This window comes from Methylomonas sp. MK1 (genome assembly GCF_000365425.1).
Taxonomy (GTDB): Bacteria; Pseudomonadota; Gammaproteobacteria; order Methylococcales; family Methylomonadaceae; genus Methylomonas.
In genome coordinates this window covers 403,700-634,385 of the sequence record NZ_AQOV01000001.1, presented here as the reverse complement: position 1 = coordinate 634,385, position 230,686 = coordinate 403,700, and the positions used below count along the sequence as shown (strand labels likewise).

The window sequence follows — 230,686 nt, the reverse complement described above, 5'->3', positions numbered from 1 at the left end:
TTCTATATTGAGGAAGTATCCCGGAGCGTCGACAACAGCGCAGGATCGAGCAAGTGCGTTAGAAATCGTTGCTCAGGGCCATTTTGGGCTCAGAACTGATTGGTTGCAGGATTTAGTTGTTGGTGAAAAAGGCGGCATGATAGCTAACTTTGCCTGGCGGATAACCTGAGCCGAAGGAAAGTGCCAAGAAGAACTCTTGGGGAATGCCGGGTAGCATAAAGCCCGGGACTGTTGGAAAAGCCAAAGCGCTTGTAGAACGACGGTTCGCCGAGTAATACGCAACCATCGGCGCCAAGTTCGCGCAACTGCGACAAACCATGTTCAATAAGAGCTCGGCCAATGCCTCGTTTTTGAACTGATGGAAGTACCGATACAGGCCCAAGGCCAAACCAACCAGACGTCCCATCTGAAATAGTGACAGGCGAAAAGGCGATATGGCCAACCACTTCATTAGACTGTTCAGCCACCAACGAGATGGTGAGAACATTGGCCTCACGCAAAGCGCGGATGATTAAGTGTTCGGCATGACTGCTGTGGGGATGCGACGCAAACGCTTGGTGAGTAATTCCCTCAATCGCGTTTTCATCGCTTTTACGCTCGGAACGGATAACGAGTGGCATGTTTTGAAAGGTGACATAATTCAGTCCGAGCCGATTATATGAGTGACTTGGAATCCCGATGCGACATCAAGAACTTAGCATGATACTCAGCCTGTTCAGCGGATGCAATCTACGCTAGTCTTTAATGGCGGTGTCGTGAGCAGATCCTTAAAACATACCAATTCCCCTCGTAGCAAGCTGTTTCGAAACATAAATCAGCCGATCCGAAGGGAAGAACGAAGAATTTGCGGAAAAACCAGGGGGTTAAACCATTTCATAGAATTTCGCTTATCCGGCAAATTCCAGCGACAATCTGCTCCGGCCTGAACGCCGAGAAACCCAAAACCAAACCGCTGGGCGGCTTACGTTCGATGCCGTAAAACGAAAGCGGTCGTGCTTCAATACCGCCTTGTTTTAAGCGCTGGGTTACCTCGACGTCATCGAACCCTTCCGGGAGGTATGCACAGGCATCGAGTCCGGTGGAAATCGGGCAAACGTCGAGCAGACCTTTCAACTGGTTATCGCAGGCGGTAATAAACGTTTCGGCGCGTTCCTGGTAGATTATCTTCATCCGTCGCAAATGTCTGGCGTAGTGGCCTTCGGCAATAAATTCGCTCAGCACCACTTGGGCTTCCAGTCCGACATGGCGGCAGGTCAGGCTCATTGCCGACGCAAGCGGTGTTAGCAGCCACTTCGGTACCACTGCATAAGCCAAACGGATACTCGGAAACAACAGTTTGCTGAACGTGCCCATATAGATTACCCGGTCAGTGGCATCTAGACTTTTGACTGGTGCCATCGGAGTACCGTGGAAGCGGAATTCGCCGTCGTAATCGTCTTCGAGTACCGTCGTTTGATGGTGCTCTGCCCATTCTAGTAGCGCGATTCGGCGCTCAAGACTCAGCGCCGGGCCGATCGGCGATTGGTGGGCGGACGTCACGTAGGCCAGTTTGGCGTATGCTGTCTTTTGAATTGCCGCTTCGATATCCATGCCGTTCGAATCAATCGGTACGGCATGCACCCGTGCACCGACGGCAGCAAACAAGGTTTTCGCGCCGGGATAGCCGGGGTCCTCCATCCACACCGTATCGCCAGGATCGAGCAGCAAGCGTGCGCACAAATCCAGGGTTTGCTGGGCGCTGTTGGTGATGATCACTTGCTCCGGTGTGCAGGTAATGCGCTGCGTATACCGTAAATGCTCTGCAATCGAAGCGCGTAACAGATGATAGCCGGTCGGATCAGCGTAACCCATTTTCCGCGGACGCAAGGCATTCGCACGTTTGGAGGCAATACGGTTCCAGATATTCAACGGAAAGTGCTCGAAATCCGGTTGATTGGGTTTGAACGGAACGGGTGCCGGCTCGGCCGCACCGTAAAAGAATGGGCTGTCCGCCAGTACTCGACCCAGTTGCGATAGCCTGCCTTTTGCCGAAACTGCGGCGCGGTTTTGTGGGGCGGGTGCACTATCCAGACTATCCGGCAGTTTGGCTGAGACAAACGTGCCTTTGCCAGTATGGGACGCAATATAGCCTTCCGCCAATAATTGTTCATAGCCCAAAACCACCATGCTGCGGGAAACACTGTAGTGTTTGGCAAAATCGCGGGTAGTGGGCAGTCTGGCCTTGGGTTTCAAACGGCCACTTAAAATAGCCAAGCGTATCTCGCTGTAAATCCAGTCTTTGATCGAGCATTGCGCTGGTTTCGCTGCAATGGAAAGTTCAATCTGTTCCGCTAGCCTCACGATTCTTTTTCGGTAAATTGGTTTGGTAATTTTTTCACTTATTGGTATTTTTATTAAACCATTCGATTGGCGAGAATAGCACCAATTTCACTTGACCGACAGTATTAGGAGTAGCTCATGACCAAACGCTTCAGCTATCAAACCAGCGGCTATCAGGCCATGTACGGTTTGCATCATTACATACAGGACTGCGGGCTTGATCACGGCTTGCTCGAACTGATACGGCTGCGCATCTCGCAAATCAACGGCTGCGCGTATTGCATCAATATGCATGCGCCATTGGCGCAACAGAACGGCATATCTATAACCAAGGTCCATTTGGTGGTAGCCTGGAAGGAAGCCAATGTGTTTACCGAACGAGAATTGGCGGCTTTGGCTTGGGCAGAGGCCGTCACGGCGTTAAGGGACGCCGAGGTACCGGAATCCGTCTATCAGCTAGCTAAAGCGCAATTCAGTGAACACGAATTATCAGACCTGACACTTGCGGTAGCCGAAATGAACGCCTGGAACCGGTTAATGATTGCATCGAGAACGCCGCCGGAAATCGGGTAAGCGGAATTCAATGATGCAATCTATAGACAAGATTATTGAAAACGATGACATCGTGGCGGTTTACCCACTGATGAGCATACTTCGTCCCCATTTGCCGGATGCGGCGGCATTTGTAGCCCAAGTGCAACGGCAAGCTCAAGCCGGTTATCATTTGACGGGATTTCGTCATAACCAGCAATGGCAAGGTCTGATTGGGTTTCGTCTGGGCGAAAACCTGCTGTATGGCAAGTTTTTGTATGTGGATGATCTTGTAGTTGAACCACCTAACCAAAACGGTGGTATCGGAAAAAGCTTAATCGAATATGTCAGAAAATACGCTCTGACGTTTGATTGTGCAAATTTGGTGCTCGATACTGGCTTGTACATGCCTTATGCCCAGCGGTTTTATTACCGGCAAGGCTTATTAGCCAAAGGCATGCACTTTGTCGAAAGCCTCAATGGCGTTAGCCATGCCTAGGGTTTTAGTTGTGAACGGTAGTCCGCATGCCTACGCAAGTTCCGGCGGGTCGGTAGTAGAGTTTCTATTGGCGCAAATTCATGCCGTATGGCCAACTGCCGAAGTCGTACACCGACTGCTGTCTGCGCCGGAAATGATTTTGCCGTCGGCGGCCTACGCCACAGCCGTGCTGGATCGAGCTGCTGACGATAGCTCGGCATTTGAGCTATCCGAGACCTTGATTGGGGAACTGGAGTCCTGCGAATTGCTGATCATTGCCACGCCGATGCACAATTTTACGGTGCCAGCCGCGCTGAAAGCCTGGATCGACTATGTATTGCGGATTGACCGTACCTTTGATGCTACGCCGACTGGGAAAATCGGAAGGCTAAATGATCGTCCTGTTTTTGTTGTGCTCACATCCGGCGGTTTTCATCAAGGTGAGCGGGCCAATCAAGCGGATTTCCTCAGCGATTATTTGCGTTACGCATTGCAGACGGTTGGCCTCAATTCAATACAATTTGTTTACTTGCAAGGCATGGCATATGGGAAAGATGCCGCAAGCTTGGCAATTGACGCAGGTATTGAGCGCATCCGATCGCTGATTCCTGAGCTATTGAACCGGCAGGAGAGAAGTAGTACTAGCGTTTAATGGCAATGAAGTTGCCATCCCGTTTGTGCCGAGTCGTTGATGGAAGATTGTCGGCACATATCTTCAAAAGCTTATAACGCTTTAGACGGTTAAGTAATGCTCCAGATGTTTTGATAGCAAGCTAATTTGAATTTGAAAGCAAGACTCGGAGTGTTCAAGAACTGTGATTTGGGTAAATTAACGGCGCGAATGAACGAAATCCGGAGCCGACATGCCGAACCCGACTGAAACTGACGCTTTGCCCACAGAGAACGATCCTCGTTGGCAAGCCGTGCTGGCCCGCGATCCAGCAGCCGACGGTAGCTTTTTCTACTCGGTCAAAACTACCGGCGTCTATTGCCGACCGTCTTGTCCGGCTCGTACCGCCAAACCGAAAAATGTGCAGTTCCATCTTAGTCGAGACGAAGCTGAAGCGGCTGGATTCCGCCCCTGTCGGCGTTGTAAACCTGATCAACCTGCCTTGCGCGAACTTTATGCCGATAAAGTTTCCGAAATCTGCCGCTTGCTGGAAACAGCGGAAACCGAACCTAGCCTTACCGAGTTGGCGGTTATTGCCGGACTCAGTGCCTTTCATTTTCATCGAATTTTTAAGGCAATCACTGGCTTGACACCTAAAGCCTATGCAGCAGCTCAGCGCAGTAACCGGGTTCGGAATCAACTGGCAAAAAGTCAGTCGGTAACCGCCGCCATCTATGATGCCGGTTATAACTCCAACAGCCGGTTTTATGAAAAATCGCCGCAGCTGTTAGGTATGACGCCATCCGACTATCGTGCCGGCGGCACCAATAGCCGAATTCGGTTTGCCCTGGGTGAATGCTCACTGGGTTCTATTCTGGTGGCGGCCAGCGACATCGGAATTTGTGCCATTGCGTTAGGCGACGAGCCGGACCGCTTAGCCAGGGAGTTACAAGACCGTTTCCCTCGGGCTGAACTGATCGGCGGTGACAACGAATTCGAACAATGGGTTGCCAAAGTGGTCGGTTTTGTTGAAGCCCCCGCCATCGGCTTGGATTTACCGCTGGATATGCGAGGTACTGCATTTCAACAGCGGGTTTGGCAAGCATTGCTGCAAATCCCGGTGGGCGAGAAAGTCAGTTACACCGATATTGCCCAACGCATTGGCGCACCGAAGGCAATGCGCGCGGTGGCCGGCGCCTGCGCGGCCAATACCTTGGCGGTCGCAATTCCCTGTCACCGGGTCGTCCGCTCGGACGGCGGTTTGTCCGGATATCGTTGGGGAGTGGAGCGTAAAGCGGAGTTGTTGCGGCGGGAGAGTCAAGCATGAGCACCGGTATTTTCTCATGTAGGCTGCCACTTCCTACGAATTACCGGTTGCAGGATATTCTATCTTTTCATGTCCGCGATACCTTGGCCGTTTCAGAATCAGTGGAGGCCAACCGGTTACGTAAAGGGATATTGTGGCACGGATCAACGGCCTGTTTGTCTTTGCGGTTTTTACCCCAGTGGGTTGAAATTGAATTGAACATCAATGATACGCCGGAATCATTCGAAGTCGACGAATTATCCGAGCTGGCAGTTCGAATGCTTGGATTAAATCAGCCCATTGACGTTTTTGAGGAAAGTGTTGGTCAACATCCGCAGCTAGGGTTGTTGATCAACAAGCAATCGGGATTGCGGGTACCGGTCGCGCCGACTGTATTTGAAGCCCTAAGTTGGGCAATCACCGGACAGCAAATCAGCGTTGCCGCCGCCATTTCGATAAGGCGTAAGTTTATTCAATTGATTGGGTTACAACATTCCAGCGGCTTGTATTGCTATCCGGATGCACGGCATGTAACGGCTTTAAGCTTAGTCGGCTTGCGCCAGGCCGGATTTTCACAAAGCAAAGCACAAACTTTGCTGATGGTTAGTCAGATGATGGTGTCCGGTGAATTAGAATTGCATGACGCTCAAAAAGAGCCGCCGATAGAACAAATTCGTCAACAATTAATGAAGATTCGCGGCATTGGCCCTTGGACCGTCAATTACGCACTATTACGCGGCTATGGATGGTTGGACGGTTCACTGCATGGCGATGCCGCAGTTCGTCGTGGATTACACCTGTTATTGAACTCTGTTGAGCCGATGGATGAAAACCAAACCCGGCAATGGTTGGAAAAATTCACGCCCTGGCGGGCTTTGGTCGCTGCACATTTATGGGAACTGATTTCCAGTGGCGGGTAAAGACATGGATGATTTCAAAAAACTGCAAACACTATCCTGGCCGTCCCTATGCCAAGACCTCGATAACCAAGGTTATGCCGTCATTGACCGATTACTGTCGCCGCAACTTTGTCGGTCTTTAGCGGGACTTTACGACAATGATTTACTGTTCCGAAGTCGCGTCATCATGGCAAGACATGGTTTCGGCAGCGGCGAATACCGGTATTTCCGTTATCCGCTACCGGATGTTATTGCTGAATTGCGTCGCGCGCTATACGCCCCGTTGGTAGACATCGCCAATCGCTGGCAGTGTGCAATGGGTTTGGAACCACATTTTCCGGCAAACCATGCTGACTTCGCCGTCTATTGCCATCAGCTAGGACAGTGTAAACCTACACCGCTGCTACTTTGCTACCGGCAAGACGATTACAACTGTCTTCATCAAGATTTGTACGGCGACTGCGCGTTTCCGTTGCAAGTCGTGATTTTGCTTTCAGAACCCAATGCCGATTTTACCGGCGGCGAATTCATTCTGACTGAACAACGGCCACGCAGGCAATCACGTGCGGAAGTGGTGCCGTTAGAGCAGGGCGATGCAGGCATATTCGCCGTGCAGCGCCGCCCTCTACAGGGTAGTCGTGGTTATTACCGCGTCAATATGCGTCACGGCGTCAGCCGTATCCGTTCCGATCAGCGCTACGCCTTGGGCATTATCTTTCACGATGCCAAATAACGGCATGAATCTACTTCAATCGCAAGAATCGGAGTTTCGAATATCGAATTTATCAGTATTGTCATACCGACTTTCATTCGACGTAGGAGCAGTCGTCATGCGATATTCAACTAAATCCGCTGTTGTAGCCGCTGCTCTGGCGACGATGTTACTGATCCATGTGTCTGAAAGTGTTGGCGGCGAAGAACCTAAGCCAGTCAAGCGATTTGCTTTGACTGCGAAAGAGCGGTTAGGCAGCAAAGCGGCCGACAATCAGCGCGTCAATAATTGCAAGGTGCCGCTGGAACGGCGAGGAGGTAAAATCCGTCCTGAAACTTGCCACTGGGTTAATGTTTTGACGCCGGATCGAAAGTTCCTAATTAACAAGTAATGGAATTAACGCAAATTCACCGCGCTCCGGCGGCGATTGAAACTGGCGAACGACACGTTGTTCGTTCACCGCCTGATCGGCGTATGTGCTTATCGTTCCGGCCCAACGCCAGGCATTGCGGGAGCGTAAGCAATTCAGTTGATTCGCATTGAGAACCCTTTTACCGATTTTCCAACCCGATAGGATGTCCCATGGCACTAAGCTTAATCATAGGTAACAAAAACTATTCGTCGCAAGCGAAAACCGAAATTATTCAGGCGTTCGAAGCATGAAGGCGAAAGTTTGGGCGGCGTTGTTGGCCGTTTATCTGGTGTGGGGATCGACTTATTTGATGATCCGCTTTGTGGTCGAGACGCTGCCGCCATTTTTGTCGGCCGGGTTGCGTTTTGTGGTTTCCGGCGTCATTTTGCTGGCCTGGCGGCGTCTGGCCGGCGATGCCGTGCCGACCTGGCGGCAGTGGCGTTCGGCCGCCATTGTCGGCACCTTGTTATTGCTCGGCGGCAACGGCTTGGTCTGTTGGGCCGAACAAACCGTCCCGTCCGGCGTCGCCGCGCTGATCATCGGCGCCGTGCCTATGTTTCTGGTGATCGCCGACGCGCTCAGGCCTAACGGCGTCAGGCCGACGCTACGCGTACTGGCCGGTCTGCTCATCGGCTTCATGGGAATTTACCTGCTGGTCGGACCGACGGCGTATTCGGACGGTATGCCGTTAAACATGGCCGGTGTGGCGGCGCTTTTGCTCGCCAGTTTGCTTTGGGCCGTTGGTTCAATCTACAGCAAGACCGCGGAATTGCCGAAGACGGCGCTGATGACGACGGGCGCGGAAATGCTGGCCGGCGGATTGGCCTTGCTGGTCGTCAGTGTTCTAAGCGAACAATGGAGTGTCTTCAGCCTTGCCCAGGTATCAGTCGACTCATGGCTGGCCTTGGCGTATCTGATAGGGTTCGGTTCGATGATCGGTTTCGCATCCTACGCCTGGCTGCTGCAGAATGCGCCGATCTCGCTGGTAGCGACTTATGCCTACGTTAATCCGCTGGTGGCGGTTTTTTTAGGCAACTGGTTCGCGCAAGAACCGCTGACGCCGCGCATCCTGAGCGCATCGGCGATCATCATCGGGTCGATCGTATTCATGAACAGCGCGCACGGTTCACGGACCAAGCCGGCGACGGTGCGAGGTGTGGGCGAATGATGCACCTCAACTGGCTGACGAAACCATCTCTAGGCTCATCTGTCCACGAACGCTCGCCAGCTCGTCGTCGAAAATAACGGGCATTTCATCGTGTATGATCAACCTGCGGTACTGGTTTGCGAGCTACAGGCGTTTTTGAACACTATTCGAGATGAAATTTATTTGAGCGATATTCGCCGCTCGACACTTTAGTGCCGAAATTGGATGTGCGGAGACTATAAGTTACTTTACTTCAATAGGTTGATCACTGTTCGCTTCCCAGCCGCCGCCAAGGGCTTTATAGAGCGTAACCAGATTCAAGGTGACCGCGCGTTCGCTACGTACCCAGTCATCCTGAGACATATATAACGCGCGTTGCGCATCGAGTAACTCCAGATAACCAGCCCATCCCTTGGCGTAGCGTTGGTTGGCGAGTTCGACGGCCTTTTGATTGGCACTCACTTCCTGTTCCAGCAGCCGGTAGTGTTCCTGCTCTTTCGCGTAGCTTACCAGCGCGGTCTCCACCTCTTCAAATGCAGTGAGAACGATCTTTTGGTAATTCAGCAAAGCCTGGTCTTGAGCCTCTGTCTGGGCGCTGATACTGGCAAGCACCCGGCCGGCATCGAAAATTCGCCATTGCACGGTTGGACCGATAGACCAGGTGCGGCTAGCGGGCAGAAAAAAATCACTGGCGCTGATGCTAGTGGCGCCTACCGATCCGGTGAGTGAAAACTTGGGAAACAGTTCGGCTTTCACCTGACCGATACGGGCCGTTTCGGCGGCTAGTAAGCGTTCGGCCCGCAATATATCGGGGCGGCGAAGCAGCAGGTCCGACGGCAATCCGACCGGGACTTGCGGCGGCGGTGCCGGAATAGCCGCCGTTGCGGACAGTTCTGTATTCAAGGCATCGGGATTTTGAGCAAGCAGCACGCCCAGGCGGTGAATCGACGATTGAACCGAGGTCTCGATGATCGGCGCTTGCGATCGTATGCCCGCAAGTAGCGCCAGCGCGCGTTGCAGTTCTAATTCCGCCGCCGATCCGTGATCGACGCGGCTCCGGGTGATTTTTACCGTTTCTTCCTGGGCCTTAATCTGGTTTTGGAGAATGGCCAGTTGCCGTTGCGCGCCTCGGGTTAACGCGTAATATCGTGCCACCTCGGATAGCAAACTCACCAGCACGTCGCGTCTGCCGTATTCCATCGCGGCCAACTCGGCAGTAGCAGCTTCGATTGCCCGGCGTTTGCCGCCAAAGATGTCGATTTCCCATGTGGCATCGAAGCCGGCCTTGTACACATCGTTTTCAAACGGGATGTTGGATGATTTTGGCAATGATCCCAGGATGGGCTGATTTTCACTTTGTTTTTGCCGGGCATAGGAGCCGGAGGCATTCAGCGTCGGCCAGAAGTCCGCTTCGGCAAAACCCTGTTGGGCTCGGGCTTGACGCACGCGGGACTCGGCGATGCGTAGGTCGAGATTGGCCATGACCGCTCGCTCGATCAGGGAGTCCAATTCGGCATCGTGAAACAGCTTCCACCATTCGCCGACCTGGTCATTTTGGCCGACAATGCTGTCCGAAAGCTTGCCGCTCCATTGCGCGGGTGCATTGGAAACCGGGGGTTGATAGTCCGGGCCGACGGTACAGCCAGCTGCCAGGAGGATGAATAATGCGGAGATCACGGCTTTTGTATTCATATGACTATCCGTTGACGGGTGGTAATTGGGCATGGGCTGGGTTGCCAACAGTTATGCTAAACGTTTGCGGAATAAGTAATTTGCCGCGCTCAATGTCACGACGGCGATGATCAGCAGTGGATACAAGCTATGCAGCAGCGTGACAAAGCCGATGTCCTTGAGGAAAAGCCCCTTCACGATGACAATGAAATGGCGTATCGGATTGATCCAGTCCAGATATTGCAGCCAGACAGGCATGTTATCGACCGGCGAGGCATAGCCGGACAGCAGGATGGCCGGCATCACAAAGCTGAAAACCCCGAGAAACGCTTGCTGCTGCGTGGCGCAAACGGATGAAATCAACAACCCGAATCCGGCCAACGCCAGACAGTAAAAAATCATGCTGCCGTAAAGGAGCAACAGCGATCCCGCAAACGGAACGCGGTAGACAAAAATGGCGCCCAGCAAAATGATCGTCCCCTGCACCACGGCCACCAGAATGGCCGGAATAATTTTGCCGATCATGATCATCCCGGGCGTCAGCGGCGAGATTAGCAGTTGATCAAGCGTGCCTTGTTCGCGTTCGCGCGCGACCGAGAGTGCCGTGACGATCAACGCGTTGATCGACGTGATAATGGCGATCAGGCTGGGCAATATATGCCAGACATAGTTCAGATTGGGATTGAACCAGTGACGAACAACCAGGGACGACGGCGCTTTCTTTTGCTGCAATTTAAACCGCTCGTTGCTGTAGTCGTTGACGATTTGTTGGACGTAGCCGAGGGCGATATGGCCGCTGTTGGAGCGGCGACCGTCGAGTATGGCTTGAATTTTCGGCGGACGGCCTGCCGCGATATCGCGCGAAAAATCCGGCGGAAAACGGATCACGATCAGCGCCTCCTGGTTGTCGATGGCGTAGCGCAGCTCGGCTTCGCTGTACAGTGCGAGCAGTTGGCTAAAGGCCTGGGCCTGCGAGAAACGTTGCATCAATTCCGTGGACTCGCGGCCGGAGTCTTCGTTGAAAATCGCCAGCGTATTGTTCCTGACTTCCAGCGTCGCCGCAAAGGGGAACAAGGCCAGTTGCAGGATGACCGGCACGATCAAAACCATGCGGCTTTGCCGGTCTTGCAGCAACATCTCGAGTTCCTTGATGATGAGCGTCAGTATGCGTGAGAACATCATTACTCCAGACGGCGGCGGGTTTTCAGCGCCGTCAAGCCAATGAAGAAGCTGCCGGCAAACACCAGAAACATGCCGCTGTGCAACAAAACCGGTGCAACATTGCCGGCTTGAAACAGTGTCTGGATGGCAGTCACAAAATAGCGGGCCGGTATCAAATAGGTGGCGTATTGAATGATGGCGGGCATGCTGCGGATTTCAAACAGAAAACCCGAGAGCATGAGTGCGGGCAGAAAGGCCGCATTGAGGGCTGCTTGGGCGGCGACGAACTGGTTGCGCAGCACGGTGGAGAGCAACAAGCCCAAGCCAAGACTGCTCGCCAGAAACAGCGAGCCTATCCCCCACAAAATCAGCAGCGAACCACGAAATGGTACGTGCATCATCAAGGCCGCGACCCCGACGCACAGGAACAGCGAAACAATCCCGAGCACGTAATAAGGCAGCAGCTTGCTTAACAGCAATTCGGTCCGGGTAACCGGCGAGGCCAGCAGCGCCTCCATCGTGCCGCGTTCCCATTCCCGGGCCACCACGAGTGAGGTCAGCAGCGCACCGATGACCGTCATGATGATGGTAATCGATCCCGGAATCAGGAAGTTGCGACTTTCGGCGGCGGGGTTAAACCAGAAGCGCGGTTCGATGCTAATGCCGGGTGGCGGCAGTTCGCCGCGTTCGCCGGCACGTTGTTGCATCCAGCCAATCCAGGCAGCGGTCACATAATTTTGCACGAAGTTGGCGGTGTTGGGTTCCGAGCCGTCCGTCACCACCAACAGCGGCGCGGTGCCGGCCGGTTGTTTAAGTTTTTCGGCAAAATCCACCGGTACCACCACAAAGCCCCGTACCCGGCCTTCGGTCAGCGCCTGCCCGACCTCGGCCTGCGTCTCGGCGCTATGAACGACAAAGTAGGGTGAACCGTAAAGACTGTCCGCAAAATGTCTGGCCTCCGGGCTGGTATCTTCAAGCACCAAACCGATATTCACGGCGGTAGAGTCGAGGTTGATGCCATACCCGAAAATGAACAGCATCACCACCGGCAGAACGAAGGCGATCAGATTGCTGCTGGGATCGCGCAAAATTTGCCAGGTCTCTTTTCGGCAGAGGGCGTGAAGACGACGCAAGGATACGGGGGATTTCATGCCGAGACCTCCGCAGCATGTTGTTGCACTAGGGAAATGAACGCGTCTTCCATCGATGGATCGGGATGCCGAGGGGACACGGTTTGTTCCTTGAGCTGGTCGGGAGAGCCGGCGGCGATGATTTTGCCGCGAAATACCAACGCGATGCGGTCGCAATATTCGGCTTCATCCATGAAATGCGTGGTGACCATGACGGTGACGCCTTTTTCGACGATGCCGTTGATATGGGTCCAAAACTCGCGGCGCGTCACCGGGTCAACGCCGGAGGTGGGTTCGTCCAGAAACAGAATCGCCGGCTGGTGCATGACGGCGCAAGCCAACGCTAAGCGCTGCTTGAAGCCCAGCGGCAGGGTGTCGGGCGTCGTGCCAAGGTATGGTTGTAGCCTGAAGACCTCGATCATGTCCGCCATGGCGGTTTTTTGCCTCGCGCCGCGTAAACCGTAAACGCCGGAGAAGAACTTCAGGTTCTGTTCAATCGTCAGATTGCTGTACAGCGAAAATTTCTGCGCCATGTAACCCAGGCATTGACGTGCTTCGCTGCCGCTGGTTTTTAGATCGATGCCCATGACGCGAGCCGTACCCGAGGTAGGTGTCAGCAGTCCGCACATCATGCGGAACGTCGTCGATTTGCCGGCGCCGTTAGGCCCGAGCAGGCCGAAGATTTCCCCGCGTTTGACCCTGAAGTTCACCTGGTCGGTCGCGGTGAAGTCGCCGAAGCGCTTGGTTAACGCCACCGCTTCGACCACGGTTTCATCATCTCCTGGCACCGGCTGCAAACGTTGCGCCAGAACCGAATCGCCGCCCGGGCCGCCCCCGAGAGCTTCAATAAACGCATCTTCGAAGCGGGGCGCGACAGGCACGAGTTCCGCCTCGTCGCCGGCATCGAGTTCCTTGAGGTTGGGACGGTCTGCACCTTCGCGGAGCACTAGTCGAACGGCGTGACCTTGAATGACCCCATCCGAGACTTCGGGCTGGCGCAACGCTCTAGCGAGCAATTGCCGGCGGTTGCCGGTTATCTGCCTGATTTGCAGGCTGCGATCATGAATACGCTGAGTGAGATCTGCCGGCTTGCCGGAGAAGATCAATTGTCCGTCATTCATCAATAGCACTTCCGCGCATAATTCGGCTTCGTCCAGATACGCCGTGCTCCACACAACCGTCATGCCCTGGGAAATCAGTTCATGGACCATCTTCCACAATTCGCGGCGCGAAATAGGATCGACGCCCACGCTCGGCTCGTCCAGCAGCAGCAACCTGGGGCGGCCCAACAACGCACAGGCCAGCCCGAGTTTCTGTTTCATGCCGCCGGACAGTTTTCCGGCCAATCGGCTGGTGAACCGGGCAAGATCGGTAAATGCCAGTAGGCGCTTGAAGGTGGCGACGCGCTCATCGCCCATCAAATCACGCAGATCGGCGTGGAGCTCGAGATTTTCGATCACCGACAAATCTTCATAGAGGCCGAATTTTTGCGGCATGTAGCCGATGAAGGCGCGCAGCTTATCCGCGTCGCGAATCGGGTCGCAACGGTCTACGGAAAGGCTGCCGGAAGTCGGTGCCAGCAATCCGGCCATCAGCCGGATGAGCGTGGTCTTGCCGGCCCCGTCCGGCCCTACCAAACCGGTAATCTGCCCCGGCTTTAACACAGCCGAGACGCCTGCTAATGCAGGCTTGACCGAGTGCGGAAATGTTTTCCGTACTGAGTCGAGTATGACCAGGCCATCGCTCATGACGGGGCGGAGGTGCTCAGCGTGCTTTCGTCTAAGTTGACGGTGACCGGCATACCCTGACGCAACCCGTCATCGGGATTATCAACGACAATCCGTAACCGGTAGACGAGCGTAGTGCGTAGTTCCGCGGTTTCTACGGTCTTTGGGGTAAATTCGGCACGCGGGGAAATATAGCCAATCTGACCCCTATAAGGTTTCCCGCCAACGGAATCGGTGCGGATTTCAACCTTCATGCCCGGATGGATGCGGCCCAGGTCGGGTTCATGGACATAGGCGCGCACCCAAACCGGAGTCACCAGGGAAAGCGTGAATACCGGCGTGCCTGATTGCAAGATGGCGCCTGCCTCTTGTGCCCGGGTGAGAATGACGCCATCGACCGGCGCGGTTAACACCGTATCTCGCAACTGCAAACTGGCAGTGGCCAGTGCGGCTTCGGTTTGCGCAAGATCGGCTTTGGCTTGGGAAATATCCTCGCTGCGAAACCCGGCTTCTAGGAGCGCCAGATTATCGCGCGCGGATTTGAGTCTTGCCTGGGCTTCTTGGTGGTTGGCCTCGGCATTGTCGCGCTCCTGAATCGAGACGCCTTTGTCGGCCAATAATTCTTCGGCCCGATTGAATAAGCGTTCGGCGTTGACGGCAGCGGCTTCGCGCTCGCGGACCAGCGACCGGGCTTGTGCTATTTCTTGCGGACGATTGCCGGTTTCCCGCAACTTCAGGCGCGCCCGCAACGAATCAACCTGAGCCTGGGCTCCGGTGAGCTGATTGCGATAAGGCTCGTCGTCCAGCCTGGCCATCACCTCGCCGGCTTTGACCTTGTCGCCTTCGTCATAAAGCAGTTTACTCAGCTTGCCGGGAACACGAAAACCGAGGGTGACTTCGCGTATATCCACGTTGCCGTAAAGGGTCAGCGTGGTCTTATTTTCGCCGCGGTACGTGCGATAAACCCAGCTTGCACTTCCCGCAATAATTAGCAAAACGATGATAAAGGAGATGGTCTTTTTCACAATGATGCCTCATCAATGATCTGTGTTAGCAACAGTCGAAGCCCCGCCAAATCCTGCTCCGAGGGATGCAGGATGCCGAAAATTTTCCAATATTTGAGTCCGTCCAGGGCGGCAAGCACCAGCCAACTTCGATCCGCCGGAAAGCCGTCGTCCAGCATGCCTTGATGCACACCCTGAAAAAAATTCTGTATCGGCTCCAACATTTTCGGATTGCTGGATGCCGCGCCCAATAACGGGCCGGCCACACCTTGCAGCCGGGGAGCCAGGGAACCCTCGGTATCCAACAGCATATGCAACAACGCCCTGGTGTGTCGCCCTTGTCCAGGAGGCTCGTTGGCTAAATCCGCCGCGAACCTTTCCTGGACGATGGATGCGATGCGCGTAACCATGCCCCGCACGACGGCATCTTTCGAAGGGAAATGATAAAGGAGCCCGCCTTTGCTGATACCGGCTCTCGCGGCAACGGCCTCCAGGGTCATCGAATTGACGCCTTGCTCTATCACGACGGCTTCGGCTGCATCAAGCAGGCGTTCGCGGGTATTGGTTTTTTGAGTTTGTTTCATGGAGTCATAAACTATACCGTCCAGACGGTATAATCAATAGCCGAAAACACATACTGAAAAATGGAGTGTTATCCGGGATATTTCTGTGGGGGATTCAAGGTAGCTATGAAACCATCCGTCGGCTTTAAAAACACTCTGGACTTGACTTGCCAAATCCATTGCCGTCTTAGCGCCGGTTGATTCGAATACTACGCAGGCATTTGAAGCGTTGCCCCCGGCAGCCCACGGTGTGTCAACAGAAGGCCGGTAAATCTGTACCCGCATTCAATCAACATAGTCATTTCGATTAACGAAAGCGCTGGCAGGGCGTTTTTGGCATTGTTAATCTGCGTCCATGGGCGTTTTCGAAGAACCTTCGCCTCGCTGTTTTCGAAACAACCGCTTGTCGGCTTGTCTGCGTCCGGATCATCCGCAATCAGTTCGTACCATGATATTGATGCATAACTCGCCGGAAATGAGCCGTCCCTGGTTCGAACAACTGGAACAAGGCGTTCGCACCGGTCAGGTGCCGTTCGAATCGGTTTACGGCCAGCCGTTCTATACCTACATGGACCGGCACGCCGACTTCAATGCGCTGTTCGCCCAGGCCATGGACAGCGTCGAAGCTTTGACGGGAGACCATTTCGCCACCGACTTCGACTGGCGGCGTTTTCGCCGCGTCATCGACGTTGGTGGTTCCAAAGGCAGTAAAGCGTTGACGATATTGAAACGCCACCCGCACCTGACCGCAACGGTGTTCGACCGTGCCACCGTAGTGGAAGTGGCGGGTGAATATTGGGCCGGCAATGTCGAGCCGGCGTTGCCGGCCCGCCTGCAATTTCAGTCCGGCGACCTGTTGACTGCTGCGCCTACTGCACGGGATGACGGCGACGTTTATCTGCTTAGTGCGGTGTTACATGGCATGGGCGACGCCGACTGTATTCAGTTGTTGCGCAATCTGTCCAGTGCTAGTACCGGTAGCGGCGCCAGGGTGGTGATTCTGGAACTAGTGTTGGCTGACAGCGGAACCGATTTGGCGGGTGCCAGTTTTGATATGCAAATGCTGATGGCAACGCGAGGCCGCGAACGGACCTTGCGGGAATGGCGGAGATTGTTCGATCATAGCGGTTGGCGCTTGGAGGAGCGAGTTGAATTGGGGGGAATAGGAGAGATATTGCTGTTGCAGCAAAGCGATTTTCTAAGTCCGCAATTTGACGGTTGCTATGAATAGAATGGACAACGGCTGGTTGGTGTCGGGATTGCTAGGTTCGCGGATTTCGGTTAGCTCGAAGCCGTTGCCGACGAATAAACCCACCCAGCTGGCTAGGGTTCGGAAATACCAAGGCGGCGGGTCGATAAAGTCCCGATTGAATCCCTGCCATGAACCGATACGCCAGCCGTCCCTATAAGGCTGGTCGCCGCAGGCTGCCAGTGGATGTAAGGTTTGTACGATCAGCTGTCCACTATTGGGTAACAAGGTTCCGAGCGCGGCAAACAGCGTTTCGACCGAGGATTTTCCGAATAAGGAAAAGTTGCACACCAACGTGTCGGCCTGAAACCGGAATTGGCCATGCGTAATGTCTTGGTAAGACGCCAGATAATAGGCCTCCGGGCCGGCTCGGCGAGCTTGTGCGATCAATGCCGGAATGGCATCGACACCAGACGCCAGGATTCCGCGCACGGTTAACGCTCGCACCAGCCAGCCTTCACCGCAGCCGACATCCAGCACCGAGCCCGGTGCAAAATCGGTAATAGCGTCGATGATTGCTTGATCGGTGGCCAGTCTGCGACTGGCGATTTGCTGTTCGCGGATGGCGGTCGTCCAAGGTGTGGCATTTTTAGCCCACGACTCGAGAATGCGCTGGTCGTTGGCTCGGTCGGTTGCGGCGGGAAACGGCTCGTCATTGGCCGCTTGGCGTTTCGATTGATCGGTCATGCCTGCCGCCACCCGCGCCGCCGAGCCACAATCTGTGCCATGACAAGCCCACAGGCCGATGCAATCACGGCTGGAAAAAGCAGCGTGGTTAAGGAATAATGTTCCAACGCCAGGATCGCCAATAGGTTGCGTAGCGCAAACAGGCCGAAAAATCCTGGCGATTCGCTTGTCCGGTTGTGCATAGACTTACACACCGTCGGCCCGAAACCCAGCGCGTAGACTACCGCTCAGAGAGCATCGGCGGTTAGATACCATGTCGGCAAAGCCGATAGGGCCGCCACGAAAAAAACCCAGTCGCTATGGGTAATGGTCAAATCGCCCTGCCGCCGATAGGCAGGGAATGCCACGAAGATGGTGCAGCCACAAATCACCCAGGAGAACAGATGCGGCTGAACGGCGCCTTTAACGATAGCAGGTATATAGGTCAGCAATGTGCCGATGGTCAACGCAATAGCCATGGCACAGAGCACGGGTTTTAACGGCATTTCGATTCAATGTGAAGAGGGCGGATACGCATTTTAATGGGAATTGCCGCGTGTGCCTACCGGTTCGTATTCCGGTGCAAAAATGCAATCAACTTGTACGCTTAAGACATTATGGTTGCACTGATACCAGCGTAAGCACTACTAGCAGGTGCGTTAGTCCGCATCATTTATCTGGCTAGCGACAATAGGAAAAATATTGGTTTTTAGGATAGCAATTATGATCAGGATACCCATTCTGGAGCATGACAGAATAATCACCGCCTAGAAGATATTAGAGATTACTGGAACAATGACTGACCTAGCTATGCAGAGATGTTCTTATAAAGACAGAATGGACCGAGTATGTGACTACATCCGGGACAATCTTGATGAAGATTTATCTGTAGAAAGATTAAGCCGGATTGCCTTATTTTCGAAATATCACTTCCATCGGCAATTTTCTGAGTATACGGGGATTAATGTCTTCAGATTTATCCAGTTGATACGTTTAAAACGAGCATCGTACCAGTTGGCATTTAGCCAAAATCTGCGGATTATCGATATCGCATTTGATGCCAAATTCGAAAATCCGGAATCGTTTGCCCGTGCATTTAAAAAACTCTTTGGCCAGACACCCTCACAATTCAGAAAAAAACCGCAATGGAAGTCCTGGCATGAAAAATATCGGCTACCCATACCCAGAGGAAAAACCAACATGCAAGTAAACATAGTGAAATTTAAAGAAACCAAAGTCGCCGTATTAGAGCACCGTGGGGCGGTTGAGACATTGAACGATTCGGTCGGGGTCTTTATCGAATGGCGCAAGGCCAGCCAATTGTCCCCGGTGAAAACCAGCAATACATACGGACTCGCCTACGACGACCCCAAAATCACGCCCCCTGAAAAATTCAGATTTGACCTCTGCGGCTCAGTCGAAACTGACGTGCCGGCGAATCCGCAAGGTATCCTGACTAAAATCATCCCAGGAGGGCGTTGCGCTGTAATTCGCCATCTAGGCCCGCATGAAGCAATGGACGACAAGATACGTTTTTTATATGGGACATGGTTGCCAGAAAGCAATGAAGAATTACGGGAGTTTCCTTGTTTTTTTCACTATCTGAACCTCTTCCCAGATGTGTCCGAACAGGAGTTGATCACTGATATATATTTGCCTTTAAAAGAAATTTGAATTTTTACATCGTGGCCAAGGGAGGACATAAGGGTTCGGCCCCGGTTCGATTCAAATACGACCAAAAACCTGTCATTTGTATGCCTGCACGGCCGATGGCGCACAAGTGACATACTTAGGTGTTCCACGGCTATGCCGCTGGGTATGCAAACAGGTAGAGGGTATCGGTTTTAATCGAACATTTCCGATACCGGATTGTTGACCTTGTTTTTTGTATATAGAGCCCGATAGTTTCGACAACACGACCTTTTTGAGTCGACTAGACTGATCCAATCCTATCCATTGTTGATTTGGCGACAGCCCTCGCCCGGACGGTTTGGAGGCTAATCACGTCCGCTTTGGCAGGATCTTGGGATTGGGCGAACTGGTGGCGACGCCCTGAGTGCGCATGATGTGTTTGAGCGGGGTTTTGGGCAGATTGTCAGAGATGTCACTGTCTATGATGCGCAGGGCGATCGGTTATTGACGTTACCCAGCACTGGCGGGCCTTATCCTGGGAACCCGTACGGGCCGCAAAATCCGTAAAGTTTTGTGTGGCGATGAACAATCGGAATTTTGTGCTGCGGCCTTTGTTCAAAACTTGAATGAAAGGATCGTTGATGACTTCAGTCGCCTCGTCGACGACACATTCACTGGTCGATCCGAAGCGCCTTATTATCGGCGACAGCAGCCAAATCGGCCAACAGAATCGAGCCAATCGTACTGCCCACTATGCCATCCGATAACGAGTCCAGGCCGATATAAGCGACTTGGTTTTTTTCGATTATGTGTCCGGTATTGGCGATCGGCCGCACATGATCCGCGTCGTGTGGGTTTGTTGGGGCAGCATGCAAACTTGTTAAGGTGTTCGATAAAAAAGAGTGTGTTGTGAAGATCTGGCACCTAAAAGCCAAGGAATTGAGACGATGAGGCGTTTCATTAGTGACAGTATAGGTTTTAGTATAGTAAATTAAGTAAAATATAAAAAAATCCTTATATTTCATGGGTAATACACTTCTGAATCATCGGCGTGTGTTGAATTTTCTCGTCTTGCTTCGTGCCTTGTGTTTTTTGGTTACTCATTTGTCAGTAGATTACGCCTAAGTAGTATTTGTTTGTTTTCTGTTGAGCATAACATTATCGACACTTATCAAAACTTACCTGTAGTTCACCTTTTAGACTGGGTTTTTTCCGGTTAGCCGCGCGCCATCATTCGCTTCAAAAAGCCTATGCCAAAATGCAATTCGACCCCCGTACCGCTAAAGCTTTGCTACCTGGACAGCATATGGCTTTTGATGATTACTCAGGACTGCGTTTGTTTGCCATGGCAAAGGTCAGAACCTGGTTTATAGAAGCACTGTTGATGGAAACCTTCGACAAGTATCGATTGGTCGTTGGTGGTCTATGTCATTCCCATTGGCTATTGTCGCTTGGGAAGCTTTGAAAAACCAGCGCGATTCTGGCAGGGATCCTGCTTTAGAAACAAAGCAAGTGAAATTAGAGGAAAAGCCTACGTTAAAACAATAGGCGGCAAATGCTGAGGACGCTTATGATGCCGGTCGCCTAAACTTGATTGGGTTTTACGACGTTAAGTTACCGATCTGGATGATTGGGAAAAATGGCCTCATTCGCTGAAAATCTTGGAAACGGAGCGTTAGCGAAGTGAAGATTTTTAGTCCCCGATAGCCGTAGCGCCGGGCGGGTTTTCGCAGCGAAGCGGAGAAAACCTGCAAGGCATCGCGACACGGCGTTAAGTCATGCGAGAGCCTAAGTTTCGACCCCTTGTTGGGTCGGAACGAGGTGACGCGGACGAATCGGGGCGCCGCAGGCATAAGCGGTCGCGTAGTTTTTGCCGATTTTTTCCTGCTGGGAAGCTCGAAAAAATCTTTCGGCAAAAATAGCGACTCCCCGAGTGATTGCTATCCGTTGTCGATTGATAGCGTTTGGGATAGCGCACTTTCAGCTTGAGTTGCAGCATCACCTGACGCGTTTTATATCGCCCAACAGCAAATCCTTGCTTTTTCAACTCATTCGACAAGCGGCGTGAACCATAACACTAATTACAAATTATATTCGGGACGTTTGTGTTGGTTGCTCTCGCTCATATTCACCTCAAAAGACGGTATAAAGAGTGTCCTGTGAAGTGTCCGGCATGATTAAACTATTTCATTAGCCGTTGGCCGCAGATAACTGGACGCTTTGTTCGAAATAGTCCCCCTGTACCAACTCGAAGCCGGTATTGCGAGCCAATGCCGCTGTGCGTTTATCGTCGATCTGCAGCATGAAGCTTTGGCTGGCTATGGATCTTGCCAAACTGCTTAACTGTTGGAGTTTTTCCAGAAGTTTATTGTCGCGGATACGGTCCAATTCTAGCGCCGAGATGCCGACGAAGTTGGGTGCCGCACGGGTGATGAGTTCGAAGGCCGATTTTTCCAGCGAGTGATAATCAAACTTCAACGCCAATTGGTAGCCGCGGCGTTGATAGTTGTTCAGGCCTTTTAGCAGCAATTGGTAAAAACCGGCATAAGCGTTGTTTGCAGTCAATGTGATGGCGACATTGGCGGTTTGCAGGCCGCAAGCCACGATCACCTCTTCAAAATAAGCGCCATGATCTTCTTTGACACCGAGAATATGCCGCGGGTCGACTTCCAGAAACAATAATTCGTCGAGATGTGCTTGCGGCAAATAGTTCAGCATATGCACTGCTCGCGACATCCGGTCGAAGTTTATGATGGACTCGACATCGGCCTGTTCGGTCTGGGGCAGGGCCAGGTATTGTTCCAGCTCACTGCTTCCAATGGTCTGTTTGTTGATAGTGGATACGTTCAGTTGCGCGATGTGACCGATAACATTTGCTGTGCGCAAAGTCTGGCGCAGAGGCGATAAGTTGCTGCCTATGCAGATCGGGCCGAATACTCCGTGCACCGCGCCGTTGTCTAGCACAAATGGCCGTAAGCCATTATTGTGTTCCTGCTCCAGTCTATCGTTAAAATATTCGACTAATTGTTGTAAAGGCATGAGTATCTGTCCAGTAAATCCCTAGTAACTGATGGTTTGCTAATAAACGCAAAGGGTAGCGAAACTAACTCATTAAATAAAACGATAATATTTGAAGTTAATATGCCAAGATTAGAAATGCAGGCACTAAGCCAGGCATGCCGTTTTTAGGGAAGTGGTCAAACCCAATCCGACCCGCTGTTCAACATGATCGAATTGGTGTTTCTGTCCATACTTTTAGATGCGGAACTCGTCCAAATAGGGTTCGGACAAGTCCCGGTAAGCCGAGTTGCTGGCTAGAAATGCCTTAAAGCCTCATGGATTTTTGGCGTTCGGGGCAGACGTATTTATTCGCGAACCCGAATTAAATCGTGGCAGCTTTTGCAAGATGCGCCAACTTTGCCGAATTGGGCTTTGATTTCCGCTACGTCGCCGTTAGCCGCCACTTTTTGCAATTCGTTGGCTTCCTTGATGAAAGTCGCTTCGATTTCTTTCACCTCGTCCTGTTTTTCGAAGAATTCCGGTTTCAGACGCGTCGCTTTCCAGCCGGTACCTTTATCGGTGCCAGGGCCGTAAAGGCTGAGTAGGCCGGAATTGGCGACCGCAGCAACCGCATTCGCGGCAGCGATCACCTGATCCTTGTTAAAGGTTTCCGGATGGTCGGCTGCTTGCGCTTTGATTTTCGCCGTATTCCAGCCCAGGAACGAGTACGCGGATTGACGGAAGCGGATCTGGTCTTCCACATCGCCGGCTACAGCCGCCGACGTGACAGCGCCCAGCGCCAGTGCGATTACCAGTTTCAATTTCATGGGGTTAACTCCTTGTGGTGTTGTAGAAAAAGTAACATTTAGGTTTTTGGATTGGCCGTAGCCGTTTGGAAGCTGGCCAAGGGCGCCAGATAATTCACAAAACCGCCGCTCCAAACGCCCCAGACTACCGTCACCGCGATCAACAAAGTGATCACGAAGCGGATCGGGCCGACTGGTTTGATCGGGGAGGGCGCCAAGGATTTAGGCAATTGCTTTTTGCCGGTCAGCATCGCGACAACCAGATTGGTTTTTTTCAGGCGTTGGTACAAGACAATCGCGCTGACATGCACCGCGACCAAGCCCAGCAGGATATTCACTGCAAAAATATGCCAACCGCTGAGTTTATCGCTGACCTCTTTGTCGATGGCATGAAACAGCGGACCTTCAAAAGCAATATCGTCGTTAGCGAACAAGCCGGTGATAGCCAGAAAACTCAACACCGCCAGCAAGGCGATAATCGCTATGGCACCGGCCGGATTGTGGCCGACGCCTTGCCATTCGCCTTTGACGTATTCCACTAGCCGCGAAAAGGTCGGAAAGAAACTGGCGAAACGGGCATGGGTAGTGCCGATGAAGCCCCAGATCAATCTAAATACCAGCAAGCCCAAAATCAAACTGCCGAAGCGAGCATGCCAGTCGGTCAGATTGCCGCCCAGTTTGCCGGTGGCGTAAGCGCCGACCACGGCCACGACCAGCAACCAGTGAAACAGTCGTAATGGCCAATCCCAAATATGTACTTCCACTTTCATTGAAATCCTCCCGATGGTTTAACTGTCGCGCAGATAAGCGTTGAAGAAACTGACGGTCCTATCCCAGGCCAGTTTGGCGGTGGCGGCGTCGTAGCGTGGGGTGGTGTCGTTGTTAAAGCCGTGTTGCACGCCTGGATAGGTGTGGGCTTCGTAATTGACGCCAGATTTTTGCAGGGCCGCTTCATAAGCCGGCCAGCCGGCATTGATGCGGTCGTCGACGCCGGCGTAATGGATCAATAAAGGGGTTTTGATTTTTGCGGCCTGATCGGCGGCAGGTTGGGCACCGTAGAACGGTACGCCAGCGCCCAGATCCGGCAGACGGGTGGCCAGGAAGTTGACTATGCCGCCGCCGTAGCAAAAGCCAACTGCGCCCAACTTCCCGTTACTTTGCGGCAGTTTTTTAATGGCTTGCGCCGCAGCCAAAAAGTCGGCCTGGGTTTTCTCTTTATCCAGTCTTTGGAACAATTCGCGGGCTTTGTCTTCATCGCCCGGATAGCCGCCCAGCGTAAACAGCGCATCCGGCGCGAAGGCAATGAAATTGTCCAAGGCCAGGCGGCGAGCGATGTCTTGGATATGCGGATTCAACCCCCGGTTTTCGTGGATAACCAGCACTACCGGAAGTTTGCCTACGGCTTTGGCCGGTTGCACCAAGTAACCGCGAATTTTGCCGTTACCGTGCGGGGAAGGGTATTCCACATAGGTGGCTTTGATACGTGGATCGTCGTCTGCCACTTGCTTTGCTTCGGCGAAGCGCGGGTTAAGCGCTTCCAGCAAGGCTTCGGCGGTCAGGCCGAGTAGGGCGTATTTAGGTACCGACGATAAAAAGTCCCGCCGGGAAATATCACCATGTACGTATTTATCAAAAGCTTGTAACGCTTCCGGATGAAAGTCTTGAGCGGTCTTGCGCGCCATCCTAAAGTTCTCCTAAAAGTTTGTGCCTAAACGCAAATAAACCCTGGACGCAGCAGCTGCATCCTTGGTATTGGCGTGATTCTGGTTGTACTGGTGCCGCAGCGTTTGGCGCCGCGATTAACCGGCCGGGTAAACTTGCTACCCGGCCAGTTCCTGATTTATTGCGGAACGGTCAGAACCGACAGCTTAGTGACGCCGGCCCGTTCGATGGATGACATCACCTTGGCGACGATGCCGTATTGCACCGCGTCGTCCGCGTTCAAATTCAGCGCGAACTCGGGATTGGCCGCCAGGCGGTTTTTCAACTCGCCTTCGATAATTTCCAACGGAAACTCTTGTTTATCTATGTAGATTTTGCCTTGGGCATCGACACTTAAGTAAGACGCCGCTTTGTCGTCCGGCGGCGCGGTTTCGGCGGTTTTCGGCAGATTGACGTGCACTGCCTGGGTTAACAAAGGGGCGGTGACGATAAACACCACCAATAGCACCAACATCACATCCACCAGGGGCGTGACGTTGATTTCGCCCATCACATCATCGCCGCCGTCGTCTTTGGTATTAAATGCCATTATGCGTGCGCCTCTTTCGCGATTAATTCTTCATGGGTGTCTTTGATGCTGGATTTTTTGCCGCCGCTGACATCGGTCAAACGTGCGGAAGCTGCCGCTGATGCCGGTTTGCTACCGGCACGTTCGATGATGAATGAGCTTTTTAGCGCCAAATGCACAAAGTCGATAGCAAAGTCGTCCAGGAAGGCCCAAACCACTTTATTGCGGCGGATAAAAAAGTTGTAACCCACAACCGCCGGTACCGCGACCGCGATACCCACTGCCGTAGCGATCAAGGCTTCACCGATAGGGCCGGCGACCACTTCCAGGCTGGCCGAACCGGTTTTGCTGATATTGGTCAAGGCGCCCATAATGCCCCACACGGTACCGAACAAGCCCACGAACGGCGAGATACTGCCGATGGTCGCCAGCACCGCCAGGCCGCTTTCCAGCGAGCCGCGTTCTTTTTGCATCTGCTGACGCAAGCGTCTGTCCAACAATTCCTGTCTGTCCCAGGTGTGTTCCAGGTCATGGGTAGACGCACCGCCGTCAGTCTCGATCAATGTGGAAAAACCGATACCGGCGACTCGGGCAGCCGGGCCATCCTGGTTTTCCAGATGCGCGGCGGCCTGAATATTGGGCGCGCTCCAGAATTCTTTGTTGTAACGGCGGTTGTGATACGAAATGCGGATGTGTTGCACGCCTTTGATCAGGATTAAGCCCCAAGTCACGACCGAGGCGGCGATTAAGGTGTTCAGGGTGCCATCGACGATGACATTGGTTGCGATATCAGACATTTTTGATCCTCAAAAAATAATTACAATTTAAAAGTGAATGGAACCGTGGTGTAGCGGGCAATCGCCGTATCGCCGCGTTTGGCCGGCACGAAAGACCACTTGAGAACGGCTTTGACGGCAGCATCGTCCAGGACTTTCTGGCCACTGGATTTACTGACGGTAACGCTATCGGTGGTGCCGTCGGGCAGCACGTGTACTTTCATCACCACTTTGCCTTCCCAGCCGCGTTCTTGAGCAACTTCGGGATATTCGGGCAGCGGGTTGTGCAGGTAAGCCGCGTCGGCAACCGGCTCGGTGATTTTTTCTTCAACCACTGGCGCTGGCGGGGCGGGCGGCGCCGTAGGCGCAACCGGCGCGGTATCTACTACCGGAGTCGGATCGGGCGCGGGTGCTTGCTCTACCACTTTTTCCACGGGTTTAGGCTTTTGCGGTTTCAGTGGTACTACTTTGGGTGTGGGTGGTTTAGGTTTGACCAAGGGTGGCGGTGGCGGCACCGGTTTGGGTTGCGGTCTGGTCAGCGTGATTTGGACTTTGGTTTCAGGTTTGATCGGCTCGACTATTTCTTGCTCAAACGCAGCGCCTCTGAAGTGGTCGACGACCGTGTTATGGATAAAAATCGTCAGCACGCCGATTAATAGAAAATCTACCCATTTATGATCGCGCGTTTCAGTGACGTACTTAAAATCCCCCAACGCAACTGCGACTCGCGAATGCGTTAAACCTTCGGCCAATTGAGCGACAGACGGTTTTAACGAAACAACGTCCGCCGCGTCCCAATCTGCGGGAGCGCCCGCCGGTGCAAATTTATTAAAAGTCGCTAAAGGACTGCTCATGCCACTGTTCCCCATTTCTTAAATATAAATGCCATATTCCCTGTTGTGCCGCGCTAAGTAGGCGGCTGTTTGATACGCTAAATAGGCTTTGATTAGTGCTGTTGATTTCCAATACAGCACGAGCTGTGCCAGATTGTCGAATAGCGTCGCTATGTTTGGTATGGATGGCAGGTAAGAACGCTAAGTGGTTTATTTATCGATTGTTTTTAGGGCGAAAGTTGGGTTAGGCGCGAGCGGATAGCGAGGGATTTTAGTTGGTATTAACTGCTGAATTGCTTGCTGAGCACCAATTTCCCGGGTCTTGTGTTTAGGAGGTGTTTGTAGGGCAACAGTTATTGAGTGCAAGTGTTACGTAGCTGTTGCCACTTGCAATCGAAAACGCGCAAACCAGCAATCAGCACAAATTTCGACCAGGATTAAATGCCGCTGACGGGCATTCAAACCGACATTATCTACAACTGAATCGGCTTTGTTGCATAAAGCGGCACTGCTCAAGCGGTTTGCCCAACTGGGCAGGCCGGTCAACGTTGCCATGCCCTAAATCCGTCTAACTGATTTGGGGAAAGGGGTAGTTTGGTTTTCACAGGATTTATGAGAAAAAGCCTGAGTACAGCAAACCCGGCTTGCAATGAATTTGCTGCCTAGTTTGGTGTGTATCCTAGTGGTTTGGCATCAATTATGCTCGAAAATTTATGAGATTTGTTTGTCAACTAATTGACTATCATAAGAAAAATTTTGCAACTAAGCGTTTTAAAATTCGCCAATCAACCGTGATCGTACTATTATTAGTGACGTTTCCGGGATTGCATTTGTGGCATGGTTCGCAGTAACGAATTAAAAATGTGTTAAGCGATCAGTGCTTAGATAGGAACCCGATTTGCTGTAGCCGATTGTTAATCTTGACGGTAATTTTGGCCGCTGTCGGCGGATAGCTTAGACCGAGTGGGTCGGACAGTCTTCTTTGGAAGAAGAATTTGGCCACCTAGCTCATAACGTCAACTTTGGAACAGGAGGAAATCATGAAAGCCCATGATTTTTCGTTTCTAAAGCAGTCCAAACCGATTTCCGCCGTCATCGGCGGCTTGCTAGTTATTTGTGCGCTAAACGTTTTCGCGGATGCACTGCCTCCCGAAAGCTTTGAGACGCCCTCCGCGTTAATTCTGACCCCATCGGATCAAGCGCTGGCAGCCGATGCCACTGATAGCTCGAATCTTTTGTTGAGTAATGCCGGGCGCAGCACGGCAAACATTAATCCGACTGAAAAACGCAAAAGCCGACCGGTAAACTTGGGTTGTGGTGTCGATGTGAATCAATTCCCCAGTGAAGACAATTCGCTGTCTAGTCGATTGGTTGGGGCATGCGATTTGAAGCTTCGCTATTGAATTAGGTATCTGTCGGCCGGGCCAGGTTCAGCCTGAAGTTTAAGTTTTTAGGCCTGGAAATGTGCTTAGCCGACCAGATGTTGGATTTGCTGACTGGTGATCGCGACGGTATTTAATTTGCGGATTTGCGGTTCGATGCCGTCGAAATTGCCGCGAAACTCCATCAGGCGCAGTTCGGCTTCAACATCGGCTACATCCAGCAGGTTTTTCAACAACCTATCCTGCATTTCTCGCAAGCCGCGCTGCCGGCCGAAATAACCTTCTAGGCATTCGCCCACCAGCATGAATGCCGCCGCGAATACCGTCAATACGGCAAACGCCAGTACCAGCTTGGGTATTCCCTGAGTCAAGGCTGCTATCAATGCGCCGGCCGACAAGGTGGCGATGGTGCTGCCGATCAGACGTAAGCGCACCGAGCCTCGCAAACGCGCGCTCAGCAAATTATAAATACTCAAACACTCCTGCTTGACTAGGCCCTTGGTGCTCATGGCTAAATCGACCAGCAACTGCGATTGCGAAGCGCTGTCTTGCCCAAGTAATTTTCCGGGCCTGAGGGTTTCGGTGTAACCGGGATGTTTCGCGCAAATTTGATCCAGCAATTCCGGTCTTAACCTGCTTAGCAGATTGACCAGAGCCTGGATATCAAGAGCGATTGAGTCAAGCATGCATATCTCCGCCGGGGCGTGTAAATGGACAACACCTCAATAATAACCGGGCTTGGCTATTGCGGGCACTGTTTTTTCGGCATTGCGCAAGTTTAGGAGAATTGGTGCAAAAGCCAAGGAGATAAACTTTGCTAAAGCAAGTGGCTTTAGTTTTAAACGATTAGACGGGGCTGAGACATGATAAGGATACGCGATTAAGTCCTTCGACTGGCTCAGTGCCCACAGGTTTATTGATTCCGTTCGTGGTGCGTTTGTCGAAATGGGCTAAGCAGAAGATCCACCACAATAGCGACCGTATTTGTCGCTTATACCCCTATTCTAGCTCCAATCAAAATATTGTCGGTGGAGTCAGTCATGATTAAAAATTCTTTCTCTACTTTTATGCGGCCTACACGCAGCGCTCACAGGCGCAGTTCTAAACGCCAACAATTCGACGCTTATCAACGTTTGGCGGCAATCCACCTATTGCGGCTTGTATTAAATATGCAGGGAAGCCTGAAACGAATCCAGTCATTGCGTTTTATTATGAACGACATACTCAGTATCCTGTTATTGGACGAAGCAGACAGTTTGCTAGGCGACCGCAACTGTGCCCACAGAAGCTGGGAAATTACCCAGGTTAACGAAATGCTCACCCAGATGGAAACCTTCTCCGGTATTTTCATTTGTAACACCAACCGGATGGATAAGTTGGATGCGGCATCCTTACGGCGCTTTGATTTCAAGGTGAAATTCGATTACCTCAGCCCCAATCAACGCTGGCTATTGTTCCAACGGGAATGCCAACGACTTCGCGGACAATTACCGTCCAACCCGGAAAACTTGGCTATATTCAATCAGCAAGTCCAGCGGCTGACCAACCTCACTCCGGGTGACTTTGCCGTGGTCAGTCGGCAAGTCGCGGTGTTAGGGGGAATTTCACAGCCGGAAAGAATGATTCAAGTGCTGGAGCAGGAGTGTGAGGCGAAGGGGGAGGCGTTCGCGCAAATTGGGTTTGTACGTTAGTTTCGGTAAAAAATTGGTAGTATCAATTTGGCTTTGGAGAAGAATATTATGCTATTAGAGAAAACAGCAGCGGAAATTAACGATATCGTTGAGCGATTAGGAAATAGCCCAATGAAAGAAAAGTCTCATGGGATTCATAAATTTAAAGGAATGAAAATAATTGATGCCGCTAAAAACCAAGCAGCAGATTTTTTAAATGTTGAAAGACACATAATTCCTGCTATTACGTTGATGGATGTCGTTCTTGCAGCAAACAGAGATTACAACAGACAAGTGCAACCACACATAGCAAGAATAAAAGAAGATTACACCCATCTAACTTTCAAAGACCTTCAAAAAATGTTATCGACAAAAGATTATAAAGAATTTAAAAATGTATGGGGTCATAAAGATGAAAAAAAATACAATACATTAAAGACCCTAGTTGAAAAAATATTGACTCTTGGCGATTCTGTTTCAATTAACGAAGATTATGAAATAATGAAAAATTGGGCTGAAAATGCAAAACTTGATAAGCGGAAGAATGATATTCTCGGATCTATTAAAAATGTCGGTGTGGCAACCTTTCAACATCTTCGAATCAACTTCGGAATTGATACTGTAAAGCCTGACCAAAGAGTCAAAGAAATATTGGAAAAAGAATTTAACCTGAAACTTTCAAGTGAAAAAGCAATTCTTGCCGTAGAAGAAATAGCACACATTACTGGATTTAAAGTTATTGAAATTGATCAAATTTTCGTGAAATATGCTTCAGGTTATTATTGATGTTTTAAAATGGACACCATCCTCCGCTACTTCCAAATGCTCCGCTTCATCCCCAAAGAACCGGAGTCTATTACCACCCCGGATTTGCTGAAAAAACTACAAGACTTAGGTTACGAGGTGGACATCAGGACGGTGCAGCGGGATTTAAATAAGCTGTCTTCATCAGGCTTGTTTCCCTTCACCAGTTCGGATGAAACCAAGCCCTTATGCTGGTTCTGGCCGAAGCAATCCGCACGTATGCAATTTCCATTGATGTCGGCGGATGAGGCGCTGACATTCAAACTAGTTGAGCAGTTTTTAATTCCGTTATTGCCGTTATCCGTCAGAGCGCATTTGGCCGATTATTTCGCGTTGGCCGACGGTACGCTGAAACATTCGCCATTGGCCCATTGGCCGGATAAAGTCAGAGCGATTCCCGCTAATCAATCTTTGTTGTCACCGCAAATCGATGCCGAGGTATTGAAGGTGGTGTACGAAGCGCTGTTGAAAAATCGGCGTTTTTCAGCCGGCTATCTGCGGCGGGACGAAGCCACCAAACAGTACGAAGTCAACCCGTTGGGCTTGATATTCCGGGGCAATGTGGCTTATCTGCTGGCGACGTTGTGGGATTATCAGGATGTAAAACAATTGGCGTTGCATCGTTTCGGACAGGCTATATTGCTGGATAAGGCAGTTACCGTGCCTGCGGATTACGATCCGGATATTTATATAACATCCGGCGAGTTCGACTACCCAACTGCGCCTGACGCCGACATTCAGCTGGTAGTGAAAATTTCTCCCTGGGTGCGTAAGCACTTGTCGGAAACGCCGCTGAGCACCGATCAGCGGATTACGGCGCTCGAGGACGGTTATTTCCGGTTGCAGGCTTCGGTAAAAGATACGTTGCAACTGCGTTGGTGGTTGCGAGGATTCGGTGCGGATATAGAGGTGCTGGAGCCGGATTCGCTAAGGCAAACGTTTGCCGAAACCGTTCGATTGCTGGGCAAAATATACGGTATGTAGGCTTGCGGTATGAACAAGCTGTCGATTTGTCCAATAAGCAATTATTCGGATTTTCTTTCCGGCGACTATGACTTCGGCAACTTTGTCAAAGCTGGAGCCAATCGGCTCGCCAAAGCAGCGTGTATTGAGTTTTCGAGAAATGGTGTGCGGAGTTGCAACCCATTCCTCATCTACGGCGGCATTGGGTTGGGTAAGACACATTTGCTTAAAGGGATTGCCAAGGCCGCTTCGCTACAGCGACAGGATGTTTCGATTATTTATCAATCCGCGGAGCAATTTGTGCACGATTGGGTGCAGGCGATTCGTTCTGACTCAGAAGAAAAATTAATCGAATATTTTGAAAGTGTTGACTTATGGCTGGTTGATGATATTCAACTATTGATCCATAAAAAGCCGGTTTGGGAAGGCTTTCTTAACCTTCTTGAAAATGTTTCCCAGAGCAAACGACAAATAGCGCTGGCTGGAACGATATCCATTGATGAACTCGAACAATTAAATGAGTGGCTGAAATTACGTTTTATCAATAGCCTATCCGTGGAAATTGTCATGCCAGACTATGATGCTCGAATTGAAATGCTTCGCGGTAAGGCTATGAGTGCCGGTTTCGAGTTGGACATGGACATCGCTCGCCTTATCGCTAGGCGGATTTGCTCGGACGTCAGAGAGTTGGAGAGTACATTGCATAAGTTGCAAGCCTATACCAACTTGTTCGGCGAAAAAGTGACGCTTGCTCAAGCGAAAACTTTGTTGTTTTTAAACTAAGGCGCAATGTGAAAATGTCGAGATTAAACGACCGGTTTTGTCGCATGCTTCCGGTAGATTGTCTGTTTGCAATCACTGGAGCCAATAAGATGTCAGATAATCGTTACCTGCGCCGCAAGAGGCCACAGCAAGCGGGAAATGCAGCGTGAACCAACAAAACGCGATTTTGCGTGCCGCCCAAGCCATCGCCGATGCGGACACGCTGTTGATTACCGCCGGTGCCGGCATGGGTGTCGATTCCGGCTTGCCGGATTTCCGCGGCAAGCAAGGCTTCTGGCGCACACATCCAAGCTATGCCGCCGAAGGCTTGACGTTCCAGGATCTAGCGAATCCGCAATGGTTTTTTAACGAACCGAGACGCGCCTGGGGCTTTTACGGCGCTCGTTACCATTCGTATGGAAATACGCAGCCGCATGCCGGTTTTAAACTGTTGAAAAGCTGGTTCGACAGCAAGCCCAATCCGGGTTTTGTTTACACCAGCAATGTGGACGGACATTTTCAAAAGGCGGGGTTTGCCGAAGAAAGCATTTACGAATGTCACGGTTCGATCCATTACTTGCAATGTTGCATGCCTTGTAACCAAAGAATTTGGCCTATTAAAACACTCCAGCTAACGGTGGACAGCCACAGTATGATAGCCCAGGGCTCCTTGCCTTTTTGCCCCGATTGCGGCGGATTTGCCCGTCCCAATATTTTGATGTTTGACGATGCCTTTTGGTTAGAGCATCGTGCCCGGCAACAACAAAAGCGATATCTGGATTGGCGTTTACAGGCCGTGCATCAACAAGTCGTGGTCATTGAATTGGGTGTCGGCTCGGCAATAGGCCCAATTCGCTGGGTCGGAGAAAGTTTTCCCGGTACGTTGCTTCGTATCAACCTGGACGAATCGAACGCCCCCAAAGGCAGTATTTCGCTTGCCATGTCGGCATTGGCGGCGCTGACTGCTATAGAGCGGATTCTCTCCGCTGGGCACTGACCGCAAGACCGAGAATTGTATGACAGGTAAGCCAAGAGTTTGACTTGTCCTCTCCAAAGAAACGATTATTGGCAATCGAACTGCTTAGGCCAGTCCCGATAATTGAACACCTGGCCTTCCTGACGCACGGTATCCACAGCCGCTAAATCCAGGTCGGCATACACCCATTGCGCCTGATTGTATTCACCAATCGCCAAAATGCCATTGTTGGGAAATCCACGATCTACCGGCGTGTAAATCGCCGCCGCACCGCAGTTCACATCCACCGCTTCCGACCAATCTGCGTTACCGACCAATGAGGCTTGCACCACATAGCATTGATTTTCCAAAGCGCGGGCCTGGCAGCCGATGCGGACTCGATAATAGCCTGCTTCGGTGTCGGTGCAACTTGGGACCAGAATCAAGCTGGCATCGCGTTCGGCTTGCTGGCGGGCGTAGTGTGGGAACTCGCTGTCGTAGCAAATGTTGATCGCGACTTTACCGAATACGGTATCGAACAATTTTATGTCCAGGCCGCGCGAAATATGCCACTGCTCGTTCTCAAAGCGAGTCATGGTCAGTTTTTCTTGATAATCCACGTCGCCTTGCGGGGTGAAGAAATAAGCATGATTGCGAAATTCGCCGCTGTCGTGTTTGACCGGATAGGTGCCGGCCTGAATATAAACCCGGTACTCGGCAGCCAGGGTTTTGAACAATTCCAGATAGCCGGGCAGCAAGGTTTGCAAGGCATCTAGCTGGCCGTTTAGTGAGGAATAAACTTCCTTCGGAAACAAGGATGCCAATTCCATGCAGGCATATTCTGGAAACAGCAGGATTTCGGCTTTGTTGTCCGCAGCTTCTTTTACCCAGCGGCGAGCCTTGGCTGCGAAGTTTTCCCAGGTTTCCAGGAAGCTGATGTCGTATTGGGCGCTGGCGATTTTAGGCACGGTCTTCTCTCAACCAAAAAGTCATGGGTTTGGCGGTTTCTGCAGTGTCGTCGAGATCTTTCCAGGTGTAAGTGGTTTTCAGCTCGGGATGTTTGACGTAGCCGCGCTTGTTCCAGAAAGCGTCTAGCGGCACGTAATCGGCTGGCCGGCGCGGGTGGTCAAGTGGACGCTCAACACAGCAGAAGGTGATATGTTTGAAGCCGCCTAAATCTTCGGCATGGGCTTCGCGTTGTTCGAAGAAGCGTACGCCGATGCCCAAGCCGCGATAGGCTTTGTTAAGCACTGATTCGCCGCAATAAAACACTTCATCCGGGTTGTAGCCGTTCTCAACGAATGGTTTTTTGACCTCGTCGGTTTCGTATTTCAATGGAATCGCAGTCGATGCGCCGATGATGGCGTCGCCATCGAACGCCAGCACGATGACGCTTTCCGGGCAGTTTATGTAAGTTTGCAGGTATTTCTTCTCGTACTCGTAATCGCCGTCGTACAAATACGGAAAATCCCGGAACACCTCGATGCGCAGTCGCGCCAGTTCCGGAATGTATTGAATCAGGGCGTCGCCGCTGAGGCGTTGGATGCGGATGTCTTTGCTCATGCTGGTTTGCGGTTTTATAAAAAACAAAATGTCGGTTGCCGCTGTCAAGGCGGTAACTGCATATTGTATTTCAGGCGGTGGCGGATTGCCTATGGCAAAGGATTATGAATCTATTCCACGACTTCGAGGTTCGGCAGTATTTGGCTAACCGGCTGTTGAAAAAAACACTGGATTCTGGGGAAGAGGAAATATTCATGAGTTTTCCACCTGCCTGTTAATCCAATTCCAAAGCTGCCCCCGATTCGTCAAAACGCAATAGGTTGATCTCGCCATCCGCATCGGTAATTTCCGCTTCGGCCAGCGTGCCGTTAGCATGGTAGGCGTAGACATGGCGCAATTCCACTTCCCCGTAGACGAGTTTTTCCAGCAGCATCAGACGCTGATCAGCATCGTAGCAGCCGCGAAAGTAAGTGTTGCGGTTTTCCAGATGGCTTTCGTCTTCGAGTTCGTTGACCAGTTTCAACGGTAGTTTTACGCCGCTATAGCTAATGAAATAGCGGGTATCGCAGTTTTCTAATTCCACTTCAATTTTCCCAGGCAAAAAAACTAATTACCGCAATATTTGTGCCGAAATAGGTGACCCGAATTACCTGGGGTCGCCGGTAATTTGGCCCGGTAACGCTGTGACAAAACGTGCGCGGCTCCCGCGGATTGTCGGGTTTGCTACAGCGTGCTGAGCAACAATCCGGTGGGGAATTGTCACAATCGCAGCAAAGGCCGGGCGGATAAGCGCAGCGCATCCGCCAAGCACTGACGGGAAAGCGGGATGCGTTGCGTTTATCCGCCCTATGCCGGTCCGACTGGCTTTGTTTTTGCTTGATCTAGGTTTTTATTCAGCCTGGTGCCTATGAAACTGTTTCTGGATTGGTCGTCTTATGAAAACGCCGGGATGGGCGACGCCTATGCCGATATTCCTAAACACGGTGCCGATTTCGCCAAGGCCGTGGCAGTGTGCATCGGCAGCAAGCAATGCGAACGGGATGCTAAAGGGGTGATGTGCCCCAGTTTTAGGGTGACGCAAAATCCCGGTTTATCGCCGGGGGGGCGAGTAAGGGCGTTGAAGGCGGCTTTGAACGCCGATAATGACGCCGCCTTTTTCAATCCGGAACTCGCCGAAACCATGGCCTTGTGCATCAGTTGCAAAGGCTGCAAGCGCGAGTGCGAGAACGAAGTGGACATGGCCTTGATCAAGGCCGAGTTTCTGGCGCAGCAAGTGCAGCGCAATGGCTTGACGCTACGGCGGCGCTTGTGGGCGGAGTTACCGAAAATACTGCGTTGGCGCGCGCTCCGGCCCTTAATTCAATGGCGCAATCGCATGCCGCTGCTGGCGCGTTTAGGCGAAGCCTGGCTGGGCATCAGCGCCAAAGTCCGCTTGCCGGAACCTGCCGCGCAAGCGTTTCAGGTGCCAGCCCAATCCGAATTAAGTTTGCATCCGGAGTTAGTCGAGAAACAGGTTGTGCTGCTGGTCGATACCTTCAATTATTACTTCAATCCGGCCGCCGCCGAAGCCGCTAAAAAGCTGCTGAATACCGCCGGTTATCATGTTCATATCGCTACGCCCTTGGCTGGCGATGAAGCTGATCGGCCCATATGCTGCGGCCGCACTTATTTTTCCAACGGTCTGATCGATAAGGCCCGCATCGAAGCGCAGCGCATGGTGGCGGCGCTAGCCGAGCATGTCGCTGCGGGGCGCACGATCATTGGCCTGGAGCCATCCTGCATTCTGAGTTTACGCGACGAATATTTAAAGCTGGGTTTAGGCGAACCGGCGCAAAAGCTGGCGGAAAAGGTCTTGTTACTGGAAGAGTTTATCGTCCGCGAACAAGCCGCAAAGCGTTGGCCTATCGAGTTTCAAGCCATCCCCGGCGTCAATAGTTTGCTGCTGCACGGCCACTGCCACCAAAAAGCAGTCGGCGCCATCAAGTCGGTTCGCAAACTGCTCAAGCAACTGCCGGATTTGAAATTCGAGCTGATCGAATCGTCCTGCTGCGGCATGGCCGGCAATTTTGGTGTCGAAGCCGAGCATTACGACCAAGCCCAAGCCATGGCCGAGTTGGCCTTATTTCCAGCGCTGCGCGCCGAACCTGACGCACTGCTGGTCAGCAATGGTTTCTCTTGTCAGCAGCAGATCGGCAATGGCGGCTTTGCCAAGCCCCTGCATTTAGCCGAAGTACTTTGTTTAGCCTTACCGTCACAGGATTGATGCTATGAAATTAACCATCGACAAACGTCATCTCGAACAACTGCTTAACGATCACCCGCGCTTGCAAAGCATCAATGAGCAATTGCGTTTTGGCACCAAGGCGCAAGTGCCTTACGATTTACTCAGTGAGGCCGAATTAGCCAGTCTGGCCGACATCTACTTGCAACACGGTGAAGCCTTACAACAGCAAGCGGCGCTATTGATAGCCTTGCAAGCGGCGCTGGCCGATGACAGCCATCGTTATAACGTCGATCAACTGGAAATGCTGCTGCCGGCCATTGCCAACTATTTTTTGGATGGCGGGCTGCGTGGTTGGCTGTTTCATGTGCAGCCGTCCGGCAGAACCTTGGCCTATCTGGTCACCCGCCTGGATTACACCCCACCGGGAGAAGAGGAAGCCGGACGGATCCTGATCGAATTGAAAGCCAACACCAAGGGTAAAATCATGGTTGAGAGCCTGATCATCCGGAGCAAAGATTTGGCTAACAAAACCATCCCGGAAATTTTTGCCACCAAAGGTTATTTAAAAGAAACCCCGGAATTAATCGCCAGTTACGATGAGGCTACCGCGCGGTATTTCGATTGGCGGGCCCGCTATGGCGAGCAGTTTTCCGGCTGGGGGACCGGCGAATACGCCGAGGATCCAACCGCCAGCCATCGCAGCAGCGACTGGACGCGCAAGAATACGGTAGTCATGTCCTCCGGTGGCGGGATCTGCCGCTTGGTCAACGACGAAAATATCCTCAGCGAACGGGCGTTGAGTCTGGACGCGTCCGGCGACATTCTCGGCACTTATCTACGCAAAGCCGGCAAAAGCATGCGTTACGACAGTAAAACCGAAAGCGCGATGGAAGCCGCCAAAGCCGAGGTACCCAAGGGTATGTTCACGGAGATGCCGGTGCATGGCTATATCCTGATGTTTCATTTGGAATTGCATCACCACGTCTGGGTGTATGTCGATGACACCCAGCCTTATGTTTATCAACCGGAATTGAAACAAAAGCTGATACTGCCGCCGGAACAAACCGATTTGATCGACATCCTGACGGCGGAAATGGACATGCTGATGGACGATATCGTCGCCGGCAAATCCGGCGGTACCACGGTGCTTTGCGCCGGACCGGCCGGCGTGGGCAAGACGCTGACCGCCGAGGTGTATTCGGAAATCATCAAGCGGCCTTTGTACCGGGTGCATTCCGGGCAGTTGGGTTTAAACGTCGCCGAGATGGAAAAAACCTTGAAGGACACTTTGATCCGTGCCCAGCGCTGGGGCGCGGTGATGTTGATAGACGAAGCCGACGTGTACATCAAAAGCCGCGCCGACAACCTGGCTTCTAATGCCGTGGTAGGTGTGTTCTTGCGGGTGCTGGAGTATTTCAACGGGCTGCTGTTTTTGACCACCAACCGAGTGGACGACATAGACGAAGCCATCATTTCCCGTTGTATCGCCATGTTGCGCTATCACGCCCCGGATCACGCTGATCGATGCAAAATCTGGCGAGTGATGACCGAGCAATTTAGCCTGCCGGTCAAGGAAGAGTTGATCGACGAACTGGCGGCCATTTTTCCCGGTGCCACCGGCCGCGACATCAAGGGCCTGACCAAATTGGTCGCTAAGTTCTGTCAGCAAAAGAAATTGGCGCCGGAACTGGATGTGTTCAAGCGTTGTTCGGTGTTTAGAGGCCTGGAGTTGTTGGACAAAGCCGCCTAATTTAAAAATCGGGTGGCTGTTTGCATCGAATAGGGGTGAATCACAAATACACTTAATATTGTTACTGTTTTATTAAGTAAAACAATAAATTACCGCTTGCGTGTATTGTTGAATTTCAATAAGCCGATATAGTGAATGCGAGATTTCGTTTCGACCGATAAACGGTCCGGGAGGCCAAATGAAGATCGCTAAGATAGGAAATACCGGCATAGCTATGCTGACCATTGTTATCGCCGGTTTGCTGGGTATATTACCGATGGGATTGGTCTTTTCCATATTGCTCTTTGCCGCCTTGATAAGGGGTAGCGTGATGTTGATTGATAAAGCCATTGATAGCGGGGCACAAGCGAAGGAAATTGATCGGCATTAATGCCGGTTAGCATATTTACCAATACCCTGAAGTTTGTGAAAACTAATGGGTAGCGACACCCAGCTTGACGGCTTTTATACTGGGATTCACGTTGTTCATCCCAGCCTACGGTGCTGTTGGCCTGGCGTCGGCGCTTCGGTTGAACGATCAGTCAGGCGGGATTTGTGCGGCCCCTTACGAGTGCCCAGCGTTCATGGTCTCGCCAGCGGCCTTCGATCTTGAGGTATGCCGGCGAGTAGCCCTCTTTGCTGAAGCCGCACGCGCGAACCAGCGCAATTGACGGCAAGTTGTCTGGTTGAATGTTGGCTTCCAAACGGTGCAGCCGAAGCCTACGGAAGGCATGCTGGACGACCAGAGACAGTCCGCGCTTCATGTGGCCACGACCCTCATATCCGCTGAACGCGAAGTAGCCCAGATAGCCGCTGCGAAACGCCTCGTAGACGACGTTGGTGAGGTTGATGGCGCCTACTAGTTCACCTGTGCCTTTGTGGACGACAACAAACCCAAAGTGGTTGAGATTGTCAAAGCGAGCCAGGTAGCGAGTGAAGGCTGCCTCGTCGCAGGGAGCAGTAGCCCAGGGATGATGAAGTCGACGGCTGCGGTTAGCGGCAGAGACAAAGTCGTCCGCGTCCTGGGCAGAAACGGGCCGGATAGTGATTGGCATGCCGCCTAACGTAGAGCTAACCGGGCGCGGCCCGGAAAGCAGAAAAAACAAAGCCGCATTATAACCGCGCTCCGGTTGAGCGCCATGTTAGGTTTTGTTTGAGTGAAAATGATTTACCAAGCACTGCGATAACACAAGGGCATAGCTGAGCATGATATTCAGAAGGTCATCATGTCTATTTATGTGCATTGATATTCCGCCATAATTAAAGACTGGTTTTTCAACCAAGACTATCACCCCCTCATAGTCCTCAGCGCCAAAGTAGTCGTTAATTACCGCTCTTGCATCAGGCTCTCTTGCCTTATCACTAAGCAGGCAAGATGTTTTTAGTATTTGATCCGTTACCAACGCTACATTAGATGTCTTTCCGTTTTTGTGAACAATAATGTGCCTGAATTTTTCAATGATATTAAGATAGAGCCTCAGATTCTTCTGGATTTTATTATCCTGCTCAATTGTTTTCAGTCCTGCAATTTTCTCTCTAAATCGACTGAGAATCAGATGTACTTTCCGCTTGAGGTCTTTGGACAATAATTCTTTGTTACTATCTTTGCTCAGCCTAAATTCAGGGTTGTCCTCCCGAATTAGCTCATATGTTGAAACAATGAAATCCTCGAATAACTCATATGCTTCCACCAGAAGCCATTGATACTGCCTGTTCTTGTGAAGATGAACTAGTTTTGCTGTGTCCTTGATAGTTGACTTCTTTACAGAATACGGTCGATTTTCTCCAGTATATGGACTGTAGATGCTAAATACATCAAGGCTAGAGTCAAAAACTTCTCTATGTTCCGGGGTGAGTGTCGCAAGCTGTTTGTCTTTTTCGTAGAGGTCTTGAATTGTCTGTTTGGTAATCCTCTCCGAGAGTCTTTGATAATGCTGAATCGTCGCGATTTGATCAAAGAAATGTTGGAGCCTTGTTTCGATTTGCTGAGTTTCCATCGAAAAACCTAACCACAATTAGACAACCTAAATGACGCAAAACATTGCGTCATTTAGGTTGTCAACACGTATTAAAAAATAAAAATATCTTTTCATTTCAACTGTGTGTCTTCATTTAGCACTGCCTAAATCAAATTCGTTAACCATCACCGGGGAGTCGCTATTTTTGCCGAAAGATTTTTTCGGGCATCCTGCTGGAAAAAATCGGCAAAAATTACGCGACCGCTTATGCCTTCGGCGCCCCGATTCGTCCGCGTCACCTCGTTCCGACCCAACCAGGGGTCGAAACATCGGCTCTCGCATGACTTAACGCCGTGTCGCGATGCCTTGCAGGTTTTCTCCGCTTCGCTGCGAAAACCCGCCCGGCGCTACGGCTATCGGGGACTAAAAATCTTCACTTCGCTGGCGCTCCGTTTCCAAGATTTTCAGCGAATGATTACCCAGACTACTTCTGCATCCGCCCCCGCCGCGCATCCATCGGATTCTGCTTTAAAGGCCGGTAAATCTCGACGCGATCTTCTGCGCTGAGGGACTTGTCCAAACCGCAAACCTGCCCAAAAATCCCCACCTTCTGTTGACTTAAATCAATCTCCGGAAACTCCCGCAAGATGCCGGAAGCTTCTATGGCTTGTTCGACGGTGGAGTTTGCCGCCAGGCTGACAGGGATAAGCAATTGCTGATCCGGCGTGGCGTAAGCCACTTCCACCGCGATCATTTCATCCGCCATACAAGGCTTTGGCGCGCTGCGTGAAGGAGGTGACCATGGTGTTGCAGATTTGATTAAACACCGGGCCGAAGGCCAAGTTAGCCAGCATGCCGGAGATTTCGAATTCCAGGTCCAGTGAGATTTTGCTGGCGTCTTCGCGTAGCGGCATGAAGCTCCAAAAGCCCTCTAGCGAGGAAAACGGCCCGTCCAGCAAGCTGATCTGGATTCTGCCGCCTTGATCGACTTTATTGCGGGTGGTAAAGGATTTATGAAAGCCGGCCTTGGCGATGTCGATTTGCCCTTCGACGATGTTGCCTTCGCGTTTCAATATTTTGCTGCCGGAACACCAAGGTAAGAACTTGGGATACGACTCGATATCATCTACCAGATCAAACATTTGTTTAGCGGAGAATTTGACCAAGGCGCTTTTTTGTACAACCGTGATCATTTACAGCACCCCGAGTACATGTAAGAAGACGATGAACACTGCTGCCGGCGCTACGTATTTGATTAGAAATTGCCAAGCCTGAAAGCCTTGCGTCGGCAGTTCCAGTTCCTGCTCCGCATGGGCTTGTTTCATCATCCAGCCGGCAAACACCGCGATGCACAAACCGCCCAAAGGCAGCATCAGGTTGGCGGTCAGGTAATCCAGTAGTTCGAACAGATTTTTATCGAAGATTTTGAAACCGGACCAGATGTTGAAGGAAAACACCACCGCCACGCCCAAGCCCCAGCAAGCGGTGCCTGCCCAGACGCAGGCTTTTTGCCTAGCAATATTTTTGTTTTCCACCAGCCAGGCCACGGCCGGTTCAATCAAAGAAATTGACGAGGTGAGGGCGGCGAAAAACAGCAGTACAAAAAACAGGACGCCGAATAACCAACCGCCACTCATGTGACCAAAGGCTAACGGCAGTGTTTGAAAGATCAGGCCCGGTCCGGTGGCAACTTCCAGTTGGTTGGCAAACACCAAGGGAAAAATGGCGATGCCGGCCAGCAAGGCTACCGCGGTATCCGCGCCGGCAATAAAAAAGGTAGTTTTGGCAATCGAGACATGGCTGGGCAGGTAAGAGCCGTAAACCATGATCGCGCCCATGCCCAAGCTTAACGTAAAAAAGGCGTGGCCCATCGCGGTCAGCACCGCGTCGGCGTTGATTTTGCTGAAATCGGGGCTGAACAAAAAGTGGATGCCTTGCGCATAGGAGCCGGAAGCCATCGCATAAGCCACCAAAATAATCAGGATCACAAATAAGGCCGGCATTAAAAAGCGCACGGCTTTTTCCAGGCCGCCTTTCACCCCGCGCATCACCACTTGCATGGTGATGAACATGAACACGGTGTGCCAGAAAATCTGCTGGATCGGGCTGGCCATCAAATTGGCGAACATTTCCTTCACTTCGCCGGCGTCGGTACCGAAGAAGCCGCCGAAGAATGCTTTAAAGATATAAGCCATCGACCAGCCGGCAATCACGCTATAGTAGGCCAGGATTAAAAAACCGGCGATCATGCCCATCCAGCCCAAATAGCCCCAACGTGGATCAACTTTGGCTTCTTCGGCCAAGGTTTGCATGGTGTTGATCGGGCTTTGCCGGCCGCGTCGGCCCATCATGATTTCCGCAATCATGATCGGTATGCCGATGGCTGCCACGCAGATTAAATACACGATCACAAAAGCGCCGCCACCGTTTTGGCCGGTGATGTAAGGAAATTTCCAGATATTACCCAAACCGACCGCCGAACCGGTGGCGGCCAGAATAAAGGCGAAGCGGGAGGACCATTCGCCGTGGATGGATGGGGTTTTATCGGTCATGTTGGGGAGCCCTTGTGTTTTTATATCGTTATTTAACGGGTGTGTGAGTAAAATATCAAAATTCACGTTTTCAGTCAGTTTAAAAAAACTTCGCTACAGAATGGCAGCCAAAAAATCCAAGAAGGACAACAAAGCCACCGATAACACCATCGCGGTCAATCGTCAGGCTTCCCACGAGTACACCATAGACGAGACTTTCGAAGCCGGTTTGGTGTTGGAGGGCTGGGAAGTGAAAAGCTTGCGTGACGGCCGGATCCAGCTGAAAGAGAGCTATGTCGAGATCAGACGCGGCGAGGCTTGGCTGAGTGGGGCGCATGTGTCGGCTTTATTGTCGGCGTCCACCCACGTCAATCCGGACGCGGTACGCAAGAAAAAATTATTGTTACACCGACGTGAATTGAACAAGCTGATCGGCTCGGTGGAACGCAAAGGCTACACCCTGATTCCGCTATCGATGTATTGGATCAAGGGCCGCGCCAAGCTGAAAATCGGTCTGGCGAAAGGTAAAAAATTGCACGACAAGCGCGCAGCTTCCAAAGACAAGGATTGGCAGCGAGACCGAGCGCGCATCATGAAGCACGGCTAATTTCGATGACGATGCATCCCAATTTATTGGACGCGGATAATAGCGTTTTGCTGGTGGTGGATATTCAGGAACGTTTGTCGACGGCTATGCCTGCGTTAGACCTACAGCAGATGCTTAAGCACGGCCAACGCTTGCTGCAAGCCGCCGGTTTGTTGAATGTGCCGGTGCTGTTGACCGAACAGTACCCGCAAGGGCTTGGACCCACCCAAACGGAGATCAGCGAGTGCTTGCCGGACAATTCGCGGGTTTTCAGTAAAACCGGTTTTTCCTGCTGCGCTGCCGAGGGTTTCATGCAAGCCCTGGCCGATACTGGCCGGAAGCAAGTGGTGCTGATAGGTCAGGAAGCGCATGTGTGCGTGTTGCAAACCGCGCTTGAGTTGTTAAGTGCAAACTATCAAGTTCATCTGGTGGCTGATGCGGTTTGTTCGCGCCAAGTCAAGCATAAAGATTACGCCTTGCAGCGCATGCTGCAGCAAGGTGTCACGTTGAGCTGTCACGAATCGGTGTTGTTCGAATGGTTGCGGGATGCTCGGCATAGCCATTTCAAAACTATTTCAGCGCTTTTGCGTTAATTGCACGGGGGTTTAATGCTACGGAAAGGATGGATCGCGGTAATACTGGGATTGTTGCTGGCACTGGGATGTGCGGAGCCGCTGCCGCCAGTAAAGACTTTTAGCGGTTTCGCGCAAGGTACTACGTATCACATCAGTTATTGGACGCCGCAAGCGCGGGATGATGCGCAAGTCAGCGCTGAAGTTGAAAAAGTTTTCCTGGATTTGGATAAAACCTTATCCAATTACCGACCGGACTCGACAATCGAACAATTTAACGCCAACCCGTCGACAAATAGTCAGCTGGTCGGCGACGAAATCGTGGCTTTGTTTAAAGTGGCCGAGAACGTCAGCAAGCTCAGTCTGGGTTGTTACGATTTGACCATCAAGCCTTTGTTCGAGATGTGGGGTTTCATGGGAGAAGAGTTGACTATCCCAGACGATGCAGCCTTGCAATTAGCGTTGGCGAATATCGGCATGGACAAATTGCAGCTGGTGGACGATAGCCATATGTCGAAAAAACTGCCCAATGTACGAGTTGATCTGTCGTCAATTGCGCAGGGGTATAGTGTCGAGAAAATCAGCAACACACTTGAGGCTTTGGGTATCCAAAACTATCTGGTGGAAATCGGTGGCGAATTAAAAGCGCTGGGTAGCAAACCGGACGGCAAGGCCTGGCGTATTGCGGTGGAAAAACCGCTGCCGGGCGAACAAAAGATGCACAAAGTGGTGACCTTGCCGAAGGAGTCGCCGATGTCAGTGATGACCTCGGGTACTTACCGGCATTATTTCGACGTCAAAGGCAAGCGTTACAGCCACATTCTGGATGCCCGCAACGGCAAGCCGGTAACGCACGATTTAGTTGCTGTCAGTGTGTTTAACGAAAGCCCGACCATAGCCGACGCCTGGTCTACCGCTTTATTGTGCCTGGGGCAGGAAGAAGGGATGAAACTTGCCGATGCGGAGAAATTGCAAGTGATGTTTATCCAGCAACAAGGCACCGAGTTTTTGGAAAGTAAAACCAGGGCCTTGACTATGTCCACCCAAGTGACGATTAACTAGGCTAAGGCCTATCGTGGTAGTATCCGCGCAAAACTGAAGCGGGGGAGATTTTATGTGGGGTCTAAACGATCACTTGACGTTCGCCGTGCATGGTGGCGGCGACAACGGTGGAGGAGTGGCCGGTGGGGTGGAGAGCTTATTGTCCTTCCTGGAAGTGTTGGTGCGGCAATCTCCTTCGGAAAGTCTGGATAGTTTATTGCCGGGCGTTGCTGCGTTACAAAATATTCATCCCTTGCTGGTGCATTTCCCGATTGCGTTGTTGACTATGTTCTTCACTCTGGATTTGATCGGCAGCTTGGCGAAGCGCTCGGAGTGGCGGCAGATAGCCGGCGCATTTCTGTATCTGGGTACCGTGTTTGCCGCGCTTACCGTGGCGGCCGGTTTAGTGGCGGCAGGGAGTGTGGCGCATGGTGGTGATGTTCACGAGATCATGGAGCATCATGAGCACCTGGGTATCTCGGTATTAAGTCTGGCTACTGCACTGTCGGCGTGGCGTTTGTTTAGCAAAGGGCTGATAACCGGGCCAGCTAACACGCTGTACTTGTTGCTGGCGGCGATTTTATCCGGGTTGCTGGCGTTTACCGCCGATCTGGGCGGCCTGATGGTCTATAAACATGGCGTGTCGGTGCACGCTGCGGATCAAGTCAATCAAGCGGCGGCGCGCGCTCATGAACACGAAGGTGCTGTTGAGGATAGTTTGGCGGCAACGCATGAAGAAACCGAAGTCGAAGATTTGAAACCGGAAGATAGTCATCAGGACGAAACGACGCATGGTGTTGCCGGTCATCATCACGACCATCATCATGCCCATTGACGCCCGCCTGAAGAGCCGCCGGACAAAGGCTGACAAGGGTCAGCCTTTTTTTATTGGTCCGGACATGACATATCGGATAGCTGTGTTATCCTACGCCGCCATTTTTTGTGAGGCTTTAGATGCGTACCCGCGTTAAAATTTGCGGTTTTACCCAAGTGGAAGATGCGCTTTGTGCGGCTAATTTGGGTGTCGATGCGATTGGTTTGGTGTTTTATCCGCCCAGTCCAAGAAACGTAAGCATCGAACAAGCCGCAAGCATCAGTAGAGCATTGCCAGCCTTTGTTAACGTGGTAGCCTTGTTCGTCGATGCCGCGCCGGCGTTGATCCGTGAAGTATTAAGTAAAGCAAGGGTGGATTGCCTGCAATTTCATGGCAATGAGCCTGCCGATGATTGCCGGATTTACGATAAACCGTATATCAAAGCCATTCGCATGCAAGCGGATACGGACGTCGCCGGCTTGCAACAGCAATATCACGATGCGGCCGGATTACTGTTGGATGCTTATCATCCGGGCGTGCAGGGCGGCAGCGGTAGCGGTTTTGACTGGGATTTGATTCCGACGACCCGCAGTTTGCCGATCATCCTCGCGGGCGGATTGACGCCGGAAAATGCCGGGGAAGCGATTAAAGCTGTAAAACCGTATGCACTGGATGTCAGCAGCGGTGTTGAGGCCGGGAAAGGCATCAAGGATGCAGCGAAAATGGCTGCGTTTATAAGAAAAACTAATCAAGCGACTTGAGAACTATGACAGAAAGATACGATATGCCGGATGCCCGGGGCCATTTCGGGCCTTACGGCGGTATTTTTGTGGCGGAAACGCTGATGCCGGCCATTACCGAATTGAACGAAGCCTATCAGCGCTATATGCAGGATCCGGAGTTCCTCGCTGAGTTGGATGCCGATCTCAAGGATTATGTCGGTCGACCGTCGCCGCTGTATCATGCAGAACGCTGGAGTAAGCATTTGGGCGGTGCGCAGATTTATCTGAAGCGCGAAGATCTCAATCATACCGGCGCGCACAAAGTTAACAACACGGTCGGTCAAGCCCTGTTGGCTAAACGTATGGGCAAGACCCGCATCATCGCCGAAACCGGCGCCGGTCAGCATGGCGTCGCCACCGCGACTGTCGCGGCCCGTCTGGGTTTGGAGTGTGTGGTGTACATGGGCGCAGTGGACGTGGCCCGCCAATCCCTGAATGTCTATCGAATGAAGTTGTTGGGCGCCACCGTGGTGCCTGTGCAATCAGGCTCTAAAACCCTCAAAGACGCATTGAACGAAGCTTTGCGCGATTGGGTGACCAATATCGATAATACTTTTTATATTATTGGCACCGTAGCCGGTCCGCATCCCTATCCCGCCATGGTTCGGGATTTTCAGGCTGTGATTGGCCGCGAAGCCCGTCAACAATGTCTAGACCAAACCGGCCGCTTGCCCGACGTACTGCTTGCTTGCGTGGGCGGCGGTTCCAATGCCATCGGCTTGTTTTATCCGTTTATCGACGACAAGTCCGTGAAAATGATCGGCGTCGAAGCGGCCGGTGACGGCGTAGAAACCGGCCGCCATTCCGCACCTTTATGTGCCGGCCGTCCTGGCGTTTTGCACGGCAACCGCACGTATCTGATGGCTGACGACGATGGCGAAATCATCGAAACCCATTCTATCTCCGCCGGCCTGGATTATCCCGGCGTTGGCCCTGAGCACGCCTGGCTGAAAGATACCGGCCGCGCTCAGTATGTGAATATTACCGACGACGAAGCGATGGCGGGTTTTCATGCCTTAACCCGCATGGAAGGTATTATCCCGGCGCTGGAATCCAGCCATGCGATGGCTTACGCGATGAAACTGGCCCCCACCATGCGCCAGGATCAAATCATTGTTATTAATCTATCCGGACGCGGCGATAAAGACATGCAGACCATTATGCAACGCGAGGGCATCAGTCTATGAGCCGCTTAGCCAACAAATTTGCCGAATTAAAAGCCTCCGGCCGTAAAGCCTTGATTCCGTTTATTACCGCCGGCGATCCGTATCCGGAATTTACCGTACCCTTGCTGCACGAAATGGTGGCGGCTGGTGCCGACGTCATCGAGCTGGGAGTGCCTTTTTCTGATCCGATGGCCGATGGCCCGGTGATCCAACGCGCCAGCGAGCGGGCTTTATCTCACCATGTCGGCTTGCGAAAAGTATTGAGCATGGCGATGGAGTTTCGGAAAACCGATCAGGACACCCCGTTGGTGTTGATGGGATATTTAAATCCCATAGAAATCATGGGTTACGAAGACTTTGCCAATGCCGCGCAACGCGCCGATGTTGACGGTGTGTTGACCGTGGATTTGCCGCCGGAAGAATCCGAGGCTTGCGTTCATATGCTGCGCGAGCGCGGCATCGATCAAATTTTTCTATTGGCGCCCAACACAACTGCTGAACGGATTCAGAAAATGGATGCGGTGGGCAGCGGTTACTTGTATTACGTGTCCCTGAAAGGCGTCACTGGTGCCGGTCATCTGGATACCGCCGATGTCGAAGAAAAGTTGCAATTGATTCGTCAGAATACAGCGCTGCCGGTTGGGGTTGGTTTTGGGGTGAAGGATGCCGATACCGCGAAAACCATTGCCGCGATTGCCGACGGCGTCGTGGTAGGTAGCGCGTTAATCAGTAAAATAGAAGCAAATCTTGATGATCCTCAGCAAGCCAAGCATGAGATCATCACCCTGTTGAAATCCATGCGCGCAGCCATGGATGTTTAAGCTTTCAAGCGGAGACTACACCGAATGAGTTGGTTTGAAAAACTGGTCCCCTCTGCCATCAGAACCGAATCCTCGCAGAAGAAAACCACCGTGCCGGAAGGCTTGTGGAATAAATGTCCGCGTTGCGATGCGATTTTGTTCAACGCCGAGCTAGAGAAAAACTTAAGCGTTTGCCCAAAATGCGATCACCATTTACGCATTTCGGCGCGCAAACGGCTGAATATGTTTTTGGATGAAGATGGCCGTCAAGAGATCGGTGCTGGATTAAAGCCCAGCGATCCTTTGAAGTTCAAGGACAGTAAACGCTATAAAGACCGTATTAGCCAAGCGCAAAAACAAAGCAACGAGAACGATGCGTTGGTGGTGATGAAAGGTACGCTGAATGGCGCCGGTATCGTCGCTGCGGCGTTTGATTTTGGTTTCATGGGCGGCTCGATGGGTTCGGTGGTTGGTGAGCGATTCGTGCGCGGCGTGAACGAAAGTTTGCGTTTGGGTGTGCCGTTCATCGTCTTTACTGCCAGCGGCGGTGCCAGAATGCAGGAGTCTTTGTTCTCGCTGTTTCAAATGACCAAAACAAGCGCGGCCTTAACCAAATTAGCCGAAGCCGGAATTCCGTATATTTCCTTCATGACCGATCCAACTATGGGCGGTGTTTCCGCCAGTCTGGCGATGTTGGGCGACATAAACGTAGCCGAACCGGACGCCTTAATCGGTTTTGCTGGTCCGCGAGTCATCGAGCAAACGGTTCGTGAAAAGTTGCCGGAAGGCTTCCAGCGCAGCGAATTTCTGCAGGAACACGGAGCGATAGACATGATCGTTGATCGCCGCGAGATGCGCGAAAAAATAGCCAGTATTCTGGCTATTATGTGTGCCGGGCGCAGCAGTAACACCGACGTGGTGGAAGTTATTCCTAACAGTGAGCCATTAAGCAATCAGGGTGAGAGCGATAATCCGCAGCCTCAGGAATAAATACGGTCGAAATGACACGTTTTGATTCGCTGCAAGCCTGGTTGGACTGGCAGGAAAAATTACATCCTCGGCCTATCGATTTGGGATTGGGACGGGTTGCCGGCGTATATCGGCAGCTTAACCCCGAGCAGAAAAAGCCGCTGACCATCACAGTTGCCGGCACCAACGGCAAGGGTTCCTGCGTGGCATTTCTGGAAGCGATATATCGCGCCGGGGGCTATAGAGTGGGTGCTTACACATCGCCGCATATTTTGCGTTATAACGAACGTATTCGTATTGATGGTGAGCCTGTCGACGATGCGATGATTTGCGATGCTTTTACCTGCATTGATGCGGCGCGCGGCGAGACCAGTTTGAGTTATTTCGAGTTTGGCACGCTCGCGGCATTGAGTATTTTTGCCGACGCCGATCTGGATATACAAATTCTGGAAGTCGGTCTTGGCGGCAGGCTCGATGCGGTGAATATTGTTGATCCCGATGCGGCGATTGTGACGACGATAGCACTCGATCATGTCGATTGGCTGGGTCATACCGAAGAAGCCATCGGTCGGGAAAAAGCCGGTATTTTCCGGCCGGGCGTGGCGGCGATAATCGGCGATCAACAAGGGCCTCGCTCGGTAGTCGAAGTGGCGGAGCAAGTGGGGGCCACCGTACTGCAAATGGGCAACGCATTCACGTATCAGAAACAGGTTGACGGCTGGGAATGGCGGTCTGCTGATACGCAAATCAGTCGCTTGCCAGCGCCGGCCTTTAAGGGTGAGCACCAATATCGAAACGCTTCGTCGGCGATAATGGCGATAAAAACCCTACAGCCTCTAATAGCGATCAGTGACGATGCAATTCGGCAAGGCTTGCAAAGTGCCCAGTTATCCGGACGTTTTCAATTGATTGCCGGCTCGCCGCGAATTTTGCTTGACGTGGGGCATAACCCGCAAGCTGTGCAAACACTAATCGACTATTTGCACGAATACTTCCCGGAAGTCAGAATACACGCAGTTTTTGCGATGATGCGGGATAAAGATATTGCCGGCGTATTGAACATGATGCGCGACAAAGTGACAACTTGGTACTTAGCGCCGCTGGTTAATCCTCGCGCTGCTAGTGCGGATATGTTAGAAACCATCTTTCAGCAACAAGGCCTGGACAATGTCCGTAGCGGTTTTGCCGATTTTACCGAGGCATTTCAAGCTGCTCGGCAAAACACCGGGCAAGACGAGTTGCTTTTGATTTTTGGTTCTTTTTTTCTAGTATCCGAATATTTATCGAAATTTTCATAGAGGTGATCAGAATGGATCAAGAGTTAAAGCAGCGATTGATTGGTGCGGCGGTCATTACCGCATTGGCGGCGATTTTCGTGCCGATGTTATTTGACGACCCGATCGACGAAACCGGCAAAAGCATCAATGAATTGAAAATCCCCGAGCTACCCGCCAAGGCTCAGGATGTGGAAATCATGCCTCTGCCGGAAAAAGTTGAAGAGGTAGCGGAAACTCTGCCTGCTGAAAATGCACCCAAACAAGCGGTGAAAGTGCTGGAAGAAGGCGAATCTGAAGCGGAGTTGGAAGCGCCTAAGCCGCAAGTTAAATTGACCGCCAAAGACACCGCGCCGGCGCCACGGAGTCTGCCGGCTGCCAAACCCTCTGCGCCAGCGGCGGCGGTCGCGCAAGTCGATGAGGAACCTGCTGAAGCGGAAGACGTGCCGCCGGCAGTCCTCAGCAAACCCAGCAAATCGCCGGCGCCTGCTGTCCAGCCTTTACAAGCGGTCAGTCCGACGCCGAAAGTGCTTAAACCGGTTAACAAATCACCTGAACCCAAAGCAGAGGTAGCGGCAGTTGCGGCCCCTGCACAGGTGGCTACACCGGCCAGCAAAGCGCCGGCGGCGGCCGAGGACAGCAATCGCTGGTATTTGCAAGTGGGTACCTTCAGTCAAAAACCTAACGCAGTCAGTTTGCAGGATAATCTGAAGCAACAAGGTTTCGCCGCATCGGTCAGAGAGGTTGCCAGCGATAAAGGTACCGTTTTTAAAGTGCGCATAGGGCCTATCGTCGATAAAGCCAAGGCTCAGGCCGTGAAGGCTAAGTTGGCGCAAATTAACGTCAACAGTTTTGTTTCGGCGGACGAATAGCCATTTGCCAACCTCGTATTGTTTGATTTAGCCGGCTAGACCATGTTGGATTTTGTACCCTGGGCCAAGTTGCTGTGGGTGGATTACGTCGTCATTTCCATTATCGCGATTTCGGCGATAATGGGTCTACTGCGCGGTTTTATTAAAGAAGCGTTTGCGTTGGTGCTTTGGATGGTGGCGGTTTGGGTTGCAACGCAGTACTGCCGGGATGTTTCGGTGTTACTGCAATCCACCATCAGCTATCCTTCTGCCAGAATCGCCGCCGCATTCGCGTTGCTATTTTTCGCCACCTTGATTTTGGGTAGTTTAATCAGCTTTTTGCTGAGTCAGCTTATCGAAAAAACCGGCTTGACCGGTAGTGATCGTTTGCTGGGTATGTTATTCGGTATTGCCCGCGGGGCGGTACTGGTTTCCCTTTTGGTGATGCTGGCCGGCCTAACGCCGTTGCCGGAAGATCCGTGGTGGAAACAATCCCTTCTCATTCCTCCGTTCCAAGCCTTGGCAGTGTGGTTGAAAACCCACATGCCGACCGGTTTGGCGGATTACATCCATTATCGATAACTCGGGTCTGCTATGTGTGGTATTGCCGCTATTGTTTCCAATCAAAGTGTTAATCAGGATTTGTACGACGCCCTGACGGTACTTCAGCATCGCGGCCAGGACGCCGCCGGCATCGTTACGTGCGACGGTAGCCGTTTGCATTTGCGTAAGGATAACGGTTTGGCGCGGGATGTATTTTCCAGCAAGCAAATGATGAAGCTGAAAGGCAATATGGGCATTGCCCATGTGCGCTATCCGACCGCCGGTTGCACCAGTTCGGCTGAAGCCCAACCTTTTTACGTGAACTCGCCGTTCGGCCTGACGCTGGCGCACAACGGCAATTTGACCAACACCGAAGAATTGAAATATCAGGTGTTTATGGATGACCAACGCCATATCAATACCGATTCTGATTCGGAAGTGTTGTTGAATGTATTCGCGCATGAACTGGCGCAATTCGGCAAACTTAAACTGACTGTGGACGATGTGTTTCAAGCGGTTAGAGCCGTGCACAAACGTATCCGTGGCGCGTATGCAGTCGTGGTCATGATCGCCGGCTTTGGCGTGTTGGGCTTCCGGGATCCGCATGGTATTCGCCCGATTGTGTTTGGCAAGCGAGAAAATGATGACGGCACTGATTACATGATCGCATCGGAAAGCGTGGCGCTGGATGTGTTGGATTTTCAATTGATTCGCGACATCGAGCCGGGTGAGGCCGTATTTATCGAAGCAGACGGCCAGTTACACACCCAGCAGTGTACGGAAGTCGTCGATCACTGTCCGTGTATTTTTGAATATGTCTACTTTGCCCGGCCGGATTCGATCATCGACAATATTTCGGTCTACAAAGCCAGAATGCGGATGGGTAGAAAACTGGCCGAAAAAATTCAGCGGGAATGGCCTGACCACGACATAGATGTGGTCATTCCGATCCCGGATACCAGCCGCACCGCCGCCTCGCAAATTGCTCATGACCTGGGTGTGAAGTTTCGCGAAGGCTTTATGAAAAACCGCTATATCGGCCGGACTTTCATCATGCCTGGGCAAAAAATGCGTAAAAAGTCGGTGAAGCAAAAGCTGAATGCCATCTCGTTGGAATTCGACGGTAAGAATGTATTGCTGGTGGACGATTCCATCGTGCGGGGCACTACTTCCGAGCAGATTATCCAGATGGCCCGCGATGCCGGTGCCAATAAAGTATATTTTGCCTCTGCGGCGCCACCGGTACGTTATCCCAACGTTTACGGTATCGACATGCCGGCCGCGCATGAACTAATTGCGCATGATCGCACGGAGGATGAGATTTGCGAGGCTCTGGGCGCCGACAAGCTGATCTATCAAGACTTGGATGATTTGATTGAAGCCGTCGGTCGAGGTAACCCGGACATCAAGCATTTCGATACGTCATGTTTCAGTCATGATTACATTACCGGCGATATCGACGATGCTTATCTGGCGCGCATCGAAGCCTTGCGCAATGACAATGCGCAGGAATTGCGTAACAGCAGCAGCTTTATCATAGAGATGCAAGTTGCAAAGTAACAGGACCCGAAATGAGTGAATTTGATTGGCAAGACTACGCCCCGGAAACCTTGGCCATCCGCACCGGGCATAAGCGCACTCACGAAGACGAACATAGCATCCCGATTTTCGCTACCTCCAGCTATGTGTTCAAATCGGCTGAGGAAGCGGCCCTGCGCTTTACCGGAAAACAACCCGGCAATATCTACTCGCGCTTCACCAATCCGACCGTCAGCGCGTTTCAGGAGCGTTTAGCTTATTTGGAAAAGGGCGAGCGTTGTCTGGCGTTTGCCTCGGGCATGGCGGCGATCATGGCCGTGGGCATGGCTTTGCTGAAAGCCGGCGACCATGTGGTCTGTTCGCGCAGTGTGTTCGGTAACACAGTGTTGACCTTCCAGAATTATTTCGGCAAGTTTGGCGTCGAGACCGATTTTGTCAGCCTGACCGAGCCGGCGGCCTGGGAAGCGGCGATTAAACCCAATACGCGGTTTCTGTTTCTGGAAACGCCTTCCAATCCGTTAATTGAAATCGCTGATATTAAGGTATTAGCGGACATTGCCCATCGGCATGGGGTGTTGTTGGTGGTTGATAACGTGTTTTGCACACCGATCTTGCAGCAGCCATTGACCTTGGGCGCGGACTTGGTGGTGCACTCCACGACTAAATACATCGATGGCCAAGGGCGTTGCGTGGGTGGCGCCGTGGTGGCCAACGAAGAATTGATCGAGAAATACGTGTATCCCTATCTGCGTACCGGCGGTGCGACGATGAGTCCGTTCAATGCCTGGGTGTTTTTAGGGGGACTGGAAACGCTTGCTTTACGCATGAAAGCGCATTGCGATAATGCGTTCGAGCTGGCCAAATGGCTGGAGCAACAACCGACGGTTGCCAAGGTGCATTACCCTGGATTGGAATCGCATGCCCAGCACGAGTTGGCTAAGCGCCAGCAGACGCATTTCGGCGCAGTGGTCAGTTTTGAATTGCAAGGCGGCAAAGATCATGCGTGGCAGTTGATCGATTCCACCCGCATGCTGTCGATTACCGCGAATCTAGGCGATGTTAAAACCACCATCACGCATCCGGCGACCACTACGCATGGCCGCCTGACGCCGGAAGCGCGCGCCGAGGCCGGCATCAAAGACAGCTTGGTGAGAATTTCGGTGGGTTTGGAAAATATCGATGACATCAAGGCCGATTTGCTTAACGGACTGACGAATTGCTGATGGTGCGGGTAGGTAAAGCCTACCGACGCGCAACGCAAATCCAAAATTAAGCTATCTTTGACCGACGTTATAGAGAGATTGCGATCATGTTTCAGGATAGAAAAGAGTACCGAAAAAACTTTAACGCGGAAGGCCAATTATTTGTTGGCGGCGAAACCTTGCAACTGAATTGCTACGACGTGTCGCTGAAAGGCGCGATGGTCGAAGTCAGTCCTGGTGACCTGCTCACCACTATCCAGGATTTTGAAGTGTTGCTGAATGAAGATCGGCGAGCGGAAATATTTGTTGCGGAATTGATGTTGGCTGGCGAAGTCGATATCGTTTGGGTAAAACGCGAACGCAATCGCATCATGATGGGCATGGAGTTTCGCGATGTCGTGCACAATGCCCACAAGCTCTGGCGCAAGCGGCGCGGTTACCGCAAACTGGAAGCGTTTAAAGCCGAATTGTTTATCGACAAAGAGCGTTTCAGTGTGGAAGGCGTGAATCGCTCGGTAGAGGGCATGTGCTTGAAACTAACGGGTAATCATCCCTGCATCAAGATCAACGCTCCGGTTAAGCTGTTGGCTGCCGAACTTGGATTGAGCGCTTTGGGCAAAGTGGTTTGGGTAGAGAGCAACGAATTGGTCACCCGCCTTGGTCTGCAATTGGTGATCGTCAAATAAGACCCCAATGGGCTGCTTGCGCCGTTGACTCATGTATTTTGGGCATTTTTAGGCCGGTCATTTATCCAAGACAAATAATACACGGCGCTTTATCGCAATTGGCGTCATTCAATAAAGATGATGTCCAGGAAGGTATGTCAAAACCAGTGTTGACCCGCTTAAGCGCTTAGTAACGGATCTAACTCGTGGTTCATATCCAGCTCATGCAAGTCATCAAACCCGCCTATATGTCGCTCGCCGATATAGATTTGCGGTACGGTGCGACGCTTGGTTTTTTCCATCATTTGCTGACGTAGTCCAGGTTCGGCATCCACATTGATTTCCGTATAGCCGACGCCTTTGCGATCAAAAAGTTTTTTTGCCATGGTGCAATATGGGCAGAGTTTAGCGGTGTAAATGATAATGTCCGGCATGAGAAAAATTAATAAATGCTAATGAATGCAGGTATTCTAAAGCCACGGCCGGTTTTGCTCAATAGCCATGGCCTTGGCGAGTTGCTCGATTAATAAGCAGGACACTTCGGGTAAGGTCGCGCCAAACCCCACAATCCCGTCTGCGTGGCCGAGCATGCTGAATAATCCAGTTTGTTGCAGTCTACCTGAGGTAAATAACGCGGCAACGGCATTGGCCATTTCCGGGGTACCGTAGGGCACGTTTGCCGCAGTAAAAGCCAGATTCAGCCGGTCGGTCTGCAACCACAACTCCGGACAGTGCACATGTATCACGGCGTTAATCGCTGGGTGTTGCTGGTAAACGCTGGCATGGGTGAGCGCTTCCGAGGACGGTTGCGATAAGCCGCGCGACTTGATGGCATTACGTTCCGGCGATGCGCTTTCGATCAGCGCATAGTGTTGTTTGTCAAGAACCGGCAAATGTCCGGTTTGAGTGCCGGAGATCAAAAATTCTTGGCCGCCGGGAACCAGGCGCCGACTGATGTTGCCAAACCCCAGCCCAGCGTATTTTTCGGCTATTTGCCCAATCAGCCGCAAGCGATAAAACAGGCTACGCCAGGCATTGAGTTCGCTGATGTCGATGTCCGCAGCGAACTCGTTATGCTGATGATCAAGGCGATATTTAATAACACCTTCCAGTTCGCTCAATCCGTTTTCCATTCTTATAATGTGTTTTTTAGATTTATTTTGTTATCCAGCCAACGCATGAAACCTAATTTTTTAAGATCCGGCTTTGCCTTTTGTTTGCTGTTTTTGCTGATCAGTTTAAACCTAGCCCACGCCGCAAATCAAAAGCCGGCGATTAAATCGCTATCGCTTGCCGACATACAACAACGTATTCAGACCGTCAAAGACAAGCAAAATCTGCCTGAAGAGCAGAAAAACCGGATTCTGGCCGCTTATCATGAGAGCGAAGACAACCTCAATGAATTGGAGGCCCAGGATAAACAGGCTGAATCGTTCAAGCAGGCATTAAACAGCTTGCCGCTAGAAGTTAAGCAATTGGCAAAACAAATAGCCGAGGCTGAAAGCAATTTGAAAACTCGTAAGCCGGAGAAACTAGCGATTTTTCCGACGGATGAGTTAGAGCAACGGCTGCTTATCGAAAAAACCCGGCTTAGCGATTTGGATGCGGAGATTAGCCGTATCGAAGCCACTTTGGGCGAACTGAGCGGCCGCCCGCAATTGATCAGGGAAAAAGTCTCCGAAATCAAGAGTAAGCAGGCCTCCAGTCAGCGTGAACAGCAAGTGTTGGCGTCTGAAGCCGGCGATAATCTTTATCAAAAAGAAGCCAGGCAAGTGCAGCTGGATAGCCGGATTCGCCTCTTAAACAGTACGTTGAAAACGCTGGAGCTGGAAAATCTTAGCAATCCTTTGCAATTGCAAACCAATAAAGATCGTGTCCATCTGTTGACCTTGCAACGCGAGCAGCAGAGCTTGGTGATTGCCGACCTCGATAATTTCCTACTTGAGCGGCGTCAGCAGGAAACCGACAAAGAACAAGCAGCGTTATTGCAGGCGGAAAAAGAAGCGGAGGGCAAGCATCCGTTAATTCGCGCTGCCACGAAAGAGAACATGCAGTTCAACCGCAGTTTGCAGGAAATCAATAAAAATATGGAGCTGTACTCGCTCCAGAAAAACGAAATCGACGTCCGCTACAAACAACTGGAAAAGGACTTTCAAAGCGCCGAGCAAAAAATCAGCCTGGCGGGTTTAAGTCCGGCCTTGGGTAATTTACTGCGCGAACAGCGCCGTAATTTGCCGCAACGCAAACAATACAGCACCTTGAGCGATGAGATTCAAAATCAGATTGCGCTGGCGAGTTTGGAAATGTTCAAGCTGGATGAAGCCAAAAAAGGCCTGGTCGATATTAATCAACTGTTGTTGACGCGTATTGCCCAGTTGCCGGAGAACACACCCGACTCGGAAAAGCTGAGGGTGCGTACCGAGCTGCGGATGTTGCTGAACGATCAGAAAGATCTGGTGGCAAGACTGGCTAATGGTTACAACGAATACGGCCGCGTGCTGGGCGATGTCGATTTTAGTTTGCAGCAAATGCTGGGTATAGCCGACAAATTTAGCGCGTATTTGGATCAACGCTTGCTCTGGGTGCCAAGTGCCCCGGTTATCGACAAATATTTCCTGCAAGATATTTTCTCCTCCTTGCTGTGGTTTATGAGTCCCGGGAACTGGTTGGGGGTGGTGAGCGGTTTTTGGGACGGTATTAGTCATTTCCCGCTGTTGGTACTCGGTGGTTTGAGTGTCGTAATATTCCACTGGCGCTTTCGTGCCGGCGTCAAACAGCGCTTGACGGAGCTGTTAGGAAAAAAAGCCGTCAATCAAGAATTTGCGGAAATTTTATCCAGCTTGCTATATCTGTTATTGCTCTCCTTATCGGGTCCATTGCTTATGGCCTGGATGGCTGGTGTGTTGATATTGAACGTTCGGGCCGATCTGTTTAGCCATGCTTTTGCCGAAGGCCTGACCGCCACCGCTGTGTCCTTGTGCATAGTGCAATTCGTGTTTCGTTTGTTTAAACCCGGCGGTGTCGCCGACAACTTGTTGCAGTGGCCGCAACATGCGGTCCAGTTACTTTACGCGCAAATGAAATGGGCGCGATTCGTGCTGGTACCTTGCGTGTTTATCACCGCGATGACCGGTAGCGATTTGTTTTCGGAACACAGTCATGCGCTGGGTAGAACGGCAATGATCGTGATGATGTTGATGATGAGCTACGTGTTGCATCGCCTCACGCAACCCATAACCGGCTTAGGCAAAAACTTCTATCAACAATCCGATGGCTGGCTCAGCAGTTTGCGTTACCTCTGGTACGGTATCGCCGTCTTGACGCCGCTGGTCATCATCGGCTTTGCGGTGGCGGGCTACTACCAAAGCGCATTGGAGTTGCAGGAAAAGCTGCTACTAACGCTACGCTTGATCTTTATCACCGTATTATTCCAGGGCTTGGTATTGCGTTGGTTGCGCAACACGGAACGGCAATTGGCTTTAAAAAACGCCCGGCAAAAACGTAAACAGGTCGAACAAGCTGCGGTGAGTAGCGCCAACTTGGAAGGGGGCTATCCGGTCGAAGAGCAATTACTGGATATTTCCAAAATCAATCAGCAAAGCCATAAGTTATTGACCACGGTAGTGATGGTGATCATGTTGATGGGTTTCTGGATGATCTGGAGCGATATTTTGCCGGCCTTGACAGTGTTCGATCAGGTCGTGCTGTGGCAGCATAGTGAAATGGTGGAAGGTAAGGAAACATTACAACCCATCACGCTGATCAATTTGCTGATTTGCTTGGTTTACAGCGGCCTGGCCTTTGTGTTTGCCAGCAATTTTCCAGCCTTGGTGGATTTGGTAACCGCCGGCAAGTTCGCGATGACCGCCGGCAGTCGTTATGCGTTGATCCAGTTAGTGCGTTATTCCTTAATAACCATCGCCTTTCTGGCGGTTGCCAAAGAGCTGGGCGGCAGTTGGTCGCAAGTGCAATGGCTGGTGGCCGCGCTGTCGGTGGGTTTGGGCTTTGGTTTGCAGGAGATCTTCGCGAATATGGTGTCGGGCATTATCTTGTTGTTCGAGCGGCCGATTCGCGTTGGCGATACGGTGACGGTCGGCGATGTGACCGGCCGGGTCAGCCGCATTCAAATGCGAGCGACGCATATTGTCGATTGGGATAGAAAAGAGTTGGTGGTGCCGAATAAAACCTTCATTACCGACCGCTTGATCAATTGGACTCTGTCGGATACGGTGACCCGGGTGGTGGTGCCGGTCAGCGTGGCCTACGGCACCAGCGTGGCAATGGTGGAGGAAATTCTGGCCGATGCGGTAAAAAGCGTAGAGCAAGTGCTGAGCGACCCGGAACCGTTGGTGATCTTTGTCGGCTTTGGCGATAGTGCCCTACAGTTCAAAATTAACGTATTCGTCCGCGAACTCAGCGATAGAACGGTCGTTACCCATCGCCTGCACACAAAAATATACGAAGCTTTGCTGGCCCACCATATCGAGATACCTTTTCCGCAACGCGACGTGCATATCCGCTCGGTCGCGAAAGGGATATTGAACGAATGACGCGCCGTTTATTAGCCGATTTCAATATAAAGCCATTCTGTAATAAAATGGCCGCCCTTTGAATCTCGATTTGGCTCTTTACTATGCGTTGTCCGTTTTGCTCTGCACAAGATACTCGGGTGATCGATACCCGCTTGGCCGACGACGGCGATCAAGTCAAACGTCGCCGCGAATGCGTGGCCTGTAAAGAGCGGTTTACTACCTTTGAAGTGGTTGAATTGACCTTGCCGCGCATCATTAAACGCAATGGCGCCCGGCAAAGTTTCGACGAAGCCAAGCTGCGGTCCGGCATGCAGCGGGCCCTGGAAAAGCGCCCGGTACAAGTGGACGCCGTCGAAGCGGCGCTTAGCCGCATCAAAAAAGCCCTGACGGCGAAGGGCGAACGCGAAATTCCGGCTCGCGAATTGGGCGAACTGGTGATGCAAGAATTGCAAACACTTGACCATGTCGCTTTCGTACGCTTCGCCTCGGTGTATCGCAGCTTCCAGGATGTCTCCGAATTCACCGCGATGATCGAAAATCTGCAAAAGCATGACGCCTAGTCAAGACGCGGCCTATATGGCGCGCGCCGTCAAATTGGCGGAAAAGGGCAAATACACAACCGATCCCAACCCGCATGTCGGTTGTGTGCTGGTCAAAGACGACAACGTGATTGCCGAGGGTTGGACGCAGCGCGCCGGATTTGGCCATGCCGAAGTCGATGCGCTGGCTAAAACAGATAACGCGCGGGGCGCCACTGCCTATGTCACATTGGAGCCTTGCAGCCATCATGGTAAAACCGGCCCTTGCAGCGACGCGCTGATCGCTGCCGGGATCAGCCGGGTCGTGGTGGCGATGCAGGATCCCAATCCCCTGGTGGCTGGGCGCGGTTTGCAAAAACTTCGGGAGGCAGGCATTGAGGTGCTGGTTGGCGTCTTGCAGCAAGAAGCAGAAAAGCTAAACCAAGGCTTTTTTAAACGTATGCAGCTGGGTTTACCGTGGATACGCAGCAAGCTGGCCATGAGCCTGGACGGCCGTACCGCGTTGGCCTCCGGCGAGAGTCAATGGATTACATCCGCCCAAGCCAGGCAAGACGTACAGATCTTGCGGGCGGCCAGCAGCGCAATTGTCACCGGCATCGATACAGTGTTGTACGATGATCCGCAATTGAATGCGCGCGTCGATTTCGATGCGGTGCAGCCGGTCAAAGTGGTGCTGGATTCGCAATTACGCATGCTCTTAACCGCAAGACTGTTGGACAATGCGGTAGACGTCTGGATTATTACCTGTAGCGACGACGCGCTAAAACAGCAGAAATTACGCGACGTGGGCTGCAAAGTCTTTCAGGTCGATGCGCGGAACGGGCGCGCAGACTTGGTACAGGTTTTTAAGTTGCTGGCCGAGTTACAAATCAACACGGCTTGGGTGGAGGCCGGCGCCACGCTGAATGGTGCGCTGCTCAATAGCGGACTGATCGATGAATGGTTGATTTACATGGCGCCGTGTGTGTTGGGCGATCAAGGGCGCGGCCTATTTAGTCTGCCGGGCATGCTGACCATGCAGGATAAAAAAACACTGCGCCTGATCGAAGCCCGGCAAATTGGACCGGATTTAAGATTACGCTATCAAGCAAAAACCGATTGAAACGATGAAAAGTATTATTGTCATGACATTGGTATTTAGCCTGCTGCCTGCTTCGGCGACGGCGGATGAGGACGATACCCCGGAAACCAGTACCTTGCAGATTCAAGGCGGCAAATTGATTGGCGAAAAGCACGAAATCGAAATCTACGATTATCATAGCGGCACCTATCAAACCGTTGATGTTTATCGTAAGCCGGCTAAGTCGCTAAAGAAAGACCCGCCCCCCCAAGCGCCAAAGCAATCCTCCGAGCCAGCGCAGCGCTGATCGTTACGGACATTTTTACTTTTATAGAGTGATAACCATGTTTACCGGGATTATTTTAGCCATCGGCAAAATCAAGACCATCCAGCCTAAAGGTGGCGATTGCCGGTTAATTATCGATACCGGCAAGCTGTCGTTGAGCGAATGCGCCTTGGGCGACAGCATTGCGGTGAACGGCGTTTGCCTGACCGCCGTGGAATTGGGCGAACATTATTTTTGCGCCGACGTCTCCAACGAGACTTTATCGCGCACCACCTTAAAGACAGCAAGTACCGGTACGCCGGTTAATCTGGAGCTGGCGATGACGCCGTCCAGCCGCCTGGGCGGACATATCGTCAGCGGTCATGTCGATGGTATCGGCAAAGTGGTCGAGAAGCAGGCCGATGGCCGCTCGATCCGCTTCAAATTCAAGGCGCCGGATTCGCTAGCCAAATACATCGCCGAAAAAGGCTCGATTTGCATCAACGGCATCAGTCTCACCGTCAACACGGTCGACGGCGCGTATTTTTCCGTGAACATCGTGCCGCATACCTTACAAGAAACCACCCTGGGTAGCACCGAAGCCGGCAACGAGGTGAATCTGGAAGTCGATTTGCTGGCCCGTTATTTGGAGCGCTTGATGAAAGGCGAAACCGCAGCTTATAGTCAAGGCGGTGTCACCGAGGCCTTATTACAAAACGCAGGCTTTATTAAATGAATAGCATAGAAGAAATCATCGACGATCTGCGCCAAGGCAAAATGGTCATCATCATGGACGATGAAGACCGGGAAAACGAAGGCGATTTGTTGATGGCGGCGGCCTTTGCCCGGCCGGAAGACATCAATTTCATGGCCAAATACGGCCGTGGCCTGATCTGTCTGACCTTAACCCGTGAACGTTGTCAGCAGTTGCGTTTGCCGCTGATGGTCAGCGACAACAATACGCCTTATACCACCAATTTCACCGTATCGATTGAAGCGGCTACCGGCGTGACAACCGGTATATCCGCCGCCGACCGCGCCTTAACCGTGCAGGCGGCGGTAGCGAAAAATGCCCAGCCGAGCGATCTGGTGCAGCCCGGACATATTTTTCCATTGATGGCGCAAGCCGGTGGCGTGTTAAATCGGGCTGGTCACACTGAAGCCGGTTGCGATCTGGCTAGGCTGGCGGGTGTTGAGCCGGCGGCGGTGATTGTCGAAATCCTGAACGACGACGGTTCGATGGCGCGCCGGCCCGATCTGGAAGTGTTTGCCGAACAGCACAATCTGAAAATCGGTACCATCGCCGATTTGATCCACTACCGCATCAAACACGAAAATACCCTGGAGCGGATCAGCGAATGCGTCTATCCGACCGAATTCGGCGATTTTAGATTGTATGCCTACCAGGATTGCAACGACGATAATGTGCATCTGGCCTTGGTGATGGGCAATGTCGCTGGCGACGAACCGGTGTTGGTACGTGTCCACGCCCGTAATTTGATCGACGATTTATTGTTTTCCAAGCGCAGCGATTGCAGTCTGCCGGTGCGGGAAGCCTTGAAATATATCGCCGAAGAAGGGCGCGGTGTGTTGGTGATTATCCGCCAGAAAGAAAACAACAAAGATTTAGTAGAACTTATTCACACCTATCAAATGCAGGATCATGGCGTCAAAAACAGTCAGGATTTAAGTGCCGATTCGGATTGGCGTACCACTGGGGCCGGCTCCCGTATTCTGTCGGATCTCGGCGTGCGGCGTTTGAAAGTGATGGGTGCGCAGAAAAAATACATAGGCTTGTCCGGCTTCGATTTGGAAGTGGTCGAGCATATCGATGCGACGCATTGATTTTGATTTTAAAAGATTTCAATCATTCAACAACAGGTAAACACATGGCAGCAGTCACTACTCTGGAAGGCAATTTTTCCGCGCAAGGCGGCAAATTTTGCATCGTTTCTTCCCGCTTCAACAGCTTTATCGTCGAACAACTGGAAGGCGGTGCGGTCGATGCATTGGTTCGCCATGGCGCGAATAAAGATGACATCACTCTGGTAAAAGCGCCTGGCGCGTTTGAGTTGCCGATGGTGGTGCAACGAATTGCTGCCAGCAAAAAATACGATGCGATTATCGCTTTGGGCGCAGTCATTCGCGGCGGCACACCGCATTTTGAATATGTGGCTGGCGAATGCGTGAAAGGTATTGCGCAAGTTGCATTGCAATATGACGTGCCGGTGGCTTTTGGCGTGTTGACGGTGGACAGCATCGAACAAGCGATCGAACGCGCCGGTACCAAAGCCGGTAACAAAGGCGCGGAAGCTGCCTTGTCGGCGATAGAAATGGTCAGTCTCTTTAATAACCTGGGTCTTTAATGAGTCAAGCAAAAACCAACGCCAGAAAGTGCGCGGTACAGGCGCTGTATCAATGGCAAATGTCCGGCGAGAGCCTGATCCGTATCGAAACTTATTTTCTGGAAGAAGAGCATCTGAAAGGCGCGCAAAAAACCTATTTCAGCGAGCTGTTTCATGGCGTACCGAAACAATTGGATGTGATAGACGCCGCGCTGGCCGAGTTCGTCGATAGGCCGGTCGAAAAAATCGATCCGGTGGAACGCGCTATCCTGCGCATTGGCGCATACGAGCTGATCAACCGCTTGGAAACCCCGTACAAAGTCATCATTAACGAAGGCGTCAATCTGGCCAAGGATTTCGGCGCCGACGGCAGTCATAAATACGTGAATGGTATTCTCGATAAAGTCGCGCAAAAACAGCGCGCCGTCGAGATAGCCGCCAAGCAGGCGAAAATCCAAAACTGATGGCGATCGCCGAATTCGATCTTATCCGCCGCTATTTTGCGGTGCATGCCCCTCGGCATCCGTTTAATCAATTGGGCATAGGCGACGACTGCGCGCTAATGAACATTCCGTCCGGCTACCAATTGGCGGTCACCGCCGATACCATGGTCGAGAATGTGCATTTTTTTGCTGACGCGGATCCTGAGCTGCTGGGTCATAAATTATTGGCGGTTAATCTAAGTGACTTGGCGGCAATGGGCGCCGAGCCGTTCGCGGTGACATTGGCTTTGACCTTGCCCAAAGTCGATGAAACCTGGCTACAAGCGTTCTCACGAGGTTTTATCAACCTGGCCCGCCAACATAATGTCGATTTGATTGGTGGCGACACCACGTCCGGACCGTTGACTTTGACGGTGCAAGCGATGGGGGTGCTGCCGCAGGGTAGGGCGCTATTGCGTTCCGGGGCCCAGGCAGGTGATCTGATTTATGTCACCGGTCAACTGGGTAATGCCGGTTTGGGGCTGAAAATTAAACAAGGTTATGCCTGCTCCGATCAGGAGTTGGCTTTGCGTTGCTTTAACCAACCACAGCCGCGGGTGTCGGAAGGCTTGGCGCTGCGCGGCGTCGCCAATGCCTGTATCGATATTTCCGACGGACTAGCTGCCGATTTGGGGCATATTTTGGAACAAAGCGGCGTTGGTGCGTGTTTGCAATGGGACAACTTACCGCTATCCGCGTCAGTGAGAGAGTTTATCGAGCACAGCGGCGATTGGCGCATGCCCTTGATTGCCGGCGACGATTACGAATTGTGTTTTACTGTGCCGGCGGATCGTGGTCAATCATTGCCGGCGGCTACTTGTGTGGGGCGTATCGAGGCCGAGCCGGGTTTGCGGATGAATAGGGCAGGGTTTGTGGAGGCATTCGAGGTGAAGGGTTTTGAGCATTTTTCTTAAGGAGCATTACGGCAACGCACGTTTGAGTGCGTTGCAAATCGTCAAAGACCCTACCTTGTTTCTGGCGTTTGGTTTCGGTTCCGGTTTATCCAAAACCATGCCCGGCACGATGGGTACGCTCGCCGCTATTCCGCTATACCTCGCTTTGCTGCAAACGGATGAGTGGATTTATCTAACGGTAACGCTGGTCAGCGTTTGCATCGGTATCTGGATTTGCGATCAAGCCGCTAAAAAATTGCAAGTCCATGACTTCGGCGGTATCGTTTGGGATGAAGTAGCCGGATTTTTGATTACGATGACCGGCATAACCTTTTCCTGGCAGAGCTTATTGGCGGGTTTTGTGTTGTTCCGCTTGTTCGACATCGTCAAGCCTTGGCCGATCAAATGGCTCGATAAGCACGTGCACGGTGGATTTGGCATTATGTTGGACGACGTGGTGGCAGGCGTCTTTGCCGCCTTGATTATGCGCCTCTGGTTTGATTTTTCAGTTTGAACTGAATTAACGATTTTTTAACAGTCAGTGTTTTTTGGCATTGTTCTCATTTGACCCATGATAATTCATGCGACTAAAATCCATGTCGGTTTGGGGGACTGATTGAAGGCTGCGTTGCGGAAAATATTAAGCCTCAAGCCTAATAAATATACAAACAATTAGGAGGGCTTTTTATGAATACACGATGGTTATTCGCTGCTTCACTTTTGATGCTGGCCAACACCGGTGCGGCAATCGCCGATAAAGATGACAATAAAGGGGCGGGGCATGCCTGTCGGGGTTTGCCCAATCATGCCACATTAAAAGCTGCACTTGACGACGCAGTGAGTGCGGAGGAAAGCGGGCTTAATTTGCATATGTGGGCCACTTTAGTTAATCGTGACGGCGTGGTTTGTGCCGTAGCGTTTTCCGGCACCAATCGGGGCGCACAGTGGCCGGCCAGTCGCGTTATCTCAGCGCAAAAAGCCAACACAGCCAATTCGCTCAGTCTTGATTCTTCCTCAGATTCTGCTGGTTCCGGCAAGCCCAATGGTTTGGCGTTATCGACAGCGAATTTATATTCAGCGGTACAGCCTGGTGGTAGTTTATTCGGACTTCAAGAGAGCAATCCAGTTGAAACCGGCGTTGCTTACGGTGGGAATCCAGGCTTAAACGGTACTCATCAAGATCCTATGGTTGGGTCAAAAATTGGTGGCATTAATGTATTCGGTGGTGGCCTAGGCTTGTATTCAGTGGGTAAAACGCTGGTCGGTGGCGTCGGTTTAAGCGGCGACACATCTTGTGCCGATCATAATATCGCCTGGAGAGTCAGGCATAATCTGGGGCTTGACCACATCGTCGGCGTCGGGGGAGTGAGTGGCGACCCACAGCGTCCTGATAATATCGTTTACGACATTACCACCAATCCGAACGGAGGTACCGGTGTTAGTGCAAATGGTTTCGGTCATCCGACCTGTTTAAATACCGATCTGAGTACAGCGGATTTGCCAGCCGGCCAACCCTAATAATCAGATTTTAAAAGCAACAGCAAGCACATAAGGAACTTATCTGTTGGCATTATTTAACAAATAGCATGTTTATTGCTTGCTAAATAATTTAAGATCTGTATAATAAGTCAAATCAATCGCGGGGTGGAGCAGCTTGGTAGCTCGTCGGGCTCATAACCCGAAGGTCGTAGGTTCAAATCCTGCCCCCGCTACCAGATAACTGATTGATTTTTAAGGATAAGAATCATAAAGCCATCGGTTTAACACGTTGAAAAAAACCCCACAGGGCACCGTTTAGGGCTCATGTGGATTTTTTCAAAAAGGTTCCAGAGAACCTGTGTTACATCGAGGGCTTTTTTTATGTCCGCAATAAATTCAAAACAAACCCCATCAACATCACGACCAGAACCTGGTGCTGATGTCCAAACGTTCAAACAAACAATCACTCAAATCGATCAAACTTCGCAAGAAGCGTTTGATTTAATCGAATTAATTTCAGACTTGCTTATTTGCGCGTCTGAAAGTACAAAATTTCATACCAACCCACGCCTTTTACGTAACGCGCTCCAGGCAATACACTCAATTGCCGGTGATGCACAGAACACCATCAATTGTTTGGCTGAGGATGTTGGCTGCAATTATTCGGAAAGCAGCCCCTTGGTCTTCGATAGGTTTCCACAGGTCGTGGAGCCGTTAACTAGCCGCGGGGTGGAATGACATGACCAATATTCCTAAAAGTCAACACAACGCGGGTCCGGTCGTTCCTAGTGCAATTTCAGACTATTTCCTATTTGACCGGTTTGCGTATTGTCCTTCATGCGGTGATCCTGAAGGGTTTTTCTTGCCTGCTGAGGTTTATCCGTATTTTCCCGACGGCGGCAGCGTGCAGTGCACGACATGCGGCGCCTACGACCACCCAGTCATTCGACTTTGGACTGTTCATCATCCTGACAATCATTTGTTGGCCTCTCCCGGCTTTCCCACAGAGGGTGAGGCGCGGCGCTTTGGCAACGTTTTTGGCTTGACAGGGTATTGCCTTAAAGATCTGCGCTGCTTTTATGTTGGCGAGGGTGATGACGATCCACGAAAAGGCATACTTTATTCCCTGTCACGGGGCCGAGACGTATATGAGCGATTGCTTGAATCGTTACCGGTAGACTCTGATCCGGAAACATTGCGGCAGCTTGCGCTATCACTCGACCTGAGAGACTACGCTTTGCCGCAATTTTCGGCAGCTTTCAGCGAAGAGAGGCCTGCCTAATGGCCACCATCCGAAAAATTCAACGTCAGACGGGTGTCGTTTACAAAGCGATCATCACCCAGCGCGGCATTGCAATAAAATCCAAAACCTTCACCCGCAAAGGCGATGCGCAATCGTGGGCCAAGCGTATCGAGTCTGATCAAGAAATGATGGAGGCTTTAGGTTCGCGTGGCGCCGGTTTGCGGTTTGCTGATCTTGTCGACGAATACATGCTGCAGTGGCAAGGCAAGGACGCAGTGAACCAAGCCAGGCGCGCGCAGTATTGGCAAACCTGCCTGGGTGATTATAAGTTGGTTGATATTAGCGCGGATATGATCCGCCAACAGCTTAAAGCGTTCGAGGCCGGCAAGGTGCTGCGCGGCGATGGCGCCGGCAAGGCCAAGGCGATTAATCGCGACCGTTCGCCGTCTACCGTCAATCGTTATCGCACTGTGCTGTCGGCTATTTTCAGATATGCGATCTTCGAGGGCTACATTGTGGCCAATCCGGTCGCTCGGGTAGCCGCCCGCAAGGTCAACAATCAGATCAATCGATTCCTGGATGAAGGTGAGCGGATTCGGTTACTGAGTGCCTGCCAAAAGTCAGATTGGAACAAGCTGCATTTACTGGTGTTGATGGCGTTGACATCCGGTATGCGTAAAGCCGAGCTGCTGAACCTACGCTGGAGCGACATCGACTTCGAGAACAATCTGGCCAGGTTGGCAACCAGTAAGAACGGCGATCCGCGGTGGTGTCCTTTGCCGGATTTTGTAGTGGATCTTCTACGCCCGCAGCGCCGGGTCGGTGCCGGTTTGCTGTTTGCCAGCGAGAACATACCGGAGCGACCGTTCGAGTTCAAAAAACATTGGGATAAGGCATTACGAGAAGCGGGCGTCGAAAACTTCCGGTTTCACGATTTACGCCACAGTGCCGCCAGTTTACTGGCGATGGCCGGCGCGTCGCTGTATGAAGTCGGCGAAGTCTTGGGCCATAAATCCACCCAAACCACCAAACGCTACGCGCACCTATCCACCGAGCACAAATCGAAGCTGGTCGAGCGGGTGATGACTGCCGCCATTCGGCAAAAATAATTTGGAGAATACCATGAACACAGAAAACCAAGAACATGACACCAATGGTCTTAATACGAGCGAAAAACTCACCAACATTATCGAAGAATTAACCGCAATGCTGTCTGAACGCCTATGGAAAGACGCCGCTATAAAGGATCGGCTTGTCATGACCGCGCAGGCCGATGCCGCCCGCGCGGCATCGGCGGAACTAAGTTCAATTCTTCAGACCGACGCGCAACAAGACGCTTTCAAATTTATCAATGCTATCGAAGAATTGACCAAAGCGTTGTCGGCGCGACTATGGGCTGACGACACCATAGAAGATCGATTTGTTTTGGCAGCCTTGGTCGATGGCGCCAGGATGGCGGCGTCGAATCTGCATCAAATAGTCGAAGCTGCCGAGCCGCGTTATGCCTCGGAAAGCGAAGCCAGCGCGGAACGGTAAATTCCTTGCGGTTGTCTATTTGTAACTTATAATTCACAATGTATCAAGTTGAAGACTACCAGGCCGCCGATGGGCGGCTACCCTTCAAGGATTGGCTATCAGCCTTGACGGATCGGCAAGCGACGCCCGGATATTAACCAGGGTGCAACGCATGGCCGCCGGTAATCTTGGCGACTGCAAGCCCATACAAGACGGCGTATGGGAACTGCGCATCGATTACGGTCCCGGCTATCGCGTGTATTACGCGCAGGCCGGGGCCAAGCTGCTGCTGTTACTAATCGGTGGCGACAAGCGCAAACAACAGGGCGACATCGACAAAGCCCTTGCCTATTGGAAAGACTGGAAGCAGAGAACAGACCATGAGTGAAGCATCAAAACCACACGACCAAATGGTTATCGAGCTATTACGCGAAGATCCTGAGTTTGCCAATAAATACCTGGCAGCAGCGCTAGAAGAGGTTGACCAGCCCGGCGGCCGCGAAGCGTTATTGGCGGCACTAAGGCAGATTGCGGAAGCGCAAGGTATGACAGAGGTAGCCGAGCGCGCCGGTATTAAACGCGAAAGCTTATACCGGGCCTTGTCGCCCAAAGGTAACCCCACCATCAAAACCCTGCTGGCCGTTACTAAGGCGGTCGGGCTGAAACTGTCGGTACATCGGCAGGCGGCAGCATGACCGCCCAATTCAACCCGCTCCATCCGGGCAGTATTTTGAAAGAGGATGTCTTGCCCGAACTGGGCATAGGCGTTACCGAGGCGGCCGCGGAATTGGGTGTGTCCCGTGTGGCATTGTCGCGGGTCATCAACGGCAAGGCCGCGATCAGTGCAGACATGGCGATTCGATTGGAAGCCTGGACCAGTGGTCCAATCGCAGAAACGTGGGTGCGTATGCAGGCCGAGTATGACCTATGGCAGGCCCGCCAGAAACCACGCCCCAACATCACGCCGGCGCCTCGACCAGCGGCGGCTTAACCCGTTTTACCAAGCCTAGATCGGCCAATCGAAAAGCGGATTTCTCACCCGCCTGGCTTGGTAACTATTTGTGAGAACTAAACTTGAGAGGTGTTTTATGTATCCGCTCCCTGTTCAGGATGATATTACAAGAATATTGATGATGAATCTGCTTCAAAAATATGATGCTGATCTTGATCAAATCATTGCCTGGAGCAGTAAACAAAAACTACCTCGCGATGTGTGGCAAGTCTTTGCATTAGATAAAAGACTTCCAGATAACGATCCGTTTAACGAAATGGTGTTAGCTCTACGGAATAAAATGTCCGTACTTACTCGAGCACTTAGAGAGGTTGGTAGCTTGCTTCAGCACTCAGAACATTGGGTGCACTTTGCCTTTGCTTTAAAGGTTTCTGGTTACTGGGGTAAACAAGTTGCGGCAACGATCCAGACAAATACTAAAAAATCTGACGCTATCAAGCGAAAGATACTCGATAAAACGATTGAGGTCGTAAATTTGGCTAAAGATCTCGAGAACCTAGGAGGCTATGATCGGGCCGGCTTGCCAAGCGAAAGAGTCTACCCTGCATTACTGAAAAAAGCTGAATCCATTCATCATGCGGCCTATACGGCAGAAGAGACAGACGGAAAACTACCTGGTGTCAGCAACTGGAATAACTGTATCTACACTGAATTTGTTGAACCAAAATTGCCGGATATATGGGACTGGGATGATCATCCATTACCATCAATTGAAAGCATTATTCTCGCGTATGGCCAATACATTTCTGAAAATGAGGAAGATGCTGTTTATTTTAATCCTGTGAGATTTTCTAAAAGACGATCTCCGGGTGATGTCATTCGGTTTTTTACGCAGCACATTGCGTATATGGTTGAAATTGGCCGGTTACCCGAAAGCATAAAAAGGCTGTCCTTTCTCTCGATTGAAATTTTTGTCGGTGTACTTTTCCCAAATACCATTATCAAAGCCGGAAACTATATTGACGAAAACTGGAGCCCTATTAAAGACAGTGACGGTTGACGCAGGTCGGGACGTTGATAGCACCGTTTTAGCCCAGGTAAATCAAGGTCGCTTAGTTTTTTATCTCGTAGAAACTTCCAGCATTAATGCTGTATCTTACTGATAAATAAAGGAAAGATAACTAATAAAAATAAACTGTTATCTTTCTGACTTTTGCTAGTTTCAATTCTCCCATCTTTGTATATTGCTTGCCAACGCCCCCAAACGCGGCGGATTCTCACAAATCAACGGTGACCTCATGCAAGCGAATCAAAACCCAATCGAACCAGCCGCACCTGCGCTGGATAACATCCTGATACTCGAAAAATTCCAGGAAAAACACTCGGACAAATTCACACCCGGACAATTAACTTGGTTCATGCGTAATCGCGCACGCAACGGATTGGCAAAGTCTGGCGCGGTGATCTTGGCTGCTCGGAAGTTTTATATCAACGAGCCACTGTTTGCACAGTGGTTTGCTAGTCAAAAAGCCTAATTCTCTTTCAGACGACTTATCAACGTGGCCGCGCGGATTGCGGTCGAGTCGGACCGATGGCAAATGAGAATGGGTGATTTTGATGATGAAATTTAAGAACTGTTACAAAAAGCAGGAACCTATGTGGCAATGCCGGCGATGCGGCGGCACCTGCAAAAAGCGCTTAATGCGTGATGGCTATTGCGCGACTTGTTTGCGGGGTAACCGGGTGGCATTCGTTACCGCGCATTACAAGAGGTTGTCCAGTGCCAACAATTGAATCCCGATTTGAGTACGCATCGAAATATGCGGCGCTGGGCTGGCCAGTGTTGCCGTTGCACTGGATTACTGAGCGGGGTATCTGCAGCTGCGGCAAAAGTGATTGCCGGTCTGCTGGCAAACATCCGCTATTGCAGAAAGGGCTGCTTGATGCCGCTACGGATACAAAGACATTAAATGCCTGGTTTAACAAATGGCCGCAAGCAAATATCGGCATTCGAACCGGCGCGGCATCCGGTATTTTTGTGCTCGATGTCGATCCTCGCCATGGGGGTGATGATGCGCTGGAGCAGTTGAAGAGCGAACTAGGCTCTATTCCGGATGATGTTGTACAAGTCACGGGTTCGGGCGGTAGTCACATCTGTTTCAGATACGCCGGCCCGGAATGTCGATCGACAACCAATTTTTACCCAGGTATCGATCTTCGTGGCGATGGCGGTTTTATAGTCGTAGAGCCATCAAATCATGTCGCTGGTGGCGATTATTTTTGGGATGGCGCATCGCCTTTGGAGGGTGCAAAATTGCCAGAGTTGCCCAGCAATTTGCTGGCAAAGTTGCGCGATAAAAAACACGCGGTAAAGCATCAGCCGGAAAACACCAAGCTTTTGCCGGTGAGTGAGGTTAAGAAAATTCGGGCGGCATTGGGGTTTATTCCGGACTTTGACAGCCGTGACCAATGGCGCACCATAGGCATGGCGTTACACTCAACCGGGGCAAGTGATCAGGCCTTTGGTTTGTGGGGTGAATGGTCGCAGCAGTCGGATAAGTTCAACCTGGCTGATCAAAGGCGAGTTTGGAATTCATTCAAGCCGGGTGGCGGGGTAAACCTGGCTACCTTGTTTGGCATTGCCAAAGGCAACGGTTATTCGCCGCCGGAAGTATCTCGACCACCTGAGCCGCCTTTGTCGGTTTATGAGGTTGAAGCCGCTCAGACAGAAACATCAAAACAAGTACAAGCAAATAAACCGAAGCGTAAACCCAATGCGACGCCGCCCGGCAACGCTGAGCAATTTAAGCGCTTTGTATTTCTGAAAAATCACAATCGGATTTTCGATACCGTGACGCGCAACGAGTTGAGTCGAGACGGCTTTGACGGTGCGTTTCTGCATGTCTTTCCTGACCACAAACCCTCGGCGGTTTTTCTAAAAAATCCGGCCACTATCAAAGTTGATGGTCTGATTTATCTGCCTGGCGAAACCGATAACCCGGTTCATCGTGACGGTGCGGTGCTTTGGAATATTTGGCGCGATCCCGGCGTCCGTTTGCCTGATGAAGCGACACGTGAGGATGTGGAACAGTGGCTGGAGCATCTGAATTACCTGTATCCCAATCCAATTGAGCAAGCCCATATCTTGAACTGGATGGCCAGCACCTTGCAGCGGCCACAGTGCAAAATCAATCATGCTTTGTTGATTGCGGGAACCTCGCGAGTCGGCAAGGACATGCTGCTTAATCCGCTGCGCTACGGTCTGGGTTCTGCCAATGTCTGTGAGCCGCCGGCGGGCGAGTTGAAGGAATCCTTCACCGATTATCTGCATCATTCCAAATTGGTTATTTTCCAGGAGATTCAAACATTCGAGGGTTTGAACCTGGAAAACAAACTGAAACCAATGCTAGCCGCGCCACCGGATATGCTGCGGGTGCGCTTGTTCGGGCGGGGGTTTTACGAAACACCGAATATTGTTCAGGCCATCTTTATGTCCAACTATAAAGATGCCTTGCACATATCCGAGGGCGACGGCCGCTATTTTGCGGTATGGACCGATGCGGTACCCAGACCTAAGGAATATTACAACGACCTGGCGCGGTGGCTCGATGGCGGCGGCAATGGCTTGGTGGTCCGCTGGCTGCTGGATCGTGACCTAAGCGACTTTAATCCCAAACAACCAGCGCCTTTGACTCGGTTCAAATCGGAGCTGATTGGCACCAGTAAGTCACCGCTCAAACATCAGATCGAGGACATGATAGCGGCCGGCGATTACCCGTTCAACGTTGATTGTGTGCGGTCTATCGATGTGGCAAAGGCCATGCGTGATAAGTACAGCGCCAAGTCTATTGGGGTGGTGATGGCTGAGCTGGGGTGTTTGCCGATGATGTGTAAGCGCTCGACCGGCAAACGCGAGAAGGTTGCCTTATTTGCGGTGCGGGATATTGAGGGGTGGCGGCAGCAGTCGGCTATCAAGTGGCTGGGTGAGTATGACGCACGGCGCGATTAGTCACCATGTGGCCCTGTTTATTACCGTCAATGGGACGGATAACGGGGCGTGCTCAGGCCTTGCTATCCGTGGGATGCGGGGCTATGTGTCCCCTTGTCCCCTTATTTTTCACACATGTAAGAGATATAGAGAGTAACAGCGACAACAGGACACTTATGCAAATACACGAAAGAAAGCACTATCGAAAAAATCAGGTGACAAGGGGACGGATTGCCAGCAAAGCCACACGCGCCGCGGCTTGCAGCCGTCCACTTGTTGAAAAATTACGGGTGATCCGTCCCGTTATCTTGGGCAGCTGTCCAGGGGGGGCGGGTGAAAAGTCAAAAGCAACCCCAGCCTAGACCGATAGCAATTAGTTTTTTGCAGGGCCGCGAGTTTTGGGAGGGGGTATAGCAATGGGGAGGGTGGGTCAAAACTCTAGGCCGTTCAGCTTCCTTTGCGTCGCCCTAGCTAAATTTTTGCTGGAGTAAGTTTTGCAAATCCAAAAAGCCCATTTGAGAGGGGTTATGAATACAGGAAATCGAGAAATATGAAATTACTAAATCGTTTGAGAACAGTATTAGGGCTCGAGTCTGAGCCTATCCGAATCGACGGTGTGACGATTCGGCAGATAGAACAAAACCTACGCCGGCTGGGCTATAGCCGGTCTCAATCAGTTGTTTTTGTGCGCGATTTGAAGCGGGCCATTGGCCTAATAAAATAACTTGAAAATTTTTAACCGTGTGCTATAAACGTGATAACTCTGTCGGCGCGATGCTGGCAGGGCTTAGCGAATCGGCGAGACGCCGACCGCGTCAGACTTGCCCCACCTGCGGCGCGACGCTGCATTCCAGACCAGTCACTCGTACTACATCACACGGATTTTTAACCCGACGGCTTTTTGTCGTCTTCCGTTCGGATAACTATATGAAAAATTGGTATCAAATCAAAAACCAAATGGCCACAAGCGCCAAAATCAGCATCTTTAACGAGATTGGGCGTGGTGGCATTACGGCGGCAGAACTCATTGCCGAATTACGGGCGCTGGGTAACGTTACCACGCTAGAACTTAACATTCATTCCCCTGGCGGCAGCCTGTTGGATGGCTTGGCGATTTATAACGCGCTGAAAAATCATCCGGCCAAAATATTGGGCCATGTCGATGGTCTGGCGGCCAGCGCGGCCTCAATTATCTTGATGGCCGCTGACCGGATCACCATGCCGGAAGATGCTTTCCTGATGATCCACAACGCCCAAGGCGGGGCTTATGGCGATGCGGCAGAGCTGCGCGACATGGCGGACCTGATGGATAAGCTCCAAAGCAGCGCCGCCGACATCTATGTGCGGCGCACCGGCCTGGACCGCCAGACCGTTCTTGACATGATGGCCAAAGAGAGCTGGTTATCAGCAACAGAAGCTAAGACGTTAGGCTTCTGCGATGAGGTTATAGGTCGTGTTGGCTTGGCAGCCAAAGCCCGGTCCTTTGACCACCGCTTCAAGATGTCGCCCATGAGTGAGCCGGACTTCGATGAATTGGAGAACGAGCGAGACTTTGAGCGATTGCTTCGAGACTTGCATTTCACTAAGCGTGAAGCAACCGCCTTTGTGAGCAGATTGAAAAACGTGGTCAATCGGCCCGCAGTCGACAACGCCGACGACGAAATTATGGAACGATTGGAAAATTTAAAAATACCCAAATCGATCCTCAACTAAACACATTTTTTACAGGAATTATATTTATGAAGACTTTTAAATTTATCGGCCTTTGCATGGCTTCCTTTGGACTGCTGGTCCTGGCTTTCAATGTTGGCGCCGCACCTCATGAGGTCGCCGCTGGACTGTCCGGACTGGCCGCGCTCGATCACAGTCAGTTATTCACTGGCCTGCTGATGGCGGGCACGGTCGGCAACTCCGACGCGGTTATGAAAATGCTGGACGGCGTGGAAAAATCACTCGCCGACTTCCAAATGAAAGCCCAGAGAGAGCTTCAGGAATCTGGTCGGGTCTCTACCGAAACTAAAAATGCACTACATGATGTCCAGTTGAGCCAGCGCGAGTTTGCTGACAGGCTGTTAATGTTAGAGCAAAAACGCGTAGCCGGTGCCGATGGCGGCAGTTTTAGCGGGCTTTCTAAAGGTTGGGGTGGTCAAATCGTTAACAACGCTACCTTTAACGAGATGATGCGCGGGGGCCGAGCGCGTGCGAAATTCGATATTCAGAATAACACGTTAACCGGGAGCGGTAATATTGGCGGCGTCGACCGTCGCCCCGGCATGGTGCCGGGGGCCTTTGCGCCGCTGCGCGTTGAGGATTTATTCCAGCATTTTCCGACAGATTCGCCGTTGATTGAATACAGCCGTGAGAACGTGTTCACCAATGCCGCCGCAGAGACCGCTGAAGGGGGATCGGCGAGTGAATCTAGCTTAACTGTCACCCTGGTTCAACAACCCGTATCGACCGTAACGCATTTTATGAAGGTCAGCAAACAACTGGCGGCGGATAACGCCCTCATGGCCGCGTACATCAACGCCCGCCTGATGTACGGCGTTCAACGCCGTGTTGATGCACAAATTGTGAACGGTAACGGTACGGCGCCGAATATGAGTGGGTTGCTGCAAACCGGGAATTTCAGCGCGCACGGCTACACCGCCGCACAGGTCGGCACACCGTTGCCAAAGCATCGCTTAATCCGCAAGGTGATTGCAGATTTGCGCTCAGCGGGCTATACGCCGAGCGCCATATTGCTTAATCCGGCGGACTGGTTAGCGTTTGATTTAGATCTGTTGTCCTCCACGCCGGCGGCTGTCAGCTCAAGTGATATTGCCAATGGCTTCCAGCAGATGTTGTTCGGTGTGCCGGTCGTCGAGACAAGCTCCGTGACAATCGATACCTTCGCGGTTCTTGATGCCTTAGCCGCTGCGTCGATCTTTGATCGGCAGGATGTAGGGATTGAAGTGTCAGATAGCGATGGCGACAACTTCACCAAGGGCTTGCTTACAGTGAAAGCCGAGCGCCGGCTGGCGCTTGCTATCGAGCAAACAGGGGCAATTCGCGGCGGTGATTTAACACCAGCGTAATCAACTCGCAACCGGGTTATGGCTTAGGTCATAGCCCGGCCATTAATGGATGGAGAGCTAGTATGAAATTCTTAGAAAGTATCCTGAAAAAATCGCGAATTATCGATGAGCTGTTTCAGAACGATTTGCAAGAACGCTCGGACGAAAGACAGGCTTGTGCTGAAAAAATCCAGAGTTTATCCAAAGCGTTGCGTGATTTGCCAACCGATCAGCTTGCACAAGCCGAGAAAGAGGTTGCCGACTCGACGCTTAAGCTAGCGCAAGCCCAGCGCAAATATAGCGAGCTGGCCACGGAGATCGAAGGCAGACGGCGCAAAGTGTTGTCCGCTATTCAGGCCGAGGAACAAAAGCTACAGCAGTTGAAGCCCCTGATCATCCAACAGGCCGTCAATAATCTGCATGAACGCGTACAGTCTGCCGGTCCGTTAACGCCCAATAAAACGGGCCTGCTCAACGGCATATATGAAGAATTGCGCGCCTTGCCCCTGGTTGTCGATGACAAACGATTGCTTTCATGTATTGCCGATATTGACGGCCGCATCCAAGCGATTTTTAGCTAAATGCGCCAGTCCAACAAACTCGCTGGCGATCATATCAAAAGCGAGCTAATTCACTTTGGCGTTATTGACAGGCCACCCTGGCAGCGAGCCGGATTCTTTACCTATGGCGACTATTGGCTGAGCAGACAAATGCTAAAGACATTAAATCACGCGCAAGGGCGGGCATGTCAGCCACGCTTAGCCAATGGTTAAGCGTTAACCGAGGATTATGTTATGAAAAAAATGGGATTTTCCATTACCACTGCCGAAGGGCATTTTTTGACGCGCTGCGAGCTTAGGCAGGAAGGCCAAGGCATCTATCTGGACACAACATTTGAAAAGGATGTTGTGAAAAGCGTAACGGTGCGAAAGCTAAAAGAATTAGCCGAAATTAAGCAGAAACTTGAAGCCGCTCATCCCGAGATAAAACTTTGGGCGGTCGAGTTATTTAAAGATCAAGGCAAAGCGTTCTGCCGGTCGGCAACGAGCGACGCGCCACCTTGGTTTAAAACCCAACACGAACGGAACGGCCGCTTGTATTCAGTCCAGTAGCTGACAGGAGAATTATCATGTCAAAAGATTTCGATTTAAAAGCAGTTATCAGAATGGTAGATCAGATGTCACCAGCGCTGAAAAACATCACCAAAAACCTTAATGTATTCAAAAGACAGTTAAGAGTTGTCGGCGATGGTGCGCCGATGTTTGGCGCGGGTTTTGCCGCGTCGATGGCGGTACCGGCCAAAGCGTTTATGGATTTAGAGAATTCCGCAGCCTACCTGCAAAACACCTTGATGGATAAGAACGGGAGTATCCCGGCGGTATTCCAGAAAATCAGCGAGGAAGCGATAAAGCTGGGAACTCAGTTACCCGGAACAACAGCCGACTTTTACGCGATGTCGTCAACACTAAAAGCCTTTGGCGTGAATGCTGACTCTATCGCCAATGGCGTATTGAGGGCCACTTCATACCTTGGCGTCGTTGGCAAAGACATCAATGTGACTTATGACAGTGCGGCGGAATCAATGGGTAAGCTCAGCCGGGCGTTTAACATTGCCGACAGTGATATGGTGCCGTTTGCCGATTCTATTCAAAGGGTGTTGTTCAACGGCACCAAGCTGGATGAATTGCAATATGCCATGTCCCGTGTCTCTGGCCCGTTGAAAGTCGCTGGTGAAGAAGGCCTAAAGGCGGCAAACCAAATGCTGCCGTTGGTCTCGGTCTTTACCAGCACGGGTATTTCAGGTGAAGAGGCCGGTACCGGCATTCGTGAGATTATCAACCAGGCCACCAAGCTGAATAAATTCTCCGGCATTCCAAAGCTGATTGCCGACCTGGATAAAATAAACCACCTACCGAGCAAGCTACGCTTTGCGAAATTGGAAAACCTGTTCGGCAAGGAGCACGCCAGCAAAGCCGCGCTGATCACCCTGGAAAGCTATAACCGGCAAGTGCAGGCGATGGCCAACCAAGGCAGTCTGATGGACAAAATAGCCAACTCCGCCGGCACGCTCACTAACAAGGTGGAGACAGCCGGCGGTACCTGGTCAAATTTCATGGCGAAATTCGGCAGCCAGTATGCGCCGGAACTCAAGGCGGCCGCCGATTCCGTCAACCGTATATCGGAAAATCTCACCGGCTTTATTGATCAAAACGGGCCGGCGGTGATGACAGCAGCGAAGATGGCCGGCGCCTTTGTCGGCTTGAAAGTTGCGGCCTGGGGTTTGGCGGGCGGTATCGGCGCAATAACGGCGGCCATGAAGTTAAACCCGTTGATGTTGCTGGCACAAGCGGCCATCGTCGCGGCGCCGTTGATAATCGATAATTGGGATAGTATCGTCAACCGGCTTAAGGAGGGATTCGGCAAGATCAAGGATTTTTTCCAGCCGCTAATCGATATGTTCAAATATATCGGTAACTGGGTTTCGAACGATCCGCTGTTAAAACTGGTTGGCAGCGTGCCCATGTTCTTGGGTAAATCGGTTGCCTCGTTGTTGCCTGATTTCTCGGGGGTTCAATTACCCAGCGGCGAAGGCATGCGGGCACCGGGCTACCAAAAAAATATTGTTGGGTCGGTGAAAGGCGGGGTTGATGTCAATGTCCGGTTCGACAATTCACCCGCAACGATGCGAGTGGCTCCGAGTAAAACTCATGGGCCGGTTCGGTCGAATGTGGATGTGGGCTATGGGTTTACCCATGCTATGTATCTAGGCATGCCGTAACTTGATCGGTTAGCCGGATCAAAAGCCGCCTGGCAGTAATGCAGGCGGCTTTTTTTGGCACTATAGACCATCGGTTTTTTTGCCCGAGGGCGCAAGGCAGGGCACATATTAGGGCACATTCAGACACAAACCAAACGCATCGAAACACGCTTGACCTTCGGGCAATTTCTGTTATCCTTTTGATCCATAGGACGTTTCAGCGTGTCCCGATGTGTTCGCCTGTTATTGGTTGGCGCTTACAAGGCGAGGGTCGGGGGTTCGAACCCCTCAGCACCCACCAGGCTATTGGTGTTTAAAGCGTAATCATTTACCTGACATCATATGGCTCGGACCAATCTGGCTCGGCCATGTTATGAGGCCTGCGGATGGATCGATGACAATCTCTAGTTTCCGGTCAATAATCCGTAGGCAAGCGCGCAGCCAGTTCGTCCCAACGGATGACAATTTCCGGCAAAATGCCAACCTGGGTTTCGCCTTCCAATTGGTAAAGTTGCGGTTTGCCGAACTCCCCCTCTGCCAAGCTGTATATCGTTAACACCCGATCCACCGGATGAACCAGCCAATATTCGCGTACCCCGTGGCGCTCGTAGAGCTGGCGTTTTTTGATTTGGTCATGACCTGCGGTGGAGGGAGATAATACTTCGACTACCCAATCCGGAGCCCCGCGTACGCCACGTTTATCGAGTTTATTGCCATCGCATACCACCAACACATCGGGTTGTACGACCGTATCGATAGATTCGTCGGCTTCCTGATCTTTGGGTAAACGTACGTCGACCGGTGCGATAAATGCCCGACAGGTTTTGTTTTGCAGCGCGTTAGCTGCTTGACGATAAATCTCCCCCGCCACATCCTGATGCGGCAAATCCGGCGCGGGTGACATCAAATAAGCATCGCCGTCTACTAATTCGTAACGCACGTCGTCCGGCCAGTTTAGATAGTCGCCGTAAGTGTGGGATTCCCGATCTTTCAATGCCAAAGCCATTGTCTTAACTCCTGGTTTGCCTTGCTGCTAGAACGCATTCGATATTTTATCCAGATGTGTCAGTGATGCGAGACATTTCAGATAAAAAACGATTGAGCCAAAAAGATGGCACCGGCTTGAAGGCCAACTCCGATGCAACCACAGCGCCCCGCACAATCTATTCGTAGCTACTTTAAAGTTAACCGTTCTGCGAGCGGGTGCAACTGCTGATAATCAAGTTCGATACCAAACTGTTCGCTCAGCAAATCGCTTAGATGCGCCCGGTTTTCGATTGTATGACTGATTTGATCACCCGCTTGGTATCGCGAAAAATTGGTATTAAATAATTGCACCCAGCCCTCGGCGGTATTGCGGCAGATCAACAGATTTTGTGCCAGTAGTGATTGATCCCAGGTTGTGCACACCAAGTTAGCCGCGTCCAGGTCGCAGCGTTGTACCTTAGCGCGGTCGAAACTATATAACGCGAACCACTCACCGTTTTGCAGTCGCTCTAGCACGGTTTCTCCCGATGCCGTTTCATGGCGCAACCGAAACTGATTACCGTCCTGGCTTTGCGCCTGCTCGGTATTCAGGCGTAGTGGCCGATAATGGCTGGGCCCGCCGAAGCCGGCATCGACCAGCCAAGAGTCGCCTTCAGCTTCCACGATAAACGCTAAATGCAGGCGCGGTCCACCTTCATTACGCCCCATCCGCACTCTGGCCATAATCGGCTGATAAGTGAATCCCAACTCATCCAGCGCCTGTCCAAATAATCCGTTCAATTCGAAACAGTAACCGCCGCGTCGGTTGGCGACGATCTTTTTCATCAACGCCGCTGTTTCCAAATCAGGTATCAAGCCCAGCAGCGGATTGATGTTTTCAAACGGAATAGCGCTCAGTTGCGCTTGCTGTAATTGGCTTAGGCCGGCGAGGGTGGCCTCCGGTTTGGCTATGCCGATGCGGCTTAGGTAAGCGTTAAAGTCGAAACTCATGGATCAATTTTGGATGTTAAAACTATCGGTAAAGAGCGCCAGTTTTGCGGCGATAGGATATCGGGGCGAGAAAGATAGCAGATTCTGGTAAACGGTTTCAAACCCCCAGCTCGACTGCCGTATCCTTGATGCCACGCTTGGCAACGGCTATCGGTAATTTAGACCGGCACTGCCGAGGTTGAGATCTAGCACGTTTCCGCCCTCTTGAATCGATGGTTTATGCGAGTCACCGGAATTGATGTCGTGAATCCTGGTTGTGAATGGATCAATGGGTAGCTCTGTCAAATCGTGGGGCGGGTAGATTGAAACTTGTCCGACGGTGTTGCTTGTCCGCCATTCCCCAAGCCAAAACCTCCAATTTGTCGATGTCACCGGCTTGTATGATCGGGTAGTAAGCTATTTTCCCGGCGCATAGTTGTCTATGGACTTCTGTGGTCATCACAAGCCCACTCGACAATGTCGAAACCCTTAAAAATGGGTTCGCCCAGATGTTTGCCTGGGTAATGGGCGCTTCTGGATATTTAGGCGAAATTGTCTAGCTCTCTAAAAAATACCGGCTGAGTCAAGGCTCACGCATTCATGCTGGCTCATCTCGGGCATGTGCCAGCATGCCAAAAATACTATGCAATAGCTGGCTATCGTAAAAAATCGATTTGCTGTTTTCAGAACAGTAATCTTATGGCTGGGCTATCTAAAGCGAAATTAAAATTAAATGCCGCCGCTAACTCCTTGAGTTAAAAAAACAAAGCCGCAAGCGGGGTTATTTAGTAAAAATTTCCCGCTGACAACACAATATGTTGTGCTAGAATTTTCACATAGACACTATATGCAGTATGTCGCCAGGCTGTAGTGTTTTTCGGTTTTAACCCAATAAACATCAATATCTTAGCCGTGCCGGAGTGCTGAGATAGGCCAATAACCATTCAACTAGAAAAGGGAATCCACGAATGACCGCAAAACTTCATGTTGTGACGCAAGACACCACCGAAATCCCGCTACAAAGTGCTTCCCTGGATATTTGGGACAGTAAATACCGCTTAAAAACCAAGGACGGCAAAGCGATTGACGAAACCATTGACGATACCTACAAGCGCGTCGCCAAAGCCCTGTCTAGCGTGGAGAAAACCAAGGCGCTGCAAGAAAAACACTACAAAGAATTTCTGTGGGCCTTGCGTAAAGGCGTTATTCCGGCAGGCCGCATCGTCTCCAACGCCGGCGCGCTGGAACACAAACCGGCTACCTCCACCATCAATTGCACCGTGTCCGGCATCATCGAAGATTCGATGGACGACATTCTGCACAAGGTCCACGAAGCCGGTCTGACCTTGAAAGCCGGCTGCGGTATAGGCTATGAATTTTCTACGTTAAGACCCCGCGATGCATATGTGTCCGGTGCCGGTGCGTACACCTCCGGTCCGCTGTCGTTTATGGATATTTACGACAAGATGTGTTTTACCGTATCGTCCGCTGGTGGCCGCCGTGGTGCGCAAATGGCCACCTTCGACGTAGCACATCCTGACGTGGTGGACTTTATTCGCGCCAAACGCGAAGACGGCCGCTTGCGCCAGTTCAACTTGTCGCTGCTGATTACCAGCGAATTCGTCGAAGCCGTTAAAAACAACGGTCAATGGCCGCTGTCCTTTCCGGTTACCGAGCGCGAAGCCAATGTCGATAAACTGAATCTGACCGATACCGACAAAATCGTCTGGCGTGATCTGCCCAATAAAAAAGGTTATGTGGTCAACGAGGCCGGCCTGGTGGCGTGCCGCATTACCAAAGTCATGCCGGCCCGCCGTTTGTGGGACATCATTATGTCCTCCACTTACGACTATGCCGAACCAGGATTTATCTTGATCGACAAGGTCAACGAAATGAACAATAACTGGTTTTGCGAGCACATCCGCGCTACCAACCCCTGCGGCGAACAACCGCTGCCTCCTTACGGCAGTTGCCTGTTGGGCTCGATCAACCTGACCCGTTTCATCGACAAACCCTTCACCAAAGAGGCCCGCTTCGATTGGGAAGGCTACCGCAAAACCATCCGCATCTTTACCCGCATGCTGGATAACGTGGTCGAGATCAACGGCTTGCCGCTGGAAAAACAACGTGAAGAAATCGTCGGCAAACGCCGCCACGGCATGGGCTATTTGGGCTTGGGTTCTACTATTACCATCCTGGGTATGAAATACGGCGATGAAGAATCGCTGGAATTTACCGAACAAGTCACCAAAGAGTTGGCTCTCGAAGGCTGGAAAGCCGGCCTGGAACTGGCGAAAGAAAAAGGCCCGGCACCTATCATGGACCAGCTATTCACCGTCACCGGCGAAATGCTGCACAAACGCCCGGAAATGCAAGCCGACGGCTACAAACTGGGTGACCAAGTCCCAGGGCGTGTATTGCACGCTAAATACAGTCGCTACATGCAAAAAGTCGCGCAGGAACTGCCGGAATTGGTCGCGGAACTGGCGGAAGTGGGCTGCCGTTTTACCCACCATAGCTCGATTGCGCCCACCGGCACTATCTCGCTGTCCTTGGCGAATAACGCCAGCAATGGCATCGAGCCCAGCTTTGCGCATCATTATTCACGTAACGTGATCCGCGAAGGCAAAAAATCCAAAGAAAAAATCGACGTATTTTCCTTTGAATTGCTGGCCTACCGCCATCTGGTCAACCCGGAGGCGATGCCGTATAGCGAAGACCCAAACCAACAATTACCGGCTTATTTTATTGCCGCCGACGACGTCACGCCGAAACAGCATGTGGATATTCAGGCCGCCGCGCAGCGTTGGATCGATTCCTCGATCTCTAAAACCGCCAACGTGCCGACCGATTATCCGTACGAAGACTTCAAGTCCATCTACGAATACGCCTACGATCAAGGTTTGAAAGGCTGCACCACTTTCCGTTTCAACCCGGAAGTGTTCCAAGGCGTGTTGGTGAAAGAATCCGATTTGGAAAACACCACCTACCAATTCACCCTGGAAGACGGCCATGTGGTGGAATTTAAAGGTAACGAAGATGTGGAATATGACGGCGAGATTCACACCGCAGCGAACTTGTTCGATGCCTTGAAAGAAGGCTATTACGGCAAGTTTTGATAATCAAAATACGTAGGTTGAGTTTACCCGCAGGGCATAAAAGCCTAGCGTAACCCAACATTTGGCCTTGATGAGTGTTGGGTTACGGCTGGCGCCTTTTACACCCTTTGGGTGAACCCAACCTACACAGAATATGAGATACCCCCATGACCCTACACAAAATCAACAAAAAAATCGTCGGCTACAAAGTGCTGACCAAAGAAAATCTGGAAGCAGCTGCGCAGGCGGAAGCCGAAGTGGCAAAACCTTCGCTGGAAGAAATGCACGAAAATCTGGCGCGCCCGGAGATGCTGCTGGGTTCCACCTATAAGATCAAAACCCCGCAGTCCGAGCACGCCCTGTACATCACCATCAACGACATCATCCTGAATGAGGGCACGGTGCATCAGGAGCGCCGGCCTTACGAAATCTTCATCAACTCCAAAAACATGGAGCATTTTCAATGGGTACTGGCGTTGACCCGTTTGATTTCGGCGGTGTTTCGTAAAGGCGGCGATGCCACCTTTTTGGTGGAAGAAATGAAGGCGGTATTCGATCCACAAGGCGGATATTTCAAAAAAGGCGGGGTCTTCATGCCGTCCCTGGTAGCGGAAATCGGCCACGCCATCGAATCGCATATGAAACACATCGGCATGATCAAGCCAGACAAGCTCAGCGATCATCATCAGCAATTACTGGACGAAAAGCGCCGGGAGTTTGAAGCCCAGCATGGTGCATCGGAAGGGCAGGCGTTTCCGGAGAAAGCTGTGTTGTGTAACAAGTGCAGCACCAAGGCGATGGTGTTGATGGATGGGTGTATGACTTGTTTGAATTGTGGGGAGAGTAAGTGCGGTTGATGTTTGGCACCTTCAGATAATAACCCTCTGATAATGTTCATTATGTGGTGGAATCAAAATGGACGACGAACAGAAAATTCGAAATGAATTATTTGGAAAATATCGAGAGGATGTCTTGCGGCGTCAGCTTTCGAATACTGAGAACTATGATAAAGCTGTGCTTTCTCTCGGGACAACTTTTTTAGGTTTTTCCCTGGGGTTTCTAAAAGATTTTGTCATATATAAAAACGCAATAGTTGCTTGGCTTTTGCCTATGTCATGGGTGCTATTTTGCATATCAATCGTAGCAACAATTGCGTCGTTTTTTGTCAGTCAAAAAGGCCTTTCGACACAATTGGAATACGCTGAAAAGTACTACTTAGAAAATGATTCGTCTTACCTGACAAAGAAGAATCATGCAGCAGCCTTAACGGATATTGCAAACTTGGGTTCTGCCGTGTCATTTGTGTTTGCTGTTATCACAACAATTGTTTTTGTAATCTTCAATCTTGAAAATGGAGTCAATATGTCTCAAAAAAGAATTCATGGCATTGCCTTAGATGGGGCATCAGTTCCAAGTTTGCAATTATTCACCAAGGGAGCTTCTATCCCAACTATGCAGCAATTTCCGAGTGGTTTGAGTGTTGCAGCAGCGGGTGCCCAAATACCTACTATGCAACTTGCTCCTGCTCCAGTAACAACTCAGCCGGCACCAAGTTCGCAATCAGGTTCTGTCGCACAAAACTCAGGCAATAATAATAAAGGTGGGGCGGAATAGCTGGGTAGGGTGGGCACGGTTTTTGTGCCCACGCGGAAAACTGCCTGTTTGTACAGATAATGATTCGCTACCGCGAACCCTAATTTAACGCCGGTTCGCGGACCGGCAACCGCGATACTTTCTTTTGCGTCGCCAAAAGAAAGTATCCAAAGAAAAGGCGACCCGGATGCCGCTTATTTCCTGCGCTCCTCACTTTTGCCGAGGGTTTTCGGAAGGGGCTTCCTGCCCCTCCGAAAACGAGCGGCATCCCTGCCGCTCCCCTGCGGGCTGATCTCGGCAAAAGCTGCGGTGCTCGGCGCGGCATACGGGGCAAAACCAACCCCTCCAAACCTAACCGCAATTCCTCGTTCCCATGCGCTGCGTGGGAACGACGGACTTGCCCGCGCTGCAGGCCTGATCGTCGCAGCCGGGTAGGGTGGACACGGTTTTTGTACCCACGCGGGATTGCTGGTTTGCATCAACAATGATTTTCTGCGGGAAGCCTGATTTAATGCCGGTTCGCGAGCCAGTAGCCTTTCGCGTGGTCAAAAGAAAATATTGGGATTCAGCATATTCCAGCTGAGCGCTTACAATCAATCAATGAATCAGACGACAAGATATTTCAATATATCAACGGCCTTGGCATTGGTGTGGCTGGCGTGGGCGGTGTTGGGTGTTGTCGATGTGGCCGCGAAGGAAAAGTCTGCCTCGTCCGGAAAAAGGGCGACGCGTAATTTACCCGACATCGATACCACCGAGCCGGCAGCCATTGATGTGGAACAAGAGACTAATATCTTTTCTAACGCGGCGGTGGCTAACTTATCGGCGAACTTTGGTTTGGCGGCTGGTTGGGATGTGGGCTTGAGTGTTCTGAACGCGCAGTTTGCGTCCACCACATCGCCGGCGGCGCCGTTCCAGCCGGATATTTTGTTTAACGTGGAAAAACACTGGACCACGGAAAACCTGCAAGTCATTGTCGGTACGCAAAGCGGTATTGGCATCGTCGAACCCAATAACGTTTTTATGAGCCTGTCTTATCTGGAATATCAACGCCATCTGCCGGATTGGGATGTGGATATCGATACCGGCGTTTACTATGCCAACGCCGGTATAGCCAACCACGACAGTGTTGGTATGCACTTCAGCGCTGAAATTCCGTTGTGGGATGGGCTAAGGCTGAACGGCGATTATTGGTCTGGGAACAACGCCGTCGGTAGTAAAACCGTCAAGCTGATTTACCCGTTGGTCGGCAACTGGCGTTTGGGACTCGGTGCGCAATTTCCAAACCTCAATAACGGTGATCAGATAATCGGTATCGTCGGGCTTTATTGGCAGACTATATAATTCAGGCGGGCAGGGTTTTTGTGCCCGCAGAATTGCCTGTTTGTACAAACGGTGACTCACTAATGCTAGGCTTGTTTTAAGGTTGGATTTACTGCCCGCGCCGCGGGCCTAATCGCCGCAGTGCGGCTAAAGAAGAGTTAACATGCCTTGAAGGGTAACCAGAAAAAGAGGTAACGGTGAAAATATTTTCTTTGATTCTATCGGCATGGCTTTTAACCGGGTGTTCAACGCATCATCTCAATACGGGTTCTTCTGAAAATGTGTCCAGTTATGGGAAAGATATTACGGTAAAAGTCACGGGCGCAAATGCGGATATTGTCGATAAACTTACCCGGTATATTCAGGCCGCTCTTTTAACCGAAGGGTTTAATCTAGTCACCGAAGACAATGCAACGCACTTGGATGTAGCAATTTCAGACTTTGATCCGGGTAATGCGGCATTACGTTTGACGGTGGGCTTTGGCGCCGGCCGAGGCTCGTTGGTTTACAACGCTAAATATACAAAAAGCGGTAAAGTGTTGGTTGATTACGATGGCGCCGAACGTTTTACCGGATTGGAAATCGCGCCCGGAACAAAGTACGAAACTTTCCGCAATTTTGGCGGCGAAGTAACGTCAACCCAGATTTTATTGGAAGAAGCTTCAAAGCATATTGTTGAACAGGCAATAAACCAGAAATAAACATCATGGAGTTAAAAAATATTTGAGTGTTCTTAATGGGAAAGCGTAGATAACTGTGTATTTATAATCAGGGTAGGGTGCAATATATGAACAAATATTTAAAGATATTAGGCCTGATATTGGTGTTGTTTTCAGTGAAAATTAATGCATCGACGTTAACTTGGAATTCAATTACCGGATATGGCCCTACGCTTGGAACTTTACAATACGGTCAACTTACGCCGCACGATCTTTTTGGCACTATAACCGGCCTATATATTGAGACCAATGTTCTTGATGACTGGACCTTTACTTTACACACCACAAGTCAGGTTAGGGTTGCTGTTAATTCACTGGAAACTAATGCCGGAAGTCTTTTATATGCAGTAAATCTTGATGGCAGCCCTTTGGACAAACATCCAGAAAGCGCCAATGAAGCTTGGTTATTTGAAAATACCCTTAATGCAGGCTCTCATACGATAAATATATTGGGTATAGCCACGTCTATTCAGCGTACGAGCGGTTACCAAGTCAATGTTAGTGCCAATACTGCGGTTGTTGCTGTGCCTGCCGTTGGCTGGATGTTGAGTTTTTTTCTGTTTTATATTTTTCAATGCAAGCCGGGCAGGCTTGGTATATCAAACGCATGATGGCCCGAGCTATCTCATCAAAAGTGCAATTTTTGGCTAACAGCGAGGATAGGCAGGATAAAGCCTTAGTTTAAACTGGAGTGGCTGGCTGATGCCAGAATCTCTAACAAGCCGGGTGGGCACGGTTTTTGTGCCCACGCGGAACTGCCTTTTTTTACAAATAATGATGCGTTGCCGCGAGGGTTGATTTAACGCCGGTTCGTGGACGGGCAAACGCGATACTTTCGCTACGAAAACCATCCCTGGTTTTCGCGCTTCGTGTCAGTTTATGGGCTGTTCAAATTCGCTCCAGGCTGATTTGTGCGTCGCCAAAAGTAATCTAGTCGCCCCTGAAAAAGTCGAAATTTTTCAGGGGCGACTAGATAAATGTCTTGGAGGTGCGGTCAAGGTTGTTGAATGCACCTTCGAGATTTGCGAGGGTATGTTCGAAAGCATGGTGGGTGCCTCCCTGATATTTTTATATCCCTTCGGCTTAATGGGGATTGCCTTCGCGTCAGCTGGAAGTGTATTCAGGGTTCGGATCGCAATCCAGATACTATTCTTCGTAGCATCGTTTTGCAGCAAATATTGCTTGTTTGAGTCTACTAAACAAAAAATGCCTTGTTAAACAAGGCATTTTTAGAAATATGGCGGAGAGCTAGTGCTTCTAACAAAAGTCCTATAGTGTTTTTTGTCGTCCTAAATTCTTGTTAAAAAACTATAAGTTACAAATTTATTGTCCAGCTTGGTTCGATAAAATATACTCCAATCCGATGCCGAAAGTAGGGTAGGAAGTAGGGTAGGATTTATGAGTCGAATTTTGAATAAGCTGAACGCACGCAAGGTTGTTACGATCAAAACTCCCGGTGTAATCACCAGCGCTGAAAATCTTGGAAACGGAGCGCCAGCGAAGTGAAGATTTTTAGTCCCCGATAGCCGTAGCGCCGGGCGGGTTTTCGCAGCGAAGCGGAGAAAACCTGCAAGGCATCGCGACACGGCGTTAAGTCATGCGAGAGCCGATGTTTCGACCCCTTGTTGGGTCGGAACGAGGTGACGCGGATGAATCGGGGCGCCGTAGGCATAAGCGGTCGCGTAATTTTTGCCGATTTTTTCCAGCAGGATGCCCGAAAAAATCTTTCGGCAAAAATAGCGACTCCCCGGACGTTCCGCAAGGCGAATGGCGAAGAGGTTGGCCATCAATGAGCCAGTACCCCAATTGATACCCGCATAACGGCAATATAAGCCATATTTACGCACCGGAAAGCAAAAAACTCACCTGCCAGCTTCTGCAAAACCACGGCAATCAATCAAAACGCAGTTCCCACTGACTTTCAAAAATCCGCCTTTTTCAACACAATCGGCCGAAACTGTGAGTACGCAAATTTCTACAAACCAATAAATTTGTGCCAATTTTAACCAAAAATGAGAAATCCCCCGGCTCTGCCGGGGAGACAGCTGAAGTTTGACATTTAGAGGAGTCCATCAGGACACTCGGACGCGTGAGCCGCCAAGCAAACGCGAAGAGGAGAGCCTGATGGACGAGAACGAGAGCTTAAGTCACTCGAAATGGGAGTGCAAATATCATGTGGTGTTTATTCCGAAATGCCGTCGCCGAACGCTGTACAAGGAGTTGCGTAAACATTTGGGTGAGGTGTTTCGAAGGCTAGCGAGCCAAAAAAGAGAGTCGAATATTGGAAGGTCACTTGATGCCGGATCATGTGCATATGCTGATTTCGATTCTGCCGAAATATGCGGTTTCACAGGTAATAGGTTACATCAAAGGGAAGAGCACGATTCATTTGGCACGGGTTTATGGTGAAAAGAAGCGAAATTTTGTAGGCCAGCATTTTTGGGCAAGAGGTTACTTTGTATAGACCGTGGGTCGGGATGAGACGATGATTCGGGAATATATCCGGCATCAAGAACAGGAAGACCAGCGAATTGAACAACTGAACCTTTGGCAATGAGTCGCTGCTTATTGGCGGCTATTATGAAAGGGCCGCGTTAGCGACCCTATTTACGGCTTTGAGCGGTTCACAACATAAAGCCCCCGGCTTTGCCGGGGGATACTTTACTTTTATCCAGGCGGGTTCTTGAGTCGTTCATGGTTTTAGTATCCGCAGCATTTGGCGTTTCGGTAGAAGGGGATACTCAGCGAGGCTACGCTAGTCGTCACAGAATAAGCGTTTTGGCTGAAGTTTTCTAACCGTTAATGATTATGCCGATCATGCTGCGATAGTACTCATCCCAAATGGTTGGGCTCCCGCTTGCTCGGAAGTGTCGGTAGTCTTGGGTTGGCTTAAGGAGTAGACAGCTTTCGCTTCACGCGCTGCCAGCCGATGATGATGCCGCTTGCGCTAATCAACAAACCGCCGGTGCTAAACACTATCAACAAAATATCCCAGATTGGCCGATTGTTTAGTAATGGCAGCCAGTCCCAACTATGCAAAAAAGCAAACAGCCAGCGGCTGACGCGTCTACCGGCATCGAGTTTGCTGAAGTTACCGGTGTAGGGATCGAGATGCAGCCAAGTGCTGTCGGAGTCGGCGAATTCCAGACGCAGGATAGGCAAACGTTTTTCGATGTGCCCGGTCATGGTATGCGCAGCGCGGCTGTAGTAGTAAAAGTCGTATTCGTTTAACACGCTTTGCTGGGTGATTTTGCTCTGATCCATTAGCCGTTCCGCCGCATTTTGCAGTTCCGGCCAGCCGAATTTTTCGAAAACCAGGCCATTAGCCTGTGCCGTCTGGATACGGCTGCGGCCTAGGGCGTCAAAGCCGATGTAATATCCATGACCGTTCAGTAAGCGCCATTCGATTTCTCGTACTTGAAATCCTGTCTCTTGGAAGCGAGCCAAAGCCTCCGGCACGGATAATGGGAAATATTGTGGCGAAATTTCTCCGCCCATGTAGGCTTGCATGCTAGGTTTTGCAGCGGTGGAATCGAATATTTTCCACGGGTTCATCGAAAATAAGCCGCTGAGTATCCAGGTGAAAGCGATTACGCCAAAGCCCAATCCCAGCAAGTGATGCCAACGCATCCAGCCGTTGCGGTATGGGGTTTTCGTGCCGTGCTTGTACCGGCCTTTAAACCGCCAGCGCAGTAGGCCAACCGCGATGCCGAACAGGCTCAATATCGAACCGGCCAGCGCGGTGTAAATGATGATGTCGGCAGCGTAATTATCCAGTGCGCCGCCGCGAAACGGGTACAACCAATGAATCCAGGCGCCCAGCCAGTTCCAGATGCGTTCGTTTTGATTGGCGTCGCGTACGACTTCGCCGGTAGTGTTGGAAATATAAAGCAGCGTGGCTTGCTCGTCGTCCATTTGCACTCGGTGTAGCGGGCGATGTTCGTCCAGTGCTTTGGAATGCGTCCAGGCGTCTTCATTGATGCTGTCCAGATAATGGCCGCTGGCTGTTGCCAGAAAATTCCCGGCTGATGCCAACGCCTGAGCCGGCGTGACTTGATCGATACGGTTCCCGGTTTCGGCATCGACGGCAATTTGCTTTTTGCCGTAAGCAAACACATAACGCGGTACGCCGGCCACGCTGGTCAAGCGCACGCTATCGGGGCTTTTAGGTTGATCAGTAGCGGCCAGTGCTTGCGCCAGGCTGATGCGGCAGCGCTCCTCGGCCAAGCCAGGTAAGCCGCTCAGCCTTTCTTGCGGCGTTAGTTTGGGGTAGCCGATATACATCATCACTACCCCGGACACGAACCACATCGCCATAAACAGGCATAGCACTATACCCAGCCAGCGATGGCTCAGGTATAGATAGCGCTTGAACCTGGTGAGCATTAAAAGTCTACTTTCAATTCCATCATGAAGGTACGCGGTGCAGCGACAAAGAATAACGGGGCGCTACCGCCGCTACCCCATTCGACGTGTTGCTCGTCGGACAGGTTTTTAACCCGCGCGGTGACGGTGGCTTTTGGGTTAAATTTCCACGACAGTTGGGTATCGAATACCGCATAGGCCGGGGTTTTGATCAGGTTGGCGGTATCGACGAAGCGGTCGCCGACGTAGCGCGATCCAAAATTCCATTGCCAATCGGCATCGAAATCCCAGGTTAGCCACGCGTTGGCCACCCATTTGGCGACATTGGCCGGCCGATTGCCTTTTCTTGACACCGTGCTGGTACCGACGGTTTCCAGGAACTTGTCGTACTGGGCATCGACATAGGCCATGTTGCCTTGTACGCTCCATTGATCGTTGAGTTGTACGCCGACATTGGCCTCCACACCGCCAGAGGACTGTGCACCTATTGGTAACTGCCGATTTCGGTCCGTCGGATCGGTTATTGATAGGTTTTTGCGTTCGATGTAGTAGCCCGCCAGCGTCGCCGAGCCTTTGCCGTCCCAAAAGTCGAATTTAGTACCCACCTCCGCTTGCCGGCCCGTTGTGAGGTCGAAGTCTTGCAGCGCGGCGAAGGTGCCGGTGGTCAAAATGCCGGATGGCGGATCGGCGGCGGTGCTGTATTGCGCGTAGACGTTAAAGGTGGAGGTGATGTCGTACATCAGTGCTGCGCGCCAGGTCACAGCGGTCCAGCGGCGGCCGAAAGCGGCGGGGTTGGTGGCGGTTGGTGCAACAAAGGACGTGCGCAGATTCTTTGAATCCAAGCGTATGTCGTCCACCCGCACGCCGGTGATCAAATTCAGATCGGGCACCAGGGTCAGGCGGTTTTCGGCATAGCCGGCGACGGTATACAACTCGTTGCGGGCGTTGGTGATTGGCCCGGTGGCTAAAGGGTTGTCGTAGTAGGTGCCGGTGCTGAAATTATATGGATTGACGATGCTGACGGTGCCTGACGAGCTTTCCATGCTGGGTGCGCGGGTTTGCTTGTTGTAGGCAATGTCGACCCCGGCCGAGACTTTCGAAGGCAGGCTGAACCAATTGCTGCTATGCACGATTTCGAATCGGTTGCCGACCAGAGCCTGATCGTGATTTACCGCAAACGATTTATTACGGGTAATCAGGGTATTCGTGCTGTTCCAGTCGTAACCTTCTACGTTTAAGTACTGGCGATCCGCTTTGTAATAGTAAAAGGTGTTTTTGAATTGCGTGTTATCGGACAGTTGATAATCGACAATGTCGCGTAACCAAAACACCTGCTGATCAAATACCGAACCACTTGCGTTATAGTTTTTAAAGCGGGTGCCGGGGTCTATTTGCCCTTCGTTGGGGCCCAATCCCTCAGTGCCCCAGGGTACGATTCGGCCGTTGACCACCGGATTAAGTACCGGCGTACCCCAGTAAGAGTCACGATCCTCCATCTGGTGCTCAAAGGCGATGGTGTGCGACAGTTTGGACGTAATGTCGCTTAACAAGGAAAACGACATCACCCCGGAATCGGCTTCCGTGTTGTCGATATAGCCCTCGGAACCTAAGTAACTGATGTCCGCTTGTAGCCAGTTATCCGTATTGCCGAGCTGGCCGTTAAAACCATAGGAAGCTCTGCGGTTTAAATATTCGCCCAGCGAGACCAAGCCGTGGTGTTCATCCAGGCCGCGATGCGCGATTTTGCTGACGTAGTTGACCGAGCCGCCTACCGCGCCTTGACCGTATAAGAATGTAGACGGTCCGCCCAACACCTCAACCCGGTCAGTGATCCAGCTGTCGATGGGCCGAGCGGCAACGACATCATATTGCACGGTGATACCGTTGAATAACTGGGTGATTTGCGCGCCGGTAAAGCCGCGCATCGATACAGAACCGGCCGAGCCGGGTTGCGACGATACGAGTATGCCTGGAGCTTTTTCCAAGGCTTCCTGCGTAGTCTGAGCGCCGCGTTTTTCGAAAGTCGCCCGGTCAATGATGGTGATCGAAGCCGGCGTCTCGCGAGGCGTCAGGCCCAAGCGGCTGCCGGTGGCGGCTTCGGTATCCAGTTGCGGTTTTTGGTTGGGTGGATTAAATGGGGCCGTTCCAGCGACGGTGACCGTATCCAGGGTAGTGGCATTGTCGCTGGTTTGGCTTTGGTTGGCGGTTCTGGCGATTTTGGTTTTGCTGGTTGTCTCGCTGTTTTTTAGATCCTCGGTCGGCGATGGCTCGGCGGCGTTAGCGATGCCGTGCAGCGAAAAAAGCAAGGCGGCGACGCCTGCTAGTTGGCCGGTTTGGGCAACTGGAAAATCCTGTAACTTGGTTTTTTTCATTGTTTTTTAGTCAGGTATTTAGAAGTTATAAGGCTTTTCGGAGACAGCAAGTAGTGTGCCGAGATCTGAAGACCCAGAGTGGCGGGGAATACGGTAGATCAAGTGTTAATTTTTTAATTAATCTGTGTTAATTAAATGGGTCGGTTTGCGGTATATGGCTTTGTTTGCAGGCTTGGCGTTGATGCAGACAGCAAGTATCAGGACGCGGCTTGGCCGATATTGGATTTAAAGCCTGCCGGCCGGCAATGCTAAAATGTCGCATAGGCCGGCGCTGCGGGAAAACGCCAATATCGATAATTTAGCTAAACAATGGATTCAAGTATGTCGGGATTTTTTTCCAAACAACATAGCGTCGCGCAGCCCGGCTATAGCCGTTGGTTGGTACCTCCGGCGGCTTTGTCGGTGCATTTGTGCATCGGCCAAGCCTACGCATTCAGTGTGTTTAATGATCCGTTGACGCGAGTGATAGGTGTCGCTAGTTCCGCGCCGGACGATTGGAAGCTGACTACGCTGGGCTGGATCTTCAGTCTGGCGATTGTGTTTTTAGGTTTGTCGGCGGCGTTCGGCGGCAAATGGCTGGAAAAAGTCGGGCCACGCTTAACGATGTTCGTCGCGGCCTGTTGTTTTGGCGGCGGTTTTTTGATCTCTGCGCTGGGCGTGCACCTGCACGAAATCTGGTTGATTTATCTCGGTTACGGGGTAATCGGCGGGATTGGCCTAGGCCTGGGTTATGTGTCGCCGGTATCGACTTTGATCAAATGGTTTCCGGATCGGCGCGGTATGGCAACCGGCATGGCCATCATGGGTTTCGGCGGCGGCGCGATGATAGGCGCGCCCTTGTCGGTGCTGCTGATGGACCAGTTCAAATCGGCCGAATCGGTCGGGGTAGTGCAAACATTTTTGGTGATGGGCGGCCTGTATTTTTGTTCGATGCTGATAGGCGCATTGACCATCCGCATACCGCCGCCCAACTGGCAACCGGAAGGCTGGACACCGCCGTTGGTGCAAAACAAAATGATCACCGACAAGCATGTGCATATCGACCAAGCCCTGAAAACCCCGCAGTTTTATTTGTTGTGGCTGGTGTTGTGTCTGAACGTGACAGCCGGCATCGGTGTGTTGGGTCAAGCCTCGGTGATGATACAAGAGATGTTTAAAGGCTCGGTAACGCCGGCTTCGGCGGCCGGTTTCGTCGGTTTGCTGAGCTTGTTTAATATGGGTGGGCGGTTTTTCTGGTCGTCGGCTTCGGATTTTCTCGGCCGTAAAAATACTTACTTTATTTTCTTCGCAGTGGGCGCTGGCTTGTATTCCACGATACCTACCATGGGTATGACCGGCAATATGGCGCTGTTCGTGCTGTTGTACGCCTTGATTATGAGTATGTACGGCGGCGGTTTTTCCACAATTCCGGCTTATCTGGCGGATATTTTCGGCACCCGTTTCGTTGGCGGCATACACGGCCGCTTGCTGACGGCCTGGTCCACTGCCGGGGTGTTGGGACCGGTGTTGGTCAATTACATCCGCGAATATCAAATAAACCAGGGCGTAGCAAAGGCCGATGCCTACAACGTCACCATGTACATCATGGCCGGATTATTGGTGGTGGGTTTTATTGCCAATCTGTCGATACGGCCGGTACACGAGAAACATCACATGAAACACGGCGATTTCGACGAGCTGGACGGTATTTATCCGGCCGATGACGCCGATCATTAAGCAAGGCAGGGGGCAATCCATGAATAACTCAGAAACCAGTAAATCTTCCAGCCCCTGGCTGTTGGCGGTATTTTGGCTTTATGTGCTGATTCCGCTTAGTTGGGGGGTGTGGTCTACGTTGAAAAAGGCCTTGGCTTTGTTCGGCTGAGGTTTAATCCGGCTGTTTGGCGATAAATTCGTAGGCACCCACATCAAGCGGTCCTTGTTGGCGGCGTTTTTCGCTGCCGCGCGGATGGCGATAGACAAATTGCGGATTAAGCAGCATCCCGTTGGCGGCGAATCCGGGAGAGATGCCTTGATCGATTGCCGGGGCATCTGACTTCAGGCGGTAATCGTAACTTGCCGGATCGCTTAACACGGTGGCCGTAGCCTTGAGGTCGTGGTTTTCCAGGTTGGGACCAACCAGTTCGGTGGCTTCGCCTACCAACAGATTGTTGATTAACATCGCTGTGGCGATACTGTGATTATTCAGGAATGCACCGCCGGGATGATCGTTGACGAAGGTATTGTTGACCAGATAAAGCTGTTGATTCGGCTGGGTTTGGTTGTTTTCGGCGGCAAACGCCAGCATTGCGGCATTTTCGGTGTTTGCACCCTGATGAAACAGATTCCCAATCAGATAGCCGGCGCCGCCATCGGGTAAGTCCACCAGATAACTGGAGCCGTTACGTTCGTCGGTGATGCGATTGTAAAGAATATAGTTTTCCCTGGCCCGCGATTTGACGTTATGGCCGGTGCTGGCATCGTGGACATAAGAATTTTGCAGGGTAAAACGGCGGATATTGCCGATGTAGATGTTATGGCCCAGTTTGCCGTAGCGCGGATAATCGACGGTATTGTCGTTAAACTCCGAGTTTTCGATCACGATGTCGCTGTCAGGGTTAACTCCGGTCAAGATGCCCATCTGGTTGTGATGGAAATGGCAGTTCCTCAGGGTCAGATTAGTACCTTCGAAGCGGATGCCGGCGCCGTTCAGAGCCGGCGCGGTTGCACCCGAAAGTTCGATATTCTCAACGACAACGTCGTTGCCTTTTAGCACCCAAATCGCTTTGTCTTCCGCAGAATTGCCGAGCGCTTCCAGATGGGCGCCGCCTGCCAGTCCGCGTATGGTCAGCCGCTGCTGCGGCCAGCTGGCGATATCGCCCCGATAAAGCCCGGCATCGATACTGACTACATCGCCGTCTTTGGCCAGTCTCGCAGCGGCACTAGGCAGTTTAAGCGCGCGCTGCGGGCCGACTTGCCATTCGGTGCTGTGCGCCGGGAAAGCCAGCAGCAAACAAACAACACTTGCCAAACACTCCGAAAATATCAAGCGATGCATCCCGGCTCCTGGTGTGGACACCTGTAAAATTCGTTAATCCTAAGCGGTATATTCTGTCCGGTCGAGCAGCCCCTTACAAATGCGTCGGACTGAACTTGCAATATTTAAAGTAATACTTGACCCAGATGAGAGTATTATCCTGCTATCAGGCATATTTGCCAGACCTACGACTTGATTATAAGAATAGCTAGACGCTACAGGAGGACACATGGCTTCACTTGATATGCAAGGGGCTTACGATTTGAGCAATGCCAAAATCAACGAACTAATCACCGAAAGCGCCGAGGGCAATTATGCCTTGGGCATTATCAATCAAAAAACCAATAAGTTTGTCGTCAAATACGTGGGCCGTTCGGAAACCGACCTAAACGCCCGCTTGAAACAACACGTGGGCAGATATCCCAAATTTAAGTTTAGCTATGCCGCATCGCCCAAGGCCGCGTTCGAAAAAGTCTGCCAAAATTATCATGATTTCGGCGGCTCGAAAAAACTGCTGAATCATGTGCACCCGACGCGGCCAGCGGACGTCGATTGGAAATGCCCTTGCTGCAACGCGTTCGATTGAGTTTTTGAGCCGAGTATTTTCAAACCGCGGCTAATAGGTTGCGGAGTGATTGAAAAAGGCAAAACAGGCTTTTAAACTCTGTGCGGACTCCGGTGACATGAATTCGTTGAATTTGACGCCGTAGTGGTGTTCGCCATCCACGGGTTTGTGCCAGACTAGGGTGCAGGTAAGCTCCAGTGGCAGTTGGGATTCGTATTGCTGAATATTGTCGTACGGAATGCGCAGCTGAATAGTAATGGAGCTGTTTAGCGGGCAGGGCAGTGCCACGGGCAGACGCAAACAGGCGCCGGACATGCTGAAATCGGCGGTGACCCCGTCGAGAACCAAGTCGGCGATTTCCACATGTGCCAGCAAATAGTGGCTGCTGCGTGGAAATTTGCGGTGCTCGTTGGCGGCTGGTGTTGCCGTCCACTGCGCATCGAAGCTGAAGTGCTCTAACATGTTGCGCATTTTTTCGGTCACCACGTAAAGATCATCACTGATGGTTCGAGTGATATGCACTTTCGATTCGTTCTGGCCCAGTGCTTCGAACAAGGCTTGTACTCTGGCTTGTAACTGGTTGACATTATCCAGTTGGTGTCGAGTGACCGTGGAAATTTGTTGCGCAGTGCCGGCGTTTTCCGCTATCTGGCCGACAATTTCGTTAATCACTACGCTGGTGGTTTCGGCTTTTTCCATACCTTGTTTGGTGGTCTGGATGATGGAGCCCATCGCGTGCGTGTTTTCTTCGATGATTTTGGTTAATTCGCCAATAATGCTGGCGATTTCGGCGGTAGCGCTGGAGGCGTTTTGTGCCAGTTTCCGCACTTCATCGGCCACTACGGCAAAGCCTCTGCCGTATTCGCCGGCTCTGGCGGCTTCGATGGCGGCGTTCAAGGCCAATAAATTGGTTTGCTCGGTGATGTTACGGATCGTGGTGGTAATATCCTGAATTTGCCGATTGGCCTGACGCAGTGCCAGGGTTTTCGCTTCCGCGCTTTCCACTTCTTTCACAACCCGGCGCATTTCATCAAGATTTTCGTTAACGGCGACGATGCCTTTTTGCGCGGTGTTTTGCGTTTCCTGGGTGCGGTGGCGGATTTCTACGGAAAAGCGTTCGACTTCTTCGGTCGTAGTACGTAGTTGTTCGGTAGCGGTTTTTACCTCGGAAGATCGAGCCTGTTCCGAGCGGTTGGCATTGGAAATGCCGCCGGAGATATTGGATATTTGGTAGGAAGACTGACCGATTTGCTTACTAACCGCGTTGATCTCGCGCATATGGCTGGTCAGTTCCTGGCCCATCAGCTTCATAATAGCCAGTAGACTGCTGGTATCATTTTTCTCAGTGGCGACGTTGATGTCCAACTGACCCTTGGCGATACTGCCGGCAATTTTTGATGCGTAGCTGGGTTCGCCGCCTAATACGGTAAATAATTTTCGCGTTAGCCAGACGTTGGCGGACACGATCAATAATAAAGCCAGGCCGGCAACCGTGGCGCTGACCGTAAACATTTGGTTTTGCATCTGATTTTGTTGCTGCGATGCGGCGTTGGCTTGTTGTTCCAAGGTGCCGGCAAGCTGATTGAGTTTGTCGGCCAGAATTTCCGAGGCCGCGTCGAAGCCATTCTCCGGGGCTTTCATGATCAGGTTGCCGGCTTCACGGCCTTGCTGAAAATAGGCGTTTGCCATGCGTTCACCGGTGGCATAAAGCTCGCTCACGGCGTTATCGGCGTCTTTAATCGCCGGTTTCTTGTCCGGCATCATCGCCAGTAAACTCGTCAGTTCCGCATGAGCGGCGTTTTTTTCCGCTAAGGCTTCGCTGTAATCGTCTTCACCGACCGCTGACGCATCGGTCAGAAATTGCTGGATTTGCACCACGTGATAGCGAACATTTTTAAACGCCAGAGTAGCGTTTACCAAGCGCTGCTTTTCGGTTTCCGCTGTTTGTAGTTTGCCGTGACTAATCCAGACAAATATATTGCCGACTACCAGCAGTAAAGCCACTGTGGCAGTTAATACCGTCAATAGTTTGCGTAATGAAAAATCCTGGGGTCCGGAGTGATTACTAAGGGAATCAAGCATAAGCGGTGTCCATATTTAGCAGAAACGTCAATGTGCGGTTTGACAAGTTTAGACTGATACGCGAGTTGTATAGTCATTTTGTAGCTGATTAATCCGAAGCATGCATGTTGTCGTTCCCGGTAGAGAGCGGCGGCTTTTTGGAAAGGGCGGTTACAGCGAATTAGTGGGTGAGATAAATACGGAATTAACCCGTTAACCCGGACATGGTTTTCAACACCGAGATCACAACGCATTTCCGTAGCCGTTGCTGCCATGTTGCTGGGAATAATAAAGCTAGCTAGTGCGGGGAATTTTTATAATAATCGCATAGGGCAGAAGTTAGCTGATCGCTGAACCGGTCGCTTACATGGCTGTCCAAGCTTAGAATAAAAAATAATAACAGGAGGTACACCATGCTAGCCAAAATAGCTGTAGTCGATTATATGTCGACCAAAATCGTTACCGTTACCCCCGATACCGAAATTTCTCAGGCGGTTAAAATCTTATTGGACCACAAAGTGACTAGCGTGCCGGTTGTGGACCAGCAAGGTAAGTTGGTGGGGATATTTTCCGAAAAAGACGGCATGAAGGTGTTTGTCGAATCCGCTTACAACCAAAGTATGGCCGGAAAGGTGGGAGAGTTCATGAGCAAAGACCCGCAATTTGTTGATGCCGATGCCAGTCTCGTGGATGTGGCCAGTAAATTTCAGGAATCGCCGACCAGGAGTTTTCCGGTTTTTCAAAACGATCAGTTTGTCGGCATGATTAGCCGGGTCGATGTGCTAAGAGCGTTGTTAGCCATTCGCTAGATGTTTTAGTTCAAGGGCAGACAGCCTCCTATGGATCGTTGTCTGCGCCTTATCCAGCTTTATTGCCGCACGCCGGCGGACACATAGGTACCCATGATGGTATCAGTGCACGTCGCGGTAATCTTAGCGCCGTTTGGCGTTACCGTGCCGGTACAATTGCCCTTCGATACCCAGCCGTTTTGGTACTGTGCGGTGTAATCGTAAGTCAGGGTTTGGGCGATCAGATTGCCGCTGCCCTTTGATGTGTAGCCTATGCCTTGCGCCAGCATCCCCCATCCCTGGAATTCAAAACTATCGCTTTGTTGGTCTATGTGGGTGCCGCCCGCAGTCGGCGCGGCGGGGTTATACCAGTCGCCGCTGATGTCGATGACCGGAGAAGACTCGACAACCGCAGGTGTTGTCTTGGCAATCGGCGGATAAGTTGCCGTCACAATTTGCTGAGCCGGGGGCGATGCGGCGTCCTTCTGCTGTCCAGTCAATTTATCCCAGTTAGTGATGATAGCGACACTGATCGAGCCGATTACACCAATGATCGCGGCGGCGATAGCGGGATTTTGATTGGATTCGGCCATAAGCTCCTCTATTGCTGAATAAAAATGTCCGGCCGACTGACGTGGCACAGGTTGAGAATTTAGCGCAGATTTAAGCGATTCGGCAATCTAAAAGATGCGCCTGTTGGCTGTTGAATAAAGTGGTGGGAGTGAAGAGGCTGGATCCAGCCGCGTGAAGGAAGGCGGTATTGGAATATTTGACAGGTCTGGACTGGTTTTATCGGGCCTAACTGCGGATGGTGTAGTCGCCGCAGTTAAACCCGAATCGGATCTGAGATTACAGATTACTTATCGCATTTATGCGCGGAGCCGCAGCAATCGGCCATATCGCCGCCGTGCTTTTTGCAATGATCCGCACTGCAATCATGGGCTGCGCCGCCTTGATGATGGGCACAATGCTGGCTGCTGCAATTGGCGGCAGCGGCGGCTTCGTGATGGGCGCAATGCTCGGTGCCGCATTGGTGGGCGCTGGCATTGGCATCTTGCGCGCAATGTTGGGCGCAGACTTTGTCTTTAGCGCCTGGGTGATCGGCGCAATGTTTTGCGCAATCGTGTTCGGCCGCGGCTTTATCGGCGCAATGTTTTAGGCAGGCTTTGCCTTTTTTACCTTTGTGTTTGGCGCAATGCTCAACGCAATTGTGCGCTGCGGCATCGGCTTTATGTTTAGCGCAATGTTCCGGGGACATGGCGGGTGCCGCTGGCGCGGGGGCGGCGGTTTCAGCCGGTGCCGCGGTTACTGGCGCCACTAGCGCAGGCTCAGCAGTTGCTTCGACCGGTTTTGCGGATTCGCAGCCCGTCAGGGTCAGCAAAGCCGGCAAGGTTAAGGCGATGAGCAAATGTTGAATTTTCATATGTATTTCTCGGTTGGTGATAAAGGAGGCGCAATTGTAGGGGTAAGGTGCGCGTTAGGCAAATAAAATGTGTTATTTAACACAGTTTATTTTTGGTTCCTGAAAGCTCGGTATGGGGTGTTTGCTGGCGATGGGTCAATGAGAAGGTAGGAAAATCGATGCCAAAAATTGGTTGCTGAGCTATATTCCCTGGCAACGTAATGTAAAAGTTACCGGGCCGTCGTTGATCAATGCTACTTTCATATCTGCGCCGAATTTGCCGAATTGGCTAGCTGGGTAGGTCTCCTGCGCACGCTGTTGCAAATACGCGAATAATTCCCGGCCCAATTCCGGCGGGGCCGCCGAAGCAAAGCTGGGCCGGTTGCCGGTATCGGTATTGGCTGCCAGGGTAAATTGCGGTACCAGCAGCAGGCCGCCCTGAATATCGCGCAAACTCAGATTCATTTTGTCATCTGCATCCGCAAATATCCGGTAATTCAAAATCCGCTCCAGCAAACGGTCGGCTTGCTTGGGTGTATCGGCTTTCTCGACAGCCACCAAGGCCATGACGCCGGTGCCGATCACGCCGATGTCGATACCGTTTACCGTGACTTTGGCTTGGGTCACGCGCTGGATAATGCTGATCATGTGTGTTCCTGCAAATAGTTTAGGTAGTCGCCGCTGTGGATGCGCATTAGTTCGTTCACGGGGCGATTGTAAAGATAGGTCCAAGCCAAAACGGTTTGTCCATCCGGCAAACTTACCTGTAGTTCACGGCGGAGGTATTCGTGCGGCTGCGGAAAATACGCGGCGCATTCTTCGTAAATATCCAGAGCCGGCAGCGTTTGTTCGGGGTTTTGCATTAGATACAGTTCGCCTTTGACCAGCTTTGTTCCGCCAGCAATAGTGCCCGGATAAGCATCAATTTCGTATAGTTCGCCGTGGATAAATGCATCGCCGATGTAATCGCAATCTGCGAGAAACGGGTGTTGGATTTGATTTTGACGGCTTCGGCGCAGTGTGCCGTAGACAAACAGGTATTGCGGTTCTGTCATGAATAAATGCGGTCGACCAAGTCCTTGAACCAGCGTGGGCGAAAGGCCACGATATAAAGCAGGGTCAAACCCATCAGCGGAACCGGACCAATTTCGACAATAGTCAATAACAGAATGAAGACAAACCACTTTAAACGGGCAAACGAGGCTTGTTTACTCATGGTCGTTCAGTAACGAATGGCGGTGATGTAATACCGCGTTTCTTGCTCGGCGTGTCGGACGGCTATTTCGTCGTCCAGCATCTTCTTCAATAAGGCTTTAGCTAAAGGCGAATCCAGGCTGATCAAACCGCCCGTGGTATCGATTTCGTCGGCGCCGACGATGCGATAAGTGATTTCTTCGCCATCCATGGTTTCCAGCGTCACCCAGGCGCCGAAAAACACCTGATTACGATTGCCCGGCTTTTCGGACACCACTGTCAGTGACGGCAAACGTTTTTGCAGATAATGAATGCGCCGGTCAATTTCCCGCAGTTCCTTTTTCCGGTAGATATACTCGGCGTTCTCCGAGCGGTCGCCTTCTGCGGCGGCGGCTGACAGCGCAATGGTGACATCTTTACGCCGTTCCCAGAGCTGTTTTAGCTCGGTTTCCAGAGTGCGATAGCCTTCGGCGGTGATGTACGGCGAAGATTTAGGGCGGGGCGGTCGCCAGCGTGACATGTTTTTTCGGGGAAAAGGTTATATGATGTCGGCTTTTTTTCATCCAGCGAAGACGCTTATGCAAATCACAGACAAAACGGCTGTTTCCATCCATTATACCTTAACCAACCAAGACGGTGAGCAGCTGGATAGTTCCAGAGGCGAAGAGCCGTTGTTGTATTTGCATGGCGCGGGCAACATTATTGCGGGTTTGGAAGCTGCTTTACACGGCAAGCAAGCAGGCGATAAATTCAACGTCACTATAGCGGCCGATCAGGCTTACGGTGAAGTGTCCGAAGAAATGATCCAAGTGGTATCCAAAAAAATGTTCGACGGTATGGATATCGATATTGGCATGCAGTTTCATGCCGACGTTAGCCACGGCCCCGGCGTTATCACCATCGTCGAGATCGACGGCGACGATGTTACCATCGACGGCAACCATCCTTTAGCCGGCGAAGATTTGACGTTTGACGTGGAAGTTATCGATGTCAGACCGGCGACAGCCGATGAAGTGGCCCACGGCCATATCCATGGCTCAGGTTGTCATCACTAGCAGCTGCCCCTTAGCTACAAATCAGTAAGCGATAAACGCGCTGCTTTTATCGCTTACCTAGCCCCTAATGAGGGGTGGTGTTCAGGCCCAAATCCACCCGACTATGTCCCAGCAAGGTGCCGGTGGCAAACGCCAGATCTATCATCGACACTTGATAGTCGCCGATCGCACGCACTTCGCGCAGCTGCGCCTCGCCGAGGCGAGTCAGGGTTTCCAGTACTTCGGTCATCGTCCGCAGGCCTTCCTTAAACTGTTTGAGTTCGGCGTCGTAATTCAAGCCGGCCAGCACCACGTTTTGGCGGGTGGCTAGAATGCGTTGCCAGTTCTGGCTCATTTGATCCAGTGAGTCGTAGATTTCCCGGCGTACGCTCAATTCGCGTAGTTGTTGGGTGGTCAAACGTTGCATGCGTTCCTGCACGGCCCGGTCCAGACGCGCGCGGCGCAGCTCGTTGCTGAGGGGGATTTCCACGCGTAAGCCCACCGACCAATCCGAATAATTGCCGCTCAAGGTCTGATCGAAAGCGCCGCCGTAGGACGACGTGTCGCGGCCCAGCGCGGCGTAGTTGTAATCCAGCATAAACATCGGCAAGGTTTGATTGCTGAGATAATCGATCTTGGTCAAATCGGCGGCCAGCTTTAATTCCAGTTCCAGCAATTCCAAACGGCCGTCCAAGGCGCGTTGTGCCAGCTGCTCGCGGTCGAGATTAAATTCCAGCAGGGTCGGCGAGGTATCGGGGATCAACAGAGTTTGCGAATCCAAATCCAGACCGGGTGCGTTCAATAACAATTTCAGCTGGCGTTGGCGGGTCTTTAAGCTGGTTTCGGCGATAATCAGCGACTCCAGGCGTTCGGCCACACCGATTTCGGCACGGTTGATTTCCACGCTGGCAGTTAAACCTTCCGCCACCCGTTTTCTCACCATGTTCAGGTTGTTCGAGGCGTTTTCGTACTGTTGGCGGCGCACGTCCAACTCGCCCCAGGCGACATACAGGCTCCAATATGCGCGTTCGACCATCGCCAACACTCGAATCGCCTGCAAGCGGGTTTTTACGTCTACCGCTTGTTGTTCGTAACGGGCGATGCGGATCCCTGCTACGTTATTGGAAATACCGGCGTCACGCAGCAAGGGCTGGCTGATGGAGAAGCGCAGCGCATTCTGATATTGGTCGGAAGCGACGCCGCGAAACTGGCGTTTACCGTCGAACGGCGAGCTGACGGTGACTTTTGCGCCGGTGCGTAAAGGAATCACGATGCCCGCTTCCATATCCAATACTTCGGTCTCTTGCGGGACGGCGGTGAGTTTATCGATTTCGTTCTTCAGCGGAGAAGTGGGGTCGACCGGGGTGAAACTGACCACATCCAGATTTTGCGCGGGTGTATTTTTCTTACCGTATTTGGCCTTGGCAAAGATCAAATCGTCGAATTTGGCTTCTTCTTCGCTAACCGCGGTGGCAGCGATTTTCGGGTCGGCCTGGGCGATCTTCAGGTCCAGATTGTTTTCTAAAGCCATGCTGCGCACGTCCGAGATGGATAGCTGCTTGCTAGCTTCCGGCGCTACTTTGGGTAACTCGGGTTTAGCCGCGCTGGGCGGGGGCAGGATGGTCGCCGATTTTGGCCGGCCTTCCTTAAACTTGGGTAAGGCCTGCTCCACGGTTTGCGGCGGCAACTGCGAGATGGCCGGCAGCGGCAAGCCTTCATCGGGATTCAGACGTTCTTCCACCCGCTTCACGAGTTTACGGTCGGGGCTGGTATCGAGATACTGTCCGCAACTGACCAGTAAAGGTATCAGCAATATTGTGCCGATAAGCCGCCCGCAGGCTCGCAACTGCTTGGCCGTAGCCCCTGTGTGGTGGTGACGGGATGCAAAACGATTCATAAGCGCTTATTTCAATTTTTGTCTGACCAGATCGGTTGCTGGCGCTTCCGTAGTCATTTGCGGCGGAAAGGCATTCAGTTGACGCCACAGTTCGTAGGCCATCGTTACCCGGTTCAACAAGACCCAGCCTTTCACTCTCACGCCTTGGCGGGCGAAGCGTTCAGCCGGCCAGGGCCGGTCTTTGGGGTCGGGCACGATCAGCACCCGGAATTTACCCTTGCCGTCGTCGGTAGAATCCACAAAGGCTACCAGCCCGCCAAAGGTGCCCACGGCCACTTCCGGCCAGCCGGCAAATTGCAGGGCAGGCCAGCCCTCGAATTGCAAACGCGCATGCCGACCCGGGGTGATCAGTACCGCATCGTTACCGTCCACCCACAGTTCCACGGCTTTCACATCCATGTCCGGCACCAATACCAGCAGCGGATCGCCTTGTCTGACGATGTCGCTCTGCGGATTGGCCAGCAGTCTGAGGATGCTGCCGTCGCGGGGGGCCCTGATTTGTTGCGACTGCTGGCGGGAGACATCCACTTCGCTTTTCAATAAGCTGCTGCGGCTGTCTTCCAGTTCGCTTTGCGTTTTGTTGGCCGAGGCAGTCGCCGAATCAATCCGGGCCTGAGCATCGGCGCGAATCCGACCTATTTCCGCTTCGGCGGCGCGTTGTTCGGCCAAAGCGCCTTCCAGACTGGCTTGGGAGCTGTTTAAGCTGCGCTGCGCCACGATGCCATCGCGTTGTGCGACTTCGTAATCACGTTGAGACACCAAGCCGTCGCCGATCAACCGTTGCAGACGCTGCGTTTGCACGCTGGCCGCTTCCAAGGTAGCGCGTGCCGAAGCGATGGCTTCGCTGGCCGAGCGCGCGCGTTGCCTTGCCACATCCAGCCGGTATTGCGCGGTAGCCACTTGTAAATCGCGGGTGGCAATCAAGTTGTCGATTTGCAGGCGGTATGCCTTTAGCTCTGCTTCCTTGGCCGCCAATTTAGCAGCAGCTGCCGCGCGTTGTTGTTGCAGGCGTTCCAGCAATTCCGGATCGACATCGGTTATTTCCATCAGCAAATCGCCGGCCTTAACTTTGGTGCCTTCTTTAGCATGCCAACTGACGATGCGCCCGGAAACCGGCGCATCTAAATTCTGTTGACGTTCGAGCGGCGCAAAGGCCGAGACCCGGCCGTTGCCGTTGATGTTTTGTTGCCAGGGTGTCAGCAGCAGGGCTGGCGGGGTTAACAAAAATAACCAGACGCAAGAGCGCGCTAAACTGCTAACCAGGCGCGGGGTGTGGGCCGCCGATAGCGCGGACAGCCTAATCTGTAAATCAGTCATGGGCGGCTCCGGGCAAATGAATAACGCGTTGGCAAAGCGCGGCTGTTTCGGTTGCTCCGGTCAGTAGCAATAGCGTCCAGGGTGCATCGGCGGCAAATAGCGCCGGTGCCAACTGCTGCTGCAATCCGGTGTCCAACCCATCGAGTATGCCATCCACGATCAACAAGGCGGGGCTGGCGATGATGGCTCTAGCCAACATGACTTGTATGGCTTGGCTATGGGCAAGCGGTGAGCCGCCGGGACTCATCACGGTATCCAACTCCATGCCGGTCAGGCCGACCTTGGCTAGGGCCCGCTCGACATCGGTGACGCTCAAGTTCGTATCGCCGAGCCGGACATTTTCCAGCATGCTGTCGTGAAAAATCTCCAGTCGGCTGACCACCGCGATGTTCTGCCGCAAGCTGCTCAGGCGCAGATCGTCCAGAGCCTGGCCGTTGATTTGTATCTGCCCGGCTTGTGCTTGCCGCATCCCGCTCAATAGCGAGGCCAGAGCGGTTTTGCCGCTGCCGGGGCCGCCTAAAATCGCGACTTTTTCGCCCGGCTGTACGTGCATGGAAAAATCGGCGAACAATGGTCGCTGCGAATTGAAGCCAAATTTCAAATTGCTGATCGTTAAAGACGCCGGACCATTGAATTCTGCATCCAGCTCAGCGGAAGTTTCTAAAGGCAAATCCAGTAAATGACCGATCTTGTCCGTGCCGGCCATCAAGTCGTAAAAACCTTCCAGATGTTTACCGAATTTGATCAATGCCAGTAAGGCCGACGAGACGATCAGTTCCGCTGCGACCAATTGACCCAAGGTTAAGTGGCCGTCTATTACCAGATAGCCGCCGATAGCCAACAAGGCCGTACTGGCGATGGCATATAAGGCCACAGAGGCGATCACTTGGCCCAACAGCACCCGGTAATGCCGGCGTTTGGCTGTTAAATAATCCAGTGCCAGTTGGTCGGTACGGTTGGCGGCCATCGTGGCACCGTTACCGAATTTAAAGGTCTGGATGTTGCCGGCCACGTTTTCCAGCCAGGCTACCAAGGCATATTTGCTGATGGATTCCTGAATCGCCGTCGTGACCGCGCCGCAGCCCAACAAAAATACTATCGCTGTGATAGCCAACAGCAAAACCACATCGAAAGCCAAGAGGAAGGGGTGATAGAAGGCCAGCATGATCAGGCCGACGCAGGTTTGCACCACTGTGCTCAAACCGTCCAATAGCAGCGACGAACCGGCTTTTTGCAAGGTCAATACATCAAAAAAGCGATTGACCAGTTCCGCGCCGTGTTGACTGTCATAGGTATCGCTACGCACCCTGGGCAAGCGATGGGCCAAGTCGGCGGCCAGGCGCACGAAAATCCGCCGCTGCACGATTTCCACCAGATAGGATTCCAGCACATAGACCGCGCCGGCGAAGCTTAGAAAGAAAAACAGGATGGTCGCCAACACGATTAAAGGCTGACCCATGCCGCCCATCGCCACGGTATTGACCAGCGCTTGCACCGCCACCGGCGAAGCCAGGGCCAGTAAGCCGGAGCCCAAAGCCAAGCCCAACAATAGCCAGAGATCGTGGCGGTCGGCGCGTAACAATTCCAGCAAGCGGCGGAATGGCGGCATGTGCGCGTGATGGTCTTGGCTGACGGCATTCTCAAACGGCGCCTGAGCTTGCGCTAACAGCCATTCGCTAATGCCGGCATCGGATCGGCCCAGTAATTTACCGATGTCAGCCGGCTTGACGAGGCGCTCTTCGATAACCTCACCTTGGGCCAAAGCCACTCTGACTTTGCCGCCGCGAAATCCGTACAGGACTATCCAGCCGTAACCGTCGGACAGGCTGGTTAGTAATGGGGTTTGCGGGGCGGAGGCATTTGCGGCGGCGGTTGGTGTGAGCAGCACACTCTCCATGTTCAAGCCCAAATGGTCGCCGATAGCGACCAGCGCTGCCTGAGTATCGTCGCCGGCTGATTCTATCAAACGCTCCGTAAGTCCTTGGGCTTGGCTGTGCATCTCCAGCAAGCCGAATAAAAACTCCAGTAGGGTCAGCGTCGATTGTTTTCGGTGCGGGTGTTCCTTAAATCCTGAGGCGGTGCTCATACGTAACGAAATCCTATCGGTTTAAACGAATAACAGCATGGTCTTGCCGAGTATGCTCAACAAAAGTGTCAGCTTAAGAGTCGCGAGTAATTTGGCCGGGCCGGCTTTTTCACACCAGTTCTGCCAAGCGGCTTCGCATGCTTGCACGGCCACGAGATAAGCTTTATACGACAAGTGCCAAACCACGGTACCGAGCAAAGTCAGACCGGTCCAAAACACAATGAACTCGGCTTGACGCGGCGTTACCCCAAACACATGTTCCAAAAAATGCTCGGCCAGCATTTCGACTACTTCGATCGCCAGATGCAGAATGTGCCATAGAAAGGGTAGCAAGGTGTCGCCAAAGTTATATAAGAATATCAGGGTCAAGATTGCCATGGCAGGCTTGTTTTCGAACAGCCAGTGCCCGGTATTAATGATGATTACTCTCAACCAGTGTGCCAATGCGTAGGCTTTTTGCATGGTTCTCCTCCCTTTTAGAGTCTGCCGAAAAAGCCCCTTCTCACTATTCAGGGGAGAAGGGCGCATTCGTTATACGATGTCCTGATGACAAATATTGTACAAATAACCTAAATTCGCTCCACTCCGGACCGGCTTCCCTTTGTTATTAACCCGGCCCTATTTAATCCGGGTACCACCGTTTGCGCTAAGCCTGTCTAAGCCTGATTTGGCGAGTCCTTCGACCAGCTTAGGACGAACGGTATTTCAGGGCCGGGCTAATCACATCAGCCGGTATTGCGCATACCCGCGGCAATCGCATTGATACTGCGCAACAAGGGTTTCATCCAAGGGCTGTCGGCGGCATTCTCGGTATTCATTTCCCGCAGTCGCCGGATCAAAAATACCTGGAGATAGTTTAGCGGGCCCAAATAGGCATCGCGGCGTTGCAATGATGCCGCCAAGGCCGGGTTTTCCGCGAGCAAGCGGTCGGCGTTGGCTATCTCCAATATCCACTCCACGCAGCGCTGATGTTCGCCGGCTATTAGGTTGTAAACACGTTTGCCGGTTTCCGGATCGTTGCACAATTGCGCGTATTCGCGGGCGATGTTCATGTCGGATTTACTTAATGCCATTTGCGCGTTGCTGAGCAGGTTGCGGAAAAACGGCCAGTCCCGATACATCCGGCGCAGCGTTTCCAAGCGCTCGGGTTTGCCGGCGCACCAGCTGGCCAAGCTGAAACCGATGCCGTACCAAGCCGGAAACGTCTGCCGCGATTGCGCCCAGGCGAATACCCAGGCTATCGCCCGCACCGAGTTTTTCGAGCGATCCAGTTTTTTGCGGTGCGAAGGCCGCGAACCGATGTTCAAGCCGCCGATTTCGCCCACCGGTGTCGCTTCGTAGAAATAATCCAAAAAGCCGGGTGTGCGTTCGGTTAAGTCGCGATAGCTTTGCTCGCCGATCCGCGCCAATTCGTCCATCACCGCCAAATCCTCCGCATGATCCTCCGGTACGGCTTGCACCAGGCTGACGCTGGCCTTCAGCAAGCCGGTAACGCCCATGGTCAATTCGTAGACCGCCGTCTCCATATTGTTATACCGATAAAACAGCACTTCGCCTTGCTCGGTAAATTTGATCTGGCCGCGCACGGTATCGGGCGGCTGGGCCAGAATCGCTTCGTGAGTTGGGCCGCCGCCGCGACCGACGGTGCCGCCGCGGCCATGAAATAAGCGGCATTTCAAACCGTAACGCTCGCTGATCGCAATAATTTGCCGCTGCGCGCGCGACAAGCCCCAAGCCGATGCCAGGATACCGCCGTCCTTACAGGAATCCGAATAGCCGAGCATGATTTCCTGGCGGTCATCGCTGACGCGCAACAGCTCCCGGTAGCAGGCGGTATCGAACAATTGTGTCAGCACGTCGGAAATGCGGTTTAAATCGTCTATGGTTTCGAACAAGGGGCTGACGCCGATATGGCAATGCCAATGCCCGCCAATTTTGCCGACCAAGCCGTCTTGTGCAGCCAGCAGCAAGACTTCCAAGACATGGCTGGCCGAATGAGTCATGGAAATCACATATTTACCAAAGCAATTCGGGCCTATTTCCCGGCGCATTTTTGCCATCACCGTAAACAACTCCAGCGTTTCGCGGTTGGCCGGTGTTAGCGCTGCGGCATCGAACATCAGACCGCCCGGTGCGGCGATAGCCTCGGCTAACAATGCGATGCGTTGTGCTTCGTCCAGCGCCAGATAGTCAATATTCAATGCTGCCGCCAGGATTTCCGCGACCGCTTCACTGTGGCGAATCGATTCTTGTCGGACATCGAGTTGCATCAAGTGAAAGTCGAACACGTCGGCCAAGCGAATCAGATCGGCTAATTCAAGATCGGCGATGTTGGCGTCGCCGTGGCTGCGCAAGGACGCATCGATCAAGCGCAGATCTTGTAAAAACTCAGCGACGCTGGCATAGGCATGGCGATTGGCTTGTTCCGGTTGGCCCTGTAACTGTTGTTGCACGCGTTGCAAGGTGGATTGCATCCGATATTTCATTAATATCAGTTTGTGCCGGTAAGGTTCCTGCAAATACGGTTTTTCCAAGTCCGCGACCGCCGCGCCCAACATGGCGCGGTCGGCGTGCAGGCTGTCGATAAATTCCGGCGCCAAGTCACAAAGGCCGTAAGAATGCGACAACTGGCCGCGCAATTGATCGAGGCGGGCAAGATATTCCTGCATGATGGTTTGCGCCTGCATGCGTAAGGCCAGCTCGGTGGTTTCCGGCTTGACATTCGGATTGCCGTCGCGGTCGCCGCCTATCCAGGAACCAAACCGTAGGAAGCTGGGGATGCGGATTTGGCCGGCAACGTCGGCACCAAACACATCGCTAAGCGCACGTTGCAAGTTCCGGTAAACCAAGGTGGTGGCCTGAAATAGCGACAGCGAAAAATAAAACAAACCGGCGTCGATTTCGTCGGCCACGCCCAGCTTACGGGCGCGCACTTCGTCGGTTTTTAACAGCAATTGAATCTGTGCTTGCAGCTTGTCCAGGGCCTCGCTGCGCTGTTGGCTACGTAAGCGTGGATCGTCCAAGGCCTCCTGGCTGAGAAAGACATTGCGCAAAGCGCTTTTGACCGTGCGGCGTTTGGCTTCGGTGGGGTGAGCGGTCATCACCGGCAAATACAGCATCTCGTCCAATAAAACCTGTAATTTATCGGCACTGACACCGCTATCGCGCAATTTGATCAGTGTGTCGTGAAACGAGCCGGGCCAGTAGCGGCCGGTCTGGTTTTGCCGGCGCAAATTCAGATTGTGCGATTCTTCGGCGATATTGATCAGGCTGAAATAGCCGTTAAACACCCGCACCACTTCGCCTATTTCTTCCGCATCCAGGTCTTCCAGAATCTCCATGAACTGGCGGCGGCGGTTGGCGCTGCCCTCTCGGATCAAGCTGGCAAACTTGCGTTGCAACTGCGCGACGGCGGTAGCGACTTCCGGCTTGGCTTGTGCGGTGAGCACTTTAGTCAATATCGAACCGAGCAGGCGTATCGAACTGCGTAATTCTTTGTCGTCGCAGTGGGCATCGGCCAGGCGATCACTGAGGATTTGGCTGGCGCTGAGGTTATCCAGTTCGAACGCTGACTTGTCGTACTCCGCTGCCGCGGATCCGGTACTTGGAGCGTTGTCTTCGCCGTGCAGTGCTTTTAGCTTTTGCATGTTCAGTTCTCAGGTTAGGTTACGGTTGCGTCATAGCCTAGCGCAGCATTTTGATATTGTTAAATAGAATGTTTAGAATGAATTCATCGTAAATTTCTATATATTGAGTGCTGTGGAACGTATCAACTACCAACATTTGTTTTATTTCTGGAATGTCGCACGTGAAGAAAGCATCACTCGCGCTTGCGAAAAACTGCATTTGGCGCAACCGACCATCAGCGGCCAATTAGCGGTTCTGGAACAGCAAATCGGCGAAAAATTATTTTATAAACAAGGCCGTAAACTAGCACTCACCGACACCGGTCGGTTGGTATTTAATTATGCGGAAGAAATCTTTTCGCTGGGTAGAGAGTTAAGTAATACCTTAAAAGGCCGACCCACCGGACGGGCCTTGCGTTTGGTGGTGGGCGTCGCGGACGCATTGCCGAAAATGGTGGTTTACCGTTTGATAGAGCCGGCATTCCGATTGCCGGAGCCGGTGCAGATTCTTTGTTACGAGGACAAAACCGAGCGTCTTTTGAGCGAGATGGCTATGCAAGGGATGGATATCGTTTTGTCCGATGCGCCGCTGACACCTACCAGTGGTGCCAAGGCGTTTAATCATCTGCTGGGCGAATGCGGAGTGACCGTATTCGGCGCGCCGGCATTGGCTGCGACCTATAGTCAAAACTTCCCGCGCTGCTTGAGCGGCGCGCCGTTCTTGCTGCCGACCGGCAATACGTCGTTGCGGCGTTCGCTGGATCAATGGTTTGACACCGAAAGCATTAGCCCGGCTATCCAGGCCGAAATTGAAGACAGCGCGTTAATTAAAACCTTTGGTAGCGGCGGGGTGGGATTGTTTGTCGCGCCGAGTAATGTCGAAGTGGAAATCCAAAGCCAGTACGGTGTGCAGGCCATCGGCCGCATCGACTCGGTACATGAGCGCTTTTATGCGATTACCATGCGCCGTAAACTCAAGCATCCGGCCGTGACAGCGATTCTGGAAAATGCGCGGGATAAATTGTTTCCCGCATAACATGTCGAGCGATTTTGGTTTGAGAGGAGAGCGGTATAGCTGCTATCGGTCAGCGTCACGCTATCAAAGCTTTGAATCCATGCCCTCCAATTCGTAATCACTGAGTTAGCTACTGCCGTGTTAGCGCTAACAATGTGTTACCCTGCATAAACAGTCTCCCGTTTCCGGGTAACTCCGCGAGTGCCTTTTCGGCCTGCATGCCTCTTTTCAGGAAGCGTTGTGCCCTTCGATCAGAACCTTTTCCTGATGCACAACCTTGTCGCTGTAACCCTCAATGTCAGATTATCGTGTCAAATTCGAGACCGTCACCGTTGCCGGTTTCGATTACGTGATTCGCTCTTTAGCCGATTTGCAGCAATATGCCGATCCGTTCGGCGAAGCTGAGCTGGCCGGGATTTCGTCCGCCAGTTGGTCGCTGTTCGGCAAGGTTTGGCCGTCCGCGCGGGTGTTGGCTTTGGCTATGCATAGTGTCGATTTGGTGGGGAAGCGCGTCCTGGAAATCGGCGCGGGTTTGGGGTTGGCCAGTCTGGTGATTCACCGGCGGGCTGGCGATATTACGGTCAGCGACTGGCATCCTTTGAGCGAGACGTTTCTTAACGAAAATCTGCTGCTAAATAAACTGGGGCCGTTGCAATATAAAACCGGCAATTGGGAAATCGGCAATCCGGGCTTGGGTCAGTTTGATCTGATTATCGGCAGCGATGTGCTTTACGAACGTCAGCAGCCCGAGCAGTTGGCTAATTTCATCGACCGGCACGCCGCGCCGAATGCACAAATCATTATTGTCGATCCTGATCGCGGCAATCGTGTGGGATTTTGCCGGGAAATGACGGCTTTGGGCTATGGCTGTACCAGCCGGATTGCCGAACGTCTGACTGAAAACGGCGAGCATTACAAAGGCCGATTTCTGACCTTCAGCCAAGTGGTCGTTGGGGAAGCGGCATGACCGGGCGCGATAACGCCTTGTGGTTGCAGTTTTGGCGCGACCGGCGTACCGATTTTCATCAGATTGCCGTCAATAGTTTGCTGGCGCAATTCTGGCCGAGCCTGCACGCGGCCCCAGGCAGCCGGGTCTTCGTACCGCTGTGCGGCAAGAGTCTGGATATGCTTTGGCTGGTCGAGCAAGGGCATCAGGTCATCGGTGTCGAATTAAGCGAAGTAGCCGTAAAGGCCTTTTTTAAAGAAAACCGCCTGCGGCCGGTGCGGCGGCGTTTGGGTAAATTTACGCTGTGGCGTAGCGGCAGATTAAGTATTTTGTGCGGTGATTATTTTGCGTTAAGCGCCGCCGAATTAGGGAAAATCGACACCGTTTACGATCGGGCGGCCTTAACCGCCTTGCCCGAAGATATTCGCGGGCAATATGTGTCGCAGCTGCGGCACATCGTGCCGGAGACCGCGACTATCTTGCTGTTGACTGCGGAGGACCTTGAACTGGAATGTGTTAGCGATGAGACTGACGATGTTTCCGACGAAATCATCGCGTTATACGGCAAGGACTTTGTGATCGAACTCAGTCATGTGCAACGCATAGACGAGGCTGATTCGCAAGCATTTGCGGCTGGTGAAGCCGGGCTGTACAAGGTTTATCACCTGTCCTGTAAAAAGCCAAGCCAGGCCTGATTTCGTTACATTGTCTGCGGCGCGATTGCTTATAAAATAGGGGACATCGCAGTCAGGTCTGGATACACTATCCCGGCTACTTCGTTAACGTGCGTCTGTAGCGTTGCGAGATTCATAACCATAATTTCTTTTTACCCATAATTGCGAGCGCCTTGCTATCTTTGAGCAGACTGTTGCCGTGCGGACGGCAGGCATACAAAGCGATTGAGCAGGCATCATTCAAACCAAGCAAATCTCTTGAAAACAAAATTAGTTTTTTTAATTCTTTCCCTATTCGTGGCCTTGGAGTCCGGCGTGAGTGCAGAAGAAACAAACGACAATGTTGAAGCGCAGGTCCAGGCCTTGTTGGCGCAAATGAGCCTGGAAGAAAAAGTCGGGCAAATGACCCAGATCGACTTTAGCGTGGTTTCGGTGGTCAACGGCGAGATTGCCGATAATCCGATCGATCAGGCCAAACTGGAAGACGCCATATTGAATCGGCATATTGGCTCGATCCTGAACACGCCCACCACGCCGAATAATCAAACCCAGCCCATCGAAAAATGGCGACGGATGACCCAGACGATACGCGAGGTGGCCGCGAAAAGCCGGTTGAAAATTCCGGTGCTCTACGGTATCGATGCAATTCATGGCGCTACCTATACCGAAAACGCGGTGCTGTTTCCGCAAGCCATCAGTATGGCGGCCACGTTTAATCCTGATCTGGCTTTCAAGGAAGGCGAAGTGACCGCCCGCGAAGTCAAGGCGTCTGGTTTAGATTGGAATTTCATGCCGGTAATGGACATCGGCCGGCAACCGCTGTGGCCGCGCTTATGGGAAACCTATGGCGAGGACGTGCATCTTGCGGTGACGATGGGTAGTGCCTATATCCATGGTCACCACGGCGACGATTTTGCGGCAGCCGACAAAGCGCCGACTTGCTTGAAGCATTATGTCGGCTATAGCTATCCCTTAAACGGCAAGGACCGCACCCCTGCCTGGATAGGCGAAAGGGCGTTGCGCGAATATTTTCTGCCGGGCTTCGAGGCTGGCGTGAAAGCCGGTACGCCGACGGTGATGATCAACTCAGCTGAAGTGGACGGCATCCCCGGTCACGTCAATCATCATTACCTGAACACCATTTTGCGCGGCGAGATGGGTTTTAAAGGCTTTACTGTATCCGATTGGGCCGACATCAGCCGTTTATACACCCGCGACAAACTCGCGGCCTCGCCGCGCGAAGCGGTCAAGATGGCGGTCATGGCCGGCATTGATATGAGCATGGTGCCGTTTGATTACTCGTTTTACGATTTACTCTTGGATTTAGCCAAAACCGGCGAAGTGCCGATGACCCGCATCGACGAAGCGGTATCGCGGATCTTGCGGGTGAAGTATCAAAGCGGCTTGTTCGACAGACACGAGCCCGCGCTGGCTGTAAATGGCAACTTTGTCACTGAAGACGCAGTTGCTGCCAATCGGCAAGCGGCGCGGGAAGCCATCATTTTGGCGAAAAACGATCAGCATATTCTGCCCTTGAGCAAGCAGGCCAGCATTCTGGTTACCGGGCCGACCGCGAACTTATTAAGCGTGATGAACGGCGGTTGGACCATCACCTGGCAGGGTGCCGCGGAACATTTGTATCCCAAAGACAAGCCAACCTTGTTGCAAGCCCTGCAGCAAAAAACCAGCGGTAAAGTAACTTACGTGGGCGGGAAAAATTTCAGCGACGAAATTAATATCGAGCAGGCGGTGACTCAGGCGCGGCAGCACGATGTGGTGATTTTGGCGCTAGGCGAAAAAACCTATACCGAAACCGAAGGCAATATCGAATCCTTGTATCTGGACCCGGTGCAGTTGCAATTGGCTAGAGCGATATTCGAAATCGGCAAGCCGGTCATTCTAGTCACGTTCGGCGGTAGGCCGCGTATCATCACCGAAATAGCTAACAAGGCTCAGGCGGTGGTATTGGGCTTTTTGCCGGGCATGGAAGGCGGGGCGGCGATGGCCGATATTTTGTTCGGCGATACCAATCCCAGCGGCAAATTGCCGATTTCCTATCCGCGCGATACCAACGATATCGTGATGTACGATCACAAGCCTATAGAGGCCTTCGAGAGCAATCAGTATCGGCCGCTGTATCCCTTCGGACATGGTTTGAGTTACACCACGTTCCAAACCAGTGGGCTGCGTCTGAGCAAAGAAAGCATTGCGATGGGCGAGAATATCGATCTGACGGTTAAGGTGAAAAATACCGGCGCGCTGACCGGCAAGGAAACCGTCATGGTCTATTTACACGATGTCGCGGCGTCGGTGTCGCGGCCGGTCAAACAGTTGAAGGCCTTTAAAAAGGTCGAGTTAAAACCCGGCGCGGAGCAGACCTTACAATTTAGCTTAACCCCGCAGGATATGTCGTTTATCGGTGTGGATATGCGGCGCATCGTCGAGCCGGGCGAGTTTGAGGTGATGGTCGGTGATGAATTCGCACGTTTCCACGTTGCCAAACCCTAAATCAATTTGCGGGATTAACTCATGCCGGATCAACAAAACCGAGGTAGACAGTCATATACGGGCTCGTTAGCTATTCTGACGTCGCTGTTTTTTATTTGGGGCTTTATTACGTGTCTTAACGACATCCTGATTCCGCATTTGAAGGCGGTGTTTACGCTGAGCTATACCCAGGCGATGTTGATCCAGTTCTGTTTTTTCACCGCCTATTTTTTGATGTCGGTGCCCAGCGGTTATCTGGTGGAAAAAATCGATTACAAGGGCGGTATCATCGTCGGTTTGGCGATTGCCGGTTGCGGTTGTTTACTGTTTTATCCGGCGGCGGGGCTGCATTCGTACCCTTTGTTTTTGGGGGCATTTTTTGTGCTGGCTTCCGGGATTACTTTGTTACAGGTTTCCGCTAATCCTTACGTGACAGTGTTGGGCGATCCGCACACCGCGTCCAGCCGCTTGACCTTGACCCAGGCCTTCAATTCCTTGGGCACCACGCTGGCGCCGTATTTTGGGGCGTTGTTTATCTTGTCGAATGCGGTTAAAAGTGCCGAGGAGATAAAACTGCTGGACGCTGAGCAATTGTCGGCTTATCAAGCGGCGGAAGCGGCGGCGGTGCAGAATCCGTATTTATTTCTGACGGCAGTCTTGTTCTTAATGGCCGCAGTGTTTGCGATGCTCAAGTTGCCGAGGATTAACCTGCAATCCAAAGCGAGTGCGACGGACGCAGCTGACGGCAGCGCCTGGCGCTATTCGCATTTGGTATTGGGCGCTGTGGCGATTTTTGTTTACGTGGGTGGTGAAGTGTCGATTGGCAGTTTTCTGGTTAACTTTCTCGGCGAGCCGGATATTGCCGGTTTGGCTGAGCAGGATGCCGGCAAATATGTGTCGTTTTACTGGGGCGGGGCGATGGTCGGCCGGTTTATCGGTTCGGTGGTGATGCAGAAAATCCATCCCGGCAAGGTGCTGGCGTTTAACGCCTTGGCGGCAGCTGCTTTGGTATTGGCGACGATGCTGGGCAGCGGCACACTGGCGATGTTTACGATACTAGCGGTGGGTTTGTGTAATTCCATCATGTTTCCCACCATCTTTTCGCTGGCTTTAACCGGCTTGGGAGGGCATACCGGTCAAGGCTCCGGCATTCTCTGCGCCGCCATCGTTGGGGGGGCTATTTTACCCCTGCTGCAAGGCGCGTTTGCCGATCATATTGGCATTCAGCACGCTTTTTTTATCCCTTTAACGTGCTATCTGTACATCGCCTTTTACGGTTATCGTTGCCGCCAGTTGTAATTAAACCTGCTCTTTAACCTTTCAAGAATTTTGCCCGGTTCGGCGACTGTATAATCAAGTTGGGGATAGCTGATAACGGAAGCTCACCATCCGTGCCACCCAGCTTCACTGCTTCCTTGGGCATGCCGTAGACCACGCAACTAGCCTCATCTTGGGCTATGCACAGCGCCCCTGTATCGTGCAATTCCTTCATGCCGTGTGCGCCGTCGTCGCCCATGCCGGTCATAATTACGCCCAGCACATTTTTGCCTGCCGCTTGCGCAGCGGAACGGAATAGCACGTCCACCGAGGGACGGTGGCGGCTCACTAGCGGGCCATCCTTGATTTCTACCCGGTATTGCGCACCGCTCCGGCGCAACAACATGTGTTTGCCTCCTGGCGCGATCAAGGCCAGTCCGGGAATCACCCGGTCGTTTTGCTCGGCTTCCTTGACAGTGATCTGGCACAGGCTGTCCAGCCGTTTGGCGAATGCGGCGGTAAACGCCTCGGGCATGTGCTGGACGATGACGATACCCGGCGTGGTGCGGGGTAGCCGTGTCAATACGTATTCCAAGGCCTGGGTGCCGCCGGTTGACGTACCAATCGCGACGACACGGTCGGTGGTTTCCGTCATCGAGATCAAGCTGGTTGGGGAAATCACTGCGTCGGCAGTTAATTTCGGGCTGCCATCCAGGGGCTTGCCGGTTGGGGCCGCCGATTTTTTTAGTCTCGCATGCGAAGCACCTTTAATCGCATCGGCCAGCAGCGTTTTCGAGTCTTGCAGAAAGCCTTTCAGGTTAACGGTGGGTTTGGTGATGATGTCAACGGCGCCGGCACTCATGGCCTGCATCGTGACTTCCGCGCCTTTTGCAGTGAGCGTCGAGCATATCACCACCGGCGTCGGATGTTCGTGCATCAGCTTCTTTAGGAAGGTAATCCCGTCCATGCGCGGCATTTCGATGTCCAGGATGATGACATCCGGCCAGTCTTTTTCCATGCGGGTCAAGGCAAAGATCGGGTCCGGCGCGGCGCCAATCACTTTGATGCCCGGCAGGCTGTCGAGCAAGCCGGTCAAAACCTGCCGTACCACCGCAGAGTCGTCGACAATAAATACTTTTGTGTCTGTCATAGTGTCCTTGGGTTTGCCTGTTAGAGTGGTCTTGAACCGGTTACCAGAATTCGGCGTTGCTTCTGGATTTTTCGTGTTCGTCGATGTTTTTCTTCCAATAGCGACGTTCTTCGTTTTCGAGAGACAGTTGCTGATTGTGGTCGATTTTTTTGATAAAGACCGAATAATCGCTACCGACGAAATGGACGTTTCTGCCGATATTGCCGCCGAGACAGGCACTAAGCATAGGAATGTTTTCTTTTTTTAAAAACTCTTTGATGAATAAAACATTCACATCGCCCACGGTTTCCTTGCGGTTTTTGTCTTCTCGCAGCTTTAAAACGTTGCCGCCACCAAAGCATTTGGCTTGCAGATTCAGCCGGTTGGCGCCGAGTTTCATCATGTCGTTGATCAGTAATTCCATCGCATAAATGCCGTAGCGGCCTTCTTCGGACTCAATGATAGGTACATTGTGGGAGTGAGAGCGATAAGCCAGCAAAAAATGATTCATGCCAAATACCCGATTGATCGGATCGTATAGGCAGGCTGCCACACAAGAGCCCAACAGCGTCGAAATGACTTCCGGCTGGCGGGAGGCATAGAACTCGCCCGGGTCGATGACGATACGTTGGGTATCTCTGAAGGGCAGGACTTTCATGGTTTCCTGTATATCGAGGGTTTGATCATTTGTAACTGTTCGGTGACCCGATGCAGGCTTTCCGAATGACTGATGATGAAATGCCCGCCAGGCTTTAGGGCGGTAATCAGCCGTTCGACTACCTGTTTTTTGGTGTCTTGGTCGAAATATATTAGAACGTTACGCAGAAAAATCACTTCGAACCTACCCAATGCTAGCGGCAGTGAACTCATCAGATTGACCTGATCAAATTTGACTCGGCTGCGCAGTTTGTTATCCACGCGAAAAAAACCCTCCTGGCTGCGCACGCCCTTCAGACAATATTTTTCTAGCAGACGTTTGTCCATATGATCCAGTCTGTCCAGCGGGTATACGCCTTGACGGGCAATTTCCAGCACCCGGGTACTCAAATCGGAGCCGAAAATCTCCCAATTGCGCATGCCTAGGTTCTCCGCCAGTACCATCGCTAAAGTATAGGCTTCTTCTCCTGTCGAGCTGGCCGCACTCCAAACCCGAAATTGCTCGCCGCGCCAAGGTTTAAGAATCTGCTGCTGGAAGAATTCGAAATGTTTGGGTTCTCGAAAAAAATAGGTTTCATTGGTGGTCAGAATGTTGACCAGCGTTTGAAATTCATCAGGATAATCGGGGCTGATAGCCAGCTGATAGTATTCGCCGTAACTATGCAGCTGGTAATAGTCGAGTCTCTTGGCTAGCCGGCTGGCTACCATGACTTTCTTTTCCGGTGTCAGAGCGATGCCGGCATGGTCGTAAATCAGACGTCTGAAGCGTTCGAATTCTTCGGTCGTGATAGGGGCGATGCTAATAAAATCTTCTCCGTTAGTAAGGATTTACGAAGCAATTATGTCAGTAATTAATTACATGAATTGCTGAGAACTTAACATTAACGAAAAACCTAAGATGGTAGTGGGTTGAATGCAAGTTTAAAACTCTCTACTATCCTTAACATACCCAAAACCCAAACGGAATTCCCATGCTTCGAAAACCTTATCCTATAGCCAAAAGCCCCGGTCCACTTGGTTTTTATCTGTTGACGGTCGGGCTGGGAGTGATAGGCGGATTGTTAGCGTGCGTGCAAACCGGTTTCAGTTTGATCAGCATGGGAGCCACCGCTGCGCTTGGCTTTGCCGGCGTTCTGGTCGGGTCTACTTTGTACAACAAGCAGCAAGCCGTGCTGAATGAAGCTAATAAGGCTTGGCGTGGCGACGAAGACTTAAAGCTGCAAGATCTTGAAGCATACGCGATCGAGCTGGAGCGTTTGTTTCTGCAAGTAGTGCCCATTCTGCTCAGACAAGTACAAACCTCCAGAACGCATACCGAACAGGAAATCACCGTGCTGACCAGCCGCTTTGCAGCCATGGTCAATCAATTGGAGAGACTGATTTCCGGTGGGGCGCAGAGCCGTCAAGGCCGCAGTGTCGACGTGTTATTCAGCGAAACCCGGGATGCCTTGACTGCGGTTCTAAAAGTTTTAAGTCAAATTCAAGACGTTGAGCACGCGGTAGTCGACGAGGTTCGTAAACTGTCCGCGCATACCGGTCAACTGGACACCATGGCGCAGGAAGTGCGCAAGGTCGCCGAACAAATCAATTTATTAGCGCTTAATGCCGCTATCGAAGCTGCCCGGGCAGGCGAAAATGGCCGGGGCTTTGCGGTTGTGGCCGACGAAGTCCGTAAACTGGCCGGTTTTTCGTCATCTACCGGGGAAAAGATCAGTCACGCAATTTCCGATATCAACAAAGCCATGGCCTCTACCTTGAAAATGTCCGAGGCATCCGGCTCTTCCGACGACAAATCGATACGCGATGCTGAGCACGCCATCCGCACCGCGCTGGACGATTTGCGGGTCGCTTTGGATATGTTCAGAAACGATGCAGACCAATTGCGCGGCAACAGTGCGCAAATTCGCGATGAAATTTTCTCCGTATTGACAGCCTTCCAGTTTCAGGATCGGGTCAGCCAAATGCTGTCGCATGTCGAACACAATCTAAACAGCCTGCAAAGTGCGGTAGACGCCACGCGTAATAGCGGCGAGCGCCAAGCGAATAGTCTCGATGTCGGGGCAACTTTGGCTCGAATGGAGCTCAGTTACACGATGCCGGAAGAATTATTGAATCACTCTTCCGGGACGGCAGTGAGTCACCAAAGTACTTCCGCCAACGACGAGATTACATTTTTCTAAATTCAATGAAGGATTGAGTAATGGCTAAAACCATCATGATTGTTGATGATTCGGCATCCATCCGGCAGGTTGTCGGTATTGCCCTTAAAGGCGCGGGTTACGATGTGATCGAGGCCTGCGACGGCCGGGATGCGCTGAATAAATTAACCGGGCAAAAAATCAATCTGATCATCACCGATGTGAATATGCCGAATATGGACGGCATAACCTTTGTTACGGAAGCCAAAAAATTGCCGGCTTACAAATTCACTCCGATGATGATGCTGACTACCGAAGCCGCCGACGATAAAAAGCAGGCTGGCAAGGCGGCAGGGGCGAAAGCCTGGCTGACCAAACCGTTTCAGGCCCCCACTTTACTCGACGCGGTGTCCAAATTGGTGTTGCCTTAAAAACAACTCCGCCGCACAAGGGGAGAAAACCTTGGCTATCCAACTAAAACAACAAAAAAAGGGCGTCACCCAGCTAGCTATACAGGGTGAATTAACCATTTATTCGGTGCTGGAACACAAACAAGCACTATCCCAGTATCTGAGCTCGGCTAAGGACATCCAAATCGATCTTGCCGATGTCACTGAAATAGATAGTGCCGGTTTGCAATTACTGATGTTTCTAAAGCAGGAAGCCGTCAGCCGCGATATCAGCTTTAGCCTCAGTCAACATAGCGAGGCGGTCGTTGAAGTGTTGGAACTGCTTAACCTGAGTAAGCATTTCGGGGACCCTATCGTAATCTCCGCAGATTGGAAATCATCATGAGCGAATTTGATGCTGCCTTAACGGTTTTCGCCCAAGAGGCTGAAGAGTTGTTGACGGATATGGAAGACGCTTTGTTGTCTCTGGAGAGCAAACCGGACGATAGCGAAACCATCAATAGTTTGTTCAGGGCCATGCACACCATCAAAGGCTCTTCCGGATTGTTTGGCTTCAATGCCATTGTGGGCTTTACCCACGAAGCCGAGTCGGTTCTAGATAAGGTGCGTAATGGTGAACACAGCATCGACGCGGAATTGATTTCTGTCTTACTGGACAGTAAGGATCACACGGCTAAATTGATCGAACATTGTTTGACGCAGAAAGACGCTGCATTACCGGCGAGTTTGGCGGCGGACGGAGAACGTTTGATTCGGCAGTTGACCGGACGGCAAACGACCGACATGCAGCAGAGCGACGATATTGTCCAGCTGGAAATTGAAGGCGGCGGCGAAATATCGGTGGACGACAACTGGCTCATTTCTTTAGAGTTTCAGAAAGATGCTTTCAGAAACGGCATGGATCCCTTGTCGTTTATTCGCTATCTGTGCACCTTGGGAGAGATTAAACAAATTCTTACCGTAGCCTCGGAGATGCCGGTCGGTGACGACATGGATCCGGAAAGCTGCTATTTGCATTTCAAAATTGCTTTTCAGAGCGATGCGAATAAACAGACGATAGAGGCGGTGTTTGACTTTGCCGCGGACGATTGCGATATCAAAATTTTGCCGCCCAATTCCAAACTAGAGGAATATCTAAATCTGTTGAATGCTCAGGATGACAATCATGTTAAGCGTTTGGGCGATATGCTGGTGCAGGTCGGCGCCCTGACTCAGAATGATGTCAATCATGCCTTGCAACGCCAGCAGGCGAGTGTTGATGCGGAACAGGAAGCTCCCGGCAAACCGTTGGGCGAAATACTGGTTGAGCAACACGTCGTACAGCAGCCATTGGTCGATCAAGCGCTGAAAAAACAGGAGCAGACCAAACAAAAACTGGCAAGCGAAGCCAATTACATTAGGGTCGATGCCACCAAACTAGGCCATTTGATCAATTTGGTCGGTGAACTGGTGATTTCCAGTGCCGCGATGAATTTGATCGTTGAGCGGCATGGCCTCAGCGATGCCGGCGATGTGGCCGCCAGCATGAATGCCTTAGTCGGCAGTATTCGCGATACCGCATTGGAATTGCGCATGGTGCAAATTGGCGAAACCTTTTCCCGGTTTAAACGGGTGGTGCGCGACGTTAGTAAAGAATTGAATAAAGACATCGAACTTTTTATCAGCGGCGGCGAAACCGAGTTGGATAAAACGGTCGTCGAAAAAATCAACGATCCATTAACGCATTTGATCCGCAACGCCCTCGATCACGGCATTGAAAGTCCCGAGCAGCGGCTCGCCGTTGGTAAGCCGGCACAAGGTACCGTGCAACTCAATGCCTACCACGAATCCGGGCATATCGTGATTCAAATCGCCGATGACGGCGCTGGTTTGAACAGCGAGCGAATACTCGCCAAAGCACTAGCCAACGGTTTGATTAAACCCGATCACGATTTGTCCCAACAAGACATTCACAATCTGATATTCGCCGCCGGACTTAGCACCAAGGATCAAGCCACCAATTTATCCGGGCGCGGTGTCGGCATGGATGTGGTGAAAAAAAATATCGAAGCCTTACGCGGCTCCGTCGAGATAGACAGCGTAGAAGGCGAGGGCACCACCATTTCCATACGCTTACCGCTGACCTTGGCGATTATCGACGGTTTTATGGTCGGTACCGGTCAGGACCGCTACATCATCCCGTTGAGTATGGTGGACGAATGCATCGAGATGAATGCCAACGAATGCGAGATTGATGAATTACAGCATTACATTAATTTACGCGGCCAGGTCTTGCCATATTTACGTTTGGGCGACTATTTCCATAACCAAATCGCCGACATTAATAGAAAGCGCGAAAGCGTGGTGGTGGTCAAATTCGGGCAAACCAAGGCCGGGTTTGTTGTCGATGAATTGCATGGCGAGCATCAAACCGTGATCAAGCCGCTTGGCAAAGTGTTCGAAAGATTAAACGGTATCACCGGCGCAACCGTGCTGGGCGATGGCAATGTCGCGCTGATTTTGGATGTGCAAGGTTTGATTCAAGCCGCCATCAAAAATAAAAGCCGACCGGCACCATTCTTAACGTCGCAGCGAATCCAGTAAGTTAAAGATTTCTTACAGTTATATTCCTAATAGAGGGAAAAGAGCATGAACATTAACGACCTAAAAATAAAAACAAAAATCTTGACGGGGGCGATGCTACTGGTGGCAATTACTATTGCTTTCGGTGGCTTGTCCAAACTATACATTGGTTATCTTGCCGAAGCAATTGAATCGATTACCGCTAACAACGGTAAGTCGGTGGAATATGCGACGGGTGTAGAGCGAGCTGCATTACAAACTGTCATGGCGCAGCGCACTTATCGAATATCTGAAAGCGACGCCGATGCCGATAAAGTTCAAGAAAGTATCAAAAATGTTCTCGGTTCTTTGGATAAAGTTGATCAACAGGCGAAGCAATTTAACAACGCTGAATTGCTTAACCAGTCTAAACTGGCGCGTGAGGGTACTTTGGATTTCTCCGAGAAGTTTCGAGCGATGGTGGCTTCCATTAAATTGAACAAAGCCGCTGTGGAAACTATGACCACCAAAGGCAACGCGGTTGCCAAAGCTGCCGACGACTTTCAGGATCGTCAAGTACGTCTATACAATGAAGCCCAGAAAAAGGGTGTGACGGGTCCGGAACTGGACGCCTACGTCCAACGCTATATAGGCGCGACTGAGATATACATGAAAGCCATGGAAATCATGCGGGCCGAAAAGGAGGAGGTCAATTATAAAGACCGAGTTGCTTGGAAAAAAATGCAGGTAGCCTTGCCTGCTTTATTGAAAGCATATGATGATTTACAAAAAATCGTTAATTCTGAAGAAGCCTTGCGTCTGATAGACACCGCCCGGACTAGCACCCGCGAATATCAACAAGCGGCCGAAGAGTGGATTGATAACGACGATAAACGCAACGGCATTCGCAAGGATATGCTGGAAGCAGCTGATAATGTGGTTAAACAAGCTCAAACTGCCGAAGAGGCGGGTTATGCGCAATTAGCTGCTGCTGCTATAAGCGCCGACCAATTAGTCGATGAGGCCAATAAAATTATTATCGGCACCATCATTGCCGCATTGATTTTGGGCGTCATCATCGCGATGTTCCTGGCGAACTTGATTACCGTGCCGATTACCATTGGGGTTAAGTTTGCTCAATCGCTGTCCGAAGGCGATTTGACCGCGAAATTGGACGTTAACGGCAAAGATGAAATCGGTCAACTTGCACAGGCATTGCGCGATATGCGCGATAAGCTCAGTCAAGTGGTGGCGCAAGTACGTTCCAATTCGGATACCTTGGCCAGCGCCTCTCAAGAAGTCAGCGCCACTGCTCAGTCCATGAGTCAGATGGCCACCGAGCAGGCGGCTAGCGTCGAGGAGACCACTTCTTCGATTGAACAGCTCAATTCTTCGGTACAGCAAAATACCGAAAATGCCCATGTCACCGAACAAATGGCAACCAAGTCGGCAGGGGAAGCCCGTGACGGCGGGGAAGCAGTGAACGAGACTGTTCTGGCCATGAAGAACATCGCCAAAAAAATTGGTTTGATCGAGGATATTGCCTATAAAACCAATTTGCTGTCATTAAATGCGGCGATTGAAGCGGCCTCTGCCGGCGAACACGGCAAGGGCTTTGCGGTAGTGGCCGCGGAAGTTAGAAAACTGGCGGAAAGCAGCCGCGTCACTGCGGAAGAAATCAACGAGCTTGCCACCAACAGCGTAGCGATAGCTGAAAAAGCCGGTACCTTGATCGCTGCGGTAGTACCGAATATTGTGAAAACAGCCGATTTGGTGCAGGAAATTAATGCGGCGTCCATGGAGCAATCCAGTGGAATTAATCAAATTAACGATGCGATGCGCCAGCTTGATAAAGCGACTCAGCAAAATGCCGCCAGCGCCGAAGAATTAGCCGCTACGTCCGAGGAATTAAATGGACAGGCCACCCAGTTGCAGCATGCGGTAGCGTTTTTCAAACTGGATGGCAACAGTACTAAGTCGCAATCTTTTGGTAAAACACCGCCAGCCGCTAAGCGCCAGTCTCGCGGAGGGCCTGCGCAAAACTATGTTAAAAAACCGGTAGCAGTGAATAACCTTGCCGACAACTCGTTGGATTTTAACGACCAAGATTTTGAGCGCTTTTAGTCTCTGGAGAGCAGACCATGAGTAATCTGATTCGGAGAGAAACCGGCCACGCAGTAGCGGTTCAGGAGCAGGTAGGCCAATACCTGACTTTTTTAGTGGGGACAGAAAGTTTTGCGGTCAGCATTCTGGATGTTAAGGAAATTATCGAAATTGCCAACGTTACTCGGGTGCCTTTGACGCCGGACTATATTCACGGGGTGATCAATTTGCGCGGCAGTGTGGTGCCGGTTATAGATTTATCGGCGCGTTTAAGCCGGCATTGCTCGGAAGTCAGCAAACGCAGTTGTATCGTGTTGGTGGCGGTTGAAACCAGCGAGGGTTCGCAACTGATAGGGATGTTGGTGGACGAGGTCCGGGAAATTTTGGAAATTCCTCCCGCCAACATCCAGCCGGCGCCGGATTTCGGCACCGACATTCGTACCGATTTTATTCAAGCCATGGCGCGTGTCGATGACGTTTTTATTATACTTTTGGCGATTAGCCGGGTGCTGTCGCTGGACGAATTATCGCTACTAACCGATTTGGCGCAATCTCAAGAGCATCTGATCGTCAATTCGGACTAGCTTTTGATCTGGGAGCTATGCTGGAAGATTTTTTAGGTATTCTCCCAGCAGCTTATCTTCTTCAAGTATATGTACCAACACCCACCGGGTGACAAATGCTTTTATATCAGCCGGTTGCCAATGTCTATCGAAAATTGTTTCGGAAATTTCGTTCAGCTTTTCCAGCATCTGATTATGTGCGGATATATGTTGAATATAACCCGGATATCGGCATTGTTTCATTAGCTGTTCTTCCGCTTCGAAATGCTCACGGACGTGCTGATAAAACAGCATGAACAAATGCGTCAATGCCTCGCTGCTACCGGCTTCAACAATTTTATTTGCCAGATCGAACAATTGCCTATGCTGGGCATCCACCTTAGCGTGACCTATTGTGTAGTCTTCTTGCCAGATAAACTCGCTCATATTAAGGCCTAGTTATTGTGAAATTAAACGGTTTGTGAATGGTCTGAATTCTGTTCTTTGTGGATTTTGAAATAAGCATTAATAGCGGCATCTTCCTCCAGGATATGGTTAAGCCAGTCGCGCATGAAGCCAGACACATCTAATTCCTGGCATTTTTGCCGATTGATTTTTTGACTAAACGCGATCAGTTTCTCGAGCATCAAATTGTGCGTTTGCACATGATGTTGATATTCTGGATAGCCGTGTTGTTTCATAAAGGCTTCTTCAGCTTGAAAATGTTCTCTAACGTGTTGATAAAGCAACATAATGTTTTCGGCTAGCGCTTGCGTATCTTTCGAGTTCACCAGTTGGTTTGCTAGATCGAACAGTTCTCTGTGCTGTTGGTCAACCACTTCGTTTCCGAGCAAATATTGATTTTCCCAAACGAATTTGTTCATGTTGTTTCCGTCATCTTTTTTGTTAGTGCATCTTAAAAAAACCAACTTCTCGCATTAGCGTTTGGCTTTGATCGTTTAACTCTTCCGCGGTGGCGGCCAATTGCTCTGAAGCTGCCGCGTTATGCTGAATCGCCGTGTCCAACTGTCCTACCGCTTGACTGATTTGCCGGACGCCGGCAGCCTGTTCGTCGGATGCGGTAGCTATTTCCTGTACAAGCGTAGCGGTTTTTTGAATGCTGGGCAGCATTTGGCTGAAGATACGGCCGGCGTTTTGAGCGATGTCCAGGCCGGTATTGGCTAGTTCGCCGATTTCGTTGGCAGTATCCTGGCTGCGGGTCGCCAACTTCCGAACCTCCGTCGCCACCACCGAGAAGCCGGCGCCGTGTTCGCCCGCTTTGGCGGCGACAATCGAAGCGTTTAATGACAGCAAATTGGTTTGGTAGGCAATTGCTTCGATTAAGCCGATTTTTTCGGCGATTTTGTTCATCGCCACCACGGTGTCTCTGATTGCTTGTTCACCGCTTTGCGCCGATTCGGCGGCGGTAAGTGCAATTTTTTCCGTAGTCTGCGCATTCTCGTGGTTGTGCTCCACCGACCCGGTCAATTGTTCCAGTGCGGCGCTGGTTTGTTCGATGCTGGCCGCTTGTTCGCAGCTGCTTTGACTGAGTGTTTGCGCGGCATTATTGACTTCAGTAGAGGCTTGAGCGATTTGCGCAGAACAGCTGCCGATAGTGCCGATTACATCGGCCAGACGTTTTTGCATGGTCAGCATTGCGGCAAAAATGCCGACATGTTGCTCCGCTTGCGGCATGCCCCGCCGTTCCAGTTTGCCGGCAGCGATATTGACCGCCAGATTATTGACCTGCAACGGTTCGCCGCCCAACTGATTGGCTATATCCTTGCGCAGTATCCAAAATAACGAAAAAGATAAGCCCGCCACCACAAATATAAACACGCCGTTGAACAACAAACGGCGAATGGCGCTGCTTTCAATCGCCTTAGACGAGTCTATGGTGTCCTTGGCGATATAGTTTTCCACTTCTTTCAATAGATTGATCTTGCCGGTTTGCATCGCAAACCAGTGGGCCGGGTCCACCCCAAAACCGCCCTTGTCGGCATGGCTGAGCGCCTTGCTGCGCATGGCCGCAGTGTCGTCAATGAACTGTCCGCGCAGCGTTTGTTGTAAAAAATCCAGGTACGGTTGGGGGGCTACCGAGGCAAAAATATCCAGATAAGTATTCTGAAAAGCGATCAGAGTCACCAGTTTTTCATACATGCCAGGCCCAAAAGCATCCTTGGCAAAAGTGTTGGCCAATACTGCCCGCTCCACGCCTGCTTGTTCCTTGCCTTTCAGGAAATTGGCGTAGGCATCCAGTTTGTGATTGATTTGCACATTGGTGCTCAACTGCGGCAATTGGGCGATGATGGCCAGATAAGCGGCATTCAGATTGGAATAGTAATTGATGGTGGCTTCGCCGCTGGCGCGTAGAGCAGTGACTGACTGGCGAGTCTCGTCGAGTTGGTCGATTTGCCTGTCTGCCGCCGCCAAACCGGCCTTCAGATTGGTTGCGGCGGCTTTGGTGTCGAATGTTTTGAGAAACGCATTCAGTTGTTTCAGCTTTTCGTCGGTGGCTAAGCGTTGTTGCTCGAGTTCTGCTTTGAATTTCTGGCCGCCGCTACCCAAATGCCCCACCGACAAACCGCGTTCTTTTTGTAATTCATGTACCAGATCGCTGGCGTACACGGAAAAGTCGGCTAAAGAGATAATCTTTCCCGCTGACTGCATCTCCACAATATGGGTGTAGACCACGAAGGAGGACATTAGCAGTAAGCCCGCCAACGGTATCAGCGATAGGGCCGCTATTTTGTGGCTGAATTTAACGGTTTTCAAGTCAAGCATGTCCACTCCCGGCGACTATTTATATGCTCAAGCATAGTCCAGGGTGCTTATACCTGCTACGTGCAACGTCGAGGGAAACGGGCCGATTGCGTTCAAAAAAACTCGCCGAATCGACTCCGTTCGCCTTTCTATATTTAGATTTAGAACAAACCGCTGATGACGCCGTCGTCGCTAATATCGATACGCTCTGCCGCCGGTACTTTCGGTAAGCCCGGCATGGTCATCATGTCGCCGGCAATTGCTACGATGAAGCCGGCGCCGTTGGCCAGGCGTACTTCATTGATTTCCACAACGTGGTCGGTCGGTGCGCCCTTGGCGTTGGGGTTGGTGGAAAATGACATTTGGGTTTTGGCCATGCAGACCGGGAAATGGCCGTAGTTGGCTTGCAGCGCCTTTAACTCGGCGACGATCTTCGGGCTGGCGCTGATTTTTGCCGCGCCGTAAAGTTTGGTGGCGATGGCTTCGATTTTATTCCATAGCGGCAGTTCGCTGTCGTAAACGAAATTAAAGCCGGGCTCGCGGTGATCGACGATGTTCAGTATCTCTTGAGCCAGCTGTTCCGCGCCGGCCCCACCGTGCGCCCAGTGTTTGGCGACTACGCATTTAACCCCCAGCGCTTCGCATTTCTGTTGCAGCAGGCTAATTTCGGCATCGGTGTCGAAGGTAAAATGATTGATGCTGACGACACAGGGCAGCCCGTAATGCGTCGTGATGTTATGCAGATGGCGTTCCAGATTGGCAAAACCTTTTTCCAGCGCTGCCAGGTTTTCCTGGTTCAAGTCGTCTTTAGCTACACCGCCGTGGAATTTCAAAGCGCGTACTGTCGCGACCAATACCATTGCCGAGGGCTTTAAGCCAGACATGCGGCATTTGATGTCCAGAAATTTTTCCGCGCCCAAATCGGCGCCAAAACCGGCTTCGGTCACCGCATAGTCGGCTAGTTTCAAGGCAGTTTTGGTGGCAGTGACGGTATTGCAGCCGTGGGCGATATTCGCAAATGGGCCGCCGTGGATAATCGCCAGATTGTTTTCCAGCGTTTGCACTAGATTCGGTTTGATCGCATCTTTTAAGATGGCCGCCATTGCGCCGTGAGCTTTCAGATCGCTGGCGTAAACCGGCGTGACTTTATCGGATTTATAGCCTATGACGATACGGCCCAAACGTTCTTTTAAGTCAGCGCGGCTGGTGGCCAGGCATAGAATCGCCATTACTTCCGAGGCGACGACGATGTCGAAACCGTCTTCGCGCAAATAGCCATTAGCGGGCCCACCCTGGCCGATAGTGATTCTGCGCAACGCCCGGTCGTTCATATCGATCACCCGCTTCCATTGGATGCGGCGCGGGTCGATGTCCAGTTTGTTGCCGTGATTGATATGGTTGTCGATCAACGCGGACAATAAATTGTGCGCCACGCCGATGGCATGAAAGTCGCCAGTAAAATGCAGATTGATGTCTTCCATAGGCACCACTTGCGCGTAACCGCCGCCGGCCGCGCCGCCTTTTACACCGAAGCAGGGGCCTAATGAAGGCTCGCGCAGGCAGATAATGGTTTTTTTGCCTAGGCGGTTCAAAGCATCGCCCAAGCCCACGGTGGTGGTAGTTTTACCTTCGCCGGCAGGGGTGGGGCTGATCGCGGTGACTAAAATCAGTTTGCCGTCGGATTTATCGCTCAAGCTGTTGACATATTCCAGGGAAATTTTGGCTTTGTAGTGACCGTAAGGGTCCAGATGTTCGGCGGGAATGCCGAATTTTTCGTCGGCCAAATCAATAATCGGGCGCATGCTTGCCTGTTGGGCAATTTCAATGTCAGACATGGTAGTTCCTAAATACTCTGAGAAGTGTTGCAAAAGCAGAGCAGCCGGCGGCTGCGATGGGCGGATATTGTAGAGTTCAACGGCCTGGGCAGCCAGAAATTTAATGGAGAAAAGCCGGCAAGGCTAGACGGGTAGGGCGCTGCCGGCTTTTCGGCGATTAAGGTCGTCGCGCTGGACAACCTGTCGCAATAAGCGGTTTAGTAAGTAATCACTTCGCTACCTTTACCTACCAACACCACATCTGCGGCACGGATCGCAAACAGACCGTTGGTGATCACGCCGGGGATATTGTTAATGGTTTTTTCTAATTCGACTGGATCCAGAATGCTCAAGTTATGCACATCCAGAATCTCGCAAGCGTTGTCGGTGATATAGCTAACGCCGGTGTCCTTGTTCATGCGCAATTCGGGTTGGCCGCCCAGTTTAGCCAATTGCCGGGCCACGAAGCTGCGCGATAACGGTAATACTTCAACCGGTAACGGAAACTTGCCCATCACATCCACGCATTTGCTTTCGTCGACGATGCAGACAAATTTTTTGCTGGCGCCGGCGATGATTTTCTCGCGGGTCAATGCGCCGCCGCCGCCTTTCAACATTTTTTTATGTGGGGTAACTTCATCCGCGCCGTCCACATAAATATCCAGATCGCCGGATTGATTCAGGTCGATGACGCGAATGCCGATGGATTGTAAGTGTTCGGTGGTTTTAGCCGAGCTGGATACCGCGCCTTCGATGTCTCTTTTGAAATCGCAGTCGGCCAACAGATTGATTAAATGGGTGACGGTGGAGCCGGTTCCCATGCCGATGATGGGCACGTTTTTCAAATATTGCAGGGCAGCCTGAGCGACTTGTTTTTTTAATTCGTCTTGAGTCATGGTGATGGTCCTGATGGATTGCTCTTATAAATCTGACACGGCGTTTAACCCGTCATTGTATGGGATAATAACCGATTGACGCTGATCTCTCAGCAGTTTTTACGCCGACACGGCTCCAGGCAGCTTCGCCTAAACAGCCCCAGGACTTAAGCATGGACGGCAATTGCGCCAGCAGTTGCCGAGGACAATAATGCAGACATACATAGAAAAAATATTGCGGGCAAAAGTCTACGACGTTGCCGAGGAAACCCCGCTGGATTTTGCCGCTACGCTGTCGGAGAAAACCAACAACAAGGTCTATCTAAAACGCGAAGATTTACAGCCGGTGTTCTCGTTCAAATTGCGCGGCGCCTATAACAAGATTGCCTCGCTGACACCGCAACAAACCGCTCACGGCGTTATCGCCGCGTCTGCCGGCAATCATGCCCAAGGTGTGGCCTTGGCGGCCAAAAAATTGGGGATCAAAGCCTTGATTGTGATGCCTAAAACCACGCCGGAAATCAAGATCAAATCGGTCAAGGCGCGCGGTGCGAAAATTGTGCTGCATGGCGATTCTTACGACGATGCTTACGCCCACGCGATGGAGTTGGTCGCCGAAAAAGGTATGATCTTCATCCATCCTTACGACGACCCGGACGTGATAGCCGGGCAGGGCACCGTTGGCATGGAAATCCTGCGGCAGCATACCGGCGATATTCACGCGATTTTCGTGCCGGTCGGCGGCGGCGGACTAGTGGCTGGCATTGCCGCTTACGTCAAATTCGTGCGCCCGGATATTAAAGTCATCGCGGTGGAGCCGGACGACGCCGATTGTTTGAATCAAGCCTTACGCGCCGGTCAGCGCGTGATATTGGAACAAGTCGGTTTGTTCGCTGATGGCGTGGCGGTGAAGCAGATTGGCGAGGAACCTTTTCGCATCGCCCGGCAGTACGTCGATCAGGTGATTACCGTCAGTACCGACGAGATTTGCGCGGCCATCAAGGACATCTTCGACGACACCCGCTCGGTCGCCGAGCCGGCTGGCGCGTTGGCGGTGGCGGGTTTGAAAAAATACGCCGAACAACAGCATCTGCAGCAACACACGCTGATCGCCATCGACAGCGGCGCTAATATCAATTTCGACCGCTTGCGTTACGTTGCCGAGCGCACCTTGGTAGGCGAGCATAGAGAAATTCTGCTGGCGGTAGAAATACCGGAAGTGCCGGGCAGCTTTTTAAGATTTTGCAAAGTCATCGGCAAGCGCAGCATCACCGAATTCAATTACCGCTATTTCGATGCGCGCATGGCGCAAGTGTTTGTCGGTATCAGCAGCAGCGGCGCGGAAAACGACCGCCAGCATCTGATCGAGCAACTGGTTGAAGACGGTTTTCCGGTGACCGATATGACCGGCAACGAACTGGCCAAGGATCACATCCGCTATATGGTCGGCGGTCATGCGCCGTTCGAATTAAAAGAAAGCGTCTACAGCATCCAGTTTCCTGAGCGTCCTGGCGCGCTGCTGAAGTTTTTGCTGTCGCTGGGTAGTCAGTGGAATATTAGTCTGTTTCATTACCGCAATCATGGCGCAGCCTTTGGCAAGGTCTTGATGGGCTTGCAGATCGACGGCGAGCAGCGTGGGCGTTTCGAACAATGTTTGTCGAGTGTGGGGCTGGCGTATCATGACGAGACGGGTAATCCAGCCTATCGTCTGTTCGTGGGTGGTAGTGAGGCTGGCGAAGAATGGTGATACCGATATTGGAGTAACGGATTACTGACTATTTTTGCTGTGTGGCAAGGCGGCAGGATTGATTAGTTCAATTCTGCCAATAGCTGGCCGATCATGCTGTTGGCCTGGTTTAAGTAGCCGCTGCCAAACAGGTTTAGATGGTTGAGAATGTGGTAAAGGTTGTAAAGGGTTTTGCGGGTTTTGTAGCCACTGTCCAGCGGATATTCGGCTTGATGCGCCGCATAAAAATCGCGGCTGAAACCGCCGAATAATTCCGTCATGGCCAGATCCGCTTCGCGGTCGCCGTAATAGCAGGCCGGGTCGAAGATTATCGGTTGCCCTTGCTTATCTGCGGCAGCGTTGCCGCCCCATAAATCGCCGTGTAGTAAGGATGGGTACGGGCGGTAGTCGCTGAAAAAATCGCCTATTCTTTCCAGCAGTTTTTCCCCTTGAGTTTGCAGTGAGCCGCGATAACCATTGGCGGCGGCAAACTGCAATTGTTTGCCCAGGCGTTGCTGCTGCCAAAAACTTACCCAATCTTCGTGTCCGGCGTTGTGTTGTGGGGTGGAGCCAATGGTGTTATCGATGGGCCAGCCGAAATAGGCTTGCGGGCTTTGGTGCAGTGCGGCGAGTTGTTGGCCGAATAGGCTGGCGCTGCGGTTCTGTAATGAGCCCAATTCGATAAATTCCAATACCAGATAAGCGTGTTGTTGAAACTCACCAAAGCAAATTACTTTTGGTACGCGCACCGCGCCTATGCCTGCCAACTCGCGTAAACCGGCCGCTTCGGCAACAAACATAGCCGCCAAGTCCCCGCGGTTTAATTTGATAAACCAGTCGATGTTGGCGGCTTGCAGTCGGTAGGCGCTATTAATGTCGCCACCACCGACGCTGCTCAGGCGGTGGTTATGTAAAGATTGGCCGGTTTGGGTTTGAAGATGGCTAGCTAATGGTTGCAGCGCGGCCATGGTCGATTTTGCGGCTACTTTGCCCAACTATCGCGCAAGGTCACGGTGCGGTTAAACACCAGTTTTTCCGGCGTGCTGTCGGCGTAGTCCAGGCAAAAATAGCCGGTGCGCTCGAACTGATAACGAGTATCCGGTGTGGCGTTGACTAAACTAGCTTCCACTCGGCAATCGCTCAATACTTCCAACGAATTGGGATTGATGCCGTCCAGGAAGTTGTCCAAGGTGTCGGGGTTGGGGTGGCTGAACAAGCGGTCATATAAACGCAATTCAGCGGGGATGGCGTGTTGCTCGGATACCCAATGGATCACTCCTTTGACTTTACGGCCTTCCGGATTTTTGCCCAAGGTGGCGGGGTCGTAAGTACAATGCAGTTCAATGACATTGCCGGCACCGTCTTTAATGACTTCGTCGCATTTAATGACATAGGAACCGCGCAGTCTGACTTCGCCGCCTTCGACCAAGCGTTTGAAGTCTTTGGGTGGGTTTTCCATGAAATCGTCTTGTTCGATCAGGATGGTTTTGGAAAAGCTGACTTCACGGCTGCCCATTTCCGGCTTTTGCGGATGGTTGGCGATTTGATAGGTTTCGGTTTTGCCGTCTTCCCAATTGGTGATCACCACTTGTAAGGGTCTTAAAACAGCCATCGCTCTGGGCGCGCGTTCATTTAAATCTTCCCGGATGCAGTTTTCCAACACACCCATTTCGATCCAGGAATCGTTTTTGGTAACGCCTATGCGCTCGCAGAAATCCCGGATAGCTTCCGGGGTAAAGCCGGCCCGGCGTAGGCCGGAAATGGTCGGCATGCGTGGGTCGTCCCAGCCATTGACGTGTTTTTCGGTAACCAATTGCAACAGTTTGCGCTTGCTGACGATGGTGTATTCCAATTGTAGGCGCGCGAATTCAATTTGTTGCGGATGGCAAGGGGTTTGCAATTTGTCCAGCACCCAGTCGTAGAGTGGGCGGTGATCTTCGAACTCCAAGGTACAGATCGAGTGCGTGATGCCTTCCAATGCGTCGGAAATGCAATGGGTGTAGTCGTACATCGGGTACAGACACCAGGCGTCGCCGGTGCGTTGATGATGCACGCGGCGGATGCGGTAAATGGTCGGGTCGCGCATATTAATGTTAGGCGAGGCCATATCGATTTTGGCGCGCAATACATATTGGCCGTCAGCGAATTCGCCGGCACGCATGCGAGTAAACAAATCCAGGTTTTCGTCGATGGAACGGCTGCGGTCCGGGCTTTCCTTGCCGGGTTCGGTCAAGGTGCCGCGGTCGGCGCGCATTTGTTCTGGGGTAGAGCTGTCGACATAGGCGTCGCCCTGCTGAATCAATTGCACCGCATAGGCGTAAAGCTGCTCAAAATAATCGGAGGCGTGGTATTTGCCGGCCCACTTAAACCCTAACCATTGCACATCGCGTTCGATGGCTTCCATGTATTCGACGCTTTCTTTTTCCGGGTTAGTGTCGTCGAAGCGCAAATTGCAAGTGCCGTTGTTTTCGGCGGCCAGCGTGAAATTGAGGCAAATCGATTTGGCATGACCGATGTGCAGGTAACCATTGGGCTCGGGAGGAAAGCGGGTGGCGACTTTGCCGTTGTTTTTGTTGGCGGCCAGATCGGCGGCAATGATGTGTCTGATAAAGTTGGATGAAACTGGGCTATCGGAAGCTGACATGTTCGAGTAAATGGCTGTGGTTATTTATGAGGTGGGCGGCGAATATCGGGTCAGTCGCCATTTTAACGAGTTTGGCCGGAATTCGTAAAGGCGGCATCTTTTGTGGGTTTTGCCTTTCAATTGACCAAAAATTCAGTGTAACTAACTGTATTAAATGATTTTTACTAAATTATTAGCACTCTTGTTGATCGAGTGCTAGAATTTGGTCATCGTTAATTTATTCCACCGGAAACGAGGGTGATATGAACAATAGCTTGGCTTTACCGATCAATTTATCGGTTGGGACGTTTGATTCTTATTTAAGCCTGATATCTCAAATGCCCAAACTCAGCGTTGAGCAGGAGCAAGACCTGGCGTTGCGTTACCGGGATGAAGGCGATCTGAACGCCGCGCGCGAGCTGGTGATGTCTAATCTGCGTTTTGTGGCGCATGTGGCCAGAGGCTATGCGGGTTATGGCTTGCCATTGGCGGACATTGTGCAGGAAGGCAACATCGGCTTGATGAAAGCGGTAAAACGTTTCGACCCGGACATGGGCGTGCGTCTGGTGTCTTTTGCCGTACATTGGATCAAAGCTGAAATCCACGAATATGTGATCAAAAACTGGCGCATTGTTAAAGTCGCTACCACTAAAGCGCAGCGCAAACTGTTTTTTAATCTGCGTAAATTCAAAAAGGACTTGAGCTACCTATCGCAAGACGACGCGGAAGCGATTGCGGAAAATCTGGATGTCGATGTTAAAACCGTTTACGAAATGGAACGGCGTTTGGATGGTCGCGATGTAGGGCTTGAGCCGAGTGGCGACGACAGCGAAGATCATGCGCAAGCGCCTATCGCTTATCTGGAACAGCACGGTGCCGATCCGGCTTTATTGTTGGAAAACAGCGACTGGGAAGACCGTAAGGAAGAATTACTGATGGATGCCATGGCCGGTTTGGACGACAGAAGCCGCGATATTCTGGCTAGCCGCTGGCTGGTGGAAGACAAAGCCACTTTGCACGAATTGGCGGATCGTTATCAAGTCTCGGCCGAGCGCATCAGGCAATTGGAACAAAATGCCATGAAAAAGCTGAAAGCAGCGGTGAGCTTGGTGGCGTAAAATAATGTTTGGCATTTCTGAAAAACTCAGTATAATGCTGCTTTCTTTGCCGGGGTGGTGAAACTGGTAGACGCGCCGGATTCAAAATCCGGTTCCGAAAGGAGTGTCGGTTCGATTCCGACCCTCGGTACCATCTACCTTTTATGGTAGTCAAAGAAATTTTAAAAACCCGCTAAGCCGCAAGGCTTAGCGGGTTTTTTATTTTTGACGTCTTATATTTCGTCAAAACCCCCTCCATCCAAGAGGTACTGGCATGCCAGCTCCCAAGTCTAAACACATCGATCCCACCCGCAAAATATCGACCTTGAAGGCGCTTTGGCCGTTTATTCGTCCCTATCGAGGCCGTATGTTTCTGGCTTTTTGCCTTTTGTGCCTGGGCTCGGCGACGATTTTGTTAGTGCCTTTGGCGTTCCGCGACATTATCGATTTTGGTTTTGGTCAGCGACAGGCTGAGCAAGGCGGTTTGTTGGGTTCGCTGAGCATGGATGGCCACTTTCTTGCTCTATTTGGCTTAGCCTGCCTGTGGGCTGTGACTATAGCCGCACGCTATTACACGGTCAGTTGGGTTGGCGAACGGGTGACGGCGGATTTGCGCAGCGCGGTTTACGAGCGGGTGTTGGCCCAGTCGCCGCAGTTCTTCGAAACCTTGCAAACCGGGGAAGTGTTGTCCCGACTGACCGGCGATACCACGCTGATCCAGACCGTGGTAGGTAGTTCGATATCCATGGGGTTGCGCAGTTTATTCCAGTTTGTCGGCGGCATGATTATGCTGGCGGTGACCAGTCTGCATCTGTTCTCGCTGATATTGGGTCTGATGATCTTGCTGACCTTACCGATTTTGGCTATGGGCCGGAAAGTAAAAAAGCTGTCGCGGGAATCGCAGGATAAGATTGCCGATGCCTCAGCGTTGGCCGGCGAGATCCTCAATGCTGTACCTACCGTCCAAGCTTATACTCAGGAACGTCGCGAAGCGAACCGCTTCAAAGAGCGCGCCGAAATCAGCTTCCTCACCGCCGTCCGACGCAGCCGGTTTCGTTCCGCATTGACTGTTATCGTCATCACGGCCGTGATGGGTTCTATCATTTTTGTGCTTTGGATCGGCGCCAACCAGGTCAACGCCGGTATTATGACCGGTGGGCAACTGGCTTCTTTTGTACTTTACGCCACGCTGGTGTCCAGTGGGGTCAGTACCATAGCCGAAGTCTGGGGCGATGTGATGCGGGCGACCGGCGCAACGGGGCGCTTGCTGGAACTGCTGCATGCCGAACCGGCGATAGTCGATACTGCCAAACCCCAGCCTTTGGCAAATGGCGACAAAGCGGCGATTGAATTTCAGCAAGTCAGCTTCAGCTATCCTTCGCGCTTACAAACCGCCGCCCTGGATAGGGTTGATCTGAGCATAGCCGCAGGGGAAAGTGTTGCCTTTATCGGTCCGTCCGGTGCCGGCAAGACCACACTGTTCCAATTATTATTGCGTTTTTACGATGTCACCCACGGCACCATCCGCCTAAACGGTCAGGATATTCGCCACCTGTCCTTGCAGGAACTACGGAGCAAAATTGCCATCGTGCCGCAAGACGCGGTGATATTCTCAACTTCCGCATTGGAGAATATCCGCTACGGCCGACCCGATGCCAGCGATGCGGAAGTCATTGCGGCGGGGCAATTGGCGCAGGTGGCGGAATTCATCGACCGCTTGCCTGATGGTTACCAAACCTTCCTCGGCGAGCGCGGTACGCGCCTGTCCGGTGGCCAACGCCAGCGTATCGCCATCGCCCGGGCTATTCTGAAAAACGCCCCCCTGTTGTTACTGGACGAGGCTACCAGCGCCCTGGATGCGGAGTCAGAAGTATTGGTGCAACAGGGTTTGAATGCGGCGATGCGAGGACGCACCACCTTGATTATCGCGCACCGCTTAGCAACCGTGAATAAAGTCAGCCGCATCGTGGTGTTGGATCAGGGACGCATCGTCGAAACCGGTTCGCCAGATGATTTACGAAAACAAAGCGGACTGTATGCCAGATTGGCAAACTTACAGTTTGACGTGCAATAAGCTCGGATAGCGCCGCAACCTGACGCGACCGAGTAGCTGGCTCGTCCGTGGGGCGCAAGACGTATTGAGATAAACTCCGCTTTTTCAATTTATACTGTCGGCGGAGAATGGATTCTATCTTCCCAGTTACCGCCGCCCGCCAAGTCCAGCCATGCACGACAAAATATTCAAATTCATTCAAGACGATATTTGGCTGCTGCACGAGCAAGATCTGCCTTATCTCCAAGAAAAACTGATCAAGTATTTAAAAATCGTTATTTTGTCCTTGCAAAGTTTCGGTCTCGATCTTTGCCAACTACGTGCCTCCGCGTTAACTTTGTACAGCATCTTGTCGATAGTGCCGGTCATTGCCATGTTGTTTGGCATTGCCAAGGGCTTTGGCTTTGAAACCATGCTGGAGCAAGAACTGTTGCAGCGTATGCCGGAGCGAGATGCGTTGGTGGTGCAACTAATCGGTTTTGCGAAAAACCTGCTGGACAGCACCAAGGGCGAAGTGGTGGCAGGGATAGGTATTGTTGTGCTGTTTTGGACCATCATCAGCTTGATAGGCAATATCGAAGAGTCTTTCAACTACATCTGGAAAATCGGCAAGAGCCGGTCCTTGGGCCGTAAATTTAGCGATTATTTATCTCTGATGCTGTTGGCGCCGGTGTTGCTGATCGCCGCCAGCAGCATCACCGTCTTTGTCAGTACGCAAATTACCTGGTTTATTACCGTCATTCAATTGCCGGCGTTCGCCAGCTGGTTGGTAGTTAATGCGCTGAGTTTGTCGCCTGTCCTGCTGATGACCGCCTTGTTTTCCTTCACGTTTATTTTTATGCCCAATCATAAAATAAGCTTTCACGCCGGCATTCTCGCCGGCGTCGTGACGGGCGTTAGTTACCATCTGTTGCAATGGGCGTATTTGAGCTTACAGATCGGCGTGTCGAGTTATAACGCCATTTACGGCAGTTTTGCGGCGTTACCCTTATTTGTGGTTTGGCTGCAAAGTTGTTGGATGATTGTGTTATTCGGCTGCGAGATGGCGTTTTATACCCAAAACTATCAAACCTATCGCAACAACAACCGCTTTGCGCATTTGAGTTTTGCCATGAAAAAGCTGGTGGCCCTGCAAGTTATGCATCTGATAGTCAAAAATTTTAGTCAATTGCATGCGCCTTTAAGTGCTGCCGAGATTGCCGGTGAGCTGGCTATACCTATTGCGATTGTTCAGGATGTGCTGGCGAAATTATTGCTGAGCCGCCTAATTGCCGTGCTGAAAGAACCTGAAGACAGCGACGAGGTCTATCTGCCGGCCGTAGATATTCATATCCTGACCATCAGCTTTGTGATCAACGCGCTGGAGCAATGCGGGCAAAACCAGTTGCCGGAGGCCAATCAGCAGTCGCTGCTGATCGACGCTGTCGAAAGCTTCAAAAGCATGATAGAAGCATCCGAGCGTAATCAGCTGCTAAAAGACATTTGAAACAGTCGGTGACATCAGTTCTAAAGCGCTAACATCGCAGATTGCTCCTGATTTCAGTTCATTGAAAGCCAGTGCAACATTTGCAGCAAGTTGCAAAGCAAGTGAATCGCTTCTTGGTGCTCAGCGAGCTCGAATTCTGACATAACCCCGAAAGTTAGTTTTTGTGTTTGTAACAGTGCAAAAAAGCTTTTGCATCATTTTTTGATGCTGCATTTTTTGTGGTTCTCGCACCGCCGATATATACCAATAAATAATATTAAATGGTATAAATATCCGATCAGATCAACAAAGGTTTGCCATGCAAAAAAACACAAGCGTTACACTCGGCACGCACTTCGAGCAGTTCATTGCTCAACAAATTAGCAACGGTCGCTATGGTTCAGCCAGTGAAGCAATCCGGGCAGGCTTGCGCCTATTGGAAGAGAGAGAAGCAAAGCTATCAGCCCTAAGACTTGCGCTTAAACAGGGTGAAGAAAGCGGAGCGGCTGATTATTCATTGAAAGGTTTGCTCGAAGAACTCGACAGTGAAAGTCATCACTGATGCTGGAATTTTCACTTACCAACGCCGCTAAAGCAGACTTAAAGAACATTGGTCGTTATACCCAAGAAACATGGGGCATTGAACAGCGAAACCGTTATTTAACTTTGCTCGACCAAAGCTTTTATGATTTGGTGACAAATCCGCTCATTGGGCGAGACTGTAGCGAAATTCTCCCCGGTTACCGCAAGCTTCCAGTCGGCAAACACCTTGTGTTTTATCGTCAAAAAGAATCCAATCAGATTGAAATTGTCCGTGTTCTTCATTCGCGCATGGATAGCGAAACCCATCTAATCGATTAATATAAAAGAAGCGAACTTTGATGCTCGGTTGGGATGACTAAACGGAAATAAAAGACGTTTTTCCGTCTGAACAGGTAAGGAATTTTGCCCATAAAAAAGCCCCTTTTGTGACAGTGTTTTTTAACACACACCGTTATTTCGGGCTCTAAAATTGAAAAACGTCATGTTTCTCAATAAGTTAAATCGTGGCGGAGAAAGAGGGATTCGAACCCTCGATACGTTGCCGTATACACACTTTCCAGGCGTGCGCCTTCGACCGCTCGGCCATCTCTCCTAATAGATTTTTGGGCCAATCCGCGGATGTAGTGCTTCAGAAATTGATCGCTTCAGAGCTTAATCTGCTTTTTGTCGCCGTGATAGCGACTGCCCAATTCCGACTAGGATAATGGATACGCGGTCATTTTGCAATTCAGGCGAGTATTTTCTCGGCTATTAACTTGGCCCCTGAGTTCTACGCAGTTGTTACTTCCCTAAAAGGCAATCCAATTTTAGTCATTGGCTTAGCGTCTGAGCCGCGGCTACTTGGGCTCGGTTGATGATGTTCTGTCGGCGATGAATAAATGGTTGAATTTTGATCTTCAGTGGATCATGAACTAAGTTTGCGCACGGGTTTGCTTTGGATTTTATTGGTGGGTGAACTTATTTTTTGTCTATAGCCTATCGGGGTGAGCGGGGGAGCCACATGAACGATATTTGTATTTCAAACGAAAAACCAAAAATTCTGATCGTCGATGATGTTCACGAAAACCTGCATACCTTGCTGAATATTTTGCGGCTAGATTATGCGGTGATGGCGGCTACTTCCGGTGAAAAAGCCCTGGAGATAGCCCGGCGCGCGCCAGCGCCGAATTTGATTTTGCTGGATATAAAAATGCCGGAAATGGACGGATACCAGGTGTTGCAAACTCTGCGTGGTGATTCGGCAACGGCTGAAATCCCGGTCATTTTTGTCACTGCCGCGGCCGAAGCCGGCGATGATATTAAGGGTATGGCATTGGGCGCCGACGACTATTTACTCAAGCCAGTGGTGCCCGAGTTGCTTATAGCCCGGGTTAGACTGCATTTGGAGCTGGCCACCTATCGGAAACGCTATGGCAGACTATAATCGTTGGGGTGAATTGGCAACGCTAGTCTAACTATTTCCCTGGACGATGAACAAAGACAAATCCCTATCGCTCAATCCCAGGCCGACTATTTTGGTGGTAGATGATCTTCCCGAAAATATCCACGGTTTACTCGAAGCACTTAAGGATGATTACGGCATTATGGTGGCAACAGAAGGCATGCGCGCGGTGGAGTTGGCGCAAGGCCCGACGCCTCCTGATTTGGTATTGCTGGACGTCAGAATGCCGGGTATGGATGGCTATGAGGTTTGTAGGCGGCTTAAGAGCGATCCTAGAACCGCGGGGATACCCATCCTCTTTGTGACGATAGTCGAAGCGTCCATCGAAAAAATTCGCGGTTTTTCGATGGGCGCCGCCGATTTTATTACCAAGCCGTTCGACATCGATGAAGTAAGGGCCAGGGTCAAAACGCATCTGGAACTGAGCCGCTTACGCCGCGCTCTGGAAGGCCGGGTCAAACGTCTGAACGAATACCGGCATGCCACGGATGTGTCCAATATCGTATTCCGGACCGATCCGCATGGCGTGATCACCTTTGTAAACGATGCCTTTGTGCAAACCTACGGCTACACCCGCGAGGAGGTGATTGGCAAAACCAGTCGGATTCTCAAAGATCCCGACGCGGCTCCCTGTCTGCATAGAGAATTATGGAACACGATTCTAGGCGGAGCAATCTGGCGCGGCACCTACAGCAACCTGACTAAAAGCGGCGAGGTGATTTACATCAACAACACCATCGTGCCCATCCTCGACGCCGACGGCGCGATTCGCGAGTTTATCTCTACCAGCGTGAATGTCACTCATTTAATCAAACAGGAAGAGTTGATTCGGGAACAGACCACGGACGCGTTAACCGGTTTGCCCAATCGAGTGAAATTGATGCAGGATTTGGCAAATGCCGAGCAATCGATGCTGGGTATGATCAATATCGATCAATTCAAAGCCATCAATGATTTTTACGGTTTGCGCAACGGCGATAAAGTCTTGTTGGAAATTGGCGAGCGTTTGCAAAAAATGAGCGGCGCCGATGCGCAGGCTTATCGCATCGGCGGCGATTTGTTTGCGTTGCTCTCAAAAAACGGTGGCGATCCGGGTGGTTTCGAGCAATTGATAGACAGAATTATCAAGCATTTGGAATCGGAAGCGATCGATTGCGGCGAAGACAAGATTAATATCCGCGTGACGGCCGGCATCTGTTCAGGTGCCGACAATCCTTATACGCATGCGGCCCTGGCCTTGGAGCGCGCCAGAATCGAACGTCGGGATTATTTGATATATACCGATCAGATGCAGATCAAATCGCACTACAAGGACAACATCCATTGGAGCCAGAAGATTCGCAGTGCCTTGGCCGACGGCCGTATCGTGCCTTTTTATCAACCCATCGTCGACAATCGCAGCGGCAAAGTCGTCAAATACGAAGCTCTGATGCGGATGATAGACGAAGACGGCAACGTGATTCCGCCCAGCTTTCTCGGGGTCGCAAAACGTACCCGGCAATATACCGCCTTGACTCGCACCATGATCGAACAAGTCGTGCAAGCCTTGCCCGACTCGGAGGAGGAGATGAGTATCAACCTAACGGTAGAGGATATTATCGATGCCAATACTGTGAGCTTTATTGCCGAGAAACTCTCTCAGCCTGGCGTCGGTTCGCGCATTGTGTTGGAGATCACCGAATCTGAAGGTATCGAAAGTTACGAGGACGTGCGCGAGTTTGTTAATCGTATGAAAGGCTATGGTTGTCAATTTGCCATAGATGATTTCGGCAGTGGCTATTCCAACTTCGTGCATTTATTGCGGTTAAAGATCGATTATTTAAAGATCGACGGCTCCATCATTATGAATATTATCGACAATCCCGATTCTGAAGTGATTGCTCGTGTCATCGTCGATGCTGCGCGACGCTTGGGCATGCGCACCGTTGCCGAGTTTGTGGGGAGTGCGGAGATCCAAGCCAAGGTAGTTGAGTTGGGCATCGATTTTTCGCAAGGTTTTTATCTAGGTAAGCCGATACCGCAACCACTGGGGACGCCCCGCCATGATTGAATCTAAACGGCATCCGGGTGACGACATGAATAAGTCTGATCCAGGCAAGTCTGATGCTAAAGCAAGTATGGAGTTTTAGGGTGCGGCCGGTTTTTAATGAAAATCCTCTGCGCAAGACGATAGCTTGGCAGATTATCGTCAGTTTCATGGTCTGCCGGCTATCAAGCGCCGCCAGCGTACTGCTGACGATAATCTGCTGGAGTAATCCGGTGCAGGCCGACATCAGTGCGGCGACAATTCGTGGTCAAGTCACGCTGCGGGGGGCTGACACTCAGGCAGGCGCGCAAATCATCGTCACCAGCCTGGAGCGGGGTTTTTCCACGCGGACCTTTTCCCGAGCCGACGGTTCATATGTGCTGATGGCGTTAAAACCCGGCCGTTACCAGCTCAAGGTGTTAGGGTTGGACGGCCAGCAAAACAGTCAAGAGCTGACGCTGCAAGTGGGGCAGGTGGCCTTGGTAGACGTTGCGTTAGGCGATGATAATAGCGTTGCCGAACACACGAGTGAGGGCAATTCCGCGGAGTTGGCTACCTATCTAACGCCCGAGCAAATGCAGCGCTTGCCGCAGGTAAACCGCAATTTTCTAAATTATGCCGACCTGGCGCCCGGCGTGAATGTGGTAAACGATGAGAATGGCAGTACCCGCTTGCAAAGCGGCGGGCAACGTCCGGATAGCGTCAATTTGTTTATCGATGGCGTTAGCCAGAAAAACTATGTGGTCAGGGGCGGCGTAGCCGGGCAGGATTCCAGTCGCGGCAATGTGTTTCCGGAATCGGCCGTTGCCGAATACAAGGTTATCAGCCAGAACTATAAAGCCGAGTACGATCAAGTCGGCGGCGCGGCAATTTCGGTGCAGACCAAATCCGGCGGCAATACCTTTCACGGCGAAACATTTTACGATCATACCAATCAAGATCTGCGCAGCGTCACCCCCAGCGAACAACTGGCGGGCGGCAAGCGCGATACCGAGCAAGCGCAATTTGGTGTGACCTTGAGCGGTCCCATCGCCAAGGATGTCGCGCATTTTTTCATGGCATACGAACGTAAACTCAACGACGATTACGCCAATGTCAGCGCTGGCGACGGCTCCCTCTTAACCGAACCGTATCAGGCGCAACTGGGCAGCGTGAACCGGCCGTTCAGGGCGGATTTGTTTTTCGGCAAGTTGGATTGGGCGCTTAACGACAGCAACCTGATCGAAGTGTCGTTTAAGTTGCGCGACGAAACCGAAACCCTGGGCATTGGCGGTCAAAACGCCGAGTCTTATGCGTTAACAAAGGGTAACAGTGAAAAACGCCTGGACTTTAAATATCAATATAGCGCCGAACATTGGGTCAACGAAGCCCGGTTTACTTATGAAGATGCTAATTGGCAGCAATTGCCGGCCACGCAAAGCGCGGGTTTGCTGCTGCGTCGCCTGGACGGCAGTTTGAGTGGGGGTAATCTGAGTAGCCGGAGTGTGCTGAATAGCGGCGGCGCGACCAATTATCAGGACAAGGGGCAGAGCGGGCCGGGTTTTCAAGACGATCTAACCTTCAGCGGTTTGGATTGGCATGGCACTCATGTCGTAAAGCTGGGCGCTAAAGTCAAACAGATAGAACTTGGCGCGGTGGAGCGCGACCCTTACCACCCGCAGTTCGGCTTAAATTTAAACAATCCTGCCGGCAACCCGTATCAAGTGCGCTGGGCAACGCCATTAGCCGGAGGCGGCGACGGTTCCGCCCAATCTGACGTGACGCAATTTGGCGCGTATCTGCAAGACGATTGGAACCCTAATAGACATCTGAGCGTAAACCTGGGCGTACGCTGGGACTACGAATACAACCCCGGTTATCTGAATCATGTCACACCCGGCGATGTCAGCAGCGCGCTCCGCAATTGGCACAACATTCACAACGCCAATACCGGTTACGACATCGAAAACTACCTCAGCAACGGTGCTAATCGGGCGGCCGACAGCAATAATATTGCACCCAGATTAGGGTTGGCATACGACTTATTCGAAGACCAACGGCATGTGTTGTTCGGCGGCTACGCCAAGGCCTACGACCGCCATATTTACGACGTGCTGCAACTGGAACGAACCAAGGGCAGTTATCCCAGTTTTAGCGTCAATTTTCAGGGCGACCCCAATTACGATTGTGTTGGGGGCGTTGATTGCATTGCCTGGAATCCCGAGTATTTAAACTATACGCCGGCGCAATTGTCCGCGCTGACCGGTGCAGGTACGGGTAGCAGCCGGGAAATCAATTTGATGCGTAACAATCTGCGCACGCCCTATGCCGACCAGTTCAATATCGGCATGCGCAATCGTTTCGGCGACTGGTATACCGAGGTCAGCGTGTCGCACGTACACAGTTACAACGGTTTGGTCGGTTTGCTGGGCGGTCGCAATGCCGACGGTAGCTTTTACGCAGCCGGGTCCGGGTTCGGCGGTACCTTTCAGGCTGTACCGGGTTTTGGGCAATTGATCTTGTTCGATAACGGCGTACAGACCAAAACCAACTCGGTATTTGTCAAAGCGGAAAAACCGTACAGCAAAGACAGCGGCTGGGGAATGACTGTTGCCTACACCTTTACCGATTCCGAGGAAAACAAACCGCAGTCTTTCTTCGATAACAGCAGCTATTTGTTTGAGCATCCCAATACCCACACCAATGGCTGGCTGGATACCGCCGGAGTCAGAAAGCATAAATTGGTGACAACCGCCAGTGTCGATTTGCCGTGGGATTTGATTTTTTCCACCAAACTGACGCTGGCGACGCCCGACACCCGCTCCGGCGTCAACTGTACCAGTGGTGCTTGCCGCTTCGATACCTTTACGCCGCCCGGTAGCGATTTTATTTTTCCGGGGCAGTGGTGGGGGTACAAACAAGTCGACATTGCGCTGATAAAAAGTTTCGATACGCCGCACGACACCCGGATGAAGCTGCGTTTGGATGTGTTGAATTTATTCGATTTTAAAAATTATGCGGCATTTAACAGCGACTTTGCCTCGCCGAATTTAGGTACGCCGTCTACTGTGCTGGCCGGACCGAGTTTGACGGTGAAATTGACCGCCCGCCTGGAGTTTTGATGCCGGGGAAGTTAGTGAGCGCGGGTTTATTTTTGTGGGTGATGCTCAGCAGTCTTGGCGCCGCTGCCGACGACGACGCGCTCAACGCCAAAACCAAGGCCAATTATGTGTTCAATTTCACCAAGTTCGTGGAATGGCCGGCGCTGATGAACGATACGCTGCATGTCTGCATCGTTGGTGCCGAACCTATCGTTAACTTGCTGAGCGACTTGGCCAGCCGCGATACCAAGGGGCATTTATTGCAAATCTGGTCGGGTATAGACGACCCGCAGGTTTGCCAGATTTTGTATATCGACCATGATGCACCCGAGTTGCAAGCCTTGATGCAGCAGGTGCGCAGCAATCAGATATTGACTGTCAGCGATGCCGAGGGGTTTGCCGGCCGGGGCGGCTGTATCGGGTTCTATAGCGAAAACGGCCAAATCAAGCTGGAAATCAATCCCGACGCCGTGCGCCGCGCGCAATTAAAAGTCAATGCCTTGTTGATGGAAATCGCCCGTATCGTCCGTTAATTCACTTCAGAAACCCATGACAAACCAGGCTGAATTTAAACGCGATCTGACCATTAAAACCAAGTTGGTGCTGATCATGTTGGCAACCAGCATCTTGTCCCTGCTGCTGGCGGGGGCCGGTTTTATCGCCCAGGAACACATGCGGGTCAAACAGGATATGGGTCGGGATTTGAGTTCTCTGGCCCGTATCATCGCCAGTCGCAGTACCGTGGCCTTGTCCTTCAATGACAGCGGTGTCGCCAACGCGACGTTGGCAGCTTTAAGCGTCAAGCAGAGCGTGGTATCGGCCTGTATTTATGATAGCGCCAATCAGCTATTTGCACTTTACGAACCCGGCTTGGCCTGTCCGCCTCAACATCCGGAGCCTTCGGCTATCGAGCGGCCGCGATTCGACGATGCATATTGCACCGTTAGCGAAACGATAGCGTTGGACGGTCGCACCTTGGGAAGGGTTTGGATAGCCTCCAGTCTGGCGGAGCTGGATTCCTTGTGGCGGGATTTTTTGGCTGCGGCGATGGGTATTGTGATGTTATCCGGTCTGTTCGCCTTGCTATTGGCTTCCAGTTTGCAGCAAGTGGTGTCCGGTCCGCTGGTCAGGTTGAAGAAAACCGTCGAGACTATCAACAGTGAAAAAAACTACACCTTGCGCGCCACACAAGAGAGTAACGATGAATTAGGGGCGTTGATTCAAGCCTTTAATACGATGATAGCCACCATCGAAGCCCGCGATAGCGAACTGTTGGCGTTGAATTGGCAGCTTGCCGAGAATGAAAAACTATTGGCCAGCATCAACGAAGGTCTGGAAGAACGCGTGGCTGCCCGCACGATGGAGTTGGCGGATATCAACGCCAAATTGGCGCATAACAGCGTGATGCTGGCAACAGTGCTGGATAGCATGTCGCAGGGCCTGATAGCCTTTGACAGCAATTTAAAGTTATTGGTTTGGAATAAAAAGCTCAGCGAGGTGCGCGGTTATCCGGAAAGTATGCTGGCAGTGGGCAGGGACCATGCCGATTTCATGCAGTTCGATTTGACCGATCCGCAGTTGCGCTTCCGCAATCCCGATGCCGAACTCAAGCAGTTACTGGAAGAAATAAGACGTTTTCAGCCGCACAATTTTACTCGGCAAAGGTTGGACAATAGGGTCATCGAGATCAGCGGCGGGCCGATAGCCGATGGCGGTTTCGTCAGTACTTACGAGGATGTGACCTTGCGCAAACAGGCCGAGCTGGCGTTGAAAGAGGCTCGAGACGCCGCTCAGTCGGCCACCCAGACTAAAAGCCAGTTCCTGGCGAATATGTCGCACGAGATTCGCACGCCAATGAACGGCGTGCTGGGCATGTTGCATTTGGCCTTGCAGACCGAATTGACCGCGTCGCAACGCAATTATTTGGCAAAAGCGCACAGTTCCGCGCGTACCTTGTTGGGGATTCTTAACGATATTCTGGATTTTTCGAAAATCGAGGCCGGTAAATTAGCGCTGGAAGAAACCGAATTTCGCTTCGATAGCGTGGTGGAGCAATTGGCCGATATGATCGGTTACCAAGCCGGCTTGAAAGGCATTGAGTTTCTGATCCGTCACGACCCGCAAATTCCGCCGGTATTGTTGGGCGATCCCTTGCGTTTCGGTCAGGTGTTGACCAATTTGTGCGGCAACGCGCTTAAATTCACCGAAGCCGGCGAATTGGAACTGGCTTTCTATTGCCTGGCCAAGACCGACAGCACTATCGATTTGCGGATTTCGGTCAGAGATACCGGTATCGGTATGTCGGAAGACGATCAGAAAAAACTGTTTCAAGAGTTTACCCAAGCCGATCAGGGCACCAGCCGGCGCTTTGGCGGCACAGGTTTAGGCTTGGCCATCTGTAAAACCCTCGTGGAAATGATGCACGGACGGATCTGGATCGAGCAGTCGCAACTGGGGCAGGGCACAACTTTTTGTTTTACCGTGCGCTTGGGCGTTGCTACGGACACCTTGCTGCATCAAGACGCGCTGGAGCGAAGCATAGGCGTATTGCTAGCCGAGGTGCGGGTATTGGTAGTGGATGACAACGAGGCTTCCCGGGAAATCATCAGCGATATGTTGCGGCCGTTTCAGTTGCGGGTGAGCTGTTCGGCCAGTGCCGCCGCCGCGCTGATTGCTTTGCGGGATATGCCGGCCGATCAGCCTTTCGATGTGGTGTTGATGGACTGGAAAATGCCGGGTATGAACGGTGACGAGGCGATCAGGCAAATTCGTGCCGACACCAGCCTGGTGCAGCAGCCCAAGATCATCATGGTGACGGCCTACGGTAGCGAAGATGTGATGCGTTTGGCGGGCCGGGCCGGTATTGATGGCTTTTTGATCAAGCCGGTATCGCCGTCCTCGTTACTGGATGCGATTCTATCCGCACTGGGCCGCGGCCGGGTGCTAGGGGTGGTGGATAAATTCAAGCAATTAGGCGGGGCGGACATTGCCGGTATCAAACAACTGCAAGGTATTCGGCTGTTACTGGTGGAAGATAACGAAATCAACCGCGAATTTGCCTGCGAATTGCTGCGCAGTCACGAGATCCAGGTTGACGAAGCGATGAACGGCGAGGAAGCGGTCGCCATGGTTAGGCAACATCATTACGACGCGGTGTTGATGGACATCCAGATGCCGGTGCTGGACGGCTTGCAAGCCACCGTCAAGATTCGGGCCTTGGCGCAATCCGAGGGCAATCAACGCTATGCGACTATGCCCATTATCGCGATGACCGCCCATGCCATGGCCCGCGATGTCGAGAAAAGCCTGGAGGCGGGTATGAACGATCATGTCACCAAACCGATCGATCCCGACCGGTTGTTCAAAGCCTTGGCAACCTGGATTCCGCTCACGGCCGACGGTGGACAGAGCCAGGAAGCGGCGCGGATTTATCAAATTGCCGATTATCCCGAAGATTTACAAACCTTGACCAGTCTGGATATTGTGCAAGGCATACGGCGGATTGGCGGCAATCCGGATGCCTATCGCAAACAGCTATACCGTTTTAAAGAACACTACCCGGATGCGGTTGCCGAGATTCGCGGCTTGATCAATGCCGGCGAACTGAGGCAGGCTGAAGAGCGTTGCCATGCCTTGAAAGGTGTCAGCGGCAATCTGGGGGCGACCGATTTATTCGAAGCCGCCGCCGGCGTCGATATTGTACTTAAGCAGAATCAAATTCCGCCCGCCGAACACTTGCAGCACATGGAAGGATTTTTGCGTAAAGTAATCGGCGACATTCAAGCCTTGCAAACAGCGGCGGACAGTCAAACGTCCGGCCTGGATCAGCCTACAGCACCGGTTGCCGACGCCGAGATAGCGGCGGATTTGCAGAAATTGTCGCAGTTACTGGAAAGCGATCTAGGCGCGGCCGAAACGATGTTGGAGCAATTACAGCGTAGTATGGCCGGTCATCAGTATTTGCCCTTGTTGGAGGAGATCGCCAAAAAAATCGACCGATTTGCCATCGACGAGGCGCTGACGCAACTGAGTGAGTTGCTGCAAAAGTTTTAACGCCAGTCTAGTCCGCGGCTTTTCAGTTTACATTCGGTGACGATGCAATTTAATTTACCTGCCCAGCGTCAATATCTTACAATTCGGTAGCCCAAGGCTAACTATAATTACTTAGGAGGATCTCATGTTTAAATTTCGTATGCTGGTTTCTGCGATAGCGCTGGCTAGTTCGATGTCTGTTATGGCGGCAGATGCGCTGCCCACCACGGCGCCAGCGCCTGCCAACAACCCAACAACCCCCGAAAAGGTTGAACTGGGCAAAATGCTTTATCACGATCCGCGTCTGTCTTCCACGGGCACCGTTTCTTGCGCGTCTTGTCACAACACCATGCTGGGTGGCGAAGATAATCGGCCAAATTCCATGGGCGTGAATGGCCAAACCGGCGGCCGCAGTGCACCAACGGTCTGGAATGCTGCATTCAACAAAGTGCAATTCTGGGACGGCCGCGCCGACAGCCTGGAAGCGCAAGCGGCAGGTCCAGTCACCAACCCTATCGAAATGGGCATGAAAAGCTGGGATGACGTGGTCGCTCGCTTGAAAACCATTAAAGGCTATCGCCATGCTTTCGAAGTGGCCTTCGGTAGCGATGCCGAAGCCATTACCAAAGACAACGCCACCAAAGCGATTGCCGCCTACGAAAGAACTTTGATCACACCGAATAGCGCTTACGACAAATATGTCAAAGGCGATAAAAGCGCCTTGACCGAACAGCAAGAACGCGGTCTGAAAAAAGCCGTGGAATTGGGCTGCACCGGTTGCCACAGTGGTCCGGCATTTAACGGCCCTGGGGTATTCCAAAAATTCCCTGTTAACCCTAGCGGCTATTTTGAAGCGCAATACCACTTCCAAAAAGACAAAGGCTTGGCGGAAGTCACCAAAAAAGAAAGCGACGAGCACATGTTTAAAGTTCCGACTCTGCGTAACGTGGCTTTGACTGCACCTTACATGCACAACGGTTCGGTAAAAACCTTGGATAAAGCTGTTTGGTTAATGGGTAAATTGCAATTAAATCAAGAGTTGTCGGATGCCGACGTGGCTGACATCGTCGCGTTTTTGAATGCGCTGACCGGCGAATTCCCAGAGCAAACCATGCCGCAATTGCCTGGAACACCGGGTTCCAGCTTTAACTGAGCTTTAGCAGGCAGCTAAAGAAAAGGGGCCGAAAGGCCCCTTTTTTTTGGCATGACAACGGCCTTGTGGCGGGCTTACGCGGCTCGAGGCTAAGTGCACATAATTCCCGGCCTTTAAATGCCGTTTACCCTGAGCCTGTTCAGAAGGGCACACGGGCCTTGGCTTCGACGCGCTCAACCCGAACGGAATGCCAGTGATCAATAGGGCCGGGTTAACAATGCGTTGAACCTCGGTGTCAATCCCAAGTTGTTGAGCAAAATAACGCGTGAAGATTAGATTCGGCGCAGATTTTTGCCCAGTTGGGCGAAGAAGTCGTTTGCGTCATATCTATGCCAGATACTGATCTGGACAGGCCGGCGCAATCTTTGGCGATTAGGGCGCTCCCGCAGTTGCGGGAGCGCATTGGTCAAAGTAGGTTAACTTTGAGGTCTATAACGTCACTTTCTACGGGAATGCTCCTGTCTATTTGGCAATAGAACACGGGTCCCTAAGGCTGGCAGCAAATGTTAGCTGGCTTGGCCGGCAGCAGTCGCTTCAGGTACTTCGATCAAGCGGCCGGTTTTTACGTCGTAAACGTAGCCGTAAACCGGAATGTCGCTAGGTACCAACGAATGGGCTTTAATCCGTTTAACGTCTTCCAGCACGCTGTCGGCTTGATTTTTGATGGTCAGCCAGTTGATGTACTTGCCATCTGTCGAACCGGGGCCTTCGCCGCCGTCGTGCCAGCCTGTCGCATCGACGCTGGCGGTTTTCAAGCTGCTGGCCAACAAGTCGCTCATGATCTCGTTGGTAAAGGTTTCCATGCCGCAGTCGGTGTGATGGATCACAAACCATTCCTTGGTGCCGAGTAATTTGTAGGAAATAACCAGGGAGCGGATCGCGTCGTCGCTGGCGCGGCCGCCGGCGTTGCGGATCACGTGGGCGTCGCCTTCGGATAAACCGGCATATTTCGCCGGGTCCAGCCGGGCGTCCATGCAGGTCAGTATGGCAAACTGACGAGCGGGCGGCATAGCCAAATCGCCTTTGTTGAAACTGGATACATAATCGCGGTTGGCTAATAGTACTTCGTTGTGAATTTTGCTCATAAAAACCTCGGTGGATGAAAAAACGTCTGGCCTAAACTGCAAACCAGACGGGGTAACGACTATCTCCGGGCTGCATTGTAGCCAAGCGACATTCTGGTTTAAAGAGGCTAATTGGTTTATAAAATATAAACTTTAAGTTTATATTGGATGCTGCGATGGATAAGTTTAACAACATGCGCGTTTTTTGCCGGATTGTCGAGCTCGGGACGTTTTCCGCTGTTGCCAAAGAGTCGAAGCTTTCGACAATGATGATCAGCAAATACATCGCCCAACTGGAAGCTTCGCTGGGCGTGGTGCTACTACATCGCACCACCCGTAGTCTAAGCCTGACCAGTGCCGGCGAAGCCTACTACAACCGCAGCAAGCAATTGCTGGAAGACTTGGCCGACTTGGAAGCCTCCACCGCGCAATTGGGCGAACGGGTGAAAGGCACCATTAAAATCAGCGCGCCTATCGATTTCGGCGGTATGTACATGGTGCCGGCCATCGAACGTTATCTAAAGCAATATCCGGAAGTGAAAATTTTAATGTCGCTGGACAACAAGCCGCCTAATTTGCGGGTAGGGAGCATCGACATTTCCTTGCTAGTGACCGATACCTTAGATCCGGGCGTGGTGGCGCGCAAGATTGCCGAGACCGAATTGTGTACCTATGCCTCGCCGGCCTACTTAGCAGAAAAAGGCTGTCCGCAAACCATAGACGAACTGAGTAATCACCAATGCCTACACTACATTGATACCCCGCACGGCGAGTTTTGGTTGTTTAACGTCGATGGCGAGCTGAAAAAAATCAAATCCGATTGGGTGTTAGCGTCTAATAACGGTCGCGCGCTGTGTCAGGCAGCGGCGCTGAGTATGGGCATAGTGCAAGCGCCGAGATTGTCGGTGGCGCCGTATTTACAAAGCGGCGAATTGGTGGAAATCCTCAGGCAATATCGCCGACCGGCGCTGGCCATTTACGCCACTTATCTACAACGGCGCTTTTATCCGGCCAAATTGACGACGTTTATCGATTTTTTGTTGGCGTATTTCGAGCGTTAGCCGGCTTTTGGAGTCTGCTGACTTAATGGGTGAAAGAAGGCGATTGATTTGGAAAATATATCTTAATGTTTGTGCCGCAAACCCTACTGACTTTTCAAAAGAAGACGAAATATTCCGGTTACCGTGATAGAGCAAGTTCGGCCAAAAGTCGATGGCTGCATATCGACTGTCAGTGACTGCAACGATGAGGGGCTATTGTAGCCTCGTTGCAGCGTTAGCGGAATCGAGGGCGTCGGCTGCCGGCAACCAAACCCACTTCGGCAATTGAAAGGACTTGGCCTTCGAAACCTCGCCTCCATCAAGGCCACTTGCTTTCATCAAGCCATTTCAAAGACATCAAACTGTTCATGTGCCGCCGTAAAATTGTCCGCAATCACCGCATGCATAAACAATTACGTCACGCCCCGAGCGGCTTAGCCAACATCGCGGATGACGCTCCGCTCAAAGCATTTAAGCTCGCGCACGCGGTCTTTTGCTATCGTCGCGAAGCTTTTTACCTTGCACGCAAACTGCCAAGCCTTGTGAATAAACCTAAAAGCCTTGCGGGCGAGGCAAATTGATTTGCCCGTCCGGCAAAGTGCCTTGCGCACGACCCGTTTCAGCTTGTGCGCGAGGTATTTTGCCATCGTCGCAATCTTTTTTACCTTGCGCGCAAGCTGCCAAGCCTTGCGATTAAACCTAAAAGCCTTGCGGGCGAGGCAAATTCGTTCGCCCGCAAGGCAAAACGGCTTGCACGCAACGGGATTAAGCTCGCGCACGAGGCCATTTACTATCGTCGCAACACTTTCTGTGTTGCCGGCCAGCTTTCAAAGCCAGGTGGCAACGCGTTTTAGTATGAGTCCGAGCGAACGGGGTTTTCGCGAATAGCTCAATGCGATTAGCGCGAGGCGTCAAGGCTCGAATGAGGGGGAAATCCCAACCCCGAAAAAAATCATACCGGGCACTAACCAATTGCCCTAGACTTGAATGCAATGGATCTATGTATTGTTGGCGGGCTTGCGCGGCTATCGGTCAAGAACTGCCTCATGCTGAAGCAATTTCAATGACCTCTAACTGTTCGTTTGCCACCATATAACCGTCCGCAGTCGTAGGATGCATAAGCGATAGCGTCATGCATCGAGAGGCTCCTAAGGCGGTGGATGACGCTCTGTTTATCCGCCCTGGAGAAGCTCCGTGCTCTGATGGCAAAGTGCCGAGCTTTACGAGGTTCGCGATTTCAGGACGCATAACGTTCGATTTAACGCGCGCCGTCAGGCGTCCCGTTGAATGAGGGGTTGGAGCCTGCCGATTCATTAGAGAAGTCGCTCCTCGGATCAACGACTACGCTAGCAAGCGCGCCAATCGCGTGGATGAGTTTTGTTCGAAATGTGTGCCGCTGAAATTTGACGCCTGGAAAGTCAGATAGAACGGCTTGAGACCATTGAGCCAAGGAATCCTTTCCGCCCGTAAATTGGAATTCATGCGCGAGACGATTTCGAATGCGATTGAGCGCATGCAAATGTTCGATGGCTTTGGGCATGTTTGAAGGGCTTTGTGTTTGAAGGGAACTGAGCGCTTGCAGTTTTTTGTGGAATGAGAGCTCGCTGAAGTTCTCATGTTTTTCTTTTTCGAGAAATTGTTTTGCGGCGTTGTCAATCGCTACCTCAAGAAGAAGGTGCCCCTTCAAAAGTACAAGTTCGGCACTTTTGTGGTCGTCCAGATGGGCGCTTACAACCCACTGGAATATTTGCGGTAGCGACATGTGTTGGGCTCTAACGATAACTATGACGTGACCTAAAAAGCTTAGCGACGATAGTTGCGGAGCTTTTTGGGGCCAGGTTGATACGCTGGTTGGACATCATTGCTTATCGCTCCACGGGAAAAGCTGCATCTCGATGATGTCTCCCTTAGGAACAATCTGCATGAACTCCGGTGTCCTGACAAATATGTAATCACTCGAAATATCCAACAGAACTCCATCGATTGTTTGTGTCGAACCATCTTTTCGGCTGATAACAACAGTAGTATGCGACCTTGTCGTTACGCACTCCGCGTCCTTAGAACACGCAACCACCTCTTTTAGGCTCTTACTCGCATCTTTATCACATGCCAGCGCAATTGCGCTACAAAGAGCAATAAGAGCTAGGGGCAGCGCAATAGCAAATCTAAGCATAGAGTGCGCGCGCATGGAATCAGCTAACCCGGCGTACCCTAGGATTGCGACAACAGCAGCAGTCCATTGTCCTACTTTCAGCGACCGAGGAATCAGGTCGAGAAACGCGCGGGCCCCCTCCGCGATGATGTCCCAAGGCTCAGCATGGATTAGAGATGATGGAATTACGTACCCGTGTGCGGTAGCTGATAGTGCCACCGTGCCGAATAAATATAGAACTGCCGGAACAGCCCCGACAACGACTGCCACATCCAAAATCTTGTGATCTGCTCCTTCCTTCTCAGTCATTCACCTCTCCTGTCGCATCTTCCCAGCAAGAGCGCCCCCTGTCATGAGGGCCAAACTTGGAAACAACCTTCCAGCGCAGCTTTTCGCGCAGGTCCGGTTTATTGCATGGTTATGTTTCATATGCCCGATATTCTCAGGGCCGTAGGCTGGGTATAGCAACGCGAAACCCAGCAGAAGTCTTGAAATAACCGAGTTTCTTTGTATTCAAACCAATCTTTTTATAACGAAACTTATCGGCTTCGAAGCTGGGTTTCATTATCATTCTACCCAGCCTACTTTTGCAATCCCAGCATCGGCTTAATATCAATTCGCGTTTTCCAAGTAACCTCATTCTACGCTTGCACAATCCCATGGGAATTGATGACCGACAAGTCACCTGAATGGACAGCAGTTTTCAATTTGGATACAACTCAATCAGAGTACAATTTGCTAGAGCGCGGTTGAAAACAGGCCCCCATTCGGGCGCTAAGCATCAATTCCACTCGCTTATTCATTATTTGCATCACTTGATCATTGGGTTGGCAACCGGAATAGACGGAAAGCTTCGTGTCTTTTCTATTTTGATTCACCGTTTGCCGGCCAGCTAGCCAGCAAGTTCTGATGCTCACTCAAGTTAGGTAAGCCCGGCCTCGCCCCCATCCGTGAGCAGCAAAACGCGCCGGCGACACTGGCGTAGCGCAATAATTCTATCCAGCTCAAGCCTTTGGCAAGGCCGGCGGCGAAGGCTCCGTGAAAGGCGTCGCCGGCGCCGGTGGTGTCTATCGCGACGATAGGCGGCGCGTTGAGGCTGCCTTGTTCCTGGCCGCGTTGCCAGATCAAACCGTGTTCGCCCAGGGTAATGACTACCACCGGGGCAACTTGCGCCAGTTTGGATAAGGCCAGGTTTTCATCGCCGGCATATTGCAGCGCAAACTTTTCCGAACAGACCAGATATTCGACTTTGTCCATCAGAGCCAAAGTGCCATCGTGCAGCGAGCCGGCGTCTAACACCGTCGGTACTGGGTGAGTTAACTGATTCAGTAAGCGCAGGGAAATATGCGGCTCATGGCCATCGAACAACAGCACTTTGGCGTCTAAGTCGTCAAAGTCGATAGCCTTGGCCGGCAACGCGCTGGTTTGCCCTTTGTAACTGATTAACGCGCGCTGCCCGTTCGGTTTGACCAGTACCGTTGATAACGGGGTTGGCGAAGCGCCGCGTACAACAAGCTGGGTATCGACGCCATGGTCTTGCAACTCCCGCAAATGACTGTCGCCATACACGTCGTCACCCAAATAGCCGCAAAAACCGGCCTTGCCGCCTAGTTTGGCGACCGTGACGGCGGCGTTGGCAGCTGGTCCACCGCCGCAGCCCAGCAAGTCGTCGGCGACGATTTTTTCATCGGCGCCGGGATGGTGCGGCACGGAAAACACCAAATCGTAACTGGCATGGCCGACGCAAAGTACGTCGAGCGGTTTATCGATCATTGAGCAACGCCCTTGCTGCGGTTATCCATCCGTCGCAGGAATTCCGCCATGATGGCTTTGTACAATTCATCGCCCAGATATTTGTCTTCCACGCCACTGTCGATGCTGGGGTTGTCGTTGACTTCTATGACATAGCCTTTGCCGTTGATTTCTTTGACATCGACGCCGTACAAGCCATTGCCTATCGGTTGTGTGGCCCTTAACGCGGCGTCGAGTACGCCTTTGGGTACTTCGAAAGTCGGCAAGGTATCGAAGTTACCGCTGTCGGTGCGTTTAGCGCCGTGGCGGTAAATCTGCCAATGGTTTTTCACCATAAAATAGCGGCAGGCGTACAGGGCTTTTTGGTTGAAAATGCCGATGCGCCAATCGAAATCGGTATACAAAAATTCCTGGGCCAGCAATAGTGCGGATTGCTCAAACAGTTCGGCAACTTTGCTTTCCAGTTCCTGGCGGTTATGCACTTTGACGATGCCGCGCGAAAACGAGCCGTCCGGAATTTTGATTACCACCGGATAACCGGCGATGGCTTCCAGATTATCCAGGTGTTGGGTATTGCCCTTGTGTAAGATCCAGGTTTTTGGCGAGGGTACTTTATGGGTGCGAAACAGGTCGGCCAGATAGACTTTGTTGGCGCAGCGCAAGATAGACGTCGGGTCGTCGATTACCACCAAGCCTTCCGCTTCCGCTTTTTTGGCGAACCGGTAAGTGTGATGGTCGATCGCGGTGGTCTCGCGGATGAACAAGCCGTCGAACTCCGGCAGGCGGCCGTAATGGTTCAGCGTAATCAATTCCACATCAATGCCCAGTTGCCGGCCGGCATCGATAAATTTTTTCAGCGCGCCGCGATTGCTGGGCGGTAATTGTTCGGAGGGGTTGATCAGAATCGCCAAATCGTAACGCGCGGTCTTTCTGGCTCGGCTTTTCCGCCAGACCTTTTTACTAAAGCGATCCAGCGCGTCGGCAAACAAGGTCTGCATCGAATCGTCCAGTTGCCTGGGCGAGACGGCTTTTAGGTCGGTGATTTGCCATTGCTGGTCAAAGCGCAAAGCAATTTCCAGTATCGGGCAGGCGAAACGCTCGAACAGTAGCCGCGCCAATTCCTGAAAAGCGGGTTCCGGTGTCGTGCCGAAATAGCTGTGCAGGGTAAATTCGCCGTTTTTGTTTTGATGTTTGAAGGCGCGCGCCAGCGGCTGGTTCAAGTCTTCCAGTTGCAGCCGATACAAGGCATTTTTGCCCAAATCGTTGATGACTTTGACCGACGGAATCACATGGTGATTGCGGGCCTCGGCCAGCAGCGAACAATAATAGCCGTCGGACAAATAGGTGTAACTGCTGCACAGGTTTATCACCCGTACCCGTTGATCGGGGTCGGTTTGTTCGCTGGCCAGATAGTCTTCAAAGCTGACGACTTGGTCGCTAGGATAATAAGGATTCCAATCCGAAAGGTCGTCAACGACCAGCAGCGTGCTTGCCATGGTAAAAAGTGCCCGGTAGGTTTATGTTAGGCGGGGATTTTGAAACCAGTCGAGTTTTAAGACAAGCCGAATTCTGAAATTCCCTCTAAGACTGCCTATTGCTTGCGGCTTAGGGGTTTGCCACACTGTACAATTACTGTCTCCGAACATTTGAGTATGCAGATGAGTTTGTCCCCATTCGGCACCGAAATCGATACCAGCGTATTCCAGGCTAGTTATGCTAGTGCCCGCCAGGCTTGGTTGTCGCTAATCACAGAGATGGAACAGCCGGTGCGGCATGAGATTTATCAATGCGCCGGACTCGGGCCGGACGGCGAATCTTTGCTGACCGATATTGCCTGGATAGGCGATGAAAATGCCGACAACCTAGTCGTGGTCATCGCCGCGACGCACGGCGTGGAAGGCTTTGCGGGCAGCGCGATACAGCTTGATTTGCTGCAAGGGGTAAGCAAGCGCCAGCTGGACATTCCGAGCGACACGGCGATATTGCTGATTCACGCCCTGACGCCTTGGGGTTATGCCTGGTCGCGGCGGTGTGATGCCGACGGTGTGGATTTAAATCGCAATGCGGTGGATTTTTCGCAGTCCTTACCTGAGAACCCGGATTACGACTTGTTGCGGGAATGGTTATTCGTGGCGGACGCTGGGCAAAGACAACAGGCGTTTGCCGATTTTACCCAGGAATACGGCAGAGTCGCGTTGGAAAAAGCCATCAGCGGCGGACAATACCGCGACCCGTCCGGGCCGTTTTTTGGTGGCATAGCGCCGGCCCATGGTCGCCTAGTCTGCGAGGATTTGATTCAACGTCACAATCTGGGCCAACGCTGCTTGGCTGTAGTGGATTTGCATACCGGTCTGGGGCCTTATGGCTACGGGGAAATTATCTGTGACCATCAACCCGACAGCGCTGGCGCGGCGGTCGCACAGCGTTGGTACGGGGATTCGGTGACGCTGCCGCTGGCAGGTACTTCCAGCTCGGTGCCGAAACTGGGCTTGTTGGATTATCTGTGGCACGCGAACATGAATCCGCAAAGTTGTTACGTGACGCTGGAGTTCGGCACTTACAGCACCGACCACTTGTTTGAAATCCTGCTGCGCGATCACCAGCTTTGGGCTGTGGAGGATAATCACGATCAACGTTTCGCGCATAGCATGGTGATGCGCCATCATTTTTGTCCCAACGACAACGCCTGGCAGGAAATGGTGTTGTTTCGCGCTCGGCAAGTGCTGGGCCAAGCGCTGCGCGGAGTTTCGTCGTGACCGCTTTACCGGCCTTAGCGAACAAGTTGGCGGTGCGTCCGGCGCAAAGTGCCGATCTGGAGGGCTTGGTAGCGTTGGAAAATGCCAGCTTCGCTAGCGATAAATTAAGCCGGCGCAGTTTCCGGCATTGGTTGAGTTCCGATCATCGCGCCCTGTTGTTAGCCGAATGGGCGGGGCTGGTGGCCGGCTATATTTTGATCATTTATCATCCCGGCACCCGCCTAGCGCGGATTTATTCGCTGGCGGTGGCGCCACAACTACGCGGCAACGGCATAGCCAAGACTTTAATGCTGGCCGGTGAGCAAGCCGCGCGCGACGACGGCCGATTGTATTTGCGCTTGGAAGTCAGCGTAGACAATGCCCCAGCCATCCGCTTATATGAGGCCTTGGGTTTTCAAAAGTTTGGTTTGTATCGCGACTATTACCAAGATCATAAAGATGCGCTGCGCTACCAAAAGCGCATCCGCCGTTATCGCGACACCCCACAACACCGCTCGGTACATTGGCTGCGGCAAACCACGCCGTTTACCTGCGGCCCGGCGGCCTTAATGATGGCGATGCACGCTTTAAATAAAAGTTATTTGCCGTCGCGCGAACAGGAAATCGAACTTTGGCGCGAAGCGACGACGATTTTTATGACCTCCGGGCACGGCGGTTGCCATCCGATAGGTTTGGCGCTGGCGGCGAAGCGTCGAAGGTTCTCAGTGGAAGTCTGGATCAATCAAACCGGTTCCTTGTTTATCGATAGCGTGCGTAGCGAGGATAAAAAGCAGATTGTCGAGTTGGTCGATACCTGCTTCAAGCGCGAAGCGGCGGAGCAGGGCGTGGCGATACACTATGCCAACGTCACGCAAAACGATTTGATAGCCGCCTTCGAAGCCGGGGCTATACCTTTAATCTTGATCAGTACCTTTTCGATGGACCGGAAAAAGGCCCCGCATTGGGTAGTGATGAGTGGCTTTGATAAGGATTGTTTGTATATGCATGATTCCGACCCGGATGACGGCCGGCAGAGCGAACTGGATTGCCAGTTTATTCCGATTGCCCGGGAGGATTTTGATCGCATGTCCTGTTTTGGTAAATCGCGGTTGCGGACGGCGGTCATTGTTTGGCCGAGCGCTTAGTTCGAGCTTTTCATTCTAAGTTGATTGCGCAAGCGTTACAATTGCGGTAACAGCCTATATATTCACGAGACTTTAATTCATGAACAACCAGCGTCACGACGACAGCAAGAAAGTTAAAAATATTGCCGCAGTTTTGTACCTATTGGTGCTGACTTTTCTAGTCGGCGGTTCTTATCTGCATCAGCAGAGAGCAGATGCAGATCAAGTTTTGACTACCACTGCCGTACAACCCTAAATTCCGCCCGATCACGATTTTCGGACGCGCCCCGCTGCACCGAAATTGACATCGCTCTGCAACAACAGTACCTTAGCCGGCTTTTCTTTAGAAGCCGTCTCCAAAATCAGAATCTTAAGAGTCATTAATGGAAGAATTTCATCGCATTAGCCGCCTGCCGCCTTACGTTTTTAATATCGTCAACGAGCTGAAAGCCAAAGCCCGAGCGGAAGGCGAGGACGTCATAGATTTCGGTATGGGCAATCCGGACCAACCGACGCCCAAGCACATACTCGACAAGATGGTGGAAGTGGCGCAGCGCGACGACACGCATCGTTACTCGGTATCCAAAGGTATTCCTCGGTTGCGCAAAGCCATTTGCGGTTGGTACAAACGGCGTTTTGATGTTGATTTGGATTTCAATACCGAAGCCATTGTCACCATAGGCTCGAAGGAAGGCTTGTCGCATCTGGCTTTAGCCACGCTGGGCCCCGGTGATGTAGTGTTGGTGCCTAACCCGGCTTACCCAATTCATCCCTATGGCGTGGTGATCGCCGGCGCAGATATTCGCCATGTGCCGTTGACGCCCGGCGTCGATTTTTTTGAAGAATTACAAAAAGGCATCGCCGAATGCTGGCCTAAGCCGAAGATGTTGATTTTAAACTTTCCGGGTAATCCAACCTGCCAATGTGTGGAGCTGGATTTCTTCGAGAAAGTGGTGGCGATTTGTAAAGAACATAATATCTGGATCGTCCACGACATCGCTTATGCGGACATCGTGTTCGATGGCTATGTGGCCCCGTCTATATTGCAAGTGGAAGGTGCGAAAGACATCGCCGTCGAGTTTTTCTCCTTATCCAAAAGTTATAATATGCCGGGCTGGCGGGTAGGATTCATGTGCGGCAATCCAACCTTGGTGGCCGCTTTGACTCGCATCAAATCCTATATGGATTACGGCACGTTTACGCCGATCCAGGTGGCGGCGATCACTGCCCTGGAAGGTCCGCAAGATTGCGTGAAGGAAATTTGCGACATGTACGAAGCTCGCCGCGATGTACTGTGCGACGGCTTGAATGCGATGGGTTGGCATGTGGACAAACCGAGGGCGACCATGTTTGTCTGGGCGAAGATCCCGGAAGCCTATCGGGAAATGGGCTCCATCGAATTTGCCAAGAAGTTGATCATCGACGCCAAGGTAGCAGTATCGCCGGGTATCGGTTTTGGTCAACACGGCGACGATCATATCCGTTTTAGTTTGATCGAAAACGAGCACAGAACCCGCCAGGCCTTGCGCAGCATCCGCAATATGCTGAAAAAAGACAACGTAGTATAATCGCCGCCATTTTTGGGTATAACGCTAGGAGTCAGGTTTGAAGCCGGTAACAGTTGGGGTTTTGGGATTGGGGACCGTCGGTGGCGGCACCGTCAACGTACTGAAAAGGAATGCCGGGGAAATCGCCCGCCGGGCCGGCCGTGAAATCGTGGTCACCCGTGCTTCTGCGCGCGACCTGAATCGGACGCGGATTTGCGCTACCGATGGCATCACCTTGACGGTCGATCCGTTCGAGATCGTCAACGATCCTGATATCGATGTGGTCGTCGAGTTGATCGGCGGCTACGATCTGGCTAAACAACTGGTGTTAACTGCGATTGCCAACGGCAAACATGTGGTCACCGCCAATAAAGCCCTGATAGCTCTACACGGTAACGAAATTTTCGCGGAAGCCAGCAAAAAAGGCGTGATGGTATTGTTTGAAGCCGCGGTAGCTGGCGGCATACCCATCATCAAAGCCATCCGCGAAGGTCTGGCCGGTAACCGCATCAAATGGTTGGCCGGCATCATCAACGGTACCGGTAACTTCATCCTCACCGAAATGCGCGACAAAGGCCGCGATTTTGCTGACGTATTGGCCGAAGCGCAGGCTTTGGGGTACGCGGAAGCCGATCCGACTTTCGATGTGGAAGGCATCGATGCCGGGCATAAATTGACCATTCTGGCGTCAATCGCCTTCGGCATTCCGTTGCAATTCGAGAAAGTTTTCACGGAAGGTATCACCAAAATCACCCGCCTGGATGTGGAGTACGCCGAAGCGCTGGGTTACCGGATCAAAAATTTGGGTATCGCCCGGAAAACCGAAGACGGCATTGAGTTGCGTGTGCATCCGACCCTAATTCCCAAACGCCGCTTGATCGCCAATGTCGATGGTGTGATGAATGCGGTGCTGGTGTGCGGCGATGCGGTTGGCCCCACCTTGTATTACGGCGCCGGCGCCGGCGCGGAGCCGACTGCTTCCGCTGTAGTGGCCGATCTGGTCGATGTGGTCAGAGCGATGACCAGCGACCCTGAAAACCGCGTGCCGCATCTGGCCTTCCAGGCCGATGCGATTGCCGACATTCCGGTTTTGCCTGCCGAGCAAATTAAAACCGCTTATTACCTGCGTCTGACCGCCGAAGACAAGCCCGGTGTGCTGGCCGACGTGACCCGAATACTGGCCGCGCACAACATCAGCATTGAAGCCTTGATCCAAAAAGAGCCGCCGCAAGGCGAGACTTCCGTGCCGATCATCATGTTGACGCAACTGACCTTAGAAAAAGAAATGAACGCCGCGATTGCGGCCATCGAAGCGCTGGCGACGGTCAGCGGTAAAGTGGCGCGCATTCGCTTGGAAACTTTAGGATAAACAATGGCAACTCAAACCCGCTACACAGGCATCATCGAACGTTACCGCGACCGCTTGCCGGTCTCCGCCGACACCCGTCTGATCAGCCTTTGCGAAGGCAATACTCCACTGATTCAACTGCAAAACATCCCCAGACTGATCGGTAAAGATGTCGATATCTACGTTAAATTCGAAGGTCTGAATCCGACCGGTTCGTTTAAAGATCGCGGTATGACCATGGCGGTGACCAAAGCCGTGGAAGAGGGCAGCCAAGCCATTATTTGCGCGTCCACTGGTAATACTTCGGCGGCTGCGGCAGCCTATGCAGTGCGCGCCGGCATCAAAGCCTTTGTATTGATTCCGGAAGGCAAGATTGCGTTGGGAAAATTGGCGCAAACGCTAATGTACGGTGCGCAAATTATCCAGATCAACGGCAATTTCGACGCCGGCATGGATATTGTGAAGAAAATTTCCGATCACGCGCCCGTCACCATTGTAAATTCCATCAACCCCTATCGGATCGACGGCCAAAAAACCGCGGCATTCGAAATCGTCGATGCGCTGGGCGATGCTCCCGATTTCCACTGCTTGCCCGTCGGTAATGCCGGCAATATCACCGCCTATTGGAAAGGTTATAAAGAATATTCGACCGATAGCGCGACGCATAAAGCCGTCACTAAAAAACGTCCGGTGATGTGCGGGTATCAAGCCGCCGGTGCTGCGCCATTTGTTTCCAGAGCGATGGTGGATAACCCGGAAACCGTGGCTACGGCAATCCGTATCGGTCATCCGCAATCTTGGGATGGCGCCTGGACAGCGCAGAAACAATCCGGCGGTTGGTTTGAGTCGTTCACCGACCAGCAAATCTTGGCCGCACAAAAAATGTTGTCGTCCTACGAAGGTATTTTCTGTGAGCCGGCTTCCGCTACATCGCTGGCTGGCGCTTTGCATGACATCGCCAACGGTAATATTCCGGAGGGTAGCAAAATTGTTTGTACCTTGACCGGCAACGGTATCAAGGATCCGGATATTGCCATCAGTCAGTGTAAAGACGCACATCCGGTGACGATCGACGCCACGCTGGATGCGGTGAAAAAAGCCATTCTGGATTCGATGTGAGTCTAACGATGAGCATCGGAAAGCCGGCATTTGCCGGCTTTTTTATTGGCTGATATGTATCTGCAAAGCGTTAAGAAAATCATCCTGCCCAGGCCGGTGCAGACTAAAAATCCGCACTTCGGTGAGATGGACCCGGTGCTGCAACGGATTTTTAGCAGCAGGGGCGTGCAGAGTGCCGATGAGTTGGAGCGTAGCCTGGCGAGTTTGCCTTCGCCGTGGTTACTGACCGGCATGAAGGAGATGGTCGAGCATCTGGTATCGGCGATCAAACAACAGCAAAAAATTACCGTGGTCGCCGATTTTGATGCCGATGGTGCCACCAGTTGTGCCTTGGCCTTAAAGGGCTTGAGTTTGCTGGGTGCCGGCGCGGTGGATTTTGTGGTGCCCAATCGTTTCGAATACGGTTACGGATTGACGCCGGAAATCGTCGAACTGGTGAAGCGGCAAACGCCCGATATTATCGTTACGGTGGATAACGGCATTTCCAGCATCGAGGGCGTAAAAGCCGCCAAGGCTGCCGGTATTAAGGTATTGATCACCGATCATCATTTACCGGGTCTTGAATTACCGGCTGCCGATGCGATTGTGAATCCCAATTTGCCGGACGACAAATTTCCCAGTCGGCATATCGCCGGTGTGGGCGTGATGTTTTACATCCTGATGGCCTTGCGGATTCGTTTGCGCGAATTGCATTGGTTTGAAAAATCGGGCATCCCCGAGCCGAATTTGGCGCGACTGTTGGATTATGTGGCTTTGGGCACGGTCGCGGACGTGGTGGCTTTGGATCAGGTCAACCGGATTCTGGTGCATCAAGGCTTGCTGCGAATCCGCTCAGGGCAATGCCAGTCCGGCATCAAGGCCTTGGCCGAAGTCGCAGGCAAACAATTGTCCGGGATTCATGCCAGCGATCTGGGTTTTTCCATCGCGCCGCGTTTGAACGCAGCCGGGCGGATGGACGATATGTCGTTAGGGATACAGTGTTTGCTGACCGACGATGCTGAATTGGCGCATGACATAGCCGAGCAATTGCATGCCTTGAATCAAGACAGAAAAGAAGTCGAAGGGCAAATGAAGACCGAGGCCATGGCTTTGCTTTCGGAAATGAAAGCTCTCGACGAAAAACATGTGCCGGCCGGCGTTTGTTTGTACGACGGCAATTGGCATCAAGGGGTGATCGGCATTCTGGCGTCGCGGATCAAAGACCGCGTACACCGGCCGGTGATTGCATTTGCACCTTCTGACAACGGTGATATCAAGGGTTCGGCACGCTCCATCAATGGCGTGCATATTCGCGATGTGCTTAGCGAGATTGCTGCCAAACATCCGCAGATTTTAAGCAAATTCGGCGGCCACGCGATGGCGGCGGGTCTGACGATTAAATTGCATGACTATCCGCATTTCGCCTTGGCTTTTGCCGAGACGGTGGCGGCGAAATTGGAGTCGGTGGATCTGGAGCAGAAGGTCTATTCCGACGGCGAACTGGATGAGCAGCACATGACCGTGGCATTTGCGGAAGTACTCCAGCAAGCGGTGGTATGGGGGCAAACCTTTCCGGAACCGGTATTCAATGGCGTGTTCGATGTGATCCAATGCCGGATCGTCGGTCAGCAGCATTTAAAGTTTGTATTGCGCTTGCCGTTTAGCGGCCAGTTGCTGGATGCGATAGCGTTTTTTGCCGATCATCCCGAGAAATGGCTGGGTTGCCGGAAAATCAATGCAGCCTACAAGCTGGATATTAACGAATTTCGCGGGCAACGCAGCCTGCAACTGTTGTTGCATTATCTGGAGAAATGGGAGTAACAGCCTATGTCTGAGAGATTGTTACGCTGGATGGACGCGCATACGCTGGCTTTGCTGCTGGCGATTATGCTTTTGCGCGGTGGATTTTTGCTGATCAACGGCTTTGATTTGATCGGTGATGAAAGTTATTACTGGGATTGGTCGCGACAACCGGATTGGTGTTATTACAGCAAGCCGCCGATGATAGCTTGGCTGATTGGCGCGTTTACCTGGCTATTGGGCGATTACACGTTTACCGTGCGCTTGCCGGCGCTGCTGTTGGGTACGGTTTTTTTGTGGTTTTTTCACGCCACAGCAAAGGCCTTTTACGGTGCGCGCGGTGGCGCTTTGGCGCTGCTGCTGGTGTTGGCGACGCCGATCAATGTGTTGGCCAACTTTCTGATGACCATCGATGCACCGCTGTATTGTTTCTGGATAATGACCGTGTATTACTTAAGGCGGGCGCTGTTCGACCTGCAAGCGCGCGCCTGGTTATGGGCGGGATTGGTTAGTGCAGCGGGTCTGCTGAGCAAGCAATCTGCATTGATTTTGCCGTTAATGTTGCTGATATTTTTGGGCTTGGATAGTCAGCGACGCGGCTATCTTAAAAAAGAATTTTGGTGGTATTTTCTGCCCATTTTGGTCGCTGCTGTACCTATTTTATGGTGGAACCAACAACACGATTGGGTAATGTTCGGGCATAGCAAAGGCCATTTCGGTAACCGCGAACCAGTTGGAGCCCTTAAGCATTTGCAATGGGCCAGAGATTTCCTGCTTTATCAGCTGTTGTTGGTTTCGCCGGTACTGTTTTTCTTGGTAGTGATCAGTAGCACGCAAGCCGCGTTTAACTTCAAACGGCTGCCGGCAGAGCAACGGTTTTTGTTATTGATGGGGCCCGTTTTATTATTGGGGGTATTGCTGCTCAGCGTTCTGCAAAAAGCCCAGGGTAATTGGCCGATGCCCTTTTATTTTACCGGCCTGATTTTGTTGGCCGGTAATGGGCTGGCGGGTGCATGGAAAAGGACCTTGAAATACGGCATGGGGCTGGGTTTGGCGATGGTGCTGTTGACCTATTCGCTGCCCATCGTGTTACAAGTGTTTAAATTACAAAACACCGCGTTCGATCCCACCAAGCGTTTCAACAGCTGGCAGGAATTGGCAATTAATGTGCATTTCGAGCGCTTGATCAGTTTGCCCAACCTGGATAATACCTTTGTGGTAGCCTTGGGTCATCGTTATCTGGCAAGCGAGTTGGCGTTTTATTTGCCCGATCATCCACAGGTTTATCGTTACGAACCCAGCGGTTTGGTGACATCCCAATACGAGGTCTGGTCCGGTCCGCAAGCGTATATCGGCAAAAACGGCTTTGTGATTGGTGAAACCCCCGAGGAAAACGTACCTGCTGAATTGAAAGCGGCGTTCCAAAGCTTTCGATTCTTGGCGCAAGTTCCCAATCCCGCCAAACCAAATTCCCCGTATTACCTGTACTTGGGTGAAAACCTAAAGTTTTGGCCGGAAGCCGTTCGGCAAACATTAGATAAGGAAGGATATGCCCCATCTGAAAATTAGGCGCGCCCGCAATGAGCTAGTGCTCGTCTTGCTATTGGCGGCACTGACCACACTCTTGTTTGGGGTGACAGACCTGGATTTACGCTTGGCGGCCTTATTTTATCATCCGGAAAATCCCGGCGATGTCTGGCCGACGCAGCATTGGTGGCCCTGGAAACTGTTGTACGACTATGCTTTTCCGTTCACCTTGTGGTCCGGTCTGATCGCGTTGGCAGTTTATGTACTGAGTCATTTTCATGCCTACACGCAACGTTTTCGCAGGAAGGCCTTATATATTCTGCTGGTCATTGCTTTAGGTCCGGGCCTGGTAGTTAATCTTATTGTTAAGGATCATTGGGGAAGACCCCGGCCGGTGCATGTCAGCCAGTTCGGCGGCGAGCATCAGTATGTACCACCAGCTAAATTCGGCCACACCCCGGATAAATCCTTCGTCTGCGGCCATTGCTCGGTGGGCTATACGTTTTTTGTATTGTATTTTCTGTCGCAAAACCACAAAGCCATTTATTTTCTGCTGACAATAGTGCTGGCTTGGACCTTGGGCTTTACCCGGATGACCTCGGGCGGGCATTTTGCGTCGGATATTTTGTGGTCCGGATATCTGGTGTTTTTGGTGGCCTATGCCTTGTATTACGGTTGGTATATTCGCATAAAACCGGATACGAAGATCACGCAATGACGGTGGCAATCAAGATTTGGGTGGATGCGGACGCCTGTCCCAATTTGATAAAAACGGTATTGTTTCGCGTCGCCCAAAAAAGACAGCTGGAATTGCTGCTGGTAGCCAATCAAAGCATAGCCGCGCCGCCATCCCGCTATATCAAATCCATTCGCGTCAGCGGCGGTTTCGATGTGGCTGATGATTATATCGTCGAGCATCTGCGGGCTGGTGATGTGGCGATTACCGGCGATATTCCGCTGGCCGCAAAAATCATAGCCAAACAGGGTTTTGTCATTAACCCGCGCGGCGAAGCTTACACGGCGGAGAATATCGGCGAGAAACTGGCCATGCGCGATTTCATGGAGGGCTTGCGTGATAACGGTTTGACAGCCGGTGGCGCCGCGGCTATGACGGCCAAAGATGTCCAAAATTTCGCCAACGCGCTAGATAGACTTCTGGTCGCCCGGCAAATATAACAAGCTGAGTTTTCAGGGTTAGCTTGATATAATGGCTAGGTTTTATTTACCTAAACACGAGAGATTTGCATGATTCAAGGTAGTATCGTTGCGCTGGTAACCCCGATGACGGAAGACGGTGCGGTGGATGAACCCAGTCTGAAACGGCTGGTGGAATTTCATATAGAGCAGGGCAGCGACGCGCTGGTCGCGGTAGGCACTACCGGCGAATCGGCAACTCTCGACGAAGACGAACATTGTGCAGTCATCAAGTTTATCGTCGATTGCGTGGCGGGCCGGATACCGGTCATTGCCGGTACCGGTGCCAATTGTACGCGCGAGGCGATTCGTCTGACCCAAAAAGCCAAACAAGCGGGCGCGGATGCCTGTTTGCTGGTAACGCCTTATTACAATAAGCCGACTCAGGAAGGCTTGTACCTGCATTACAAAGCCATCGCCGAAGCGGTCGACATTCCGCAAATCCTTTACAACGTGCCGGGCCGTACCGCCTGCGATTTGTTGCCGGAAACCGTGGGTAGACTGTCGAAAATCGATAACATCGTTGGCGTGAAAGAAGCGACCGGCAAGTTGGAAAGGGTTAAACAAATCCGGGATTTAACTGGCGACGATTTTGCGCTGTATACCGGCGACGACGCCACCAGCTGCGAATTTTGTTTGTTGGGTGGCAACGGTAGCATCACCGTAACCGGCAACGTGGCACCAAGATTGGTGCATGAAATGCTGACTGCGGCGATGAGTGGTGATCGCGGAACTGCGGAGGCGATAGATGCCAAATTGACCGGTTTACATAGCAGTCTATTCATTCAATCCAATCCCATCCCCGTGAAATGGGCAGTAGCTGAAATGGGTTTGATGGGCCAAGGCATCCGTTTGCCTTTGACTTGGCTGACCGAGGACTGTTTCGCGACCGTACGCGCGGCGATGCATCAAGCCGGCGTTTTATAATCATGAAAACTCGCCTATACGGTCGTGTGGTGCTGGTCTCTGCGTTGCTGTTAAATGCCTCGTGCAGCACCATCAAGAGCTGGTTTCCGGATAAGGAAAGAGATTATCAATTTACAACTGAAATCCCCGAATTAGTCGTCCCGGACGATCTGAAAACCAAGACCCTGGCGACGCGTCCGGTAAGCAATGCGCCGGAACCAACGCCAGCACCGGTGCAGCAGGAGCCCGTCCAATCTGCGGCAGTCGCGGATGCCGTCGAACCCGTACCCAGCAAGCCGGAGAAGACCGAAACAAAAGAGACTGTATCGGCAGCAGCTGGCTCCGGGCGTAGCGTGCAAGCAGCCGGCAGCAGTGGCGTCAGCAGCTTACAAATCGATCAATCCGCCACTCAAGCGTGGTGGATAGTCGGCAAAGCCTTGAGCCGGCAAAAAATGGAAGTGGTTGAGCGGAATATGGACAAAGGCTATTTTTTCGTAAAATACGATCCTGACGCGATCAAGCCGGAAGACGGTTCCATTCTTGACGAAATTACTTTTTTATTCGGTGACGATCCTAGTCAGGAACAAGAATACCGGGTAAGTCTGCATCAACTCGATGAACTGCTTACCGAAGTGACCGTGCAAGATAGTGACGGTAAGACCCTGTCAAATGCCGCTGCGACTTCGTTGCTAAGATTAATTACCGAAGGCATCAACCAGGATATACCCAGCAGCACCCCTGACAAGTCGGATGGCGCGGCCGATAGTGCAGCCGCCCCATAAAATCGCCGCATTGCTTGCGGTTTGGGGCTTACCGCGTTGTACGTCCGGAATGTCCCGTATTTATCTCTTTCAGCTATAAAAATCGACTCAAACACAGCCCATGTTGACCCTATCCGGAACCTCCGCTCTTTCCCGTTTTCGTATTGAAAAACTGCTGACCGAACTACAGACAGTCGCCGGCAGCATTACTGCCGTTACTGCCCGGTTTCAGCATTTCATACAAATCGATGGGCAGCTATCCGCAGAGCAATCGGCGATGCTGGAACGCTTGCTCGATTACGGCCAAAGCGATGAAAACAGCGAAAATGCGGCGGTGGAAGGGAACGGCGAATCGCCTGAATCCCCGTTTTTCTCCTTGTGGGTGGTGCCGCGTTTGGGCACTATTTCGCCTTGGTCCAGTAAGGCTTCGGAAATAGCCGAGCGTTGCGGCCTGTCGGTGGTAAAACGCATTGAGCGCGGTATCGAATATCGCTTTACCACTACCGATACTTTGAGCGATGCCGTTAAACACCAACTGGCGGTTTTACTGCACGACAGAATGATCCAACAAGTGGTTTACGATCAGGCTGAACTTGATTTGTTTGCCGAACACGATCCTCAGCCGTTACAAACCGTGGCGATCATTGAACAGGGCAGGGAGGCACTGGTTAAAGCCAATACAGAGTTAGGCATGGCTTTGTCTGCCGACGAGATCGATTATTTGACCGATAGTTTTATCGGCTTAGGCCGCAACCCGACCGATGTGGAGCTGATGATGTTCGCTCAGGCCAACTCTGAGCATTGCCGGCATAAAATTTTCAACGCCAGTTGGACGATAGACGGCGAAGAGCAAGCCAAGTCTTTGTTCGCGATGATCCGCAACACTCACACTCTGAACCCGCAAGGCGTGCTGTCGGCCTACAGCGACAACTCGTCGGTATTGGAAGGTCCTACAGCCAAGGTGTTGATCCGCGATGCAGCTAATAACTACGCCTACGGTTATGTAGAAGAACAGGCGCACATGCTGATGAAGGTGGAAACCCACAACCATCCAACTGCGATTTCCCCGCATCCCGGCGCAGCAACCGGTTCCGGCGGCGAGATTCGCGACGAAGGCGCCACCGGTCGCGGTTCGGCGACTAAAGCCGGGTTGACGGGCTTCAGCGTTTCGCATCTGAAAATCCCCGGCTTTTCTCAACCCTGGGAAGCGGATTACGGCAAGCCGGAGCGCATCGTCTCGGCGTTGGACATCATGCTGGAAGGGCCAATCGGCGGCGCGGCGTTTAATAACGAATTCGGCCGGCCCAATATCGCCGGTTATTTCCGCAGCTTCGAACAACCGGCGGAAACTGGGGAAGCGAACCAATATCGCGGCTATCATAAACCGATCATGATTGCCGGCGGCATGGGCAACATCCGGCCGATGCTGGTCGATAAGCATCCGATTCCGGCCGGCTCGTTGATCGTGATTCTCGGCGGTCCGGCGATGCTGATTGGTTTGGGCGGCGGCGCGGCGTCCTCGCAGACCTCCGGCGAAAGTGCGGCGGAACTGGATTTTGCCTCGGTGCAACGCGAAAACCCGGAAATGGAGCGCCGTTGCCAGGAAGTGATCAACCACTGTAATTCGTTGGGCGAAGATACGCCTATCGTCTCTATCCACGACATAGGCGCCGGCGGTTTGTCCAACGCGGTGCCGGAAATCATTCACGATTGCGATCGCGGCGGCCGTTTTGAATTGCGCAAGGTGCAGAACGCCGACAAGGGTATGTCGCCGATGCAAATCTGGTGCAATGAAGCGCAGGAGCGCTATGTGGTGGCTATCAAACCTGAGTCATTGGAATTATTCGAATCCTTCTGCAAACGCGAGCATTGCCTGTACGCAGTGATCGGCGAAGCGACTGATGCCGAGCATCTGACGCTGAGCGACGAATGGCTTGGGGGTAAGCCGGTTGATCTGCCGATGTCGGTATTGTTCGGCAAGCCGCCGAAAATGCATAGAAACGTCCAGCGTTTGACCAAGAATTTGCCCGACTTGCAACTGGAAAAAGTCGAATTGGCCGAAGCGGTGAAACGGATCTTGGCGTTTCCGGCCGTCGCGGACAAGAGCTTCTTGATTCACATCGGCGACCGCTCGGTAACGGGGCTTGTCGCTCGCGACCAGATGGTCGGTCCTTGGCAAGTGCCTGTAGCTGACGTCGCGGTCACGGCTTCCGGCTTTTATGCCCACACTGGCGAAGCGATGGCAATGGGCGAACGCACGCCATTGGCGTTGATTGACGGCCCGGCTTCCGGCCGTATGGCGATAGGTGAGGCTTTGACCAACTTGGCGGCGGCTCGCATAGGCAAGCTTAATGATGTCAAATTGTCCGCCAATTGGATGGCTGCTTGCGGCAGCCCCGGCGAAGACGCGGCGCTGTTTGATACCGTTAAGGCAGTAGGCATGGAATTGTGCCCGGAATTGGGCATTGCGATTCCGGTCGGCAAGGATTCGCTGTCTATGAAAAGCGTCTGGCATGACAAGACCATGACGTCGCCGCTATCATTGATTATCACCGCCTTCGCGCCGGTGCATGACGTTCGTCTTACACTGACTCCCGAGTTGAAAAATGCCGATAGCGTGTTGCTGTTGATCGATCTTGGCCGGGGCAAGAACCGTCTCGGTGGTTCGGTGCTGGCCCAAGTTTACAATCAGCTCGGCAACCAGGCACCGGATCTGGACGACGCCGGTTTGTTCAAGCGTTTCTTCGACACCATTCAAGCCTTGAACGAACAGGGGCTGATCCTGGCTTATCATGATCGGTCCGATGGCGGCTTGCTGACGACGGTAGCCGAAATGCTGTTCGCCAGTCGTAAGGGTGTCGATCTGGATATTTCCGATTTGGGTAGCGATGTATTGGCGGCCTTGTTCAACGAAGAGTTGGGCGCAGTGCTGCAAGTGAAAACGGCTGAATTGGATCATGTCGCAAGAATACTGGATCAGGCCGGACTCGACGAATTCACCCATATTGTCGGTAAATTAAGCTCTGATCAAAGGTTGCGTATCGTTCGGAACGGCGACGAAATCTACAGTGCTGAGCGCGCGGCATTGCAACAAACCTGGTCGGAAGTCAGCTTTAGGATGCAGGCCTTGCGCGACAATCCGGATTGCGCGCAGCAACAATTCGAGCGTATCTCTGACGACAACGATCCAGGCTTGTCGGCTCAGTTGACTTACGACATCAACGACAATGTCGCTGCGAAATTCGCGGATGCGGTCAGACCCAAAGTCGCGATTTTGCGGGAGCAAGGTGTCAATGGCCATGTGGAAATGGCGGCAGCCTTCGATAGAGCCGGTTTCGCGGCAATTGACGTACACATGACCGACATCATCGGCGGCCGGGTGTCGCTGGCGGATTTTACCGGTCTGGTGGCTTGTGGCGGTTTTTCGTATGGTGACGTGCTCGGTGCGGGCGGCGGCTGGGCCAAATCGATTTTATTCAACCCGAAAGCGCGTGATGAATTTGCCGCGTTTTTTGCGCGTCCCGATACGTTTGGTTTGGGTGTTTGCAACGGTTGTCAGATGATGTCCGGCCTGAAGGAGATTATTCATGGCGCTGAACGCTGGCCGCAGTTCAAACGCAATCTGTCCGAACAATTCGAGGCGCGGGTCGCGATGGTCAAGGTGCAAGCGTCGCCTTCGATCTTCTTCAAAGGCATGGCGGGTTCGATACTGCCGGTTGTGGTGGCTCACGGGGAAGGCCGCGCCGAGTTCGCTTCCCAAAACCCTGCCGGAGCCGAAATCGCGATCAGTTATGTCGATAACTACGGCAATGAAACCGAAGCCTTTCCGGCCAACCCGAACGGCTCGCCGCTAGGCATTACCGGTTTAACCACCGCCGACGGTCGTTTTACCATCATGATGCCGCATCCGGAGCGTTGCTTCAGAGCGATACAAAACTCCTGGCATCCGGTTGAGTGGCTGGAAGAGGGCGCGTGGTTGCGGATGTTCAGAAATGCCCGGGTCTGGGTCGGCTAAATTAATATTGGCGCGCTAAATAGTGACGGTCGTCAGATTGCGAATCTTCCGGGCAGGAAATAAATAAGAATTTTTCCTATAGCTGTGCGGGAAGCTAGGCTGGATAATAGAGGGTTTTCAATGCACTCCGTATTATGAGCCTTCGCTACCAGATTATCTGTCGCATCCTGCTGTCTTCGGTTTGTATTTTGGTATTGGGCGGGGCGATTGCGGTCTGGCAAGCGCGCCAGGCGGTCGAGAAGGAGGTCGATGCCTCGATTCATCTGGCCTTGCAACTGATTACCTTGGGCATTGCCGATACCCCAGTATTTCAACAAAGCGACGATTTATCCCGCTTCAGCGCGTTGCGGCAAACGCGGCATTTGAGTATCCAATTGCAAAAGCCGGATGGACAACTGATCCATTTCGCTGGCGAAAATCAACCGACCAATCCCGAAGAAATGCCGCCTAGCTGGTTTATCCGCTTGGTAAAGGGCGATTATCCCAAGGTAGAGCACCAGTTGAATATGCAGGACGGCAAGTTGTTGACTCTGATCATTCAGGCTCAGCCGCTCGATGAAATCACCGAAGTCTGGCAGGAAAGCGTGGCGTTTTTTGCGTCGATTTCCTTGTTGACCATGTTGACTTTTCTAGCGGTCAATCTGGTATTTAATAAGTCTTTGAAATCGATTGCGGTCATCGTGGATGCCTTGCGCCTGATCGAAACCGGTCAATATCGGCAACAATTGCCGCCATTTTCCACACAGGAATTCGATGATATTGCCAACGCAATCAATCATATGACGGTGGAGCTTGAGAAAACCCGCCAGGAAAACCGGGCCTTGACGCAGCATTCGTTGGCGATTCAGGAAGAAGAACGCCAACGCCTGTCTCAGGAATTGCATGACGAGTTCGGCCAATCCCTGACGGCTATTAAAGTGATGGCGGTAACCGCAGCACATCGCAAAGCCGACGCCGCTAAAATAACCACAACAATCTCGGAAATTTGCGATCATTTAATGACCGTGGTGCGTTCGATGATGCAGCAATTGCATCCTTTGGTTTTGACCGAGTTGGGATTGAAGGCCACCTTGGAAGAGATGGTAAATCATTGGTCGGAACGCAATGCCGACCTGCGGCTGACGATTCGCTGTAGCGACGCCGTGGACGGTTTGGATAAAAATCTAACCATTCAGGTATTTCGGGTGATTCAGGAGTGTTTGACCAATGTCGTGCGCCATGCACAAGCGCATAGCGTGACTATCGACTTGGAAAAGCTCGACCTACCGCAGGCCTGTTTACAGCTTAAAGTGCAGGATGACGGGCGAGGTTGTGATTTGCAGACTACCAGTCAAGGCTTTGGTTTACTGGGTATCAAAGAACGCATCAAGTCGCTGGATGGTGAGTTGCAGGTGCTGTCTCGTCCTGGCTCAGGTATGTTGGTTAATGCACGAATCCCGCTCGTATGAATAACAAGATAAAAATCGTGTTGGTGGACGACCACTTGGTGGTGCGGGCTGGCTTTAAAATGCTGTTGGCGGCGGGGGATAGTGTCGAAGTAATAGGCGAAGCCGAGCGTGGTGAGCAGGCTATTCAACTTTATCAAGAATTGCAGCCTGATATGTTGGTGATGGATTTGTCCATGCCGGGGATTGGCGGTTTGGAAACTATTCGGCGGATCATTCAGCGCGATAGTGAGGCAAGAATTTTAGTTTTTAGTGTGCATCATGAACAAGTTTATGTCAGCCGGGCCTTGGCAGCGGGCGCGCAGGGTTATATCACCAAAAATAGCGCTCCGGGTATTCTTGCCGAAGCGATAGCGGCAATTATGTCCGGTCAGCAGTATGTCGAGCGCGGTTTGGTCAAGGGCGGCGGTGAAGAACGCCAGCATACCGGTTATCACGCGATAATCGCCGGTTTCTCTGCGCGCGAGTTCGATGTATTTAGTTTGCTTGCCCAAGGGTTGACGGTGCATAAGATCGCCGATCAACTGTGTTTGGGTCATAAAACCGTGGCGAACTACGCCACGCAAATCAAGAAAAAACTCCAGGTGGACACTACCACCGAGCTTGCTCACATTGCGGTCAATTTGGGGATGACGGCGCGCTGATACTCGGTGGTGCGGTGGACTCTATGAGGCGGGGGCTTAAATAGCTAGACTGGTATGGCAATCGTTCAGGCAAATAAATTCGTCTGAACGATTATTGAAAATTATGTTTTTTAATCCAAAAGGCCGTCGAGTTCAGATTTAGCCGCTAGAACATCCGGCAGTTTTTCCTTAAGAAGTTGCTCCGATAGGCCTAAAAGTGCGGTTAATTGATTGGGTAACGAGGCTAAAATCTGATTTTCATCCAAACCCTGATCTTGGTAATCGCTGATTGCATGGGCGAGGAAAACTGTGCAAGCTAACTTGTTAGGCGTCTCCGCGACCAAAGGTTCCGCCGATTGCTCGATGGTTTCGACTAATTCGTCAGCAAATTTCCAGCGACGGCAAAGTTCCGCGCAGACCGCCGGGCTGGTATAGCCCAAGCGCCTCTTCTCAATTTCCAGTCTAACGTTGCCGTTTTTCACATGCTGATCAATTTCGTTGGCTTCGCGGGGGCTGCCAATGTGAATCAGTAGGTTGCCCAGATTGCTGATTAGTCCGGCTGTATAGGCGATGTCGGCCGCCAGACCCGCTTGGGCCGCGAACCATTTTGCATAACCTGCTGTGCGAAAACTATTCCGCCAGCTTTGTTTGACATCGAAATTATCCAATTGCGGTACCACACCGACAATCCCGGATGCGATCACCAATGTTTTCAGCTGGTTCATGCCCAGTAAGGTGATGGCTTCATCTATAGAGCCAATTTTACGGGATAAACCAAAATGCGCGGAGTTGACCAAACGCAGGATTTTTAAAACAATCACCTGCTCTTTTTCCACGTTTTTGGCTATGTCGAGCATATCCGCGTTGGGATTGTTTAGCTGATTGATGAGGGATCTTACGACTTCGGGTACTTGCGGAATTTTGTGGATCTGGTCGAACAGTTGGTTCATTTTTGTGGGCATGTCTTCATCCTTAAGCTACGAAACTGTAATTATTCTTAGTGAATTATAGCCAGCCTCGGCGAACAAACCTTATAAATTTAAACCGGTTCAGGGCCCGGCGTCGCCTGAATCCAGGTTACGCAGGGCCAAACGGATAGAGGTTTAGCTAGGTCTTAAAGTTTCCAACCATGGAGCGCAGCTGATTCGCCAGGTCAAGTAACTCGTGGCAGGCATCCGCAGTATTTTTTGCACCAATCGAAGTCTCTTCGGATACCCTGCTGATATTGCTGATGTTACGATTGATTTCCTCGGCAACTGCGGTTTGTTCCTCGGCAGCGCTGGCTATCTGGTTATTCATATCGTTAATGGTATCGATACGTTCACTAATAGTGGTTATCGAACCACCGGCGGATGCGGCTTGCTCTACGCTGGAGTTGGCGCGGCTTCTACCGTTTTCCATCACTGCCACGGCCTGTTTCGCGCGGTCCTGCAAGCGTTCGATAGTTTTTTGGATTTCCAAAGTGGAGTTTTGGGTACGGCTGGCCAGGGTTCTGACTTCATCCGCTACTACCGCAAAGCCTCGACCTTGCTCGCCAGCTCTGGCTGCTTCTATGGCGGCGTTCAATGCCAGCAAATTGGTTTGTTCGGCAATGCCTTGAATTACTCCCAATACCTCACCGATGCTGTTACTGTCGTTTTCCAGCTCGTGTATCACATTGGCGGCATTTTCCACTTCAGATGCCAAGCTGTTAATACCATGCACGGCATCTTTCACGATGTTTTTGCCCGAAGACGCTTCGCGGTCGGCGATTTCCGCTGCTTCCGATGCTCTAACGGCATTTTTGGCGACTTCTTGCACCGTGGATGTCATTTGCTTCATCGCATTGGCCACTAAGGTGGTTTCGTGCAATTGCCGCTCGACACCGGCTTGAGTCGATTGGGTGATATTGGCAAGCTTGTGAGAAGAGCTGGCCAGTTTTTCGCTGGTGGAACTGATCTGGTCGATGGTTTTGGCTATTTTGCGCACGAAGGTATTAAAACTCGATGCGATCCAGGCAAACTCCGATTTGCCGCTCGCATCCAGACGAGCCCGCAGGTCGCCCTCGCCACTGCCTATGTCTTGCAGCTTCAAAGCCAATGCCGTCAGCGGACCGATGATGATTTTGCTCATCGTGAAGTAGCCGGTAAAGCCGATGATGATCAGTGTTATGCACAAGAAGCCGATAGCGTAAAAGGTATTAGTCTTCAGCTCGGCAAGGGCTACGCTGAATGGGGTGACGATTTCGAATGCGCCATGTAAGTCGCCGGCGTGGCGATTTTCCATAGGATATCCCAGTAAATCCTGGCCCTTCTCGTTATTCCAGAGAGTTTGCGAGGTCTTGGGGTCGCCATGACATATTTCGCATTGCTTGACCAATTTGACGGGGCGTAAGTAGCGGACTTCCTGTTTTTCTTCGTCTACGTAGCTATAGTCTTGGGCGGAAGGATTGCTTCTGAAAAACTCCAGCGCTTGACGTTCGATGTCATCGGCGGCGTTTCGGGGATTTCTGGGGTTAAGAGACGGCGCTTTGAAACGAAAGCCATGCTCTTTGGCTTCCGCTTCGATGACGTCCCAGGCATTGGCTGTTGGTACGGTGGCGACCACCAGTTCTCTGGCTTTTGAGCTACCTTTTTGTTCGACCAATTGCATGAGTTGCTCAGGCGTGTAGATGCCTGCTTCCCATTTTTTTACGACATTGTCGCGGATTGATTCGGACAAAGTGAGTAGTTGCCGCGAGGCTTTGATTTCCCGGTCAATCAGCTTTTGTTTCTCAAAGCTTGAGTAAACAACCAAAATCGCTATGCCTAAAAGTGTTAGCACCGACATGGTTATAGAAACCACCTTTACCCCTACAGAATGCCAGTTCATCATCAACATTCGAAACTCCCCTAAAATACGCTTTAAATTTCTTGTATTAACTGTCTTTCCAGTACCGTCCTGAAGACATGCCAACCGAGTATAGCTTACAATTTAGCGTCATCTATTCTAAAAACTTAACAACTATGCGGAAAATCAAGGTTTTGTTTGTGTGTATGGGTAACATCTGTAGATCGCCCACCGCGGAAGGCGTTTTCTCTCATTTGGTGACTACAAGAAATCTGGGGGAACGCTTTCAAATAGATTCCGCGGGTACCCACGCCTACCACATTGGCGACGCGCCCGATCTGCGTGCGCAAAAAGCCGCTCGAGACAGAGGGGTTGAATTGAAGCATCTGCGGGCGCGCAAAGTTGTATCCGCAGATTTTGAAGCGTTCGATCACATTCTGGTAATGGACGACGAAAATCACGCCATATTAAAAGAAGCCTGTCCGATTGATTTGAGCCATAAGATTCGGCATTTTCTCGATTATGCGCCGCACTTGAATCAACGCGAAGTGCCAGACCCTTACTACGGTGGTAGTTATGGTTTCGAGCGGGTACTGGATATGGTGGAAGAGGCATCGGCGGGATTTTTGCAAGCATTGCAACAAACTGGCGAGCTGTGATTAACGGGATAGGAAAAAGCTTATGGCAATAATGTCGAACACCGTCAGTTACCTGGATCGCGATACGGTACTGGAAGGTTTTTTTGCTTATGACGATGCAATTATTGGGCAGAGACCGGTGGTGCTGATCCATCATGCTTGGGGCGGACGAGACCAGTTTGTGGCCGACAAGGCCCTCAAATTGGCCGAACTGGGTTATTTGGCGTTCGCTACGGATATGTACGGCAAAGGCGTCCTGGGAAAGACGCCGGAACAAAACGCCGTATTGATGCAACCCTTCATACAAGATCGGGGGAAATTGCAACAGCGCTTACGGGCGGCGCTATCCACTGTCAAACTAATGCCATGGGCCGACAACGCTAGGATTGCGGCGATAGGTTTTTGTTTCGGCGGTTTGTGTGCGCTGGATTTGGCGCGGATCGGTGTGGATATTCGCGGGGTTGTGTCGTTTCATGGCTTGCTCGGTGCGCCTGAAAATATCCCGAACCCCGAAATCAAGGCCAAGGTACTGGTGTTGCATGGCTATGATGACCCCATGGCCTCCGCTGAGCAAGTACTTGCCTTGCAAGACGAATTAACCAAGGCAGGTGCGGACTGGCAGTTGCATAGTTACGGCCACACGATGCACGCGTTTACCAACCCTGTGGCCAATAATCCCGATTTTGGTACAGTTTATCAGCCGATTGCTGATCGCCGGTCTTGGCAAGCGATGCAAAACTTTTTGACCGAGATTTTTGCCTGACGGCAGAGGGTGGCGTTTGCTATAATCGACGGCTTTATAAACCTGTTAGCCATGCGTAAATGGAATTGATGCTTCAGGCTAACCCGTCGATCGATAAGCTTTCGACTGCACTGGAACCACGGACCCATGTCAGACTTCGCTAAAGAAATTATCCCCGTCAATCTCGAAGACGAGATGAAACAATCCTACCTCGATTATGCCATGAGCGTCATCGTCGGCAGGGCACTTCCCGATGTCAGAGACGGCCTCAAGCCGGTGCACCGTCGCGTGCTTTATGCGATGAACGAACTAGGGAACGATTGGAACAAACCCTATAAAAAATCGGCACGTATCGTCGGTGACGTGATCGGTAAATACCACCCGCATGGCGATACAGCCGTATACGACACCATGGTCCGCATGGCTCAGCCGTTTTCTTTGCGCTACATGTTAATTGACGGTCAAGGTAACTTCGGTTCGGTGGACGGCGATTCGCCGGCGGCGATGCGGTATACCGAAGTGCGGATGGCGAAAATTGCCCATGAATTACTCGCTGACCTGGACAAGGAAACAGTGGATTTCGTCGCCAACTACGACGAATCCGAATCCGAACCCACCGTCATGCCAACCCGAGTGCCAACCTTGTTGGTCAATGGCTCATCCGGTATCGCGGTCGGTATGGCAACCAATATACCGCCGCATAATCTCAGCGAGATTATCAGCGCTTGTTTGGCCTTGATCGAAAATCCCGATCTGACTATTCCGGAATTGATGCAAATCGTGCCGGGACCGGATTTTCCAACCGCCGGTATTATCAATGGCGCCTCCGGTATTTTTGAAGCGTATGCCACGGGCCGTGGCCGTATTTACCTGCGCGGCCGCAGCCATTTTGAAGACATAGGCGATAGCGGCCGCCAAGCCATTATCACCACTGAGCTACCATACCAGGTCAACAAAGCCCGCTTGTTGGAAAAAATCGCCGAATTGGTCAAAGATGGCAAGCTGGACGGTATCTCCGGCCTGCGCGACGAGTCAGACAAGGATGGCATGCGCATGGTCATCGAATTGCGCCGCGGCGAGGTGCCGGACGTGGTGCTAAATAATCTGTACAAACAAACCCAGATGCAGACCGTGTTTGGTATCAACATGGTGGCGCTATACGACGGTCGCCCGCACCTGATGGGTCTGAAAGAGATTCTCGCCGCATTCGTCGATCACCGTCGCGAGATAGTCACCCGTAGAACGATTTACAACTTGCGGAAGGCGCGGGAGCGGGCGCATATCCTGGAGGGCCTGGCGGTTGCGCTGGCTAACATCGACGAAATGATCGAGCTGATCAAATCTTCGCCGAATCCGCAAGAAGCTAAAGTGGGTTTGCTGGCGCAGACCTGGAAAGCCGGCTTGGTGGCTGCATTGCTGGATAGAGCCGATGCCGACCGTTCGAGGCCCGATGATTTATCCGTTGAGTTTGGTTTGGCGGATGGTGCTTACCGCTTGTCGGAAGCCCAAGCGCAGGCAATTCTGGATTTGCGTTTGCATCGTTTGACCGGTTTAGAACAAGAAAAAATCGTCAACGAATACAAGCAATTGCTCGAGCTGATCGACGAATATCTGCATATTCTCGGTAATGACGTGCGCTTGATGGAAGTGATCCGCGAAGAGCTGGAAGAAATCAAATCCCAATACGGCGATGCCCGTCGCACCGAAATCGTTCAGGATTACTCCAATCTATCCGCTGAAGATCTCATCACCGAAGAAGATATGGTGGTGACCATGTCGCACGAAGGTTACGTAAAAACCCAGCCCCTCAGCGATTACAAAGCTCAGCGTCGCGGTGGACGTGGCAAGTCGGCGACAGCGACGAAGGAAAACGATTTTGTCGAAAAACTGATTATTGCAAATACTCACGATACGATTTTATGCTTTTCGTCTGCCGGTAAAGTTTATTGGTTGCGGGTGTTTAATTTACCGGTCGCCAGCCGGGCATCGCGCGGTAAGCCTTTCGTGAATTTATTGCCGTTGGAAGAAGGCGAAAAAATTAACGCAATGTTGCCGGTCCGCGAATACAGTGCCGACAAATACATTTTTATGGCAACGTCTTCAGGTACCGTGAAAAAAACCCCGTTGCCTGAATTCGAACGTCAACGCAGCAACGGTAAAATCGCGATAGATTTAAACGAAAATGACACCTTGGTGGGCGTAGCGATTACCGACGGTCAGCAAAACGTATTGTTGTTCAGCAGCGACGGCAAAGCGGTGTGCTTCAACGAAACCGATGTGCGCTCGATGGGCAGAACCGCTACCGGGGTGCGTGGCATTCGCTTGCAAGAAGGTCAAAAAGTCATTTCGCTGATTATCGCCAGCGAAGGCACGGTGCTGAATATCACCGAAAACGGTTACGGCAAACGGACCAAACTGGAAGAGTTTACCCAACATAGACGCGGCGGTCAGGGTTTGATCGCGATTCAGACTTCCGAACGTAATGGCGCGGTAGTTGGCGCGGTATTGGTCAACGATACCGACGAAATAATGTTGATTACCGACGGCGGTATTTTAGTGCGGACGCGGGTCAAGGAAATTTCCGTGGTCGGTAGAAACACCCAAGGCGTCACGGTGATTCGTCTGGATAAGGGCGAAAGAGTCGTCGGCGTGGATCGCATTGATGGTCTGGGCGATGAAGACGATGACGCCGAAGGCGATATTGACGAAACCGATGTTCCAGCAGATAGCGCCGAACAAGGCGGAGAAGAGGAATAAGCATGGCAAGGATTTATAACTTTAGCGCCGGTCCGTCAATGATGCCGGAAGCGGTGTTGCAGCAAGCCCAGCAAGAGATGTTGAATTGGCAAGATAGCGGCATGTCGGTGATGGAAATGAGTCATCGTGGTAAGCATTTCATGGCCATAGCCGAAGCGATGAAAAACGATCTGATCGAACTGCTCGGCATTCCTGCTAATTACAAAGTGCTGTTCCTGCAAGGCGGCGCCAGCGCGCAATTTGCAATGATTCCGCAGAATATTCTCAACGGTAAAACCAAGGCCGGTTATGCGAATACCGGCGCATGGTCGACTAGTGCAATCAAGGAAGCAGGTAAATATTGCGAAGTACAGCTTGCGGCTACCTCGGAAGCGGAAAAATTCACCACTATTCCAGCGTTCGATACCTGGAATATCGATAAAGATGCTGCTTATTTGCACTACACATCCAACGAAACCATCCACGGCGTAGAATTTTCCGAAGTGCCCGATGCCGGCGATTTACCGTTGGTGTGTGATATGTCCTCGAATATCTTGTCGCGTCCGGTCGATGTTAGCCGCTACGGTATTATTTATGCCGGTACGCAGAAAAACATGGGGCCGTCCGGTGTGACCGTGGTTATCGTTCGGGACGATTTGGTAGGCTTGGCACCGAAAACCGTGCCGGCAGTGTTCGACTACCAGCAACAGGCAAAAGCCGACTCCATGTTGAATACGCCTGCCACCTATAATTGGTATCTGTTGGGATTGGTGCTGCAATGGCTGAAACAGCAAGGCGGTATCGCAGCTATCGAGCAGCATAATATTCGTAAAGCCGGCAAGCTTTACCAGGCTATCGATGAATCCAGCCTTTATAGCAATCCGGTGGTGAAAGACTACCGCTCCCGAATGAACGTGCCTTTCGTGTTGGCGGATGCGGGGCTGGACAAAGAATTTTTGGCGTTGGCCGAGAAAAACGGCCTTAGTACGCTTGCTGGCCACCGCTCGGTCGGGGGCATGCGTGCGAGTATTTACAACGCCATGCCGGAAGCCGGGGTCGATGCCTTGATCGATTTCATGGCCGAGTTCGAACGTACTCACTAAACAATTCAAAAATGACGGCGATTATTCCTTTATCGGAGCTGCGCGAACGTATCGACGCGATTGATCAGCAAATATTGCAGTTGATCAATCGACGAGCGGAGTGTGCTATTGAAGTAGCCAGAACCAAAATGGCAGAAGGTGAAACCGGTAGTTTTTATCGTGCTGATCGTGAAGCTCAAGTGTTGCGTAAAATCAAAGAGCTGAATCCCGGCCCGTTGAGTGATGATGCGTCTGTGCATCTATTCCGGGAATTGATGTCGGCTTGTTTGGCCTTGGAAAAGCCCTTGGAAGTCGCCTTTTTGGGGCCGGTCGGCACGTTTACTCAGCAAGCGACGTTCAAGCATTTCGGCCATGCAGTCAAAGGCATCCCGGCCGCTACGATTCCGGAGATTTTTCTAGCTGTGGAAACCGGTCATTGCCAATTCGGCGTGGTGCCGGTGGAAAATTCCACCGAAGGCGTGATTGCGCATACGCTGGATCGCTTCATGACCACCTCATTGCAAATTTGCGGTGAAGTGGAAATTCGCGTGCATCAAAATCTGCTCGGCAAAATGGATACATTAGCCGCGATTAACGAAGTCTATTCCCATCAGCAATCCTTGGCGCAATGTCGGCAATGGTTAAATAGCTATTTGCCTGGTGTGCCTTGCACGGCGGTCAGCAGTAATGCCGAAGCCGCCAGGCTCGCGTCGTTGGATCATAACAAGGCCGCGATAGCCGGTTTGATGGCAGCCGAATTGTATGAGTTGAACATCATCGAACAGCATATCGAGGATGAATCCAACAATACCACGCGCTTTATCGTCATCGGTAAGCAGCAGCCGGCATCCACTGGACTCGATAAAACCTCCATTTTGGTATCTACCGGCAATCAGGCTGGCGCGCTACATAAAATTCTGGGGCCGTTTGCCGAATACGGCATCAGTATGGCGCATATTGAGTCCAGGCCATCGCGGCAGGGCTTGTGGGAATACGTGTTTTTTATTGATATCGATGGTCATCGAGATGATCCTGATGTTGCCAAAGCCCTGGAAACTCTGCAAAACAACGTAAAAATGTTGAAAATCCTCGGCTCTTATCCAAAAGCCGTTATTTAATCTTAGGTCGATGAATAAATTTTTAGAACTTGCTACTGCCGGCGTTCAACAGCTGGTGCCTTACGTGCCTGGCAAACCGGTTGAAGAATTGCAACGCGAGCTGGGTATAGCAGAAGTCATTAAGTTAGCGTCCAATGAAAATCCTCTCGGTACCGGTGCGAAAGTTGCCGCCGCCATCCAAGCGACATTGCCCGAACTGACCCGCTATCCCGATGGCAGCGGTTTTGCGTTGAAAGCCGGGCTATCTGCTAAATTAAGCGTGGCTCCCGAACAAATTACCTTGGGTAACGGCTCCAGTGAGATTCTGGAATTAGTAATGCGGACTTTTGTTACACCGGAATTGGAAGTGGTATTTTCCCAGCACGCGTTCGCGTTGTATCCGATTCTGACGCAAGCCGTCGGCGCCAAAGCCAAAGTCGTGCCGGCCAAAAATTACGGCCATGATTTGCCAGCGATGCGCGAACAAGTTGGTCCGCAAACACGCCTAGTGTTTATCGCCAATCCCAATAATCCGACCGGCACCTTGCTGGATAAAGATGAACTGGAAAGCTTCATCGCCAATTTGCCTGTTCATGTGCTGTGCGTCTTGGATGAGGCTTATCATGAATTCGTGGCTCCTGCCCTTAGAGCCGAATCTATTGATTGGCCGAATCGTTATCCAAATCTGATCATAGCCCGCACTTTCTCCAAGGCATATGGGTTGGCAGGCTTGCGCATCGGTTACGGGATTTCCTCCCCTGACATCGCCGATCTGTTGAACAGAGTGCGCCAACCTTTCAATTGCAGCATGCTGGCATTAGCCGCAGCGGAAGCCGCGCTGGGGGACACAGATTACCTGAATCAGACCGTGGCTCTCAATAATGCGGGCATGGCGCAGTTGACTGACGCGTTCAAGGATTTGGATTTACCCTGGATTCCTTCATCCGGCAATTTTGTGTCCGTGGATGTCAAACAGGCGGCCATGCCTATTTACGAGGCCTTGTTGCGCAAGGGTGTCATCGTGCGACCGGTAGCCAATTATGAAATGCCCAACCACCTGCGGGTCAGCATCGGCACCGAGCGCGAAAACGCAATATTTATAAACGCATTGCGCGAGGTGTTGAGCGGTGTTTAACCGCCTGTGCATCATTGGCATAGGTTTGATTGGCGGTTCGATAGCCAGAGCCGCGCGCGCGCAGGGTTTATGCAGTGAGGTTGTTGCCTATGGCCGCGAGAAAAATCTGCCGAATATGCAATTGGCCAAACAACTCGGCGTCATTGATGAGTTTTACACCGACATAGCTTCAGCGCTGGAAAATACCGATTGCGTAATCGTTGCCACGCCGGTCGGTAGCATGCAGGCTATTTTCGAACAAATTAAACCGCACTGGAACTCGAATGCTATTTACAGCGATGCCGGCAGCACTAAGGGCAGCGTGGTATCTGCGCTCGAAATGGTATTCGGCAGCGTACCGACTAATTTTGTGCCGGCGCATCCGATTGCCGGCGCGGAACGCAGCGGTGTTGATGCCTCGACCGTCGATTTGTTTGTCAATCGCCGCCTGATCCTGACGCCGCTAGAAAGCACCGATAAGCTGGCGCTGGCGAAAATCCATGCATTTTGGGAAAAGATCGGTTCCAGCGTTTCGGTGATGACGGTGGAACATCACGACACTGTGCTGGCCGCCACCAGCCATCTGCCGCATATTCTGGCTTTCGCCTTGGTCGGTTTGCTGGGGCGTAAGGACGAACAGCGCGAGATATTTAAATATGCCGCCGGCGGTTTCAGGGATTTCAGCCGCATCGCCTCCAGCGATCCGACCATGTGGCAGGATATCTGCCTGGCGAACAAGCAGGAAATCGTGCCGTTGATCCGGCAGTTTCAAGCGGAATTAAGCAAAATAGAACAATTGCTGGTTGAGGATCAAGCCGCGCAATTGTTCGAAACCTTTACGTATGCCAGAAATGCCCGGCAGCGTTTTCTCGATCAACAAGAAGACTAAGAAGATTAACATGTCACAAACCATTACTTTTCAAGTGCAGCCGGGCGGTAGCTTGCGCGGCGAAATCCGTGTGCCTGGCGATAAATCCATGTCGCACCGTTCCATCATGCTGGGCTCGTTAGCGGAAGGCGTCACGCATGTCACCGGTTTTTTGAATGCTGAAGATGCTATTTCTACCTTAGAAGCCTTCCGGTCCATGGGCGTGAAGATTGAAGGGCCGGTTAATGGGGAAGTGACAATTCATGGCGTTGGCAAGCACGGCTTAAAAGCACCGCAAGCGCCTTTGTATTTGGGTAATTCGGGTACCTCCATGCGATTGCTGAGTGGTTTGTTGGCTGGTCAGCCTTTCGATACGGTGTTGACTGGCGACAAGTCGCTGGAATCGCGGCCGATGAAACGGGTGACCGCGCCGTTGGCATTGATGGGGGCCGAGATTATTACCCAGGAAAACGGCACCGCGCCGCTGCATATCAAAGGTAAAGCCGGCAAATTACAAGGCATTCATTACGATATGCCGATTGCCAGCGCCCAGGTCAAATCCTGTTTGTTGCTTGCCGGCATGTATGCCGAAGGCGAGACCAGCGTCACCGAACCTGCACCAACCCGCGATCACACCGAGCGCATGTTGAACGGTTTTGGCTACCCGGTCACGCGCGAAGGCAGTACCGCGCGCATCACTAACCAAGGCAAGTTAACTGCGGCGCGTATTGATGTGCCCAGCGATATTTCCTCGGCGGCGTTTTTTCTGGTCGGCGCCAGTATAGCGCCCGATTCCGATGTGACCTTGCGTCACGTCGGTATTAATCCAACCCGTACCGGCATCATTGATATTTTGAGGTTGATGGGCGCTAACATTGAAGTGTTGAACGAAAGAGAAGTGGGTGGCGAACCGGTTGCCGATCTCAGGGTGCGTTCCAGCCAATTGAAAGGTATCAATATTCCTGAGCATTTGGTACCGCTGGCGATCGATGAGTTTCCGGTATTGTTTGTGGCCGCTGCTTGTGCCGAAGGCCAAACTGTATTGACTGGTGCGGAGGAGTTGCGGGTTAAGGAATCAGACCGCATTCAAGTCATGGCGGATGGTTTACAAATTCTAGGGGTTGATGCCCAGCCGACCAAAGACGGTATGGTTATTAATGGCGGTGGCCATATCGGTAGCGGCGAAGTCGAATCCCATGGCGATCACCGTATCGCTATGTCGTTTTCGATTGCCGGCTTGCGTGCTTCCGGATCGATCACAATCAAGGATTGTGCGAACGTGAATACTTCATTTCCGGAGTTCCGCGACTTGGCGACCAAGCTGGGTTTGGTACTGACGAGCTTTTAACATGCAAGTACCGGTATTGACCATAGACGGCCCCAGCGGCGCCGGCAAAGGCACAGTTAGCCGTGCCGTTGCAAAACTTTTGGGGTGGAATTATCTAGATAGCGGCTCGATTTACCGCTCGTTGGCTGTAGCAGTCTTAAAATCCAGTGTCGAGTTATCGGACGTAACCGCTATTTGCCGAGTCGCTGAAGCTATGTCGTTAGAATTCGATTGTGGCGAAGAGTTGATCGTTAAGCTTGATGGCGCCGATATTACTAGCCAACTTGGCTCCGAAACCACCGGCAATACCGCATCCATCATTGCCGCGTATCCTGAGGTGAGGGCAGTGCTATTGCAAAAACAAAAGGATTTTCAAAGACTTCCGGGCTTGGTTGCAGATGGTCGAGACATGGGCAGCGTTGTCTTTAAGGATGCCAAAATCAAGGTTTATCTCACCGCCAGTGCCGAGGAAAGGGCGCTTAGACGATATAAACAGTTGATTGAAAAGGGGATTGATGCTAACCTTCCCCAAATCACTCGGGAAATAGAAGAACGCGATTGTCGCGATCAGCAGCGAGCTACTGCTCCGCTCACCGTGCCGGAAGGCGCGCATTATATCGATTCATCCAGTTTGACTATTCAGCAAGTGATTGAGCAGGTAGTAAATTTAGTCAATTGAGGCTATTGGTGGTTATCGAATTATTATCGGTGACTTTATTTTAATTCAGAGAAGAGAAAGCTTGCTTGAGTCTTAGCAAGTTTGGGAAAGAAGAGATGGGCGAAAGCTTTGCAGAGTTGTTTGAAGAGAGTTATGCCAAGACCGAAATGCGTCCTGGCGCAATGCTAATTGGTACCGTTGTTGATATCGAAAACGAATTTGTTATCGTCAGCACACAAGCCAAATCAGAAGGGGTCATTCCTAAATGGCAATTTCTGAATGCCGATGGCGACCTAGAGGTCAACGTAGGCGACGAAATTGAGGTTGCTCTCGATTTATTCGAAGATGGCCTGGGCGCCACTCTTCTTTCCCGTGATAAAGCCAAGAAAAGCAAAGCTTGGGCGGAACTGGAAAAAGCCTTTGAAACCCAAGAAACCATCGTCGGCCGTATCAACGGCAAAGTACGTGGCGGTTTCACCGTTGCAGTCGGTGCATTACGCGCCTTCTTGCCAGGCTCTCTGGTTGACGTGCGTCCTATCCGCGATACCGCTTTCCTGGAAAATCGCGATCTGGAATTTAAAGTCATCAAAATCGATCAAAAACGCAACAACGTCGTGTTGTCACGTCGTGCGGTGGTCGAAAGCGAATACAGCGCAGAGCGCGAAGAATTGGTTAAAACGCTGCAAGACGGCGCGATTGTTACCGGTATCGTTAAAAACCTCACTGATTACGGTGCGTTTATCGATCTGGGCGGCGTTGACGGTCTGCTGCACATTACCGACATGGCATGGCGCCGCGTACGTCACCCGTCCGAGTGCGTAGAAATCGGTCAGGAAGTTAAAGTTAAGGTCCTGAAATTCGATAAAGACAAAACTCGCGTATCGTTGGGCATGAAACAAATGGATGAAGATCCATGGCAAAATATTGCTCGTCGTTACCCAGCCGGCACTCGCGTGTTCGGTAAAGTTAACAATCTGACAGACTACGGTTGCTTCGTGGAAATCGAAGAAGGTGTTGAAGGCTTGGTGCACGTATCCGAAATGGACTGGACCAACAAAAACGTCAACCCATCCAAAGTTGTGCAATTGGGTGATGAAGTTGAAGTTATGGTTCTGGAAATCGACGAAGAACGTCGTCGTATTTCGCTGGGCATGAAACAATGCCGTTCGAATCCATGGGACGAATTTGCCGCTACACATAACAAAGGCGACAAAATCTCCGGCAAAATCAAATCGATTACCGATTTCGGTATCTTCATCGGCCTGGACGGCGGTATTGACGGTTTGGTTCATATGTCCGACATTTCCTGGAACGAGAACGACGAAGAAGCTATTCGCAATTACAAAAAAGGCGATGAAGTCGAGACTGTGATTTTGGCTGTGGATTCCGAGCGCGAGCGTATTTCGCTGGGTATCAAACAGTTAGAGCAAGATCCTTTCCAAAACTACATTGCTGTGCATGAAAAAGGCAGCTTAGTCAAAGGCGTCATCAAAGAAATCGATGCTAAGGGTGCGATTGTGACTTTGGCCGATAACGTCGAAGGCTACTTGCGCGCTTCTGAAATTCAACGTGACCGCGTCGAAGATGCGCGTACCCTGTTGAAAGAGGGCGAAGAAATCGAAGCCAAATTTGTCGGTGTTGACAAAAAGACTAAATCTATTTCTTTGTCTATCAAAGCGAAAGATGTCGAAGAAGAGTCTAATGCCATTAAAGATTACTCGTCTCAAAATGCTGGCACAGCCACATTAGGCGATATCTTTAAACAAATGGACAAGTAGTAAAACCATCTCCAAGGGTGACATGACTGGGTCATGTCACCCTTTTTTGATTATTCAGGGCTGGATGTGACAAAATCAGAATTGATAGAGATGCTGGCACGAAAGCAGCCTCATCTCGCGCTTAAAGATGTTGAATTGGCAGTCAGATGCGTTGTTGACCACTTGAGCGATACTCTAGCAAGTGGCGATAGGATAGAAATTAGAGGTTTTGGCAGTTTTTCATTACACCATCGTTCAGCACGATTAGGGCGTAATCCCAAAACCGGCGATTCAGTGTCCTTAACAGAAAAGCATGTGCCGCATTTTAAACCCGGAAAGGAATTGCGGGATATGGTTGATGCTTCCAGAGAAAAATTCAAAATCGTCGATTGACGGCGAATGCTGAATTCAAAATCCAACACAACCCACACAATATGTGAATGGTGTTTAACTTTAGATGATTTTCGAGTGGCGGCATTCGTCGCCACTTTATTGTCGTTGTTCCATTGCGAATTAGGCTTGCATACGGACCTAAGCAAAATTTGACCAGACAGATTTGCCAGTGAGCTTATTCGATCATTATTACAGCTATGATCCTGGCTATGGCTACGGTCTCGACGATTTGTTAAGCGTTCCGGCGCCGCAAGAGCCTGCCGATTTCAGTCGATTTTGGCGGGATAAATATCAAAAAGCCTTAACGGTCTCTCCGCAATTTTCTCTTAATTACCAATGCCAGCGCGGGGGCTACCGGATCTATGACATAAGCTATCGGTCTACCGATGATTTTCATATTGCCGGCTGGCTGCTTGAGCCGGATGCGCAACCCATTACTCGGAGCATAGTGGTCGGCCATGGTTATGGCGGCAGAGAGCAACCCGATTTTCATCTCAACATACCGGGGGCAGCCTTACTTTTTCCTTGCTTTCGCGGCATATCTCGCAGCCGCTGCGAGCGCTTGCCGGAACAGCCGAATCAACATGTCGTGCAAGACATCGATGATCCTAATCATTACGTGATCGGCGGCTGTGTAGAAGATCTCTGGCTGGCTGTAACCGTTCTGGCCGAGCGTTATCCGGCAAACGCGGATAAGATCGGCTATATGGGCATTAGCTTTGGTGGCGGAATCGGAGCATTGGCCGCGCCATGGGACGCCAGAATCAAGAGAGTGCACTTAAATGTGCCCACCTTTGGCAACCAACCCTTGCGTTTAAGTTTGCCTACCAGCGGCAGTGCCGCGGCTTTGAAAGCCTATAGTCAATCTCACCATAATGTGTTTGACACATTAGCCTATTATGATGCCGCTGTTTCGGCGCGTTATGCATTGCAGCCCTTGCATGCCGCAGTCGCATTATTCGACCCGGTCGTAGCGCCACCCGGACAATTTGCGATCTACAATGCATGGGCCGCGGACAAACATTTGTTTATATTGGATGCGGGGCATTTTGATTATCCGCGCCAACATGATCAGGAGCGGCAGCTGATTGCGGAGCTGCAAAGTTTTTTCGGGGAATCGTCGCTTTAGATTATGAATCGCGAATATCACCACTGGTACAGCCCGCGCCTGGGTCGCGACATGGAGTTCCTGGTTTTCGGTCACGCCGGGGCCAAAGTACTGATTTTTCCGACTCGCGACGGCCGTTTTTACGAGTACGAGAACCTCGGCATCGTCGAACGGTTACGCAATAAAATTGAAGCGGGACACATACAACTGTACTGTGTTGACAGTATTGATCATGAAACTTTTTACTGTTTTTGGCGGCGGCCGAAAGACCGTATTCAGCGGCACATGTTTTTCGAAGACTACATATTGAACGAAATCATGCCGTTCATGGCCCTGAAGAATCCGCACCCCTGCGTCATTGCTCACGGCTGTAGTTTGGGCGGTTATCATGCGGCTAATATTGCTTTCCGCCATCCACATTTGTTTAAAAAATTAGTAGCCTTCTCCGGTCGTTTCGATTTGACGCTGGAAGTGGAGTGTTTCAAAAACCTGTTCGACGGCTACTACGACGATCATGTCTATTTCCACACGCCAACGCACTTTCTACCAAACCTGAACTGCGAAGCGCAATTAAAGTATTTGCAGCAAATGGAAATTACTTTGGTGATCGGTAAGGAAGATCCGTTTTTGCAGAACAATCATGAGTTAAGTCACATATTAGCAGCCAAGGGTATTCCCCACGCCTTGTATGAATGGGAAGGTCGCGCGCATCAGGGGCACTACTGGCGCAGAATGGCCCCGCTGTATATCTGACAGAAACCAGTTCTGCTCGGTGAAAAAAGCGTACTACTGCGCTGGTGTGTTCCCAGCGTCCAGTGATTGTTTTACATCAGGCGCTGGCGGAGCGATAGTTCGCCCTTGCATCAATTCATCTATCTGATGTTTGTCCAATGTTTCCCAGTCTAGTAAGGCTTGCGCCATATTGTGCAGAATATCGATATTTTCCTTCAGTAGGGTTTCGGCTCTAAGATAATTATTGTCGACAATTAACCTGATCTCCCGATCAATCAAGCGCGCCATGTGTTCCGACATGGGTTTGGCTTGCGGTCCCAAGTAGCTGCCTTCGTTATCGCCGTAGTCCAACGGCCCCAGGTTATCGGATAACCCCCATTTGGTAACCATGTTGCGGGCTAATTGAGTGGCGCGCTGAATGTCGTTGCTCGCGCCGGTGGTGACTTTATTCTTACCGTAAACCAGCGCTTCCGCGGCTCGGCCGCCGAACAAGCTGGAGATTTGCCCTTCCAATTTGTCCTTGCTGGCGCTGTATTCATCGCGCTCCGGCAAAAACATCGTGATGCCCAACGCGCCGCCGCGCGGCATGATGCTGACTTTGTAAACCGGATCGTGCTCCGGTACCAGGCGACCGACGATGGCGTGACCGGCTTCGTGGTAGGCGGTCATCAACAGGTCTTCGCGGCTCATAATCATCGTGCGTTTTTCCGCGCCCATAATGGTTTTGTCGCGGGCTTTATCCAGGTCGTTCATCGTGATTTCCCGCTGATTATTGCGGGCGGCGAATAAGGCGCCTTCGTTGATTAGATTGGCCAGTTCGGCACCGGAAAATCCCGGCGTGCCGCGCGCCAGATCATTCAAATTGACGTCATCGGCTAAGGGTACTCGGCTGGAATGTACCCTGAGAATTTGCTCGCGGCCTTTAATGTCCGGTAGGCTGACTTGCACTTGCCGGTCGAACCGTCCGGGGCGCAGCAAGGCTTTATCCAATACATCGATGCGGTTGGTGGCGGCGATGACGATGATGCCTTCGTTGCCGCTAAAGCCGTCCATTTCCACTAATAATTGATTCAGGGTTTGCTCGCGCTCTTCCGTGCCGCCCATATTGCCAGGGCTACGCTGCCGGCCGACCGCATCGATTTCGTCGATAAAAATGATGCATGGCGCGTGTTTTTTGGCTTGCACGAATAAATCGCGCACTCTGGATGCGCCAACTCCGACAAACATTTCCACGAAGTCAGAACCCGAGATCGAGAAAAAAGGTACACCGGCTTCCCCGGCAATCGCCCGCGCCAGCAGTGTTTTACCGGTGCCGGGAGGGCCGACCATCAGCACGCCTCTGGGGATTTTACCGCCCAAGGCTTCGTATTTGCCCGGCGCTTTCAGAAAATCGACCAGTTCCGCGACGTCCTGCTTGGCTTCCTCGACGCCAGCAACGTCGTTGAAACGGACCTTTACCTGATTCTCCGTCATCAACTTAGCTCGGCTTTTACCGAAATTGTTTTGCGCGCCGGCACCCAGCAGTTGCTTACGCATAAAATAAATCAATACCCCAATCAGCAAAAAGGTCGGCGCCCAGGAGTAAAACACCTGCATGAATGTCGATTGGGTTAAAGGTCTTTGTACGACGATCTTTACACCGTTCTGCAATAGATCGTCTATCACCGTCACATCGCCGGGGCTATATGCGGTAAAACGCGTGCCGTTATGCCTCAGGCCATCGATGGCTCGGCCGTCGATCACCACTTCGGCTACCATTTTGCCGCGCACATCCTGGATGAAGTCGGAATAAGGAATATCGCCTTGCGATTTATAGGTGGCAGGGGCAGGATTAAAAATTACAAATGCCGCGATGGCGATGCCGGCCAATATGAACAACAAGAACAAAATTTTTTTCATGGTTGTGGCCTCTATGTTTTGCGGAGCGATTTTGGTTTGCATGCCAAAACCGCCCAGATTCAAGCTAAGAGATCATGATTCGTCGACAGCCAGCGCCAGATCGGCCAAATGCTGCAACGCTTCCCGGTAGGTGGTTTCAGAATCGGTTCTGATCGTGGCATGCGCCACTTTTCGGCCCTTGCGCGGGGTTTTATCGTAAAGATGCAAATGCGCGTTGGGGATGTTTAGCAGTAACGAGTCGTCGGCCAGACCACCGATAAAATTCACCATGCCCGCATAACCGCGCGGTTTCGTCGAGCCCAGCGGTAAATCCAGAATCGCTCGCAAGTGATTTTCGAATTGACTGGTTTCCGAGCCTTCTATCGTCCAGTGGCCGGAATTATGCACGCGCGGCGCGAATTCGTTGGCCAATAACTCACCATTCAGGTCAAATAATTCCAGCGCAATCACGCCAACATAATCCAGTTTTTCCAGCAATAAACTGACGTACTTTTCGGCAATCGCTTGTTCGGGATCGTTAGCGCAACATTCGGCAACGCGCAAAATGCCGCCGCGATGTTGATTTTCAGACAAAGGGTAGTAGGCAATTTCGCCGGATGGACTGCGGCCCGCGATAATCGACACTTCGCGCTGAAACGGCACGAAACCTTCGACGATGGAGGCGGCGCCTTGCATGCTTTGCCAGGCTGATTCCAGTTCGTCGGCCGATTTTATAACCACCTGGCCTTTGCCGTCATAGCCCATGCGCCGGCTTTTCAAAATAGCCGGATAGCCGATGTATGGCATGGCTTTTTGTAAATCTACCAGGCTATCGATGGCCGCGAACGGTGCGGTGCGAATACCCAAGTCTTTGAAGAAATTCTTTTCCAGAAGGCGGTCTTGTGCAACGGCCAACGCGCCGGCGGGTGGGTATACAGTGGTATGGCTGGACAGGAATTCGGCGACATGCGCAGGCACGTTTTCGAATTCGTAAGTGACGATGTCAGCTTTCTCGGCCAGTTCCGCCAATAAGTCCGGGTCGTCGTAAGCTCCTAACAGATGTTCGCTTAAACCGGCAGCACCGGCATTGGGATCGGGATCGAGGACGATAAATTTCAATCCCAGCGGATAACCGGCCAAGGCAATCATTCTGGCGAGCTGGCCGCCACCCAAAATGCCAATTTTCATCCTGCCACCTGTCTTGGGTCGGGGGTAGCAATCACGCTGTCGGTTTGTTGTTGACGATACGCATCCAGAGCTGGGCGGTATTGCGGATGTTTATTGCTGATAATCGCGGCGGCCAGCAATGCGGCATTGATGGCACCGGCCTTGCCGATGGCCAAGGTGCCCACCGGAATGCCGGCCGGCATTTGCACGATGGATAATAAAGAATCCATACCGTTCAATGCTTTTGATTGCACAGGCACACCCAATACTGGCAGCGCGGTTTTAGCGGCTGTCATGCCCGGTAAATGCGCGGCACCGCCGGCGCCGGCTATGATCACTTCCAAACCTTTGCCTTCCGCAGTTTCCGCATATTTAAACAACTTGTCGGGGGTGCGATGGGCCGAAACCACTTCCACTTCATGCGGAATATCAAGGTGTTCTAGGGTTTGCGCTGCATGTTGCATGGTTTCCCAATCCGAGGTGGAACCCATGATGATGCCTATCAATGCGGTCATGCAAAATCTCCGGTATCTGCGATAAATCAAAACGGGCCCGATTATCGCATAATTGGGAAGATTTTCTCTGTCGGCAAATTGCGAACTATGCCGGGCTTAATGATAAGATAGCGCCCCTCGTAATGTGTCAGCCTAAGGATGGATGAATGGAAAACTCGCAACACGCTTCGCTGCAAGCCAGTGAGTTATCGTGTTTTCGTGATGAGCGTTTGTTGTTTTCCGATCTGAGTTTCGCATTGCACCCCGGGGAAGTGTTATTGCTGGAAGGCGCCAACGGCAGCGGCAAAACCTCTCTATTGCGCATCCTATGCGGATTTAGAGAAGCCGATGCCGGTGACATATATTGGTGCGGCAGCAAAATCGCCGACAGTAGTTATTACGACGACATGGCTTATGTCGGTCACGCCGACGGCACAAAAAAGGAACTGACCGTGTTGGAAAACCTTAAGTTTGCGTTGGCGCTGGGCAGCGCCGGTAAATACAGCATCGAACAAGCCTTGGACAAAGTGCAGCTGGCCGGATTCGACGACAATCCCGTGCATACCCTTTCAGCGGGCCAAAAGCGGCGCCTGTCCTTGGCTCGCTTGTTGATTACGCATAATTTGCTGTGGATACTCGACGAACCTTTCACCTCATTGGATAGGCAAGGCATCAAATTGATAGAATCGCTGATGGCCGAGCATATTGCCCAAGGCGGTATGGCTGTTTTGACCTCTCACCACGATCTAAGCATGGCCGATCTCAATCTGAAACGCATCCATCTGCAAGCATGCCAATAGTTCAGGCTTTTTGGGCGCTCATTCGCCGTGATTTGTTGCTGGCGTTTCGACGTCGCGCGGAAATGGCCAATCCGCTATTTTTTTTCGTGTTAGTGGTGACCTTATTCCCGCTGGCGGTGGGCGCGCAACCTAATTTATTGCGGGCTATGGCGCCGGGTGTGATTTGGGTTTCTGCATTATTGGCGGCCTTGTTATCCTTGGATGGCTTGTTTCGTAGCGATTTTGATGACGGCTCGCTGGAGCAAATGTTGCTCAGTCCGCAGCCCTTATCGATCTTGGTATTGGGCAAAATCATCGCCCACTGGCTGGTTACCGGTTTGCCTTTATTGCTGGTAGCACCGTTACTGGCGGTGTTTTTGGGCTTGCCCGAGCAAGCGATGGGAACTTTATGGCTGACGTTGATCTTAGCTACTCCGCTACTGAGCTTGATCGGCGCCATCGGCGTGGCGTTGACAGTCGGTTTGCGCAGGGGGGGCATGTTGTTGTCTTTACTGGTTTTGCCTTTGTATGTGCCGGTACTGATCTTCGCTAGCGGCGCTGTCGATAGGGCAGCCAGCGGCTTGCCGGTCGACGCCCAGTTGAATATTTTATTGGCTATGTTGCTGTCGGCACTGGTACTGGTGCCGTTGCCAACGGCCGCCGCGTTAAAAATGAGTGTTAATTGATGTCTTGGATCCCTGCACCGGTTAGCCGGTTTTTTCATCGTACTTCGTCGCCACCGTATTTTTATGCCTTGGCGGATCGCTTCATCCCTTGGCTGACGGTTATTTTTCTAGTGTTGCTCGGTGCTGGCCTGTATGGCGGGCTTTATCTGGCGCCTACCGATTATCAACAGGGCGATAGTTACCGGATCATTTATATCCATGTGCCGGCGGCCTGGATGTCCTTGTTTATTTACGTGCTGATGGCGGTAATGGGCGGGATCGCTTTGATCTGGCGCATGAAACTGGCAGAGGTGATGCTGATCAGTAGTGCGCCGATTGGCGCCGGCTTTACCTTTGTTGCTTTGGTGACCGGATCGCTGTGGGGTAAACCCATGTGGGGCACATGGTGGGTATGGGATGCGCGCTTAACCTCAGAATTGATCCTGTTGTTTTTGTATCTGGGTGTGATCAGTTTGTACGGCGCCATTGAAGAAAAGCGGGCGGCGGCGCGAGCGGTCTCGATTCTGGCACTGGTGGGCGTGGTGAACATCCCGATTATCCATTACTCGGTGCAATGGTGGAACACGCTGCATCAAGGCCCGACGGTCAGCAAAATGGATAAACCTTCCATACACGTCAGCATGTTGGTACCCCTGTTGCTGATGGCGGTGGCTTTCAAATTCTATTATCTGATTGCGGTATTACAGGCCGCCAAGCTGGAATTACTGAAGCGCGAAACCAGCTCGCAATGGGTGAAGGCGCTGTTGGAGAAACAAACATGAGCTGGGAAAGCTTTTTATACATGGGCGGTTACGCCGTCTACGTTTGGCCGGCTTACGGCGTGACTGCATTAGTGTTGGTGGTCAATATCGTAATGCCGGTGTTGCAGCGCAAACAACTGCTACGTGAACTCACCATCAAACAAAAACGGTCACAAGCGCGATGAAACCAATCCGAAAACAGCGCTTGTTTCTGATCATCCTGATGTTGGCGGGCCTAGGTTTGGCCGCAACATTTGCGTTAAAAGCCTTTAACGAAAACCTGATGTATTTTTTCTCCACCAGCGATGTTGCTGCCGGTAAAGCGCCGAACAACGCGGTATTTCGCTTGGGTGGGATGGTGGTGAAAGGCAGTGTGGAGCGGCCCAACGCCGATTTGTTGGTGCGCTTTAAACTCAGCGATTTCGAAAAGGAAGTGACGGTGGAATATTCAGGTATCTTGCCGGATTTGTTTAGGGAAGGGCAGGGTATCGTCGCTAAGGGGGCCCTCGATGGGCGCGGCGTGTTCGTGGCCGAGGAAGTGCTGGCCAAACACGATGAGAACTACATGCCGCCGGAAGTGGCTGGCAGCTTGAAAAAACCGGCGGCGCAACCATGATCCCTGAAATCGGCCACTTCGCCTTAATTCTGGCCTTGTGCATGGCGATTGTACAAGGCGTCTTGCCGATCTTCGGCGCAGCCAAATCGATCACCGGCTGGGTGCATGTCGCCAGACCTGCCGCGTTCGGGCAATTGCTATTCATGGGTTTGGCATACGGCTGCTTGACCGCCAGCTTCATCAGCCATGATTTTTCCGTGGCTTATGTTGCGCAAAACTCCAATACCGCACTGCCGCTGATTTATCTTATTTCCGGGGTATGGGGCGCGCACGAAGGTTCTTTATTACTATGGGCTTTGACTCTATCGATTTGGACCGCACTAGTCGCGGCCTTTAGCCAGCACATTCCCGATGCCACCCGAGCTCGCGTGTTGGGGGTAATGGGGTTGGTCAGTATCGGCTTTATTTTGTTTTTATTGCTGACATCCAACCCTTTCGAGCGTTTGTTTCCTTTTCCAGCCGAAGGCCGGGATTTGAATCCATTGCTGCAAGATCCAGGCTTGGCCATCCATCCGCCGATGTTGTACATGGGCTATGTCGGCTTCTCTGTGGCCTTCGCGTTTTCCATCGCCGCATTATTGGAAGGTCGGCTGGATGCAGCTTGGGCACGCTGGTCGCGGCCTTGGACTAACATCGCTTGGATGTTTTTGACCGTGGGTATCACGCTAGGTAGCTGGTGGGCTTATTACGAATTGGGCTGGGGCGGCTGGTGGTTTTGGGACCCGGTCGAAAACGCGTCATTTATGCCCTGGCTGGTTGGCACCGCATTGATTCACTCCTTGGCCGCCACCGAGAAACGTGGCGTATTCAAAACCTGGACCGTGTTGCTGGCGATTTTCGCGTTTTCTTTGAGCTTGCTGGGCACCTTCCTGGTGCGTTCCGGAGTGTTGACCTCGGTACACGCCTTTGCCAGTGACCCGGCGCGGGGTTTGTTTATCCTGATCTTCCTGGCCGTGGTGGTCGGTGGTTCATTGCTGTTGTACGCGATCCGCGCCCCGCAAGTAAAAAGTCACGCCCGCTTTGAATTGGTCTCAAAGGAATCGGTATTGCTTGTCAACAATGTACTTTTGGTGGTCACCGCCGCCAGTATCTTGCTGGGGACCTTGTATCCGCTGGTGGTGGATGCTTTGGGCTTGGGTAAATTGTCAGTTGGCCCGCCGTATTTCAATGCCGTCTTCATTCCGCTGATGGCGCCATTGGCCTTGGTGGTTGGTCTTGGCGTGTTGATGCGCTGGAAAAGCGACGACCTGAAAGCGCTGGGCTTGCGGGTACGTTGGCTGATAGCCGCTTGCGTGGCCCTGGCTTTATTGACGCCGTTATTGATGCCGTTTTATTCCTGGGGAGCCGCCTTGGGAACCGGCCTTGCGTTATGGACCGTGGCGATTACCGGTCTGGCGTTCAAACAACGCCTGCAAAGCTGGTCCTGGCAACGCTTGCAACAAATTCCGGCCGGTTTTTACGGTATGACCGTGGCGCATTTGGGGATCGCGGTATTTGTGATCGGGATTACCTACACCTCGGTCTATAGCATCGAACGCGACGTCCGTTTGGCCCCGGAAGAAACCCTGGATTTATTTGGTTATGTGTTTCAGTTTCATGGCGTGAAAAGCACTGAAGGTCCTAACTATCGGGCCGAGCAAGCTTATTTGACTGTCAGCCATAACGGCGAAACCGTCGCCGAATTGTCGCCGCAAAAACGCGTTTACCGGGTGCAAACCATGCCGATGACTGAAGCGGCCATCGATGCCGGTGTATTCCGCGATTTATTCGTGGCCTTGGGCGAGCCTTTAGACAAACAAGGCGCCTGGAGTTTGCGGGTGTACTACAAAGCCTTCATCCGCTGGATCTGGATGGGTGGGGTGTTTATGGCGCTGGGTGGTTTGATTGCCGCTAGCGACCGCCGCTATCGTTTGCTTAACAAACCTCTTACGCAAAGTTAATGAAGTATCTGTTACCGCTGTTCTTGTTCATCGCCTTGGCGGTTTTTTTGGCGATAGGTTTAAACCTTAACCCGCGCGAAATCCCTTCGCCGCTGATCGATAAACCGGCGCCCGCCTTTAATTTGCCGATTCTGGCGACGCCTGAGCAACGCCTGAGCCAAGCTGATCTTAAGGGCAAAGTCTGGTTGTTGAATGTCTGGGCGTCTTGGTGCGTATCGTGCCGCGAAGAACATCCCTTATTGATCGAGCTGGCCAAACAAAATAAAGTGCTGCTGGTGGGTTTGAACTACAAAGACGAAATACAGGCCGCGAATGGCTGGCTGAGTAAACACGGTAACCCTTATAACGTCAGCGTGATGGACGCTGACGGTCGCACCGGCATAGATTACGGCGTTTACGGTGTGCCGGAAACCTTTGTCATCGATAAACGCGGTCTTGTCCGCTACAAGCATACCGGGCCGGTGCAACCGGGCGATCTGGAAAAAGTCTTTCTGCCCTGGATTCAACAATTGGAGGCGGAAAGCGCATGAAGTTTCTCTATGCCCTGATGTTATCGCTGCTGGTGTATCAAGCTCGCGCCGACATTGAATACCGCGATTTCAAACAACCCGAGCAAGAACAGGCGTATCAAACCCTGATTTCCGAACTGCGCTGCCTGGTTTGTCAAAATCAAACCATTGCCGACTCCAATGCCGATCTGGCCAAGGACTTGCGCCGCCAAGTTTATGAAATGCTGCAACAAGGCAAATCCCGCCAAGACATCGTCGATTTCATGACTGACCGCTACGGCGATTTCGTGATGTACAAACCGGCTTTATCACTCAAAACCATGCTGCTTTGGCTAGGCCCCGTGCTGTTCTTAGTGATCGGTTTGGCGACAGTGTGGGTATTGCGCAGCAAGCCCACTGGCACTGAGGCAGCGTTAAGTAAAGAACAGCAGGCCAAGCTCGATAGCATTCTGGACAAAGGTGACGACGCGTGAATCTTGAGTTTTGGCTAATCATAGCCGTTTTAGTGGCGCTGGCCTTACTGGTGTTGTTGCCGCCGTTGTTTAAACTGACGCCGCTACGCACCGCTGATGGCGAGCAACGCAATACCAGCATAGCCCGCCAACAACTCGCCGAACTTAAATTGCAATTGCAAAACGGGGTATTGTCGCAAGATCAATATGATGGGCAATATCGCGAACTACAGTTAACTCTGCTGGACGACCTTGAAGGGCCGGTGGTCGTCGCGGCAAACCCTAAAACCGGGCGATGGGTAGTGCCGCTCATCGCGCTTGGCTTGCCGCTCATGAGCCTGTTTTTATATGGCATGTTGGGTGAACCGCAGGCATTAGCTAAAGAAGAGTTGGTGCGTAGCAATCAAAAAACTGCGGACAATGTGGCAAACATGGTCAACCAGTTACTAGAGCGGCTTAAAAAGCAGCCGGATGATCTGGAAGGCTGGATGATGCTGGGTCGCTCATACGTTTACATGCAGCAATACCAAAACGCCGCCGATGTCTTCGCCGAGTTGAACAAACGCAAGCCCAACGATCCTGCTGTGATGTTGCACTACGCCGACGCTTTGGCGATGGCGCGTAACGGGCAAATGGCCGGCGAACCTGCCGAATTGGTTTTTCAGGCCTTGAAGTTGCTGCCGGAAGATCACACCGCCCTATGGCTAGCCGGGATGGCTAAAGCCGAAGCCGGGGATTTCGCGCAAGCGATAGGCTATTGGCAGAAACTCTCCGGTTTGCTGCCTGCTGATAACGAAAGCCAGCAACAATTGCAGAAAATGATCCAAATGGCAAAGGCCGAACAGCAAAAGCCGCAGGCCGCCGCATCATCGGCCGGGTCAGTTGATATTCAGGTGAAAGTAGTGATGGACGATGCTTTAAAAACCAAAGTGGAGCCTCAACACACTGTCTTTATCTACGCGCAAGCCATTAGCGGTCCAAAAATGCCATTGGCGATCATCCGTAAACAGGTATCCGATCTGCCGGCCAGTGTGGTGCTGAACGACAGCGTGGCGATGCAACCGCAAACCCATCTGGCCGATTTCAAGCAGCTACGCATCGTCGCCCGGATTTCCAAAACCGGTAATGCGATGTCGCAGCCCGGCGATTTGCTGGGTACGGCGCAACTGGATGCGGTGTCGGGTAATCCCAGCGTCAGCATCACCATCAATCAAGAAGTGCAGTAATGGATCAATCAATTAAATTCGACCTGGACTTGATCAAACGCTACGACAAGTCCGGTCCGCGCTATACCTCGTATCCCACGGCCTTGGAATTGCACGAAGGCTTCGGCGAAGTCGAATATTTACAGCATATTCAAAAATCCAATGCCGCCGGTGGGCCGCTGTCGCTGTATTTTCATATCCCGTTCTGCGACACGGTGTGTTTTTATTGCGCCTGCAACAAGATCGTCACCAAGAATCGCGCGCACGCCGTGCCGTATCTGGAAAACCTCTGCCAGGAAATTTCTATGCAGGGCAAGTTGTTCGATAACAGCCGCCCGGTGAATCAATTGCATTGGGGCGGCGGCACGCCCACTTTTTTAAGCTACGAGCAAATGAAACAGTTGATGGACACCACCCGTCAACATTTCAATTTGCGCGACGACGACAGCGGCGAATATTCCATCGAAGTCGATCCGCGCGAAACCAATGATTTGACCATCGCCCAGCTGCGCGAGTTGGGTTTTAACCGCATCAGTTTAGGCTTGCAGGATTTCGATCCGGACGTGCAAAAAGCCGTGAACCGCCTGCAAAGCAAGGAACAAACCTTCGCGGTGTTGGAAGCCGCCCGCAAAGAAGGCTTCCGTTCCACCAACATCGATTTGATCTACGGCTTGCCTTTGCAAACCGAGCAAACCTTCGCCACCACGTTGGACCAAGTCCTGGCCTACGCGCCGGATCGCTTTTCGATCTTTAACTACGCGCACATGCCCAGCCGCTTCAAAACCCAGCGGCAAATCAACGACAGCGACTTGCCGACAGCGGCGGTGAAGCTGGAAATCCTACAAATGGTCGGCCAGAAATTGACCGATGCCGGTTACGTGTACATCGGCATGGATCATTTCGCCAAACCCGATGACGAACTGGCCGTGGCGCAGCGCGAAGGCAAGCTATATCGCAACTTCCAAGGCTATTCCACCCATTCCGACTGCGATTTAGTGGGCTTGGGCGTGACCTCCATCGGCCGGGTCGGCGATGCCTACATGCAGAACTACAAGGAACTGGACGAATACGACGCGGCCATCTCGCAAGGTAAATTACCGGTGTTTCGCGGCGTGGATTTGGATGAAGACGACAAGTTGCGCAGAGCGGTGATCACTCAGTTGATTTGCCATTTCGATCTCAACTTCGGCAAAATCGAGGCCGAGTTCGCTATCAACTTTGCCGAGTATTTTGCGCCCGAGCTGGAAAACCTACGGCTGATGAAAGCCGATGGTTTACTGGATTTAGACGCCGAAGGCATTCACATATCCACCGCCGGCCGCCTGTTGATCCGTAACATCTGCATGGTGTTTGACAAATACCTGGCGCAGAAACAGCAGCAGTTCTCTAAAGTGATCTGAGTTTAAGGCTCCGAGTTGGTTTCGATTTGATCACCCGATAAAGAGCGGTAAGTCTTCCCAACACAGGTTAATTTTAGTTTGTGGGATTTAAGCAAATACTGTCATGCCCGCCTAGCCGCGGGCATTCAGTCAAACGTCGGCCCCATTCATACTGCCTCGATCTCGGCAATCCCTGCCGGAATCATGATCACCTTTTAGAATCTGACAAAGTGGAGTCCAGCAGAAACGCGGAAGCCCTGGCTTTACCGGGGGTGTTTACTAGGTATTCCGGCCGGACTGGGTGCTTGGTTCAGCTCAGGAACTGATCCGGCGGCAAATAATTAAAGCCAAACGCGTCGGCAATCCCTTGGCAAGTAACATTACCGGCCACGATGTTTAGCCCTTTTAGCAACGCGGAATTCTCGCGTAGCGCCTGTTGCCAGCCCTTGTTGGCGAGTTGCAGGGCATAGGGCAGGGTGGCGTTGGTTAAGGCCAGTGTCGAGGTGCGCGGTACCGCGCCGGGCATATTGGCGACTGCATAATGCACGACGTTGTCGATTATATAAATCGGATCGGCGTGGGTAGTGGGATGGGTGGTTTCCACGCAACCACCTTGGTCCACCGCGACATCGACGATGACTGCGCCGGCTTGCATCAATTTTAAATCTTCAGCGCGAATCAATTTGGGCGCGGCCGCACCGGTGACCAATACGCCGCCGATGACCAGGTCTGCTGTGCGAATTTGTTCCAGGATGGCATGACGGCTTGAAAACAATAGCTGCACATTGGCCGGCAAAATGTCGCTAAGTTGGCGCAGACGCTCCAGCGACAAATCCATTACCGTGACTTGCGCGCCCAAACCGGCGGCCATTTTTGCCGCCTGCGTGCCGACAACCCCGCCGCCTAGAATCAGAACCTTGGCCGGTAATACCCCCGGTACGCCGCCGAGTAACATGCCGCGGCCGCCATAGAGCTTTTCCAGATAATGCGCGCCTTCCTGCACCGCCAGCCGGCCGGCCACTTCCGACATCGGCGTCAGCAAGGGTAATTCGCCGGACGGCAATTGCACTGTTTCATAAGCAATACAAGTGGCGCCGGAAGCCAGATGCGCCTCGGTCAACGGGCGGTTGGCGGCAAAGTGAAAATAGGTAAATAGCGTTTGTCCGGGACGAATCCGCGACCATTCCGGTTCTATCGGCTCCTTGACCTTGATGATCATCTCCGCGGAGGCCCATACCGGTTCCGGACCGTCCACCAACTGCGCGCCGGCGGCCTGGTATAGCGCGTCTTCGAAGCCGGCACCAACGCCGGCGCCACTCTCCATAGTGACACTATGGCCGGCGCTCACCAACGCAGCAACGCCGGACGGTACCACCGATACCCGGTTTTCGTTAGGTTTGATTTCCTTGGGTATGCTGATTTTCATATTCACCTCTTGTGCAATATTAAATGATGCCGGTTTGATGACAGCAATAATCAGACCGTAAGGCTTTGTCAGTCAAAAGTGCCAAATGTTCAACGACTTACTATTACCGGCGTGGAGCCATGTTGTCGCGTTTGTAGGGATTTGTTTGCCATTTTGGCGCAAAACCGCTGCTCTGTCCCTGGCGGATGATTAGTCTGCTGTCGCCGGGACGGACCTTAAAAATCGTCTAAGCTTAGCCCAGCGGCTTTACCAGAGAGAACATCATGACGCAGCAAACGCAAAATATCCTGATCGGCCATTTAACCGAAGTCAGAGGCGACGGTATGGATGCCCGTATTACCGAAGAACATTCGACAGCGGCGCCTATCATCAAGCTCGGCGATGAAGAAATACTGGCCGGCCATATCGGTTCCTATGTGGTGATCCGCCAGTCGCATATCGGTGTGCTGGCGCTGGTGTTCAAGATGTGGGAACGCGATCGGTTTGACGCTGCCGGCAATCGCGCTACCGACCGCTTTATTGCCTTGATCCCGGTTGGCGAGTTGAACGAAAACAATGTGTTCATTCGTGGCGTGCGCCACTATCCGACACCCGGCGCGGCGGTATATGCCGTGGGACTGAGCGAGATCAACGCAATTTTTTCCAAATTTCGCGATTACGAATTCTTCATTGGCCAGTTAGCCAGTCACAAGGATTATCACTTGAGCCTGGACCCGCGCGCGCTGTTTGGCCGGCATTTTGCGATTATCGGCCAGTCCGGTTCCGGTAAATCCTGGACGGTGACCAGCTTGATTCAGCACACGATGCGGGCGATGCCGAAAACCCATATGATCATGCTGGATCTACACGGCGAATATTGCTGGAAGCGCCCGGACGGCAGTATCGAATCGGCGTTTCCCGAAGAGCAGGTCAACTACGTGGATGCGATGGATTTGGAGATGCCGTACTGGATGATGTCTTACGCCGAGTTGGTGGACTTATTCATCGATAGAGACGACAGAGGCGCTTCGATGCAGATGTCTTTCATGCGCGAAGTGCTGCAACAACTCAAACGCAAGGAAGCCAAAGCCATTGGTTTGGGCGTGGTGTCGATAGACACGCCGATTTATTTTTCGCTGGCGGAAATGTATATGCAATTCAAGGCCGCCAACGAGGAGCGCAAGGATTTCGGTAAAACCAAGGGTGCGTTATTCGGCCAGTTCGACGAATTTCTGGTGACGATGCAAAGCCGTTTCAACGACGTGCGTTACGACTTTTTATTAAAACCCAAAAAGCGTAACAACTCCGCCAGCATGGCGGATTTGCTCAGGCAATTCGTCGGTCTGGGGCAAAAAAAAGCCAACATCACCGTCGTCGATCTCAGCTCCGTACCTACCGACGTGCGGCCGGCGGTGTCCGCGCAAGTCGGCCGACTTGCGTATGAATTCAATTACTGGAATCCGCGCCGCCGCGAGTTTCCGATCACGTTGATCTGCGAGGAAGCCCATGCCTATATCCCGCGCGAAAAGGGCGGGCAATTCGACGGCACCAAGAAAATGATGGAACGGATAGCCAAGGAAGGTCGTAAATATGGCGTGTCCATCGGCGTGGTCAGTCAGCGACCCACCGAATTGTCGGAAACCATGCTGGCGCAATGCAGTTCGTTTATTTGCCTACGCACCACCAACCCCGACGACCAGCAATACATTCGTGGCTTGGTACCGGAGGCGGAAGGCGACTTGGCCGATATTCTCAGCTCGCTTGGCCGGGGTGAAGCGTTAGTGCTTGGCGAGGCCGCGCCATTACCGACCAGAGTACAAATCTACCGGCCCAATCCGGAACCGAAGAGTAACGATGTCGATTACTACACCAGCTGGCGCGAAGGCCCGGATGATCTGGATGTGGAAGGCATTGTCGAAAACTGGCGCACGCAGAATCGGCATTGACTAAAACCTGGTCGAAGCGTACCTAAATGTTTTTCACAGAGCATGTCGGATAAGCATGATCGCTAGATCGTATTGGTCTGAAATTTTATTGCTTCAGTTTGACAGCATTCAATATGCTGTCTAAGGTGAGACCTAAATTTCTTAAGCTTTGGAATTCGGTGTGCCAATAGTTCAAAAAACTAATCTTGATATGCCATATAGCGAATGAGCCATCGGTACCATTTTATATCCGGTTTACCCCGTTCCGGCTCTACCTTGCTAGCGGCTATATTACGGCAAAACCCAAACCTCTATGCTGGCATGAGCAGTCCTGTAGGTGCTTTGTTTTCAGGTTTGTTGAACCAGGTCAGCGCTGGTAGCGAATGGGGGCCGGTGGTTACTGTCGAACAGCGTCGCCGCTTATTAACCGGCTTGTTTGAAAATTATTATGCCGATCAATCCGACAAGACCGTTGTGTTTGATACCAACCGTCTGTGGTGCGCTAAATTACCCGCGATTTTGGATTTGTTTCCCGACGCCAAGATCATCGCTTGTGTGCGCAACGTAGCTTGGATTATGGATAGCATCGAGCGTTTATATCGCGGCAATCCTTACGAAAATACCTTGTTGTTTAATGACGATGTGGAACGCAACACGGTTTATAGTCGAGTAGAGACTTTGGCTCAGCGCAATCGGCTGGTGGGTTTTTCGTGGTCAGCGCTGAAAGAGGCTTTTTACGGCGAACAGGCGGCGGCGTTACTGGTGGTCGATTACGAACTGCTCGCCCAGGCGCCGGACAAAGTATTGCCCTTGATTTATCGTTTTTTGGGCGAGACGCCTTTCGAACATAACTATACCCAGGTCGAGTACGACGCCCCTGAGTTTGATAATAATTTGGGTCTGTCCGGCTTGCATCGCATCCGTCCAAAAGTGGCGCTGGAGCGTCGCGCAACTGTTTTACCGCCGGATTTGTTCGAACAGTACGCCAATATGTGTTTTTGGCAAGATGGTCGCGATAGTCGCGCTAACGTTATTTCTGCGAAACCGGCGCAGACGGACAGCAGTATCAAAGTGCTAGGTAAATAAAATTTATAGCCCAGTCGATTTAATAGGGAAAGCCGCCATGAGAGTCTTCAAGTACAGTAGTAACAAACCATCGGCGAGCAATTCTGCACCCGTTGCCCTGTTCCCGTCTCCGAAGGTTCTACGTGCCTTCGCCTTAGAACCGCGCATCTTATTCGATGGGGCTGCGCTCGCTACTGCGGATGCATCTGTACCTGACTCCCATTCGGGCGATGCGCTACAAACTGCGACGAACGCTACACCGACGCATGACACTCAAACTCTGCTTGATGCAGCTGCAGCATACACACCGCCCGAATCGGCTACGGCAGTGCCGGAATTGTCGCCTGCCCGTGACACGATAATTTTTGTAGATGCCAGAGTGCGGGATTCTCAGTCGTTGTTGCGCGGAGTAGATTCCCATGCTGAGGTGGTCTACCTGCAGGCTGGTAAAGACGGATTGCAGCAAATGGCCGACTACTTGGCAAACCGTACTCATATCGATTCGGTGGTTATCCTCGCCGAGGGTAATCAGGCCAATATTTGGTTAGGGAATACTTGGCTGACTAACGATAGGCTACAGCAACATGCCACGCAATTGGCACAGATCGGTGAGGCTTTGACTGCCGAGGGCGACATTCAGATATATTCTTGCAATCTTGCGGAAAGTAGTGACGGCGGCCAATTCGTGCAAAGTTTCGCCGAACTTACCGGCGCCGACGTGGCGGCATCCAATAACCGCACCGGTATTGGCGGTGATTGGAACCTGGAAATTACCACCGGTGCTATTGAGGCCGTTAATCCCTTCAGCCAAGCGGCTATGGACAATTACGGATATGGTCTTGCTACCTTAACTGTGACCAGCGGCGCTGATAGTGGTGCCGGAAGTTTGCGCGCCGACATTGCCGCCGCCATATCGGGCGACACCATCGCTTTTGATACTACCTCTATGGGTGGATCGACCGTTACGCTTTCCTCGGGTGTGTTGACCATCAACAAGAACCTGACTATAGACGGGGGAAGTGGGATTACGATCACCGCGAATTACACCAGTGCCGTATTCAGGATTACCTCGGGTACCGTAGTTCTGAATAATTTAACCATCGACAAAGGACTGTTGGCTGGCGCTGGTGGTGCTGGTCGTTATAGCCCTGGTGCAGGCAATCCCGGCGGCGATGCGCTTGGTGCCGGACTTTACATCGCCAACGGCGCCACGGTAACTGCCGACAGCCTCACCTTGAGCAACAACGTTGCCACCGGTGGTGGCGGTGGTGGCGTTGGTAATTCCTATGCTGGTGCTGGCGGCGGCGGCGGCGGCGGGGGCAGTGGTTTTGCTGGCGTCGGAGGAGGGAATGGCGGTAGCGGCACTAATGGTGCCGGGGGAACTGGCAGCGCCGGTGCGGGCGGTGCGGGCGGTGCAGGTGGTGCCAACACAATAAGCGGCGGCGGCACTGGCGGCGCGGGTGGCACCAATAGCGGTGGCGGTCTCGGCGGTACCACGAACGGAGGGTCGGCAGGCTTTGGTGGCGGTGCCAGCGGTTTCGGCGGTGGCGGTGGCGGCGCTGGTGGAAATCAAGGCGGTGCCGGGGGTAAAGCTGTTGGCGCTATTTACAACGCGGGCACACTGACAATCACCAATTCCAGCTTTTCTAACAATAAGGCAGGTGGAGGGGGCGCAGGCGGTTATGGAGGTGCAAACCCCAAGGGCGGTGATGCTGCCGCTGCCATTTTTAATGCCGGCTACATAGGTGTCCGGAATGTAACTTTTTCCACCAATACCAGCGTAGCCGGTAAATTCGGCACTGCGGCTGATTCGAATGGGGTTTTTGGCGGTTATTACGGTTTTGTAGCAGTCGCCAACGGTACCCATACCTCGACGCCAGCGACTTACAGCATAGGCTCGCCATTGGCACCGCTGGATAATGGTATCACTGTGGGCGCTTACAATTATTGGGATGGTGGTAATCTCACAGTCAAGATAACCGCCAACAACGATTCTACTCATGATTCGGTTGGGCTGGTAAGCGGGGGAACCATTTGGGTAAGTGGCACCGACGTCCGTTACGGCGCTAGTTACGCCGCCGGCACCTCGTTTGCCACTATCACGCCCTATGATTCCACCAATGGGATAATTTTCTCATTTAATAGTAGCGCTACCGATACCATGGTGCAGGCATTGGCGGATGCGATTGGCTTTACCGCTACCAGCGGAGCGAGCACTGCACAGAGAACGGTGCAATATGCATTTTTAACTACTCACAACGCATCCTATGGGGGCAGTACTTCGGTAGATGAGTTAGTGACTGTCAGCGGCGGCAACGCCGCACCCGTTGTCACCGCCGGTGCGACGCTGGCCTACACCGAAAACGGTTCTGCGGCGACCGTCGACTCCACGATCACGGTGAGCGACGCCGACGATGCCAATATCAGCGGTGCTACTGTGACCCTTTCGTCCGGTTTCACCAGCGGCGACTCACTGGGTTTTAGTAACCAGAACGGTATCACCGGAAGCTACAACAGTGGTACCGGCGTGCTGACGCTGTCCGGCACCGCCACCAAGGCACAGTACCAGACAGCCCTGCGTTCGGTCACTTATTCCAACGGTTCGGAAACGCCAACCTCGTCCTCTGCGAGCCGTACGGTCACCTGGGCCGTGACCGACGCTAACGCCAGTCCGGCGACCAGCAGCGGTGCGACGTCCACCGTCAACGTCACCGCCGTCAACGATGCACCTGTGCTGACCGCCGGCGCCACATTACCTTACACCGAAGGCGGATCGGCCACGGCCATCGATACCACGATTACCTTGAGCGACGCCGACGACACCAGTATCGCAGGGGCCACCGTGACGCTGTCGGCGGGCTTTACCAGTGGCGACACGCTGGGTTTTTCCACGCAAAACGGCATAACCGGCAGTTACAACAGCGGCACCGGCGTGCTGACCCTGTCCGGTACCGCCACCAAGGCCCAATACCAAACAGCACTGCGCTCGGTCACCTATGTCAGCAGTTCGGCCACGCCGACTTCGTCCAGCGCCAGTCGCACCGTGACCTGGGCGGTTACCGACGCCAATGCGGCCAGTGTAGGCGCCCAGACCAGCGCCGGCGTGACTTCGACGATCAACGTCACGGCGAGCAACGCCAAGCCGGTGCTAAGCGCAGGCGCGACCCAAGCCTATACCGAGGCAGGGTCGGCGGCGGCCATCGATGCCACGATCACGGTCAGCGACGCCGACGATGCGAATATGACCGGTGCGACGGTGACACTTTCCTCGGGTTTCACCAGCGGCGACACGCTGGGTTTCAGCGATCAGAACGGCATCAGCGGCAGCTACAACAGCGGCACCGGCGTATTGACTCTGTCCGGCACAGCCACCAAGGCCCAGTACCAAACAGCCTTGCGTTCGGTGACTTATTCCAGTAGTTCCGCCACGCCGGCCTTGTCTTCGGCTAGCCGTACCGTGACCTGGGCGGCGACCGACGCGAACGCCGAAAGCTTGGGTGCGCAAACCAGTGACGCGGTGACCTCCACCATCAATGTCACGGCGACCAACACCAAACCGGTGCTTACTGCCGGCGCGGCACTAGCCTACACCGAAAACGGCTCTGCCGCGGCGATCGACTCGACTATGACGGTCAGCGACACCGACGACGCGAATATGGTCGGTGCTACCGCCACCATTTCCTCCGGCTTCACTACCGGCGACGTGCTAGGCTTCACCAATCAGAACGGTATTACAGGCAGTTACAACAGCGGCACCGGCGTACTGACCTTGACCGGCACGGCGACCAAATCCCAATACGAAACCGCACTGCGCTCGGTGACCTATTCCAGCTCGTCCGATAACCCAACCGGCACCTCGGCCAGTCGCACGATTACTTGGGCAATCACCGATGCCAATGCCGAAAGCTTGGGTGCACAGACTAGCACCGGCGTTACATCGAGCGTAAACCTTACCGCCGTCAACGACGCTCCGACCGCTATCGCATTGAGCGCCACCACCGCATCCACCTACGACAGCGGCAGCAATATAGCGATCGGTTCCCTGAGCCGCACCGATGTCGACGGCGGCGGTCCGACTTACTCGGTCGTATCGGTCGACGCCAACACCTCCGGGGCTACTTACGACCTGTTCAATATCAGCGGCACCACGTTTCAAGCGGCTAGTCCATCCACGACCACTCCAGGGAACTACACGGTGGTGATCCGGGTGAACGACGGTGATAACAACTACGGCCAGAGTTTCACCATTGCCGTTACCAACGCGCTGGTCGTGGATACCACTACCGATGATGCGGACGGCGGCAGCACTTACGCTGCGGAAAAGGCGGACGGTACCGGCCTCAGCCTGCGCGAGGCCGTCGGTATCGCCAACCGGGCGGGCGGCGCCACGATCAGTTTCGCCTCTGGCTTGGGGACCGTAACGCTGGGATCCAGCGTTACAATCGGCGAGAACATTGCGCTGGACGCCGATGTGGTCAACAGCATCACCGTCGGAGGTGACATCTCTATCGCCAGCGGCAAGACGCTGACCGTCACCAACGGATCGGGCGACACGCTGACCCTATCGGGAAATATCACTGGCGCCGGCAATTTGGTGAAGAGCGGGGCGGGCACGCAAGTCCTGAGCGGCAGCAACAGCTATTCCGGCAATACTACGGTGGCGGCCGGCACCCTGAGCATCGACGGCGATGCCAACCTGGGCTCGGACAGTGCCACCGTCAGCTTGAGCGGCGGTAATCTGACCATCACTTCCGCCGGCACCATAGACGACAACCTCGCGATGTCGGCGGGCGCCACCATCACCAATGCCAACGCCGTCAATCTGTCGGGGAACATTGCCGGCAACAACGCCCTGACCAAGGCCGGGGCCGGTGAGCTGACGCTGTCGGGGACGAACGTTCTTGCCTCATCCACCGTCATCGGCGGAACCCTGACCGTCGCCGACTCGACTAACTTGGGGGCTGGGGCTGTGACGCTGAACGGCGGCAGCCTGACCGTCACCGGCAGCGGGGTCACCGTTAGCAATGCCGTCGCGCTGACCGGCGACGGCACGATTAGCAATGCCAATGCGGTTGCTTTGTCGGGGATCGTCAGCGGCACCGGCGCTTTGACGAAAGCGGGCGCGGGAACGTTGACCCTGTCGGGCGACAACACATACAGCGGCGCGACGGCTGTCAACGACGGCACGCTGGTGGCGGCGCATAACAATGCGCTGGGAACCACTGCCGGTTCGACGACGGTGGCTAGCGGCGCCGCGTTGGGCTTACAGGGCGGCGTCACGGTGGCCGAAGCAGTGTCGGCGGCGGGGACTGGCATATCCAGCGCGGGGGCGATTTACAACGTCAGCGGCACCAACATCCTGTCCGGCAACGTGACGCTGACCGGCGCTACAATTCTGGGCGTTACGTCCGACCAATTGACCATCGGCGGCAATATCGGCGGCGGTTTCAATATCACTAAGGCCGGTGCCGGTGCCCTGGTGCTGTCGGGAAGTAACTCTTACAACAATACCTCGGTTTCCGCAGGCACGTTGAGTCTGGCGACCGACGCCAACCTCGGCTCCGGCGCGGTGACCTTGGCCGGCGGCACGACGCTAATCGTCACCGGCGCGACTACCATCGACAACGCCCTGACATTGTCGGGTAACGCCACACTAGACAATAGCACCGCCGTTACATTGTCGGGCGCCATCAGTGGAGCGGGGACGACTTTAACCAAGAGCGGGGCCGGCACCTTGACCCTGTCCAGCACGTCGAACTCCGCCGCGACCACCACGGCACTGACGGTGACCGGCGGCACGCTGTCGGTAGGGACAGCCACGACGATGGTCGGCGGCACGCTGACGTTGAACGGCGGTAGCCTGACGATCACCAGCGCCGGCAACACCTTCAGCAACGCCATCGCGCTGTCGGCCGACGCCACCATTAGCAACGCCAGCGCCGCCACTTTGTCGGGGCAGCTCAGCGGATCGGCAGCGCTGACCAAGGCCGGGGCCGGCACGCTGACTTTGAGCAATACCGGCAACTCCAGCGCCGCCTCCACCTTGACGGTGACGGCGGGCACAGTGTCGGTGGCTTCGGACAGCCGGCTGCTTGGCGGAGCCGTCACCCTGAACGGCGGCACGCTCAACCTCGCCAACGCGGGCACAATCGACAATGCCATCTTGCTGGGAAGCGGCAACGGCACTATCAACGTCACCAATGGCGCTGCGACGCTGTCGGGCATCATCAGCGGAACGGGGGCGCTGACCAAGACCGGCGGCCCTGCGCTGACGCTGTCGGGAAACAACAGCCATTCCGGCGGCACCACCATTCGCGGCGCCAACGGGGTGAGCATCACCGGCAGTTCCACCGGCGCCATGAATCTGGGAACCGGCGCCGTGACGGTGGAGGGCGGCAGCACCCTGGCCATCACCGGCACCGGCACGACGGTGTCCAACAACATCACCCTTCTGGACGACAGTGATCCCGGCACGTCGGCGACCATCACCAACGCCAACGCCGTCACCCTGTCGGGGATTCTCAGCGGCGCGGAGGCGCTGAACAAGGCCGGCTCCGGGACGTTGACGCTGACCGCGACCAATACCCACACCGGCGCGGTCACCGTGTCCGCCGGCGGATTGACGTTGGAAGGCGGTAGCAGCATCGGCGATAGCAGCGCGGTGACCGTGGACAGCGGCGCTACCCTGACTTTGAACGGCGGGAACGAAACCATAGGCTCGTTGGCCGGCGCCGGCAACGTTGTTTTGAGTTACAGGTTGACGGCGGGCGGCGACAACACCAGCACCGTTTTTTCCGGCGCGATCTCCTCCACCAATACCAGCGGTCTGAGCAAAACCGGTTCCGGCACGTTGACGCTGACCGGGAACAACAGCTACACCGGCGCTACCACGGTTTCGGCGGGTACGCTGATTGCTGATCGGGTGGGCGGCGCTTTGGCCGACACGACGGCGGTGTCGGTGGCATCGGGTGCAACTTTCACCGCCTGGACGGACGAAACGATAGGCTCCATTGCCGGTGCCGGCGATGTGTCTTTGAATTCGGGGACGCTGACCGTCGGAGGGAATGGGACCTCGACCGAAGTCTCCGGCGTGGTTTCCGGTGACGGCGATCTCAACAAATCCGGCAGCGGTACCTTTGTCTTAAGCGGGAATAACACTTACACGGGCGCCACCACGGTGAGCGCGGGTAAGTTGGAGGTGAGGAATGCAGCCGCTTTGGGTTCCGCCGGCGGGGGAACGACGGTGTCCTCCGGGGCGTCCCTGTCGTTTCAGGGCGATATTACCGTGGCCGAAACGTTGACGCTGAGCGGTACCGGTATCGCCAGCGCCGGCGCGTTGCTCAATGTCGGCGGCACCAACCTACTGAGCGGCGGCGTAACGCTGGGTGCCGACAGCGCCATCGGCACTACCGCCGGATCGTTAACGTTAAGCGGTGCAGTGTCGGGAGGCTTCGCGCTGACCAAGCTTGGCAGCGGCACGCTGACACTGAGCGCTACCTCCAGTTACACCGGGCTTACCTCAGTGTCGGCGGGTACGCTGTTGGTCACCGGCTCGCTGGGCGCCACCAGCGGCCTCTCGGTATCGTCGGGGGCAACGCTGGGCGGCACGGGCAGTGTCTTCGCGGCCAGCTCGACCAACAATCTGACCATTAACGACGGCGCGACGCTGGCGCCGGGCGTGGCCGGCGCCAATAACGGCATCGGCAGGCTGACGGTCAATGGTAATCTGCGGGTGAGCGGCGGCATGGAAGCCGAAGTGGCAGGCGCCGGCGGGGTGGGCGGAACCGATTTCGACCAGGTGGCGGTTAATGGTATCGTCAGTCTGAACGGCGGTTCCCTATCCGTTACGCGGGTTGGCGGTTATACAACGATCAGCGGTACTACCTATCGGCTGATCGACAACGATAGCACCGACGCCGTCACTGGCGCGACCGGTATTTTCGGCAACGTGGCCGAAGGTGCCGAGCTGACCAGCAATGGCGACCTTTACACGGTGAGCTATGCCAGCGGTACCGGCAATGATGTGGTGCTGACCGCAGTGGTTCCGATTGTGATCGATGTTAACGACGCGCCGACGGGGGATGTGACGATAAGCGGTGTTGCTATCGTGGGCGAAACACTCACTGTCAGCAATACGCTTGCGGATGCAGATGGTCTGGGTAGCATCGTCTACACCTGGAAAGACGGTAACGGCAACATCCTGGGGATCGGTCCCAGCCTGGTTCTGGCCCCGGAGTATGTCGATAAAACCATTGTCGTTACCGCCAGTTATACCGACGGTCTGGGTAAGGTCGAAATTGTCATTTCAACGGCCACCCTCGCAGTGACGAGTGTCAATGTCACCAATGCCACGCAAACCGTGGAGTTCAATTCCAGCTCATCAGGCGGCTTCAGCAGTGGTTCGTTTACGACTGGCAGTCAGATCCCGAGCAACTTGATACAGCCGATCAACACTGGGACCGGCTTTGGCGCGGGCGGCGCGCCGACCGTCCCAGGCGGCGGATCGGTAGGTTCCGGTGCGTTGAGCGCGGGCGGCGGATTAGGGGGTGGCTTGGGCGGCAGTAGCGGTGCTGGCGGCAGCTTCGGTTTCGGACCTTCGGTTTTCTCGAGCAGTTTCGGCGACTCGGGTATGTCTTCCACCGGCACGCAAACCACCTCGCTGCAAATGGAGGCTCAGCTCGATACCGGTAGCAATAACAGTTTCACCATGCCGGCCGAGGCATTGTTGGGTTTGGATACCAGCACAGGCGTTACTTTTCAGGCGGCTCAAGCCGACGGTGCAAGTCTGCCTTCCTGGGTGCGTTTCGATTCCGCGACCGGCGGATTGAGCCTGAAGGAAGGCAGCGGCGAGAGAACGGTGGTTAAAATTACCGCGACCGACGGCAGGGGTAATCAGACCGTGATTACCGTGGTGTTGAAACCTCAACAGCCGGGGCAGCGCCATAACGGCGAAGGCAGACCGAGCGGGCAGGAAGGTCATGGTAGTCAGGGCATACCCAATCAGGGCCGGCCGGCCGGCGGAGAGCCGCGCGCTCAATTGGGCAAAATGCCGCTTAGCGCGCAGCTGCAAGGCTTCGGTGCGCAACGCACGCAGCAGGATGCCGACGCCTTGCTGGAAAATCTGGCGCGTGTGTTCGCCGAACCGCGGGATGCCGCATGAATTCATTGAAACAGGAACTGGTTATGGCTAAATATCTTTCAATACTCGTCTATCGGTCTGTCCCTAGCCTATTGGCGGTGGCTATCGGTGCAGTATTACTGAACGGTTGCTCGTTGGCGCCGGCACCGTTGACCCAGCAAGAGCGGCAAAGCCAGATCGGCAGCGATCAGGTCAAGCTGTTTCAACAGCAGGAGCCTGTGACCGGGCCGTTGAGCTTGTATCAGGCCATGTCGCGCGCCCTGAAATATAACCTCGATCACCGAGTCAAGATGATGGAGCGGGCGGTGGCGGAAGGCCAGGCAACCCTGGCGCGCTTCGATCTGTTGCCGGATGTGGTGGCCTCGGCCGGGTATCGAAGTCGGGATAATTTCAATGCCTCCAACAGCCGTTCGATTTCCACCGGTCGGCAATCGCTGGAAACCTCGACGTCCCAGGATCGTAGCCGTTTCATGGGCGATTTGAGTCTGCGCTGGAACATTCTGGATTTCGGGGTCAGCTATTTCCGCGCGCAGCAGGAAGGCAACAAGGCTTTGGTGACCGCCGAAAGCCGTCGTAAAGTCAGTCATAATTTAATGAAAGACGTGCGTAGTGCTTATTGGCGGGCGTTGAGCGCGCAGCGGATGACCACCAGGATTCAGCCAGTGTTGGCCGAGGCGCAACACGCCTTGGCACTGGCCGAACAGGCCGAGGCGGAAAAACTACGTTCACCGCTGGACGCGCTGCGTTATCGCAAAAGTCTGCTGGAAATTGTTCGCCGCCTGGAAGGACTGCTGGAACAGCAACAAATGGCCAAATCCGAATTGGCGGGTTTGATCAATTTGCCGCCCAATCAGGACTTTAAATTGGCGGACGATAGCGTTAATCCCTGGCCGCAGGTGGTTAAACCGCAATTGGGTATAGACAAAATGGGCGATTTGGCGCTACAGCTGAGGCCGGAACTACGGCAGGAAATGTATCAGACCCGCATCGGCTCAGCCGAAGTCAAAAAAGCCATGCTGCGTTTATTGCCCGGTGTGGAAGTGCAGCTGGGCGGCAATTACGATTCCAACTCTTATCTGTTAAACCAAAGTTGGGGTGAGATCGGTACGCAGATTTCCAAAAACCTGTTCGAATTGCTCTCCGCTCCGCAAGCGATCGCCACCGCCGAAACCCAGGAGTCCTTGGCGCATTCGCGGCGCTTGGCCGCGCACATGGCGATTCTGACTCAGGTTCATCTGGCGCAGCAACAGCTGGCCTTGGCGGACAAACAATACCAACGTAGCTCCGAACTGGACGACGTTAACCAAAAAATTCATCACCATGTACTGAATAGCGAGTTGACCGAAGCGATGAGTTCTGTGGAGCGGATTCGGGTGTCGGTCGATTCGGTATTGTCGGAATTGCAGCGCCGCCAGGCCTATGCCGAGTCTCAAGATGCCTTGGGCAAACTATATGTGTCCTTGGGTTTTGATCCGTTGCCGGCGACGATGGCAGATGACTCAGTCGATACCCTGGCCAATGCCATTGAAGCCATCGATCAGGAATGGAACCAGGGGCATTACCCGGTGCAAGCCACTGACGATCCGCAGCCGGAAAATACCAGCGAAGCAGCGACAGGGGCAGGCAAATCGTGATTCTGAGAAAATCATTGTATGTATGGACGCTAGCCCTATTGCCCGCCTTGTCTTTGTCCAATGCCTCGGCCGAACCGGCTCCCGCGCAATCTTCGTCTGTCGAAACCGAAATCCGCGCCCAACTAATGCCACGCAACGAAACCACGCTGTCAGCGGAAGTGGCGGCGGTGATTAAAGATTTGACGGTGCGGGAAGGCGAGCGCTTTAAAAAAGGTCAGGTGCTGGTGGGTTTCGATTGCTCAATCCAGCAGGCACAGTTGCAAAAAGCCCAAGCTACGGCAGACGGTGCCGGCAAGACCTATGACGTCAATTCCCGGTTGTCGCAATTGGAGTCGGTCAGTTCGCTGGAAGTGGATGTGGCCAAAGCCAAGTTGGGTGAAGCCAAAGCCGACATCGCGCTGACCAAGGCCGGCCTGGAAAAATGTCGGATTCACGCACCGTTCGATGGTCGGGTCGCGGCGCTAAAGGCGCATGAGCATCAGCATTTGAAAGTGGGTGATCCGATCATGGATGTATTGGACGATAGCCAGCTGGAAATCAAATTAATCGTGCCGTCCTTGTGGCTGCGCTGGTTAAAACCAAAACAGGTATTTAAGGTGCACATCGACGAGTTGGACCGGGACTATTCGGCGGAGGTTGTGACCTTAGGTGCTCGCATCGATCCGGTGAGTCAAACAGTTTCGATCACTGGCCGGGTTACCGGCAAGCATAGCGAGTTGCTGGCGGGCATGAGCGGCCGGGCGCTGTTCCCGGATAAGGCGCATTGATTTGGCTGTGCAACAAGAAGACCCTCAGCAACGCCAGTTGCGGGGGCTGGCGCTGCTATTACAGCTGCAACGCAAGGCGCGTGCCGCCGAAGATTTAGCAGCCTTAGGTTTTGTCATAGTCAACGAGAGTCGCAGTTTGGTGGAATACCGTCAGGCCGCGCTGTGGCTGGATAGACCGATGCAGCCGGTGGCGGCGGTATCCGGTATCGCCCAACTCGACGCGCAGGCTCCTTATATTGTTTGGCTGAACGACGTTTGTCGGCGGCAGTTTCAAACCGGCAATAATTCCACTTATCAATTATTAAATGCCGATGATTTACCGGAGAGCTTGCGGATAGAGTGGCAGCAATGGCTGCCGGTCTGCGGTTTATGGCTGCCGCTGAAAGTTCAGGGGCGGACACTGGGCGGATGGCTGTTGGCGCGCGAGCAAGCGTGGCAGGAGGGTGAAGCGGTGTTGCTGGCCGAACTGAGCGATGCCTATGCCCATGCCTGGCAGGCTTTGCAGCCGCGTAAGCCCTGGTGGCGCGGTCTTTTCACGTTCACCGCTCTTAAAAGCTGGGCGGTTGCGGTAATTTTGCTGCTATTCATTCCGGTGCGACTGTCAGTGCTGGCCCCAGCCGAAGTGATTGCCGCCCAACCGACGGTGATTCGCGCGCCTCTGGAAGGCGTGGTCGACACCTTTCAGATTCAACCCAATCAAGCCGTCGCCGCCGAGCAATTGCTGTTGACGCTGGAGAACACAGATATTGCCAATCGCCTGGAAGTCTCACGCAAAGTATTGGCGGTATCCGAAGCCGAATACCGCAAGACCGCCCAGCAGGCTATGTTCGATGCCGACAGCAAGGCGGAAATGACGGTGCTGAAAGGCCGGATGGAGCAGCATGCAGCCGAAGTAGAGTATCTGGCGGAACAGTTGGCACGCTCGCAAATCAGGGCGCCGCATGCCGGCGTGGCAATATTCAGCGATGTACACGACTGGATTGGCCGGCCGGTGGCCTTGGGCGAACGGATATTGAATCTGGCCGATCCGACGCGAGTGGAACTGGAAATGCGGGTGCCGGTTGCCGATTTTATCGAACTGGCCGATGGTGCCGAAGCGGTGATGTTTTTGAACATTGATCCGCAACACCCACTGGATGCTCAGGTGTATGCGCTCAGCTATCAGGCCGAAGTCGGCACCGATCAGGTGTTGGCGTATCGGGTCAAGGCCCGCTTGGCGGCTGCCGATCAATTGCCGCGCATCGGTTTGAAAGGCACCGCCAAACTTTACGGCCAACGGGTGACGTTGTTTTATTACCTGTTTCGGCGACCGCTGTCCGGGTTGCGGCAATGGCTGGGGTTGTAGAGGCCGCGTCGGCCCTGGCGCCGCTGCGCGAAGAGTTGCATTGCCTACCCGGGCCTCAAGGTTTGGATGGCGCCCCGACCTGGACCTTGCATGATCCGGCCAATAACCGGTTTT

General features: G+C 52.3%; 212 protein-coding genes, 3 tRNA genes and 2 pseudogenes (1 of these 217 only partly in view). 144 read left to right on the top strand and 73 right to left on the bottom strand.

Going from position 1 to position 230,686, the window contains the following annotated elements; all coding sequences use genetic code 11:
* Window positions 1–143 precede the first annotated feature (143 nt).
* Window positions 144–620 carry a GNAT family N-acetyltransferase gene (locus G006_RS26550; protein ID WP_235048816.1) on the bottom strand — a complete coding sequence of 159 codons (477 nt, stop codon included), beginning with the start codon at window positions 618–620 and terminating at the stop codon, window positions 144–146.
* Window positions 621–873: 253 nt separating this feature from the next.
* The gene (pdxR, locus tag G006_RS0102820; RefSeq protein WP_020481643.1) at window positions 874–2,340 is read right to left on the bottom strand and encodes a MocR-like pyridoxine biosynthesis transcription factor PdxR; all 1,467 of its coding nucleotides are present in this window, start codon (window positions 2,338–2,340) and stop codon (window positions 874–876) included.
* A gap of 117 nt (window positions 2,341–2,457) precedes the next feature.
* On the opposite strand from pdxR, the gene G006_RS0102815 reads away from it, so the two are divergent.
* The 8 genes from G006_RS0102815 to G006_RS0102775 all read left to right on the top strand — a co-directional run bounded on the left by G006_RS0102815 (window position 2,458) and on the right by G006_RS0102775 (window position 8,435).
* The gene (locus G006_RS0102815) at window positions 2,458–2,892 is read left to right on the top strand and encodes a carboxymuconolactone decarboxylase family protein (RefSeq protein WP_020481642.1); all 435 of its coding nucleotides are present in this window, start codon (window positions 2,458–2,460) and stop codon (window positions 2,890–2,892) included.
* 10 nt (window positions 2,893–2,902) lie between these two features.
* Window positions 2,903–3,349, top strand: coding sequence for a GNAT family N-acetyltransferase (locus G006_RS0102810; RefSeq protein WP_026146801.1), 447 nt, complete (start codon window positions 2,903–2,905; stop codon window positions 3,347–3,349).
* The gene (locus G006_RS0102805; RefSeq protein WP_020481640.1) at window positions 3,342–3,980 is read left to right on the top strand and encodes an FMN-dependent NADH-azoreductase; all 639 of its coding nucleotides are present in this window, start codon (window positions 3,342–3,344) and stop codon (window positions 3,978–3,980) included. The genes G006_RS0102810 and G006_RS0102805 overlap by 8 nt, the downstream gene beginning before the upstream one ends.
* Before the next feature lie 211 nt (window positions 3,981–4,191).
* Complete coding sequence (gene ada, locus G006_RS0102800; protein WP_020481639.1) at window positions 4,192–5,265, top strand: bifunctional DNA-binding transcriptional regulator/O6-methylguanine-DNA methyltransferase Ada; 1,074 nt, start codon at window positions 4,192–4,194, stop codon at window positions 5,263–5,265.
* Window positions 5,266–5,459: 194 nt separating this feature from the next.
* The gene (locus G006_RS0102795) at window positions 5,460–6,164 is read left to right on the top strand and encodes a DNA-3-methyladenine glycosylase family protein (protein WP_235048815.1); all 705 of its coding nucleotides are present in this window, start codon (window positions 5,460–5,462) and stop codon (window positions 6,162–6,164) included.
* Between the two features lie 4 nt (window positions 6,165–6,168).
* Window positions 6,169–6,876 (top strand): 2OG-Fe(II) oxygenase, encoded by a 708-nt coding sequence (locus G006_RS0102790; RefSeq protein WP_020481637.1) that lies wholly within the window; start codon window positions 6,169–6,171, stop codon window positions 6,874–6,876.
* Between the two features lie 97 nt (window positions 6,877–6,973).
* The gene (locus G006_RS26840; protein ID WP_152428786.1) at window positions 6,974–7,246 is read left to right on the top strand and encodes a hypothetical protein; all 273 of its coding nucleotides are present in this window, start codon (window positions 6,974–6,976) and stop codon (window positions 7,244–7,246) included.
* A 268-nt stretch (window positions 7,247–7,514) separates the two neighbouring features.
* Window positions 7,515–8,435 (top strand): EamA family transporter, encoded by a 921-nt coding sequence (locus G006_RS0102775; protein ID WP_020481635.1) that lies wholly within the window; start codon window positions 7,515–7,517, stop codon window positions 8,433–8,435.
* A gap of 222 nt (window positions 8,436–8,657) precedes the next feature.
* Here the strand turns inward: G006_RS0102775 and G006_RS0102770 are convergent, their stop codons facing one another.
* From G006_RS0102770 to G006_RS0102745, 6 genes are read right to left on the bottom strand one after another with little or no spacing between them, the layout of a single operon-like run.
* Window positions 8,658–10,106, bottom strand: a complete 1,449-nt coding sequence (locus G006_RS0102770; RefSeq protein ID WP_020481634.1) for an efflux transporter outer membrane subunit — start codon at window positions 10,104–10,106, stop codon at window positions 8,658–8,660.
* Window positions 10,107–10,157: 51 nt separating this feature from the next.
* Complete coding sequence (locus G006_RS0102765) at window positions 10,158–11,264, bottom strand: ABC transporter permease (RefSeq protein WP_026146799.1); 1,107 nt, start codon at window positions 11,262–11,264, stop codon at window positions 10,158–10,160.
* Between the two features lie 2 nt (window positions 11,265–11,266).
* Complete coding sequence (locus tag G006_RS0102760) at window positions 11,267–12,397, bottom strand: ABC transporter permease (RefSeq protein WP_020481632.1); 1,131 nt, start codon at window positions 12,395–12,397, stop codon at window positions 11,267–11,269.
* Window positions 12,394–14,124 carry an ATP-binding cassette domain-containing protein gene (locus tag G006_RS0102755; protein WP_020481631.1) on the bottom strand — a complete coding sequence of 577 codons (1,731 nt, stop codon included), beginning with the start codon at window positions 14,122–14,124 and terminating at the stop codon, window positions 12,394–12,396. Before G006_RS0102755 ends, G006_RS0102760 begins: the two co-directional genes overlap by 4 nt.
* Window positions 14,121–15,128 (bottom strand): secretion protein HlyD, encoded by a 1,008-nt coding sequence (gene hlyD / locus G006_RS24750; protein WP_020481630.1) that lies wholly within the window; start codon window positions 15,126–15,128, stop codon window positions 14,121–14,123. Before hlyD ends, G006_RS0102755 begins: the two co-directional genes overlap by 4 nt.
* Window positions 15,125–15,691 carry a TetR/AcrR family transcriptional regulator gene (locus G006_RS0102745; protein WP_020481629.1) on the bottom strand — a complete coding sequence of 189 codons (567 nt, stop codon included), beginning with the start codon at window positions 15,689–15,691 and terminating at the stop codon, window positions 15,125–15,127. The genes hlyD and G006_RS0102745 overlap by 4 nt, the downstream gene beginning before the upstream one ends.
* 382 nt (window positions 15,692–16,073) lie before the next feature.
* Between G006_RS0102745 and G006_RS24745 the strand changes: the two genes are divergently transcribed.
* Window positions 16,074–16,901, top strand: coding sequence for a methyltransferase (locus G006_RS24745; protein ID WP_235048814.1), 828 nt, complete (start codon window positions 16,074–16,076; stop codon window positions 16,899–16,901).
* On the opposite strand, the gene G006_RS0102735 is transcribed toward G006_RS24745, so the two are convergent.
* Genes G006_RS0102735 through G006_RS28735 form a run of 3 tightly spaced genes read right to left on the bottom strand, consistent with a single transcriptional unit; the run spans window position 16,869 to window position 18,091 of the window.
* Window positions 16,869–17,606, bottom strand: coding sequence for a class I SAM-dependent methyltransferase (locus G006_RS0102735; protein ID WP_020481627.1), 738 nt, complete (start codon window positions 17,604–17,606; stop codon window positions 16,869–16,871). The two genes, G006_RS24745 and G006_RS0102735, sit on opposite strands and share 33 nt — an antisense overlap.
* Window positions 17,603–17,788, bottom strand: coding sequence for a hypothetical protein (locus tag G006_RS28740; protein ID WP_020481626.1), 186 nt, complete (start codon window positions 17,786–17,788; stop codon window positions 17,603–17,605). The genes G006_RS0102735 and G006_RS28740 overlap by 4 nt, the downstream gene beginning before the upstream one ends.
* A 45-nt stretch (window positions 17,789–17,833) precedes the next feature.
* Window positions 17,834–18,091 (bottom strand): hypothetical protein, encoded by a 258-nt coding sequence (locus G006_RS28735; protein WP_200860419.1) that lies wholly within the window; start codon window positions 18,089–18,091, stop codon window positions 17,834–17,836.
* A 289-nt stretch (window positions 18,092–18,380) separates the two neighbouring features.
* On the opposite strand from G006_RS28735, the gene G006_RS0102725 reads away from it, so the two are divergent.
* Window positions 18,381–19,259 carry an AraC family transcriptional regulator gene (locus G006_RS0102725; RefSeq protein ID WP_020481624.1) on the top strand — a complete coding sequence of 293 codons (879 nt, stop codon included), beginning with the start codon at window positions 18,381–18,383 and terminating at the stop codon, window positions 19,257–19,259.
* A gap of 430 nt (window positions 19,260–19,689) precedes the next feature.
* Here G006_RS0102725 and G006_RS29480 read toward each other — a convergent pair whose 3' ends face one another.
* Window positions 19,690–19,836 (bottom strand): hypothetical protein, encoded by a 147-nt coding sequence (locus G006_RS29480; RefSeq protein ID WP_442785760.1) that lies wholly within the window; start codon window positions 19,834–19,836, stop codon window positions 19,690–19,692.
* Between the two features lie 22 nt (window positions 19,837–19,858).
* Between G006_RS29480 and G006_RS29475 the strand changes: the two genes are divergently transcribed.
* Both G006_RS29475 and G006_RS28580 read left to right on the top strand, forming a co-directional pair.
* Window positions 19,859–19,984, top strand: a complete 126-nt coding sequence (locus G006_RS29475; RefSeq protein WP_442785766.1) for a hypothetical protein — start codon at window positions 19,859–19,861, stop codon at window positions 19,982–19,984.
* A 539-nt stretch (window positions 19,985–20,523) separates the two neighbouring features.
* Complete coding sequence (locus G006_RS28580) at window positions 20,524–20,682, top strand: hypothetical protein (protein ID WP_160167653.1); 159 nt, start codon at window positions 20,524–20,526, stop codon at window positions 20,680–20,682.
* A 306-nt stretch (window positions 20,683–20,988) separates the two neighbouring features.
* Here G006_RS28580 and G006_RS29470 read toward each other — a convergent pair.
* From G006_RS29470 to G006_RS0102675, 9 genes and pseudogenes are all read right to left on the bottom strand, one after another.
* Window positions 20,989–21,282 (bottom strand): annotated as a pseudogene (locus G006_RS29470) (hypothetical protein); the annotation flags it as partial.
* A 125-nt stretch (window positions 21,283–21,407) separates the two neighbouring features.
* Window positions 21,408–22,256: an EAL domain-containing protein gene (locus G006_RS0102710; RefSeq protein WP_020481621.1), complete on the bottom strand. Its 849-nt coding sequence runs from the start codon at window positions 22,254–22,256 to the stop codon at window positions 21,408–21,410.
* A gap of 326 nt (window positions 22,257–22,582) precedes the next feature.
* Window positions 22,583–23,044 (bottom strand): c-type cytochrome, encoded by a 462-nt coding sequence (locus G006_RS0102705; protein WP_020481620.1) that lies wholly within the window; start codon window positions 23,042–23,044, stop codon window positions 22,583–22,585.
* A 38-nt stretch (window positions 23,045–23,082) separates the two neighbouring features.
* Window positions 23,083–23,793 carry a cytochrome b/b6 domain-containing protein gene (locus G006_RS0102700; RefSeq protein WP_020481619.1) on the bottom strand — a complete coding sequence of 237 codons (711 nt, stop codon included), beginning with the start codon at window positions 23,791–23,793 and terminating at the stop codon, window positions 23,083–23,085.
* 18 nt (window positions 23,794–23,811) lie between these two features.
* Window positions 23,812–24,705, bottom strand: a complete 894-nt coding sequence (locus tag G006_RS0102695) for a dienelactone hydrolase family protein (RefSeq protein ID WP_020481618.1) — start codon at window positions 24,703–24,705, stop codon at window positions 23,812–23,814.
* Window positions 24,706–24,863: 158 nt separating this feature from the next.
* The gene (locus G006_RS0102690; protein WP_020481617.1) at window positions 24,864–25,274 is read right to left on the bottom strand and encodes an ExbD/TolR family protein; all 411 of its coding nucleotides are present in this window, start codon (window positions 25,272–25,274) and stop codon (window positions 24,864–24,866) included.
* Window positions 25,274–26,050, bottom strand: coding sequence for a MotA/TolQ/ExbB proton channel family protein (locus tag G006_RS0102685; RefSeq protein ID WP_020481616.1), 777 nt, complete (start codon window positions 26,048–26,050; stop codon window positions 25,274–25,276). Before G006_RS0102685 ends, G006_RS0102690 begins: the two co-directional genes overlap by 1 nt.
* 20 nt (window positions 26,051–26,070) lie before the next feature.
* Window positions 26,071–26,883, bottom strand: a complete 813-nt coding sequence (locus G006_RS0102680; RefSeq protein WP_020481615.1) for an energy transducer TonB — start codon at window positions 26,881–26,883, stop codon at window positions 26,071–26,073.
* Between the two features lie 348 nt (window positions 26,884–27,231).
* Window positions 27,232–27,417, bottom strand: coding sequence for a hypothetical protein (locus tag G006_RS0102675; RefSeq protein WP_020481614.1), 186 nt, complete (start codon window positions 27,415–27,417; stop codon window positions 27,232–27,234).
* Between the two features lie 485 nt (window positions 27,418–27,902).
* Here G006_RS0102675 and G006_RS0102670 point away from each other — a divergent pair, with 485 nt between their 5' ends.
* Window positions 27,903–28,265, top strand: coding sequence for a hypothetical protein (locus G006_RS0102670; protein ID WP_020481613.1), 363 nt, complete (start codon window positions 27,903–27,905; stop codon window positions 28,263–28,265).
* A 65-nt stretch (window positions 28,266–28,330) separates the two neighbouring features.
* Here G006_RS0102670 and G006_RS0102665 read toward each other — a convergent pair whose 3' ends face one another.
* The gene (locus G006_RS0102665; protein WP_020481612.1) at window positions 28,331–28,930 is read right to left on the bottom strand and encodes a hypothetical protein; all 600 of its coding nucleotides are present in this window, start codon (window positions 28,928–28,930) and stop codon (window positions 28,331–28,333) included.
* Window positions 28,931–29,284: 354 nt separating this feature from the next.
* Between G006_RS0102665 and G006_RS0102660 the strand changes: the two genes are divergently transcribed.
* The 5 genes from G006_RS0102660 to G006_RS0102640 all read left to right on the top strand — a co-directional run bounded on the left by G006_RS0102660 (window position 29,285) and on the right by G006_RS0102640 (window position 33,440).
* Window positions 29,285–29,935, top strand: a complete 651-nt coding sequence (locus tag G006_RS0102660) for an AAA family ATPase (RefSeq protein ID WP_020481611.1) — start codon at window positions 29,285–29,287, stop codon at window positions 29,933–29,935.
* Window positions 29,936–29,983: 48 nt separating this feature from the next.
* The gene (locus G006_RS26825; protein ID WP_020481610.1) at window positions 29,984–30,700 is read left to right on the top strand and encodes a hypothetical protein; all 717 of its coding nucleotides are present in this window, start codon (window positions 29,984–29,986) and stop codon (window positions 30,698–30,700) included.
* 9 nt (window positions 30,701–30,709) lie between these two features.
* Window positions 30,710–31,702, top strand: coding sequence for a helix-turn-helix transcriptional regulator (locus G006_RS0102650; protein WP_026146797.1), 993 nt, complete (start codon window positions 30,710–30,712; stop codon window positions 31,700–31,702).
* 9 nt (window positions 31,703–31,711) lie between these two features.
* Window positions 31,712–32,464 carry a DnaA/Hda family protein gene (locus G006_RS0102645; RefSeq protein WP_020481608.1) on the top strand — a complete coding sequence of 251 codons (753 nt, stop codon included), beginning with the start codon at window positions 31,712–31,714 and terminating at the stop codon, window positions 32,462–32,464.
* A 145-nt stretch (window positions 32,465–32,609) separates the two neighbouring features.
* On the top strand, window positions 32,610–33,440 hold the full coding sequence (locus G006_RS0102640) for an SIR2 family NAD-dependent protein deacylase (RefSeq protein WP_020481607.1): 831 nt from the start codon (window positions 32,610–32,612) through the stop codon (window positions 33,438–33,440).
* A 65-nt stretch (window positions 33,441–33,505) separates the two neighbouring features.
* Here the strand turns inward: G006_RS0102640 and G006_RS0102635 are convergent, their stop codons facing one another.
* The 3 genes from G006_RS0102635 to G006_RS0102620 all read right to left on the bottom strand — a co-directional run bounded on the left by G006_RS0102635 (window position 33,506) and on the right by G006_RS0102620 (window position 35,484).
* Window positions 33,506–34,366 carry a carbon-nitrogen hydrolase family protein gene (locus tag G006_RS0102635; protein ID WP_020481606.1) on the bottom strand — a complete coding sequence of 287 codons (861 nt, stop codon included), beginning with the start codon at window positions 34,364–34,366 and terminating at the stop codon, window positions 33,506–33,508.
* Entirely contained in the window at window positions 34,359–34,961 is a 603-nt protein-coding gene (locus G006_RS0102630) for a GNAT family N-acetyltransferase (RefSeq protein ID WP_026146795.1), read from the bottom strand. The genes G006_RS0102635 and G006_RS0102630 overlap by 8 nt, the downstream gene beginning before the upstream one ends.
* 214 nt (window positions 34,962–35,175) lie before the next feature.
* Entirely contained in the window at window positions 35,176–35,484 is a 309-nt protein-coding gene (locus G006_RS0102620; protein WP_020481603.1) for a DUF6156 family protein, read from the bottom strand.
* Window positions 35,485–35,808: 324 nt separating this feature from the next.
* On the opposite strand from G006_RS0102620, the gene G006_RS0102615 reads away from it, so the two are divergent.
* The 3 genes from G006_RS0102615 to G006_RS0102605 all read left to right on the top strand — a co-directional run bounded on the left by G006_RS0102615 (window position 35,809) and on the right by G006_RS0102605 (window position 39,245).
* Window positions 35,809–37,164, top strand: a complete 1,356-nt coding sequence (locus G006_RS0102615; RefSeq protein ID WP_020481602.1) for a (Fe-S)-binding protein — start codon at window positions 35,809–35,811, stop codon at window positions 37,162–37,164.
* Window positions 37,165–37,168: 4 nt separating this feature from the next.
* Window positions 37,169–38,875 carry an AAA family ATPase gene (locus G006_RS0102610; RefSeq protein ID WP_020481601.1) on the top strand — a complete coding sequence of 569 codons (1,707 nt, stop codon included), beginning with the start codon at window positions 37,169–37,171 and terminating at the stop codon, window positions 38,873–38,875.
* 178 nt (window positions 38,876–39,053) lie between these two features.
* The gene (locus G006_RS0102605; RefSeq protein ID WP_020481600.1) at window positions 39,054–39,245 is read left to right on the top strand and encodes a hypothetical protein; all 192 of its coding nucleotides are present in this window, start codon (window positions 39,054–39,056) and stop codon (window positions 39,243–39,245) included.
* A 151-nt stretch (window positions 39,246–39,396) separates the two neighbouring features.
* Here G006_RS0102605 and G006_RS0102600 read toward each other — a convergent pair whose 3' ends face one another.
* From G006_RS0102600 to G006_RS0102580, 5 genes are all read right to left on the bottom strand, one after another.
* Window positions 39,397–39,909, bottom strand: a complete 513-nt coding sequence (locus G006_RS0102600; RefSeq protein ID WP_020481599.1) for a GNAT family N-acetyltransferase — start codon at window positions 39,907–39,909, stop codon at window positions 39,397–39,399.
* 87 nt (window positions 39,910–39,996) lie between these two features.
* Window positions 39,997–40,851: a hypothetical protein gene (locus G006_RS0102595; protein WP_020481598.1), complete on the bottom strand. Its 855-nt coding sequence runs from the start codon at window positions 40,849–40,851 to the stop codon at window positions 39,997–39,999.
* A 445-nt stretch (window positions 40,852–41,296) separates the two neighbouring features.
* On the bottom strand, window positions 41,297–41,563 hold the full coding sequence (locus G006_RS0102590; RefSeq protein WP_200860442.1) for an RnfH family protein: 267 nt from the start codon (window positions 41,561–41,563) through the stop codon (window positions 41,297–41,299).
* Window positions 41,564–41,567: 4 nt separating this feature from the next.
* Window positions 41,568–42,005 (bottom strand): type II toxin-antitoxin system RatA family toxin, encoded by a 438-nt coding sequence (locus G006_RS0102585; RefSeq protein ID WP_020481596.1) that lies wholly within the window; start codon window positions 42,003–42,005, stop codon window positions 41,568–41,570.
* On the bottom strand, window positions 42,006–43,364 hold the full coding sequence (locus G006_RS0102580; RefSeq protein WP_020481595.1) for a sodium-dependent transporter: 1,359 nt from the start codon (window positions 43,362–43,364) through the stop codon (window positions 42,006–42,008). It lies immediately after the preceding gene.
* 100 nt (window positions 43,365–43,464) lie between these two features.
* Between G006_RS0102580 and smpB the strand changes: the two genes are divergently transcribed.
* The 14 genes from smpB to G006_RS0102510 all read left to right on the top strand — a co-directional run bounded on the left by smpB (window position 43,465) and on the right by G006_RS0102510 (window position 56,168).
* Window positions 43,465–43,950, top strand: a complete 486-nt coding sequence (smpB, locus tag G006_RS0102575; protein ID WP_020481594.1) for an SsrA-binding protein SmpB — start codon at window positions 43,465–43,467, stop codon at window positions 43,948–43,950.
* 5 nt (window positions 43,951–43,955) lie between these two features.
* Window positions 43,956–44,522, top strand: coding sequence for a hydrolase (locus tag G006_RS0102570; RefSeq protein WP_020481593.1), 567 nt, complete (start codon window positions 43,956–43,958; stop codon window positions 44,520–44,522).
* A gap of 15 nt (window positions 44,523–44,537) precedes the next feature.
* A complete protein-coding gene (locus G006_RS24725) occupies window positions 44,538–45,563 on the top strand; it encodes an FAD:protein FMN transferase (protein ID WP_020481592.1) in 1,026 nt (341 codons plus the stop codon).
* Between the two features lie 52 nt (window positions 45,564–45,615).
* Window positions 45,616–46,377: a DUF2231 domain-containing protein gene (locus G006_RS24720; protein ID WP_020481591.1), complete on the top strand. Its 762-nt coding sequence runs from the start codon at window positions 45,616–45,618 to the stop codon at window positions 46,375–46,377.
* Window positions 46,378–46,496: 119 nt separating this feature from the next.
* A complete protein-coding gene (locus tag G006_RS0102555; RefSeq protein ID WP_020481590.1) occupies window positions 46,497–47,117 on the top strand; it encodes a phosphoribosylanthranilate isomerase in 621 nt (206 codons plus the stop codon).
* 5 nt (window positions 47,118–47,122) lie between these two features.
* Entirely contained in the window at window positions 47,123–48,325 is a 1,203-nt protein-coding gene (trpB, locus tag G006_RS0102550) for a tryptophan synthase subunit beta (RefSeq protein WP_026146792.1), read from the top strand.
* Window positions 48,322–49,125 (top strand): tryptophan synthase subunit alpha, encoded by an 804-nt coding sequence (gene trpA / locus G006_RS0102545; protein ID WP_020481588.1) that lies wholly within the window; start codon window positions 48,322–48,324, stop codon window positions 49,123–49,125. The genes trpB and trpA overlap by 4 nt, the downstream gene beginning before the upstream one ends.
* 24 nt (window positions 49,126–49,149) lie before the next feature.
* Window positions 49,150–50,094, top strand: a complete 945-nt coding sequence (gene accD, locus G006_RS0102540; protein ID WP_020481587.1) for an acetyl-CoA carboxylase, carboxyltransferase subunit beta — start codon at window positions 49,150–49,152, stop codon at window positions 50,092–50,094.
* An 11-nt stretch (window positions 50,095–50,105) separates the two neighbouring features.
* Complete coding sequence (folC, locus tag G006_RS0102535) at window positions 50,106–51,371, top strand: bifunctional tetrahydrofolate synthase/dihydrofolate synthase (RefSeq protein ID WP_020481586.1); 1,266 nt, start codon at window positions 50,106–50,108, stop codon at window positions 51,369–51,371.
* Between the two features lie 11 nt (window positions 51,372–51,382).
* Window positions 51,383–52,219, top strand: a complete 837-nt coding sequence (locus G006_RS0102530) for an SPOR domain-containing protein (protein WP_020481585.1) — start codon at window positions 51,383–51,385, stop codon at window positions 52,217–52,219.
* A gap of 42 nt (window positions 52,220–52,261) precedes the next feature.
* Window positions 52,262–52,780: a CvpA family protein gene (locus G006_RS0102525; protein ID WP_020481584.1), complete on the top strand. Its 519-nt coding sequence runs from the start codon at window positions 52,262–52,264 to the stop codon at window positions 52,778–52,780.
* A gap of 12 nt (window positions 52,781–52,792) precedes the next feature.
* Window positions 52,793–54,301, top strand: a complete 1,509-nt coding sequence (gene purF, locus G006_RS0102520; protein ID WP_020481583.1) for an amidophosphoribosyltransferase — start codon at window positions 52,793–52,795, stop codon at window positions 54,299–54,301.
* Between the two features lie 11 nt (window positions 54,302–54,312).
* A complete protein-coding gene (locus G006_RS0102515) occupies window positions 54,313–55,503 on the top strand; it encodes an O-succinylhomoserine sulfhydrylase (RefSeq protein WP_020481582.1) in 1,191 nt (396 codons plus the stop codon).
* Between the two features lie 86 nt (window positions 55,504–55,589).
* On the top strand, window positions 55,590–56,168 hold the full coding sequence (locus G006_RS0102510) for a PilZ domain-containing protein (RefSeq protein WP_020481581.1): 579 nt from the start codon (window positions 55,590–55,592) through the stop codon (window positions 56,166–56,168).
* A 158-nt stretch (window positions 56,169–56,326) separates the two neighbouring features.
* Here the strand turns inward: G006_RS0102510 and grxC are convergent, their stop codons facing one another.
* Both grxC and G006_RS0102500 read right to left on the bottom strand, forming a co-directional pair.
* Window positions 56,327–56,581 (bottom strand): glutaredoxin 3, encoded by a 255-nt coding sequence (gene grxC / locus G006_RS0102505; protein WP_020481580.1) that lies wholly within the window; start codon window positions 56,579–56,581, stop codon window positions 56,327–56,329.
* A 36-nt stretch (window positions 56,582–56,617) separates the two neighbouring features.
* Entirely contained in the window at window positions 56,618–57,268 is a 651-nt protein-coding gene (locus tag G006_RS0102500; RefSeq protein ID WP_026146790.1) for a class II aldolase/adducin family protein, read from the bottom strand.
* Window positions 57,269–57,325: 57 nt separating this feature from the next.
* Between G006_RS0102500 and G006_RS0102495 the strand changes: the two genes are divergently transcribed.
* The 27 genes from G006_RS0102495 (at window position 57,326) to G006_RS0102365 (ending at window position 81,275) form a co-directional block, all read left to right on the top strand.
* Window positions 57,326–60,697 carry a mechanosensitive ion channel domain-containing protein gene (locus tag G006_RS0102495; protein WP_020481578.1) on the top strand — a complete coding sequence of 1,124 codons (3,372 nt, stop codon included), beginning with the start codon at window positions 57,326–57,328 and terminating at the stop codon, window positions 60,695–60,697.
* 83 nt (window positions 60,698–60,780) lie between these two features.
* Window positions 60,781–61,239, top strand: a complete 459-nt coding sequence (nrdR, locus tag G006_RS0102490) for a transcriptional regulator NrdR (RefSeq protein WP_020481577.1) — start codon at window positions 60,781–60,783, stop codon at window positions 61,237–61,239.
* Entirely contained in the window at window positions 61,229–62,320 is a 1,092-nt protein-coding gene (ribD, locus tag G006_RS0102485) for a bifunctional diaminohydroxyphosphoribosylaminopyrimidine deaminase/5-amino-6-(5-phosphoribosylamino)uracil reductase RibD (protein ID WP_020481576.1), read from the top strand. The genes nrdR and ribD overlap by 11 nt, the downstream gene beginning before the upstream one ends.
* Before the next feature lie 4 nt (window positions 62,321–62,324).
* Window positions 62,325–62,585 carry a hypothetical protein gene (locus tag G006_RS0102480; protein ID WP_020481575.1) on the top strand — a complete coding sequence of 87 codons (261 nt, stop codon included), beginning with the start codon at window positions 62,325–62,327 and terminating at the stop codon, window positions 62,583–62,585.
* A 37-nt stretch (window positions 62,586–62,622) separates the two neighbouring features.
* Window positions 62,623–63,279 carry a riboflavin synthase gene (locus tag G006_RS0102475; RefSeq protein WP_020481574.1) on the top strand — a complete coding sequence of 219 codons (657 nt, stop codon included), beginning with the start codon at window positions 62,623–62,625 and terminating at the stop codon, window positions 63,277–63,279.
* Entirely contained in the window at window positions 63,276–64,388 is a 1,113-nt protein-coding gene (gene ribBA / locus G006_RS0102470; protein ID WP_020481573.1) for a bifunctional 3,4-dihydroxy-2-butanone-4-phosphate synthase/GTP cyclohydrolase II, read from the top strand. The genes G006_RS0102475 and ribBA overlap by 4 nt, the downstream gene beginning before the upstream one ends.
* Window positions 64,389–64,432: 44 nt before the next feature.
* Complete coding sequence (ribH, locus tag G006_RS0102465) at window positions 64,433–64,909, top strand: 6,7-dimethyl-8-ribityllumazine synthase (protein WP_026146789.1); 477 nt, start codon at window positions 64,433–64,435, stop codon at window positions 64,907–64,909.
* Window positions 64,909–65,352, top strand: coding sequence for a transcription antitermination factor NusB (gene nusB / locus G006_RS0102460; protein WP_020481571.1), 444 nt, complete (start codon window positions 64,909–64,911; stop codon window positions 65,350–65,352). The genes ribH and nusB overlap by 1 nt, the downstream gene beginning before the upstream one ends.
* Window positions 65,352–66,284 (top strand): thiamine-phosphate kinase, encoded by a 933-nt coding sequence (gene thiL / locus G006_RS0102455; RefSeq protein ID WP_020481570.1) that lies wholly within the window; start codon window positions 65,352–65,354, stop codon window positions 66,282–66,284. Before nusB ends, thiL begins: the two co-directional genes overlap by 1 nt.
* Window positions 66,268–66,777, top strand: a complete 510-nt coding sequence (locus G006_RS0102450) for a phosphatidylglycerophosphatase A family protein (protein ID WP_020481569.1) — start codon at window positions 66,268–66,270, stop codon at window positions 66,775–66,777. Before thiL ends, G006_RS0102450 begins: the two co-directional genes overlap by 17 nt.
* 173 nt (window positions 66,778–66,950) lie before the next feature.
* Complete coding sequence (locus tag G006_RS0102445; RefSeq protein ID WP_020481568.1) at window positions 66,951–67,781, top strand: heme-binding protein; 831 nt, start codon at window positions 66,951–66,953, stop codon at window positions 67,779–67,781.
* A gap of 120 nt (window positions 67,782–67,901) precedes the next feature.
* Window positions 67,902–67,978: transfer RNA gene (locus G006_RS0102440), tRNA-Met, on the top strand.
* Between the two features lie 145 nt (window positions 67,979–68,123).
* Window positions 68,124–68,480, top strand: coding sequence for a hypothetical protein (locus tag G006_RS24715; protein ID WP_033193885.1), 357 nt, complete (start codon window positions 68,124–68,126; stop codon window positions 68,478–68,480).
* A gap of 1 nt (window position 68,481) precedes the next feature.
* Window positions 68,482–69,024, top strand: a complete 543-nt coding sequence (locus G006_RS0102435) for a hypothetical protein (protein ID WP_020481567.1) — start codon at window positions 68,482–68,484, stop codon at window positions 69,022–69,024.
* Window positions 69,024–70,094 carry a tyrosine-type recombinase/integrase gene (locus G006_RS0102430; protein WP_020481566.1) on the top strand — a complete coding sequence of 357 codons (1,071 nt, stop codon included), beginning with the start codon at window positions 69,024–69,026 and terminating at the stop codon, window positions 70,092–70,094. Before G006_RS0102435 ends, G006_RS0102430 begins: the two co-directional genes overlap by 1 nt.
* Before the next feature lie 13 nt (window positions 70,095–70,107).
* The gene (locus tag G006_RS0102425) at window positions 70,108–70,521 is read left to right on the top strand and encodes a hypothetical protein (protein ID WP_020481565.1); all 414 of its coding nucleotides are present in this window, start codon (window positions 70,108–70,110) and stop codon (window positions 70,519–70,521) included.
* Window positions 70,522–70,672: 151 nt separating this feature from the next.
* A complete protein-coding gene (locus G006_RS26540; protein ID WP_020481564.1) occupies window positions 70,673–70,888 on the top strand; it encodes a type II toxin-antitoxin system RelE/ParE family toxin in 216 nt (71 codons plus the stop codon).
* A complete protein-coding gene (locus G006_RS0102415) occupies window positions 70,881–71,195 on the top strand; it encodes an addiction module antidote protein (protein ID WP_020481563.1) in 315 nt (104 codons plus the stop codon). Before G006_RS26540 ends, G006_RS0102415 begins: the two co-directional genes overlap by 8 nt.
* Window positions 71,192–71,491: a HigA family addiction module antitoxin gene (locus tag G006_RS0102410; RefSeq protein WP_020481562.1), complete on the top strand. Its 300-nt coding sequence runs from the start codon at window positions 71,192–71,194 to the stop codon at window positions 71,489–71,491. The genes G006_RS0102415 and G006_RS0102410 overlap by 4 nt, the downstream gene beginning before the upstream one ends.
* 97 nt (window positions 71,492–71,588) lie before the next feature.
* A complete protein-coding gene (locus tag G006_RS0102405; protein ID WP_020481561.1) occupies window positions 71,589–72,512 on the top strand; it encodes a hypothetical protein in 924 nt (307 codons plus the stop codon).
* 238 nt (window positions 72,513–72,750) lie between these two features.
* On the top strand, window positions 72,751–72,987 hold the full coding sequence (locus G006_RS0102400; RefSeq protein WP_020481560.1) for a hypothetical protein: 237 nt from the start codon (window positions 72,751–72,753) through the stop codon (window positions 72,985–72,987).
* A 245-nt stretch (window positions 72,988–73,232) separates the two neighbouring features.
* Window positions 73,233–75,461 carry a bifunctional DNA primase/polymerase gene (locus G006_RS26820; protein ID WP_160167652.1) on the top strand — a complete coding sequence of 743 codons (2,229 nt, stop codon included), beginning with the start codon at window positions 73,233–73,235 and terminating at the stop codon, window positions 75,459–75,461.
* Between the two features lie 906 nt (window positions 75,462–76,367).
* A complete protein-coding gene (locus G006_RS26815) occupies window positions 76,368–77,153 on the top strand; it encodes a head maturation protease, ClpP-related (RefSeq protein WP_020481558.1) in 786 nt (261 codons plus the stop codon).
* Window positions 77,154–77,179: 26 nt separating this feature from the next.
* The gene (locus G006_RS0102385; protein ID WP_020481557.1) at window positions 77,180–78,517 is read left to right on the top strand and encodes a phage major capsid protein; all 1,338 of its coding nucleotides are present in this window, start codon (window positions 77,180–77,182) and stop codon (window positions 78,515–78,517) included.
* A 62-nt stretch (window positions 78,518–78,579) separates the two neighbouring features.
* Entirely contained in the window at window positions 78,580–79,077 is a 498-nt protein-coding gene (locus G006_RS0102380; RefSeq protein WP_020481556.1) for a hypothetical protein, read from the top strand.
* A 213-nt stretch (window positions 79,078–79,290) separates the two neighbouring features.
* Window positions 79,291–79,608, top strand: a complete 318-nt coding sequence (locus G006_RS0102370) for a hypothetical protein (RefSeq protein ID WP_020481096.1) — start codon at window positions 79,291–79,293, stop codon at window positions 79,606–79,608.
* A 17-nt stretch (window positions 79,609–79,625) separates the two neighbouring features.
* A complete protein-coding gene (locus G006_RS0102365; protein WP_020481097.1) occupies window positions 79,626–81,275 on the top strand; it encodes a phage tail tape measure protein in 1,650 nt (549 codons plus the stop codon).
* A 394-nt stretch (window positions 81,276–81,669) separates the two neighbouring features.
* Here G006_RS0102365 and G006_RS0102360 read toward each other — a convergent pair whose 3' ends face one another.
* Both G006_RS0102360 and G006_RS0102355 read right to left on the bottom strand, forming a co-directional pair.
* Entirely contained in the window at window positions 81,670–82,260 is a 591-nt protein-coding gene (locus G006_RS0102360; protein ID WP_020481555.1) for a Uma2 family endonuclease, read from the bottom strand.
* Between the two features lie 167 nt (window positions 82,261–82,427).
* Window positions 82,428–83,231, bottom strand: coding sequence for an arylamine N-acetyltransferase family protein (locus G006_RS0102355; protein ID WP_020481554.1), 804 nt, complete (start codon window positions 83,229–83,231; stop codon window positions 82,428–82,430).
* Between the two features lie 947 nt (window positions 83,232–84,178).
* Between G006_RS0102355 and G006_RS0102350 the strand changes: the two genes are divergently transcribed.
* The 6 genes from G006_RS0102350 (at window position 84,179) to G006_RS0102325 (ending at window position 90,554) form a co-directional block, all read left to right on the top strand.
* Complete coding sequence (locus G006_RS0102350) at window positions 84,179–86,329, top strand: adenosylcobalamin-dependent ribonucleoside-diphosphate reductase (protein ID WP_020481553.1); 2,151 nt, start codon at window positions 84,179–84,181, stop codon at window positions 86,327–86,329.
* A gap of 146 nt (window positions 86,330–86,475) precedes the next feature.
* Window positions 86,476–87,165, top strand: coding sequence for a TSCPD domain-containing protein (locus G006_RS0102345; protein WP_020481552.1), 690 nt, complete (start codon window positions 86,476–86,478; stop codon window positions 87,163–87,165).
* Between the two features lie 58 nt (window positions 87,166–87,223).
* Entirely contained in the window at window positions 87,224–87,922 is a 699-nt protein-coding gene (locus G006_RS0102340) for a hypothetical protein (protein ID WP_020481551.1), read from the top strand.
* A 579-nt stretch (window positions 87,923–88,501) separates the two neighbouring features.
* The gene (locus tag G006_RS0102335; RefSeq protein WP_020481550.1) at window positions 88,502–89,245 is read left to right on the top strand and encodes a hypothetical protein; all 744 of its coding nucleotides are present in this window, start codon (window positions 88,502–88,504) and stop codon (window positions 89,243–89,245) included.
* Window positions 89,246–89,421: 176 nt separating this feature from the next.
* Window positions 89,422–89,925 (top strand): DUF4410 domain-containing protein, encoded by a 504-nt coding sequence (locus G006_RS0102330; protein ID WP_081607872.1) that lies wholly within the window; start codon window positions 89,422–89,424, stop codon window positions 89,923–89,925.
* A gap of 86 nt (window positions 89,926–90,011) precedes the next feature.
* Window positions 90,012–90,554, top strand: a complete 543-nt coding sequence (locus G006_RS0102325) for a hypothetical protein (RefSeq protein WP_020481548.1) — start codon at window positions 90,012–90,014, stop codon at window positions 90,552–90,554.
* Window positions 90,555–91,538: 984 nt separating this feature from the next.
* On the opposite strand, the gene G006_RS0102315 is transcribed toward G006_RS0102325, so the two are convergent.
* Window positions 91,539–91,730: a hypothetical protein gene (locus tag G006_RS0102315; RefSeq protein ID WP_152428783.1), complete on the bottom strand. Its 192-nt coding sequence runs from the start codon at window positions 91,728–91,730 to the stop codon at window positions 91,539–91,541.
* A 337-nt stretch (window positions 91,731–92,067) separates the two neighbouring features.
* Here G006_RS0102315 and tnpA point away from each other — a divergent pair.
* Window positions 92,068–92,500 (top strand): annotated as a pseudogene (tnpA, locus tag G006_RS27515) (IS200/IS605 family transposase).
* Between the two features lie 332 nt (window positions 92,501–92,832).
* On the opposite strand, the gene G006_RS0102310 reads toward tnpA, so the two are convergent.
* Together G006_RS0102310 and G006_RS0102305 are read right to left on the bottom strand one after the other, a co-directional pair.
* Window positions 92,833–94,329, bottom strand: coding sequence for a PepSY domain-containing protein (locus G006_RS0102310; protein ID WP_020481545.1), 1,497 nt, complete (start codon window positions 94,327–94,329; stop codon window positions 92,833–92,835).
* Entirely contained in the window at window positions 94,329–96,680 is a 2,352-nt protein-coding gene (locus tag G006_RS0102305) for a TonB-dependent receptor (protein ID WP_020481544.1), read from the bottom strand. Before G006_RS0102305 ends, G006_RS0102310 begins: the two co-directional genes overlap by 1 nt.
* Before the next feature lie 321 nt (window positions 96,681–97,001).
* Between G006_RS0102305 and G006_RS0102295 the strand changes: the two genes are divergently transcribed.
* The gene (locus G006_RS0102295) at window positions 97,002–98,396 is read left to right on the top strand and encodes an L-lactate MFS transporter (RefSeq protein ID WP_033193999.1); all 1,395 of its coding nucleotides are present in this window, start codon (window positions 97,002–97,004) and stop codon (window positions 98,394–98,396) included.
* Between the two features lie 19 nt (window positions 98,397–98,415).
* A complete protein-coding gene (locus tag G006_RS29305; RefSeq protein ID WP_268743562.1) occupies window positions 98,416–98,544 on the top strand; it encodes an MFS transporter small subunit in 129 nt (42 codons plus the stop codon).
* A gap of 3 nt (window positions 98,545–98,547) precedes the next feature.
* Here G006_RS29305 and G006_RS0102285 read toward each other — a convergent pair whose 3' ends face one another.
* A complete protein-coding gene (locus tag G006_RS0102285; protein WP_020481540.1) occupies window positions 98,548–99,717 on the bottom strand; it encodes a right-handed parallel beta-helix repeat-containing protein in 1,170 nt (389 codons plus the stop codon).
* Between the two features lie 208 nt (window positions 99,718–99,925).
* Between G006_RS0102285 and G006_RS0102280 the strand changes: the two genes are divergently transcribed.
* Window positions 99,926–100,282 carry a hypothetical protein gene (locus G006_RS0102280; protein WP_020481539.1) on the top strand — a complete coding sequence of 119 codons (357 nt, stop codon included), beginning with the start codon at window positions 99,926–99,928 and terminating at the stop codon, window positions 100,280–100,282.
* 30 nt (window positions 100,283–100,312) lie between these two features.
* On the opposite strand, the gene G006_RS24695 is transcribed toward G006_RS0102280, so the two are convergent.
* Entirely contained in the window at window positions 100,313–102,343 is a 2,031-nt protein-coding gene (locus tag G006_RS24695; RefSeq protein ID WP_081607871.1) for a methyl-accepting chemotaxis protein, read from the bottom strand.
* 392 nt (window positions 102,344–102,735) lie between these two features.
* On the opposite strand from G006_RS24695, the gene G006_RS0102270 reads away from it, so the two are divergent.
* Window positions 102,736–103,131 (top strand): CBS domain-containing protein, encoded by a 396-nt coding sequence (locus tag G006_RS0102270; RefSeq protein WP_020481537.1) that lies wholly within the window; start codon window positions 102,736–102,738, stop codon window positions 103,129–103,131.
* Window positions 103,132–103,190: 59 nt separating this feature from the next.
* On the opposite strand, the gene G006_RS0102265 is transcribed toward G006_RS0102270, so the two are convergent.
* The 6 genes from G006_RS0102265 to greB form a co-directional block, all read right to left on the bottom strand.
* Window positions 103,191–103,703: a hypothetical protein gene (locus G006_RS0102265; RefSeq protein ID WP_020481536.1), complete on the bottom strand. Its 513-nt coding sequence runs from the start codon at window positions 103,701–103,703 to the stop codon at window positions 103,191–103,193.
* A 263-nt stretch (window positions 103,704–103,966) separates the two neighbouring features.
* A complete protein-coding gene (locus tag G006_RS0102260; RefSeq protein WP_020481535.1) occupies window positions 103,967–104,533 on the bottom strand; it encodes a hypothetical protein in 567 nt (188 codons plus the stop codon).
* Between the two features lie 180 nt (window positions 104,534–104,713).
* On the bottom strand, window positions 104,714–105,160 hold the full coding sequence (gene dtd, locus G006_RS0102255) for a D-aminoacyl-tRNA deacylase (RefSeq protein ID WP_020481534.1): 447 nt from the start codon (window positions 105,158–105,160) through the stop codon (window positions 104,714–104,716).
* Window positions 105,157–105,567 carry a gamma-glutamylcyclotransferase family protein gene (locus tag G006_RS0102250; protein ID WP_020481533.1) on the bottom strand — a complete coding sequence of 137 codons (411 nt, stop codon included), beginning with the start codon at window positions 105,565–105,567 and terminating at the stop codon, window positions 105,157–105,159. The genes dtd and G006_RS0102250 overlap by 4 nt, the downstream gene beginning before the upstream one ends.
* Window positions 105,564–105,728 carry a hypothetical protein gene (locus tag G006_RS28730; protein WP_020481532.1) on the bottom strand — a complete coding sequence of 55 codons (165 nt, stop codon included), beginning with the start codon at window positions 105,726–105,728 and terminating at the stop codon, window positions 105,564–105,566. Before G006_RS28730 ends, G006_RS0102250 begins: the two co-directional genes overlap by 4 nt.
* Window positions 105,729–105,734: 6 nt before the next feature.
* The gene (gene greB, locus G006_RS0102240; protein WP_020481531.1) at window positions 105,735–106,226 is read right to left on the bottom strand and encodes a transcription elongation factor GreB; all 492 of its coding nucleotides are present in this window, start codon (window positions 106,224–106,226) and stop codon (window positions 105,735–105,737) included.
* A 58-nt stretch (window positions 106,227–106,284) separates the two neighbouring features.
* Here greB and G006_RS0102235 point away from each other — a divergent pair, with 58 nt between their 5' ends.
* Window positions 106,285–106,761 (top strand): FKBP-type peptidyl-prolyl cis-trans isomerase, encoded by a 477-nt coding sequence (locus G006_RS0102235; protein WP_026146788.1) that lies wholly within the window; start codon window positions 106,285–106,287, stop codon window positions 106,759–106,761.
* Window positions 106,762–106,825: 64 nt separating this feature from the next.
* Here G006_RS0102235 and G006_RS0102230 read toward each other — a convergent pair whose 3' ends face one another.
* The 5 genes from G006_RS0102230 to ppc form a co-directional block, all read right to left on the bottom strand.
* Entirely contained in the window at window positions 106,826–108,637 is a 1,812-nt protein-coding gene (locus G006_RS0102230; protein ID WP_235048812.1) for a TolC family protein, read from the bottom strand.
* Between the two features lie 6 nt (window positions 108,638–108,643).
* Window positions 108,644–109,954 carry an HlyD family secretion protein gene (locus G006_RS0102225; RefSeq protein ID WP_020481528.1) on the bottom strand — a complete coding sequence of 437 codons (1,311 nt, stop codon included), beginning with the start codon at window positions 109,952–109,954 and terminating at the stop codon, window positions 108,644–108,646.
* Complete coding sequence (locus tag G006_RS24690; protein WP_020481527.1) at window positions 109,947–112,040, bottom strand: peptidase domain-containing ABC transporter; 2,094 nt, start codon at window positions 112,038–112,040, stop codon at window positions 109,947–109,949. The genes G006_RS0102225 and G006_RS24690 overlap by 8 nt, the downstream gene beginning before the upstream one ends.
* A gap of 21 nt (window positions 112,041–112,061) precedes the next feature.
* Window positions 112,062–112,502: a hypothetical protein gene (locus tag G006_RS0102215; RefSeq protein ID WP_020481526.1), complete on the bottom strand. Its 441-nt coding sequence runs from the start codon at window positions 112,500–112,502 to the stop codon at window positions 112,062–112,064.
* Window positions 112,503–112,765: 263 nt separating this feature from the next.
* Complete coding sequence (gene ppc / locus G006_RS0102210) at window positions 112,766–115,687, bottom strand: phosphoenolpyruvate carboxylase (protein ID WP_020481525.1); 2,922 nt, start codon at window positions 115,685–115,687, stop codon at window positions 112,766–112,768.
* A gap of 112 nt (window positions 115,688–115,799) precedes the next feature.
* Here ppc and nhaR point away from each other — a divergent pair, with 112 nt between their 5' ends.
* From nhaR to fucP, 5 genes are all read left to right on the top strand, one after another.
* Window positions 115,800–116,702, top strand: a complete 903-nt coding sequence (nhaR, locus tag G006_RS0102205; RefSeq protein ID WP_020481524.1) for a transcriptional activator NhaR — start codon at window positions 115,800–115,802, stop codon at window positions 116,700–116,702.
* Between the two features lie 274 nt (window positions 116,703–116,976).
* Window positions 116,977–117,648 (top strand): class I SAM-dependent methyltransferase, encoded by a 672-nt coding sequence (locus G006_RS0102200; RefSeq protein ID WP_020481523.1) that lies wholly within the window; start codon window positions 116,977–116,979, stop codon window positions 117,646–117,648.
* Window positions 117,645–118,322: a thiopurine S-methyltransferase gene (locus tag G006_RS0102195; RefSeq protein WP_020481522.1), complete on the top strand. Its 678-nt coding sequence runs from the start codon at window positions 117,645–117,647 to the stop codon at window positions 118,320–118,322. Before G006_RS0102200 ends, G006_RS0102195 begins: the two co-directional genes overlap by 4 nt.
* 294 nt (window positions 118,323–118,616) lie before the next feature.
* On the top strand, window positions 118,617–120,809 hold the full coding sequence (locus G006_RS0102190; protein ID WP_235048811.1) for a glycoside hydrolase family 3 N-terminal domain-containing protein: 2,193 nt from the start codon (window positions 118,617–118,619) through the stop codon (window positions 120,807–120,809).
* 21 nt (window positions 120,810–120,830) lie between these two features.
* A complete protein-coding gene (gene fucP, locus G006_RS0102185; RefSeq protein WP_020481520.1) occupies window positions 120,831–122,087 on the top strand; it encodes an L-fucose:H+ symporter permease in 1,257 nt (418 codons plus the stop codon).
* Between the two features lie 13 nt (window positions 122,088–122,100).
* On the opposite strand, the gene G006_RS0102180 is transcribed toward fucP, so the two are convergent.
* The 3 genes from G006_RS0102180 to G006_RS0102170 are packed head-to-tail and all read right to left on the bottom strand — an operon-like array spanning window position 122,101 to window position 124,620.
* Window positions 122,101–123,195, bottom strand: a complete 1,095-nt coding sequence (locus G006_RS0102180) for a protein-glutamate methylesterase/protein-glutamine glutaminase (protein ID WP_020481519.1) — start codon at window positions 123,193–123,195, stop codon at window positions 122,101–122,103.
* 40 nt (window positions 123,196–123,235) lie between these two features.
* Window positions 123,236–123,832, bottom strand: a complete 597-nt coding sequence (locus G006_RS0102175) for a chemotaxis protein CheD (protein ID WP_020481518.1) — start codon at window positions 123,830–123,832, stop codon at window positions 123,236–123,238.
* Window positions 123,829–124,620, bottom strand: a complete 792-nt coding sequence (locus G006_RS0102170; protein ID WP_026146786.1) for a CheR family methyltransferase — start codon at window positions 124,618–124,620, stop codon at window positions 123,829–123,831. Before G006_RS0102170 ends, G006_RS0102175 begins: the two co-directional genes overlap by 4 nt.
* 182 nt (window positions 124,621–124,802) lie before the next feature.
* On the opposite strand from G006_RS0102170, the gene G006_RS0102165 reads away from it, so the two are divergent.
* From G006_RS0102165 to G006_RS0102140, 6 genes are read left to right on the top strand one after another with little or no spacing between them, the layout of a single operon-like run.
* Window positions 124,803–126,011, top strand: a complete 1,209-nt coding sequence (locus G006_RS0102165; protein WP_020481516.1) for a methyl-accepting chemotaxis protein — start codon at window positions 124,803–124,805, stop codon at window positions 126,009–126,011.
* Window positions 126,012–126,031: 20 nt separating this feature from the next.
* Window positions 126,032–126,400 (top strand): response regulator, encoded by a 369-nt coding sequence (locus G006_RS0102160; RefSeq protein ID WP_020481515.1) that lies wholly within the window; start codon window positions 126,032–126,034, stop codon window positions 126,398–126,400.
* Between the two features lie 31 nt (window positions 126,401–126,431).
* The gene (locus G006_RS0102155) at window positions 126,432–126,764 is read left to right on the top strand and encodes an STAS domain-containing protein (RefSeq protein ID WP_020481514.1); all 333 of its coding nucleotides are present in this window, start codon (window positions 126,432–126,434) and stop codon (window positions 126,762–126,764) included.
* Window positions 126,761–128,962: a chemotaxis protein CheA gene (locus G006_RS0102150; RefSeq protein ID WP_020481513.1), complete on the top strand. Its 2,202-nt coding sequence runs from the start codon at window positions 126,761–126,763 to the stop codon at window positions 128,960–128,962. Before G006_RS0102155 ends, G006_RS0102150 begins: the two co-directional genes overlap by 4 nt.
* Window positions 128,963–129,007: 45 nt before the next feature.
* A complete protein-coding gene (locus tag G006_RS0102145) occupies window positions 129,008–131,044 on the top strand; it encodes a methyl-accepting chemotaxis protein (protein ID WP_020481512.1) in 2,037 nt (678 codons plus the stop codon).
* 17 nt (window positions 131,045–131,061) lie between these two features.
* Window positions 131,062–131,607 carry a chemotaxis protein CheW gene (locus tag G006_RS0102140; RefSeq protein ID WP_020481511.1) on the top strand — a complete coding sequence of 182 codons (546 nt, stop codon included), beginning with the start codon at window positions 131,062–131,064 and terminating at the stop codon, window positions 131,605–131,607.
* A 15-nt stretch (window positions 131,608–131,622) separates the two neighbouring features.
* On the opposite strand, the gene G006_RS0102135 is transcribed toward G006_RS0102140, so the two are convergent.
* The 5 genes from G006_RS0102135 to rpiA all read right to left on the bottom strand — a co-directional run bounded on the left by G006_RS0102135 (window position 131,623) and on the right by rpiA (window position 137,038).
* The gene (locus G006_RS0102135; protein WP_020481510.1) at window positions 131,623–132,012 is read right to left on the bottom strand and encodes a bacteriohemerythrin; all 390 of its coding nucleotides are present in this window, start codon (window positions 132,010–132,012) and stop codon (window positions 131,623–131,625) included.
* Window positions 132,013–132,035: 23 nt separating this feature from the next.
* Window positions 132,036–132,449 carry a bacteriohemerythrin gene (locus tag G006_RS0102130; protein WP_020481509.1) on the bottom strand — a complete coding sequence of 138 codons (414 nt, stop codon included), beginning with the start codon at window positions 132,447–132,449 and terminating at the stop codon, window positions 132,036–132,038.
* A gap of 22 nt (window positions 132,450–132,471) precedes the next feature.
* Window positions 132,472–134,349 (bottom strand): methyl-accepting chemotaxis protein, encoded by a 1,878-nt coding sequence (locus G006_RS26810; RefSeq protein WP_020481508.1) that lies wholly within the window; start codon window positions 134,347–134,349, stop codon window positions 132,472–132,474.
* 140 nt (window positions 134,350–134,489) lie between these two features.
* On the bottom strand, window positions 134,490–136,163 hold the full coding sequence (locus tag G006_RS0102120) for a formate--tetrahydrofolate ligase (RefSeq protein ID WP_020481507.1): 1,674 nt from the start codon (window positions 136,161–136,163) through the stop codon (window positions 134,490–134,492).
* A 197-nt stretch (window positions 136,164–136,360) separates the two neighbouring features.
* Window positions 136,361–137,038, bottom strand: coding sequence for a ribose-5-phosphate isomerase RpiA (gene rpiA / locus G006_RS0102115; RefSeq protein WP_020481506.1), 678 nt, complete (start codon window positions 137,036–137,038; stop codon window positions 136,361–136,363).
* A gap of 190 nt (window positions 137,039–137,228) precedes the next feature.
* Here rpiA and ilvA point away from each other — a divergent pair, with 190 nt between their 5' ends.
* Window positions 137,229–138,764 carry a threonine ammonia-lyase, biosynthetic gene (gene ilvA / locus G006_RS0102110; protein ID WP_020481505.1) on the top strand — a complete coding sequence of 512 codons (1,536 nt, stop codon included), beginning with the start codon at window positions 137,229–137,231 and terminating at the stop codon, window positions 138,762–138,764.
* Between the two features lie 62 nt (window positions 138,765–138,826).
* On the opposite strand, the gene G006_RS0102105 is transcribed toward ilvA, so the two are convergent.
* Entirely contained in the window at window positions 138,827–139,711 is an 885-nt protein-coding gene (locus G006_RS0102105; RefSeq protein WP_020481504.1) for a fructosamine kinase family protein, read from the bottom strand.
* 14 nt (window positions 139,712–139,725) lie between these two features.
* The gene (locus G006_RS0102100) at window positions 139,726–141,387 is read right to left on the bottom strand and encodes a glutamine--tRNA ligase/YqeY domain fusion protein (protein ID WP_020481503.1); all 1,662 of its coding nucleotides are present in this window, start codon (window positions 141,385–141,387) and stop codon (window positions 139,726–139,728) included.
* 242 nt (window positions 141,388–141,629) lie between these two features.
* On the opposite strand from G006_RS0102100, the gene rpoH reads away from it, so the two are divergent.
* From rpoH to G006_RS0102070, 6 genes are all read left to right on the top strand, one after another.
* The gene (gene rpoH, locus G006_RS0102095) at window positions 141,630–142,484 is read left to right on the top strand and encodes an RNA polymerase sigma factor RpoH (RefSeq protein ID WP_020481502.1); all 855 of its coding nucleotides are present in this window, start codon (window positions 141,630–141,632) and stop codon (window positions 142,482–142,484) included.
* Window positions 142,485–142,532: 48 nt separating this feature from the next.
* Window positions 142,533–142,617, top strand: a tRNA-Leu gene (locus G006_RS0102090).
* 120 nt (window positions 142,618–142,737) lie between these two features.
* The gene (locus tag G006_RS0102085; RefSeq protein WP_051067662.1) at window positions 142,738–144,537 is read left to right on the top strand and encodes an ABC transporter transmembrane domain-containing protein; all 1,800 of its coding nucleotides are present in this window, start codon (window positions 142,738–142,740) and stop codon (window positions 144,535–144,537) included.
* Window positions 144,538–144,688: 151 nt separating this feature from the next.
* A complete protein-coding gene (locus tag G006_RS0102080) occupies window positions 144,689–146,002 on the top strand; it encodes a YihY/virulence factor BrkB family protein (RefSeq protein WP_020481500.1) in 1,314 nt (437 codons plus the stop codon).
* Between the two features lie 298 nt (window positions 146,003–146,300).
* Complete coding sequence (locus tag G006_RS0102075; RefSeq protein WP_020481499.1) at window positions 146,301–146,543, top strand: type II toxin-antitoxin system ParD family antitoxin; 243 nt, start codon at window positions 146,301–146,303, stop codon at window positions 146,541–146,543.
* Window positions 146,543–146,842, top strand: a complete 300-nt coding sequence (locus tag G006_RS0102070; RefSeq protein WP_020481498.1) for a type II toxin-antitoxin system RelE/ParE family toxin — start codon at window positions 146,543–146,545, stop codon at window positions 146,840–146,842. Before G006_RS0102075 ends, G006_RS0102070 begins: the two co-directional genes overlap by 1 nt.
* Before the next feature lie 186 nt (window positions 146,843–147,028).
* Here G006_RS0102070 and G006_RS0102065 read toward each other — a convergent pair.
* A tRNA-Ser gene (locus tag G006_RS0102065) sits at window positions 147,029–147,116 on the bottom strand.
* A 408-nt stretch (window positions 147,117–147,524) separates the two neighbouring features.
* Here G006_RS0102065 and G006_RS0102060 point away from each other — a divergent pair.
* From G006_RS0102060 to G006_RS0102030, 6 genes are all read left to right on the top strand, one after another.
* Window positions 147,525–147,947, top strand: coding sequence for a response regulator (locus G006_RS0102060; RefSeq protein WP_020481497.1), 423 nt, complete (start codon window positions 147,525–147,527; stop codon window positions 147,945–147,947).
* Window positions 147,948–147,993: 46 nt separating this feature from the next.
* Complete coding sequence (locus tag G006_RS26805) at window positions 147,994–150,015, top strand: GGDEF/EAL domain-containing response regulator (RefSeq protein ID WP_020481496.1); 2,022 nt, start codon at window positions 147,994–147,996, stop codon at window positions 150,013–150,015.
* Between the two features lie 53 nt (window positions 150,016–150,068).
* Window positions 150,069–153,092 (top strand): TonB-dependent receptor, encoded by a 3,024-nt coding sequence (locus G006_RS0102045; RefSeq protein WP_020481495.1) that lies wholly within the window; start codon window positions 150,069–150,071, stop codon window positions 153,090–153,092.
* Entirely contained in the window at window positions 153,092–153,604 is a 513-nt protein-coding gene (locus G006_RS0102040; RefSeq protein ID WP_020481494.1) for a YfiR family protein, read from the top strand. Before G006_RS0102045 ends, G006_RS0102040 begins: the two co-directional genes overlap by 1 nt.
* Before the next feature lie 16 nt (window positions 153,605–153,620).
* Window positions 153,621–157,124: a response regulator gene (locus G006_RS24675; RefSeq protein WP_020481493.1), complete on the top strand. Its 3,504-nt coding sequence runs from the start codon at window positions 153,621–153,623 to the stop codon at window positions 157,122–157,124.
* A 124-nt stretch (window positions 157,125–157,248) separates the two neighbouring features.
* Window positions 157,249–158,256 (top strand): cytochrome-c peroxidase, encoded by a 1,008-nt coding sequence (locus G006_RS0102030; RefSeq protein WP_020481492.1) that lies wholly within the window; start codon window positions 157,249–157,251, stop codon window positions 158,254–158,256.
* Window positions 158,257–158,762: 506 nt separating this feature from the next.
* On the opposite strand, the gene G006_RS0102025 is transcribed toward G006_RS0102030, so the two are convergent.
* Window positions 158,763–159,341, bottom strand: coding sequence for a beta-class carbonic anhydrase (locus G006_RS0102025; protein WP_020481491.1), 579 nt, complete (start codon window positions 159,339–159,341; stop codon window positions 158,763–158,765).
* A 155-nt stretch (window positions 159,342–159,496) separates the two neighbouring features.
* On the opposite strand from G006_RS0102025, the gene G006_RS0102020 reads away from it, so the two are divergent.
* Window positions 159,497–160,381 carry a LysR family transcriptional regulator gene (locus tag G006_RS0102020; protein WP_020481490.1) on the top strand — a complete coding sequence of 295 codons (885 nt, stop codon included), beginning with the start codon at window positions 159,497–159,499 and terminating at the stop codon, window positions 160,379–160,381.
* Between the two features lie 413 nt (window positions 160,382–160,794).
* Here G006_RS0102020 and G006_RS0102010 read toward each other — a convergent pair whose 3' ends face one another.
* The 5 genes from G006_RS0102010 to G006_RS0101990 all read right to left on the bottom strand — a co-directional run bounded on the left by G006_RS0102010 (window position 160,795) and on the right by G006_RS0101990 (window position 165,760).
* Window positions 160,795–161,139, bottom strand: a complete 345-nt coding sequence (locus tag G006_RS0102010; RefSeq protein WP_020481488.1) for a hypothetical protein — start codon at window positions 161,137–161,139, stop codon at window positions 160,795–160,797.
* Window positions 161,140–161,618: 479 nt separating this feature from the next.
* On the bottom strand, window positions 161,619–162,122 hold the full coding sequence (locus G006_RS0102005) for a hypothetical protein (protein WP_020481487.1): 504 nt from the start codon (window positions 162,120–162,122) through the stop codon (window positions 161,619–161,621).
* 96 nt (window positions 162,123–162,218) lie between these two features.
* Window positions 162,219–162,821, bottom strand: coding sequence for a hypothetical protein (locus G006_RS0102000; protein WP_020481486.1), 603 nt, complete (start codon window positions 162,819–162,821; stop codon window positions 162,219–162,221).
* A 555-nt stretch (window positions 162,822–163,376) separates the two neighbouring features.
* Window positions 163,377–164,285, bottom strand: coding sequence for a carbohydrate kinase family protein (locus G006_RS0101995; RefSeq protein ID WP_020481485.1), 909 nt, complete (start codon window positions 164,283–164,285; stop codon window positions 163,377–163,379).
* Window positions 164,282–165,760: a RimK family protein gene (locus G006_RS0101990; RefSeq protein WP_020481484.1), complete on the bottom strand. Its 1,479-nt coding sequence runs from the start codon at window positions 165,758–165,760 to the stop codon at window positions 164,282–164,284. Before G006_RS0101990 ends, G006_RS0101995 begins: the two co-directional genes overlap by 4 nt.
* A gap of 162 nt (window positions 165,761–165,922) precedes the next feature.
* On the opposite strand from G006_RS0101990, the gene G006_RS0101985 reads away from it, so the two are divergent.
* From G006_RS0101985 to G006_RS0101910, 15 genes are all read left to right on the top strand, one after another.
* Entirely contained in the window at window positions 165,923–167,020 is a 1,098-nt protein-coding gene (locus tag G006_RS0101985) for a DUF2817 domain-containing protein (RefSeq protein ID WP_033193990.1), read from the top strand.
* A complete protein-coding gene (locus G006_RS0101980; RefSeq protein ID WP_020481482.1) occupies window positions 167,017–168,144 on the top strand; it encodes a GNAT family N-acetyltransferase/peptidase C39 family protein in 1,128 nt (375 codons plus the stop codon). Before G006_RS0101985 ends, G006_RS0101980 begins: the two co-directional genes overlap by 4 nt.
* Before the next feature lie 79 nt (window positions 168,145–168,223).
* Window positions 168,224–168,379: a hypothetical protein gene (locus tag G006_RS28575; RefSeq protein WP_020481481.1), complete on the top strand. Its 156-nt coding sequence runs from the start codon at window positions 168,224–168,226 to the stop codon at window positions 168,377–168,379.
* A gap of 127 nt (window positions 168,380–168,506) precedes the next feature.
* The gene (gene alaC / locus G006_RS0101965; protein WP_020481479.1) at window positions 168,507–169,691 is read left to right on the top strand and encodes an alanine transaminase; all 1,185 of its coding nucleotides are present in this window, start codon (window positions 168,507–168,509) and stop codon (window positions 169,689–169,691) included.
* A 37-nt stretch (window positions 169,692–169,728) separates the two neighbouring features.
* A complete protein-coding gene (locus tag G006_RS0101960; RefSeq protein ID WP_026146782.1) occupies window positions 169,729–171,039 on the top strand; it encodes a homoserine dehydrogenase in 1,311 nt (436 codons plus the stop codon).
* A gap of 3 nt (window positions 171,040–171,042) precedes the next feature.
* A complete protein-coding gene (gene thrC, locus G006_RS0101955; protein ID WP_020481477.1) occupies window positions 171,043–172,137 on the top strand; it encodes a threonine synthase in 1,095 nt (364 codons plus the stop codon).
* A gap of 54 nt (window positions 172,138–172,191) precedes the next feature.
* Entirely contained in the window at window positions 172,192–173,937 is a 1,746-nt protein-coding gene (gene recJ / locus G006_RS0101950) for a single-stranded-DNA-specific exonuclease RecJ (RefSeq protein ID WP_026146781.1), read from the top strand.
* Between the two features lie 6 nt (window positions 173,938–173,943).
* Window positions 173,944–175,485: an ArnT family glycosyltransferase gene (locus G006_RS0101945; protein ID WP_152428781.1), complete on the top strand. Its 1,542-nt coding sequence runs from the start codon at window positions 173,944–173,946 to the stop codon at window positions 175,483–175,485.
* Window positions 175,466–176,161 carry a phosphatase PAP2 family protein gene (locus G006_RS0101940; RefSeq protein WP_020481474.1) on the top strand — a complete coding sequence of 232 codons (696 nt, stop codon included), beginning with the start codon at window positions 175,466–175,468 and terminating at the stop codon, window positions 176,159–176,161. Before G006_RS0101945 ends, G006_RS0101940 begins: the two co-directional genes overlap by 20 nt.
* Complete coding sequence (locus tag G006_RS0101935) at window positions 176,158–176,619, top strand: YaiI/YqxD family protein (RefSeq protein WP_020481473.1); 462 nt, start codon at window positions 176,158–176,160, stop codon at window positions 176,617–176,619. The genes G006_RS0101940 and G006_RS0101935 overlap by 4 nt, the downstream gene beginning before the upstream one ends.
* Window positions 176,620–176,688: 69 nt before the next feature.
* Window positions 176,689–177,564: a 4-hydroxy-tetrahydrodipicolinate synthase gene (gene dapA / locus G006_RS0101930; protein WP_020481472.1), complete on the top strand. Its 876-nt coding sequence runs from the start codon at window positions 176,689–176,691 to the stop codon at window positions 177,562–177,564.
* Window positions 177,565–177,566: 2 nt separating this feature from the next.
* The gene (gene bamC, locus G006_RS0101925) at window positions 177,567–178,325 is read left to right on the top strand and encodes an outer membrane protein assembly factor BamC (protein ID WP_020481471.1); all 759 of its coding nucleotides are present in this window, start codon (window positions 177,567–177,569) and stop codon (window positions 178,323–178,325) included.
* A 100-nt stretch (window positions 178,326–178,425) separates the two neighbouring features.
* Window positions 178,426–182,319: a phosphoribosylformylglycinamidine synthase gene (gene purL, locus G006_RS0101920; RefSeq protein WP_020481470.1), complete on the top strand. Its 3,894-nt coding sequence runs from the start codon at window positions 178,426–178,428 to the stop codon at window positions 182,317–182,319.
* 134 nt (window positions 182,320–182,453) lie between these two features.
* Window positions 182,454–183,767 carry a sensor histidine kinase gene (locus G006_RS0101915; RefSeq protein WP_020481469.1) on the top strand — a complete coding sequence of 438 codons (1,314 nt, stop codon included), beginning with the start codon at window positions 182,454–182,456 and terminating at the stop codon, window positions 183,765–183,767.
* Window positions 183,764–184,408, top strand: a complete 645-nt coding sequence (locus tag G006_RS0101910; RefSeq protein WP_020481468.1) for a response regulator transcription factor — start codon at window positions 183,764–183,766, stop codon at window positions 184,406–184,408. Before G006_RS0101915 ends, G006_RS0101910 begins: the two co-directional genes overlap by 4 nt.
* Before the next feature lie 110 nt (window positions 184,409–184,518).
* Here G006_RS0101910 and G006_RS0101905 read toward each other — a convergent pair whose 3' ends face one another.
* Window positions 184,519–185,349 carry an HDOD domain-containing protein gene (locus G006_RS0101905; protein WP_020481467.1) on the bottom strand — a complete coding sequence of 277 codons (831 nt, stop codon included), beginning with the start codon at window positions 185,347–185,349 and terminating at the stop codon, window positions 184,519–184,521.
* Between the two features lie 145 nt (window positions 185,350–185,494).
* Window positions 185,495–187,195: a methyl-accepting chemotaxis protein gene (locus tag G006_RS0101900; protein ID WP_235048810.1), complete on the bottom strand. Its 1,701-nt coding sequence runs from the start codon at window positions 187,193–187,195 to the stop codon at window positions 185,495–185,497.
* A gap of 176 nt (window positions 187,196–187,371) precedes the next feature.
* Between G006_RS0101900 and G006_RS0101895 the strand changes: the two genes are divergently transcribed.
* From G006_RS0101895 to G006_RS0101835, 13 genes are all read left to right on the top strand, one after another.
* Window positions 187,372–187,854 (top strand): low molecular weight protein-tyrosine-phosphatase, encoded by a 483-nt coding sequence (locus tag G006_RS0101895; protein WP_026146779.1) that lies wholly within the window; start codon window positions 187,372–187,374, stop codon window positions 187,852–187,854.
* Window positions 187,855–187,876: 22 nt separating this feature from the next.
* Entirely contained in the window at window positions 187,877–188,596 is a 720-nt protein-coding gene (locus tag G006_RS0101890) for a dienelactone hydrolase family protein (protein WP_020481464.1), read from the top strand.
* Between the two features lie 126 nt (window positions 188,597–188,722).
* Window positions 188,723–191,332, top strand: a complete 2,610-nt coding sequence (gene gyrA, locus G006_RS0101885) for a DNA gyrase subunit A (RefSeq protein ID WP_020481463.1) — start codon at window positions 188,723–188,725, stop codon at window positions 191,330–191,332.
* A gap of 2 nt (window positions 191,333–191,334) precedes the next feature.
* Complete coding sequence (serC, locus tag G006_RS0101880; RefSeq protein ID WP_020481462.1) at window positions 191,335–192,414, top strand: 3-phosphoserine/phosphohydroxythreonine transaminase; 1,080 nt, start codon at window positions 191,335–191,337, stop codon at window positions 192,412–192,414.
* An 11-nt stretch (window positions 192,415–192,425) separates the two neighbouring features.
* Window positions 192,426–193,511, top strand: a complete 1,086-nt coding sequence (gene pheA, locus G006_RS0101875; RefSeq protein WP_020481461.1) for a prephenate dehydratase — start codon at window positions 192,426–192,428, stop codon at window positions 193,509–193,511.
* 10 nt (window positions 193,512–193,521) lie between these two features.
* Window positions 193,522–194,625 (top strand): histidinol-phosphate transaminase, encoded by a 1,104-nt coding sequence (gene hisC, locus G006_RS0101870; RefSeq protein WP_020481460.1) that lies wholly within the window; start codon window positions 193,522–193,524, stop codon window positions 194,623–194,625.
* Complete coding sequence (locus G006_RS0101865; protein WP_020481459.1) at window positions 194,618–195,493, top strand: prephenate dehydrogenase; 876 nt, start codon at window positions 194,618–194,620, stop codon at window positions 195,491–195,493. Before hisC ends, G006_RS0101865 begins: the two co-directional genes overlap by 8 nt.
* 10 nt (window positions 195,494–195,503) lie before the next feature.
* The gene (gene aroA / locus G006_RS0101860; protein WP_020481458.1) at window positions 195,504–196,820 is read left to right on the top strand and encodes a 3-phosphoshikimate 1-carboxyvinyltransferase; all 1,317 of its coding nucleotides are present in this window, start codon (window positions 195,504–195,506) and stop codon (window positions 196,818–196,820) included.
* A 1-nt stretch (window position 196,821) separates the two neighbouring features.
* Window positions 196,822–197,478, top strand: a complete 657-nt coding sequence (gene cmk, locus G006_RS0101855; RefSeq protein ID WP_020481457.1) for a (d)CMP kinase — start codon at window positions 196,822–196,824, stop codon at window positions 197,476–197,478.
* 95 nt (window positions 197,479–197,573) lie between these two features.
* Complete coding sequence (gene rpsA / locus G006_RS0101850; protein WP_020481456.1) at window positions 197,574–199,235, top strand: 30S ribosomal protein S1; 1,662 nt, start codon at window positions 197,574–197,576, stop codon at window positions 199,233–199,235.
* 66 nt (window positions 199,236–199,301) lie between these two features.
* A complete protein-coding gene (locus G006_RS24670) occupies window positions 199,302–199,607 on the top strand; it encodes an integration host factor subunit beta (protein WP_033193988.1) in 306 nt (101 codons plus the stop codon).
* Window positions 199,608–199,776: 169 nt separating this feature from the next.
* Entirely contained in the window at window positions 199,777–200,736 is a 960-nt protein-coding gene (locus G006_RS0101840) for an acetylxylan esterase (RefSeq protein ID WP_020481454.1), read from the top strand.
* Between the two features lie 3 nt (window positions 200,737–200,739).
* Complete coding sequence (locus tag G006_RS0101835; RefSeq protein ID WP_020481453.1) at window positions 200,740–201,468, top strand: esterase family protein; 729 nt, start codon at window positions 200,740–200,742, stop codon at window positions 201,466–201,468.
* A 33-nt stretch (window positions 201,469–201,501) separates the two neighbouring features.
* Here the strand turns inward: G006_RS0101835 and ftsH are convergent, their stop codons facing one another.
* The 3 genes from ftsH to purE all read right to left on the bottom strand — a co-directional run bounded on the left by ftsH (window position 201,502) and on the right by purE (window position 205,007).
* Window positions 201,502–203,346: an ATP-dependent zinc metalloprotease FtsH gene (ftsH, locus tag G006_RS0101830; RefSeq protein WP_051067697.1), complete on the bottom strand. Its 1,845-nt coding sequence runs from the start codon at window positions 203,344–203,346 to the stop codon at window positions 201,502–201,504.
* Between the two features lie 72 nt (window positions 203,347–203,418).
* A complete protein-coding gene (locus G006_RS0101825) occupies window positions 203,419–204,513 on the bottom strand; it encodes a 5-(carboxyamino)imidazole ribonucleotide synthase (RefSeq protein WP_020481451.1) in 1,095 nt (364 codons plus the stop codon).
* Entirely contained in the window at window positions 204,510–205,007 is a 498-nt protein-coding gene (gene purE, locus G006_RS0101820; RefSeq protein ID WP_020481450.1) for a 5-(carboxyamino)imidazole ribonucleotide mutase, read from the bottom strand. Before purE ends, G006_RS0101825 begins: the two co-directional genes overlap by 4 nt.
* Window positions 205,008–205,153: 146 nt before the next feature.
* Between purE and ccmA the strand changes: the two genes are divergently transcribed.
* The 10 genes from ccmA to hemN are packed head-to-tail and all read left to right on the top strand — an operon-like array spanning window position 205,154 to window position 213,313.
* A complete protein-coding gene (gene ccmA, locus G006_RS0101815) occupies window positions 205,154–205,786 on the top strand; it encodes a cytochrome c biogenesis heme-transporting ATPase CcmA (RefSeq protein WP_020481449.1) in 633 nt (210 codons plus the stop codon).
* Complete coding sequence (gene ccmB / locus G006_RS0101810) at window positions 205,777–206,451, top strand: heme exporter protein CcmB (protein WP_020481448.1); 675 nt, start codon at window positions 205,777–205,779, stop codon at window positions 206,449–206,451. The genes ccmA and ccmB overlap by 10 nt, the downstream gene beginning before the upstream one ends.
* Complete coding sequence (locus tag G006_RS0101805; protein WP_020481447.1) at window positions 206,451–207,212, top strand: heme ABC transporter permease; 762 nt, start codon at window positions 206,451–206,453, stop codon at window positions 207,210–207,212. The genes ccmB and G006_RS0101805 overlap by 1 nt, the downstream gene beginning before the upstream one ends.
* Window positions 207,209–207,376 carry a heme exporter protein CcmD gene (gene ccmD, locus G006_RS0101800; RefSeq protein WP_020481446.1) on the top strand — a complete coding sequence of 56 codons (168 nt, stop codon included), beginning with the start codon at window positions 207,209–207,211 and terminating at the stop codon, window positions 207,374–207,376. The genes G006_RS0101805 and ccmD overlap by 4 nt, the downstream gene beginning before the upstream one ends.
* Window positions 207,373–207,807 carry a cytochrome c maturation protein CcmE gene (ccmE, locus tag G006_RS0101795; RefSeq protein ID WP_020481445.1) on the top strand — a complete coding sequence of 145 codons (435 nt, stop codon included), beginning with the start codon at window positions 207,373–207,375 and terminating at the stop codon, window positions 207,805–207,807. Before ccmD ends, ccmE begins: the two co-directional genes overlap by 4 nt.
* A complete protein-coding gene (locus tag G006_RS0101790) occupies window positions 207,804–209,747 on the top strand; it encodes a heme lyase CcmF/NrfE family subunit (RefSeq protein WP_020481444.1) in 1,944 nt (647 codons plus the stop codon). The genes ccmE and G006_RS0101790 overlap by 4 nt, the downstream gene beginning before the upstream one ends.
* Entirely contained in the window at window positions 209,747–210,277 is a 531-nt protein-coding gene (locus G006_RS0101785) for a DsbE family thiol:disulfide interchange protein (protein ID WP_020481443.1), read from the top strand. Before G006_RS0101790 ends, G006_RS0101785 begins: the two co-directional genes overlap by 1 nt.
* A complete protein-coding gene (locus G006_RS0101780) occupies window positions 210,274–210,729 on the top strand; it encodes a cytochrome c-type biogenesis protein (protein ID WP_020481442.1) in 456 nt (151 codons plus the stop codon). Before G006_RS0101785 ends, G006_RS0101780 begins: the two co-directional genes overlap by 4 nt.
* Window positions 210,726–211,934, top strand: coding sequence for a c-type cytochrome biogenesis protein CcmI (gene ccmI / locus G006_RS0101775; protein WP_020481441.1), 1,209 nt, complete (start codon window positions 210,726–210,728; stop codon window positions 211,932–211,934). The genes G006_RS0101780 and ccmI overlap by 4 nt, the downstream gene beginning before the upstream one ends.
* Window positions 211,934–213,313, top strand: coding sequence for an oxygen-independent coproporphyrinogen III oxidase (gene hemN, locus G006_RS0101770; RefSeq protein ID WP_020481440.1), 1,380 nt, complete (start codon window positions 211,934–211,936; stop codon window positions 213,311–213,313). The genes ccmI and hemN overlap by 1 nt, the downstream gene beginning before the upstream one ends.
* A 289-nt stretch (window positions 213,314–213,602) precedes the next feature.
* Here the strand turns inward: hemN and ald are convergent, their stop codons facing one another.
* Window positions 213,603–214,718 carry an alanine dehydrogenase gene (gene ald / locus G006_RS0101765; protein ID WP_020481439.1) on the bottom strand — a complete coding sequence of 372 codons (1,116 nt, stop codon included), beginning with the start codon at window positions 214,716–214,718 and terminating at the stop codon, window positions 213,603–213,605.
* A gap of 263 nt (window positions 214,719–214,981) precedes the next feature.
* Between ald and G006_RS0101760 the strand changes: the two genes are divergently transcribed.
* From G006_RS0101760 to G006_RS0101725, 7 genes are all read left to right on the top strand, one after another.
* Window positions 214,982–216,643, top strand: a complete 1,662-nt coding sequence (locus tag G006_RS0101760; RefSeq protein WP_020481438.1) for an ATP-binding protein — start codon at window positions 214,982–214,984, stop codon at window positions 216,641–216,643.
* 204 nt (window positions 216,644–216,847) lie between these two features.
* A complete protein-coding gene (locus tag G006_RS0101755; RefSeq protein ID WP_026146777.1) occupies window positions 216,848–217,708 on the top strand; it encodes a sulfotransferase family protein in 861 nt (286 codons plus the stop codon).
* A 37-nt stretch (window positions 217,709–217,745) separates the two neighbouring features.
* Entirely contained in the window at window positions 217,746–226,847 is a 9,102-nt protein-coding gene (locus tag G006_RS28170) for an autotransporter-associated beta strand repeat-containing protein (RefSeq protein WP_152428780.1), read from the top strand.
* On the top strand, window positions 226,844–228,460 hold the full coding sequence (locus G006_RS0101740; RefSeq protein ID WP_020481435.1) for a TolC family protein: 1,617 nt from the start codon (window positions 226,844–226,846) through the stop codon (window positions 228,458–228,460). Before G006_RS28170 ends, G006_RS0101740 begins: the two co-directional genes overlap by 4 nt.
* Window positions 228,457–229,227 carry an efflux RND transporter periplasmic adaptor subunit gene (locus G006_RS0101735; RefSeq protein ID WP_020481434.1) on the top strand — a complete coding sequence of 257 codons (771 nt, stop codon included), beginning with the start codon at window positions 228,457–228,459 and terminating at the stop codon, window positions 229,225–229,227. Before G006_RS0101740 ends, G006_RS0101735 begins: the two co-directional genes overlap by 4 nt.
* A gap of 7 nt (window positions 229,228–229,234) precedes the next feature.
* Window positions 229,235–230,572, top strand: a complete 1,338-nt coding sequence (locus G006_RS0101730) for an efflux RND transporter periplasmic adaptor subunit (RefSeq protein ID WP_235048867.1) — start codon at window positions 229,235–229,237, stop codon at window positions 230,570–230,572.
* Window positions 230,557–230,686, top strand: partial view of an efflux RND transporter periplasmic adaptor subunit gene (locus tag G006_RS0101725; RefSeq protein WP_020481432.1) — the beginning only. Its footprint extends 2,003 nt past the window's final position; only the first 130 of its 2,133 coding nucleotides appear in the window; the start codon lies at window positions 230,557–230,559; its stop codon lies off the right edge, out of view. Before G006_RS0101730 ends, G006_RS0101725 begins: the two co-directional genes overlap by 16 nt.

What these genes read in the sequence shown, in the direction of transcription:
- G006_RS0102305 (WP_020481544.1), bottom strand. Translation starts at nt 96,680, where the DNA reads ATGAAAAAAACCAAGTTACAGGATTTTCCAGTTGCCCAAACCGGCCAA.
- G006_RS0102365 (WP_020481097.1), top strand. Translation starts at nt 79,626, where the DNA reads ATGTCAAAAGATTTCGATTTAAAAGCAGTTATCAGAATGGTAGATCAG.
- G006_RS0101905 (WP_020481467.1), bottom strand. Translation starts at nt 185,349, where the DNA reads ATGCCCACAAAAATGAACCAACTGTTCGACCAGATCCACAAAATTCCG.
- G006_RS0102250 (WP_020481533.1), bottom strand. Translation starts at nt 105,567, where the DNA reads ATGACAGAACCGCAATACCTGTTTGTCTACGGCACACTGCGCCGAAGC.
- hisC (WP_020481460.1), top strand. Translation starts at nt 193,522, where the DNA reads ATGAATAAATTTTTAGAACTTGCTACTGCCGGCGTTCAACAGCTGGTG.
- G006_RS0101985 (WP_033193990.1), top strand. Translation starts at nt 165,923, where the DNA reads ATGAGTTTGTCCCCATTCGGCACCGAAATCGATACCAGCGTATTCCAG.
- G006_RS0102675 (WP_020481614.1), bottom strand. Translation starts at nt 27,417, where the DNA reads ATGGCAACGTTGACCGGCCTGCCCAGTTGGGCAAACCGCTTGAGCAGT.
- G006_RS0102285 (WP_020481540.1), bottom strand. Translation starts at nt 99,717, where the DNA reads ATGCATCGCTTGATATTTTCGGAGTGTTTGGCAAGTGTTGTTTGTTTG.
- G006_RS0102585 (WP_020481596.1), bottom strand. Translation starts at nt 42,005, where the DNA reads ATGATCACGGTTGTACAAAAAAGCGCCTTGGTCAAATTCTCCGCTAAA.
- G006_RS0102265 (WP_020481536.1), bottom strand. Translation starts at nt 103,703, where the DNA reads ATGGCCGAATCCAATCAAAATCCCGCTATCGCCGCCGCGATCATTGGT.
- G006_RS0102030 (WP_020481492.1), top strand. Translation starts at nt 157,249, where the DNA reads ATGTTTAAATTTCGTATGCTGGTTTCTGCGATAGCGCTGGCTAGTTCG.
- G006_RS0102355 (WP_020481554.1), bottom strand. Translation starts at nt 83,231, where the DNA reads ATGAGTTTCGACTTTAACGCTTACCTAAGCCGCATCGGCATAGCCAAA.
- aroA (WP_020481458.1), top strand. Translation starts at nt 195,504, where the DNA reads ATGTCACAAACCATTACTTTTCAAGTGCAGCCGGGCGGTAGCTTGCGC.
- G006_RS0102630 (WP_026146795.1), bottom strand. Translation starts at nt 34,961, where the DNA reads ATGAGCAAAGACATCCGCATCCAACGCCTCAGCGGCGACGCCCTGATT.
- G006_RS0102060 (WP_020481497.1), top strand. Translation starts at nt 147,525, where the DNA reads ATGAACGATATTTGTATTTCAAACGAAAAACCAAAAATTCTGATCGTC.
- G006_RS24675 (WP_020481493.1), top strand. Translation starts at nt 153,621, where the DNA reads ATGACAAACCAGGCTGAATTTAAACGCGATCTGACCATTAAAACCAAG.
- G006_RS0101990 (WP_020481484.1), bottom strand. Translation starts at nt 165,760, where the DNA reads ATGGCAAGCACGCTGCTGGTCGTTGACGACCTTTCGGATTGGAATCCT.
- G006_RS0102600 (WP_020481599.1), bottom strand. Translation starts at nt 39,909, where the DNA reads ATGCCAATCACTATCCGGCCCGTTTCTGCCCAGGACGCGGACGACTTT.
- G006_RS0102700 (WP_020481619.1), bottom strand. Translation starts at nt 23,793, where the DNA reads ATGAAAGTGGAAGTACATATTTGGGATTGGCCATTACGACTGTTTCAC.
- G006_RS26540 (WP_020481564.1), top strand. Translation starts at nt 70,673, where the DNA reads ATGGCCGCCGGTAATCTTGGCGACTGCAAGCCCATACAAGACGGCGTA.
- G006_RS0102530 (WP_020481585.1), top strand. Translation starts at nt 51,383, where the DNA reads ATGGATCAAGAGTTAAAGCAGCGATTGATTGGTGCGGCGGTCATTACC.
- G006_RS0102345 (WP_020481552.1), top strand. Translation starts at nt 86,476, where the DNA reads ATGACCCTACACAAAATCAACAAAAAAATCGTCGGCTACAAAGTGCTG.
- dapA (WP_020481472.1), top strand. Translation starts at nt 176,689, where the DNA reads ATGATTCAAGGTAGTATCGTTGCGCTGGTAACCCCGATGACGGAAGAC.
- G006_RS0101760 (WP_020481438.1), top strand. Translation starts at nt 214,982, where the DNA reads ATGACGCAGCAAACGCAAAATATCCTGATCGGCCATTTAACCGAAGTC.
- G006_RS26840 (WP_152428786.1), top strand. Translation starts at nt 6,974, where the DNA reads ATGCGATATTCAACTAAATCCGCTGTTGTAGCCGCTGCTCTGGCGACG.
- accD (WP_020481587.1), top strand. Translation starts at nt 49,150, where the DNA reads ATGAGTTGGTTTGAAAAACTGGTCCCCTCTGCCATCAGAACCGAATCC.
- G006_RS0102370 (WP_020481096.1), top strand. Translation starts at nt 79,291, where the DNA reads ATGAAAAAAATGGGATTTTCCATTACCACTGCCGAAGGGCATTTTTTG.
- G006_RS26805 (WP_020481496.1), top strand. Translation starts at nt 147,994, where the DNA reads ATGAACAAAGACAAATCCCTATCGCTCAATCCCAGGCCGACTATTTTG.
- trpB (WP_026146792.1), top strand. Translation starts at nt 47,123, where the DNA reads ATGACAGAAAGATACGATATGCCGGATGCCCGGGGCCATTTCGGGCCT.
- G006_RS28730 (WP_020481532.1), bottom strand. Translation starts at nt 105,728, where the DNA reads ATGAGTAAACAAGCCTCGTTTGCCCGTTTAAAGTGGTTTGTCTTCATT.
- G006_RS0102610 (WP_020481601.1), top strand. Translation starts at nt 37,169, where the DNA reads ATGAAATTAACCATCGACAAACGTCATCTCGAACAACTGCTTAACGAT.
- G006_RS0102755 (WP_020481631.1), bottom strand. Translation starts at nt 14,124, where the DNA reads ATGAGCGATGGCCTGGTCATACTCGACTCAGTACGGAAAACATTTCCG.
- recJ (WP_026146781.1), top strand. Translation starts at nt 172,192, where the DNA reads ATGTATCTGCAAAGCGTTAAGAAAATCATCCTGCCCAGGCCGGTGCAG.
- ilvA (WP_020481505.1), top strand. Translation starts at nt 137,229, where the DNA reads ATGCAGACATACATAGAAAAAATATTGCGGGCAAAAGTCTACGACGTT.
- G006_RS0102070 (WP_020481498.1), top strand. Translation starts at nt 146,543, where the DNA reads ATGCTGGAATTTTCACTTACCAACGCCGCTAAAGCAGACTTAAAGAAC.
- ccmA (WP_020481449.1), top strand. Translation starts at nt 205,154, where the DNA reads ATGGAAAACTCGCAACACGCTTCGCTGCAAGCCAGTGAGTTATCGTGT.
- G006_RS0102400 (WP_020481560.1), top strand. Translation starts at nt 72,751, where the DNA reads ATGCAAGCGAATCAAAACCCAATCGAACCAGCCGCACCTGCGCTGGAT.
- thrC (WP_020481477.1), top strand. Translation starts at nt 171,043, where the DNA reads ATGGCAACTCAAACCCGCTACACAGGCATCATCGAACGTTACCGCGAC.
- G006_RS26550 (WP_235048816.1), bottom strand. Translation starts at nt 620, where the DNA reads ATGCCACTCGTTATCCGTTCCGAGCGTAAAAGCGATGAAAACGCGATT.
- G006_RS0101890 (WP_020481464.1), top strand. Translation starts at nt 187,877, where the DNA reads ATGGCAATAATGTCGAACACCGTCAGTTACCTGGATCGCGATACGGTA.
- ribH (WP_026146789.1), top strand. Translation starts at nt 64,433, where the DNA reads ATGGCAGCAGTCACTACTCTGGAAGGCAATTTTTCCGCGCAAGGCGGC.
- G006_RS0102690 (WP_020481617.1), bottom strand. Translation starts at nt 25,274, where the DNA reads ATGGCATTTAATACCAAAGACGACGGCGGCGATGATGTGATGGGCGAA.
- nrdR (WP_020481577.1), top strand. Translation starts at nt 60,781, where the DNA reads ATGCGTTGTCCGTTTTGCTCTGCACAAGATACTCGGGTGATCGATACC.
- G006_RS26810 (WP_020481508.1), bottom strand. Translation starts at nt 134,349, where the DNA reads ATGCTTGACTTGAAAACCGTTAAATTCAGCCACAAAATAGCGGCCCTA.
- rpiA (WP_020481506.1), bottom strand. Translation starts at nt 137,038, where the DNA reads ATGACTCAAGACGAATTAAAAAAACAAGTCGCTCAGGCTGCCCTGCAA.
- G006_RS28740 (WP_020481626.1), bottom strand. Translation starts at nt 17,788, where the DNA reads ATGCACAACCGGACAAGCGAATCGCCAGGATTTTTCGGCCTGTTTGCG.
- G006_RS0102380 (WP_020481556.1), top strand. Translation starts at nt 78,580, where the DNA reads ATGAAATTCTTAGAAAGTATCCTGAAAAAATCGCGAATTATCGATGAG.
- greB (WP_020481531.1), bottom strand. Translation starts at nt 106,226, where the DNA reads ATGTCACGCTGGCGACCGCCCCGCCCTAAATCTTCGCCGTACATCACC.
- G006_RS0102405 (WP_020481561.1), top strand. Translation starts at nt 71,589, where the DNA reads ATGTATCCGCTCCCTGTTCAGGATGATATTACAAGAATATTGATGATG.
- G006_RS0101935 (WP_020481473.1), top strand. Translation starts at nt 176,158, where the DNA reads ATGACGGTGGCAATCAAGATTTGGGTGGATGCGGACGCCTGTCCCAAT.
- G006_RS0102515 (WP_020481582.1), top strand. Translation starts at nt 54,313, where the DNA reads ATGAGTGAATTTGATTGGCAAGACTACGCCCCGGAAACCTTGGCCATC.
- G006_RS0102350 (WP_020481553.1), top strand. Translation starts at nt 84,179, where the DNA reads ATGACCGCAAAACTTCATGTTGTGACGCAAGACACCACCGAAATCCCG.
- G006_RS0102510 (WP_020481581.1), top strand. Translation starts at nt 55,590, where the DNA reads ATGTTTCAGGATAGAAAAGAGTACCGAAAAAACTTTAACGCGGAAGGC.
- G006_RS28580 (WP_160167653.1), top strand. Translation starts at nt 20,524, where the DNA reads ATGGCTTTTGATGATTACTCAGGACTGCGTTTGTTTGCCATGGCAAAG.
- G006_RS0101945 (WP_152428781.1), top strand. Translation starts at nt 173,944, where the DNA reads ATGTCTGAGAGATTGTTACGCTGGATGGACGCGCATACGCTGGCTTTG.
- G006_RS0102445 (WP_020481568.1), top strand. Translation starts at nt 66,951, where the DNA reads ATGAATACACGATGGTTATTCGCTGCTTCACTTTTGATGCTGGCCAAC.
- folC (WP_020481586.1), top strand. Translation starts at nt 50,106, where the DNA reads ATGACACGTTTTGATTCGCTGCAAGCCTGGTTGGACTGGCAGGAAAAA.
- bamC (WP_020481471.1), top strand. Translation starts at nt 177,567, where the DNA reads ATGAAAACTCGCCTATACGGTCGTGTGGTGCTGGTCTCTGCGTTGCTG.
- G006_RS0102025 (WP_020481491.1), bottom strand. Translation starts at nt 159,341, where the DNA reads ATGAGCAAAATTCACAACGAAGTACTATTAGCCAACCGCGATTATGTA.
- G006_RS0102385 (WP_020481557.1), top strand. Translation starts at nt 77,180, where the DNA reads ATGAAGACTTTTAAATTTATCGGCCTTTGCATGGCTTCCTTTGGACTG.
- G006_RS24715 (WP_033193885.1), top strand. Translation starts at nt 68,124, where the DNA reads ATGTCCGCAATAAATTCAAAACAAACCCCATCAACATCACGACCAGAA.
- rpsA (WP_020481456.1), top strand. Translation starts at nt 197,574, where the DNA reads ATGGGCGAAAGCTTTGCAGAGTTGTTTGAAGAGAGTTATGCCAAGACC.
- G006_RS0102100 (WP_020481503.1), bottom strand. Translation starts at nt 141,387, where the DNA reads ATGTCAGCTTCCGATAGCCCAGTTTCATCCAACTTTATCAGACACATC.
- G006_RS0102685 (WP_020481616.1), bottom strand. Translation starts at nt 26,050, where the DNA reads ATGTCTGATATCGCAACCAATGTCATCGTCGATGGCACCCTGAACACC.
- G006_RS0102215 (WP_020481526.1), bottom strand. Translation starts at nt 112,502, where the DNA reads ATGCAAAAAGCCTACGCATTGGCACACTGGTTGAGAGTAATCATCATT.
- G006_RS0102810 (WP_026146801.1), top strand. Translation starts at nt 2,903, where the DNA reads ATGATGCAATCTATAGACAAGATTATTGAAAACGATGACATCGTGGCG.
- G006_RS0102695 (WP_020481618.1), bottom strand. Translation starts at nt 24,705, where the DNA reads ATGGCGCGCAAGACCGCTCAAGACTTTCATCCGGAAGCGTTACAAGCT.
- purF (WP_020481583.1), top strand. Translation starts at nt 52,793, where the DNA reads ATGTGTGGTATTGCCGCTATTGTTTCCAATCAAAGTGTTAATCAGGAT.
- G006_RS0102235 (WP_026146788.1), top strand. Translation starts at nt 106,285, where the DNA reads ATGCAAATCACAGACAAAACGGCTGTTTCCATCCATTATACCTTAACC.
- thiL (WP_020481570.1), top strand. Translation starts at nt 65,352, where the DNA reads ATGGCGATCGCCGAATTCGATCTTATCCGCCGCTATTTTGCGGTGCAT.
- smpB (WP_020481594.1), top strand. Translation starts at nt 43,465, where the DNA reads ATGGCAGCCAAAAAATCCAAGAAGGACAACAAAGCCACCGATAACACC.
- G006_RS29305 (WP_268743562.1), top strand. Translation starts at nt 98,416, where the DNA reads ATGAATAACTCAGAAACCAGTAAATCTTCCAGCCCCTGGCTGTTGGCG.
- ribD (WP_020481576.1), top strand. Translation starts at nt 61,229, where the DNA reads ATGACGCCTAGTCAAGACGCGGCCTATATGGCGCGCGCCGTCAAATTG.
- G006_RS0102140 (WP_020481511.1), top strand. Translation starts at nt 131,062, where the DNA reads ATGAGTAATCTGATTCGGAGAGAAACCGGCCACGCAGTAGCGGTTCAG.
- ccmB (WP_020481448.1), top strand. Translation starts at nt 205,777, where the DNA reads ATGCCAATAGTTCAGGCTTTTTGGGCGCTCATTCGCCGTGATTTGTTG.
- G006_RS24720 (WP_020481591.1), top strand. Translation starts at nt 45,616, where the DNA reads ATGTGGGGTCTAAACGATCACTTGACGTTCGCCGTGCATGGTGGCGGC.
- ribBA (WP_020481573.1), top strand. Translation starts at nt 63,276, where the DNA reads ATGAATAGCATAGAAGAAATCATCGACGATCTGCGCCAAGGCAAAATG.
- G006_RS0102360 (WP_020481555.1), bottom strand. Translation starts at nt 82,260, where the DNA reads ATGGCTTTGGCATTGAAAGATCGGGAATCCCACACTTACGGCGACTAT.
- G006_RS28575 (WP_020481481.1), top strand. Translation starts at nt 168,224, where the DNA reads ATGAACAACCAGCGTCACGACGACAGCAAGAAAGTTAAAAATATTGCC.
- G006_RS0102425 (WP_020481565.1), top strand. Translation starts at nt 70,108, where the DNA reads ATGAACACAGAAAACCAAGAACATGACACCAATGGTCTTAATACGAGC.
- G006_RS0102760 (WP_020481632.1), bottom strand. Translation starts at nt 12,397, where the DNA reads ATGAAATCCCCCGTATCCTTGCGTCGTCTTCACGCCCTCTGCCGAAAA.
- G006_RS0102645 (WP_020481608.1), top strand. Translation starts at nt 31,712, where the DNA reads ATGAACAAGCTGTCGATTTGTCCAATAAGCAATTATTCGGATTTTCTT.
- G006_RS0102570 (WP_020481593.1), top strand. Translation starts at nt 43,956, where the DNA reads ATGACGATGCATCCCAATTTATTGGACGCGGATAATAGCGTTTTGCTG.
- G006_RS26815 (WP_020481558.1), top strand. Translation starts at nt 76,368, where the DNA reads ATGAAAAATTGGTATCAAATCAAAAACCAAATGGCCACAAGCGCCAAA.
- G006_RS0101740 (WP_020481435.1), top strand. Translation starts at nt 226,844, where the DNA reads ATGAATTCATTGAAACAGGAACTGGTTATGGCTAAATATCTTTCAATA.
- ftsH (WP_051067697.1), bottom strand. Translation starts at nt 203,346, where the DNA reads ATGAAAAAAATTTTGTTCTTGTTGTTCATATTGGCCGGCATCGCCATC.
- G006_RS0102315 (WP_152428783.1), bottom strand. Translation starts at nt 91,730, where the DNA reads ATGGCCAACCTCTTCGCCATTCGCCTTGCGGAACGTCCGGGGAGTCGC.
- G006_RS0102310 (WP_020481545.1), bottom strand. Translation starts at nt 94,329, where the DNA reads ATGCTCACCAGGTTCAAGCGCTATCTATACCTGAGCCATCGCTGGCTG.
- G006_RS0102230 (WP_235048812.1), bottom strand. Translation starts at nt 108,637, where the DNA reads ATGAATCGTTTTGCATCCCGTCACCACCACACAGGGGCTACGGCCAAG.
- G006_RS0102410 (WP_020481562.1), top strand. Translation starts at nt 71,192, where the DNA reads ATGACCGCCCAATTCAACCCGCTCCATCCGGGCAGTATTTTGAAAGAG.
- G006_RS0102040 (WP_020481494.1), top strand. Translation starts at nt 153,092, where the DNA reads ATGCCGGGGAAGTTAGTGAGCGCGGGTTTATTTTTGTGGGTGATGCTC.
- G006_RS24690 (WP_020481527.1), bottom strand. Translation starts at nt 112,040, where the DNA reads ATGAGCACCGCCTCAGGATTTAAGGAACACCCGCACCGAAAACAATCG.
- G006_RS0102195 (WP_020481522.1), top strand. Translation starts at nt 117,645, where the DNA reads ATGACCGGGCGCGATAACGCCTTGTGGTTGCAGTTTTGGCGCGACCGG.
- G006_RS0101910 (WP_020481468.1), top strand. Translation starts at nt 183,764, where the DNA reads ATGAATAACAAGATAAAAATCGTGTTGGTGGACGACCACTTGGTGGTG.
- G006_RS0101780 (WP_020481442.1), top strand. Translation starts at nt 210,274, where the DNA reads ATGAAGTTTCTCTATGCCCTGATGTTATCGCTGCTGGTGTATCAAGCT.
- ada (WP_020481639.1), top strand. Translation starts at nt 4,192, where the DNA reads ATGCCGAACCCGACTGAAACTGACGCTTTGCCCACAGAGAACGATCCT.
- G006_RS0102160 (WP_020481515.1), top strand. Translation starts at nt 126,032, where the DNA reads ATGGCTAAAACCATCATGATTGTTGATGATTCGGCATCCATCCGGCAG.
- ccmD (WP_020481446.1), top strand. Translation starts at nt 207,209, where the DNA reads ATGAGCTGGGAAAGCTTTTTATACATGGGCGGTTACGCCGTCTACGTT.
- purE (WP_020481450.1), bottom strand. Translation starts at nt 205,007, where the DNA reads ATGACCGCATTGATAGGCATCATCATGGGTTCCACCTCGGATTGGGAA.
- G006_RS0102280 (WP_020481539.1), top strand. Translation starts at nt 99,926, where the DNA reads ATGGCTTCACTTGATATGCAAGGGGCTTACGATTTGAGCAATGCCAAA.
- G006_RS0102775 (WP_020481635.1), top strand. Translation starts at nt 7,515, where the DNA reads ATGAAGGCGAAAGTTTGGGCGGCGTTGTTGGCCGTTTATCTGGTGTGG.
- G006_RS0102790 (WP_020481637.1), top strand. Translation starts at nt 6,169, where the DNA reads ATGGATGATTTCAAAAAACTGCAAACACTATCCTGGCCGTCCCTATGC.
- G006_RS0101805 (WP_020481447.1), top strand. Translation starts at nt 206,451, where the DNA reads ATGTCTTGGATCCCTGCACCGGTTAGCCGGTTTTTTCATCGTACTTCG.
- G006_RS0101755 (WP_026146777.1), top strand. Translation starts at nt 216,848, where the DNA reads ATGAGCCATCGGTACCATTTTATATCCGGTTTACCCCGTTCCGGCTCT.
- G006_RS28170 (WP_152428780.1), top strand. Translation starts at nt 217,746, where the DNA reads ATGAGAGTCTTCAAGTACAGTAGTAACAAACCATCGGCGAGCAATTCT.
- G006_RS0102555 (WP_020481590.1), top strand. Translation starts at nt 46,497, where the DNA reads ATGCGTACCCGCGTTAAAATTTGCGGTTTTACCCAAGTGGAAGATGCG.
- G006_RS0102045 (WP_020481495.1), top strand. Translation starts at nt 150,069, where the DNA reads ATGCTAAAGCAAGTATGGAGTTTTAGGGTGCGGCCGGTTTTTAATGAA.
- G006_RS0102475 (WP_020481574.1), top strand. Translation starts at nt 62,623, where the DNA reads ATGTTTACCGGGATTATTTTAGCCATCGGCAAAATCAAGACCATCCAG.
- fucP (WP_020481520.1), top strand. Translation starts at nt 120,831, where the DNA reads ATGCCGGATCAACAAAACCGAGGTAGACAGTCATATACGGGCTCGTTA.
- G006_RS0102765 (WP_026146799.1), bottom strand. Translation starts at nt 11,264, where the DNA reads ATGTTCTCACGCATACTGACGCTCATCATCAAGGAACTCGAGATGTTG.
- G006_RS0102705 (WP_020481620.1), bottom strand. Translation starts at nt 23,044, where the DNA reads ATGAAATTGAAACTGGTAATCGCACTGGCGCTGGGCGCTGTCACGTCG.
- G006_RS0102175 (WP_020481518.1), bottom strand. Translation starts at nt 123,832, where the DNA reads ATGAAAGTCCTGCCCTTCAGAGATACCCAACGTATCGTCATCGACCCG.
- G006_RS0102325 (WP_020481548.1), top strand. Translation starts at nt 90,012, where the DNA reads ATGAACAAATATTTAAAGATATTAGGCCTGATATTGGTGTTGTTTTCA.
- grxC (WP_020481580.1), bottom strand. Translation starts at nt 56,581, where the DNA reads ATGCCGGACATTATCATTTACACCGCTAAACTCTGCCCATATTGCACC.
- G006_RS0101835 (WP_020481453.1), top strand. Translation starts at nt 200,740, where the DNA reads ATGAATCGCGAATATCACCACTGGTACAGCCCGCGCCTGGGTCGCGAC.
- G006_RS0102105 (WP_020481504.1), bottom strand. Translation starts at nt 139,711, where the DNA reads ATGGCCGCGCTGCAACCATTAGCTAGCCATCTTCAAACCCAAACCGGC.
- serC (WP_020481462.1), top strand. Translation starts at nt 191,335, where the DNA reads ATGGCAAGGATTTATAACTTTAGCGCCGGTCCGTCAATGATGCCGGAA.
- G006_RS0102180 (WP_020481519.1), bottom strand. Translation starts at nt 123,195, where the DNA reads ATGACAGACACAAAAGTATTTATTGTCGACGACTCTGCGGTGGTACGG.
- G006_RS0102260 (WP_020481535.1), bottom strand. Translation starts at nt 104,533, where the DNA reads ATGAAAATTCAACATTTGCTCATCGCCTTAACCTTGCCGGCTTTGCTG.
- G006_RS0102495 (WP_020481578.1), top strand. Translation starts at nt 57,326, where the DNA reads ATGAAACCTAATTTTTTAAGATCCGGCTTTGCCTTTTGTTTGCTGTTT.
- G006_RS0102165 (WP_020481516.1), top strand. Translation starts at nt 124,803, where the DNA reads ATGCTTCGAAAACCTTATCCTATAGCCAAAAGCCCCGGTCCACTTGGT.
- G006_RS0102120 (WP_020481507.1), bottom strand. Translation starts at nt 136,163, where the DNA reads ATGTCTGACATTGAAATTGCCCAACAGGCAAGCATGCGCCCGATTATT.
- G006_RS0101995 (WP_020481485.1), bottom strand. Translation starts at nt 164,285, where the DNA reads ATGATCGATAAACCGCTCGACGTACTTTGCGTCGGCCATGCCAGTTAC.
- G006_RS0102135 (WP_020481510.1), bottom strand. Translation starts at nt 132,012, where the DNA reads ATGAGCGAGTTTATCTGGCAAGAAGACTACACAATAGGTCACGCTAAG.
- G006_RS0102805 (WP_020481640.1), top strand. Translation starts at nt 3,342, where the DNA reads ATGCCTAGGGTTTTAGTTGTGAACGGTAGTCCGCATGCCTACGCAAGT.
- G006_RS24725 (WP_020481592.1), top strand. Translation starts at nt 44,538, where the DNA reads ATGCTACGGAAAGGATGGATCGCGGTAATACTGGGATTGTTGCTGGCA.
- G006_RS0102005 (WP_020481487.1), bottom strand. Translation starts at nt 162,122, where the DNA reads ATGTCGCTACCGCAAATATTCCAGTGGGTTGTAAGCGCCCATCTGGAC.
- G006_RS0101895 (WP_026146779.1), top strand. Translation starts at nt 187,372, where the DNA reads ATGCGGAAAATCAAGGTTTTGTTTGTGTGTATGGGTAACATCTGTAGA.
- G006_RS24695 (WP_081607871.1), bottom strand. Translation starts at nt 102,343, where the DNA reads ATGCTTGATTCCCTTAGTAATCACTCCGGACCCCAGGATTTTTCATTA.
- G006_RS0102340 (WP_020481551.1), top strand. Translation starts at nt 87,224, where the DNA reads ATGGACGACGAACAGAAAATTCGAAATGAATTATTTGGAAAATATCGA.
- G006_RS0102595 (WP_020481598.1), bottom strand. Translation starts at nt 40,851, where the DNA reads ATGGAAACTCAGCAAATCGAAACAAGGCTCCAACATTTCTTTGATCAA.
- pheA (WP_020481461.1), top strand. Translation starts at nt 192,426, where the DNA reads ATGACGGCGATTATTCCTTTATCGGAGCTGCGCGAACGTATCGACGCG.
- G006_RS0102725 (WP_020481624.1), top strand. Translation starts at nt 18,381, where the DNA reads ATGACTGACCTAGCTATGCAGAGATGTTCTTATAAAGACAGAATGGAC.
- G006_RS0102650 (WP_026146797.1), top strand. Translation starts at nt 30,710, where the DNA reads ATGGACACCATCCTCCGCTACTTCCAAATGCTCCGCTTCATCCCCAAA.
- G006_RS0101785 (WP_020481443.1), top strand. Translation starts at nt 209,747, where the DNA reads ATGAAGTATCTGTTACCGCTGTTCTTGTTCATCGCCTTGGCGGTTTTT.
- ald (WP_020481439.1), bottom strand. Translation starts at nt 214,718, where the DNA reads ATGAAAATCAGCATACCCAAGGAAATCAAACCTAACGAAAACCGGGTA.
- G006_RS0102525 (WP_020481584.1), top strand. Translation starts at nt 52,262, where the DNA reads ATGTTGGATTTTGTACCCTGGGCCAAGTTGCTGTGGGTGGATTACGTC.
- G006_RS0102075 (WP_020481499.1), top strand. Translation starts at nt 146,301, where the DNA reads ATGCAAAAAAACACAAGCGTTACACTCGGCACGCACTTCGAGCAGTTC.
- G006_RS0102605 (WP_020481600.1), top strand. Translation starts at nt 39,054, where the DNA reads ATGAAGATCGCTAAGATAGGAAATACCGGCATAGCTATGCTGACCATT.
- G006_RS0102295 (WP_033193999.1), top strand. Translation starts at nt 97,002, where the DNA reads ATGTCGGGATTTTTTTCCAAACAACATAGCGTCGCGCAGCCCGGCTAT.
- G006_RS0102020 (WP_020481490.1), top strand. Translation starts at nt 159,497, where the DNA reads ATGGATAAGTTTAACAACATGCGCGTTTTTTGCCGGATTGTCGAGCTC.
- G006_RS0102745 (WP_020481629.1), bottom strand. Translation starts at nt 15,691, where the DNA reads ATGAAACAAACTCAAAAAACCAATACCCGCGAACGCCTGCTTGATGCA.
- G006_RS0101790 (WP_020481444.1), top strand. Translation starts at nt 207,804, where the DNA reads ATGATCCCTGAAATCGGCCACTTCGCCTTAATTCTGGCCTTGTGCATG.
- hemN (WP_020481440.1), top strand. Translation starts at nt 211,934, where the DNA reads ATGGATCAATCAATTAAATTCGACCTGGACTTGATCAAACGCTACGAC.
- G006_RS0101940 (WP_020481474.1), top strand. Translation starts at nt 175,466, where the DNA reads ATGCCCCATCTGAAAATTAGGCGCGCCCGCAATGAGCTAGTGCTCGTC.
- G006_RS0102430 (WP_020481566.1), top strand. Translation starts at nt 69,024, where the DNA reads ATGGCCACCATCCGAAAAATTCAACGTCAGACGGGTGTCGTTTACAAA.
- alaC (WP_020481479.1), top strand. Translation starts at nt 168,507, where the DNA reads ATGGAAGAATTTCATCGCATTAGCCGCCTGCCGCCTTACGTTTTTAAT.
- rpoH (WP_020481502.1), top strand. Translation starts at nt 141,630, where the DNA reads ATGAACAATAGCTTGGCTTTACCGATCAATTTATCGGTTGGGACGTTT.
- G006_RS0102680 (WP_020481615.1), bottom strand. Translation starts at nt 26,883, where the DNA reads ATGAGCAGTCCTTTAGCGACTTTTAATAAATTTGCACCGGCGGGCGCT.
- G006_RS0102200 (WP_020481523.1), top strand. Translation starts at nt 116,977, where the DNA reads ATGTCAGATTATCGTGTCAAATTCGAGACCGTCACCGTTGCCGGTTTC.
- G006_RS28735 (WP_200860419.1), bottom strand. Translation starts at nt 18,091, where the DNA reads ATGCCGTTAAAACCCGTGCTCTGTGCCATGGCTATTGCGTTGACCATC.
- G006_RS0102665 (WP_020481612.1), bottom strand. Translation starts at nt 28,930, where the DNA reads ATGCTTGACTCAATCGCTCTTGATATCCAGGCTCTGGTCAATCTGCTA.
- G006_RS0102735 (WP_020481627.1), bottom strand. Translation starts at nt 17,606, where the DNA reads ATGACCGATCAATCGAAACGCCAAGCGGCCAATGACGAGCCGTTTCCC.
- dtd (WP_020481534.1), bottom strand. Translation starts at nt 105,160, where the DNA reads ATGATCAGCATTATCCAGCGCGTGACCCAAGCCAAAGTCACGGTAAAC.
- G006_RS0101915 (WP_020481469.1), top strand. Translation starts at nt 182,454, where the DNA reads ATGAGCCTTCGCTACCAGATTATCTGTCGCATCCTGCTGTCTTCGGTT.
- nusB (WP_020481571.1), top strand. Translation starts at nt 64,909, where the DNA reads ATGAGTCAAGCAAAAACCAACGCCAGAAAGTGCGCGGTACAGGCGCTG.
- G006_RS0102660 (WP_020481611.1), top strand. Translation starts at nt 29,285, where the DNA reads ATGATTAAAAATTCTTTCTCTACTTTTATGCGGCCTACACGCAGCGCT.
- gyrA (WP_020481463.1), top strand. Translation starts at nt 188,723, where the DNA reads ATGTCAGACTTCGCTAAAGAAATTATCCCCGTCAATCTCGAAGACGAG.
- G006_RS0102710 (WP_020481621.1), bottom strand. Translation starts at nt 22,256, where the DNA reads ATGCCTTTACAACAATTAGTCGAATATTTTAACGATAGACTGGAGCAG.
- purL (WP_020481470.1), top strand. Translation starts at nt 178,426, where the DNA reads ATGTTGACCCTATCCGGAACCTCCGCTCTTTCCCGTTTTCGTATTGAA.
- G006_RS0102435 (WP_020481567.1), top strand. Translation starts at nt 68,482, where the DNA reads ATGACCAATATTCCTAAAAGTCAACACAACGCGGGTCCGGTCGTTCCT.
- G006_RS0102415 (WP_020481563.1), top strand. Translation starts at nt 70,881, where the DNA reads ATGAGTGAAGCATCAAAACCACACGACCAAATGGTTATCGAGCTATTA.
- G006_RS0101900 (WP_235048810.1), bottom strand. Translation starts at nt 187,195, where the DNA reads ATGTCGGTGCTAACACTTTTAGGCATAGCGATTTTGGTTGTTTACTCA.
- G006_RS29475 (WP_442785766.1), top strand. Translation starts at nt 19,859, where the DNA reads ATGACTTCAGTCGCCTCGTCGACGACACATTCACTGGTCGATCCGAAG.
- ccmE (WP_020481445.1), top strand. Translation starts at nt 207,373, where the DNA reads ATGAAACCAATCCGAAAACAGCGCTTGTTTCTGATCATCCTGATGTTG.
- cmk (WP_020481457.1), top strand. Translation starts at nt 196,822, where the DNA reads ATGCAAGTACCGGTATTGACCATAGACGGCCCCAGCGGCGCCGGCAAA.
- G006_RS26825 (WP_020481610.1), top strand. Translation starts at nt 29,984, where the DNA reads ATGCTATTAGAGAAAACAGCAGCGGAAATTAACGATATCGTTGAGCGA.
- G006_RS0101825 (WP_020481451.1), bottom strand. Translation starts at nt 204,513, where the DNA reads ATGAAAATTGGCATTTTGGGTGGCGGCCAGCTCGCCAGAATGATTGCC.
- G006_RS0102480 (WP_020481575.1), top strand. Translation starts at nt 62,325, where the DNA reads ATGAAAAGTATTATTGTCATGACATTGGTATTTAGCCTGCTGCCTGCT.
- G006_RS0102145 (WP_020481512.1), top strand. Translation starts at nt 129,008, where the DNA reads ATGAACATTAACGACCTAAAAATAAAAACAAAAATCTTGACGGGGGCG.
- G006_RS0102270 (WP_020481537.1), top strand. Translation starts at nt 102,736, where the DNA reads ATGCTAGCCAAAATAGCTGTAGTCGATTATATGTCGACCAAAATCGTT.
- G006_RS0102615 (WP_020481602.1), top strand. Translation starts at nt 35,809, where the DNA reads ATGAAACTGTTTCTGGATTGGTCGTCTTATGAAAACGCCGGGATGGGC.
- G006_RS0102670 (WP_020481613.1), top strand. Translation starts at nt 27,903, where the DNA reads ATGAAAGCCCATGATTTTTCGTTTCTAAAGCAGTCCAAACCGATTTCC.
- ppc (WP_020481525.1), bottom strand. Translation starts at nt 115,687, where the DNA reads ATGCAAAAGCTAAAAGCACTGCACGGCGAAGACAACGCTCCAAGTACC.
- G006_RS0102815 (WP_020481642.1), top strand. Translation starts at nt 2,458, where the DNA reads ATGACCAAACGCTTCAGCTATCAAACCAGCGGCTATCAGGCCATGTAC.
- G006_RS0102080 (WP_020481500.1), top strand. Translation starts at nt 144,689, where the DNA reads ATGCACGACAAAATATTCAAATTCATTCAAGACGATATTTGGCTGCTG.
- G006_RS0102335 (WP_020481550.1), top strand. Translation starts at nt 88,502, where the DNA reads ATGAATCAGACGACAAGATATTTCAATATATCAACGGCCTTGGCATTG.
- G006_RS0102580 (WP_020481595.1), bottom strand. Translation starts at nt 43,364, where the DNA reads ATGACCGATAAAACCCCATCCATCCACGGCGAATGGTCCTCCCGCTTC.
- G006_RS0102130 (WP_020481509.1), bottom strand. Translation starts at nt 132,449, where the DNA reads ATGAACAAATTCGTTTGGGAAAATCAATATTTGCTCGGAAACGAAGTG.
- G006_RS0102225 (WP_020481528.1), bottom strand. Translation starts at nt 109,954, where the DNA reads ATGACTGATTTACAGATTAGGCTGTCCGCGCTATCGGCGGCCCACACC.
- G006_RS0102150 (WP_020481513.1), top strand. Translation starts at nt 126,761, where the DNA reads ATGAGCGAATTTGATGCTGCCTTAACGGTTTTCGCCCAAGAGGCTGAA.
- G006_RS0102000 (WP_020481486.1), bottom strand. Translation starts at nt 162,821, where the DNA reads ATGACTGAGAAGGAAGGAGCAGATCACAAGATTTTGGATGTGGCAGTC.
- G006_RS0102085 (WP_051067662.1), top strand. Translation starts at nt 142,738, where the DNA reads ATGCCAGCTCCCAAGTCTAAACACATCGATCCCACCCGCAAAATATCG.
- trpA (WP_020481588.1), top strand. Translation starts at nt 48,322, where the DNA reads ATGAGCCGCTTAGCCAACAAATTTGCCGAATTAAAAGCCTCCGGCCGT.
- G006_RS0102770 (WP_020481634.1), bottom strand. Translation starts at nt 10,106, where the DNA reads ATGAATACAAAAGCCGTGATCTCCGCATTATTCATCCTCCTGGCAGCT.